This is a genomic window from Neorhizobium sp. P1_A6 (assembly GCF_056406795.1).
Genome location: NZ_JBFTZM010000001.1, coordinates 344173 through 563358, shown reverse-complemented (window position 1 = coordinate 563358; position 219186 = coordinate 344173). Strand labels below are relative to the sequence as shown.

Here is a 219186-nt window from a genome sequence, read left to right as displayed (position 1 = left end):
GGTTTCAAGTTTGATATTGAGTTGCGGGTCTGCTGCCGGCGTTATTCCGCCGAGGCTGCTTCCTCGATCAGAGAGGCTATTTCCTTGGGATGCGAAACCGTCAGGGCATGCGAACCGCCCTCGATGACGATGGTCTTCACCGCATGCGCTCGCTTCGCCATGAAGCTCATCACGGCTGGCGGGATGTTGCGATCGGCGGAACCGTAAATCGCGTAGGAAGGCAGCGTCTTCCAGGAGGCGGCGCCCGACGGTTCGGCCAATGCGGCCTGCGCGATTGGGCGCTGGGTGGCCGCCATCAGCCGCGCCGTGTCTTCGGGCACGTCGGCGGCAAACTGATCGTGGAACCGGTCCGGCCGGATGTAAAGATCTTGGCCGCCGCCCGACAGCGCAGTCGTCGTCAACGCGTCCCCCAGCGTGCTGCCGGGAAATTTTCCCGAAAGGCTCGCGCTGGATTCACCGGTCTCCGGAGCAAAGGCGGCGACGTAGACCAAGGCCTTCACATTCGGATTACCGTTGGCCGCTTCGGTGATGACCGGCCCACCGTAGGAATGACCGACCAGCACGACCGGTCCCGAAATCGAGCGGAGGACGCTTGCGACAGTCGCGGCATCGCTGGCAACGCTGCGGAGCGGATTGGCAGCGGCGATCGCCGTATAGCCGTCCTTGGCGAGCGCACCGATCACGCCGTTCCAGCTCGACGACTCGGCGAATGCGCCGTGCACCAGCACGATCGTCGGCTTGGCTCGCGGTTCCGCGGCCTGTGCGAATGCCGCAACTGCCGTGCCCACCGTTGCGGCGAGCGTCAGAGTTTTGATGATATCGCGCATCTTATGTCTCCTGTTAGAGCCTCTTCGACCGGTCAGGAGAATGCGTCACGGCGGGCCGCCAGCCTATCGAACAGAGGCATCGACCATCTAGTCCCAGAGTACAGGTAGGATAGATCGGGTGATTAGATTATCCTGCCTGAACTCAGGGCAATCGCTCCCGCAGCGAGCGAGGAGCTCATGCTTTGCCGATGATCGGCGGCTAAAGCTCGAAGACATTCCCCAGCCTTCAGGGCCCTGTGGCGAAGGAAGAGGCGTCCGGCGCTTATGCGCCAAGACTAGTCGCTTCGGGGGGCAGCTTTTGGTTGTGAGGATAGTATTGCGCAGACTCAAGCCTGCGGCGTCTCGCGAAGACTGGAGGGCAATGAATCCCAGGCGCGAATGAGTTCGCCGATGGAAATAGCCCGCATCTTGCGCATTACATTGCTGCGGTGGAGTTTAACGGTGATCTCGCTGATCCCGAGTTCGAAAGCGATCTGTTTGTTGAGGCGGCCGCGCGCAACTTCACGAAGTACCTGACGTTCGCGCGGCGTCAGCGTCGCGAACCGGCTGGAATGCTGATGGATGTTCTCCGCCTGCGCCCTCTGCTCCACGTCCCGCTGAATGCCTGCAATCACGGCGTCCAACAACGTCTGGTCGCGCACCGGTTTCGTCAGGAAATCGACGGCGCCGGCCTTCATGGCTTGCACCGTCATCGGAATGTCGCCGTATCCCGTGAGAAAGACGATGGGTTTCGTAATTCCGCGCGCCGAGAGTTGATGCTGCAAGTCAAGACCACTCGCGCCGGGCATTCGGACATCCAGCACCAGGCAGCCGGGCCGATCGGGGAGACCGGCGCTCAACAGTTCTCTGGGCGACGGGAAACAGGCGACATCGAGCCCGACAGATTCCATAAGCTCCTGAAGGGAGTTGCGAACGTCCTCGTCGTCGTCGACGACGAGGACCAGCGGATTATCTGCAACGACAGCTGAGGTTGCCATCTGATCATCTCCCGAGAAGGCAGATTATAGGTGCTACCATGCGCAGCGCGCTCGCCTTACCGCCCTGCGACCGAACGCACCCCGACGAGTGAAGGGCGCCGTTGCCGGCCAAGATAAATATATCCTTCATCAATCTGGGTCCCCTATCTGCTGGAGCGGCAGCATCTCAACTCCGCCTGGCTGCAATTGCCAGCCGCAATCCATGTCACGCGTCCCCAGCCCGTCAGGACAACGCTCTGTCTTCTGTTGCACCGCTTCGGGTCCGGCCCTTTGTTCTATCCGCAAGCCATTTGCGGACGTCGTCGGAGAATTCCGGCGGCGCCTTTCCACCGAGGTCGCCGGCAATATCGGCCAGCGTCTGGCTCGCAAGCGAATCCCGCATCGCCTTCTCCGCGCGCAGCATCACCGCGTGGATTGCGCATACGCCTTTCGTTGCCCATGACGGCGGCCGCTCCCGATATACGGCGCAGCGGCCGCGGATCTCCTGGCAGTCGAACAAGGGTTTCTTACCTTCGATCGCATCGACAACCTCCAGAACCGTGATATCTCCGGGCTGCCTTGCGAGCAGATATCCCCCGTTGATGCCCTCGGAGGCGGACACGATCCCCGCCTTTTCCAGCTTCGGAAATACCTTCGCCAGAAAACTCCGGGAAATTCCCTGAAAATCCGCCAGATCGCGGCTGCTGAGCGGCGTTCCGGGCGAACTCGCCAACCACAGGAGACAATGCAGCCCGTATTCCACACCTGCCGTCATATGCGCCATAACTCGGACTATAATTGTCTGAGTTATGGCTGGCAAGCACTAATTTGAACTGCCCAACGAAGCGCAACATTCGCTGCACGGAAATCAGCCGCCGCCGGAGACGGTAACGTCTTTCACTTCCGCTTAAGTCGTCATCGGCGTTCGGCAATCGGCAGATACAGGGTGACTTGCGTGCCGGTATTGAGTTTGCTTTCGACGGCGATATGTCCTCCCACGTCCTCGACGAACCGCTTGACCACCGGCAAGCCGAAGCCGCCAAGCCCCGTCGCTCTTGTTGTGAAGAAGGGCTCAAAGGCACGCTGCAGCGTATCCGGGCTCATGCCGAGGCCGTTGTCCACGATCTCTATCTCGACGGCCGCCGCATATCCGCCTTTTCCCGCGCTTCGCGCGGCAAGTGCGATAGTCCCTCCATCCGGCATGGCATCGCGCGCATTCGTCAGCAGGTTCATGATGGCGCCCTGCAAGTTGATCCGACTGCAGGTCAGGGGCGGCAGATTCGGCTCCACCTGCAGGTCGAGCCGGATTTCGGGCTGCCAGATGGTTTCGACCAACTCCCGAAGCTCCCTCAGGCAGCCAGCGACGCTGACGGCTTCCACCGAGGTCTCTCCCTCGCGTGCCCGGCGGAGGGTCTGCTCCACAAGCGCTCCGGCGCGTCCGAGAGACATTCTCGCACTGGCAACGATGGGCGGCAGACTCGGGTCCGCTGCCAGATGAGCGTTGCGGGAGAGGATGTTCAATGCGGATACCGCAACCTGTATGAGATTGCCCAGATCATGAACCGTGCCAGGCATGGAATCCGGCAGGCGACCCGTAGCCGCGGCACCGGCAACAGAAGGTGGAAAGCCTTTTTGGACTTGTAGGCCTATTTCGGTATGCGACATGAGATCCTCCATGGGCGCGGAACAAGCCCAAAATCGGTCAGCAATGCAGCACAACCTAAGGGATGGCAGGGTTGGGATCGATCAAGCCAAGGATGGGACATGCCCATACCGAAGGATAGGTTTCACGCGGGTGGTTTTGTCCCGCGCAGGAGGACGACGGCAAAATCAAGCATGAGCACAGTGCGAGACCCTGGGCGCGACCACATAGAAAAATGGCGAGCAAAGCATCGGATTGTCGCCTTCTATGAGGGCGGGGAGCCGTTCCTAATACTGCCCCTCCGTTGCAAATCCGAGCATAGGCAAAGGCGGTAACGGCGAATTCCACAACCTCCTCGCCCAGCGGAATGACCAGCTTTCGGCCGACGAGGACGTCTCGGATATCTGACGGATATCCGCTTTACGAAATGCGGATTCGATGAGCCTTTCGTAACCATCGGGCGAACAAGCCTCAAGCGCATTGTTGCAGGCCTTTGTTACAAGGCAGCCAATGCGCAATTGTTTGGAAAGGCGTTAAGTATTTGATCTTGGTAGGGATCAAATCGGAATGGTGCCCAGAAGAGGACTCGAACCTCCACACCCTTTCGGGTACCAGCACCTGAAGCTGGCGCGTCTACCAATTCCGCCATCTGGGCGACGGAGAGCCATGTACGGGTGTGACCTTCCCCTGTCAACTGGCTTTTTGAAGTTTCCGCGCCCGTCGCCAAAAAACCTTCACGGATCTGTCACGGGCGGTCTCAGCTGCCGCCGTCCTCGGTCGCCTTGCGGTCCACGTGGCCGAGGTCGCGGTCCGGGTCGATCATGTCGCGCACCCGCTGCTTCAACTCCTTGGGGCCAGGGAAGCCTCCGTCGCGCTTGCGCTCCCAGATGAGCGTCCCGTTCACCTGGATCTCGAAATTGCCGCCGGTGCCAGGGATCAGCGCCACCTCGCCGAGCGCATCGCCAAAGGTCTGCAAAAGCTCCTGCGCCATCCAGCCGGCCCGCAGCAGCCAGTTGCACTGGGTGCAGTAGAGAATCGTAATGCGCGGTTTTTCCATGATGTTTCGCCTTCTACCCAAGTCAATTCGGTCTCACGATATTGTCAACCGGAACGGTCAAGTTTTTGAACGCGCATATCTCGACAGAAAGGTCGCGAACGTCAATTTGGATCTCCTGCGACGACGGTCGCGTCGTTTTCAAAGAAAGAGGTCCCATGGCTCTTCAATCCACCACCCGCTCCCGGCTGATCATTCCGGCGCTCGCTCCTGTCTATACCTCCGGCCATGAGATCGTCGAGACGATCCTGCGCGTCGCAGCCGGCGCGCTGCTGGTCACCCACGGTTTCGGCAAGATCACCAACCCGTTCGGCGCGGTCGGCATGGTCGAAAGCCTCGGTTTTTATCCGGGCGTCTTCTGGTCGCCGCTGCTCTCTGCCACGGAATTCTTCGGCGGCATTCTCGTCACCATCGGCCTCTTCACCCGGCCCGCCTCCTTCGCGGCGATGATCGTGCTTCTGGTCACCGTCTATTTCCACGGCATCGCCCAGAACCAGGGTCTCGCCGGCGCCGAAAAGTCTATCCTCTGGGCAGCGATCTTCCTGTTCTTCGCTCTGCGCGGCGGCAATAGCCACTCGGTCGACGCCCGCCTCGGCCGGACGCTCTGAACTTCAGGAAAGGCTGGGCCGCTCCCGGGCTCAGCCTTTTCGCTCGAGTGCCAGCCGCACCACGGTGGCGAGATCGGCGTCGCCATATCCGAGTGCCGCGGCATTCTCGAAACTGGCGCGCGCCGCCTCGATGGCCGGTGTCGCGACACCAAGACCGCGGGCAAGATCAAGAACCACGCCCATATCCTTGAGCACGCCGGAGACTGGAAACCCGACCGCCTCGGTCTCGCCGAGGATGACCGGAAGCCGCGACCGCATGGCCGGGCTTGCAGCCGGACTGCCGGACAGGATCTCGATCATCTTGCCGCGCCCGAGCCCAGCCTTGCCGCCGAGCTCGACGGCTTCCTTCATGATCTGCCACAGCCCCATCAGCATCATGTTGTTGACGAGTTTTGCCGATGCCCCGTCGCCCAACCCGCCGACGTGATGGATACGGTTCGAAAGCATCTCGGCCAACGGCAGGAAACGCTGAAAGTCCTTTTCCGCCCCTCCGATATAAAGACCGGCCGTGCCTGCCAGGAGCATTTCCGGCCCGCCGGAAATTGGTGCGTCGAGAAGTGCCGCACCCGCCTTGCCCATCGCATCTTGATGGGAGCGCAGCGTCTCGGGGCTGACGGTGCTGGTATCGACGACCAGCTTGCCGGCCGGCGCGGCGGCGGCGAGTTCATCAAGCACGGCATGCACGGCGGCATCGTCGAGCAGGGCAAGGATGACGATATCCGAAGCGTCGAAAAGCGAAGCCAGGCCAGCTGAGGCGGCAATCCCGAGTGCCGAAGCCTTTTCTCCGGAAAGCCCGCTGCGTGTCCAGCCCGTCACCGAAAAGCCCTGCTTCTGAAGGCGCTCGGCCATGGCACTGCCCATCCGGCCGAGGCCGACGATACCAACCCGTTCTTTCGTCATGCGTTGATCCTGCTCATGTCGTTGCTGCCGGAGTTAAAGCAGAACATGCCGGTCTCGTCTTCTTCATTTTGCATTGCGGGAGGGTTGAGGAATATTTCATATTCGACATGCGTAATCTGAGGGAGCCCGGACGGAAGATGAGCGAAATATTCAAGGGCGGCTGCTTCTGCGGCAACGTGCGTTATCGCATGTATGGGCGACCGATGTTCATCCATTGCTGCCATTGCACCGACTGTCAGCAGCAGACGGGCGGCGCCTTTGCGATCAATGCCCTGATCGAGGCCGATCGGGTGGAGGTGACGAGTACGGAGCCGGTCGCGATCGCCATGAAGACCGATAGCGGTCTGCCCCACGATATCTACCGCTGCCCAGAGTGCCAGACAGCGGTCTGGAGCGATTACGGCCGGCGCAAATGGATGCTGTTCATCCGGGTCCAGACGCTCGAAAGGCGTGGCGAATTCTCACCGGACGTGCATATCTTCACCCGCTCGAAAGTCGCCTGGGTGGGCCTGCCGGAAGGCGCCAATGTGTTCGAGAACTATTACAGCTCCAAGGCGATGTGGCCGGCGGAAAGCGTCGCGCGGCGTGAGACGGCCCGGATCAAGGCCGGGGCGGAACGCTGAAACACGAGAAGGCAACGGGGGAGACGACATGGCGAGCGAACGCGAAAAGATGGCGGCCGGCGAATGGTATTGCTGCCTGGATCCGGAACTCGACACTTTGAGGAACAAGGCACGCGTTGCCGTCCATGCGCATAACACCATGCCGCCCACTGAGCGCAGCGCGATGGCGCCTGCCCTGCGGGCGCTGTTGGGCGCAGCCCCGGACGCCTTTCTGGAAGCCCCTTTCCACTGCGCCTACGGCTTCAACGTCTTTCTTGGGCAAGGCGTCTATCTGAATGCCGGCTGCACGATCCTCGATAGCGCACCGGTCAGGATCGGTCCCCGCTCGATGCTGGGACCTGGCGTACAGCTCTATTGCGCCGATCACCACCGCGACCCCACCCTGCGCGCCGAGGGCCACGAGATTGCCCGCCCGATCGACATCGGCGACGACGTCTGGATCGGCGGCAGCGCGATCATCCTCGGCGGCATTACGATCGGCGATGGGGCGATCGTCGGCGCCGGCTCGGTGGTGACGCGGGACGTGCCGCCCGGCGCCACGGTTGCGGGAAGTCCAGCCCGGTTGATCACGCCGCGCGTCTGATTTCAGAACATCGCCGCGCGTAAAGATTGGATTCAGCATTTTTTGGTAATTTTCCGTTAGCAATTCCTGTCAGGGGTTCTCGACGGCAAGGGGTGGCCGTCTTCGTTGTTTTGCGTACGGGTTATCAAATGCGTTTATCGGCTGTGCCAGCACTCCTCGTCACCTGCTTCGCCTTGGCGGGCTGCGCCTCGACATCCGGCCCGGAAGAGCTGGTGGCCGGCGTCGCGACGCAGGAGAAGACGGGCTCCGTCGACCTGCCCGCCGCCCCCGTTCCATCGGTCGGTGTCGGCAAGACCTCCCGGATCGGCGCACAGCAAACACCCCAGCGGCAGGCGCCGCCACAGCAGGATATCGCCTGGACCGGTCCGATGCCGGAGCCGCAAGCCTTCGTGCGGGAAACGACGGTCGGCATGCCGCTTCCCGCCGAGCGACCGGTCGCCATGCTGATGCCCGACAGCCCGGAGGCGGAACCCGCCCCTCGCCGCGGTCGCATGCAGATCTACAGCCGCCAGTTCCGCGATGCCAAGCCGATCAATTTCGGCAGAGTGTCGCCGAGAAGTTATGCCGTCCACGGCGTCGACGTGTCGCGCTGGCAGGGCGATATCGACTGGGCGAAGCTGAGGACGCAAGGGGCCAACTTCGCCTATATCAAGGCGACCGACGGCGGCGACCATCTCGATCCGATGTTCAAGACCAATTGGCGCGGGGCCAAGGAAGCCGGCATCAAGCGCGGCGCCTACCACTTCTTCTACTGGTGCCGCACCGCCGGCGAACAGGCCGACTGGTTCATTCGAAACGTGCCGCGCGATCCGGACGCACTGCCGCCGGTCATCGACGTCGAATGGAACGGCGAGTCGAACTGCAAGGCAAAACTTTCGCGCGCCCGGGTGCTCGACAAGATGCAGGTCTTCATGGACAAGCTGGAGCGCTATTACGGCCAGCGGCCGATCATCTACACGGCACCGGATTTCTACGAGGACAACCTGTCGGGCGAGCTTCTCAACTATCCCTTCTGGCTGCGTGCCGTCGCGCAGCATCCCTCCAAGGTCTATCCCGGCCGCAAATGGCTGTTCTGGCAATATTCCGGCTCCGGCCTGTCGCACGGCGTCGCCGGCAAGATCGACCTCAACGTCTTCCATGGCTCGGAAGAGCAGTGGCACAGCTGGATCGGGCCACGCACGACGCTGGCGCAGAACTGAGCACGACGGCAGGCGCCCCCCCTGAGCCCGGTTGACAGCTGTCAACTCATTGTTAACCACAACGGCCGAGCGCCCGTTCGAGGCTCCGGAATATCCTCGCATCCTCCGACTGCGCGACGTTGAAGCGCAGGAAACTTCCGGCATTATGGGAGAGGCTGAATGCGTTGCCCGGGGCGAGCACGATATTGTCGGCAAGGCAGGCGCGCGCCACATCCGCGGCCTCTATCCCGTTCGGAAGCCTGCACCAGAGAAACAGGCCTGCGCGCGGCTGAAGCCAGGGGGTGATGCCGAGCGTTGCCAGCCGGCCCGTCGTCGCGTCCATTGCCCGCGACAGCCGGACGCGCAGTTCTTCCAGATGTTTCCGGTAGCTGCCGTCGGTCAGCAGCAGCAAGACGAGCTCCGAGGACAACCGGCCCGCCGCGAAGCTGGTGGCGATCTTCAGGTCGACCAGACCTTCGATCCATTCCGGCCTGGCGGCGATGAAGCCGCAGCGCACCGAAGCCGACAGGGTTTTTGAAAAGCTGCCGATATGCACGACGCGGTCAAGGCCATCGAAGGCGGCAAGTCGCGGCGCCGGCTCGTGTTCCAGGTCGGCGAAGATATCATCCTCGATGATCGTCAGGCCGGCGCGGTCGGCGAGTTTCAGCAGCCGGTGCGCCACGACCGGCGAAAGCGTGGCGCCGGTCGGATTGTGGATTGCCGAATTGGTGATGTAGAGCCGCGGCTTGTGCTCCTCGATCGCGTTTCCGAAAGCCTCGACATCCGGCCCGGCCGGCGTCATCGGCACGCCGACGACTTTTGCGCGATGCGCACGCAGCAGGGCATGGAAATTGAAATAGCAGGGATCGTCGACCAGGACCGCATCGCCCGGCTCGATCAGGAAACGGCAGAGAAGGTCGATCGCCTGGGTGCCGGATTCAGTGAGGATGATCTGGTCCGGAGCGGCCGGTATGCCGTGTTCGCCCATTCGCCGGGAGAGGAGCTGCCGCAGCTGCGGCGAGCCAAGCGGCGTGCCGTAGTCCGACAGGACCCGGTCCTCGCTGCGCGACAGGCTGCGCAAAGCCCTCCGGATCGCCGCCTCCGGCATCCAGGAGGACGGCAGCCAGCCGCAGCCGGGCTTCAACAGGTCACCCTCCTCCAACGCCTGTCGTGATACCCAGAACGGATCGATCGCCCTGTCGAGCTTCGGGCCGATCTCGGAGAGCGACAGCGGCGCCAGCGGCGTCGACACGTAGAAACCCGATCCCGGTCTCGAGCGGATCAGTCCCTCGGCGGCCAGCCGCTCATAGGCCTCCACCACTGTCGAGGCGGAGACATGCATCGCCTTGGCGAAAGCCCGCACCGAGGGAAGCCGCGCGCCGGGCACCAGTCCGCGCCCGGCGATGCGACTGCGGATCTCCGCCATGACGGCGCCGATACGCTGGCCACCGCCCTTCTGATCCGCCCTTGCATCCACCGTACTGCTCCGCAAACCATAACAGTTTCTGGAAATTGTATCGCATTGTCTCTGGCGCCGCCATGGCTTCCGGCCGATAGCGGGAAAATACCCAAGGAATGTCTGCGAAGAACGTCCAAGGGAGACGTTCAAGGGCGATGCTTCGCCCAATACAGGAGACTTTCGATGAACAACACGACAAACGGCTGGATCAGCGGTTTCGTTGGCGTTCTGATCTTCAGCGGGTCGCTTCCCGCGACCCGCATTGCCGTTGCGGATTTCGATCCGCTGTTCCTGACCGTGGCCCGCGCCACGATCGCTGGGTTGCTCGCCATATGCCTGCTGCTCGCCTTTCGCGAAAGACGCCCGGCGCGCTCCGATCTCCTGCCGCTCGCCATCGTCTCGTTGGGCGTCGTCATCGGTTTCCCGCTGCTGACGGCGCTGGCGCTGAAACACATCACCTCGGCCCATTCCATCGTGTTCGTCGGCCTGCTGCCGCTGTCGACGGCGATCTTCGGGGTGCTCCGGGGCGGCGAGCGCCCGAAGGCCGTCTTCTGGTTGTTCTCCTGCCTCGGCAGCGCCATCGTCGCCGGTTTTGCGCTGTTTCAGGAAGAGGCTGCCTCCTCGGTCGGCGATCTCCTGATGCTCGGAGCGATCCTCGCCTGCGGGCTCGGTTATGCGGAAGGCGCCAGCCTGTCGCGCAAGCTCGGCGGCTGGCAGGTCATCTCCTGGGCGCTGGCGCTTTCCCTGCCTGTAATGCTGGCCCTGTCGATTGCCGTCATGCCGGTCTCCTTGCCCGATTTCGAGAGCACGTCCTGGTTCGGTCTTGCCTATGTGTCGCTGTTCAGCATGCTGATCGGCTTCATCTTCTGGTATCGCGGCCTGGCGCTCGGCGGCATTGCCGGAGTGAGCCAGCTACAGCTTCTGCAACCCTTTTTCGGCCTGGTCCTGGCCGCCGCACTCCTCGGCGAAAAGGTCAATCTCGGCATGTTCGCGGCGACGCTTGCGGTGGTTGCCTGCGTGGCGGGCGCCAAGAGATTTGCGCGTTAACTCGGCACAGCCTGGATTTCCCGGTTCACGAAATCGGGAACCAAAGGCGTATCGGGGCATTATCCGGCTGCAGAAGGAGGAAGCAAAGCATGACTTATGATCCCAATGACAGAAAGTTCGAGACCCGTGATCCGGACCTCCGGACCACTGAAGTCCGGAGCAGCACCTCTTCGTGGGTACCGTGGGTGGCGGTGATCGCCGTCATTCTGGTCGGCGCATTCGTATGGTCGCAGATGGGCGGTTCCTCGACCGACCAGCAGACCACGTCTTCGACCAACCCGCCGGTAACCGACAACTCCAAGTCGTCTCCCGCACCTGCTCCGATGACCCCGGCAGCCCCGCCGGCTAACAATGCCACCCCGGCAACTCCGCCGGCTGGCGGCGCAACGGGCGGCACCGGCACGCGGCCTTAAGCCTCCCGCCCGAGAGATTACCAAAGCCGCCCGCGTTCGAAGCGGGCGGCTTTTCTGTTGGTGCAATTAAAATTCGATCTCGCCCGGCACCGCCTGCGGCCACCGCTGCAGCGCCTGCCGCCCGGCCTCCGTCAGTCCGTAGACGCCCTTGTCGATCCGTTCGAACCAGCCGTAATAATTGGCGCGCAGGATCGCGCCGGCAGTGGATGCCGCTTGCTTCAGGTCGCGCGGGCGGAGCGGTCCGCCGCTCAGCGCCGAAGCGCAGGCGAGCGCCTGCTGGCGATAGGCGGTCATCACCGGCACCTTGGTGCTGCCGCCGACGGCCGGATCGCCTTTGCGCTTGCGATGTTCCCTGACGAGCCGCGTGCGCCGTTTCGGATTGGTGCGCGGCATCGGCGAGACCGAACTGACCAGCACGCTGACCTCGCCCTGATCCGAGACACCAAGCATGCCGATGCCCAGCCGGCGGCAGAGATCGCGATACCGCTTGTCCGCCTCCCGACCCCTACCCTTGGCGGAAACCCGCGCAGCGATCCACACCTCGTCCGAAACACCCGCCCGGTCGACCGCCTGCAGGATCAGTTCGAGATTGAAGGTGAGCTTCAGCTCGCAGATCACCACGACCGGCGGATCCGTCTCGCTCAACCCCACCAGATCGCAGCCGCCCACTTCCCCCTTCACCTCGTATCCGAAGCTTTCGAGAAAGGCTTTGACGGGGAGATAAAGCGAAGTTTCCATGCGGTCCGGCGGTGGTGAATCAGTCGGCGGACAGTATCATATCATTCCCACCTGAGCCGCATGCAGCCGGGTATAGGCACCGCGTTTGGCGATCAGGTCCTGGTGTGTGCCCTGTTCGAGGATGCCGTTGCCGTCGATGACGACGATGCGGTCGGCGCCCTGGATCGTGGCGAGGCGGTGGGCGATGATCAACGTGGTGCGGCCTTGCGAGAGTTCGCCAAGCGAACGCTGGATGGCGCGTTCCGTCTCCGTGTCGAGCGCCGAGGTCGCCTCGTCGAGGATCAGGATCGGCGGGTTTTTAAGGAACATGCGGGCGATCGCGACGCGCTGTTTCTGGCCGCCCGAGAGTTTCACGCCGCGCTCGCCGATCACCGTGTCGAGCCCCTGCGGCAGGCCGGCGAGCATCTCTTCCAGCCGTGCCTGCCGTGCCGCCTCGATGATATCCGCTTCGCTGGCGCCGAGGCGTCCATAAGCGATGTTCTCGCGGATCGTCCCGCCGAACAGGAAAACGTCCTGCTGGACGATGCCTATCTGCTGGCGCAGCGACACTTTCGTCATCGCGCGGATGTCCATGCCGTCGATGGTGATGCCGCCGCCGCCGATCTCGTAGAAACGCGGCAGCAGCGAGCAGATCGTCGTCTTGCCGGCGCCCGATGGCCCCACAAAGGCGATCGTCTCGCCGGCGCGGATCGAAAGATCGACGTTTTCGAGCACCGGCTTGTCCGGACTGTAGCCGAAGGAGACGTTCTGATAGGCGATCTCGCCCTTGAGGTGGTCGACGTCGACCGCATCGGGCGCATCGGCGATATCCGGCTCGGTATCGATCAGCTCGGTGAAACGGCGGAAACCGGCGATACCCTTCGGATAGGTCTCGATCACCGAATTGATCTTCTCGACCGGGCGGAAGAATACGCCGACCAGCAGCAGGAAGCCGATGAAGCCGCCGGCGGTCAGTTCGCCCGACAGCACGAAATAGGCGCCGGCGATCATCACCACCATCTGGGTCAACCGCATGCTCATATAGCTGAGCGAACTGCTCGCCGCCATCAGCTTGTAGGCGTCGAGCTTGACGCGCCGGTAATTCTGGTTGTCCTGTTCGAACAGTTTCCGTTCGTGTTGCTCGTTGGCGAAGGCCTGCACGACGCGGATGCCGCCGACATTCTCCTCGATGCGGGCGTTAAAATCACCCACACGCTGGAACAGCCGGCGGAAATTATGGGTCATGCGGCCGCCGAAATGGCTGGTGACCCAGGCGGTCAGCGGCACGACGACAGCGGTGATCATCGCCAGCTGCGGGTTGACCGAGAACATCAGCGCGAGAGCGCCTGCAAAGGTCATGATGGCGATGAACAGGTCTTCCGGCCCGTGATGGGCGACCTCGCCGATCTCTTCCAGGTCCTTGGTGAGGCGCCCGACGATATGGCCCGTCTTCTGGTTGTCGAAATAGCTGAACGAGAGCTTCTGCAGGTGATTGAAGGCGGCGCGGCGCATGTCCGTCTCGATATTGATGCCGAGCATGTGGCCCCAATAGGTAACGATCGCCATCAGGCCGGTATTGATCGCATAGATCACCAGCAGCGCCGCCGAGGCGAGCAGGATCAGCAGCCATTCCTGGCTGAGGAGAAGCCGGTCGACAAACAGCTTCACCGCCATCGGAAAGCCCAGTTCCAGCACGCCCGACACGATCGCGCAGCCGAAATCGAGGATGAAAAGGCCGCGATAGGGCCGGTAATATGAGAAAAAACGGCGAAGCATCGGACACTCTGAAATCGATAGATGAGCAACAGGGGCAAGTTTTTGAAACCCGCTTAGCCGGGTTCGCCGACGAGGTAAACTCCGCTCTCCTGATCGCCCGGACAATAGGTGCGGGATAGATATCAGGCGCGGCGGCTGCGCAACAGGGTGCGGGCGGAGGTATGCGGTTCGGCGAGCTGATCCGCCTCCAGCGAGGCGAACAGCCAGTCGATGAAGACCCGCACGATCGGCGCCGAGCGCATGGCCGGCCGGCAGGCGACATAAAAGGCGTCGTTGGCCGGAACGCTGAGGTCGAAAGGCACGACTAGTTCGCCGCGGGCGATCAGCTTGCTGGCGGTGATCGTATCGCCGAGCGCGATCCCCTGGCCATGCAGCGCCGCTTCCGTCGAAAACCGGGCGTCGCCCATGAAATATTGCTGCCGGCGCGGCAGGTCGACGGCGTCGGCAGCGGAAAGCCAGGTGTTCCACTCACGCCCGTCCGCATCGCCATGCAGTAGGACGTGGTCTTCCAGATCGCGCATCGAACGCAGCGGCCGGCTGTTGAGCAGGGTCGGGCTGGCGACCGGGAAAAGCTGCAGGTTGCTCCACAGCCGCGTCCAGGCGTCCGGCCAGTTGCCGTCGCCATAAAGGACGGCGACGTCGACATCCGAAGAATGCAGCACGGCCGGATCGTTGGAGGCGGCGAGCTTCAGCCTGACGCCCGGAAACTGCTCGGTGAAGGAATTGAGGCGCGGGACGATCCAGAAGGACAGCAGCGCCGGTACGCAGGTGATCGACAGCTCGCCCGATGTCGCCGGCCGCTTCATCTGCGCGGTCGCGGCGGCGATCTCGCCGAACGCCTGGCTGACGGCGGGCAGCAGCAGCGCGCCCTCCGAGGTGAGCTTCAGTCGCTTGGCGCCGCGTTCGAACAGCGAGACCTGCAGCGAGCTTTCCAGCGCCTTGATCTGATGGCTGACCGCGCCGTGGGTGACGTTGAGCTCGCGGGCCGCTGCAGAAACCGAGCCGCGGCGGGCCGTTGCCTCGAAGGCGCGAAGCGGGTTGAGGGGCGGCAGCCGGTTGGTCATTTCATTCCTCGGATTGAACCTAAGTGTGAGTTTTTCTCACACTGACTGCTAGAACAATCTCAATTGCTTTTCCACCCGCACCTGACGGATAATGATGAAAACAAGGGCGGCAAGCCCGGTGGAACAAAAATTAGGCTGCGCACAAGCGGCCCTGCAGACAGGCGAGGCGATCATGACATTCGACGCGAAGAAGCTCGGCGAATTGCGCGCAAAATACCTCGATAGCCGGGGTGGCGAGATTTTTGACCCGAAATTCAAAAAGGTCGGCGAGAAGATCTTCGACAAGGCCGGCACCCGCGTCGCGCCCTATGCGGGCATTCCCACGCTTCTCGATGCGCCCTACAGGCCGCTCGATGCGGAGAACCCGGATTTCGGCGACCTGCAGGTGGCGATGGTCGGCATGCCGATGGATCTCGGGGTCACCAACCGGCCGGGCTCGCGTTTCGGGCCGCGGGCGCTGCGCACGATAGAGCGTGTCGGACCCTACAACCACGTGATGGAATGCGCGCCGATCTATGAGCTTAACGTCGCCGATATCGGCGACGTCGCCTTCCGCAGCCGCTACCGGCTGGAGATGAGCCATGACGATATCGAAAAGCGGGTGGGCCAGATCGTCGATGCCGGCGTGCTGCCGCTCTCGGTCGGCGGCGACCATTCGATCACCCATCCGATCCTGAAGGCGGTCGGCAAAAAGGCGCCGGTTGGCATGATCCATATCGACGCCCATTGCGATACGAGCGGCTTTTTCGACGAGACCAAGTTCCACCACGGCGGCCCGTTCCGCAACGCGGTGCTCGACGGCGTGCTCGATCCGACCCGGACGATCCAGATCGGCATCCGGGGTGCGGCCGAATATCTCTGGGAGTTCTCCTACGAGTCCGGCATGACCGTCATCCACGCGGAGGAAGTGACCGGCATGGGGCTGCCCGCGATCATCGAGAAGGCCAAGACAATCGTCGGCGATGGCCCGACCTATCTCTCCTTCGATATCGACAGCCTCGACCCGAGCTTTGCGCCCGGCACCGGCACGCCGGAGATCGGCGGGCTCACCACCCGCGAAGTGCTGGAACTGGTCCGCGGTCTCAAGGGCATCAACATCGTCGGCGGCGATGTGGTCGAGGTGGCGCCGCAATATGACGCGACCAACAACACTGCCCATGCAGGCGCTCAGATATTGTTCGAAATTCTGAGCCTGATGGTCTTCAGCCCTTCCGTGAAGGGCCGCGCCTGACATAAACTGCAGACAACAAGGGAACTCGCCAGCCGGCAAAGCACCGGCAGGCCCAAAAAACAAAGGAGAACATCATGCGTGACATTCTGAACGCCAAACTCGGACGCCGCGGCGTGCTCGGTGCCGGTCTCGCCGGCGCCTCCATGCTGGCCATGCCCTCTGTCCTGCGCGCCCAGGACAAGTCGCTGAAGGTCGGCGTCTATGGCGGCTTCTTCAAGGATTCGTTCGACAAGAACATCTTCCCGGACTTCACCAAGGCGACCGGCATCGCGATTGAATCCGTCGCCGAGCCGACCGGCGAAGCCTGGCTGGTTCAGCTCGAACAGGCCGCCAAGGCGGGTGCGGCTCCGGCCGACGTTTCGATGATGTCGCAGGTCGCCATGCTGAAGGGCCAGACGACCAAGCTCTGGGCGCCGCTCGACGCCACTAAGCTGCCGAATTCCAAGAACCTCATCGACAACTTCGTCAACAAATATCCGGACGGCAAGATCGCCGGCATCGGCGCCGTTTCCTGGTACATCACGCTGGTGACCAATACGCAGGCCTACAAGGAAGCCCCGACCTCCTGGGCAGCCCTGTGGGACAAGGCGAATGCAGACAAGCTCGGCCTCTTGGCACTCGTCTCCAACTCCTTCCTGCTCGAAGTGACGGCAAAGACCTTCATGGGCGGCACCAAGGCGCTCGATACCGAGGAGGGCATCCTCAAGGCGCTCGAAAAGCTCGCGGAAGTGAAGCCGAACGTCCGCCTCTGGTATCGCGACGAGGCGCAGTTCGAACAGGCGCTGAAGTCGGGCGAAATCCCGATGGGCCAGTATTACCACGACGTCACAGGCCTGGCCGCCTCGCAAGGGAGCCCCGTCCGCTCGACCTTCCCGAAGGAAGGCGGCATCCAGGACAGCGGTTGCTGGGCGCTGTCGCGTGCCTCGAAGAAGACCGAGGAAGCGCATACCTTCATCAACTACATGTGCCAGCCGGCCATCCAGGCGACGCTGTCGCGGAAAGTCGGCACCTCGCCGACGGTCAAGCGCGACCTGCTCGACCTCACCGCCGCCGAATTCGCCTCTGTCTCCTCCGATATCGAGCCGATCATCCCGCGTTACGATCTCTACCAGACCAAGTCCGACTTCCTGAACCAGAAGTGGACGGAGATGATCGCAGGGTGATTTGAATCCGTATAAGGTCGAAGCCGGAAGCCCCCTCACCCGGCCTCCGCGTCGCTCGGCCACCCTCTCCCCAAGGGGAGAGGAAGGAAGAGCGACGGCGCGGCATGTCTCTTCTCCCCTTGGGGAGAAGGTGCCGGCAGGCGGATGAGGGGGTCCTTACTCTTCGTCAATTGGGAGAGTCTTAAACCACGGAGACCGAATGTCCGGATTGAACCTCAACCATGTGACGAAGCAGTTCGGCAACTTCACGGCCGTCAACGACGTGAGCCTGTCGGTTCCGGACGGCACGTTCGTCTGCCTGCTCGGGCCGTCCGGCTGCGGCAAGACCACGCTGATGCGGATGATCGCCGGCCTGGATCTTCCGACGCGCGGCTCGATCGAACTCGGCGGCGCCGACATCACCGCGGTACCCACCCACAAGCGCGATCTCGGCATGGTTTTCCAGTCGTTGGCGCTGTTTCCGCACCTGACGGTCGGTGACAACATCGCCTATTCGCTGCGCATCCGCGGCGTGGCCAAGGACGTCCAGAAGAAACGCGTCGACGAACTGCTGGCGATGATCCATTTGCCGGGCTTCGCGGATCGTTCCGTCGCAAAACTTTCCGGCGGCCAGAGGCAGCGCGTGGCGATCGCCCGGGCCTTGGCGATCTCCCCAAAACTCTTCCTGCTCGACGAACCGCTGTCGGCGCTCGACGCAAAACTGCGCGAGGCGATGCAGGTGGAGCTGCGCCAGCTGCAGCAGCGGCTCGGCATCACCACCATCGTCGTCACCCACGACCAGCGCGAGGCGATGACCATGGCCGATACGGTCGTCGTCATGAACGGCGGCGAGATCCGCCAGGCGGCCGCCCCGGTCGATATCTACCGCCGCCCGGCCGACAGTTTCGTCGCCGACTTCATCGGCCAGACCAACCTCCTGCCCCTGGAAGCCGACAGCGCCGGACGCGCCAGCGTGCTCGGCGAATTGGTTGAGGGCATCGCGCTCCCCGCAGGCGCTGCAAAAGGCATGCTGTCGGTGCGGCCGGAAGACGTGCAGCTCACCGCCCCCGGCTTTGGCGCGATTGCCGGCACCGTCACCTTCATCCGCGATCTCGGCGGCGCCATCGAAACCTTCGTGGAGGCGAGCGGCACCCAGGTGATCGCGGTGTCTTCGCCGCGCAACCGGCCGGACGTCTCGGTCGGCCAGAGCGTCGGCATAAGGCTCGATCCCGCCACCAGCGTGGTGCTCGCCCGATGAGACGCGAACCGCCGCAGCGTCTTGCCGACTACGGGCCGCTCTTTTTCCCGGCGGGCATGCTGATCGTATTCTTCGTGGTGCCGTTCGCCACGATGATCGCGGTGTCCGTCTTTCAGCGTGAACAAGGCGGTTTCTATACGCCCGCCTTCGTATTCGACAACTACGCCCGTTTCCTCAGCCTGTTCTTCGGCAAGGTTCTCGGCTTTTCGCTGTTCCTGGCGATCGCCGTCGCGGCGGCCTGCGTCGTGATCGGCATTCCCTTCACCTATCTCCTCTCCCGCTCGCCTCGAAAAATCCAGATCGTCTGGCTGGTGGCGCTGCTCTCCATCCTGTCGCTGTCGGAAGTGATGATCGGCTTTGCCTGGTCGACGCTGTTTTCGCGCACCGCCGGCATCACCAACCTGTTCGTCTGGCTGGGGCTGATGGCCCAAGCCCAGGCACTGACCCCGAGTTTCGGAGCGGTCATGACCGCCATGACCTACCAGGCCTTCCCCTATACGGTCCTGGTCCTCTATCCGGCGCTTGTGCGCCTCGATCCGACGCTCACCGAAGCGGCGCGCACGCTTGGCGCCTCGCCGGTCAAGGCCTTCTTCACCGTCGTGGTGCCGGCGCTGCGCAACACCATTCTGGCAACGCTGATCATGGTCTTCATCTTCGCACTCGGCTCCTACCTGCTGCCGCAGCTGCTCGGAAGGCCGCAGCACTGGACGCTGTCGGTGCTGATCACTGACCAGGCGATCTACCAGTCGAACATGCCGTTTGCCGCCGCCATGGCCGTTTTCCTCGTGCTCGTGTCGCTGGCGCTGGTGGGCCTTGCGCTTTACGCCGGAAAGCAGAGGGAGGCGAAATGACCGCGCTGCGCCGCCTTTTCTTCTTCGTCGTCGGCCTGTTCCTGGCCCTGCCGCTGATCGTCGTCGCCGGCGTCTCGATCAATGCCCGCCAGACGCTCGCCTTTCCGCCGCAGGGCTTTTCGCTCTCCTGGTATGGCCAGATCTTCACCAATCCCGAATGGCGCAATGCGCTGATCGCCTCGCTGACGCTTGCCGCCTCGTCGGCGCTTCTGGCCCTGCTAATCGCGCTGCCGCTCGCCTGGTTCCTGTGGCGGCGGGTGGCCCCCTGGGCCAACATCTTCCAGCTTCTCGGCGTTGCGCCCTTCACCCTGCCGCCGGTCATTACCGCGCTGGGCCTGCTCACCTTCTGGGCGACCACCGGTTTCTATGGCCAGGCCTGGACGGCGGTGATCAGCCACGGCATCTTTTTCGTCACCCTGCCGCTGGTGACCCTGTCGCTCGGCTTTTCGGCGATCGACCGTTCGCTGGTGGAAGCGGCCGCCACCATGGGCGCCGACGACCGCAAGATTTTCCGTACCGTCGTGCTGCCACTGATCCTGCCCTATCTCGTCTCCGGCTACGCCTTCGCCTTCGTTCTGTCGCTCAACGAATATATCGTCGCCTACATGACCGTCGGCTTCACCATGGAAACCCTGCCGATCAAGATCTTCAACGCGCTGCGCTACGGTTATACGCCGACCATGGCTGCCGTGACGGTGCTGTTCCTGGTCATCGCGGCAGTCGTCTTCGGTCTGGTCGCCCGCTTCGGCGACCTGCCGAAACTGCTCGGCGCCATGTCGGACGAGCGCTAAAGGAACAAGCCCATGAAGATCGCCGGTTTCCAGATGCAGCCCGTCGTCGGAGACATCGAGGCAAACCTCGCCAAGATCGAGACCGCTGCAGAAGAGGCCGCCGCCCAGGGCGTCGCACTGCTGATCACTCCGGAACTGGCCCTGACCGGTTATGGCGCGGCGGAGAAATTTCCCGATCTCGCCACGCCCGCGCACAGCGAGGTGACCGGCCGGTTGTCGCAGATCGCCTCAAAACATGGCGTGGCGATCGTCGCGGGTTTTGCCGAAAAGACCTTCGAAAACACCTTCAACAGCGCCTTCTTCACCGACGGCATGGGGCAGACGGCGGTCTACCGCAAATGCAATCTCTACGGCCCCTATGAGCGCAAATGGTTCGCCCAGGAGGACCGCCGCCAAGTTCTGGTGACGCTCGGCGGTATCAGGCTGGGGTTCCTGATCTGCTACGATGTCGAGTTTCCGGAAAACGTCCGGCAGCTCGCGAAAGGCGGCGCCGATCTCGTCGTGGTGCCGACGGCGCTGCCGACCGGCTGGTCCGGTCAGTTCATCGCAGAGCACATGATCCAGGTCCGCGCCTTCGAGAACCAGGTGTTTGTCGCCTATATCAACCACTCTGGTTCAGACGCCCTGTTCGCCTATGCCGGCCTGTCGCGCATCGCAGCACCCGACGGCAAGCTGATTGCCGAGGCGCCCGCCGAGGGCGAAGCCCTGATCATCGCCGAGGTCGATCCGGCGGCCTACACCCGGTCGAGGGCGGAAAACACCTACCTCGCCGATCTCGTGTGAACTCCAGGCCGACCGGAGTAATCGACCCCAAGTCAATAAGACCTTAGCCAAACTCCCATTTCCTTTGATAATGTTGTATAGCATTCGGCGTTACAGCATTCCGGGGGGAGGCATGACACGTATATTCCGGGCGCCGGCCTTTTATATTCAAGGCCCGGGAGCCCTGAGCCAGCTCGGCGAAAAGGCGGCGACGCTCGGCCGTTCGGTCGTGGCGATTTGCGACGCCATGGTGCTTCCGCATATCGAGGCGGATCTCACCGAGACCCTGAACCGGCAGGACATCACGCCAACCGTCATCCCCTTCGACGCGGATGTCACCCACAGGCAAATGGACCGCCTGGCCGAAATGGTGCGCGCCAGGGGCGGCGAAGTGGTTGTCGGCATCGGCGGCGGGCGCACGCTCGACGTCGCCAAGGGTGTTTCTCGCCGCACCGGCCTGCCCTTCGTCAGCGTACCGACGGTCGCGTCCACCGATGCGCCCTCGACCCGCGGCATCGTCATCTATGACGACCACCACAGGATGGTCGCCGTCGAGCAGATGAACCAGAACCCGGCTTTCGTGATCGTCGATACGGCGATCATCGCCAAGGCCCCTGCCCGGCTGCTGCTCGGCGGCATCGGCGATGCGCTGACCGCAAAGTTCGAGACGGAAGGCGCCTGGAAGGGCACCGGCCTTTCCAAGCAGGGCACGCGGCCCTTGAAGACCGGCGTGATGCTCGGCGACGTCTGTTACCGGATGCTGCTCGAACACGGACCGGGTGCCATGCGGGTGGCCGGCACCGGCGAGGTGACGCCGGATCTCGAAGCCGTCGTCGAGGCCATCCTCTGGCTCAGCGCCGTCGCCTTCGAAAATACCGGTCTCTCCATTGCCCATGCGGTCGCGACCGAGCTCGGCGCGATCGAGCCGGTGCGAAAACAGTCGCTGCATGGCGAACATGCAGCCTACGGCACGCTGGTGCAGGCGATGGCGGAAGGCCGTCCCGAGGACGAACTGACGACCCTGTTCGGCTTCTATGACGAGATCGGCATGCCGCGCCGGCTTGTCGACCTCGGCATGCCCGATATCGGCGATGCGGCGATCGAAAATCTTGGCGCAGCCTGCGCAAAAAGCCCGTTCCTGGTCAACCAGGAGCGGATGCTCAATGCCAAGGATCTGGCCGCCGCCTTTAGGGCTGTGGAAAACTACGTTTAAAGCGGGCTCGACCTGCTACAGATATAAATATAATCAACTGGGAACACAGGGGATTTAGGATGCCGTCAGATAAGACCAAGGCGCCGGAGGAATGGACCCAGCGCCGCATTCAATCGATCGAGGTCGGCTTCCAGGTCATTCGCGCCATGGAGGCGGCGAACGGCCCGCTGCCGCTGCGCGATATCGCAGCCGCCGCCGGCATGCCGCCCAGCAAGGCGCATCTCTACCTCGTCAGCTTCGTCAAGGAGGGCGTCGCCTTCCAGGATCCGGTCACCGGGCATTACGGGCTTGGCCGTTTCGCCATCCAGCTCGGCCTGTCGGCCATCCGCCAGCTCGACGTGGTGGAATTTGCCCGCGAAGAACTCGCAGCGCTGCAGCGCAGCGCCGGCTTCGCCACCTATCTTTCGCTCTGGGGTGATCGCGGCCCGGGTATCGTTTCCAAGGTGGATGGCGAGCGGCAGGGATCGCTTGCCGTGCGCCTCGGCTACGTGCTGCCGCTCCTGACGTCGGCGACCGGCCAGGTCTTCCTCACCTATCTCGACGAGAGCGAGACCATGGCGGTGCGGCAGGACGAAATTGCTGCGGCCAAGCGGGATTCGTGGGATGACGCAGCCTCGCTCTCGCCGCGCGTCACCACCACCAAGGAAATCCAGAAGATTATCGAGACCGTGCGCCACCAAGGTTATGCGATGACGGTCAACAGCATCAATTCGAGCTTTGCCGCCATCGCCGCGCCGGTCTTCGATTATAGCGGCCGGATCGTCGCGACCATGACCGTGCTCGGTTCCGACAAGCAGCTCGCCGGCCCCCGCAAAAAACCGACGATCGACGCCCTGATGGCCGCCGCCCACCGCCTTTCCGAACGGCTCGGCGCGCCCGGACGCGGGGCAAAGGGCGAGGACAAAGTCAAGCCGCCCGCGCCGCCGAAGCCGACAAGGGCGAAAAGTACGGCGGGACGATAGGCGGATCTCCCCCACAAAGGGAGGAGATCAGGAGAGCCCGCGGCAATCCCAATGCAATTGACCCGGCCAAATTAATTAGTATACCTTACGATCTTGGCTGGAGGAGCCGAGGAGGAGGATTTCATGCAGGAGATTGCTGCGGCCACCGTTGCGAAACGGGAAGAATTTTATGAGCGGCTCAAGCCGCACAATATGGCGCCCCTCTGGGAAGTGATGAAGGGCATGCTGCCGCCGGAGCCGGCCTCCAAGGCGCAGGCGCATCGCTGGCGTTACGACGACATCCGGCCGCTGATCCTCGAATCCGGCAGCCTGCTGACCGCCGAAGAGGCGGAGCGCCGGGTGCTGATCCTCGAGAACCCCGCCTTCCCGGCCCAGTCGCGGGCCACCTCGACGCTTTATGCCGGCATCCAGATCATCATGCCGGGCGAAGTGGCGCCGGCTCACCGCCACACGCCGTCGGCGCTGCGCTTCATGCTGGAAGGTTCGGGCGCCTATACGACCGTCGGCGGCGAGCGCACCCGCATGGCGTTTGGCGATTTCGTCATCACGCCCGTCTGGGCCTGGCACGACCACGGCAATGACGGTTCCGACCCGGCCGCCTGGCTCGACGGTCTCGACGTGCCGATGATCGCCTTTTTCGAGGCGGTGTTCCGCGAGGATTCCGACGACACCGAACAGGAACTGCTTCGGCCCGAAGGCGACTCGCTTGCCCGTTTCGGTTCCGGCATGATGCCGATCGGCGGCACGAGCCCCTATGGCCAGACGACGCCGATCTTCAACTATCCCTACGAGCGCAGCCGCGAAGCACTTTACCGCGCCTCGCGTGGCGAGGCGGTCGACGCCCATATCGGCACGACGTTGCGATACTCCAATCCGCTCGACGGCGGCTGGACGATGCCGACCATGTCGGCCTGGCTCAGTCATTTCCCGAAGGGCATGGAAACCGCAAAGATCCGCTCCACGGACCATATCGTCATGTGCATCGCCGAAGGTACCGGCTCGATCACGATCGGCGCGAAAACCTTCGATTTCGGCCCCAAGGACGTGATTGTCGTGCCCGGCTGGTCGTGGCGCTCGTTCAAGGCGAACGAGGACGTCGTCGTATTCTGCTTCTCCGACCGCGTGGCGCAGGAGAAGCTCGGCTATTTCCGCGAAGACCGCACCCGCGTCTGAGCGAACGAGATCAGGGAGAGAAATCATGCGTTTTTGTCGCTATGACAATAATCGTCTCGGCGTGGTCGTCGGCGATCAGGTGAAGGACGTCACGAGCGTCCTCGACCGCCTGCCGAACTATCGTTACCCCTTTCCCCATGGCGACCAGTTCATGGCCCATTTCGCCCAGCTGCGGCCCGTCATGGAAGAGATGGCGAAGACCGCGGCTTCGAAGCCGCTGTCCGAGGTCGCGCTGCTGAGCCCGATCGCCAATCCCGGCAAGATCGTCGGCGCCCCGGTCAACTACCGGCTCCATCTCGACGAAGTGCTGGACAGCGACCAGCTGCACCACGGCATGAAGATCAAGCCGATCGCCGAGGCCGGCGTATTCCTGAAGGCGGTGAGCTCGCTGGTCGGCCCCTCGGAAGGCGTCGTGGTCGATTGGGCGGATCGCCGCACCGACCACGAGATCGAGCTCGCCGTCATCATCGGCAAAAAAGGTTTTCGCGTGTCGGAAGCCGATGCGCTGGATTACGTTGCCGGTTACGCGATCTGTTACGACATCACCATCCGCGGCCCCGAAGAGCGCAGCTACCGCAAGTCGCTCGACACGTTCAGCGTGCTCGGCCCTTATATGGTCACCGCAGACGAGATCCCGAACCCGAACAATCTCGATTTCGAACTGACAATCGGTGGCGAGAGCCGACAGAAATCGAACACCAGGATGCTGATCTTCAACGTCCAGAAGCTGATCGAATTCGCCAGCAAGGCCTACACGCTTTATCCGGGCGACATCATCATGACCGGCACGCCGGAAGGCGTCGCACCGATCGCCCCCGGCGACGTGCTGCACGGCACGTTCGAAGGCATCGGCGCGATGGACGTGAAGGTCTACGGCAACTGGGACAAGACATGAGTTCGGAGCTGAACCCATCGGCAGAGAGGGACGGCCATGCCGTCCTTCTCGACGGTGTCGTCGGCATCCGCATCCGCCGCCTGCAGGCGCTGTTCGGCATCCACTGGCAGAACTGGTTTCGCGCTCGCTCGCTCGCCGTCACGCCGGTCCAGGGTGGCGTGCTGCTCCTGATCCGCCGTTATCCCGGCATCAGCCAGATCGCGCTCGCAAGGCGGCTGCGCATCGAACCGCCGACGCTGGTCCAGACGCTTAGTCCCCTCATCAAACACAAACTCGTCGAACGCGACCGCGCCGCCGATGACGGCCGCGTCTCCGAACTGCGGCTCACCAAGGCCGGGCTGGACGCCGCCGCACTGGTGGAAACCTCGCTGCCGCAGCACGAGGCCGACCTGCTGCGGTTTTTGTCCGTCGAGGAGCGGCAAGCGTTTCTGGAACTGCTCGACAAGGCGATTGCCGGCGCTGAGGCGGCGATCGAGGCGCAGGAGAAGGCGGAGTAGCGGGACTCGATACGGCGGCCCTAAGCTGCCCTCGTTCTCCTTTCCTTTATGGAGAGCCATCCCAACCTCTCCGCAGCTATCCAACCTCTCCGTCGTCATCCTCGAGCTCGACCCGAGGATCCATCCACGCGAAGTCCTTCGCGTGAAATGAGCCCTTCGCCGCAGACGCGGCGCTGAATCCTCGGGTCGAGCCCGAGGATGACGGCGTGGTTGGGCAGCCGCCACCGATTTTGAACCAGCGCATAACCCAACGCCATTTCCCAATTGCCACATAACAGGCAGCCTGATACGTTCCGAACATCTGGGAGGAGCTAGATCATGCGGTCATGGCAAGTATTTGAAGCATCGGAAGTGCTCCAGGAGATCGAGCAGCCGAACCCGCAGCCGGTGGGCTCGGAGGTCGTCGTTTCGGTGTCTCATTGCGGGCTTTGCCATTCGGACCTGACCCTGTGGAAGGGCATTTTCGACATGGGCGACAAAAAAGTGTCGATCGACAGTATCGGCATGCAGCGCCCGCTCACCCTCGGCCATGAAATCCTCGGCACCGTCACCGCCATTGGCCCCGATGCGACGGACGTGAAAGTTGGCGATAGAAGGCTCGTCTATCCGTGGCTCGGTTGCGGCGCGTGCGAAACCTGCCGTGCCGGACAGGAGAACCTCTGCATGCAGGGCCGGCCGCTCGGCATGCGCAGGCCCGGCGGGTTCGGAAGCCATGTAGTGGTGCCGCACAGCCGTTACCTGATCGATACCGGAGATCTCGACCCGGCGCTTGCCGCCACCTATGCCTGCTCCGGCCTCACCGCCTATTCCGCCATCCGCAAGGCGATGCCGGTTCGCCCGGACGAGGCGATCGTCGTGGTCGGCGCGGGCGGGCTCGGCCTCAGCGGCATCGTCATCCTCAAGGCGCTCGGGCACGAAAACATCGTGGTGGTCGACGTTTCCGAAGAGAAGCTGAAGATCGCCTCGGATGCCGGCGCCCACAAAACCGTGCTTGCGACCGGCGACGACGTGACGACGAGGATCGTCGATGCGGTCGGCCGGCCGGTGCGCACCATCATCGATTTCGTCAACAACAGCCAGACGGCAGCCTTTGGCTTCCCGGCGTTGGCACGCGGCGGCCGCATCATCATGGTCGGCATGTTCGGCGGGCAGCTCACCATCCCGACCATGCGCATGGCGCAAGGGGGCCTGAGCCTGATCGGCAGCATCACCGGCTCGCTGCAGGAATTGCAGGATCTGGTGGAGCTTGCCAAAAGCGGAAGGCTCGACGCCATCCCCTACGAGGCCGTCCCGAAAGCATCGATCAACGACGCGATGAGCCGGCTCTCCAAGGGCGCCGTCAGGGGCCGCATCGTTCTGGAGGAGGAGCCGGCGTGAGTGCACAGCAGGGCGAAATGACCGAAGCCCCGATGATCGAGGTTTGGCGCGGCAGCGTGCGCCAATGGGAAGTGGACGAGAACGCCCACTGGAACACCCAGTATTACGTCGCCCGCGCCAATGAGGGCCTCGCGGTTCTGTTCGGCCTCAACGGCCTGACGGGCCTGTTCTCGCCGACGTCGGCCACAACGATCGCCTATAACGAACATCATATCCGTTTCCATCGCGAAGCGCATGCCGGCACGTCGCTGCATATGACAGGCGGTTTCCTCGAGATCGGCGAGACGACGGCGTTTGCGGTGCTGATGCTTTACAACAGCCATTCCGGCCAGCTTGCCGCGAGCTTCAGGGTCCGGCTGACCCATGTGGATACGGCCGACCCCAAGACGCCCCTCCCCTGGCCAGCGGCCTTCCGCGAAAAGGCCTCCGCCTCGCTGGTCGACGCTCCCAGGGAGGCACTCGCCCGCGGCACCGGCAATGAGCCGGTGACGATCAGCGCCTCACGCGACCGGGCAATCACGCTCGGCCTGAAACGCACCGCGATGAGCCTGATCGAACCGGAGGCCTGCGACGCATTCCACCGCCTCGCCCCCCAGAAATTCATCGGCGCGGTCGGCGGCGGGGTGAAGCAGCTCACCGGCCCGATCCGCGAAATCGTCAGCAAACATGCCGAAACGCCGCCCGGCAAGGTGGGCGGCGCGGTGCTGGAATTCCGCATCCTTTATGGCGAAACGCCGCGTCTCGGCGGCTGTTTCGAGATCTGGGGCGGATTGCAGAAAACCGACCAGCGGGCCATGTCGTTGATCTTCTGGATGGTCGATCCCTTCACCGGCCGGGTATTCGGCACGATGCAATCGGTCGCTGTCGTGTTCGATCTCGATGCACGGGCGATCGTGCAAATCTCGCCGGCGGCCACGGAGGCGCTGGCTCCGCTGGTGACCGAAGGTCTGGCGCTTTAGGCGGCCGCTCTTGGGAACCGCGTAGACCCGAGGCAGTTCAGGCTCTCACCTCGAAGATCATGTTGAATGGAGTTTCGCTCGCCCGTCGGAAGTGCGAATAGCCGGCGTCGAGCACCACCTTGCGAAGCTTCATCTCTCCAGCCTGCGCTCCAAGGCCAAGGCCTACCTCCTGTGCCATGGAGGCGGGGGTGCAGATCATCGTCGAAGCGCCGTAATAAACGCGCCCGACCGGGTTGAGATTGTCCTTCAAACCGTCATGCGCGAAGGGTTCGACGATCATCCAGGTGCCACCCTTCGCCATCGTCTCACGGATATGACGGCCCGCTCCGACCGGATCGCCCATATCGTGCAGGCAGTCGAACATGGCGACGAGATCGTAGTTGCCGCCGGGGAATTCCTTCGCCGAAGCCTGATGGAACGTCACCCGGTCGCCGACGCCAGCCTCCTGCGCCGCACGCTTTGCGCGTTCAATGGAGGGGGCATGGTAGTCGAACCCGTGGAAATGCGACTTCGGAAAGGCCTTGGCCATGAGGATCGTCGAGGCGCCATGGCCACAGCCGACGTCGGCGACCTCCGCCCCTCGTTCCAGCTTTTCCCTGACGCCTTGAAGCGCCGGAATCCATTCGTCGACCAGGTGGCTGTTGTAGCCGGGCCGGAAGAAGCGCTCGGTGCCCCGGAAGAGGCAGGTGCTGTGCTCATGCCATCCGAGCCCGCGGCCAGTGCGGAAGGCTTCCTCCACCTTCGGCTCGTCCATCCACATCGACTGGACGATTTCGAAAGCGCCCCCGAAAAAGGCGGGGCTGTCCTCATTGGAAAAAACCATCGCCTGCTCGGGCGTCATACCGAACTTGTTCGATTTTTCATCAAACGTGACGTAGTCGGCCGCAGCCATGGCAGCGAGCCATTCGCGCACATTGCGCTCGGTCAGCCCCGTCGTTTCCGCTATTTCCATCGAGGATCGCAGCCGTCCGTCCATCATTGCCCGGAACAGGCCGAGATGGTCGCCGAGCACGACGAGAACACCGGACACGCCAGCGCCGAGATCGCCCACCAGCCGACCGACAAGTGCATCGAGTTTCTGCATATCAGGTTCCTGCATGGCACCCTCCATAGATACCGTCAGCCCCCAGCCCAATGGGTTTTACCCAAAGCGATCCTACGCCGGGTCCGCACCCGGTCAATGAAGCATTCGGACTAGGTGGCCGATCAGAAGGCTTAACTCCCCGAGACATGACAGCATTATTCCGCATCCCTTCTCCCCAACGGGAGAAGGTGCCGGCATGTGGATGAAAGGGATCCTGGCTACGATCTATGTCAGCGGAACTTTTCCGCCGTCGCAACGCAGTTGATCAGTGCGGCCAGTTCCTTGCGGGAGGCGAAGGAGGTTTCCGGGCTCATCGAGAGAAATGCCTTGATGCCGCGCACGGTCGGCACCGAGTTCTTCTCGAGCTGGCCGACCACGCGTTCGACTTCGGCGTCGATACCGGCATCGGCGACCGTGATGCCGACGATGCCGAGCACCTTGGCTTCCGTCGCGGGGATCACGTCGCGGGTGAGCACCATGCGGGAAAGCGTAGCGCGGGAAACCCGGTCGGCGAGCGCGTTGAGTACCAGCGTCGGGGCGATGTCGTGGTTCATTTCCGGCACCTGGAAAGTGGCGCTTTCGGCAGCGATCGCCACGTCCGCGAGAGCCGCGATGGCGCAGCCGACGCCGGCGGCCCTGCCGCGGATGGCGGTGATGAACGGAACCGGGATTTCGCGCAGCACTTCGTAAAAATCGAGGACCGGATCGGAGATCGCGGTGCGCAGGTCGAGCGCCGTGGCGCGAGAACCGGCAGCCGGCATGGCGGCGCTGCGGCCGGTGCAGAAATCGCCGCCCTTGGCGTTCATCAGCACGACGCGGGTTTCCGGCGACAGGGATTTCAGCGCAGCGGTGATGGCCTGCGCCATCTCGGGCGTCAGCGCATTGCCCTTGTCGGGACGGTTGAGAGTGATCTCGAGGACGTTCCCCCGGGTATTGATCAGGACGTCGGACAATGCTTTCTCCTCACGCTTCTTGTTTGGCTTTCGCCGCCCGGATCGCTTCCCATATACGGGAGGGCGTTGCCGGCATTTCGATATGGGTGACGCCGAGATCGGCGAGCGCATCGGTGATGGAGTTGATCGTCACGCCGAGCGACGGTGTCGTACCACCCTCGCCGCCCGGACGGAAACCGAGCGGATGGCTTTTGGCCGGCACTTCGCTGATATGGGTGTCGAAGCTCGGGAAATCGGAAGCACGCGCCACCTGATAGTCCATGAAGGTGGCCGACAGGTTCTGGCCTGTCTCTTGGTCGTAATGCGACCATTCGAACAGCGCCTGGCCGACACCCTGGACGATGCCGCCATGGGTCTGGCCGTCGACGATCATCGGGTTCAGCGCCTTGCCGACGTCGTCGACGGTCGAATAACGCGGGATATGGAAGAACCCGGTTTCCGGATCGATCTCGATTTCGCAGACCGCGGCACCGTAGGGATAGGCAAGCCCGTGGGTGGTCTCGTCGGAGATCGCGGCAAGCGTGCCCCGCAGCTCGTCCGGCAGGCCGAGATCGTTTTCGGCAGCCTGTGCCACCTCGAACAGGCTAACGACGCCGTTCGATCCGCGGGCGCGAAAATGGCCGTCTGTGAAGTCGATCTCTTCCGGCGACACATTCAGCATGAAGGCGGCGATCCTGCGGCCGCGCTCGATCATCTCGGCGGTCGCCTTGTGCATGACGATACTCGCGAAGCGCAGCGAGCGTCCGGAATGCGAACCGCCGCCGGCCGAGACGAAATCCGTATCGCTGGCGCGGATCTGAACGACCTCGTGGGAGATACCTAGGAAGGAGCCGACGAGCTGGGCGAATGCCGTTTCATGCCCCTGCCCCGTATTCTGGGTGCCGATCACGACATCGACGATGCCGGCGGTCGGATCGATGGTGATCTCGGCGCGTTCGCGCGGCACGCCGCTGGTGCCCTCGATATAGTTGGAAAGGCCGATGCCGCGATACATGCCGCGTTTGCGGGCTTCAGCGCGGCGCGCCTCGAAGCCTTTCCAGTCGGCCATCTCGAGGACCTTGTCCATGCAGCCGATATAGTCGCCATTGTCGTAGGTGACGCCCATCGGGTTGGAATAGGGGGAAGCCTCTTCCGGGATCATGTTGATGCGGCGCAGCTCCACCCGGTCGAAACCGAACTTGCGGGCGGCAAGGTCGATCATCCGCTCGATGATGTACATGGCTTCCGGACGGCCGGCGCTGCGATAGGGGATGGTCGGCACGGTATTCGACATCGCCGCGCGGAATTCCACATGCGCGACCGGCACGCGGTAAAGGCTGGTCATCAGCTGGATGCCCTTGTTGAGGGGCGTGTAGGACACCGTATGGGCGCCGATATTACTGGTATTGACCGAGTGGAAGGCAAGGAATTTGCCGTTTTCGTCGAGTGCAAGCCTGGCCTTCACATGCAGGTCGCGGCCCTGAAAATCCGACAGGAAGGCTTCGATGCGTTCCGCCTGATGTTTGACCGGCCGGCCGGTGAGCTTGGCGGCGTATGGCAACAGCACGAATTCCGGATAGGTGGCGTTGCGGGTGCCGAAATTGCCGCCGACATCGCGGGGCGCGACAACGCGCACGAAGGCCATGTCGACGCCGAGAGACGCAGCGATCTGCTCGCGCATCATCACGACGCCATGACCGCCGGAGGCGTGGATGGTGAATTTTCCGGTCTCCGGGTCGTATTCGGCGGCGGAGGAACGCGGCTCCATGTGGACGCCGGTGACGCGCTGCGCCCAGCTGGTAAATTCGAGGACATGAGCTGCCTTGGCGAAAGCCTCTGCGGTGCCGGCCCTGTCGCCGACTTCGCCATCCATCGCCTTGTTGCCCGGCACATGGTCCCAGAGCTGCGGCGCACCTTCTTCCAGAGCGTCGACGCCGCGCACGACGGAGGGTAGCTCCTCCCAGTCGATCTCGATTGCCTCGGCGGCATCCTTGGCGAGATTGGTGCTTTCGGCGATCACCATGGCCACCGCCTCGCCGACGAAACGGGCACGGTCGGTCGGCAGCGCCTGGTGATGGGTGCGGGCACGCTCGGTGCCGTCATGGTTCTTGATGCGGATGTCGGAGCCGAACTGCGAACTGCCGATCGCGTGCGGAATCGGCGCAATGCCGGCGGCAACGATATCCTCGCCGGTCAGAACGGCGAGCACGCCGGGCATGTCGCGGGCGGCGGACGTGTCGATGCTGCGGATGATCGCATGGGCATGCGGCGAGCGCACGAAGGCGGCATAGGCCGTGTTTTCGAATTTGAGGTCGTCGGCATACTGGCCCTTGCCGGTGATCAACCGGTTGTCTTCCTTGCGCCTGACGTCTTCACCGATCATGCCATTCCTCCCATTCACATCGTCCCACATATCCCGGACGATGGCATTCCGCATGCGGCTCTTGGGCCTTCCTGAAGCGAAACGCAAATCAATTCATAATAGACACATTATATCCGTCAATGTTGAAAATTACAGCTTGCGAAAATTGCCTGTAAAGCCTTTCTCTTTCGACGACAGCCGAGCGCCCACCGGAATGAGGGAAAACGCAATGTCCCTACAAGAAAAAAGGCCCAGACCGAGGTCTGGGCCAAGCTCCCCTGGGAAGGGAATGGTGTCAGGCGGCCTCCGGTCCCTGGTTGAGCACGTAGCCAGGGCCACGCTTCAGGAAGTCTGTCCAGAGCCGCAGTGTACGTTCCGGCTGATCGACCTCGATCGAATGGGCGGCGTCGAAGATGAAAGCGCGTTGCGACGTCGGGATGTTGCGCTTCAGGTGTGCGCCGGCCTCCGCCGGGACAACCTTGTCTTCAGTGCCGAGCAGGATCAGCGTCACCGCCTCGATCGAGGGCAGGCGGGCACTCAGTGCCTCGTCAACCTGAATGTCATTGGCGAGGCGCTCGTAGGTTTTGCCGTTGCTGGCCATGACATCCGGCGACTTCGGCGTCGACTTGATCTTCTGCGGATGGGCGTAGAGCGCCTTGAAACGCTCTTCCGGATCGGCAGGCAAACCGCCCTTGCCTTCGAAGCGGAACCCGGCCGGGACGCCGAGGATCAGGTGGTCGACCATTTTCGGGTGCTCGGCGGCAAGCCACAAAGCCGACCAGCTGCCGAAGGACGAGCCGATCACATCGAACCGCGGGCCGACCAGCTTTTCGGCGAACTCGGCGACCATGGCCACCCAGTCCCTCACGGTCTTCAGGTTTTCGTTGCCCTCGGTGCCGTCGAAGCCCGGGCAGATCGGCGCATAGACCGTGTGGTTCGCAGTCAGCGCCTTCAGCGGCTCGGTCAGCATGACACCGCCGGCGGCGTGCAGGTAGACAACCGGCTGCCCCGTGCCGCCGACATGGTAGGAGAGCCTGCCGCGGGAAAGCTCGATCGTCTTCAATTCAAAGCTCATGGATCAAACTCCTCTTACAGACCAGCAACTTCGGGGGCGACGCGGTCGCGGAACAGTTCCATGCCGCGGCGAACGACGCTGCCCGGCATGTTGCCGACCTTGATCGTCAGGTTCAGCAGGCCGCAATCGAGTTCCTGGCGCAGGCGCTTGATCTGTTTGATGACCGATCGAGGGCTGCCGCAGATGATCGAACCGGCTTCGATCTGTTCTTCCACCGTACGGCCGCGCAGCGTTGCGAGGCGCTTCTGGAAATTCTCGCCGGCATCGGCCTCGGTGTAGTAGCGGCTCTGCCCGAGCACGAGCTGCTGGGCGGAGCGCTGCGGGCGCATCAGCGTCTGGTGGAAATAGGTCTGGGCGGCGGCCATGTGGTGCCTGGCCGCCTCGTCCGTATCGGCAATGCAGATCTGCTGGCCGACCAGGATATCGTCCGGCGTCGGTTCCCAGCCGTAGGAGCGGGCGGTCTTCTTGAAATTCTCGACAGCAGCCTTGGCGATCGACAGGTCCTGGATCAGCGTGATGCCCATGATGGCGCGCATCTTGGCGACGAATTCGGCCGATTCCGCGTTGCTGGCGGACATCAGGATGCGCGGATGCGGCTTCTGGATCGGCTTCGGCCAGATCGAGATAGCCGGGAACCGATAGTGCTCGCCTTCCCAGCCGAAGGGCTCGTCCTCGGTCCAGCACTTGATGATCAGCTCGGTCGCCTCCCGCAGCCGGCTGCGGGATTCGCTCGGGGGGATGTTGTAGGCGATGTATTCGTGCGGGATGCCGCGCAGGAAGCCGGCGACGAGGCGGCCGCCCGACATCACGTCGATCATCGCATATTCTTCAGCGACGCGGACCGGGTTCAGCAGCGGCAGCAGGTTACCGACGATGGCGATCTTCGCCTTGGACGTCTGGCGGGCGAGCGCGCCGGCGATCAGGTTCGGGTTCGACATCAGGCCGTAAGGGCTGAAATGGTGCTCGTTGCAGCCCACCCAGTCGAAACCGTAATTCTCGGCATCGACCATCTCGTCGATATATTCGTTGTAGAGCGCCTGGATTCGGGTGCTGTCGATCCCGTGGGTGCTGACCGGCCATTCATGCGGCAGCTTGTTGTAATCGGGATAAGGCATCAGGTGGAAGAAGTTGAACTTCATGGAAAGCTCCGCTGGGACCGCCGCCGGATGAGGGCAACGGATCCGACGATGGGGATTGAAAATTGGATCAGTTGCTGGCGACGAGGCGCGGCGCGGCATCTCCGACGCGGCTTGCCATCATCATTTCGGCAAAGCTGACAACCTGCGAGGCGACGATTTCAAGCGGCTGGGCGACCTCGCGGCGGGCCGGTTTACCGTCGACGAAAGGTTTTTCGTTGGACTTGATAGTCGCCGCGTAAGGGGTCGGCCAACCGCGCAGCGCATGCACGATCGAGCGCAGCCCAATCAGCGTCGAGCCAAGCGCCTGGTCGCCGGCAGCGCAGATAATGCAGCCAACGGCGCGGCCCTCGAAATAGGAGCGGGCGTCCTCGCGCATGTCTTCCGTATAGTCGATGACGTTCTTGATCATGCCGGACATGCCGCCGTGATAGCTCGGCGTTGCGATGACGATGCCGTCGGCGCGACGAAGGGACTGAAGAAGATTAAGGGCGGCCGGCGTGCGGTCCGTCACGCCCGGATCGAAGAGCGGCAGTTCGAGCGCCGTGCCGCAGATGAGGTCGGTTTCCGCGCCGGCCTTTTCGGCCGCGGCGAGGCAATGGCGCAGGGCGAGCTCGGAGCTCGAGCCGGGGCGCTGGGTTCCGCCGATACCGACGATAAAAGGTTTGCGGGCTTGAGTCATGGTGGTCTCCTCCCTCGGCCGTAGCCGATTGCCTTGTCAGGCCTCCTGAAGAAATACTTGTATACCTTTTATGCGAGAGTCAAGGCATAACCATCGTATAAGAGCTTGCCACGCTAGTCTGGTATACACTTTTTGGCGATAGACGATTGTCATATTTTCCCGCATCATCATCACGACAAGGAAAGGTGGCCGCTTGACCAAGGAGACAACCAGAGACGATGCCAAGGACGGGGCAACGCAGAGCGCTGTCGAAACTGCCTATCACCGTATCCGGCATCTGATCCTCACCGGCGAGATGCGCTCCGGCGACAAGCTGCTCGAAAACCAGCTTGCCGCCGCGATCGGGGTGTCCCGCACGCCGATCCGCGAGGCGTTGAACCGGCTGAGCGCTGAGGGCCTGGTGGTGCTGGAACGTTACCGGCGGGGGATCGTCGCGGATTTCTCGCTCGACGACGCGATCGAGATCTTTCGGCTGCGCGCCATTCTCGAAGGCCATGCGACCAGCCGCGCCGCCACACGCATTTCGGAAGCCGACCTGCAGCGGCTGCAGGAGTTGGAACGACTGATGGAGACCCAGTTCGAGGAACTCGGCTGGAACGAGCACCTCGAAGGTTTCGACAGGCTCAACGCCGAATTCCATGCGGTGATCGCCGCCGCCGCCGAAAGCCCGCGGCTCGAAAAGATCCTGGCCTCTTCGCTGGAACTGCCGGCCTCGATCTTCAACCGTTACTCGGAGCCGGTCGAGGTGCGCACCCGCCGCACCCATGCCCAGCACCGGGAAATCCTCGCGGCGCTCAAGGCCCGCAATCCCGAATGGGCGCAGGCGGCGATGAACGCCCATCTCTTTTCGCTCTTGCCGACCGCTTCGGGCTCACTGGAGCATGAAGACGGGGCGAAATGAGTGCGGTACCTGCTACCGGTTGGTGGCCATCCACAGGACGTGGCGGCCGCCGCGCTTGCCGTTGGCGCGCACGAAGACTTCCTCGGCGGCAAACCCCGCATCCCGCAGCCGGCGGGTAAAGGCGGCATCCGGCGCCGACGACCAGACGGCCAGGACGCCATTTTCGCGTAGTGCAGCCTTGGCGGCCCGGAGCCCGGCGTGATTATAAAGGCTGTCGTTGGAGGCCCGCGTCAGCCCGTCGGGGCCGTTGTCGACATCGAGCAGGATCGCATCGTAAGCGGCATTGCGCGACCGGATCAGCGCCCCGACATCGCCGACATGAATATCGACACGCGGATCATCGAGCGTGCCCTCGTGAAATTCCGCCATCGGCCCGCGCGCCCAGTCGACCACCGCTGGCACGAGTTCCGCAACGGTGACCCTGGTATCCTCCGGCAAAGCGCCCAAGGCTGCCCGCAGCGTGAACCCCATGCCGAGGCCGCCGATCAGCATCCGGGCATTCTTCCGCCCGGAAATCCGCTCGCAGGAGAGTGTCGCCAGCGCCTCTTCCGAACCGCTCAGCCGGCTGTTCATCAACTCCGTCGAACCGAGCATGATCGAAAACTCGGCGCCGCGCTGCTTCAGGCGCAATTCGCCGCCTTCGCCGGGTATGGTTGCACGGTCGAGCTGGATCCAGGGAAGCATCGGCATGTCTCATTGTCTTGCGTGAGGCCTCCTAACACAGACCTCATGCGAAAAACACAGCTATGCATTCCGTCATCGTCGAATGGACAGCCAAAGGGAAATCGAGCCTATGGACACGTTGAAGGGAGGTCGTTCAGCCTCCGTCGCCCGGCTTCCAGCCGATCGGCGGAGGTGGAAATGTAAGTGCCTCGATCAGCACGGGGACGAACTTTTCAAGTTCGTGATCGGTAAGCTCCGGGTAACCGTCTCCGTTCGGAAGGTCATCCGTGCACGCGTCGTCGTTTTTTGGATTCATGTCTCGCCCCAGCCCGCGGCGAACATGCATGGAATTTGGCAAATAGCATCACCTTTTCGATGCCGTACTGCAAAAATAAAAAGGCCCGCGCCTTTTTCCCCCTGCGCGGGCCTCTCCTAAGCCGGTACCTCTTCTACGTTCGGCTTAGGATGTCATCATTGTACTCCCGACTGCGAAGTCCTCAACTCGTCCAAAGGACCTAGCGCAAGGGGTATAGCCCCGAGGGGGTAGCGGCCGGCTTTTTTGGGGCGCCGGCCGCTGAGACCGCATCGACTGGGGGGTGACAATTGCGCGGTCCTACGCCTCAAATGATGGCATTCACAACCGCACATCAAGCTGAACCTTGGGTGATATGGCTACGCCCAAAGGCTTCATAGCGTTACCAAACTCATCAAATCGGCGCCCCCCTCAAGCCGCCGTCCTGGATGTCGCGTTGCGCAGATACGGCATGACCTCCCTGGAATAGATCTCCATGTTCTTACGGGTTAGCTCGGCCGGTAGGGTGCCGAACTGCAGAAGCGTCAAGAGATGACCGAAGCCGATCTGGGCCTGGTACTCTTCCAGCTTCTCGCGCACCGTCGCCGGGCTGCCGCAGATGAATTTGCCCTCTTCGATGACGCTGTCGATCGTCTGCTTCATCGCATGGCCGGCCTTGGCCGACATCGCCCCGACCATCGACTTTACTGAGGTGTAGCCCGGCGGCAGCAGCATCTCCATCGGCATGCGCAGGAACTTCTGCAGGAAGGCCTCGATATGCTCCTTGGCTTCGCGGCGGGCGATCTCGTCGGTCTCGGCGACGTAAAGCGGCAGTGACCAGCCGAGCTGATCTTCGGTCGCCTCGTAGCCGTAGCCGGCCGCAACGTCCTTATACATCTTCATGTAGCGGGCGACGGTAGAGACCGAGGCGAAGGTCTGGAGATAGGTGTATTTGCGGTCCGGATGGGCCGCCCATTCGATCGTCTCGCTGGAACCCTGGCTCGGGATCCAGATCGGCGGGTGCGGATTGTCCTGGTAGACCCGCGGCCAGACGTTCACGTATTCGAAATTGTAGTGCTTGCCTTCGAAGACGCTCGGGCCGGGTTGCGTCCAGGCCTGCAGGATCAGGTCATGGGCTTCCTGGAAACGCTCATGTGAAAAGGCCGGGTTGACGCCCCAGGAATGGTATTCGGCGCCGATGCCGCGCACCATGCCGGCGATCAGGCGGCCGCCAGTAATGTTGTCGACCATCGCGAATTCTTCCGCCACGGTCAGCGGGTTGTTGAGGAGCGGCAGCGCCCGGCCGAGAATGGCGATCTTGACGTTCTTGGTGCGGCGGGCGAGCGCGCCGGCCATGACGCCCGGGATCGGCATCAGGCCATAGGCGTTCGAATGGTGCTCGTTGACGCAGATGCCGTCGAAACCAAGCTGGTCGGCATATTCGAGCTCGTCCAGGTAACGGTTGTAGAGCTGGTGGCCCTTCTTCGGATCGTAATAGGTGTTCGGCAGGGTGACCCAGGCGGAGTTGTGCTTCTCGTCATAGGACAGATCGAGATCCGCATAGGGCATCAGGTGCATGAAGTAGAATTTCATCGCGTAACCTCCCCGATGAAGCCATTGACCAGTTCAACGAAACGGTCGGCCTTTTCGATCTGCGGCACATGTCCGCAATTCTCGACGATCTCGAGCCGCGAATTGGGAATGAGGTCGCGCCAGGCCGGAGCGTAACCGACCGGCATCGCCTTGTCGTCGTCGCCCCAGATGATCAGCGCCGGCACGGATACGCGATGCAGCCACTTGTGCAGGTGCGGATTGAGGAAGCGCGGCTCCCAGGCGAGTTTCGCCGACGTGAGCTTGTTCCTGAGAAGGATTTCCATCCCCTCCTTCGACGGTGGCGGGGCGGCCAGCATCGCTTCCGCAAACGCCTGGTCGTGGAAGAGGTTGCGGGCGGTCTCCTCCGGGCTCCACATGAAGACGTCGCCCTTGCGCACGCCCTTCACCCGGATGCCGGCCGGCGCCACGACGGTCAGGGTGCCGAGTTTCGTCGCATTGCGGACGGCGATCTCCGCCGCCAGCCATCCGCCGATCGACTGGCCGACCAGGTTGACCTTCTCCAGGCCGAGATGGTCGAGGACGTCCAGATAAAAGAAGGCGAGGTCGGAAATATTGTCCAGCCATTCCGGATCGTCGGAGGCGCCGAAACCGGGATGTTCCGGCACGATCACCTCATGGGTTTCGGAGAGCTTCTCCATGAAGGGCAGCCAGCGCGAGGCGCCGCTCGCACCATGCAGGAAGAGCAGCGGAGCGCCCTTGCCTCCCCGCATGAGCCGGATCTTCGTGCCGGTGACGGTTTCAAAGCTTTCGGTAAAGCTCATCGGTGTTTCACCCTCCCCGGGACCTGACAACCGTTAAGGCAGGCGCTCCTCTGCACCCGCGAATGGCGGCAATCTGTATAACCTTTCGGGGAGGGTCAATATGACTCTGTCAAATTTTGATTGATAATAGCAAATTTCTAACTTGCATCTTCGACAATTGCATACAAGGTTGGAGCCGCTTGGGTGGGTGATTTCGCTTGATCAGGCGTGGGCGACCACCGTCCGCCCCTCATCCGGCTAACGCCACCTTCTCCCCGTTCTTGACGGGGAGAAGGGATATGCCGCACCGTCGCCGCTCCCCCTCGCCCCGCGTGCGGGGAGAGGGTCGCCGAGCGTCGCGGAGGCGGGGTGAGGGGCTGTCACGGCGCCCAGGAGACTAAGGGAGGACAAAAAATGCAGGCGGAAAAACTGTTTGATCTCAAAGGCCAAATCGCCGTCGTCACCGGTGCGGCGAGCGGCCTTGGCCTTGCCATCACCAAGACGCTGGCGGCCAATGGCGCGCATGTGGCGCTGCTCGATCTCAACCCCGAGACGCTTGCCGCCGCTTACCAATGGCTGAACGGCCAGGGCTTTTCCGCCGAAAGCCATCAGGTCGACGTCTCCGATAGCGCGAGCCTGCGCAACACCATCGATGGCATTGCCGAAAAACACGGGCATCTCGATATCCTCGTCGCCAATGCCGGCATCAGCGGTGGGCCGAATTCCCGCACGGAAGCCGGCGCGATCGAAAATGTCAGCGACGAGCTGTGGAACCGGGTGGTGGATGTGAACCTCACCGCCACTTTCGTCGCCATCCAGTCCGCCGCCAGGCATATGAAGAAACAGAGACAAGGCCGTATTGTCGCAATCGCCTCGATCGCCGGCATGCGCGGCGATCCGATGACCGGTTACGCCTATGCATCCAGCAAGGGCGCCGTCGTCAACCTCGTCAAGCAGGCCTCGTGGGAGCTGGCGCCCTATAACGTCCTCGTCAACGGCATCGCCCCCGGCCCCTTCCGCACCAATATCGCCGGCGGCCGCATCCGCGAACCGGAGGTGGAAAAGGCCTTTGCCGACACGGTGCCGCTCGGCCGCATTGCCGAGACGGACGAGATCATGGGCCTCGCCCTGCTTTTGGCATCGAAGGCCTCGAGTTTCATGACTGGCGCGGTAATCCCGATCGACGGCGGTACGGTCGCTATTTGAGCCGACGTGAATGTCGGAATTGACAATATCAGGCTCCCTGCTTTATCCCCTTGAAGTGGACGAGGAAGCCGGGTCTGAGAAAAGCCCGAAATTGACGAATGCCAGACGCACTCGTCTGATGAAAACGGAGGAGACGACCATGAACATCGCGACCAACCCAGACCGCTCGTCCGACGCTTACCAGTCCGCGCGTCTCCTGATCGATGGGGTCTGGCTGGAGAATGGCGACCGCAAGACGCAGCCTCTCATCAATCCGGCCACCGAAAAAGCGATCGGCGTTGTGCCGCATGCGACGGCGCAAGATCTCGACCGGGCGCTCGAAGCCGCAAGCCGAGCCTTCCCGCTATGGCGCGCGACGAGCCCGCGCGAGCGTGGCCGCATCCTGAAGCGCGCAGCCCAGTTGATGCACGACCGGCAGGAAGAGATCGCCACCCTTGCCACTCTCGAAATGGGCAAGCCGATCGCCGAAGCGCGGCTGGAAACCCATTTCGCCACCGAAGAAATGGAGTGGTTCGCCGAGGAAGGCCGCCGCACCTATGGCCGCGTCATTCCCGGCCGCATCGGCGAAACCCGCTTTCAGGTCGTCAAGGAACCGGTCGGCCCGACCGCCGGTTTTTCGGCGTGGAACTTCCCGGTCGGCAATGCCGCCCGCAAGATGGGCTCGGCGCTCGCTGCCGGCTGTACGATGATCTACAAGCCCGGCGAAGAGGCCCCGGCGTCTGCCGCGGCCGTCGCCCAGTGCCTTATCGATGCCGGTGTTCCGGCCGGTGTCATCGCCGTCGTCTACGGCGTGCCGGACTTCATCTCCCGCCACCTGCTCGCCTCGCCGATCATCCGCAAGATCTCGTTTACCGGCTCGGTCCCGGTCGGCCAGCACCTCATCCGGCTTGCCTCGGAAACCTTGAAGCGCACCACGATGGAGCTCGGGGGCCATGCGCCGGTGCTCGTCTTCGACGATGCCGACCAGACCGCCGCACTCGACATGTCGGTGCAGCGCAAGTATCGCAACGGTGGGCAGGTCTGCGTTTCGCCGACCCGCTTCTACGTGCAGGACAAGTCGTACGACGCCTTCTGCGCCGGTTTTGCCGAGCGCGCTTCCAAGATCAAACTCGGCGACGGCCTCGATCCGGCGACCGGCATGGGACCGCTGGTCCACGGCCGCCGCCGCGATGCGATCGAGGCGCTGGTGCAGGACGCCACCTCCAAGGGCGCCAAGCTGCTCGCCGGCGGCCATCGCGTTTACAACGAAGGCTTTTTCTATGCCCCGACCGTTCTCGCCGACGTGCCGAGCGATGCGCGGATCATGAGCGAGGAGCCCTTCGGCCCGGTCGCCGTGCTCAACCGCTTCTCGGATTTCGACGATGCGATCACCAAGGCGAACGAACTGCCCTACGGCCTTGCGGCCTATGCCTTCTCCAATTCGCACAAGACCATCGCAAAACTTTCCGATGCGCTGGAAGCGGGCATGGTCGGCATCAATTCCTTCAATATCTCCATGCCGGAAACGCCATTCGGCGGGGTGAAAGCGAGCGGCCACGGTTCCGAAGTCGGGATCGAGGGCGTCGATGCCTACATGGTCACAAAGACGGTCAGCATCACCTGAGAGCTTCGGGTCCAGAGAGCTTCCAAGAGGACAAGAGAATGAAACACGAAAAACCGACCGGCACATTCGCCGCCGAGGCCGTTCTGACCCACATGAAGGCCGCAGGCATCGACGTCCTGTTCGCCAACGGCGGCACCGACTTCCCGTCGATCATCGAGGCGTTTGCCCGCCAGCCGGAAACCGGTCTGAAAATGCCGGAAGCGCTGGTCATCCCGCATGAGGGCGTCGCTGTCGGCATGGCGCACGGCTATTATCTGATGACGTCAAAACCGGCCGGCGTCATCGTTCACGTCAATGTCGGACTTGCCAACTCGGTCATGGGCCTGATCAACGCGCGGTCCGAAAACGTGCCTGTCATGATGTTTTCCGGCCGCACGCCGATCACCGAACACGGCCGTTTCGGCTCGCGTTCCTCGCCGATCCATTGGGGCCAGGAAATGTTCGACCAGGGCGGCATGGTCCGCGAAGTGGTCAAGTGGGACTATGAACTGCGCTATCCGGAACAGGCGGGCATCGTCATCGACCGCGCCATGAGCATCGCCATGAGCGAGCCGCGCGGTCCCGTCTATCTGAGCCTGCCGCGCGAGGCGCTGGCCGAAGGTGCGGAGGTCGAGATCAGTCACCGTTCGACAGTCACCCCGACCACCTACGGCCCGGCCGATCCGGAATTGGTCGCTCAGGCTGCCGACCTGCTCGCCAAGGCAAAAAACCCGCTGATCATCACCCAGAGCCCGGAACTCGCTGCGGATTTCGAGCCGCTCGCCGGCTTCGTCGAAAAGTTCGCGCTGCCGACAATCGAGATGTGGGCAACCCGCCTGGCACTGCCGAGCGACCACCCAATGATGATCGGCCGCGACTCGACCCAGGTCCTGAAGGAAGCCGACGTCGTGGTCGTGATCAATGCCGCGGTACCGTGGATTTCCGACCATACGGACATAGCCGAAGGCGCCAAGGTCATCGCCATCGGTCCGGACCCGCAGCATAGCCGCGTACCGATCCGCAGTTTTCCGATCGACATCGCGCTTGCGGGCGGCGTCAACAAGACGATCGCAGCGCTTGCCACTGCGATGGCCGAGCGCGTGCCGGCATCAGAAACCTTCTCCGAGCGCCGCGAAAAATGGGCGAAGATCAAGGCGGCCCAGGCCGAGGCCGCCGACAAGCGGGCCGCCATGGGCAGCGGCTCACCGATGACGCCGGCCTATGTCAGCCGCTGCATCTCCGATATTCTGGACGACAGGACGACTGTGGTGAACGAACTCGGCATTGATCCGTCGGTGATGAGCTTCAAATATCCGAAATCCTACTTCTCGACCCCGCTGTCCGGCGGTCTCGGCTTCGGCCTGACGGCAGCGCTCGGCGCCCAGCTTGGAGACCGCAGCCGCCAGGTGATCGCCACGATCGGCGACGGTTCCTACATGTTCGCCAACCCTGTCGCCTGCCACCAGACGGCAACCGCGCTGAAACTGCCGCTGCTGACGGTCGTCTTCAACAACGGTATCTGGAACGCCGTGCGCCGCTCGACCCTCTACATGTATCCGGATGGAAGTGCGGCGACCGCCAACACCATGCCGATCACCGCGCTCGATCCGGCTCCGGACTATGCCGCCGTCGCCCGCGCCCACGGCGCCCATGCCGAACGCGTCGAAACCGGCGCCGATCTGCCGGCGGCGCTGCAGCGGGCATCGGCCGCGACCAGGAGCGGCCAGCAGGCCATGCTCGAAGTCATGGTTTCGTACTAAGAGGCGTCGGTCATGGGGGGAGCCGGGAACGACGCAAGGACGATCGAGACGCTGGCGGAGCTCCGCCGGCGTTATCCGATGGTCGGCGATCTCGAAAAACGGGCGAAGTGGCGGATTCCGCGTTTCGCCTACGAGTTCCTCCAGGGCGGCGCCGGCGACGAGACCGGCCTCAACCGAAACCGGACGGCGCTGCAGGCGGTCGAGATCGCGCCGCGCTACGGCGTCGATGTCTCCAAGGTCGATACTTCGGTCGAGCTCTTCGGCCATCGCTACGCGGCCCCGATCGGCATCTCGCCGATCGGCTTTGACGGCATGATGTGGCCGGGCGCCACCGAACAGTTCGCCAAGGCCGCCCAGGCCCACAATATTCCCTATCTGGTCGGCACGCTTGCCTGCGCGACGATCGAGAAAGTCGTGGAATGGGCGCCTGACGTCACCTGGTTCCAGCTCTACCCGATGGCGCCGAACAATCACCAATACAGTCTCGAAATGACTGATCGCGCCCGTCTCGCCGGCGCCAAGGTTCTGGTCGCGACGCTCGACGTGCCGGTGCGCGCCAAGCGCCCGCGCGATCTTCGCAACGGCCTCACCATGCCCTTCAAGCTGACGCCGAAGACGATGATGGCGGCGGCGATGGCACCCTTCTGGCTGGATGCGATCCGCCGCAAGGGCATGCCGACCTTCGCCAACATGGCAGGCTTTGCCGGCGCGCCGGACCGCGTTACCACCTCCGCCTTCGTGCAGAAACATATCGGTGGCGGCTTCCCCTGGGAGCAAATCGCCCGGCTGCGCGACAGATGGCCGGGGCCGATGATGGTCAAAGGCGTCATGCACCCGGCGGATGCGGAAAAGGCGCTCGAACTTGGCCTCGACGGCGTGATCGTCTCCAACCATGGCGGCCGCCAGTTCGATGCGGCACCGGCAACGATCGACGTCCTGCCCGAAATCGCCCGCACGGTCGGCGCCCGTGGTACCGTGCTGTTCGACAGCGGCGTCGTCTCCGGCGTCGACATGGTGCGCGCAGTCGCCTGCGGCGCCCATTCCTCCTTTGCCGGCCGTGCCTTCATGCTCGGCCTTGCCGCACTCGGAGACCATGGCGCCGCCCATATGGCGCAGGCCTTCATCGAGGAATACCGCATCACGCTCGGCCAGAGCGGGCTTTTGAATACCGACCAGGCCCGTCGCGCATCCGTACGCCATCCCGGCGCCTGGACCGCACAAGACTTCCAATCGCACCTCTAATCGACCATGTCTCCGGGGAGGAGAAACCCATGAAAGTTGCCGACGCCATCGTGGAAATTCTGAAACGCGAGGGGATCGAGGTCATTTGCGGTTACCCCGTGAACCACGTTCTCGAACATGCGGCCATGGCCGATGTCCGCCCGATCATTGTGCGCCAGGAACGCCACGGCCTGCATATGGCCGACGCCATGTCGCGCCTCTCGTCCGGCAAGACGATCGGCGTCTTCGCCATGCAGCTCGGACCGGGCACCGAAAACGCCTATGGCGGCATCGCCCAGGCCTATTCGGAATCCGTGCCGATCCTTGTCCTGCCGATGGGCTACGAGCGCCGCGTCGCCCACGTCGACCCGAACTACAACGCGACCCGCTCGATGCGCGACATCACCAAGTCCGCCGAGCCGATCACCTCGGCCGCCGAGATCCCCAACATTTTTCGACGCGCTTTCTCCAAATTGCGGAATGGCCGCGGCGGGCCGGTTCTGGTCGAGATCCCGAACGACATGTGGCAGGACGAGGTGCCGGAACCGCTGAACTATCGCCCGGTTCTTTCCACCCGCTACGGGCCGGACCCGATTGCCGTGCGGGACGCGGTCGACCTGCTGCTCGCCGCCAAGCGGCCGATCCTCTATGCCGGCCAGGGCATTCATTACGCGCAGGCCTGGCCGCAGCTGAAACAGCTCGCCGAACTGCTGGCGATCCCGGTTTCCACCAGTCTCGAAGGCAAGAGCGCGTTTCCGGAAACCCATCCGCTGTCGGTCGGCGCCGGCGGGGCGGCAATTTCCAAGACGCTGCGCCATTTCCTCGACAGTTCCGACCTGATCTTCGGCATCGGCTGCTCGTTTACCGAAACCGCCTTCGGCGTGCAGATGCCGCTCGACAAGACCGTCATCCACGCGACGCTCGACCCCGACCACGTCAACAAGGATATCGAGGCCAAGGTGGCGCTGGTCGGCGATGCGGCGCTGACGCTCGACGCGGTGCTTGCCGAGCTCGAAGCCCGCAAGGTTTCTCCGCGCGACCATACGGAAATTGCTGCCGAAATCGCCAAGGTGCAGGCCGAGTGGCTGGCGGAATGGATGCCGAAGCTCACCTCCGACAGCAAGCCGCTATCGCCCTATCGCGTGCTCTGGGACCTGCAGCATACGGTCGATATCGAAAACACCATCATCACCCACGATGCCGGCAGCCCGCGTGACCAGCTTTCACCGTTCTGGAAGTCGGTAAAGCCGCTCACCTATATCGGCTGGGGCAAGACGACCCAGCTCGGTTACGGCCTGGGTCTGGCCATGGGCGCCAAGCTGATGCATCCCGACAAGCTCTGCATCAACGTCTGGGGCGATGCGGCGATCGGCTTTACTGGCATGGATTTCGAGACCGCGGTGCGCGAGCGCCTGCCGATCCTGTCGATCCTCCTCAACAATTTCTCGATGGCGATGGAACTGCCGATCATGAAGGTGTCGACCGAGAAATACCGCTCGACCGACATTTCCGGCGACTATGCCGCCTTTGCCCGCGCGCTCGGCGGTTACGGCGAACGGGTCACCGACCCGGCCGAAATCATTCCGGCGATCAAGCGCGGCATCGAGCAGACACAAAAGGGCGTGCCGGTCCTCCTCGAATTCATCACCACGCAGGAAATCGCCCGTTCGCGCTACCACCGCATGCTGACGGGTGAGAAGAAATGACCTCCCTGAAATCCACGATCGACGCCCTGAAGCTCCATTTCGGCAACCGGCTTTCGACGACGGAAGCGGTGCGCGAGCATCACGGCCACGACATGTCCCGGCAGCCGACAAAGCTGCCGGATGCGGTGGTCTATGCCGAAAACGAGGACGAGGTGGCGCGTGTCGTCTCGGCCTGCTTCGAGGCCGGCATATCGGTGACGCCGTTTGCGGCTGGCTCGTCGATGGAGGGTCACACGATCCCGCTGAAGGGCGGGATCTCGCTCGATCTCACCCGCATGAACAGAATAGTTCAGGTCAACCATGAGGATTTCGACGTGCAGGTGGAAGCCGGCGTCACCCGCAAGCAGCTCAACGCCCATATCCGCGATACCGGCCTGTTCTTCCCCATCGACCCCGGCGCCGACGCATCGCTCGGCGGCATGGCCTCGACGCGCGCCTCCGGCACGACAGCGGTGCGCTACGGCACGATGCGCGAAAACGTGCTGGCGCTGCGCGTCGTCACCCCGCAGGGCAAGATCATCACCACCGGCCGCCGCACCAAGAAATCCTCGACCGGCTACGACCTGACCAAGCTTTATGTCGGTGCGGAAGGCACGCTCGGCGTCGTCACCGAGGTGACCGTCAGGCTGCACCCGATCCCGGAAACCATCGCGTCTGCCGTCTGCGCCTTCGAGACCATGCGCGGCGCGGTGGAAGCCGTCGTCGCGACCATCCAGAGCGGCATCCCGGTCGCCCGCATTGAATTCCTCGATGAAGTGGCGGTCGAAGCCGCCAACCGGCATGCCGGCCTGACCCTGAAGCTCGCGCCGACCCTGTTTCTCGAATTCCACGGCAGCCCGCGCTGGGTGGAGGAACAGTCGAACACGGTGCGCGAAATCGCCGACGAATTCGGCGGTTCCGATTTCGAATGGTCGACCCGCACCGAGGACCGCGAGCGGCTGTGGAAGGCGCGCCACGAGACGATCTATTCCAACCAGACGCTGCGCCCCGGCTGCAAGGCGTTTACGACGGATGTCTGCGTACCGATCTCGCGGCTTGCCGAAGCCGTCCTCGCCGCCCGCGAGGACATCGATGGCTCCTTCCTGATGGGCAAGATCATCGGCCATGTGGGAGACGGCAATTTCCATGTCGGCTACCTGATCAAGCCGGAAATCCCCGAAGAGCTCGCCGAAGCCGAGCGCCTCGCCGAACGGCTCTACCAGCGCGCCATGGACATGGGCGGCACCTTCAGCGGCGAACACGGCATCGGCATCTCGAAGCTGAAATATCTCCGCCGCGAACATGGCGACGCCGTCGACATGATGAACGCCATCAAGGCGGCGATCGACCCGAAAGGCATCATGAACCCCGGCAAGCTGGGTCAGGTGGAGTAAGGGCGGACAGAGCCCTTAGATGATCACCGGCTGAGATCGATGCGGCTGGTCACCACCGATTTGCCGCTCGAAAGATCCTTGTCGACCGTTTGAAGCCGGAGGCGGTCGTTGCCGATCTTCTCGATCGTCATGTTGGCGACGCGATCCCCGTTGATCACCCTCGCCCAGCGGACGCCAAGATTGATCGCATTGCCGCGGCGGTTGCCGGAAAGCATCGAAGGCTGCCCGGAGGGCCCGACATAGGTGCCGCTATAACCGTTTTCCGAAGCCTGCAGGTCGGCCGATATGCTGCGCCGGATGACCAGCAGGCCACGGCAGATTCCCTGCATCGACAGGGTGGTCGCCCCGGCCGTCGAGGTGAAGCTGCAGGTGACGTTGATGGGCGTTGCCCCGATGCGGGTCAGAACCGTGCCCTCGCCGCTCCAGTTGCCGGAAAGTGTTTTCAGGAAATCGCTTTCGGCGGCCAAAACGAAGCCCGGCGAAGAAGCGGAGGCGATAAACGCAGCAGCGGCAAGAAGCAAGCGCATGGCGACGATCCATCTGAACGCTCGCATCGAACGCCGGTTGAGCCATTCCGTTCCATCCGGCATCGCGAGCCACCGTCGACGGGCCCAGCACCGCGTAAATCCACTTCAACCTTGCTGCCGCCCGGGAACATGCTACATATATAGCACTTTCAGGAGCGAACCATGCCGGTCACCACCAAAATCAGACGCCAAGGCGGTGCCGCGGTGATTACCATCCCCCCGGCCCTGTTGAAGCTGATGCATACCGAAGTCGGCGATCAGCTGACGCTCGACGTCGCCAACGGTGAATTGATCGCCCGTCCCGTCGAGAGCGGCCGCAAGCGCTATACCCTTAACGAATTGCTGAAGGGAAGCGATGCCATGGCGATGCTCAATGCCGCTGTCGCCGATGCGCAGGAAGGCGATCCGATAGGACACGAGATCTGATGATCCGCAGCAACGTGCCGAGGCGCGGCGATGTCTACTGGATCGACCCAAACCCGGTCGCCGGCCGGGAAATGAAGAACCGGCATCGTTTCGTCGTCATCACGCCGATCGAGATCAACAGGCTGGGAGTCAGCATGACGGTGCCCATCACCAACGGTGGGGCTTTTATCCGCGATATCGGTCTTGCGGTGGCGATTTCCGGGCACGACACGACCGGTGTCGCCGTTTGCAACCAGGTCCGCAGCTTCGACATTCCCGCCCGCATCCAGCAGAAAACCGCGCAATATATCGAGACGCTGGACGAGGCGACCATGAACGAAATCGTCTCGCGCGTGGTCAGCGCCATCGACCCGGCACCTGAACCCGCCTGATCTCTTTCCTTCATCCTCCCCTGCCCTAACTGAATTTTCCGGGCGGGGAAGAAGGAGGAGAAAGGATGATCATCCGGTCTGGAAGCTGCCTTTGCGGAAGCGTGCGGTATTCGGTGAAGGATGCGCCGGTCAGGATCGGGCTTTGCCATTGCGCCGATTGCCGCAAGGAAAGCGGATCGAGCTTCGTCACGTTCGGCATCTGGCCGCGGCACGGCTTTGAAAGCACAGGCGAGGTCAAATATTTCCATGGGCGCGGTTTCTGCCCCGAATGCGGCTCGCGCGTCTTCAATGAGAGCGACGGCGACGAGATCGAGATCCGGGTCGGATCGCTCGACATGGCGCCGACCGACCTCGAACCGGTCTATGAGATCTGGGTGAAGCGGCGGGAGAACTGGCTGAGCCCGCTTGCCGTCCCTCAATTCGAAGAAGATCGCAATTGACGCATTGTCGCCAGGCGAGGACCCTATAAAGTGCCTCCGAGCGGACGGGAGACAGACAGATGTCGGAACTGATCGACAAGGCAATTGTCATCGCGACCGAGGCGCATCAAGGACAGTCGTCGAAAACCGGCGGTCCGTTCATCGACCATGTCCGGCGCGTCGCCGAAAACGTCGCCGGCGAGGACGAAAAACAGGTCGCCTGGCTGCATGACGTGGTCGAGAAAGGCCCCGGCTGGACGTTCGAGCGGCTGCGCGAAGAAGGCTTTTCCAAAGCGGTCGTCGATGCCGTCGACGCGATGAGCAAACGCGACGGCGAGGAATATTTCGCTTTCGTCCGCCGCTCGATCGAAAATCCGCTCGCCCGACCGGTCAAGCGCGCCGATCTCACCGATAATCTTGCCCAGATGCGCCAGATGGGCGGCGACGGCTCGAAATTCGCCGAAGGCCTGCGTATCCTCAACGAGCGATATCCATCCTGAGATATCCAACCTGACGGGCGGAACCTTGCGCCATCCCTTGCCGTTCGTTTTCGCACGGCAGAAGCCGCGATCCAGCGACAGGATGGACTCATGGAACTCAAGAATCAGGTGGCTCTGGTAACCGGGTCAGGCTCGGGCATCGGCAAGGCGGCGGCGATGAAACTCGCGGCGGAGGGCGCAAAGATCGGCCTGCTCGGTCATACGAGAACGGAGATCGAAAAGGCTGCCCGGGAAATAGAGAAGGCCGGCGGAGAGGCGCTGGTGCTCGAAGCCGACGTTTCCGACGAAAACCGGATGCGCGAAGCGATCGACCGGCTTGCGGAAAAATTCGGCCGGCTCGACATCGTCGTCGCCAATGCCGGCATCAACGGCGTGTGGGCGCCGATCGACGACCTGAAGCCGGAAGAGTTCGACAGGACGATCGCCGTCAACCTGCGCGGCACCTATCTGACGCTTCATCTTACCGTGCCGCATCTGAAGGCGCAGGGTGCAGGCTCGATCGTCGTCGTCTCCTCGATCAACGGCAACCGCACCTTCACGACGCCCGGCGCCACCGCCTATACGGCCACTAAGGCCGCGCAGGTGGCGATGGTGCAGCAGCTGGCGCTGGAACTCGGCAAGCACCACATCCGCGTCAACGCCGTCTGCCCCGGCGAGATCGAGACCAATATCCACGACAATACCAGGCTTCGCCACGAGCAGGAAACCGCAATCCCGGTGGAATGGCCGGAGGGCCAGGTCCCGATCAGCGACGGCCGACCGGGAAAAAGCGCGGACGTCGCCGAAGTCATCGCCTTCCTCGCCTCCGACCGCTCCCGGCACGTGACCGGCACCCCGATCTACGTGGACGGCGGCCAGGGGCTGCTGAGGTAGGATTGCTTTCCGCTTTGAGCGGCGTCGCTGAAGTTGTGCCCTGGAACGGTTGGCTGAAGGGCGGACATAGGACTTCAGTCCCAATCCCTTTCGTGGAACCCCCTTCCTCAATCCGCGTTCATGTCGCGCAAAAGATTGAGGAAACACCCAATGAAAAAACTGCTTCTCGCATCGGCCCTGGCCATTTCTTCCATTCTCTCGGTCGCCGGCCCGTCCGACGCCGCGAGTGTCACCGTCACCACCCATGAGCGGGTCGCTCCGCGTCATACCGTGCGCGAAGTCTACCGTCCGTATCGTCCCCGCCACCGTGACTGCATGGTCAAGAAGGTGAAGACCCGCTACCACGGCCGGATCGTCGTCAGGACCACCCGCGTCTGCCGCTGATCGCCGGATCGCAAATGAGAGAGGGCGGCGGCGATCGGGCCGGCGCCCTCTCTTTCGGGAAACCATTCGGGCGAGTACCGGAGGTTCAGGATCGCCTTTTTCCGGGCGACAGGCGCCGTCGGAAGATCTCAATATGCCTGCGATCGATCGTGCGCATAACCGCAAAATTCGGTTGCAATGCCACAAAAATCCGGCAATTTCCCTCTCCTGAAATGGAGGCAAGCCCATGTCCAGCACATCAGCGGAAAAAGCGCCAGTCATCGTCATCGACCTGCAGACCAACATGTTCGACGGTCTTGTCGAGCCGCCTCTCCATGATGCGGATCTCCTCACCGACCGCGCCCGCAAGGTGATCGACTGGGCGCGGCGCGAAGGCCGGGCGATTGCCTTCGTGCGCCATGACGGGCCGGAGGGCGATCCGCTGGCGCCGGGAGAGCCGGGCTGGCCCGTCTGGCCGGCACTTGGCCAGCGGGACGACGAGCCGACCTTCTCGAAGACCGTCCGCGACTCGTTCAGCAACCCGGAACTCGGCCAATGGATCGAGAACCAGGGTGCGCCCGAAGTGGTGATCCTCGGCGCCCAGACGGATTTCTGCGTCGCCGGCACGGTGCAGGGGGCGATTGCGGCCGGGCTGAAGGTGACGGTGGTTTCCGACGCCCACAGCACGCTCGATCAGCCGCAGGAGAGCGCCGCCGCCATCATCCGCCGCTACAATGCCCAGTTCGCCGAGGCCGGCGTCAATCTAGTGACGACCGAGGCGCTGACCGGTTCCCCGGCCGCCTGACCGGTTCTAACCCAGCTCCAGCCGGCGGGTGATGCCGACTGCCTCGAGAAATACCTCGTCGTGGCTGACCACCAGTAGCGCGCCGTCATAGGCGCGCAGTCCTGCCTCGACCGCGGCGATGGAATCGATATCCAGATGGTTGGTGGGCTCGTCGAGGATGAGCAGCGACGGCGGTTCCGGTCCGCCGAGCACGCAGGCAAGCCCCGCCCGCAGCATCTGTCCGCCCGACAGCGTGCCGACCATCTGCAGCGCCGCATCGGCGCGGAACATGAAGCGGGCAAGCGCCGCCCGACCGGCATTTTCGTCCGCCTGCGGATTGAGACGCCGAAAATTGTCGCGGATCGACACCGCCGGATCAAGCAGGCTCACCCGCTGGTCGAGCATCGCGGATCTGACCGGCACCCGCACCGTGCCCGAGAAGGGCGACAGGCTGCCGGAAACCAGCGACAGCAGCGTCGTTTTTCCCGAGCCGTTCGGACCGGTGACGGCGATCCGTTCCGGCCCGGTGATCTCGAAGGAAAGATCGCGCAGGACCGGCTTTTCCACCTCGTAACCGGCGGTGACGTTGTCGATCCTGAGCACGACCCGGCTCGCCGGCAGGCCGGTCGGCGGCAGCGTCACGGAGAGCGGCTGCAGGATCTCGATCTTTTCACGCGCGGCGGAGATATCGTTGGCCGCCTGGGTCCGCAGCCGCTCGGAAAGCCGGGCATTGTCGCCGCTGGTGTTTTCCGCCCGCCGCTTCATGCCGCCGGCGACGATGCGCGGCATGTCGCCCCGCGCGGCCTTCTTCTTGCCGGTGCTGTCCTTGCGCGCCTTGCGTTCGGTGGTTTCCTGCGCCACGCGGTTGACCTCCGCCATCCGTTTTTCGGCGTCAGCGAGATCGTGCTCGACAGCGGCCAATTCCAGCGCCTTGCGCTCAAGGTATCGGCTCCAGTTACCGCCATAACGGGTGGCACCGAGCGAGGTCAGTTCGACGATCGCGTCGACGGTTTCGAGCAGTTCGCGGTCGTGGCTGACGATGATCGCCCCACCGCGCCAGCCGGCGAGCAGATCGATCACCGCCTGGCGGCCGTCCCGGTCGAGATTGTTGGTGGGTTCGTCGAGGATCAGGAAATCCGGCCCGGTGAAGATCAGCGCGGCCAGCCCCGCGCGGGTGCGCTGGCCGCCCGACAGCGTTTCGAGTGGCGTGTTCGCGTCTGCCTCAAGGCCGGCCCGCGCCAGCGCCTCGGCCATGCGCGCCTCCAGCATCCAGTCGGCATTGGCCAGTTCCTCGGCGGACGCCTCGCCCGTTTCCGCGCGGGCAAGAATGGCCAAGGCAGCGCGTGTGCCAAAAAGGTCGGCGATGGTCTCATCCGGCGCGACCTGCACGCTCTGGCGCAACACGCCGAGGCTGCCGGAGACGGAGACCGTGCCGGATGCGGGCGATAGTTCGCCAGTGATCAGCTTCAAGAGCGTCGTCTTGCCGACGCCGTTGCGCCCGACAAGGCCAGCGCGTTCGGGCCCGAAGCTGAGGTTCAGATTGGAAAAAAGCGGCCGGCCGTCAGGCGTGGACCACGAAAGATTGGCAAGCGTAATGGAAGGCATGGACGGTTCCCCGAATGGCAAGGCAAAGCGGCGTTGCGTTTCGGCTGAGATCCATGGGTCACCGTCCTGTTGGTGCTGCAGATCGCGGTTTTCTAGGCGGAAAATGCTGCGCGTTCAAGACTGGCAATCCCGGCACCTCGATCATCGGCCGATCGTCGACAGTGCCACGGCAGCGCCCATCACCTGCACAAGAGCGCCAACGATCATCGCGGCGAAAAAGCCGTTTTCCGCGCCGGCCACCGCCGCAAAGATCGCCCCGAGTGCCGCAACGCCGATCGTCGCACCCACCATGCGGGCGACATTGATGAGGGCACCCGCCGTTCCGCCGCGATTGCTCCCGACCGCCGACACGGCGACCGCGGTCAGCGGCCCAGTCGCAAGTCCCATGCCGATCCCGGTCAGCAGCAACCCGATTTCACTCATCATGAAGAGGTCGAGCATGAAGGCAACGCTCAGGATGCCGTTGCCGACTCCGATCGTTCCCAATCCGAGGGCAATCGTGACACGCTGTCCGAAACGCTGCACCACAGCGTCCGAAAAGGGCGAAACCAGCACGAAGCTCAGCGCCATGGGCAGCAGCGCCAGTCCGGTCGAAGTAGCATCGAGCCGACCGAGCGATTGCGTCGCGAGTGGAAACAGAAACAGCGTCCCGTACATGCCGAAAGTCATGGCCGCCGTGCCAGCCATGGCGCCGGTAAAGGATCTCGAACGGAACATCGTCAGCGGTACGAGCGCCGCCTGCCCTTGCCTATGCTCGACCGCGAGAAACAGGCCAAACAACACGATACCCGTAACCCCGAAGGCGGCCGTGAGCGATATGGTGGAATGTGGTGATTCGATCGCGGCGAGTGTCACCGTCGCCAACGACAGGATCGCCAGCACCTGGCCGCTGATATCGAAAGATCGACCCGCCGGATCGGCGCTTTCCTCGATCGTCGCGCGCGCACTGATAGCGCCGACAAGCGAAAACGGTACGACGACATAAAAGACGGAACGCCAACCGAAGGCATGGATCAGCAGCCCGCCGAGCGTCGGCCCGATGGCGAGCGCCAGTCCGTTGCACGCCGCCCATATGCCGAGCGCCCGCTGTCTGGCCTGCTGGTCTGGATAGATCACCCGAATGATCGAAAGCGAGGCGGGAAGCAAGAGAGCCGCGCCGACGCCCGTCAATGCACGTGCGGCAATCAAAAGCGGAGCCGTGGGAGCGACCGCGCATCCGATGCTGGCAATGCCGAATACCAGGGCGCCGGAGATCAGGATCCTGCGGCGGCCGGCGAGATCGGCCAGCAGCCCGCCGGTCAGCAGCAGCACCGCGTAGACGAGATTATAGGCGTCGACCACCCATTGCAGTTGAGACACCGTGGCATCCAGATCTTTGCCGATCGGATCCAGGGCGAGATTGACGACAGACGTATCCAATTGCGCCGTGATCACGGCAAGGCAAAGTGTCGCGAGTGCGGCATGGGGCCGCCGGGTTCGCGCTTGCGATGTTTTCGAGGGGCGATCCATGGGAGTTCCACGCCGACTTGATTACACCAGTCTGCGGAAAATGGTCTTCCGTCCGTCGAGGACAATAGTGCCGTGCCGGGTTTTAGCGGTTCTTCAGGCCCGCTCCTCCCAGAGTTTCGCAAGCTCGACCACCGTCGTCACCGCCAGTTCCATGTCCTGGCTGCTGACGAATTCCAGCGGCGAGTGGAAGGCGTGGCCGCCGGCGAAAAGGTTGGCGCAGGGCAGGCCCATGAAGGAAAGGCGTGAACCGTCCGTGCCGCCGCGGATGCTGCCGCGCACCGGGGTCATGCCGGCCCGGCTGATCGCCTCGACCGCGTAATCGACGATGCCCGGATGCTGGTCGAGCACCACCTTCATGTTGCGATACTGTTCCTTGACCGTGAAGGTGTAGGTCGAGCCCGGATAGTCGGCGATTACCTGCCTGGTGATCTCCTCGAGCAGCGTCTCCTTGGTCTTCAGGCCCTCTTCGGTGAAATCGCGGATGATGAAGGAGAGGTTCGCCTTTTCCATCACGCCGGACATGCCGGTCGGGTGGATGAAGCCGTCGCGGCCCTTGGTGGTCTCGGGCGTCATGTCCTTCGGCAGTCTTGCGACGATGCCGCCGGCGATCTTGATGGCGTTTTCCATCTTGCCGAAGGCGAAGCCCGGATGCATGGCGACGCCCTTGATGGCGATCTCCACCGCATCGGCCGAAAACGTCTCGTCCTCGATCGTGCCGGCCGTCTCGCCGTCCAGCGTATAGCCGAAGTCGGCGCCGAGCTTTGTAAGGTCGACCTTGTCGACGCCGCGGCCGATCTCCTCATCGGTGGTGAAGAGGATGCGGATCGCGCCGTGCCTGACGTCGGGGTTGTTGACGAAGAATTCGGCGGCCGACATGATCTCGGCAATGCCCGCCTTGTCGTCGGCGCCTAGAAGCGTGGTGCCGTCGGAGGTGATGATGTCGTTGCCGATCTGGTCCTTCAGCACCGGATGTTCGGACACCCGGATCACCTGGTTTTTGTCACCGGTGAGCTGGATGTCGCCGCCCTGATAATTCCTAACGATCTGCGGCTTGACGTTGGTGCCGGAAAAATCGGGCGCGGTGTCCATATGGGCGCAGAAGCAGATCACCGGCACGTTGTTCTTCGACGTCGTCGCCGGGATCGTCCCGTAGATATAACCGTGCTCGTCGAGATGCGCGTCGGTAACGCCGATCGCCAGCATTTCCTCGACCAGCAGCCGGCCGAGATCCTTCTGCTTCATGGTCGACGGCTGGGAGGGCGACTTGGCGTCGGACTGGGTGTCGATGACGACGTAACGGAGGAAACGATCGGTAACGCTATCGGCCATGGGGGAAAATCCAAAATTGTGGAACGGAAAAATGGAGTTGTAGCGGGAGGATGAGGGTGCGTGAAGGCGGGAAACCGGGAAATCGTGCGGTTCCTGGACGGTGGTACCCATCTCACCCACGTGGCCAGTCGTGATGGGAAGCGGGCAGCGCAACAGGCCGATCTTCCACAAGGACAAGAAAATTGTATTGCGGGTTGAGGCGGTGCGTGGAGCCCCTCCCCCTTGTGGGGAGGGGTTGGGGAGGGGTCTTCACTTCACATAAAACCCCTCCCACCTGCCGGTCACCCTCCCCACAAGGGGGAGGGTTAAGAATGCCGCACCGCCTCACGTCCCACATACGGTCACTCCACCATAGTGAGAAATCCGAGGCAGCTTGCCGCCTCGCCCTGTCTCAAGATACGCAGAGCGGGCGACGTCCCTCGGCTTCTCTACCGCTGCACCCCGATATCCGATGCCCCAACGGATGGCGCCGCATTGCCCCAACTGTTGCGGACATAGGTGAGCACCGCCGCGACCTGCTCATCCGACAGCTTCCAGCCGAGCGACGGCATGGCGGGTGTCGTTTTCGCCGCGGGCGTATGCACCGCCTGGCTGCCCTGCAACACGAGGCGCGTCAGCGTCTCCGCGCTCGGCTGCTGGACGATCGAGCTGCCGGCGAGTGCCGGGAAGAGCTGGCTCGCGCCCTTGCCGTCGCCGCCATGGCAGGCGGAACAGGTGTCGTGATAGATCGCCGCCCCGACCTTCATGCGCGCATCGCTCGCCGGGATCGGCTGCGGTTTCTGCGTCGGGCCGCCTTCGGTGCTCTTCAGGTAAGTGGCGATCGCGTGCACGTCCTCGTCGGTCATCAGCGAGGTCGAGGCCTGGATCGCTTCCGCCATCGGGCCGGACGCGATCGTATGCCCGTTGGTGCCGGTCTTCAGGTACCGGACGATCTGATCCTCGCTCCAGCTGCCAATGCCGATATAGCTGTTGCCGGTGATGTTGGGTGCATACCATCCCTGCAGCGAACCACCCTGCAACGCCTCGCTTGTCTCGTCCGCGCCGAGCGCGGTTTTCGGCGAATGGCAGGTGCCGCAATGGCCCGGCCCCTGGACGATATAGGCGCCGCGGTTCCATTCGGCCGATTTCGACGGATCGGGCCGGAATTCGCCCGGCGTGAAGTTCAGCATGTTCCAGCCCATCATCGACAGCCGGATGTTGAACGGGAACGGCAACTGGTTGGATTCGACCGGGTTGAAGACCGGATCGACGGTCCGGAGATAGGACCAGAGGTTGCCGATGTCCCTGTCGGTCATCCTGGTATAGGCCGGATAAGGCATGGCGGGGTAGAGCCGCTTGCCGTCATGGCCGATGCCGGTTTTCAATGCGCTGCGGAAATCCGCCTCCGTCCAGTTGCCGATGCCCGTCGCCTTGTCGGGCGTGATGTTCGGCGGAATGATCTGGCCGAAGGGCGTTTCGAGCGGCAGCCCGCCGGAGAGCGGTTTTGCTCCCGGCGCGGTGTGACAGGCGGAGCAATCGCCGAGGATCGCCTGGTAACGACCGCGGATGATCTCGTCCGCCTGGTCGGGAGCCTGGGCAAGCGCCAGGCCTGCCGAGAGGGCCGTTGCGGCAAGGGTGAGGGAAAAGACGATCCTGCTCATGCCGACACCAGAGGTTGGCCGGGGTTGCGGAGATATTGCTGGCGGATGGCATCCGCCGCGTGGAATGCGAGCGCCCCGACGGTGCCGGTCGGGTTCTTGCCGGCATTGTGGGCGAAGGCGGAAGCGCCGATGACGAAGACGTTGGCGACGTCCCAGCTCTGCAGGTACTTGTTGACGGCGCTGGTCTTGGGGTCCGTGCCCATGATCGCCCCGCCGGTATTGTGGGTGCTCTGGTAGGGCACCGAATCCCAGCCCTTCTTGCGGCGGGTATTGGTGTATTGCCTGCCGCCGAAGGCCTTGGCGATCTCCTCCATCCGGTCCGAGACCCAGTTCGACATGCGGATGTCGTTGTCCGGGAAATCGAACGTGAAGCGCAAGAGCGGCCGCCCGAACCGGTCCGTATAGGTCGGATCGAGATCCAGATAGTTGCCGCGGGTCGGGTAGCTCGACCCTTGCGAGGAAAAGCCGAGCGTCGACTTGTAGGATTTGACGGTCGCCTTCTTCCAGTCGCTGCCCCAGCGCGGCGTGCCGGGCGGGGTCGGGCGGGTCTGGATCGGCCGGCCGTTCGAGGGAATGCAGTTGATGCCCGCTCCGCCGACGAAACCGAGCGGCCCGTGGTCGAAGGCATCGCCGTTAAAGTCGTCCACCGTCTGGCCGAGCGCGCCGGCGGCAACGAATGGATTGAAGTTCTTGTCGTCGAAGAACACCTGCGCGCCGGCATTGGTCTGATAGCAGTAGTTCCGCCCAACAGTCCCCTCTCCGGTATTCGGATCGTAGATCTGGCCGATGCCGGAGAGCATCATCAGCCGGACATTGTGGAGACCATAGGCGCAGAGCAGCACGATATCGGCCGGCTGGAAGAACTCCTCGCCCGAGGTGTTCACATAAGTGACGCCGCGGGCGTGTTTCTTCGAGGGATCGAGATCCACGTGCAGGACTTCCGACTCGGTGCGGACCTCGAAATTCTTCTTTTTCATCAGCACAGGCAGAATGGTCGTCTGGGCCGAGGATTTCGAATAGTTGGCGCAGCCGAACCGCTCGCAGAAACCGCACATGGTGCATTGGCCCATGGCGATGCCAAGCGGGTTGATATAGTCCTTGGAAAGGTTCGCCGCCGGCGTCGGGAACGGGTGCAGGTTCAACGACTTGGTCACCTGTGCAAACAGCGTCGGCGCATAGGTCATCTGCAGCGGCGGCAGCGGATAATCGCGCGACCGCGGATCCTCGAACGGATTGCCGCCCTCCTGGATCTGGCCGTTGATATTGCCCGCCCTGCCGGAAATGCCGGCGAGATATTCGAAGCGGTCGAAGGATTTTTCCATCTCGGCGCCGGTCACGCCCCAGTTCTGCAATTGCAGGTCCTGGATCCGTGCCGCGCCGTAGCGATCCCTCAGGTGGTCGGCGATCTGGAAGTCGCTGTCCCAGAACCGCCAGGTATGGCCGTTCCAGTGAACGCCGGCGCCGCCCACCCCGTTGCCGGGCAGGAAGGAGCCGTAATCGCGCATCGGCAGCGCCGTCTGCGAGGTGTTGTTGCGCATCGTCATCGCTTCGACGACCGGCTGCAGGAAGAGATCGCGGCGGATGCCGTAGCGAAGTTCGTCCTGGGCATAACCGATGTTGAAATCGGTGGCCGTGTCGCGCCAAGGACCGCGTTCGATCGCCACGACGTCGAGCCCGTCCTCCGTCAGTTCATGAGCGAGGATCGCGCCTGTCCAGCCAAGGCCGACAATCACGGCGTCCTTGCGAGGTAGAATAGTGGTCATATTTTTCAGTCCCTACCTGGTCATCCATTCCGTCGAGCCTGCGATCGAAACCGGAGGCAGGGGATAGGGTTGGTTGTGTTTGGAAACGTGGTCGCGGTAGTCGTATCGCGCGCCGGGAAAGCCCAGCATCTTCCACGAGGCCATGTCCTTGTTGCCGCCATAGATCGGGTCGGCGAAGAAACCTTCCATCACGTTGGCGAGCATCAGGTTGAAGAAGGACTTGGCATCCACCTTGTTCGGCAGGGTGATCTTTCCGGCTTCGAGATCCTTGAGGACCGCGTCCTGGTCTGCGGGCGCAAGTTCGGCGAAGCGCTTGCCGCCCTTGGTTTCGCGGGTGAACGCGTTGAGCGCGGCAATGCCGGCGCGGTAGCGCTGGGCCGGCGTGTCAGGCGCCTGGTACCCTTGCGTCGGCAGGCCGGGCATGAACGGGCCCTTGGTATAGAGCCGGCTCGACGTGCCGTAGGATCCCACCAGCTGCCGGTCGAGATAAAGAACGCAGCCGGCATCCTTGCCGCCGAGCGACAGATCGTCCGCCGGCACCAGCCGGTCGGCGACCGCCTCCATTGTCTGCGCCTCTTCGAGCGTGAAGAACAGCCAGCCGCCGGGCTTGACCTGTACCGGCGGATCGGCGGAGCGCGCCTCCCAGGGAAGTCTGCCGGAAATGCTGCGCGCCATGACCGGCGCGGCACCGCCGGCGAGAATGGTAAAAGCAACGGAAGAAAGGAATTGGCGCCGCGTGGGGCGCTTAAGACAGTGGGTTTCCATAGAAGGACCTCCCCGGAGAGAAAAGGTCGGTGACGCGCCGAAACGACGTGCGCCGATGAGATCGAACCGAGCGGTTCAATGATTTACCTAGAGCGCGTCCGATCCGCGGCAACCCTTCTGGAACATTAAATCGTCACGGCTGCCGCTCGTCAGAAATCGCCGGCACCGAGCGAGCCGCGATGTCCGAGGCGGGCGGAAATTGCCCGTGCCGCGACGAGCAGTGGTTCCGCAAAACCGTTCAAATTTTTCAGCGACAGGCGCTGGACCGGGCCAGCGATCGCGACGGCGCCGACCACGTCCGACTGGGCGTCATGGATGGGGGCGGCGATGGCGCGCATGCCGAGTTCGTTCTCCTCGTCTTCCACCGCGTAACCGAGGCGACGGATATTGCCGAGCAGTTTGCGCAGCTTATCGGGATCGGTGACAGTTTTCGAGGTTCGGAGCGGCAGGGGTGCGCCGACAAGGGCAGCAATGCGGCTTTCCGGCTGGAAGGCGAGAATTGCGCGGCCAGCGGCCGTCGCATGATAAGGCGCGCGCATGCCGATCTCGGCGCTGATGCGCACCGCCTGCCGGGAAGGCTGGACGCGGATATACATGATCTCCGGGCCGGCCGGCACGCCGAGCAGCACCGTCTCGTCGGTCTCGCTGCGCAGGTCCATCAGCAGCGTGCGCGCTTCGGTGGAAAGGTCCATGCGGTTGCGCACCAACGAACCGAGCCTGAAAAGCTCGAGCCCGAGCCGATAGCGGCCGGTCTCGCGATTCTGTTCGAGAAAATCTTCGGCCATCAGCGTCACCACCAGGCGGTGGACGGTACTCTTGGCAATGCCGAGACGGCGGGCGAGTTCGGTGACGCCGATCTCCGCATCGTCGCCTTCGAAAGCCTTGAGGATGCGGATCGCCATCGAGACCGAAGAGAGGCGGCCCTTTTGCTGGTCCTCGTCCTGCACACCCGTGATCTTCATGTCCCCACCGTCTTCATCTCGGTTGCCGCTCCCGTGACAATCAGCCGGTCTGCATCCGGACAACGGGCGCGGTCAACGCCGCAACCGCAAAAGCGCCGTTGACAGCCCCTTATCCAAGGGAATATTCTATCTGTGGACCGACGTTCCATATAGAAGAACACATGACGACGACTGAAGCAAGCGGAAACACCATCGGTGGCCGCACGGTTTGGTGGCCTGCCAGGAACCGGGCTTACGAAACAAGGACCTGAACCGAAAGACTGCCCCATTGGATACCCGCAAGACCGTGCCGCTGATCGTCGCATCGGCCCTCATCATGCAGCAGATCGATTCGACCGCGATCGCCACGGCCCTGCCGACGATTGCCGACGCGCTCGGCGAACCGCCGCTGGCGCTGCATTCGACGATCACCGTCTACGTGCTGTCGCTCGGCGTGTTCCTGCCCTTGAGCGGCTGGCTCGCCGATCGTTTCGGCGCGCGACTGGTGTTCTGCTCGGCGATCGCCCTGTTCACCTTCGCCTCGCTGCTCTGCGCCGCCTCGACCAGCCTCACCATGCTGATCGCGGCGCGCGCCCTGCAGGGGTTCGGCGGCGCCTTGATGCTGCCGACGGCACGGCTGATCCTGGTGCGCTCGGTGCCGCGCGAGGAACTGGTGTCCGCCATGGTGCTGATGAGCATGCCGGCCGTGGTCGGCCCGGCGATCGGGCCGCTGCTCGGCGGCTTCATCACCGGCGTCAGTTCATGGCACTGGATCTTCTGGATCAACCTGCCCGTCGGCATCGTGGCGATCATCCTGACGCTCGCGCTGATCGAGAAGATCCCGCCGACCGAACGCACGTCCTTCGATTTCCCGGGCTTCGTCTTCACCGGCGCCGGCATCGGCGCGGTCATTTTCGGCTTCGATTCCTTCGCCCGCGGCATGAATTCGAGCGCGCTGGTCCTGGCTGTGGTCGGCTTCTCGCTGCTCGGCCTTTACATCCGCCATGCGCGCAACACGCCGAACGCGATCCTCGACCTGAAACTCTTCCGGTATCCGACATTCCGCTCCAGCGTCACCGGCGGTTCGCTGTTCAGGGTCAGCATGGGCGCCCTGCCCTTCATGCTGCCGCTGCTGATGCAGGAGGTTTTCCACTACACGCCGCTGCAATCCGGCGCGATCACCTTCGTATCGACGATCGGCGCCTTCGGCATGCGAACCATGACGAGACGCATCCTGCGCCGTTTCGGCTTCCGCAACGTGCTCTTGTGGAACGCGCTGATCGCCAGCGTGTCGATGGCACTGCTGGCCACTTTCACCCCCGCCACGGCGCCGGCCGTCATGGTCGCCATCATCCTGCTCGGCGGCTTTTTCAGGGCCTTGCAGTTCACATCGCTGAACACGCTGACGTTTGCCGAAACGGAAGACGCGGAGATGAGCCACGCGACATCGCTGTCGCAGATGGCGCAACGCATCGCCCAGAGCACCGGCGTTGCAATGTCGGCCATGCTTTTGCACTATTTTTCCGGCGGCTCCGAGACGCTCACCAACTTCGCCTTCGCGATGTCCTTCATCATCATCGCGATCATTTCCGCCTCTTCGTGTTTCTCGTTCTTCCGCCTGTCCGAGACGGCGGGCGACGTGCTTTCGGGCCGGAACAAGAAGGTGAAGGAAGAGCCGATCGCCGCCGAACAGGCCGACGCGGCGGAGTAAGAGGCCGCCGGCGTGACGCGGACATGGCTTGTGTTTAAAGCTCGCCGACTTATGCCGGCGAGCCCTCCGCGGCTGCGACCCCGTTTTGTGATCGGTTGCAGCCGACGTGAGCAGACGCGCGAACGTGCCCTCTGCCGGGCAGTCCAGTTACGGACGCACGGGCGGCGGTTCGCGGAAACGCAATCGTTCTCTCTTCGATCCCTCGGTCCGCGAGCGGACTATTGGACGAGGGAGGCGGCGTTTCGTGTCGTTGGAGCTTTGGTCGGCTTTGCGTCGACCGGGACGATATCGACGACCTCGGAGAGCAGGAACTGCTTCGGAGAACCACAAATGGTCGCGTAGACGATCCGGTCTAATATTTTCAGGCTTTCGGACACGAATGTCCTTTGGTCGCCATTGTCGAGCACCGATACAACGTACATGTTGATCCCATAGAGGTTAGGCGCGCAGGTCATTCGCGCACCGACATTTCTAAGCGAGCCATGGTTAACGCGACGTTAATGATGGAGAGCGCGCCGTGCCTAAGTAAGCCTTTCGACTATCTCTCTCCGAAACCAGCGCCTTACATTGCATCTTGAAACGCACCGGCCGACATGCCACGTCTCGCACCAGAAACTTTAGCCCGCAAACGTCAAGCTCGCGATGAAACCTGATCCGATCGCATCCGAATTCTTCGAAGCGCTGACCAAGGTCAGCCGCAAGATCCGTACTGCCTTCAACCAGCAGGTCACGGCGCATGGGCTGACCTATCCGCGCGCCCGCGCCCTGTTCCGCCTTGCCAAGAAGCAGAACATGACGCAGAGCGAGCTTGCCTGCGAGCTGGAACTCGAACAGGCGACCATGGTGCGCCTCCTCGACCGCATGGAGGAGAACGGCCTGATCGAACGCCGGCCGGACCCCAACGACCGCCGCGTCAAGCTTCTGTTCCTCACGGCCCATGGCCAAGAGCAGGCGGAACTCGTCCGCTCGATTGCAGACCGGATGCGCGAGCAGATCTTCAGCAACATCGACCCCGACCAGATGCATGTCGCCGTGGCACTGTTCGAGCGCATCACCGCCAATATAAGCGAACTGGAGGACATCGATATCCTCGCGTGAGGCGGTCGCAGGACAGGAAGAAGCGACGGGCATATGGCTAAACCCCGGCGGACACGCGGATTCGGCCGGAAACTGTAGCCTTTACGGCCCGCGGAACATAATCACCAAGCGACCATTGAGTCTGAAAGTTCGTGATTTGGTCACGAATTTAATATATTAATTGAATCTTGACGCATTAGCCGTGCGTTTATAGGTGGGCAAATGATACGTTTTAATTTCGATTGGAAAAAGACGGTCGATGCAATTGAGTTTCTCGCTCAGCAAAAACCGGGCATAACTCAATATTACATTGGGAAGCTTCTGTTTTTCGCTGATCGCGAACATATCATGGATTACGGTCGCCCCATTACAGGGGATAGGTACGTGGCCATGGAACATGGTCCGGTGCCGTCGGCCGTACGCAATCTGCTGAATGGCGAATATCCGGATGAAGTAGCAGATCGCCTCGAAGATCGAGTCGTAATAGAAATTAGCGGCAACAAGCACCACGTCTACCCTAAAGGGACCGAGCCGTCACCTTTGCTATCGGGGAGCGATCGCGAATACCTTATCGATGCCGTGAATAAGTATGCTCATTTGTCTTTCGGCGAACTTCGAGAAATTTCACACGAAGATCCGGCTTACATCGAAGCTTGGGAACGGGTTGGTACTGCGGCCAACGAGATGAATATTGAAATCTGGCTTGGCGAACTCGAAAATCCAGATACTGCAAAGAACCATCTCATCGCAACGGCGTCTTGCGCGGCTTGAATTATGCAAAAATGGGATGTTGTTCGCATCTACTGTGACTTCATGCCTAATCCGCATGATAAATTTTGCATTTGCATTTGCCCAGCGACCTACCGGTTTTATTTCATAAACAGTGAGCCGCCTCAGTTTCGGAAAGCCCGCAATCTTGCCGTATCGATCACCAATTTCGAAGCACATTTCCTGAACCATACCTCGTACGTCGATACAACGAACCTGCTGAGGATAGGTGCGGCTCTCGTAAACGGCGCATTAGCCGACAACGGGCGTTGTCACGGGAGTATTGCGCCGTTCCTGCGGGATCGAATCAAAACCGCCGCCCAGGGTCATGAGGTTTTGACCGCCGACGATTTAGCTCTTGTGATTGATTAAGGCTTCGGTGATTGCGTCCGGCGTAGAGGAATCCACTTGCTCGCCTCCCTCGCGGCCAAACGACCCATTCCTCATTTGACGCGCCGCAGCAATCGGCTAACATTGGTGGAAACTCCAGGTATTTCCCATGAGCGTCCGCCCTCCCCAGTCGTTCCATCAGCCAGGATTCGCCAATACCGGCTTCAATGTCCTCGAATACGAGTTGATGTCCGAGCGCGCGTCAGCGCTGGGGCGGCAGGGGCTGAAGGTGGAGGAAGCGCTCGGCGCGTTGAATGCATGGGACCCGGAGCGTGACAGCGAAAAGCTGCGCGAGAGGCTTTGCGACGATGCGGCCGATGCCGTCTGGGGGCTGTTCATCCAGCGCGAAATCTGCGGCCTTCGGAACAATCGCGACATCATCAAGCGGTATGCGATCCCGGGCGAGGTGCTTGCGGGAGTGGGGGCGGTCCGCAAGTGAAATCCATTCCCCAGGTAAAATTCGAAGTGAAATTTGAAATTGCCGGCAGGCCGCTGATCGAAGCGCTGCGGCTGAATGATGGATTTGAGCAATGTCCAGACCGGTGATCGGCGTGATCGGCAATACCCATAATGTCGAAAACCGCTTTTCCGCGCAGCTCGTCGGTGAGCAGAATCTCAGGGCGATCGCGGACGTTACCGGCGCCCTGCCGCTGATGTTTGCCGGCAACCCGAATATCACCGACATTCCGACCTTGCTCGACACCGTCGACGGCATCCTCCTGACCGGAGGCCGCGCCAATGTCCATCCGAGCCACTTCAACACCGAACCGCACGCCCGCCACGAACCCTATGACCAGAACCGCGATGCGGTCGCCCTGCCGCTGATCAGCGCCTGCGTTGCCGCCGGCATACCGGTCTTCGGCATCTGTCGCGGTTTTCAGGAAATGAACGTCGCGGCCGGCGGCTCGCTGCACCCGGAGATCCGCGAACTGCCCGGCCGCATGAACCACCGCATGCCGCGCCTGGAAAACGGTGAAATCCACCCGGACCTGACCGTCGTCTTTGCCGACCGGCACGACGTCCGGCTGACCCCGGACGGCACGTTCGCGCGCCTGCTCGGCCGCGAGACGATCCGGGTCAATTCCCTCCACGGCCAGGGGATAGACGAGTTGGGAAACCGCATCGTCGTCGAAGGCGTGGCGGAAGACGGCACGATCGAGGCGATCCGGTTCAAGGAGGCGGAAGGGTTTGCGCTGGGCGTCCAGTGGCATGCGGAATACGACCCACAGATCAATCCCATCAACCGCGCCCTGTTCGAGGCTTTTGGCGAAGCCGTCCGGGCACGCAGGAACGCCGGCTGATATCTGCCATTCAACTTGCCGATACGAGCGCGGCGCATATAGTGCCCATCGTATTTCGGGGGATTCGGCGATGCGGGCAAACGCAAGGTATCTGGCAATTCTACTGGCGGGCCTGACCGTCCTTGGTGCCGGAAACGTCCCGGCACGGGCCGATTTTTCAGGCCCGCTCAGTCCCGGCGCCTTCGAAGCGACGCTGAACATGGGGCCGATCGCCGAGACGCTGCGCCGGCAGATGCAGCGCAAGGGCAACCAGGGCCCGGCATCCGCCACCCCAGAGACTGCCCGGCCGGTGCGGCCGGACAGTTTCCGCTACGTCCCCTCGAAAGCCCGCCGCACGGCCAATCTCGTCGGCTTCGTCGCCAAGAGCCGGGCCGCCGATCCGAAGGGTGCGGACGACCTCGCCCAGCTGGTCGCCTCCCGCGACATCATCGAGGAGATGCGGGCGCCGCTCGCCAAATACGGGTTGCGGATCGACAACCTGGCCGACGCCTATACGGTCTGGTGGATCGGCGCGTGGCAGGCGACCCGCGGTTCGACCGACGATCCGAGCCAGGCGGCAACGGCTGCCGTCAAGCAGCAGGTGATGCGCACCATGGCTTCGGTTCCCGAATTCGCCAACGCCAATGACAGCCTCAAGCAGTCCATGTCGGAAGCCCTGTTCATGCAGGCGCTGCTGCTCGGCGTCGGGCTCGAACAGGCCAAGGGCAATGCCGCTCAGACCAAGGCGATCGGTCGTGCCGCCGCCGAAGGTGCACGCGGCATGGGGCTCGACCTCGCCTCGATGATGCTGACCGACGAAGGTTTCAAGCCGGCGGACTAAACCGGCCCGGTCGTGGCGGGCTTCGATGCCCCGATGATCTGCGGCGGGGTCGACACGGTGGAGCCCTCGTCGGCGAGTTGACAGGTGTCAACAAAGTCTTAATGGCGCGGCCCGGCCGGCGCCATCCTTTAACTCGCGTACCCCGTTCAGCCGTCTTGGCAACCGGAGAAACCAGGAATAGCCTTGGTTCCGGAAGCTTGGAGGGCGACATGACATCGAGTTTCAATGTCCGCAACGCGGGCGGTTACGAGCAACTCATGGGGCGCTGGAGCCAGAGGCTAGCACCCCAGCTGATCGATTTCGCTGGTCTTGAAGACGGAGAAAGGGTTCTCGACGTCGGCTGCGGCACCGGAAGCCTGACATTCGCACTGCCGAAGGCAGCCAATCTTTCCGAGATCGCGGCAATCGACTATTCGCCCGTCTTCGTCGAAGAGGCGATCCGCCGCAACACCGATCCGAGGATCAGGATCAGCCAGGCGGATGCCTGTGCGCTGCCATTCGAGGACGGATATTTCGACCGGGCGATGGCGCTTCTCGTCCTGCATTTCGTGCCGGAAGCGGACAAGGCCGTCGCCGAAATGCGGCGCGTGGTGCGGCCGGGCGGGGTGGTGGCGGCCACCGTCTGGGATCATCTCGGTGGCATGCCCGCCATGCGGATGATGTGGGACACGGTCTCGATGCTGGACGACAATGCCCGGCAGGTGCGAAGCCATCATTTCTTCCAGCCGATGATGCAGCCGGGCGAGATGAAGGACAGCTTCGTCCGCCAGGGCCTCGTCGACGTGGCTGAAGTCTCGCTGATGATCCGGATGGATTTTCAATCCTTCGACGACTACTGGGCGCCGATCGCCGCCGGCGAAGGACCGCTCGGCAAATATGTGGCCTCGCTAGACCCGGCGCTTCGGGCGAAAACCGACGCCGCGGTCAGGGCCGCCTACGAGGCGGGCAGGCCGGACGGTCCGCGGTCGTTCGTCTCCGTCGCCTGGGCCTGCCGGGGTGTGGTTCCCTCCGCCTGATCGCCGGACGCTGAAAGCACACCGTCCTCCCGGCATTGCCACCGGGAGAGCGTTCGTCGTCCAATCCGGTTCGACCAATCAATGCGTCGTGTTCGCCTGACCACCCTTCTTCTTCGCATCATGGGTATGGTGGCTGTCGCGTTCGCCGCCGCCGCCCGAAACGCGGCTGGTGGAACGCAGATCGTCATCGGCCGGCGGCTTCTTCACTTCCAGCGGCACACCCTTTTTCGCGTTGGGGGCATTTTCATGGGACGCGCCTGGCCCGCCCTGGCGGATGCTTGCGGGTGTCTTCTGCGATGTCGACATGATGAGCTCCCTATCGGTCCTGCTGATAACCCTGATGGGTGGTGTTGACCTTGGTATTGCCTTGCTGGCCCTGCTTGCCGGGATCATTCGCCGCCTGGGGTTTGCCGCGCTTGATGTCGGTCGTATGGACCTGTTCGCCGGAGCCCTTGTGGCTCAAGTTTTCCGAGGGCGTCGGGGGAAGTTTGCTGCTCATGAAGGGTCTCCTTTTCCGTCGGTTTCCCACTGGTCTAACCCGCAGCGAGTCACGATGTTCCATCCGACGCGTTGTTGCCGCCGGGGTGAGGAACCCCGGCCGCGCTCTCGCGTTCGAACAGGTTAACGAGGCAGGGAGGGCATCGATGAATGACTTTCAGGATCAGCTTGCCGCCGCGATCAAGCAGGCTGCATTGCCGATAGAACGCAAGTGGTGGCACACCGCCACCGTCTACCAGGTCTATCCGCGCAGTTTCTGCGATCTCAACGGCGATGGCGTCGGCGATATTCCCGGCATCACCTCAAAGCTCGACTATCTGAAATCCCTCGGCACCGACGTGATCTGGCTGTCGCCGATCTACAAGTCGCCGATGGACGACAATGGCTACGACATTTCCGATTACCAGGACATCGCGCCGGAATTCGGCACGCTCGCCGATTTCGACAGGCTGGTATCGGAGGCGAAAAGAAGGGGTATCGGCATCGTCCTCGATCTCGTCGTCAACCATACGTCGGATGAACATCCGTGGTTCGTCGAGAGCCGCAAGGGCCCGGGCAACCCGTTCCGCGATTTCTACATATGGCGCAAACCCGCTGCGGATGGCGGGCCGCCGAACAGCCTCAAATCCTCCTTCGGCGGGCCGGCCTGGACGCTCGATCCCTTGAGCGGCGAATATTACCTGCATCTGTTTTCGACCCGCCAGCCGGATCTCAACTGGGAAAACCCGGCGGTTCGGGCCGAGATCTACAAGATGATGAACTGGTGGCTGGAGCGCGGCATTGCCGGTTTCCGCATGGATGTCATCGACTATATCGGCAAACAGGTGGACCAGGAGATCGTCCACGACGGCCCGCACCTGCACGACTACCTGCAGGAAATGAACCGCAGAACATTCGGCAATCGAGATATCCTGACCGTCGGCGAGACCTGGAGCGCGACCCCCGGTTCGGCTCTCCTCTATTCCGGCCGCAACCGCCACGAACTGTCGATGGTCTTCCAGTTCGAGCACGTCACCCAGCAATGGGATGAGGTGTTCGGCAAATGGCGCTCGAAACCGTTCGACCTGGTGAAGCTGAAATCGGTACTCGGAAAATGGCAATACGCGCTGTCGGACGACGGCTGGAATTCGCTGTTCTGGGGCAATCACGACCTGCCCCGGGCCGTCTCCAAATATGGCGATGCGACCGGCCATCCGGTGGAATCGGCCAAGATGCTGGCAACCGTGCTGCACCTGATGAAGGGCACGCCCTTCATCTACCAGGGCGAGGAGATCGGCATGACCAACGTGCCGTTCACCACGATCGAGCAGTATCGCGACATCGAGACGCTCAACATGCACCGCCTCCATATCGAGGCCGGCCTGTCGCCGGAGGAATTCATCAAGGGCGCCAACGAAAACGCCCGCGACAACGCCCGCACCCCGATGCAATGGAGCGCCGCGCCCTATGGCGGCTTCTCGACCGGCGTGCCGTGGATCGAGGTCAATCCCAATTACCCGACGATCAATGCGGAAGCGGAAATGACCGACGAGACGTCGATCTGGAGCCATTACCGCAAGCTGATCGCACTGCGCAAAGCCCATGACGTGATCGTCTACGGCACCTACCAGAGTTGGCTCGACAGCCATCCGGACGTGTTCGTCTACTCGCGAACGCTCGACGGGGAGCGGTTGGTGGTGGCGGCCAATTTCACGGCCAGGGACGTGACCGCCGAGCTGCCGGGGGAATTGCGGCTGTCGGGGCAAGGCCTGATCTCGAACTACGAACTGGTGGATGCGCTTGGCGAGAACCTGACGCTGAAACCCTATGAGGCTTTTGCGGTTCTGGCGCGAACGCTTTGAAAAGGCGCGTCACTCATCTGCGGACCAGTCAGAGGGAAAATCCATGCCCCGCGGAAGAATACGCAGGATATTGACCGTGTCCTTCTCGACGACGAGCGCTATGGCGGCACTGCGTTCAAATCCTATGACGCGTAAGCCAGGGTGGATATGGCCCCGAACAGTTCCGCGGTGGGAAATGCCGAGAGGCTCATGCTGGCCGCTTCAATTCGATCGATATAGTTTCCAGCGCGCTCATACCCTGCCTCTTGGGCAATTCTCAGGTAGATCCGCCGGAGGTCAGTGACGGCTGCCGGTCGAAACTCGACATTATGATCCACGCTTGTCGGCTTTCGCCTGGCTGGCATGGAATTCGCGAAGTTCCGCGAATACTTTGGCGGCCGGAATACTGGGGCGCAGATCGTCCATGGCTTCCTGAACCTTCAGGCGCATGATTTCGTCCAGGGTTTCCCTTTCCCGCTCGAGTGCGCGCAGAGCAGCGCGCACCGCCTCGCTGGCGGAGTCATAGTCCCCCGATTCCACCATGGCATCGAGAACTTGCTGCTGTTTACCGAGTGTCAGGGCGATGGATCTGTTGGTGCGCATGTCAGCCTATCCCTTTACGCTGCCCTATCTTGCAACACGACAGTGTCTTGCGCAATCTCCCGCGGGCTGTGCCTAGTTCCTCACCCGCAGCAGCCGCAGCGCATTGATCGTCACCAGCACCGTCGCCCCGGTGTCCGCAAGGATCGCCGGCCACAGTCCAGTGATCCCCAGGATGGTCGTGACCAGGAAGGCCGCCTTCAGGCCGAGCGCGATCGAGATGTTCTGGTAGATGTTGCGCATCGTCCGCTTCGACAGCGCGATCATCGCGGCGATGTCGCCGACCCGGCCGTGCAGCGCTGCGGCATCGGCAGTTTCGAGCGCCACGTCGGTGCCTCCGCCCATCGCGATGCCGACATCGGCGGCTGCGAGTGCCGGGGCGTCGTTGATACCGTCGCCGACCTTGCCGACCACGTAACCCTCGCTTTTCAGCTCACCGACGATGCGGCTCTTGTCTTCCGGCATCAGCTCGGCACGCACCTCGATGCCGAGATCCTTGCCGATCGCGGTCGCGGTGCGAGCATTGTCGCCGGTCAGCATCACGGTCCTGATGCCGGCATCGGTCAGCGCCTTCAGGCCGGCCCTGGCGTCGGGACGCGGTTCGTCGCGCATGGCGATGGCACCGGCAAGGACCCCGCCGACGACCAGCACCGAGACGGTCTTGCCCTCGTCATTGAGGCCGGTGATCCGGCGGCCATGCGCCATCGGCAGCGAAACCCGCTCGGCCGCTGCCTTGGGCGAACCGAAAAACACCTCCTGGCCTTCGACCATCGCCGTGACGCCCTTGCCGCCGAGCGCCCTGGCATCCGTCGCGGCCGGGATCTCGACCTCGTCATCGGCAGCCTTGGCAAGGATGGCGACGGCGAGCGGATGGCTGGAGCCGGTTTCGAGCGCGGCGGCAAAGCGCAGCACGTCTTCCGCATTGCGGCCGAAGGCGATGACATCGGTCACCTGGGGCCTGCCGGCCGTCAGCGTTCCGGTCTTGTCGAGCGCGACGGCTGTGATCTTGCCGAGCGTTTCGAGTACCGCGCCACCCTTCATCAGCAGGCCGCGGCGGGCGCCTGACGACAGCGATGCGGCGATTGCGGCAGGCGTCGAGATGACCAGCGCACAGGGGCAGCCGATCAGCAGGATCGCCAGGCCCTTGTAGACCCACTCGCTCCAGGACGCACCGCCGACAAGCGGTGGCAGGATGGCGACCAGCGCCGCCACTGCGACGACACCCGGCGTGTAATACCGCGAGAACCGGTCGATAAAGCGTTCGGTCGGGGCCTTGCTCTCCTGCGCCTCCTCGACCAGCCGCACCACGCGGGCAATCGTATTGTCCTCGGCGGCGGCCGTCACGCGAACCCGCAAGGCGGCAACGCCGTTGATCGTGCCGGCAAAAACCGTGTCGTCGATGCCCTTGGAGACCGGCGTGCTTTCGCCCGTCACCGGCGCTTCGTCGATCGCGCTTTCGCCCGCGATGATGACGCCGTCCGCCGAAATACGGTCGCCAGGGCGCACGAGGATGGTCGCACCGACGGCAAGGCTCTCCGCCGGCACTTCGCGGGTCTGGCCGTTTTCTTCGAGCAGCGCGTTTTTCGGCACCAGCGCCGTCAGGCTCTGGATGCTTTGGCGCGCCTTGCCGGCCGCGACCCCTTCCAGCAATTCGCCGATCAGGAAAAGGAAGACCACGGCGGCGGCCTCTTCCGACGCATTGATGACAACAGCGCCGACGGCGGCAATCGTCATCAGCATCTCGATCGAAAACGGCGTGCCGGCGAGTGCTGCCATGATGGCGCGCCGGGCAATCGGCACGAGGCCGATCAGCATCGCTGCGGTGAAGATGATTGTGTCATAGGCCGGCACCAGATGGCCGATCCCGTAAGCCGTCGCTAACGCAATGCCGACCAGGATGGTCAGGCGGCCTTTGGGCGATTTCCACCACGGCCCGTCCATCGGCCCGTGATCGTGGCCGTGCAGGCCTTCGATTTCTGTTGTGCCGTGGTCGTGATGGGAATGATCGTGCCCGCCGTCATGGTCATGATGATGATGGTGGTCGTGCGTCTTGCCGATCTCCCCCCTTGAGGGGGAGATGCCCGGCAAGGCAGAGGGGGGTAACCCCTCGACACCGCGCCGCCGCGCATCCTCACCGGCCCTCTGACCCAGCGCCCTGAGCGAATACCCAAGCCCTACGACCTTCTTCTCGATCGCACCCAGATCGCCGGTCCCGTCATGCTTCACAGTCATCGTGCCTGAAGCCACCGAAACGGACACGTCCTCGACGCCCGGCATGCGGCGCACCGCGGTGTCGATCTTCGTCGCGCAGCTGGCGCAATCCATGCCCCCAACCTTGTATCGTGCCTGTGTCGTCGCGTTCATCGTGTCTTTCCCATTGGATCGAGCCCCGTCTCTACAACCTCTAGCGACTAGAGCTGCAAGGCCCAAAATCAGAAAAAATCACTGGCGAAGCGCATTATCTTTGCTGTAAGCCATGGTGAAGACAGGGGCGTCCGGCAAAGCCGGGCTGAGAAGCACCCTTAGAACCTGAACCAGATCATGCTGGCGGAGGGAGTCGTCAGGGCGTTGACACTGCGCCCCACGCCTGCCCCGCCGAACGAGGCAGATATGCAGACGATAATACCCCTTGGGACCCTTGCAGACACCCCCGGCCAGTTGCTGACCGCGATGCGTGCCAAAAACCCGCTCGTCCAGAACATCACCAATTTCGTGGCGATGAATATCGCCGCCAACGTGATGCTGGCGGCCGGCGCCTCGCCCGCCATGGTGCACACCAAGGAAGAAGCCGGCGAATTCGCCCGCATCGCTGCGGCCCTGACGGTCAATATCGGCACCCTGTCGCCGGATTTCCTGGCCGGCATGAAGGCAGCGGCCGCCTCCGCCACCGAAGCTGGCAAGCCTTGGGTGCTCGATCCCGTCGCCCATTACGCCACCGCCTATCGCCGCGCCGCACTCGCCGAGCTGATGGAGCTGCGGCCCACGATCATCCGCGGCAACGCCTCGGAAATCATCGCGCTGGCCGGCAGCCAGTCGAGCGGCCATGGCGTCGACAGCGGCGACAGCGTCCCGGCGGCGGAAGACTCGGCAATCACCATCGCCCGGCAGAAGGCCTGCGTGGTGGCCGTCACCGGCGAGGTGGATTTCGTCACCGACGGCCGGCGTTCGGTGCGCATCTTCGGCGGTTCGGCCCTGATGCCGCGGGTGACCGCGCTCGGCTGCTCGCTGACCTGCCTGGTCGGCGCCTTTGCCGCCGCCACGGACGATCCCTTCGAGGCGACGGTCGCCGCGCTTGCGATGTTCGCGGTCGCGGGCGAGGAAGCGGCCTTCACCGCCTCGGGTCCCGGCTTCTTCTCGCCGATCTTCCTCGACCGTCTCGCGGCGCTGACCGGAGAGACGCTCGATGCCCAGGCAAGGGTCGTCGCAGCATGACCAAAACCTTCGACCTTTCCGTCTACCTCGTCCTCGATCCCGATCTCTGCCGCGAGATCGGCATGATCGAGACGACAAGGCTGGCCGTCGCCGGCGGCGTCACCATGGTCCAGCTGCGCGACAAGCAGGCGGATACGGCAAAAATGATCGAAACCGGCCGGGCGCTGAAGGCGGTACTTTCCGGAACCGGCGTGCCCCTGATCATCAACGACGACGTGGAGGCAGCAATCGCGATCGGCGCGGAAGGCCTGCATGTCGGCCAGAGCGATATGGTGGCGGCGATGGCGCGCCGGCGCGCCGGCCATGGCATGATCCTCGGCCTCTCGGTGGAGACCGAGGACCTGGCGCGTCGGGTGGATCCGTCCATCGTCGATTATGTCGGTATCGGTCCCGTCTTTGCGACCGGCACCAAACCCGACCACAAGCAGCCGATCGGTTTCGACGGGCTTGCACGCATCGTCGCCATGGCGCCGGTTCCGGCAGTCGCGATTGGCGGCGTCAAGGCGGAACATGCCGGCCCGGCACTCGCCGCCGGCGCAAAGGGCCTCGCGGTCGTGTCCGCCATCTGCGGCCAGCCCGATCCGGAAGCCGCCGCCCGCCGAATTGCCGCGGAAATCGAAAGGGCACGCGCATGAGCATCAAAAACGTCCTGTCGATCGCCGGTTCGGACCCTTCCGGCGGCGCCGGCATCCAGGCGGATCTGAAAACCTTTGCGGCCCGCGGCACCTATGGCATGGCGGCGCTGACCGCGCTGACCGCCCAGAATACCCAAGGGGTCACCGGCGTGCATGCGGTGCCCGCCGCCTTCGTCGCAAACCAGATCCGCACCATCTTTCTCGACGTGCGCGTCGATGCGGTGAAGATCGGCATGATCGCCAATGCCGAGATCGCCGAGGCGGTTGCCGACGTGCTGCGCCCCTATCGCGATACCGTGCCGATCGTGCTCGATCCGGTGATGATCGCCAAGGGCGGTTCGCCGCTGCTGGCGCTCGATGCGGTGGATGCCGTCACCTACAAGCTGATGCCGCTCGCCACCGTCGTCACCCCCAACCTCCCCGAAGCCGCAGCGCTGCTCGGCGAGACGGTCGCCACGACCCGCGAAGGGATGGCAGCCCAGGCCGAGCAACTGCTGAAGATCGGGCCTAAGGCAGTCCTGGTGAAGGGCGGTCATCTGGAGAGCGAAGACAGCCCGGATGTGCTGGCGGACGTAACCGGCATCCACTGGTTCGAGGGCAGACGCACCGCGACCAGCAACACCCACGGCACTGGCTGCACGCTGTCGAGCGCAATCGCCGCCGAACTCGCCAAGGGTGCCTTGCCGGCTGAAGCGGTCGCGATCGCCAAGACCTATCTCGCCGGCGCAATTGCCGCCGCCGACACCCTCACGGTCGGCACCGGCCACGGACCGGTGTCGCATTTTTACGCGTGGTGGTGGTGAGGGCGAGACGACTGGTTCTCAGCCCTTCTGCACTGCAATCTTCTCGAAGGCGATTGCGATTTCCTGGCTGCCATAGGGCTTCTTCAGAAGCACTGCGCCTTCTACTTCCGCCTCGGCGGGAATGCGGTCGTTGCCGGTCGCGAACACGATGCCGACATCGGGAGATAACTTGCGCGCCTGCTGCGCGAACTCGCCGCCGGAGAGACCCGGCAGGCCGAGATCGGTGACCACCACGTCGAAGCTACGCTCCTCTATCATGATGATCGCCTCCTCCGCCGTTGAGGCCTCGGAAACCTCGTGGCCCAGTTCGGTCAGAAGATCGGCGGTGCTCATGCGGATCAGGAAATCGTCCTCGACCAGCAGCACGGAATAACGCGGCTTGACCGGTCGCTGCCCGATCACCGGGGCGACAGGTTTGGCTGCGAACGACGCCCTCACCCGGTTGCGATGCTGCTGGCCGTTCAGCACATGGCGTATCTTCCGCGCCAAGGCTTCGCGGGTATAGGGTTTCGACAGCAGCTCGACGCCGGAATCGAGCCGGCCGCCATGCACGATCGAGTTTTCCGTATAACCCGAGGTGAACAGCACGGCGATATCCGGCATCCGCTCGCGGGCGTGCCTGGCAAGCTCGGTGCTCTTCAGCGGCCCCGGCATCACCACGTCGGTGAACAGAAGATCGACCGGCACGCCGCTTTCGATGATACTCAGCGCACCCGCCGCGTCCTTCGCCTTCAGCACTGCATAACCGAGATCGCCGAGCAGCTCGATGACGGTGGCGCGCACCTGCTCGTCGTCCTCCGCCACCAGAATGGTTTCCGTGCCGCCGGTCACCGGGCCGAAATCGGCGTCGGTCACCAGATCCTCGCTGCGCTGGATGCGCGGGAAGTAGATCTTGACGGTCGTGCCCTGGCCGACTTCGCTATAGATCTTGACGTGCCCGCCGGACTGCTTGACGAAACCGTAGACCATGGAAAGGCCAAGCCCGGTACCCTTGCCGACGGGCTTGGTCGAGAAGAACGGCTCGAACACCTGTTCCATCACCTCCGGCGTCATGCCGGTGCCCGTGTCGGTCACCGCCAACATCACGTATTGGCCGGCCGGCACGTCCGCATGCTGGCGCACGTAATTGTCATCGAGGAAGGCGTTGCCCGCCTCGATCGTCAGCTTGCCACCGTCTTCCATCGCGTCGCGTGCATTGATCGCAAGGTTGAGGAGCGCATTCTCGATCTGGGTCGGGTCGACCAGAACGTTCCAGAGACCGCCGGATCGGATCGTCTCGACCTCGATATCCTCCCCGAGCGTGCGACGCAGCAGTTCTTCCATGCCGGTCAGGAACCGGCCGATATTGACCACCTTCGGTTCCAGCGGCTGGCGGCGGCCGAAGGCGAGCAGCTGGCTGGCGAGTTTGGAACCGCGTTGCACGCCGGCAAGCGCATTTTCCACCCGGCGGCTTGCCCGCTGGTTGCCGGCGACGTCCTTGGCGAGAAGCTGAAGATTGCCGGAGATCACCTGCAGCAGGTTGTTGAAATCGTGCGCGACGCCGCCTGTCAACTGGCCGAGCGCTTCCATCTTCTGGCTCTGGCGCAGCGCCTCTTCCATCTTCATGCGCTCGGAGATTTCGGACGCGATCTTCTGTTCAAGGCCGGCATTCAGCACCTGCAGCGCCTCCTCGGCGCGCTGGCGTTCGGCGAGGTCGCGTTCCGCGGCGCGGAAAAGCCGCGCATTGTCGATGGCGATCGCCACCTGGCCGGCAGCCCCCACAACCAGCCGCTCATGCTCCTCGCGGAACTGAGCCGGTTCGGCATGTCCGAAGAACAGGCCGCCGATCACCTCGCCGGAGCGCGAGATCACCGGAACCGTCAGATAGCTGCGTACCGGCAGATGGTCCTTTGGCATGCCGAAATACGGATCGTTCCGGCCGTAGCGCGGATCCGCCATGATATCGTCGGAGCGGATGACGCCCTCGCCGCTGAATGTCGGCGCGAAAACGGCCGTGTTGCGCGGCATCGGAAAATTTTCGAATGCCGACCGGGGAACGCCGGACAGCGCATAGAGCATATAGCTTTCGCCGCGGTCGTTGACCACGTTGTAGAAGAAGGCTCCAAACTGTGCGCCAGTCAGTTCGACGCCGGCGTCGGTGGTCATCTGCACCACCTTTTCGAGGTCGAGTTCGGCGGAAAGTTCAGCGCCGAGCCGGTTCAGCACCTCGAGATGCCGGGTTTCCTTGAGAAGCGCGATCTCCGCCTTCTTCTGATCGGTGACGTCGCTGCCCTGGATGAATATCCCGGTCGCCTGGCCGGCATCGTCGACGATCGGCTGATAGACGAAATCCACGAAACGCTCTTCCGGCGGCAGGCCGGGCCGGCGCGCCAGCCTCACGCTCACACCCTGGCCTAGATGGGGACGGCCGCTTCTGCGAACCTCATCGAGCAGGTCGGAAAAACCCTGTTCGGCCACTTCCGGCAGGGCTTCGCGGATGGGGCGCCCAAGCAGGTCCCGACCGCCGACGAGACGCATATAGGCGCCGTTCGCCATTTCGAAAACATGGTCCGGTCCGGTCACCATGGCCATGAAGCCCGGAGCCTGATCGAACATCAGACGCAGACGCTCGCCTTCGCCCTGAAGCCGCCGCTCGGCGCGAACCTTGGCCGTGTTCTCGACGACGATCGCCACCACGCCGAAGGGCTTGCCGGCCTCGTCATAGACCGGAGAATAATAGAGGTTCATGAAGGCGGAGGCCGGCGTGCCGGAGCGGTCGAGGACCATTTCCTGGTCGGAATAGGCAAGCGTGCCACCGGCGAAACAGACCTTCATGACGTTGTCGTTGAAGTCGGCAACTTCAGGCCAGCCCTCGCGCACCTTGCATCCGAGGATGCCGGGATGGCGCCTTCCGGCAAAATCGGAATAGGCGTCGTTATAGATCATCACGCCGTCCTCGTTCCACAGCGTGACGATCGGGACCGGCGAACGAAGCATGAGGGAAATCGTTGTCTTGAGGCTCTGCGGCCAGGTGGCGATCGGCCCGAGCGAAGTGGCTGCCCAATTGAAAGCCGCAATAAGACGGGCCATTTCGCCGCTGTGGGAAAGAAAGGCTGTCTCGGCAGTCGAATGATTCATCATCGGGCTTTCGGCGGCGATAGGCGCTGTGCTGCCGTCTTACATGACAACGATCACCTGGGACAGCCTTTTTGACAATCGTCAACTAGGGTGCCGCCGCAAAAAAGCCATGGGAGAAACCAGCTATTTTTGACACGATCGGGGGACTTCAGGCCAGGTCCGTGCGTGCGAAATCGGCGCCCTTGTAGAGCAGCGACAGGCCGCGGTTTTTAGCGCAGGCATAAGAGAGACAGTCGGCCAGATTAAGCTGGGCTGGGTGTCCCCTGCCCTTGCCGTAATCCCGGAATGCCCGGATCGCCAGCTCGCCATCGGCTTCCTCGATAGGGACGATCTGGATTTTCGTCTCTTTGAAGAAATCAGATAGACCCTGCTCAATGACGAGGGGATCCTCGTCGAGCTTCGTCGACAGCCTCATGGCAGTCTCGAGCACGACCAAAGCACTGGTGCAGAGGCTCTCTGCCGCTTCGATCTTGCCTATCCACTGTTGCGCATCCTCCTCCTTGGAAAAGATCGCGACGATGACGGAGGTATCGACGAACACTAATGGCCCCACATCTCGTCGATTTCATCCTTGGTCATGTCCCGCCCCTCTCCGCCCTTGATGGCATGAAGGCGATCGACGATTTTCATCACGCGTTCCTGAAGCGGCGTTTCCGCCTGCTCCTCTTTTGAAAGCTTCTCCTCAAGCGCCTCGATGACCGCCTCGGTCATGCTAACATTACGTTTTTTGGCAAGCCGCTCCGCGAGCTCTCGGGCGCGGGGATCCCGTATCTGCAGGTTCATGGCAGTCGCTCCAATCGTTGTCATGACAGATAGCACATCCGCCATGACAACGCGAGCGAAACCCTTGTCAGCCACAGCGCCCCGCCTGAGTCAATGCCGCGCTTACGCCGGAAAGCGAGAACGTGTAGCTGGTCTGCGTGCCGCGCTGGGAGACCGCTTCGAGCGTCATGCTGCTTCCCGATTTCATCGCCGCCACAAGAGCGGCATCGGCGCTCTCCTGCTTCGTCCAGCCGGAATTTCCCTTCGGCTCCAGGGCGAAGGTTCGGCCGTCTACGGTGACCGTCATCTGCGATCCGCCCTTGAGGTCGTAACCCATGATCGCCTGCGGATAGAAGCCGGATCCGGAGGGCTTTGGCGCGACGAGGAAAAAGTTGTCGCCGTGATCGACATTGGCGGGCTGCATCTGTGTCGGCGTGGTCAGTACGTAGCAGGTGGTGCCGCCGTCGCCCTTGTAGGAATAGAGGCCCCAGGCGTCGAATTTTTTCACCATGCTCGGGATGGGCTGGGCAAGGACGGGTGCTGCAATTGCGGAAAGAGCGAGCGCGGAAAGGGCAAAAAGCTTGATGGACAATCTTGTCTCCATGGTCGGAAATGGCGAGGGAGCCGCGGCGGCGATGGCCACGCGCAGAAGATAGCCCATTCAAAAATCGATCGGTTATCACAAGGTTAATTGCATCGGGTGCAGGTCCCGAAACGAGGCACGCGCGAGGCCCGGATGAGGCCGGATCGTGATCCGCGTGACTTTGCGCTTCCCCCGGGTTTCGGGGAAAGCGGCCAAAGGTTAATGCCCGCGGTCACAGCCCGGTCACAATTATGTCAGGCGACCATAAATGCTGTGTATATTTGCGGTGGCTCGAAGGTGGCCGCCACGAGCCACCTTCGATCGGCAGCTTATTCCGGCTTCATCGCGCAGATGGCGAAGCGTTCCTGTACCATGCGCTCCAGGCCGCGCAGGAACGGCATCTTGCGGGCCTGGGCCCAATGGATGTCGGACAGCTTGCGGTCGACCACGATGTTGACGAAACCGGCCTTGGTCAAAAGATCGACCACCGCTTCGGCCGGCATGGCGTCCGAGAAATAGACGCGCGAGCGGATGTTCTGGTGACGCGCCGCCATGGCCGGGGTCATGTGGCTTGCGGCCGGCTTGCCGGTGATCCTGGACCAGAATTTCTGCAGGCCCTTAACCCAGGTCTCCTTGCCCATGTTGCCGTCGAGGATCAGCAGTTTGCCGCCCGGCTTCAGGACGGAGAACCATTCCGCGAAAGCGACCGGCGGATCGACCAGCGTCCAGACCAGATGTCGATTGGTGATGACATCGTAGCTGTTCTTCGGCTCCATCGTATTTTCCGCGTCGCCGGATACGAAACGGATATCGGTGCCGCGTTTCTTCGCCTTGGCGCGCGCCTGACCCAGCATTGCATCCGACCAGTCGAGACCGGTGACCTTGAAACCGACGTCGTTCATCAGATGCGAGATGACGGCGGTGCCGCAGGCGAGATCCAGGGCGGCGCGGCCGGTGCCATCGCCCAGATGCTTGCGGATCAGCCGCTGCCAGCCCTTGCGTTCTTCCTCCGAGAAGATTTCGTGGCCAACGCTCTCGTCGAACGTCGCCGCTCTCTCCGACCAGAAGTCGCGGATTTCATCTCGGATGGAATAGTTGGAGTTCATCGAATTCATAATAGGTGCCCCGATAGTCAGACTACTTTGGAAGAGCTCTAAAACATAGAACTTGATTCCAAAAGTCATATTTCATATGCATGCGGACATTATCAGACATCGGGGGAGTTTCCAGATGAATTTCGCGAAAATGCTTGCAACATCAACGGTTGTGCTTGCAAGCCTTTTGCCGTTTTCCGTGCTGGCGCAGTCGTTCACCGTCAAGGACGTCGCCGGCCGTGAGGTGAAGTTCGACAAGCCGGTCGAGCGCGTTATTCTCGGCGAAGGCCGGATGCTCTATTCGGTCGCCCCGATCGAAAAGGAAGATCCCTTCGCCAGGATCGTCGGCTGGCGCAACGACCTGCTGACCACCGACAAGGATGGCTACGATGCCTATCTCGCGAAATTCCCGAAGGGCAAGGAACTGCCGTTCCTCGGCAACCTGACCGACGGCACGCTGCAGACTGAGACCGTCGTCAAGCTGAACCCGGACGTCATGCTTTTGCCGATCGGCAACAAGAAGGCCGCGGACGAGGTGAAGCTCGAGGAGATGCTGAACAAGATCGGTGTGAAGATCGTCTATATCGACTTCCGCGAACACATCCTCGACAATACCGAACCGAGCCTCAAGGTTCTCGGCCAGATCTTCGGCCACGAGGATCGCGCCGCAGCCGTCGCCGCCTACTGGAAGCAGCAGATGGCCCGCGTGACCGACAAATTGAAGGCCGCCAACCCGAAGAAGCCGAATGTCTTCATGTATCGGGCGGCCGGCCTGGTTGAGTGCTGCGGCACCTTCGGCCCGGACAATTTCGGTCTGATGGTGGATTGGGCCGGCGGCCATAACCTCGGTTCGGATTTCCTGCCGGGCTATACCGGCTCGATCAATGCCGAGCAGGTCGTCGCTTCCAATCCGGATGTCGTCGTCGTCACCGGCTCGAACTGGAGCCAGACCAAGGACGCCAAGGACTTCGTGAATGTCGGCCCGACGGCCGCCGCGGCCGCCGAAAACAGTCGCAAGGCGCTGGACGCCCTGATGCAGAATGCGGCCTTCACCGGCTCCAAGGCTGTGGCGGGCGGCAATGTCCATGCCATCTGGCATCAGTTCTACACGAGCCCATATCAGTTCGTGGCCGTACAGCGGATGGCAAAATGGTTCCACCCGGAGCTGTTCGCCGATCTCGACCCGGATGCGACCTTCAAGGAATTCCACGAGAAATTCCTGCCGGTTCCGTATCAGCCGGGTTACTGGATCGACGCCAAGGCGGCGAAGTAACCCGATATGGCCGAGATCGCCGCATTGCCGATCGAAGCTGAAGCCGGGCGGGAGCGCTATCGCGCCCTTGCCCGCCGCAAGCTTGTGATCCTCGCTGCCATGACAGCCGCTCTTTGTCTGTCGTTCGCCGTCGATCTCGCCTGGGGGCCGGCCCGCTACAGCCTCGGCGAAGTCGTCGCCGCGCTGATCGACCCCTCCTCCGTCTCGGCCCAGATCCGCGCCGTGGTCTGGGATATCCGCATGCCGGTCGCCGTCATGGCGATCGTCGTCGGCGCCGCGCTGTCGGTTGCCGGTGCCCAGATGCAGACCATTCTTGCCAATCCGCTCGCCAGCCCGTTCACGCTCGGCATCTCGGCCGCCGCCAGCTTCGGCGCCGCGCTGGCGATCGTCACCAGCGTCTCCATCCTGCCGGTTGCCGCCACCCTGCTCGTGCCGGCCAATGCCTTCGTCATGGCGCTGATCGCCACGCTGTTCATCCATTTCATCTCGCAGATGCGCGGCGTCTCGGTGCAGACGGTCGTGCTGCTCGGCATCGCGCTGGTCTTCACCTTCAACGCGCTGCTCGCCTTCCTGCAATATCTTGCCTCCGAGCAGGCGCTGTCGGCGGTCGTCTTCTGGACCATGGGCAGCCTTACCAAGGCGACCTGGCCGAAGATCGGCATCACCCTTGCCGTCCTCCTGATCGCGCTGCCGCTGTTTGCCCGCCACGCCTGGGCGCTGACCGCAATCCGGCTCGGCGAAGACAAGGCGGCAAGCTTCGGCGTCAATGTCCGGCGCATCCGGCTCGAAACCATGCTGATCATCTCGCTGCTCGCCGCCGTGCCGGTCAGCTTCGTCGGCACGATCGGTTTCGTCGGCCTGGTCGGCCCGCATATCGCCCGCATGATCCTCGGCGAAGACCAGCGCTTTTTCCTGCCGGGCTCGATCCTGTCGGGCGCGCTTTTGCTGTCGCTCACCTCGATCGTCTCGAAGTCGATCATTCCGGGCGTCGTTTTTCCGATCGGCATCATCACGGCGCTGGTCGGCGTTCCGTTCTTCTTCTCGCTCATCCTCTCGAATCGGAGCCGGTCATGGTAGCGATGCAACTGCAATCGGTCGGCGCCTATCACGGCCGCAAGCTGTTCGTGGAGGACGTGACGACGCCGGTCATGAAGGCGGGAGAGCTGATCGCAGTCATTGGCCCCAACGCCGCCGGCAAGTCGACGCTGTTCAAGCGCATCACGGGCCTCCTGAAGGGGCCGGGCAATATCGTCATCGACGGCGCGAAGACGAAGAACGCCATCACCTACATGCCGCAGGACACCTCGGCCAATGCGGTGCTGACCGTCTACGAATCCATTCTTCTCGCCCGCAAGCAGGGCCAGTCCTGGAGCGTCAGCGACAGCGACCTCTCGTTCATCGACGAAATCATGCGGGCGCTCAACATCACCACCATCGCGTTTCGGGATCTCGGTGCGCTCTCCGGGGGCCAACGCCAGCTGGTGTCGATCGCCCAAGCGCTCGTCCGCGAACCGGAAATCATGCTGATGGACGAGCCGACCAGCGCGCTCGATCTTCACCGGCAGGTCGAAGTGCTCGATTTCATGCAGCGGCGGGCGCGCTCGAAGGGCATGGTCGTGATGATCGCCATCCACGACCTCAACCAGGCGCTCCGCTTTGCCGACAAGGTTCTGGTGATCGCCAACGGCCGCATGCGAGCCTGCGGTTACCCGCGCGACGTGGTCACCGTGGACATGCTGCGCAACGTCTACAAGGTCCATGCCCGCATCGAGAAATGCTCGATGGACCACGACCACGTGATCGTCGACGGGACGGCGCACTAAGCAGCCGCTCAATGTATTGCCGGGCGTTGTGTGCGGCTTGAGCGCGATCAAGCGCCCGAACCGCACAGCACGTCGGCGATAAAAAGCCGCCTGCGCTTCTCCGAACTAGTGCCGGACACCCTTTTCCACGGTCAGATGCCGGCCGAGAATCTCTTCATTGGCGAGCAGGTCGGCGCTGGTCCCCTGGTAGACGATCGCGCCGCGATCGAGAATGACAGCGTCGTCGGAGAGCGGTAGCACCTTGCGGGCCTTCTGCTCGATGATGATAGCCGACATGCCCTCGCCTTGCGTGATCCGCTGGATCGCCGCGAGCAGTTCGTCGACGATGATCGGTGCAAGACCCTCGGTCGGCTCGTCGAGGAGAAGCAGTTTCGGATTGACCATCAGCGCCCGCCCGACCGCCAGCATCTGCTGTTCGCCGCCGGAAAGCTGGTTGCCGAGGTTCTTGCGGCGCTCTTTCAGCCGCGGGAACATCGTATAGACCCGTTCCAGCGTCCAGACGCCGGGGCGGGCGATCGCCGTCATGTTCTCCTCGACGGTCAGCGACTTGAAGATGTTGCGCTCCTGCGGCACCCAGCCGATGCCTGCCGCGGCACGGCGGTCGGCGCGCAGTTTGGTGACGTCGCGTCCCATCAGGTGGATCGAGCCCGAATGATGGGTGGTGACACCGGCAAGCGTATTGACGAAGGTGGTCTTGCCCGTGCCGTTGCGGCCGAGCAGCGCCAGCGTGCGACCCTCGCGGATCGTCAGGCTGATACCGGCGAGAACGCTCGCCTCGCCGTAACCCGCGACCAGTTTTTCGGTGACCAGAACCGGGGCGCTCATGCGTTTTCTCCGAGATAGACGGCCTTGACGCGCGGATCATTGGAGATTTCCGCAACCGTTCCTTCAACGAAGACGGCGCCGGCCACCAGAACCGAAATCCGGTTGGCGAACGAGAAGACCAGATCCATGTCGTGCTCGATCAGCAGCACGGTGACGTCGGGGGGAAGGTCGGAGACAATCTGCAGCACTTCGTGCCGCTCGTCTTCGGGCACGCCGGCCGCCGGTTCGTCGAGCAGCAGCACGCGTGGCTTTGACGCAAAGGCCAGCGCGATCTCGAGCAGGCGCTGCTTGCCATAGGGCAGGATTACGGTACGTTCGCCCATCACAGAAGCAAGGCCGAAGCGCGCCAGCAGGTCTGCCGCCTCGTCCACCACCTTGCCGTAACCGGCGATCGATCGCCACAGGTTGTGGCCAACGCCTTCGCGTTCGGCGATCGCCAGCGCCACGGTTTCGAGCGGGGTGAACTCGTTGAACAGCTGGTTGATCTGGAAGGTGCGGGTCAGCCCACGCTTGACCCGCCGGAACGAGGCCATCGAGGTGATGTCCTCGCCTTCGAGGAAAACCTGGCCTTCCGATGGCGGCAAGACGCCGGTCAAAAGGTTGATCAGCGTCGTCTTGCCGGCGCCGTTCGGGCCGATCAGAGCGTGGCGGGCGCCGCGCTCCACCTTCAGGCTGACGTCATTGGTGGCAAGGAAGGCACCGAAGCGGCGCACCAGGTGCCTGGTTTCGAGAACGATCTCGCTCATCAGCGGTCCTCCTTCTTCGAGAGGCGCTCGGGCAGGTATTCGACCCAGCGCGACAGCCGGTCACGGCCGACCAGCACCAGGATGACGAGCAGCATGCCGATATAGAACATCCAGTATTGCGGGGTGATCACCGACAGCCAGTCCTTGACCAGCGTGAACAGGATCGCCCCGAAGATGCCGCCATAGAGATAGCCGGTACCGCCGATGACGAGCACCAGCAGGACGTCGGCCGAGCGATGGAAGGCGAGCACGTCGGGCGAGACAAAGGCGGTCGTCTGGGTGAGCAGTGCTCCCGCCATGCCGGCAAACACGGCCGCGACCGTATAGGCGGTGACGATACGCTTGCGCGCCGGCACGGCGACCATGGCGGAGCGCATCGAATTGCCCTTGATCGCCTTCAGCGACAGGCCGAAAGGCGAAAAGGCAATGCGCCGCATGATCATCGTGCCAATGAAGAGCACGCCGACGCAATAGAGATAACCGACCTTGCCGAACAGGTCGAACTCGAACATGCCGAGGATAGGGCCGGGCGAAAAGCCGGAAAGGCCGTCTGCGCCGCCGGTCAGCCAGGCCATCTGGTTGGCGACTTCCGCCATCATCAGGCCGATGCCGAGCGTCGTCATCAGGCGGGTAAGGTCGGAGCCGCGCAGGACGAGGAAGCTGGTGAGCAGGCCGAGCACGCCGGAGGCAACGCCCGCGACGATCAATCCGGTCACCGGTTCGGCGAAATAGTGCTGCGCCATCAGGCCCGCCACATAGGCGCCGAGGCCGAAGAAGGCGGTGTGGCCGAGCGAGACGATGCCGGCGAAACCGAGCACCAGGTCGAGCGACACCGCAAATAGGGCCAGGATGGCGATCTCGGTGAGGATCAGCATCTTCGACGGCAGCAGGAAATAAGCGGCGATAGCGGCGATCCAGACGATGATCTCGTAGAAGCGGATGCGGCTCCGGCGCTTCATCAGCTTCGCGGCGCGGGTCTCGGCTGCAGCGGTGGAGGAATTTGCGGACACGGTGGTTTCCTGCGGAAGAACGGTCATCGGCCACCCCTTGAGAACAGGCCGTTCGGCCGCACGATCAGCATGACGATCATCAGTCCGTAGATGACGAAGGGACCGATCGCCGGCACGTAATATTTGCCGGCCACGTCGGCAATGCCGAGCAGCAGAGCGGCGAGGAATGGGCCGGAGACGGTGGATGTGCCGCCGACCGAGACGACGATAAGGAAATAGATCATGAATTTCAGCGGGAAGTTCGGATCGAGACCGAGGATTTCCGCGCCCATCGCCCCGCCGAGGCCGGCAAGGCCCGAACCGAAGGCGAAGGTCAGCGCGAAGACGAGCGGCACGTTGATGCCGAGGCCCATGGCGACGCGCCGGTCATCGACGGCGGCGCGCAGCCGGCTGCCGAAGCGGGTCTTCGAGAGGATGAGCTGCAGCGCAAGCGCCAGTGCCGCGCAGACGATAATGGTGAAGAGCCGGTAGCGGCCGACGCCGACGCCGAACACATCCATGCGGCCGGAGAGTTCCGGCGGCAGGTTGATCAGCTGCTGCTGGCCACCCATAAAATAGTCGGTCGCGGCGATCGCCATGAAGACGATGCCGATCGAGAAGAGCACCTGGTCCAGATGGCTTGCCTGGTAAAGCCACTGGTAGAGCGTCCGTTCCAGCACAAGGCCAATCAGCGCCGAAACGATGAAGGCCGCCGGCAGGCACCAGTAGAAGGAGATGCCGTAGCGGTTCATCATCACCACGGTCACGTAGCCGCCGGCCATGGCAAACGCGCCATGCGCCAGGTTGATGAAGTTCATCAGACCGAGCGTCACCGTCAGCCCGCAGGCCAGAATGAAAAGCAGCATCCCATAAGCGATGCCGTCGAACAGGATTGTCAGCATATAAATCTTCTCTGCGAGGCCCTGTTGCGAGCGATGATGTTGCCCGGCATTGTCGCCGGGAAAACGACGGGGCTCAAGTGCCTTGACCTTCTTGTTATGAACCTGCCCTTCATCCGCCTGCCGGCACCTTTCCCCCGTCAAGTCGTGGAGAAGGCTTATGCCGCGCCGGTTGCGGTTCCCCCCTCGCCCCGTTTACGGGGAGAGGGTGCGCCGAGCGAAGCGGAGGCGGGGTGAGGGGCTATCCCTGCCCCTACTTGGCGTCGGCCTTTTCCGGATCCTTGAGATCCTTGAACGTCTGGAACTCGACGTTCTGCAGCTCGCCGTTCACGTCCTTGACCTCGCGCATGTAGATGTTCTGAATGATGTCGCGGGTTTCCGGATCGATCGAGACGGGACCACGCGGGCTCGTCCAGGAGAGGCCCTTGACGGCTGCCATGAAGGCCGGGCCGGTGACGTCGCCCTTGGTCTTTTCGAGCGCTGCGTAAATCAGCGCCATGCCGTCGAAACCGCCGACCGACATGAAGTTCGGGCGCATGTCGGCATTGGCCTTCTTGAAGGCAGCGACATAGGCCTTGTTTTCCGGGCTGTCATGCGCGGTGGCATAAAAATGGCCGGTAATGGTGCCGATTGCCGGCTTGCCCATCGAGTTGAGGATATCGTCGTCGGTGACGTCGCCTGTCGCAATCAGCTTGATGCCGGCATCGGCAAGGCCGCGGTCTGCAAACTGCTTCATGAACAGCGAACCGGCACCCGACGGCAGGAACACGAAGACCGCATCGGGCTTGGCGTCTCGGACGCGCTGCAGGAAGGGCGCGAAATCGGGATTGGCGAGCGGAACGCGCACGGCTTCGACGATCTCGCCGCCCTTGGCCTTGAATTCCTTGGTGAACCACTTCTCGGCATCGATGCCCGGGCCGTAGTCGGAAACGAGCGTCACCACCTTCTTGATCTTGTTGGCGGCAGCCCAGGTGCCGACCGGCAGCGAATATTGCGGCAGGGTGCCGGAGGTGCGGGTGATGTATTCCGATGCTTTGGTGATCGAAGCTGTGCCGGCGGCCATCACCACCGACGGGATCTTCGCCTGGGTCGCGACCGGGGCGACCGCCATGGCGAGCGGCGTCAGGCCGAAGCCGGCCAGAACCTTGGCGCCGTCGTTGACAACCAATTCCTGGGCGATGCGGCGGGTCTGGTCGGCCGTGCCGGCGTCGTCGCGGATGACGAGTTCGATCTTCTTGCCGGCGACGGTGTCGCCCTTCATCGCCATGAAGGTCTTGGCGCCGGCCGAAACCTGACGGCCGGTCGATGCGAACGGACCGGTCATCGGCAGGATGAGGCCAATCTTGATGGTTTCCTGGGCGGCCGCCGGAATGGCAGCAACGCCGCTGAGCGCCAAGCCTGCCGCTGCGATGAGCGTTCTTCTATTGAGCATGTTTTCCTCCTCCTCAGAGCGCGATATTTTCTTATAGACGCCTTGCCGGACAGTATCCGGGCTTTGAGCCCGGGCCTGTCATAACTGTTAGCCTATATCGTAGACGGTCGATATGTCAGTCAACGGGCCCGGATGCCTTGGCGCCCCGCCATTCTCAACTTTTTGTTAACCTCCAGAGGACGGAACACCGCGGTGCTCGCCCCAAACGCCAATCTCTCCACCTGTCTGGCGCATTTGCACACTAGCCGGCCTGTGTCTTCAGGCTTAATCAGTTCATCTGCCGGACTTATAAGTTCTAGTTATAGCGATCGATCGGCCGGGCGCTCGGACCAGGTCGGCAGAAGCTCCAGAAACGCCTGCTGTGCCGCCGTCGGCAGCCAGTCCCTTCTCGTCGTCACCCCGATCGGCCGCGACGTGTGGCTGAGATCGAAGGGCAGCGCCCGCATCAGCCCGCGGGCGATCTCCGCTTCCGCCTGAAGGCGGGAGGTGCAGCCGAGATGGTCGCTGGAATCCAGAAGCTCGCGCATCAGGATCAGTGAGCCGGTTTCGACGATGCTCTTCGGCGGCCCGCTTGGAGAACCGGTAAAGACGCTGTCGAAATACCGGCGCATCGGCGTGCCGCTCTGGTTGACGACCCAGGGGAAAGCGGCAAGCTCCTCGACGGTCAGTTCCTCCCGGCCGGCCAGCGGATGCGCCTGGCCCGAAACCATGACCACCGTGTCGTGGAACAGCACCTTCTGCTCCACATCGCCGATCGGCGCCGGCACCCGCAGCGCGCCGAGCATGAAATCCACCTCGCCGCGGCGAAGAGCGCCCAGCAGGTCCGGGTAAGGCCCTTCCTGGATCTGGATCGGCAGGTTCGGGCGGATCTTGCGGAAACTGGCGATCGCCTTCGGCAGCACATAGGATTTGGCAAGCGGGGTGGCGCCGATGACGATCTGGCCGATCTCGGCCGCCGTCAGTTCCGCAAGATCCGCATCCGCCTGTTCGAGCTCAATGAAGGCAAGCCTTGCCGCCTGGGCCAGCGCATGGGCCGCGCGCGTCGCGACGATGCCGTAGGAGGTCCGTTCGAACAGCGGACGCGCCGCCTCCTCTTCGAGCTGGCCGACGGCGCGATAGACCGCCGGCTGGCTGAGGCCCAGGCGGGCGGCCGCGAGCGTAAAGTTCTCTGTTTCGCGGACCGCGATCAGGGATTTCAGCTGCGCGGTGGTCGCCGTCACCCGCAGTCTCGGCGACAGTTCCGACAGGGCGGGATCGAGGTATGCGAAGGCGCGCTTGATGCGCAGCGCCAGGATTTCACCGGCGCCGTTGGCAAAGATCCGCTGCGGCGTGCGGGAAAACAGCGGCAGGCCGGCGGTTTTTTCGATCTTCGACAGCGCCTGGGTGACCGCCGGCTGGGAGACGAAGCAGAGCTCCGCCGCCTTTGTCACCGAGCCGGTATCGACGACCGCGAGGAACGCCCTCAGATGCCTGAGGCTGTGATGCAGGATCGTGGATGACGACGCGGGCCGCGAAAAACTCATGATGGGCTGTTCTAGCACATCTGGCCGATGCCGGAAGCGGAAGCCCGCCCGCCCTCGACCGAGCCTCCTTGGCTGCCGCCTGTTCCTGGCCGCCCTTACCTGGTCCCGTTGGAAACGGCTTCCCGGACCGCCAACTCGGCCATGGCGAGCGCCGCCTCGCGGGTCCTGGCAGCGGCAATGAACCGGCCGTTATGGCAGAAGCTCGCGCCCTCGACGCCGCAGGCTGCCTCGAGATCGCGATCGGTCAGGCCGGCCCAGGCCGCCGGCAGATCGGCGCGCACCTCGAAACCTTCGTCCGCTCGGCGGATGGTCGTGAGGCACCAGTCCTTGTCGCGCGGGTGAACGACGAACAACAGGTGATCGGCGCCCGCCTTGATGATCGCCGGGCGGAACGGCATTCCCGTCGGCAATTCGAGAATGCGCCCCTCGCCCGTATCCACGATTGCCTGATGCACGAGCGCCTCGGCCCGCAGTTTTGCAGCGCTCTGGGCAATCCTTGCCTCGACGAAACTGCGGGCGATCGCAAGTGCCGCGTGAAAGGCGCGGTTTTCTGCTTCCGGGTCTTTTTCGTCGAACACGGGTTTCAGGGTTTCCAGGAGAGATGGCAGAGTGAGCCCGGCCAGTGGTCCCGCAATCGAGGGGCTGAGCGCGCCATTGTCCATCAGATCGATCGGCAACACGAAGCTCGCATCGAAAGAGGCGTGCAAAGCCTCGATATGAGCCCCGGGAAGGCCGAGGGCTGCAAGGTAGTCACGGCCATAGTGCTTCCAGACCAGTCCGAACGAGCTGAAAGGCTGGCCGTCGCCGCGCAACGGCGCACCGCGCTGGTGGTGATCGAAGATCTGCGCCGCAGCGTCATAGGCGCCGCCGACATCGTAGATGACGCGGTCGGCACCGGGCGTGATCCATTCAGGCGCCCGGCTGCGAACGATCCGAGCCTTTGGGAAAAGCCGGCTCAGGACGACGCTCGACAGCAGTTCGTCGGCATGGAAGCCACCCGAATGGGTGACGAGAAAATCTGGGGTCATGCCGGGATGCGCCTCGTGGTTCGCGGAAGGTTCGTTTGCGGTCAGCACCTGATAGCCATTGCCGAACGCCTGCTCAACCCGTCATTCGCCCGTTTGAACACGTATACAGCGGCTATATGAGCATTTCAGGAGATTGCAAGGATCTCCAGCTCCTGACCGCCGGCCTCGACGACATCTCCGACAGTCTTGCCCATCAGCAGCCTTGCGACCGGCGAAACGAAGGAAATCGATCCGGCCTTGGGGTCCGCTTCATCCTCTCCGACGATCCGATAGGTCTGGACGCGCCCATCGTCGCGGCTGAAGGTCACGGTGCTGCCAAAGGCAACGTTGTCGGATGAGGTCGGATCCAGGACGAGCTGTGCCGTGTGAACTCTCGCTGCAAGATAGCGCGCGTCGCGCAACGGATTTGCCTGCTGGCGCCGCCGTTCATTGACATCCTCGATCGCGCTCGCCGCGCGATAGGCCTCGCGCGCCTGCGCGAGCTGCAGTTCCAGCGCCTTCAGCCCCGCTTCCGTCACAAGGTTCGGATGCGGCGAAATCGGACGATCCGGCAGCAGGGTTTCCGAAGCGGTTTCGGAACTCTCTTCCTTGGTGAAGGCAACGCTCAATCTTAAAACTCCGTCTGCTTGCAGGGCCTCCTGCGGTACCTGGGCGGTCACCTACCTCTTTGTCAGAACCATGCATACGACGACAATGGACGAACCGCCAAACTCGATCCATGTTCTGCGGATCTGATGTGGACCGACTGCAAGGATTATCTTGGGCAAAGGGTGTCGGAATCCCGTTTAGCCGACCGTCTTCAAGACAGACACGCTACGGAGAGCACCAATGACCATTACCATTACGGCCTTTGAACAATCGCCCGATCGCGGCAAAGGGCTGGCGCGCGACATGCGCGTTCGCTGGGCGCTCGAAGAAGCGGCCCAGCCTTACGACGTTCGTCTTCTGTCGTTCAAGGCGATGAAGGAACCCGCGCATCTGGCGCTTCAGCCTTTCGGGCAGATTCCGACCTATGAGGAAGGCGATCTTGTCCTGTTCGAATCCGGGGCGATCGTGTTCCATATCGCCGAACGCCACGGCGGCCTGCTGCCGGAAGACGCGAATGCCCGGGCGAAGGCGATCGCATGGATGTTTGCCGCGCTCAACACGGTTGAGCCGCCGATCTTCGACCGCAGCCTCGTCCGGATCCTCGAGCGCGACGAGCCTTGGTACGAACAGCGTCTGCGCGCCCTCGACGGCACCATCCGCAACCGGCTGGTCGACCTTTCCCGCCACCTTGGCGACGCCGACTGGCTTGATGGTGCGTTCAGCGCCGGCGACCTGCTGATGGTGACGGTGCTGCTCAGGTTGAAAGCATCGTCGGATATGCTGGACGACTACCCAAACCTCTCCGCCTACACTGCCCGCGCGGAAGCACGGCCCGCCTACAAGCGCGCTTTCGACGCTCAGCTTGCGGTGTTCAAAGCGGCATCGGCCGTCTGACAAATGGGCTGCTTTGGGGTCGCAAGCACCAATCGCCGGCGTCCCACGAGACCCGGTCTCGGCCTAGTCGCTGGCGCGCGCATCGTGACGCTCACGCGTCCCGATGGGGTATTCGCTCTCAAGGAATAGCGGGCTCTTGTCGATCCGTCAGGATCGCGCTCGATATAACGTCGAAAAGATGATCCGCGCGCGGCACAAGCGGAGGCTGGTCGGCGAGCCACGCCAGGGCGCTGATCAATGCGAACAGGTCGTTGCCATCCATGTCGCCTCTCGCCACGCCTTCCGCCTGGGCACGGACAAGAAGCCGCGTGCCGGCTGCGCGCAAGCTGACGCATGAGGCATGGAGCGCGGAGCCTTCATCAGCGATTGCCGCAACCATCGGCGCAATGGCGCCGCTATAGGTGTGGGTCATCGCGATGGCCTCTCGCAGCCATGTCACGAGGGCGTTTCCGGCATTGTCCCACATTTCAAGCTCACTCGCCCTTTGCGCCGCCTCGTCGAACTTCGTGCGAAGCAAGGCCTCAAGCAGCGCTTCCCGGGTCGGGAAGTGGCGATAAAGCGTGCCAAGCCCTACGCCCGCCTTGCGAGCAACGTCGCGCAACGACGCGTCGGCGCCCTGTTCGGTGACAACGCGACGAGCGACGGCGAGTAGCTGGTCGTAGTTCTTTTTGGCGTCGGCTCGCATCGTACCCCTTGACAATCGGAACAGTGCTCCGGATATAAAGTGGAACAGTGCTCCGCATTAGTTAGCACACCTGCCGCGACGGAGAAAGCGATGTCGACCGAAACAATGAAAGCCATCCGGATTCACGAATACGGCGGCCCTGAAGTGCTGCGCTATGAGGATGCGCCGAAGCCGGAATTGAAGCCGGGGGAAGTCCTCGTTCGCGTCCATGCCATTGGGATCAACCCTCCCGACTGGTATCTGCGCGATGGCTACAAGGCGCTTCCTCCGGAATGGCGGCCGCAGGTGCCCTTCCCGATCATCCTCGGCACGGATGTGTCCGGCGTTGTCGAGGCGGTGGCTGATGACGTTAGGGGTTTTTCCGTCGGAGACGACGTCTACTCCATGGTCCGCTTTTTCAGCGTCGGGGAAAGCAGGGCCTATGCCGAATATGTCAGCGTGCCGGCGTCGGAACTTGCGCTCAAGCCCGCCGGCATCGATCATGCGCATGCCGCCGGAGCGCCGATGTCGCTGCTGACAGCGTGGCAGTTCATGATCTCGCTGGGGCACGATGAACCGAACCCGCTTCAGCCACATAAACATCAGCCGGTGCCGCTCGAAGACAAGACCGTCCTCGTCAACGGCGCGGCAGGGGGCGTCGGGCACTTCGCGGTGCAGATCGCGAAATTGAAAGGTGCGCATGTCATCGCCGTGGCATCCGGCAAGCATGAGGCGCTGTTACGGGAACTCGGGGCCGACGAATTCATCGATTACACAAAAACGCCGCCCGAAGAGGTTGCGCATGACATTGATCTTGTCGTCGACGCCCTCGGCGGGCCGACCACCGGCCGTTTCCTGCGCACACTGAAGCGCGGCGGTGCGTTGTTCCCGGTCTACCCATTAGGCTTTTCCGATGCCGAGGAGGCCGAAAAGCTCGGCGTCATGGTCTCGGCCACCCAGGTCCGTTCGAGCGGAGCCCAACTGACAGAAATCGCGCGCTTGCTCGATGACGGGACGATCCGCGTCGTCCTCGATAGCACCTATCCGCTCGCCGACACCCGCAAGGCCCATGAACGAGCCGCCAGGGGGCATATCCAGGGTAAGATCGTGCTCACGGTCGGCGCGTGACTACGAAACCGTAAACGCATCCCCTATTCCAAACGAAAATGGCGGGCCGAAGCCCGCCATTCCTGTCTGAGTGAGATCAATCCGCCTTACTTGGCGTTCGGGTCCTTGATCTTCGGGAAGGTCGCGAACTCGACGTTGTAGAGTTCGCCGTTCACTTCCTTGACTTCGCGCATGTAGATGTCCTGGACGATGTCGCGGGTGGCCGGATCGATGGTGATCGGGCCGCGCGGGCTTACCCAGGTGGCACCCTTCATGGCTTCGATCAGCTTGGTGCCGTCGGTATCGCCATTGGTCTTCTTCAGCGCCATATAGGCGAGCGTCATGGCGTCATACCCGCCGACGCCCATGAAGTTCGGGCGCATGTTGTTGCTGGCCTTCTTCACCTGGGCGACGAAAGCCTTGTTTTCCGGGCTGTCGTGCAGGGTCGAGTAGAAATGGCCGGTGATCACGCCCTTGGCGGCCGGACCCATGCCGTTCAGCAGGTCGTCGTCGGTGACGTCGCCGGTGGCGATCAGCTTGATGCCGGCATCGGCCAGACCGCGGTCGACATATTGCTTCATGAACTGCGCACCGATGCCGGCCGGCACGAAGGCAAACACCGCGTCGGGCTTGGCGTCACGGACGCGCTGCAGGAAGGGGGCGAAATCCGGGTTCGCCAGCGGAACGCGGATCGCCTCGACGATCGTGCCGCCTTCCTTCTTGAACTGGTTGGTGAAGCCCTGCTCGATATCGATCCCCGGACCGTAATCGGAGACCAGCGTCACGACCTTCTTCAGGTTGTTCTGCACCGCCCAGGTGGCGACCGGAACGGCGGACTGCGGGCCGCCCATCGAGGTGCGGACGTAATATTGCGACTGCGGCATGATCGCCGAGGTCGTTGCCGAGGTGATGATCGCCGGGATCTTCGCCTGGTTGAGAACCGGCGCAACCGACATGGCAAGCGGCGTCAGGCCAAAGCCCATCAGCATCTTGGCGCCGTCATTGACGACGAGTTCCTGGGCGATGCGGCGGGTCTGGTCGGCAACACCGCCGTCGTCGCGCAGCACGACCTCGATCTTCTTGCCGGCGACCGTATCGCCATTCAGCGCCATATAGGCCTTGACGCCCGCTTCGACCTGGCGGCCGGTGGATGCGAACGGGCCGGTCATCGGCAGGATGAGGCCGATCTTGACCGTTTCCTGCGCGGATGCCGGAATGGCAACGAGACCGCCCATGGCGAGACCTGCCGCAGCCATCAATGTTCTTCTGGTAATCATTCTCTTTCCTCCTCTAGACGACCTGTTCTCAAAGCTCCTCGTGACAGGCCGCGTCCTCCTTGCGGCCCCCAGCCCATCACAGCCTGTGGGATATATCGGGGACATTGGAACCAACAGTCAACGGGTGACGATAGCCTCAAATCCCACTCGCTTCCGTTTTCGTTAACCGGACAACCCGGCCAGACATTCCAGCCGCATTCCAGGGCTACTTTACGGATTCATGTATACAATTTCGCCTTTAACAGCGTTTCTCGCGGAAAACGGCTCCTCAAATCGATCGGCGCCGATCAAAATTTGCGCGCCTGAAGAAAACCCGCATGAAAAACGGAATTCCCCACTCGGCCAGGAAAGTCGCCGGCCAGCCCTGTTTCCCTCCATACCCTTATACTAGCAATAGGTCTGTATACATTGCCTGTCAATATTAGCCTTTAGCGTGACGAGACGTCAGGCCTTGTCGGCTGACCGATCCGCGACAAACCGCTCGTAACGTTCAGCCAGCAGGGCCGCCGCCTCGTCGATGAATGCGGCATCGACATCCGGCGAAAACTCGATGCGCCGAACCTTGCCGTCGCGCCGGATGCGCGCGAAAACCTTGCCGCTGCTGTCCTTGAGCTCTTTCGGCTTCGGCGCCTCCGGTTTGATCCGGCGCAACAGCCGGTCGAAGAGGAACTGGAAGCGCTGATCGCTGCCGGCCGCCTGGAACCGCTGGAAATGGATCTCGTCGTGGGCGGCGTTCTGGGCAGCGCCCGATTGCAGCATTTCGCCGAGCTTCATCCACCGGTCACGGCCGGCCTTCGGTGCCGGACCGATAATGCGGATGAAATTTTCCGGAATGCCGTCCACCACCTGCATCAGGCGCGACAATTCGCTCTTCTGCACCGCGAGCGCATCGCCGATCACTTTGCGGTCGAAACCGCGGCTTGCGAGGTTTTTGGCAAACAATCCGCGCTCGATGAAGGTGAGGTTGCGGCGTTCGGCATTTTCCTTGCCCTGCGCCAGCACCAGCTCGTCGTCGGACAGCGGCCGGACGATCGCCTTGACCTCGATCCCCAGGCGGGCGGCGGCGCGCACGCGGCGGTGGCCGTAGGCGGTCTGGTAACGGCCGCTTTTGTCCGGATGCGGGCGCAGCAGCACCGGCACCTGCTGACCGCTCTCGCGGATACTGTCGATCAGGGCTGCGAAATCCTCGTCGTCGCGATCGTCGAGCCGCAGCCGGTCCTCGATGAAGGAGGAATCGATCTTGTCGGGATGGACGGTGACGACGCGTTCGCCGTCACTGAGCGCCTGGCGCAGCGCCCGCGCCTCATCCGCATCGCGGGTCATGGTGCCAAGCGACAGGCCCATCGCCTTGACGGCCCCGGATGCGCTGCGGGGCGGCGGCGCCCCCTCCCCCGCCGCAACCGGGCCGGTTTCGGCTTCGGGCATGGATTTGGTTTCAGGCGCACGGGCCGGCTCGCTCGGTGCAAGTCCTCCCGCAAACAGCGCCCTCAACTCGTTCTTGCGGCTTCCAGCCATCGTCATCGCCTCTCTTGATGTCCTGCTTGCGCCTCACCATCCCCAGGCGGAGTGGATCAGCGCCTCGACTTCGCCGTTGACGGCATTCATTGCTTCGACGGCCCGGTCATAAGTGGTGCGAGTGAAGTTCTCGCGGCCGACCTCGTAAAGCGTCTGCTTGGTGAGGCCGGCATCCGATACCGCTGTCGATTTCAGCATCGGCGCGGTCAGCACCCGCTCGCCGAACAGCGAGCGCATGAAACCGACAATCTGCGCCTGCGGCCCGTCGTTCGGTTCAAAGCGGGTGACGAGATAGCGCAGGAAATCGAAATTCAGGGTGCCGCCCGCCTCGCGCACCACCGACAGAAGGTCGGAGGTCATGAACAGGAACTGGTTCATCGACGCGACGTCGAGCATCTGCGGATGCACGGTGACGACGACCGAGGTGGAGGCGCAGAGCGCCGACAGCGTCAGGTAACCGAGCTGCGGTGGGCAGTCGATCACCACCACGTCGTAATCGGCCTCGACCGTCTGGATGGCCGCCTGGATGCGAGCGAAGAACAGCGGCCCGGCGTCCTGGCCTTCCTGCCGGCGTGCCAGCGCCTGCGGCGTCACATGCTCGAATTCCTGCAGCTCGATATTGCCGGGGATGATATCGGCGCCCGGAAAGTAGGTGCCGCGGATGATGTCCGAGAGCGGACGCTGCTCGGCATCGTAGCGAATTGCGCCGTAAAGCGTGTCGTTGCCGGTGAGATCCAGCTCCGGCTGATAACCGAACAGTGCAGAGAGCGAAGCCTGCGGATCGAGATCGATCGCCAGCACCCGGTGGCCGGTCAGGCCGAGATATTGCGCCAGATGCACGGCGGACGTGGTCTTGCCGGAACCGCCCTTGAAATTGGTGACCGAGATGACCTGCAGATGTTCGCCGCGGGCGCTGTCGCGATGCGGCAGATAGGAACGCGCCTTGGCATGGTTGCCTTTGGCGAGCGCCTGGTCGGCGAGGTAGTGGCGGAGCGCATTGATGTCGGCGAGCGAATAGAAGCGCCGCCCGCCGGCACCGGTTTCCGGCTGGGGGCCCTCCCCTGCCAAAGACAGCTGGCGCAGGTAACCATCGGAGACGCCGATCAGCTTGGCGGCCTCGCCGGAGGAAAAGGCTCTCAGCGTTTTCATCGAGGCCGGCGGGAAAAGCCGCTCGCGCATCGCCTTCAGCTGCTCGGACAGCGCCCGCGCATCCCTGGCGATCGCCTCGTCGGCGAGCATCCGCGGCTTGGCCGCGACGTCCGCGCTGAGAGCGCCCGATTTTTTCGCCGATACCGCCATGGGTTCTTCCTCATTCGTGCCGACCATGCCCTGCTCCTTTTTGGACCACCGGAGACAGGATAGGCCTCCGATGTGAAGCCGGGTTGACCGGGCATCGATTCTTTTGCCGATTTCTACGGTAGGCGACCGAATTAACAGGCTGAGCGCCCGGTTACGCTTAAACGGAAATTCTTCGCCTCCCGCCGTTACCAACGTGGGCGACACGGCGATTCGCGTCAAGGATTTTTTGGTTAACAAGACATTAAGCGTGGTCATCCGTCGTTTTCCCCGGCATTTGCTGGGTGCAAGCATAACCTGCCGGAAACGGGCGGGGACGAAACTATTTCATCGCTCGTGCTCTCAAATTCAGGGCAATAACATCAGTGATTATTCTCAACCCATCATCAAGTTGACAGCTGTCAACTGCCGATCGCCTTCGGATATCTTGCGGCCGTTCGTCAACCAGCTGCGACATCCGGCATGGCCGCAAGAGCCTTCTTCCGCAGCAGGAACAGCCCATAGATCGGAAGGGGAATGACGAGGGCGATGAAGAGCAGTTGGCTCCAGAACACGCCCTCCCCGCTCAACCTCAGCAGCGTGAGGCAATAGCTCCAAACCGCATGCAGCAGGATGCCGGGATAAAGCGAGCCGGTTCTGACGCGGATTGCCGAGAACAGAATGCTCAGCAGGAAGCCGAGGATCGTATCGGCAGCCCCTTGTTCCCAGGCGCCGTACCAGATCCAGACGGGGAACCAGGCGATGCCGGCGAAAATGCTCGATATCCACGTCGTCTTGAGGGCCGAATAGCGGGATCGCAATCCCGCAAACAGGATGCCCCGGAACATCAGTTCCTGCGAGGCCGCTCCAAGCGTCGTCGAGACAAGCAGCGAGGATGCCAGCGCGATCGAGGGAAGGCCGGACCAGGCCGCCAGCAGCAGGAAGCAGACGGCATAAAGACCGGGCAGCCATACCAGCAGCAGCGAACGCCCGGAAATCGGCGCGGTAAGGCCGACTTCCCGGCTGTCGAACAGAGCCGACATGCCGATCAGGAAAATGACGGCGTAGAGCAATGCCTTCGGAATGGAAATGCCGCCGAGATCGAAGGAAGGCTCACCGACAAGCGCCAGAAGCGCACCTGCAAGCCACCCGATCAGCGCCCAGCCGAACAGGATCAAAAGCGACAGCCTCAAACGGTTACCGGTTATGCGCTTCATGATCCCTCCCCAGGGCAGGCGTCCCCTGACGCTTCGGTTAGACCATCAATCGCCGGCAACGGCCATAGAGGCTCACCCGCCATCCCCAAGGATCATGCGGAGGCGAGTTGACAGCTGTCAACCTGCCGGTTGCCCGAGGACGTCTGTCGAGATGCAATGTCACGTCTCAGCCCTCAATTGCTAAAACTCGAGCGACCAGGGAAAGAGGATATAAGAACCGGGCCGCTATATTCGGCCATGAGCAAATTTCCGCTTCTGGTAGTCGCCGCCTCACTCGCCGCTTTCACCACGACTGGCGGCTACGCAATTGCACCCCGCGAGTGGTACGACCCCGCCTGCAACATCAAAGGTAATGTCTCCATCAACTCCCGGGAACGAATCTTTCATGTTCCCGGACAGCTGGATTACAACGCCACTATTATTAGCAGGCAATACGGAGAGCGATGGTTCTGCAGCGAAGATGAGGCACTGTCAGCGGGCTGGCGCAAGGCTACCCGCTAAAGGGTGGACTCGAGTTGACAGCTGTCAACCTGGCTCCGCCGGCTGCCGATAACCGCGCTTCACCTTGCTGCGGACAAGCGCGACCAGCCGGCGTTCCGCCTCCTGCCGCGAGCCGAACAGATCGATGCGGAAACGGCCCTTGGTACCGATACGCCCCCAGTTGCGGGTGAGCGCCGCTCCCTCGAAAAGATCGGGTTCGACGGTAAGCACGTAGAAGCGGGCCATGTTCCGGGCGGGGTCGCGGCGGGTGAGGAGAAGCGGTCCGCTGGTCATGCCGGCAGAATCGCAAGTCCGGATTCTGCCGTCCAACGACATGATTGAATCGATCCGGCCTCATCGATTCAGGGCGCTGATGGTTCAGCGCAGCAGCGATTTCAGGAGCCTTGCAACGCCCTTCAGCGGCTCCAGATACTGGTCCGCCATTTCGGCGGCGGGGACGCTTGCTGCCGGCGCGCCGATATTGATTGCCGCGACCACCCGGCCGCGGTCGTTTTCCAGCGGCACCGCAATCGAACAGAGGCCGAGTTCGAGTTCCTGGTCGATGACGGCAAAACCCTGCTCGCGGACGCGGGCAAGCTCCTCCATCAGCCGGATGGGGTCGGTGAGCGTTCGGGGCGTGAAGGATTTCAGGTTGCTCTGTTTCAGGAGCGCCAGGCTCTCGCTATCGGGCATCGCCGCCAGCAGGACGCGGCCCATCGAGGCGCAATAGGCGGGGAGGCGGCTGCCGGGCATCAGGTTGATCGACATCACCCGCTTCTGCGAGGCGCGGGCGATATAAACGACCTCGGTGCCGTCGAGCACGCTTGCGGACGCGCTCTGGTGAACCTCCTCGGCGAGCTTGTCGAGAAAAGGCTGGACGATGTGGGGCAGGGGGGTGGCGGAGAGATAGGCATGGCCGAGCCGCAAGATCTTCGGCGTCAGCACGAAGAATTTTCCGTCATAATCGGCATAACCGAGTTCGGCCAAGGTGAGCAGGCAGCGGCGGGCCGTCGCCCGATCGAGCCCGGTCGCCTTCGCCACATCGGCGATCGCCAGCCGCGGCGTCGTCTCGCCAAAAGCCTCGATGACCTTCAGGCCTCGCGCGAATCCGCTGACGAAATCCGTTTCCTGCATGGTTTCTCCCTGTGCCCGGTGTCGATGCAATGTGAGGCCATGAGGATGTGCACGCTCCGCATCGCCAGTTCGCACAATATGTGCGATATATGAACAAAGGTCAATTACCGCACATATTTCTTGCTGTCCCTGCCGTGCTGATCTATCTGTTTTCCCGGAGGCACGGCGGGCACGTTCGCCGGGTATAGCGAAGGAGATATCCCGTATGGACAAGACAATCGGGAGCACGGCGGAAGCCGTCTCCGAGATCGGTGATGGCGCGACCATCATGATCGGCGGTTTTGGCGGATCGGGCGCGCCGATCGAGCTGATCCACGCCCTGATCGACAAGGGTATCAAGGACGTGACCGTCATCAACAACAATGCCGGCAACGGCCGCATCGGCATTGCCGCGATGATCGACGCGGGCATGGTCAGGAAGATGATCTGCTCGTTTCCGAAATCCTCGGATCCGCGCGCCTTCACCGACCGTTATCTCGCGGGCCAGATCGAACTCGAACTGGTGCCCCAGGGCACGCTTGCCGAGCGCATCCGCGCCGGCGGCGCCGGCATCCCGGCCTTCTATACGCCGACCGCCTACGGCACCGAACTTGCCAACGGCAAGGCGATCGCCGAGTTCGACGGCCGCCACTATGTCCAGGAACGCTGGCTGAAGGCGGATTTCGCCATCGTCAAGGCGCAGCTCGGCGATCCACTGGGCAACCTCACCTATAACAAGGCCGGCCGCAACTTTAACCCGCTGATGTGCATGGCCGCCGCCAAGACGATCGTGCAGGTCTCGAAGATCGTGCCCCCAGGCGGCATCGATCCCGAGCACGTCGTGACGCCCGGCATCTTCATCGACCGCGTCGTCGAGGTTGCCAACCCGCAGCAGGAAGAAGAGCTCATCCGAGCCGGAGTGGCCTACGCCCCAGGAGCCCAGGCATGACCGTCGATACACGCGAAGACATCAAGCTTTCCAACGCCCAGATCGCCTGGCGCGCCGCCCAGGACATAAAGGACGGCGCCTATGTGAACCTCGGCATCGGTTTTCCGGAAATGGTCGCCCGCTACCAGCCGCCCGGCCGCGAGGCGATCTTCCACACCGAAAACGGCATCCTCAACTTCGGCGAAGCGCCTGCCGAAGGCGAGGAGGACTGGGACCTGATCAACGCCGGCAAGAAGGCCGTGACGCTGAAGCCGGGCGCCGCCTTCTTCCACCATGCCGACAGCTTTGCCATGGTCCGCGGCGGCCATCTCGACGTCGCCATATTGGGCGCGCTGCAGGTGGCCCAGAATGGAGACCTCGCCAACTGGCGGGTCGGCTCCAAGGGCGTGCCGGCCGTCGGCGGCGCCATGGACCTCGTGCACGGCGCCAAGCAGGTCTGCGTCATCACCGAACACGTCACCAAGAACGGCGATCCGAAATTAGTTGAAGCTTGTACCTTTCCGCTGACCGGCGTTGCCTGTATCACTCGGGTCTATACGAGCCATGCCGTCGTCGACATCGTCGAGAAGCATTTCGTCCTGCGCGAAAAGCTGGCCGGCATGACAGTCGAGGAACTGCAGGCCATGACCGGAGCCCGCCTCCATATCGATGGACCGGTCGCCGATCTCGTCGTGCCGAAACTGTGAGAGGAAGATCATGACCGAAGCCTATATCTGCGATTATATCCGCACTCCGATCGGCCGTTTCGGCGGCTCGCTCTCCGCCGTCCGCGCCGACGACCTTGGCGCCATCCCCTTGAAAGCGTTGATGGAACGTAACGCGTCCATCGATTGGGAAGCGGTTGCCGATGTCATCTACGGCTGCGCCAACCAGGCCGGCGAGGACAACCGTAACGTCGCGCGCATGTCGGCGCTGCTTGCCGGCCTGCCGGTCTCGCTCGGCGGCACCACCATGAACCGCCTCTGCGGTTCGGGCATGGATGCGGTCATCACCGCTGCCCGCGCCATCAAGGTCGGCGAGGCCGAACTGATGATCGCCGGCGGCGTCGAAAGCATGTCCAGAGCGCCCTTCGTGATGCCGAAGGCCGATACCGCGTTCTCGCGCAATGCCGAGATCTACGACACCACGATCGGCTGGCGTTTCGTCAACCCGCTGATGAAGAAGCAGTATGGCGTCGATTCCATGCCGGAAACCGGCGACAACGTGGCGATCGACTACAAGGTTTCCCGCGAGGACCAGGACGCGTTTGCAGTCCGCAGCCAGGCAAAGGCCTCGGCAGCTCAGGAGAACGGCCGTCTCGCCAAGGAAATCACCTCGGTGACCATCCCGCAGCGGAAGGGCGATCCGGTGATCGTTGCGAAGGACGAACATCCCCGCGCAACCAACATGGAGGCGCTCGCCAAGCTCAGGGTGCTGAACAAGATCGAGGGCGCGACGGTGACCGCCGGCAACGCCTCCGGAGTCAACGACGGCGCCGCGGCCCTGATCATCGCATCGGAAGCGGCGGCGAAGAAATACGGCTTGACCCCGATCGCCCGTATCATGGGCGGCGCTACCGCCGGCGTTCCGCCGCGCATCATGGGCATCGGCCCGGCTCCAGCCACCCAGAAGCTCTGCGCCCGTCTCGGCATCTCGCCGAAGGATTTCGACGTCATCGAGCTCAACGAAGCCTTTGCGAGCCAGGGCATCGCGGTCCTGCGCGAACTTGGCCTCCCGGAAGACGCCGAATATATCAACCCGAACGGCGGCGCGATCGCGCTTGGCCACCCGCTCGGCATGTCGGGCGCCCGCATTTCCGGCACCGCAGCGCTCGAACTGTCGCTGCGCAAGGGCAAATATGCGCTTGCGACGATGTGCATCGGCGTCGGGCAGGGGATCGCGGTGGCGTTGGAGCGCGTGTAGCATCCGTTTCTCACCCTCTGTCATGAATCGCGGCTGGCATTGTTGCCGGCCTCTTTATTTTGGTACTATACAGTGGTACCATTCAGCATGAAGAAACGCCATCGCGCCACGCTTGAGCTGATCTATGCAAGGCCCGCGAGCGGTTCGATCCGATGGGTGGATATCGAGGCCATGTTCGTAGCGCTTGGTGCGGACGTGACCGAGCGGGAGGGATCCCGGATCGGCGTGGTGCTGTTCGGCGAGGTCAGGGTATTTCATCGCCCACATCCATCGCCCGATACGGACAAAGGCGCGGTCGCCAGCATTCGAAAATGGCTCGAAAGCCATGGAGTGAAACCATGAGGAACGTCATCGAAATCGAAGGCCATAAAGCGGTTGTCTCACTTGATCCGGAGATCGGCATGTTTCGCGGGGAGTTCCTCGGCCTGAATGGCGGCGCCGACTTCTACTCCGACAGTCTCGATGGCCTGATGTCGGAGGGTCAAAAGTCGCTCCAGACCTTCCTTGAAATCTGCAAGGAAAAGGGGATTGAGCCTTTTCGCTCGTTTTCGGGGCGATTTAACGTCCGGCTCGATCCGCGCACCCATGAAGCGGCCGTCATCGCCGCTACCGCCAACGATCAAAGCCTCAACGAATGGCTTGCCGAGACAATCGCGACCGCAGCACGGTCGTAGTGGCACCGCTCGCGCAAGTTTGACATTGCCGCCCATTTTCACCTGACACATCGTCGCAACCGGGCGTCAGGGCTTGGGTCCGGCATCCGCAGGGCCTATATGAGACGGGCCGCAGATGCGGCGGAACCCAAGGTTTTGAGATGAGTGACGAATTGCAGGGGCGCGCGGCGCATGTCGCGGCCATCCGTGACCGCGCAGAAGCGCAGATGAAGGCGATAGGCATCGACGACGCCTTCATCGGCAAGCTGGTCGATACCTTTTACGCCCGCATACTGGCGCATCCGGAACTGGGACCCGTCTTCGACGCGCGGCTTTCCGGACGCTGGCCGGAGCATATGGCGAAAATGAAGAGCTTCTGGTCCTCCGTCGCCTTCCGCAACGGTGCCTATGGCGGAAAGCCGGTCCAGGCACATGCAGGCGTCGCCAACATGACGGCGGAGCTTTTCCCGAAATGGCTGGAGCTGTTTGCCGCGACACTGGATGATATGGCTCCGAGCCCCGAGGCGAAAGCCTGGTTCATGACAACGGCCGAGCGCATCGCAAAAAGCCTGACGCTGTCGCTCTTCTACAATCCGGCGCTCGACGACCCGGCGCTCAAGCAGGCCTGACGGTCGGCGGCGCCCTGGCGCCTAGAGGTCGCGGCCCGCATCCAGCGCTTCCTCGGCCTCGTCGAGCGACATCTCAAAGATCTTTTTGCCGATATCGAAGCTGAAACCCGCCCGGGCGAAGGCAGAAAACTCTTTCGCCTTGCGTTTTTCGTCGAGCTCGCCCCTGCGGAACGGCCCGAAGGCGCGTTTGCGGGCCAGGATGAGGGCCGCACGGAAATCATCCGCCTCGGCAATCGCGGCCGCCACCGTGCTGCTCGCCACGCCCTTCTGCGACAGTTTCTGGGCGATAGCCCGTCTGGACCTGCCGCCGCGCATGCCCGAGCGAGTGCTCATCTCGGCAAAGGCGGCATCATCCAGCGCCTTGTTGTCATAAGCGAATTTCACCGCGAATTCGGCCAGCGCCCTGACCTGGACCTCGCCGATATCCTCGAATTTCTGGCGCGCCTTGCGCGCTATGGCGTCGAAAAGCTGCTTCTCGGTGTGCATGCGCCGGTTTATGCGATAGATCGTCGAATTGCGCGCCCATGACAGCATGCGCGGCGTCGGCGCATCGGATTGCTGCGTCTCGTCGTCCAAATCCAGTTCAGGCCTCCAGCCCCGTCTTGACCGCTTCGCGTAGCGCGGCCGGGCTGCTTACACCAGGTAGGCCCGGCGAAACAACATCACCGGACATTCCGGTGAGGCCGGTGGAGGGCTATTTCAGACTGTGGGCACCGTTTTCAGCACATCCTGATGCACGACGATCCGGGCGTGGTAGGGCACCCGCGCATAGAGATCCATGACGTCTTGGTTGACCAGGCGCACGCAGCCCGACGACGTAGCCTTGCCGATGGAAGCCCATTCCGGCGAGCCATGCAGCCGGTAGAGCGTGTCCTGGCCGTTCTGGAAGATGTAGAGCGCCCGCGCACCGAGCGGGTTCTTGACGCCCGGATCCATGCCGCCGTTCTCGATGGAGAACTTCTTGAGGCTCGGCTGGCGCGCGACCATCTCGTTCGGCGGTTTCCAGCGCGGCCAGGGCTGGCGCCAGTGGATGACGCCTTCGCCCTGCCAGGCAAAACCGTCCTTGCCGATGCCGACGCCGTAACGCATCGCCGTGCCGCCGGGCTCCACCACGTAGAGAAAACGGCCAGGCGTATCGACGACCACGGTGCCCGGCAGTTCGCCGGTCGGATCGACCACGCGCTGGCGATAATATTTCGGGTCGATCTGCTTGTAGGGGATCGCCGGCAGGAGATGGCCGCTGTCCTCGAGGGCGGCGTATCGGGCCTGCAATTCAGCTTCGCTCGGAGGCTCGATCGGACGGCGGGCCATTTCCGGAACCGGAGCCCGTTCAGTGGTGGTGGCGCAGCCGGCAAGCGTCGCGGCCATCGAGACGGAGCCAATTACGAAGGCGCGCCGCGACATCTGGTATTCGCTGGTCATGGACCCAAAGATCTTTCTGAAAATCAACGTATGTCAGCTAGTAGCGGTTTCGAGCCCGGACCAGCAAGGCGCGACGCATTCACATCACGGTGACCTTTCCGTCATCGAACAGCCGGCGAATTCAATCCGTCGCCTTGGCCTCGTAAAACGCCCTGACGTCGCCTGCAAAACTCCTGCGCGAATCCGGCCTGGTGTAGAACATGTGCCCGCCGCGATAGACCTTGAGCTCGGCGCGGCCGGAAGCGAGTTCGGGCGGCAGGTGGTCGATGACGTAGCGGCTGGCGCCGTAAGGCGTCAGCGCGTCGCTGTAGCCGTGGGCAATCATCAGCTTGAAGGACGGGATGACCGAAAGCAGGTCGCGGATATCGGTGCTGGCGCTGGCGAGTGAACGCGAATCTCCGCCGCGGCTGCCGTTCCATTCCCAGCGGCGGTTCACCTCCTCGTTCAGCAGCGAATAGGTCATTTCGCTCGCAAACCCGAGTTCGTTGCGGGCATAGGCGGCAAACGCGGCGCCATAGGCGCGCGTGTAACCTTCGAGGATCGGATCGTCGTTGCGGGTGACGGCATCTTCCGGATAGGCATCCGGCACCGCGTAGGCTGCGTCATAGGGGCTGACGATCTTTCCCGGCCCCCCCATCTGCTTGGCATAGACATCGCCGACGAAACCGCGGGTGCGGGCGACGACGTCCTTCGGAATGCCGGTGAGTTCGGAAACCCGGCCATAGAGCGTATCGGCCGTCTGGCCGTTGGGGGAGGGGCCGGCGAGCCCGACGAGATAGTCACCGATCGCGAAACGCTCGGCATCGGCAAGCTTTTCCGGCGTGAACTGGTTGTGGCGCTCCATCTCGGCTGCGGCGAGCGAGGGAAGCTGCAGCGCCGCACTCAGGGGATCATCGGAATTGGCAAGGAAGCGGCCTTCCACCAGCGGCGACAGCATGATGATGCCCGAAGCCAGCATCCCCTGACTGTTCTTCAGAGACACGGCGACCTTGGCGGCGCGAAAACCGCCATAACTTTCGCCGAGCAGGTATTTCGGCGCATCGAGCCGGTTGTTCTTCTGGACGTAGAGCGCGATCGCCTTGGAGAGGCTGTCGGCATCCTGCCGCACGCCGTAATAGCCGCCGGCCGCGTCGTTGCTGGCGGCGCGGCTCCAGCCGGTACCGACCGGATCGATCAGCACGAGATCGGTGAACGCGAGCCAGCTTTCGGGGTTATCCTTCAGCTGGGGCGTCGTGCCATTGTCACCGGTTGCGCCGAATTCCAGGATCTTCGGGCCGACCAGGCCGAGATGCAGATAAGCGGAGGCGGCGCCCGGGCCGCCGTTGAAGGCGAAGGTGAGCGGCCGGCCCGACGTTCTGTTCTTCGCGATATAGGCGGTGTAGAAGATCTTCGCCGAGCGGTTGCCGTCCTGGCCGAACAGATCGAGCGTGCCGGCTGTCGCGGTATAGGGGAGATCGCCGGAAGGCGCCTTGAAGACATGTTCGGTGGTGGAATCGGCCGGGATCAGGCTGAAGATGCCACCACCGGCACCCTGCTCCGTCTGGCGGCCGCGCTCGCGGTTCTCGTCACCGCCGCGCGGCTGTTGGGCCCAGGCCGGTCCCGAAAGCACCGGCACTGAGAGAGCAAGGACTACGGCGAGAGATGCAATCATCCGATGGAACGTCAAACTGAAATCCTCCTTGACCAGCCGCACCCTATGTAGGGCGGCGCGCCGATCCGCAAAATTCAACTCCTATTGATCGACGGGGGCAGGGGCCTCGGCTCGTCGATTTTCAGTGTTTTCGCGGCGGCGTCCTGCAAATAACGGTGCAAATCCGCAGGCGACGGTGCGGATTGCTGCGCGATCGGTGGCCACAAGCGCACATAAAATTTACGCTCGCACCCATGATTCCCAAGGCCGTATCTCCGAAGACGCCGTTTCAGCCCGTGCCGGCAGCTCGCTGGGCAGGTCCCCAGACCTTTGCCGCGGACACCGCGGATGCCGCATTCATGGCGGGTGGCGCGCTTTATCCGCTCGACCAGATCGTTCGGGCTGAACCGGACTGGGCCGGCGCCTGGCGGCAGCGGCTGGCGCTGAAATGCGCGACGGCGGCTGTACGGCTTGCGGGGCGTTCGGAAGACGAGGCGGGGCTGCGCGATGCCTGGCTGTTGCGCAGGCCGGGGGATGATCCCGGTCCGGCCGGGCAGATCCTTTCGGCGTGGAAGCGGCTTGCCTCGCGTTCGTCCGCGCTCGATGCGGACATGCTGCAGACGGTAGCCGGCATGCTCGGCATCAAATGGGATGAGCCGCTGGCAACGCTCGCGCAGACGTTTGACGACCTCGACCTCGCCGGATCGGCCGCGCCGTTCGCGGCCGCCGCGATCATCCGCGAAACGCACACGATTCGCCCGGATGCCGAAGCGCTGGGCTGGTGGCTGGCCGATCTCCTTCTGGCGCAGAAGCTGCGTTGGCCCGTGCCGGTGCCGCTGCTGATGAGCCAGCGCTTTTCTTCGGTGTTCCGCGCCGAAGGCGGGCGCGGCCGCCTCCGGCCCGGCGAAGAGGGGTTCGATCGGGCGATCTGCCTTGCCCTGGTGCATGCCGCGGCCGAAGCCGGCCGGCTGGCGGCAGACATTGCCCGGCGCGCCGAGCGGCTTGCCTTCGTCACGCCGAAGCTGCGTGCGAAAGGGGCGGAGGACGGGCTGCGCCTGCTGCTATCCGATGACGCCGTCTCGGGTTCCCTGCAGACACCGAACCTTTCCCGTTTCGCGTCGCGCCGGCTGTTTGAGCGGCTGCAGCAGCTGGAAGCGGTGCGTGAGCTTTCCGGCCGCCCCACCTTCCGCATCTATGGGCTCTGAGCATGGCGAAACGTGCGCGGCAAATCGTCATCGACAAGGAGCTTCTCCACCTGACGCAGGAGGAGCGGCATCGCCAATGGGCGGCGCGGGTGGAGGCGGTGATCTTTGCCTCTTCCGAGCCCGTCACCCGGAAAGCGCTGGAGCGCGTCGTTGGAGAGGACTGCGATATCGAAGCGATCATCGAGGAGATCCGCGGGGCACTCGAGGGGCGGCCTTATGAACTCGTCGCGGTCGCCGGCGGCTGGCAGCATCGCACCCGGCCGGAATTTGCCGATGTCATCCATGCCTCCGGCACTGCCAACGCGCCGCCCGCGGATCTGACCGATCACCAGGCCTTGGTGCTGATGACGATCGGCTATTTCCAGCCGGTGACGCGCGCCGAGATCTCGAAGATTTTCGGCCGCGAGGTGAGCCGCGATACGATCGCGACGCTCCGCCAGCTCGGTTTCCTCGCCTCCGGCCCGCGCAGCCCGACCCCCGGTGCGCCCTATACCTATATCACCACGCCCGCCTTCCTCACCGCCTTCGGTTTCGACACGCTCCGCGACCTGCCGGATGCGGAAATGCTGGAGGATGCCGGGCTGCTGACCCGCAAGCTGCCGGTCGACGATTTCGTCGAGCCGGAACTGGAAGAAGACGACGATTAGCGGCAGCGCTTGAAATGTGCCGAAACTGAGCTCATATTGAGCAATAGATGATCAAAACTGGATCAGGACTATTCACATGGCTCATGCTTTTGAAATCGGCGCCGCCGCTTTCCGTGAACAGCAATCCGCGCTTCTGTCGGCGCGGCGGGTGTCCGATCTGCTCGGACTGACCCAGGCGGAACTTGCGAAGCTGATCGGTGTCGCTCGCAACACGCTGACGGCCAAAAGCGGCGCCCGCAAGGTCGATCTGGCGCTCTCCCCGGTCGTGCGTATTTTGGCGATGGCCAGCGAGATGGCCGGCGACGAGAACCGCGCGGCGATCTGGTTCAAGCACCAGCCTATCCCCGGCTGGGCCGGCAAGACGGCTTACGACCTCGTCGGCGAAGGCAAGGCCGACAAGGTGCTCGCCTATCTGGAGGCGGTGCGCTCCGGCGTTTATGCCTGAATTGGCCTCTGAATCGCGTATCCTCTGGCGTGCCTATGTGCCGCGCTGGGCGCACGCGCCGCTTTCCGGCGACGGCGCTGCCCGTTTCGGCGGCCGCTGGAACCCGGCCGGCGCAGCGACCATCTATGCCGCGCGCGAGCTTTCCACGGCCTGGGCGGAATACAATCAAGGTTTCGTCCAACACCCGGCCCTGATCGCGCAGCTTCGGCTCGACGGCGCGCGGCTCACCGATCTGACCAGTCCCGAGGTTCTGGCCGGTCTTGGTGTCGACGAGACCATCCACCGCTGCGAATGGCGAGCCGATCTCGATGCCGGCCGGATACCGGCGACGCATCTCCTCGCAGAGAGGTTGCTCGATGATGGCCGGGACGGCGTCATCTATCCGTCCTTCATGTCGCCGGGCGGAACCTGCGTCGCCCTCTGGCGCTGGAACGGCAAGGACCAGCCGAAGCTCACGGTCACCGACCCCGACGGGCGGTTGCCGAAAAACCCGGCTTCCTGGTTATAGTCGGGGAAAGGGAGGTCGTTTCTTTCCCGGAGTGTCGGTTCGACCACCGGGACGACCATCGCCGCCTGGCGCCACACCCACAGCTGTATGGAAAATACTCCGTTCAACCTTGGCATTTAAAATTTAGCGGAATGTAATGTTTTGGATGCATGATGGGCCGAGAGAAAGCGGTGCCCATGCAGCAGAACATCCGTATCACATCGCACGTCACGATCGTGCTGACATTGCTGACGGCCCTGACAGCGCTGCTTCTCGCCGGGTTCATGTGGCTTGCCTCGGTCAAGGTGGACGATCTCTCCTTGACCCGACAGCAGGGTTACGTCGAACAGGGCCTCGACGAGCAGGTAAAAGCCGTACAGCATGAACTGGAAAGCGTCACCGTGTGGAACGACGCGGTCCTGCTTGCTGCGAAGAACGATCATCCATGGATTGCCGAGAATATCGGTACCTGGATGAACAAATATTTCAGCCATGACCGCACGTATCTGTTCAACGAGCGGGACGAGCTGGCCTTCGCTATGCGGGACGGCGAGGATATTGCGGCCCTGACCTTTCTCGACGATGAAAAGGCCGCGGCGGCCTTGCGCGAAGACATCCGGGCGGTGCTCCACAAACGGATCGCACCCGGCGTTTCCAATCCCCCGGTGCTTGGCGAAATTTTCGCGGAGAAGATCCTTTCGATCGCCGGCCGACCGGCTGTCGTCAGCGCAAGACCGATCGTCCCGAGCAGCGATGAGGTCTCGCTGGATGCCGGCAAGGAATTCATCGTGGTTGCCGTCAGGTTTCTGGATGCCAGCGCGGTCGAGAAAATCGCCCGTTACGCGCGGATCGAGACATTGCATTTTACCACCGATGCGGCCCAATCCACCGCGGCCATTCCGGTCATCGCCACCGATGGATCGACACTTGGATATATGGCTTGGCAGCCCATCCGGCCGGGCCTGATGCTCGTCGAGCAGATCGCTCCGGTCGGCATTGCCGGTATCGTCGTCGCCTTGGGCGTGGTGATCTTTCTCGGCCGCGGGCTGCGCAAGACAACCCTCGACCTGTCCGAAAGCCGTCTGGCGCTGATGCGCCATCGCGACCAGCTCGAAGAGAGCGTCAGGCTGCGGACGACGGAGATCGAGCGCCAGAGGGAAGAACTGGACAGGCTCCTGGCACAGGAGCGGCATGTGAACGCCCTGCAGCGTCAGTTCGTCACCATGGCTTCCCATGAGTTCCGCACGCCGCTCGCCATCATCGATGCCGCGGCACAGCGCCTGTCGCGCACGAAAACAACTCAGAAGCCCGAATATGTGGAAGAGAAGTCGGCCCAGATCCGCGCCGCCGTGCTGCGCATGGTCGACCTGATGGAGAGCATCCTGTCGGCGGGCCGGCTGGAGACCGGCAAGACGACGCTGAAGCCGGAACGCCTCTCGCTGGCGGAAATCATCGAATCCTGCTGCGCCCGACAGATGGACGTTCGCAAATCCCACAGGATTCACCGGGACCTTTCGCATCTGCCGCAGACGATCCTTGCCGATCGCACCACGATCGAACAGGTCTTCACCAACCTTCTTTCGAATGCCGTCAAATATGCCCCCCAGGCGCCGGACATCCATATCCGGACCTCGACGAAGAACGGCATGTCCTATGTATCGATCCACGATGCCGGCATCGGCATGGATGCCGAGGACCTGCCGAAGCTTTTCCAGCCCTATTACCGGGCCCGCAGCGCGACCGGGATCGCCGGCACCGGCATCGGGCTCAACCTCGTCAAGCAGATCGTCGACCTGCATGGCGGTTCGATTTCGGTCGAGAGCGTACTCGGCCGGGGAACAACATTCACGGTGGCGCTCCCGAACAAGGGACCGCTCGCAAATCTCATCAAACGTGCAGCTTAGGGAATAGCAGGATGATTACCGTACTATGCATCGACGACGAAGCGGATATCCGTCAGCTCATCGTTGAGGAACTGACGGACGCCGGGTTTGCAACTCTGGAGGCCGCCAATGGGCAGGAGGGGCTGGAGGCCATCCTGTCCTATTGGCCGGACATCGTCATCTGCGACATTTCGATGCCCGTCATGGACGGTCACCAGCTCCTGGCAGAAATCCAGATGAACCACGCCGAGCTTTTCAACATCCCCTTCATCTTGCTTTCGGCCCTGACCGACAAGGACAATGTGTTGACCGGACTGCGGGCAGGGGCGGCGGACTATCTGACCAAGCCGATCGATTTCGACCTTCTGCTGGCCAAGCTCGCCGGCTGCATCGCCCGCCTCGAAAACGACCGGGCGGTCGGTCGGGCACTTTGATCTCAAGGCAAGGCGGCGAAGTTCCTCTCCAGCCCCGGCTCAGGACGTAACCGCGAGTCCCACCCGGCGACCTGCCAGGAATCGGCGGATCGCCGGGTCCGTTTCGAGACCGATGGCGCGCTCATAGGCGGCATCGGCTTCTTGTCTTCGGCCGCAGCGGGAGAGCAGGTCGGCGCGGGCGGCCCAATAGGGCTGATAGTCGGCGAGGCGCTGGTCGCCGTTGACCGCATCGAGCGCCGCAAGCCCTTTTTCCACGCTTCGGCCGCTTGCGATCACCACGGCGCGGTTGACGGCAACGACCGGCGAGCCGGTCAACGCCCCCAGATGGTCGTAAAGCGTTTCGAGGATCGCCCAATCGGGCTGACGGCCGAAACGGCGGATCGCATGGGCCGATTGCACGGCGGCCTCCAATTGATAGCGGCCAATCCTTCCGCGGTGACTGGTGGTGAGCAGGATGTCTTCGGCCTCGTCGATCAGCGTCCTGTCCCAGGCGGTCGGGTCCTGTTCGTCGAGCGCTACATAATCGCCGGCCTCGGTCCGCCGCGCGCCGCGCCGGGCTTCAAGATGCAGCATCAGTGCCAGCAGGCCGAGCGCTTCCGGCTCGTCGGGCAGCATCACGGCCACCAGCCGGCCAAGCCAGATCGCCTCCTCCGCCAAAACGCGGCGACGGGACGGGGCGGCAGCCGGGTCGATCCAGCCTTCGGTGAAGGCCGCATAGATCGCCTCCAAAACCGCATCCAGCCGTTCGCTCATGTCGGCGCGTTCGGGCAGGCGAAAGGCGATGCCGGCGTCGCGGATCTTGGTTTTGGCGCGGACCAGCCGCTGCCCCATGGTGGCCGGCGGGACCAAGAAGGTGCTGGCGATCGTCGCCGCGTCGAAGCCGAGAATGGTCTGCAGGATCAGCGGCCCACGCATCCGGGCGTCGATTGCCGGATGGGCGCAGGCGAACATCAGCCGCAGCCGCTCATCCGGGATTTCCGCCTGCTGCTGATCGGAAAGCTCGTCGGACAGCAGTTTCAGATGCTCCGCGGCCGCGGCGCGCGTGCCCCCGCGCCTCATCGCATCGAGCTGCCTTCGGCGGGCGACCGTCAGCAGCCAGGCTTCGGGGTTTTTCGGAATGCCTGCATGAGGCCAATCGGAAAGCGCCGAAGCGAAGGCTTCCGACAGCGCATCCTCCGCACCCGCCAGATCGCGGGTGCGGGCGGCGAGGAAGGCGACGAGCCGGCCGTAGGACTGGCGGGCGACGCGCTCGGCCTCGCCGGAAACCCCGCCCAAAACCTCGCCGCCGCCGGCCATCGGCGTCACATCACCCACATCGGGCGCACTTCGATCGCGCCGTTGATCGCTCCCGGGCATTTCGCCGCCCATTCGAGCGCAGCGTCGAGATCCGGCACGTCGATGATGTAAAAGCCGCCCAGCTGTTCCTTGGTATCGGCATAGGGCCCATCCAGCACCTCGGTCTTGTTGCCTGTGACCCGCACCGTGCTTGCGGCCTCGGAAACCTGCAGCCGATCGCCGCCGACAAGCGCGCCGGATTTCTTCAGCGCTTCGGCATAAGCGATATAGGGGGCGGAATGGGCGCCGCTCTTGGCGTCGGCAGCGAACAATGCTTCGTCGCGATAGATCATCAGCATGTATTTCATGGCTTTTCTCCGTGTGTGCCGCAGCCCGTCATCGGCCTGCTACACCAATGTCGTTCGAGAATAAGCCCGTTCGACACGGCCTGCGAAAAATCTATCGCCGGCCGTGCATTTTGTCAGTCTCCCTTGGGGATCTCGTCGCGCTCGCGAAGATTGCGGGCGACCAGCCGACAAAGCTCGCGGAGCTGCTGGTAGCTTTCCTGGGGCAGGAAGGAAAAGACGTCCCGCTCGACGGCATCGGCTGCCGCGTCGCACGCCTTGATCATCCGCTTGCCCTCGGTCGTCAGGCTCATGCGCAGGATGCGACGGTTGGCCGGGTCTTCCTTGCGGGTGATGAGATTGCGGCGCTGCAGGCCGCCGATCAGCTCGTTCATCGTCTGCGGCGTCACGAAGAAGCGACGCGAAAGTTCGGCTGAGGACAGCCCTTCGCGGCTGCCGATGACGCTCAGCACCGTATATTGAATGCCGGTCATCTGCAGCGCCGACAGCGCCACTTCCAGCCGGCTGCGCACGGCATGATTTGCCTGGTTCAGGAAGTAGATCGCCCGGGGCTGCTGCATCACCCAATCGCCGGTGCTTGCTTCTTCGGGCCTGACGTCTTCAGCCATCACGATGCGGTGACCTTCTTTAAACGGTTATATGAGCGGGGTAGCGGAGAAAGTGCAACGGCACAAGTCGCGTTGCACAAAACCCTCAACTTACTGAAGCGCCGAGCCGCAGCGACAGGGACCTGGCGGCACGCAATGTGGCGGTCAGCGGCGGGGCGGAAGGCGCGATATCGAAGCCATCCTGTCGACCGAGCACGGTGACGACCGCTTTCAGATGCGCGCGATGATCGAAGACGGGGGCGGCGACGGCCGAAAAGTCCGGAACCGTGGACGGCAGCGTCGCGGCATAACCTTGACTGCGCACGGTTGCGAGTTCGGTTATGAAACGGGCGATCGAGCCCTCCGTTTCGCCGCCCTGGTGCATCATGGCGCGCAGGTGATGTTCCCATTCGGCGTGCGGCAGGTTGGCCATGAAGACCCGACCGGTCGCCGTCGGCCACAGGCGGACCAGCGATCCGACCTTGATCTCGTAGACGCTGTCGGAGCGGCCCTCGATCTTGTCGACCACAACCGGCGCATCGCCGTTCCAGACCGCCAGCGTCACCGTCTCGCCGAGCTCGGCGGCAAGCTGCGAGATCGCCGCGCGCGCAAGGCTGAGGAAATCGGTGCGGGAAAGCGAGGCAAGCCCGAGCTGCAGCGCCGCATCGCCGAGATCGTAAAGGCCGGACAGCCGGTCCTGTGCGACGAAGCCGGTGCGCACCAGGCTGACCAGATAACCATGCGCCATGCTCGGCGTCATGCCGGCAGCAGCGGCGATATCGTTCAGCCGCATGGCACGGCCGGCATGCTGGATCGCCGTCAGCACTTTCAAGCCCTTTTCAAGCGACTGGATGCCTGCGCCCTTGATCTCCGGGTCCTTGCCCGCCGCTTTCTGTTTTACCGACGCGTCCATGACCTCTCCGCTTGACGTCTTCTTTCATCTTTATACAATATAACTGAATGATTTCAATAATATTGAAATCAGCGCGAAGGATAAGGAGGAAACCTTGGCGGAATATCTGGTTTGTTCGGAGGATGAGATCGCCGATGGCGGCCGCAAGGTCGTCGCCTGCGGGGAGCGGGAAATCGGCATTTTTCGGGTAAAAGGCGCGCTGCACGCCTGGCACAACATGTGCCCGCACCGGCAGGGGCCGATCTGTCAGGGCCGCATCTATCCTCAAGTCATCGAGCCGGTCGATGAAAGGCAGGAGGTGCGGACGCTTCAATACGATGAAGACAACATGCACGTCGCCTGTCCGTGGCACGGCTGGGAATTCAACCTGGAAACCGGCCGCAATGCCGGGCCGGCGAAATACCGCCTGCACCGTGCCGAACTGGCGATCCGGGAGGGGCAGGTCTATGTCGTCCTCTGAACCTACTTTTCGCAGCAATCCCCTTGGGCGCAACGACCCCTATGGCTGGATCGAGGACGCCACCACCGAGATCGAGAAGGCGACGGCCGAACTGCTGGAGAACGGCGAAGCATCGCGCGTCTCCGACGAGGCGGTGGCGCGGATGATGACGGCGGCGATCCGGCTTTATGTCGCGAAAAGCGACGGCGAGGAACGCACGTTCCGGCCGCTGACCGGCACCCGCGACGAGACGGTGACCGCAACCGAAGCGCTGTCAGCCGTCTCCGAAATCCTGCGCGCCCTGCATCTCGGGCCAATGGAACTGGCGCTCTGGTACCGGCGCAGGCCGGATGAACTCTGAGGCATAAATCCACTCTTTCGCCTGAGGAGAGCGAACATGGATATTTCCAACAAGGATCGTGCCCGCGAATTGCCGGTGCAGCAGATCGACGTCTTTACCGATACGCGCGACATTCTAGCCCATGCCAACCGGGCCGCTAAAAAGCGTGGTTTCGAGGACTGGCTGATCTGCGACGTGGACGCCCACCACACCGAGACGATCTCCTGGCATGAACTGGTGCAATATATCGAGGACCCGGTCATCCGGCATCAGGCGATGCTCTTCCACGACGAGAAGATGGGCACCGCCTCCTACGGCTTGAACGGCGATATGGGCCTCAAATACCAGGACGTCGGCGGCCGCATTCCGCACCAGGCCGGCATCCGCGAAAAGGTCGATGACGGGGTGCATCGCGATATCACGCTGTCGCGCCGGGCGATGAGCGCACTTGGCGTCGATTACATGGTGCTGTTTCCAACGCCGATGCTGACGCTCGGGCTGCATCCGCAGCCGGAAATGGAAGTCTATCTCGGCCGCGCCTATAATCGCTGGCTGATCGACAAGGTGCTCTCCAAGGACGACCGGCTGAAGACGCTCGCCTACCTGCCGTTCAACGTGCCGAAGGAAGCGGAACGCACCATCGAGGAATTTTCCGGCCAGCCAGGCGTCATCGGCTTCTGCGTTCCGTCCGTTCGCCACAAGGCGGTGCACCACAACGACTACATGCGCATCTATGCGATGCTCGAGGAACGCAACCTGCCGATCGCCTTCCATGCCGCCTATCACTGGCAGGACCAGTCGCTTGCGACGATCAACCGCTTCCTCGGCATGCACGCGCTCGGCTTCGTCTGGTGCAACATGGTGCACATGACCAACTGGATTTTAAACGGTATTCCGGAGCGGTTTCCGAAGCTGAAGAGCATCTGGGTGGAAAGCGGGCTCGCCTGGATCCCCTTTCTGATGCAACGGCTCGACGACCAGTACCTGATGCGGCCTTCCGAGGCGCCGCAGCTGAAAAAGCTGCCAAGTGATTACATGCGTGAAAACTGCTGGTACACGACCCAGCCGATGGAAACGGTGAACATGAAGGCGCTGCAATTGACGCTGGAGATGATCAACGCCGAGAGCCAACTCCTGTTTGCATCGGACTGGCCGCATTTCGATTTCGATGTGCCGCAGGAGATCTACGACCTGCCGTTCCTGAGCGAACAGGCGAAACGGAATATTCTCGGGCTGAATGCGGCGAAGCTGTTCAACCTGGACCCGACGGTAAGGAAGAGTTTGTAGGGACGGGAAGATTGGGCGATCGCTTGCGGTGATGTTGAGCGGCGCGGCATGTTCCCTCTGATCTCCCCCCTTGAGGGGGAGATGTCACGAAAGTGACAGAGGGGGGTGGCGCCGCAAATTCACTACGAAGAGTATGCCGCTGCACCCCCCTCTGCCCTGCCGGGCATCTCCCCCTCAAGGGGGGAGATCGGCAAGAAGCACCGTCGTAACCGCTCCATGCGCCACACGCACCACAAGGTCCAAACATCCATTCACAGGGAATCTCTCACATGACCATCACCGGAGGCGATTCCATCGTCGCATCGCTGCGCGCTCACCATGTGGACACCGTCTTCGGCATACCGGGCGCCCAGCTCTATGGCCTGTTCGACGCCTTTCAGCGTGACGGCATGCGGGTGATCACGCCGCGGCACGAGCAGACCTGCGCCTACATGGCCTTCGGTTACGCACGCGCCTCGGGCAATCCCGGCGTCTATTCCGTCGTACCGGGGCCGGGGGTGCTCAACACTGGTGCGGCGCTGCTCACCGCCTGGGGCTGCAACGAGCCGGTTCTGTGCCTGACCGGGCAGGTTCCGACCGCGTTTCTCGGCAAGGGTCGCGGCCATCTGCACGAGATGCGCGACCAGCGCGCCGTGCTTGCCGGCATCGCCAAGTCCGCCGAACGCGCCGACAAGGCGGGGGATGTTTCTGCCGCCATCGCCCATGCGTTTCGCGAGATGCGCTCGCTGAAACCCGGCCCGGCGACGGTCGAAATGCCCTGGGAACAGTTCGTGGCGGAGGGCGAATTCGAGATCGCCTGGCCGCTCGAAAACCATCCGGATCCGATAGCCGACGTGGCGATCGGCGAGGCGGCGACTGTGATCGGCAGGGCGGAGCGGCCGATGATCTTCGTTGGGCCCGGCGCATTCGAGGCCCGTGACGAGGTGCTGCGGCTTGCGGAAATGCTGCATGCGCCGGTGGTCGGCTTCCGTTCCGGGCGCGGCGTGGTTTCCAACCGCCACGAACTCGGCCTCACCATCGCCGAGGCGCGAAAGCTGTGGCCGGTGGTCGATTGCGTCATCGGCATCGGCACCCGGCTCGAGGTGCCGAGCTGGCGTTGGAAGCCGAGAGCCGAAGTGCCGGTGGTGCGGCTGGAAATCGACGCGGAGGAGTTGACCCGCACACCGGAGGCCCTCGGCGTACTTGGCAGGGCGAAGACTTCCCTCACAGCGCTGCTTGACGAACTCAAGCCGCGGACGCCTTCCAACGACTGGCAGGAAGCGATCCGAAAGGCGCGCGTGGAAACGGCGCAGGCCATCCAGAAAATCTCGCCTCATTACGGATATCTACAGGCGATCCGCGCGGCCCTTCCGGATGACGGCATCCTTGTCGAAGAGGTCTGCCAGTCCGGTTTCGCCTCCTGGTACTGCTATCCGGTCTACGAACCACGCACCTTCATCTCGACCGGCTTCCAGGGCACACTCGGCTTCGGCTTTCCGACGGCGCTTGGCGTCAAGGTCGCCCGGCCGGACGTGCCGGTCGTCTCGATCGCGGGCGATGGCGGCTTCATGTTCGCCGCCCAGGAGCTGGCGACCGCCGCCCAATATGGCATCGACGTCATCACCGTCGTTTTCAACAATTCCGCCTTCGGCAACGTGAAGCGCGACCAGAGCGAAGCTTTTGGCGGGCGGCTGATCGGCTCGGAGCTCAAGAACCCGGATTTCGACAAGCTCGCCGCCGCTTTCCATGTGGATTTCTCCCGAGTGAGCGCGCCGGAGGATCTCCGCACCGCAATCGAGACCGCGATCACGCGTGGCGGGCCGTGGCTGATCGAAGTGCCGCTGTCGCTCGAAAGCGAGGTAAGTCCCTGGACGTTCATCCACGGATAATCCGTCGATGACGAATTCCGTTCTACATGGACGAAAAGGCCTATCGTCATGGCAGGGAGCCGTATAAAGTCGGCTCCAAGATTTCGATCCGGGGAGGGCATCGTTTCCGTGACATCAGACCAGAAAACCATCCGTATCGTTGTGCTGACGGCGGTCCTGCCGGCTTCGGTGGTCTCGACGCTCGAAGGCATGGGCGGGCGGCAAATGTCGGTCGCGGACGTCGCCGCGGGCGGCGAGATGCCGGGCGTGCAGGTGCTGGTCACCGATCCCGGCGTCGGCGCCAATGCGGATGTACTCGCAAAATTCCCGGACCTGAAGCTCGTCGCCTGTTACGGCATCGGCATCGACTCGATCCACATGCCGACCGTCAAGGCACGCGGCATCGGCATTTCCAATACTCCGGGCCTGCTGACCGAGGATGTCGCCGACCTCGCCATGGCGCTGATGCTGGCTTCTGCCCGCGATATCGTGCCCCAGACCCAATATATCCGCGACGGCCGGTGGACGACGATTGCGGCAAAGGTCCCGCTCGGCCGGTCGCTCAAGAACAAGGCGATCGGCATCGTCGGGCTCGGCCATATCGGCGCGGCGATTGCAGAACGGGCTAGCGCTTTCCGCATGCGGGTTTCGTATCATGGTCCGCGGCAGAAACCTGTTCCCTATACCTTTATGCCGGACCTCGTCGCGATGGCGAAGCAGAGCGATTTTCTCGTTGTCGCCAGCCGCGGCGGCGAGGACACCAGGAAAGTCGTCAACCGGGAGGTACTGGAGGCGCTCGGACCCGAGGGTACGCTGGTCAACGTCTCGCGCGGTTCGATCGTCGACGAGGCGGCGCTGGTGGAGGCGCTCAGAACCGGCAAGCTCGGCTTTGCGGCGCTGGACGTGTTCGCCAACGAGCCGAGGGTTTCGGAAAAGCTGCTGTGGATGCCGAATGTGATCATGACCCCGCACCAGGGCAGCGCCACCACGGAAACCCGCCTCGCCATGGCCCTTCTGCTGGTCGAGAATGTCCAGGCGTTTTTCAAGGGAACGCCGTTGCCGACGCCGGTGGTTCCGATCGCAATCTGGGCTTTTGAACTCTAGCTTTTGAACTCTGGGGAGGACGTCACATGGCATTTCAACGTCACGTCATCGGGCTGGCAGGACAGGACCAGTCCGGCGAGGTCATCACCGAATTCGACCGGGCCTCGGTCACCGACGAGGAATGGGCCGTCCGCGTCGATCTCGCCGCCGCCTATCGTCTCGCGGCACTCTACGGCTGGGACGACCTCATCTACACGCATATCTCCGCCCGCGTGCCGGGCACGGAAAACCACTTCCTGATCAATCCGTTCGGGATGGCCTTCGACGAGATCAAGGCGAGCAACCTCGTCAAGATCGACCACGAGGCGAAGATCATCGGCAAGTCTGACTATCCGGTGAACGGCGCCGGTTTCGTCATCCACCACGCCGTGCACAAGGCCCGCCACGAGCTCAACTGCGTCATGCATCTGCATACTGAGGCAGGCATGGCGCTTTCCATGCTCGATTGCGGCTTGCTGCCGCTCTCCCAGCATTCGATGTTCTTCTACAACCGCATCGGTTATCACGGTTATGAAGGCCTTGCCCTCAACATGGAAGAGCAGGAGCGGCTCATCCACGATCTTGGGGTCCACAAGAACATGATCCTCAAGAACCACGGCACGCTGACCTCGGGCGAAAGCGTCGGCGAGGCGTTCGTCTGGACCTTCTGGCTGGAAAAGGCCGCCCGCGCCCAACTCGCCGCCATGGCCGCCCAGCCGCAGGGCCTCAGCATTCCCGAAGAAAAGATCGCCGAACTGACCGCCCACATGTACGAGATGTCGCCGGCAAAGCCGGGGCTCAAGGAATGGCCGGCGATGCTGCGAAAGCTGGACAGGATCGATCCGAGCTATCGCGATTGACGTCCGAAATGCCCGCTTGCCACAGGAACTGGCGGGCTTTCCTTCCTATTCTCCGCAACGAAAAAAGCCGGCGTTTCCACCGGCTTTTTTTATCTGTTTCGGCAGGTCTTACTGCTGCGGGATCTGGGCGATCGCCACGTAGTCCTTCCACTCCGCGATCGTCTTGATCATCAGAGCCTGGGCTTCGGCCGGGGTAGAGATGTAGGGGTCGCCGCCCTGGTCGGCCAGGAACTTCTGGGTTTCCGGCTGCTGCAGAACCGTGTTGAACCAGCCGTTGATCTTGGTGGTGATGTCTTCCGGCGTGCCCTTGGCAACCATGGCACCCCACCAGCCGAGCTGGTCGACGTCAAAGCCCTGTTCCTTCAGGGTCGGGATGCTGGGAGCGCCCTTCATGCGTTCCGGCGAGGCGACGCCGAGAAGACGAAAACGGCCTTCGCGCTGCTGGGAGAGGGCGAAGACCGGGTCGTAGGAACCGAAGTCCATTGCGCCGCTGGTGATGTCGTTGAGCGAGTCGGCAGCGGTCTTGTACTGGACCGAAACGGTCTCGAGGCCAGCCTTCTGCTTGTAGACTTCGGCCATGACCTTGCCGGACGTGGCGTTGACGGCATAAGAGCCGCCGTCGCCCTTTGCCTTCATGGCGGCGGTCAGTTCCTTCATGTCCTTGTAGGGCGCGTCCTTGGCGACGGCGATCATGAAGGCCTGCTTGTTGATCGTGGCGATCGTCATCAGGTCCTTGCCGACGTCGATCGGCGGCTTCTTCATGATCCACATGTTGCCGGCGATCGAGTTGCCGGAGTGAACGAAGATCGTGTAGCCATCCGGCTTGGAGCGCGAGGTGTATTCAGCAGCGATGTTGCTGAGTGCGCCCGGCTTGTTTTCGACGATGATCGTGGCGCCCGCAATCTTGGACACCTTGTCCGCAAAATAGCGGACGAGAACGTCGGCGCCGGAACCTGCCGGGAAGGCGCAGACGAAGGTGACCGTCTGGTCCGGATAAGCGGCCTGAGCGGGCGTAACGTTTGCAATCTGTGCGACCGCCAGCATCGCCATGGCGGCGGTGGCTTGCGCGATCTTCTTAAGCCATTTTGTCACTTTTCATCTCCTATGGCGGTTCGTAAGGGTCCCTGCGAAAGGGCCTGCCGCACTATGGCGACAGGGTCTTTCAAATCGGTTGATTAATTCTGCGGAATCTTGGCAAGGGCGACATAAGCTTTCCACTCCTCGACCGTCTTGGCGAGCAGTGCCTGGCCCTCTTCCGGGGTGCCGACATAGACATCGCCGCCGAATTTCGCGAGGAAGGCGACGGTATCGGGCTGGGCCAGGATTTCGTTGAACAGCGCGTTGATCTTGTCGACCACCGGCTTCGGCGTGGCCTTCGGAACGAAAGAGCCCCACCAGCCAAGCTGGTCGATATCGTAGCCCTGTTCCTTGGCGGTCGGGATGTCGGGCAGCGACTTCAGCCGGATCGGCGAACCGGTCGCCAGGATCCGGATACGCTTCTCGTTGGCCTGCGACAGGGCGAAGACGGGATCGTGGACGCCGTAGTCGATGGAGCCGCTCAGCATGTCGTTAAGTGAATCCTTGGCGTCCTTGAAACTGATCTCGACCGGGTCGACGCCGGCTTTCTGCTTGTAGATTTCGCCAAGCACCTTGCCGGAGGTCGCAGCCGTCGCATAGCTGGCGTTGTTGCCCTTCTTCTTCAGGGATTCCGTCAGCGCCTTCATGTCCTTGATCGGGCTGTCGTAAGCCACGACGAACATGAAGGCCTGCTTGTTGATGAAGGACGTCGTCTGCAGTTCCTTGACGACATCCACCGGCGGCGCCTTGAACAACGACATGTTGGCCGCCGTCGAGGTGCCGGAATGGACGTAGATCGTATATCCGTCCGGCTTGGCGCGGGCGGTGTACATGGCGGCGATGTTGCCGGCGGCTCCCGGCTTGTTTTCCACGATCACCATCTGACCGGAGACCTTGGCGAACTTCTCGGCAAAGAAACGGACCAGAACGTCCGCGCCGGAGCCGGCCGGGAAGGCGCAGACGAATGTGATCTGGCCGCTCGGATAAGCGCCCTGGGCGAATGCGCCAAAGGGTGCAAGCGCCGCGACGGCGGTGGTCGCCATCATCAGGTTTCTGCGTGAGATTTCAGTGGTCATCGGCACAAGTTCCTCCCTTGAACGCCCCAGTCATCCCCATAAAAGGTTCCCGTGAAGCCCGTTGAACAAGCCTCAGTTTTGCGGGATCTTCGCGAGCGCCACATAGCCACGCCACTCCTCGACGGTCTTCACAAGAAGCTCGTCGACCTCCTTCGGCGTACCTTTGTAGACGTCTCCGCCGAACTTGTTCAGGAAGGCTTCCGTTTCCGGCTTGTCGAGCACTTCCTGGAACAGCGAATTCAGCTTCATGACGATATCGTCCGGGGTCTTGGCCGGCACGAATACACCCCACCATCCAAGCTGGTCGACATTGAGGCCGTATTCCTTGATGGCCGGAATCTCGGGCGTCGACTTCATGCGCTGCGGCGAACCGACCGCAAGCAGCCTCAAGCGCCCCTCGCGCTGCTGGCTGAGCGCGAAGACCGGGTCGAGCGCTGCGAAATCGAGCTGGCCGCTGGTAATGTCGTTCAGGGAATCCGGGCCGGTCTTGTAGGCGACTTCGGTTGCCGAGACCCCTGCGAGCTGCAGGTAGACTTCGGCGAGGACCTTGCCCGAAGTTGCCGTCGAGCCGTAGGTGGCATCGCCGCCCTTGGCCTTCAGATGCTCGGTAAGCTGCTTCATATCCTTGATCGGGCTGTCGGCCGCGACCGCGATCATGAAGGGTTGCTTGTTGATGAACTGTACGCCGCGCAACGCCTGGGTGACGTCGATCGACGGTTTCTTGAACAGCGACATGTTGGCCGCCGTCGACGTGCCGGAATGGACGTAGACCGTGTAGCCGTCGGGTTTGGCGCGGCTGACATATTCGGCGGCGATATTGCCGTTGGCACCCGGCTTGTTCTCGACGATCACCGTTTGCTTGGAGACCGCCGCCACCTTCTCGGAAAAGAAGCGGACCAGAACGTCGGCGCCGCTGCCGGCCGGAAAGGCGCATACGAACGTGATCGTGGCGCTGGGATAGGTGGATTGTGCAAACGAGACACCCGGCAGAACGGCGGCCATCGTGGCCGCCGTAAGCAGTGTGCGTCTTGTCAGTTTCAGATGTCGTTCAGTCATTGGCTCCTCCTCCAAAACTGCTGCGGAATGTGTGTTATTCCTCCTGAAACGCCTCCTCGCGTGTCTTTCGGAACTGCGGCAAGACGATCAGGCCGATCATCAGAACCGTCGCGACCAGAAGCGTCGCGGAAATCGGGCGATCGATGAAGATCGACGGGTTGCCGCGCGAAATGACCAGCGAACGCCTGAGGTTCTCCTCCATCAGCGGCCCGAGAATGAAACCGAGCACCATCGGTGCCGGCTCGCAGCCGAGCTTGTGAAGGACGTAACCAAACACCGTGAAGACGATCATCAGAACCATCATGAACGGTTCGGTGCTGGTCGAGTACACGCCGATGGCGCAAAACAGCAGGATCGCCGGGTAGAGCAGCCGGTAGGGAACCGACAGCAGCTTCACCCAGATGCCGATCATCGGCAGGTTGATGACCACGAGCATCAGGTTGCCGATCCACATCGAGGCGACCATGCCCCAGAAGAGGTCCGGACGGGTGGTCATGACGGCAGCGCCCGGCTGGATGCCCTGGATGATCATCGCACCCATCATGATTGCCATGATCGGGTTCGACGGAATGCCGAGCGTCAGGAGCGGGATGAACGATGTCTGGGCGGCGGCATTGTTGGCCGATTCCGGACCTGCGACGCCTTCCACGGCGCCGTGACCGAACTTACGGGGGTTCTTGGAGATCTTCTTTTCCAGCGTGTAGCTGGCAAAGGAGGCGAGAACCGCGCCCCCGCCCGGCAGGATGCCGAGGATCGAGCCGAGGCCCGTGCCGCGCAGGGCCGCCGGAATGGAGTCCCGGAATTCCTGCTTGTTGGGCCACAGATCGCGCATGCGGGTGCTGATCGTCTCGCGCGGCGGCGGCGGGTTTTCAAGGTTGCGGATGATTTCCACGATACCGAAGAGACCGAGAACCAGCGGCAGGAAGTCGATACCCTCCCAGAGACCCGACAGGCTGAACGTGTAGCGGGTGAGACCGGTGTTGATATCGGTGCCGACGAGGCCGAGCAGCAGCCCCATCAGGACCATGGCGACCGCCTTGAGGACGGAGCCGTGGGCGAGCACGATCGCCATGACGAGGCCGAGCAGCATCAGCGCGAAATAGTCCGGCGAGTTGAACTGCTGGGCAATCGAAGCGAGCGGCGGGCCGAAGGCGGCGATGAAGACCGTACCGATCGTACCGGCGAAGAACGAGCCAAGAGCGGCAATCGCCAGCGCTGCGCCGGCGCGGCCCTTGCGGGCCATCTGGTGACCTTCGATACAGGTCACCACCGAGGACGCCTCGCCGGGCATGTTGACCAGGATCGAGGTGGTCGAGCCGCCGTACTGCGCACCGTAGTAGATGCCGGCGAGCATGATCAGCGACGACAGCGGATCGAGGCCGAAGGTGATCGGCAGCAGGATGGCGAGCGCGGGGATGGGTCCGATGCCAGGGAGAACGCCGATCAGCGTGCCGAGAACGGTGCCGATCAGACAGAACATCAGATTTTCCAGCGAGCCCGCCGCCATGAAGCCGGTTGCGAGGTGTTCAAAAACTTCCATTGCTTACCTGCCCCACCAGACGGGCATCGGCTGCCCGAGGCCATAGACGAAGATGATGACGACCAATGCCGCGGTCGTGACGGCGAAGATCACGGTCTCGACGAGATTGACGCCGCGCCGCGCATAGGCAGCGAACATGATCAGCAGGATCGAGGAAATTACCGCGCCGATCTGGGCGATCAGCAGGCCGAAGGCGGCAATCGCCAGCAGGATGAAGATGATCGGACGGAACTGGATGCGTTCGATGGCCGGGCCTTCGATCGCCAGCGACTTTACCGTGACGATCACGCCGATCAGGGCGATCAGGCCGCAGATGATCATCGGGAAATAACCAGGACCCATGTTGCGGGCGGAACCGAAGGTGAGGTCCGAGCCGACAAAGAGGCCGATCGCGCCGAAAAGGATGAACAAGATGCCCGCGCCGAAATCCTGCGGACTTTTGATTACCATGGTTTCCTCCCTGAAAACCTGACTGTTGAAGCGATCTGGCCACCCTTGGGCGTCGGCCAAACCGTCATTATGCATGCTCCTCGGACCGCGCCTCGACCTCGCCGCCTTGAATTCGTCTATAGGCAACTAGATTTGACTATATACAAGAGTATTCCTCTTGTCAGTCAATCGAATTCCGCTGTCCTCTGTCCACCAGATACCACAGCTATCCGGCGTTTTCGATCTTATCGCAATAATATCAGGAAACCAGATATCGCAGGTGTAATTGGTGACATTCTTTCCTGTTTTTGAACCGGGTATTGAAACTCTGAGATGTGAGCATCTTCCTCCAAGGACCTGCCCGCATGCTTCAGCGTCGCAGATATGAAATTGGTTTTTAACAAAGTCAATTATACTTTATCAAAAATAGTTGACAGGCGCGGGCGCACCGGAGAGATTGGTCGCCAGCATTTCAAAGGATACAAAATGAAGATTTCTGTTGTGGGAGGCGGAATTGGTGGTCTGACAGCGGCATTGTCGCTGCTCCGCCAAGGATTTGACGTGGATGTGTACGAACAGGCGGTCGAGCTGAAAGAAGTCGGCGCCGGCGTTCAGATCAGCGCCAATGGTACGCGAATCCTGTTTTCGCTCGGGCTCGAGGACGACATCATGTCGATCGCCGCGCAGGCGGAGGGCAAGGAGATTCGCCTCTGGAACACCGGGCAGACCTGGAAACTGTTCGACCTCGGCCCGCTTTCGATCGAGCGTTATGGCTTCCCTTACATCACCATCCATCGCAACGACCTGCACCAGACGCTGGCAGCCGGCGTGCGCCGCATCAAGCCGGATGCGATCAAGCTCTCCAAGAAATGCGTCGGGATCACCCAGGACGACAAGGGCGCGACGGTCACCTTCGCCGACGGCACCACCGCCACCTCCGACATCGTGGTCGGCGCCGATGGGGTGCATTCGAAGATCCGCGAGACGCTGTTTGGCCGCGACGACCCGAAATTCACCGGCATCGTCGCCTGGCGCGGCGTCATCCCGGTCGAGCGCCTGCCGGAACGCATGCTGCGCCCGGTCGGCACCAACTGGATCGGCCCCGGCGGCCATGTCATCCAGTACCTGCTGCGCGGCGGCAAGCTGATGAATTACGTCTCGGTCGTCGAGCGCGCCGACTGGCAGGTCGAATCCTGGTCGGTCGCCGGCACCGTGGAAGAGTGCCTTGCCGACTATGAAGGCTGGCACGAAGACATCCACACGATGATCAAGGCAATCGACGTGCCCTATAAATGGGCCCTGATGCTGCGGCCGCCGATGGACGATTGGACCCGCGGCCGTGTGACGCTGCTCGGAGACGCCTGTCATCCGACCTTGCCCTTCCTCGCGCAAGGCGCGGTGATGGCGATCGAGGACGGTTTCGTGCTCGCCCGCGCGCTTGCCGAGAACAATGGCAATTACGAAGCGGCCTTCGCCGGGTACGAGGCGGCCCGCGTCGAGCGCACCGGCAAGATCGTCCGCGGCGCCGAAGGCAATCTCAGCCGTTTCCACAATGCCGCGCTGAAGGATCCGAAGCTCGCCGAGGATTACGTCAATGCCGAATGGCAGGAAGACAAGGTCAAGCAGCGCTACGAATGGCTGTTCACCTACGACGCCACCTCGGTGCCGGTCGTGGCGGGAACCAGGTCGCCGGAAGCGGTTGCCTAGGGGCACATTCGCAGCTCAATCTCGAAAACCCGTTCGCCGGTTCCACCGGTCGAGCGGGCGAAGCATAATGGGTAGGACACCATGACCACCAAGGCGGAATGGCAGCGGATCCCGCTGATCGTCTCCTTTCCGGAGACCGCGAAATATACCGAGACCTACGGCTTTGCCGGCAATTCCGGCAGGGTCAACCTCGAGGGCCAGCTTCTGCGCGGCGCCGGTGCGCCGTCGAAGACGGTCTATGTCTTCATGCATCCAACCTCGACGCTGCAGCTGCTGCCGATGCCGACGGCGCTGGCGGACGCCGGCCTGCACGTGCTCTGCGCCGCAAGCCGCTATCCGAAGAACGATACCGCTCTGATCATGGAAAAAGTGGCGATCGACCTCGGCAAGTGGCTCGATTATGCCCGCGGCGAGCTTGGTTACGAGAAGGTGGTGCTGGTCGGCTGGTCGGGCGGCGGTTCGCTATCGCTATTCTACCAGGCACAGGCCGAGAACCCGACGATCACCCACACGCCGGCCGGCGACGAGGTCAATCTCGTCGAAGCGGGCCTGAAGCCCGCCGACGGCGTGATCTTCATCGCCGCCCACCTGTCGCGTGCCGAAACGTTGACCGAATGGCTCGACCCGTCGGTTCTCGACGAACTCGACCCGGATCTGCGCGACCCGGAATTCGACATCTATTCGCCGGACTGCCCGCACCAGCCGCCCTATTCGGCGGAATTCATCCAGCGGTTCCGGGCCGCCCAGGTCGCCCGCAACCGCAAGATCACCCACTGGGCGCTCGACATGCTGGCGGAGCTGAAGCGCCGCGGTTCGTTCGAACAGGAACGTGCCTTCGTCGTTCACCGCACCATGTGCGACGTGCGCTGGTTCGACGGAACGATCGATCCGAACGACCGGCCGATCGGCAAGAGCTATATGGGTGATCCGCGCACGGTCAATGTCGGCCCGGTCGGGCTTGCCCGCTTCACGACGCTGCGCTCCTGGCTTTCCCAGTGGAGCTACGACCTGTCGAATGCCAAGGGGCCGATGAACGCGGCGCTGATCAAGCGCTCGCCGGTGCTGCAGATCGAAAACAATGCCGACGAGGCGGTCCCGGCAACGCACAATCCGACGATCCGGGCGGCGCTCGCCACCGAGAACAAGGAATACATGACGATCCCGCATGCGACCCACTATTACCTCGGCCAGCCGGAGCTCTTAAAAGCCTGCATCGACCGGGTGATCGACTGGAGCAGGCGGCAGGGGTTGCTGGCTTGAAAGACAAGCCGGAGCTTGTCGGGAGCGGGCTCCGGATCATCATCGGGAGGTTTGACCGTGCGCTTTAATGAGAAGCACCACCGCCCAGGCTGGATCGGTGGTGTGCGTTTGTCTCTGTCGAGGGCAATCGCTTATGAAAATGTCAGACGGTGCAGCAGGTTAAGCCCCTCCCCCTTGTGGGGAGGGGTTGGGGAGGGGACTTCGCTTCGAAGCCAAACCCCTCCCGCCTGCCGGCCACCCTCCCCACAAGGGGGAGGGTTAAGACTGCCGCACTGCCGCAGGACAATAACCTCAAGCCGCAGCCGACTTCGCCGCAATCATCCCGGCCTTCTTCTTCACCCATGCCTTCATGGCGTCATGGGCTTCGGAAGCGGCCTGTTCCAGATAGCCCGGCTCTTCCGTGCGCGCGGTGATTTCCAGGCGCAGGCCGTTTGGGTCGAAGAAGTAGATCGAGTTGATGAACTCATGGTCGATGACGTCGGTGGTCTTCACGCCGGCATCCTGCAACCGCTTCTTGAACTTCAGGACCTCCTCGACGGAATCGACCTCCATCGCGAAGTGCTGGACCCAGTCCGGGGTGTTCGGCGAGGGAAGCGGCATGATGTTTTCGCCGAGGTCGAAGAAGGCCATGTAGGAGCCGTCGCCCATTTCGAAGAAGAAATGCGCGTAGGGCTTTTCTTCGCCCGTCGACGGCACCTTGTCGGCGGTCATGCAGTTGACCAGCGGCAGGCCAAGCAGGTCCTCGTAGAACTTGCGGGTCTCCTCGCCATCGCGGCAGGGGTAGGAAAAGTGATAGAGTTTGCGAAGCTTTGGTGCGTCAACCATGATGGTTCCTCCATATCCAGGCTTGTTGCATTGGCCGTGATGGTAGGCCTTTGCCGACCCTCCCATGTCCACCTTGCAGGTGGACATGCCCACGACAGATTTGTTCTCAACCCTGGAGGCGTCAATGCCTGCGCTTGATGGAGACAACGTGACCGTCATGGCTGCCCTCATGGACGAGGTCGGCGAGCCCGGCTTCCCCGAAAAATTCCTGGAAACGCTGCGCGGCATCGCCGGCACCGATTTCTGTTCCGCCTTCCAGGCCGAGGAAGACGGGTCGCTCACCTATCTCTTTGCCTGCGGTTATCACTCGACCATCCCGGGTTTTGCCGAGCGCGCCTCGCTCGATTACGCCCGCCGTTACTGGCTACGCGACCGGGTGACCCGCCAGATGCTGAACGGAGGCCCCGGCCTTGCCAAGGTGCAGGTGGTTCGCCAGGCCTGGAACGGCATCCGCGACCCCGAATACCGCCGCGACTGTTACGAGCGCGCCCATGTGCTGGAACGGCTGACCATCTATCACTCGGAGGAGCCGCGGATCTTCGCCAGCCTCTATCGCACCCGCGAAAGCGGCCCGTTCCCGCTCGCCGCGGTCGAACGGCTGGAAACCTCCGCGCCGCTGCTGATGGCCATGGTCGTCAAGCATGTGCGGCTGCAGGGTCGGCCGCAGACGGCGCCCTTGCATCCGCCGCAGCAGGAGATCGCCGGGCGGTTGTTGCAGGCAGGGTTTGCGCTTTCGGGCCGTGAGGCGGAGGTTTCCGCCGGCCTGCTGCTCGGCCGCACACATCGGGAAATTTCCGAAAAGGTCGGGCTCGCGCTTTCGAGTATCGTCACCTACCGTCAGCGTGCCTACCGCAAGCTGGGGGTCAGCGACCGGCGCGGGCTCGAAGCGCTTTACGAAGGAATTTCACGCGCTTAAGCGTATTCATCAGGGGAGAAGTTTCAAATGATTTCGATCAAGGACCGTATTGCCATCGTCACCGGCGCCAGCTCGGGCATCGGCTGGGGCATCGCCAAGGCGATTGCCGCTGAGGGCGCCGTCACCGTGCTTGCCGCCCGCAGCGCCGACAAGCTTGAAAAACTGGCGGCCGAGATCGAGGCCGACGGCGGCCATGCGTTCGTCGTCCAGACCGACGTCACCGATGACGCGCAGGTCGAAAAGCTGTTCGTCACGGTGAAGGAAAAATACGGCCGGCTCGACATCCTGATCAACAATGCCGGCATCGCCGATCATACGCCGGTCGAAAAGCTCACCAACGAGCGCTGGCACGAGGTGATCGGTGCCAACCTGCACTCGGTCTTCTATTGCAGCCGCGCCGCCTTCGTCATCATGCAGGAACAGAAGCGCGGCCGGATCATCAACATGGGCAGCCTGTCGTCCAAGGTTCCGCGCGGCCATACCGCCGCCTATACGGCGAGCAAGTTCGCGCTCGAGGGCCTTACCCGTTCGCTCGCCGTCGACGGCCGCGAGCACGGCATTGCGGTCTCCATGGTGCATCCGGGCTCGACGGTCAGTTCGCTGGTTCCTGGCATCACCGACAAGGTCCGTCCCGCAACGATGATGCCTCTGGATGTGGCGCGGATCGTCGTGCTGATGGCGACGCTGCCGGATGACGTGAACCTCTACGAGAGCATCATCCTGCCGGTCGAAATGCCATTTCTCGGCCGCGGTTAAGCATCGGTTCAGCACGACGTCAAACGGCTTCCTTTTCGCCAGGCCCGAAATTCAAAGCCGCTTGACGCATATTCGGGTCCCTGATATCCATTTCCCCAGTAGGGAGAATTTGCTATGGAAAACCAGACCGAATCCGCCGCCGGCCAGAACAATGGCAAGTGGGGCGAATATGTTACCGTGGATTTTGACGAGGGCATCGCCTGGGTGACGCTCAACCGTCCGAAGCAGCGCAACGCCATCAACCCGGGCATCGTCTGGGAAATGAACGCGATCATGGACGCGCTGGAAGAAGACGACCGCTGCAAGGTGATGGTCGTCACCGGCGCCGGCGAATCCTTCTCGGCCGGCATGGACCTGAAGGAATATTTCCGCGCCACCGACAAGGTGCCGCCGATCCAGCGCGAACGCCTGTTCCGGGCGAACGCCGCATGGCAGTGGCGCCGGATGATGTATTTCCCGAAGCCGACCATCTCCATGGTCAACGGCTGGTGTTTTGGCGGCGCCTTCCAGTTCCTGGTCGGCTGCGACTTGGCCATCGCCTCGGAAGACGCCATCTTCGGCCTTTCTGAAATCAACTGGGGCATCATCCCGGCCGGCATCGTCACCAAATCGGTGCTGGAGACGATGAGCTTCCGCGACGCGATGTATTACATCATGACCGGGGAGACCTTCACCGGCCAGCAGGCCGCCGACATGAAGCTGGTCAACAAGGCCGTTTCGCCGGACGAGCTGAAGGCCGAGACTCGCAAGCTCGCCATGACGCTGATCGGCAAGAACCCCTTCGTGCTGCGCCAGGCCAAGACGGCCTGCCGTTTCACCCGCGACCTCACCTGGGAACAGGCCGGCGAATACCTGATGGCGAAGTCCGATCAGACGGAACTCCGCGACCCGGAAAATGGCCGCAATACCGGCATGAGTCAGTTCCTAGACGAGAAATCCTTCCGCCCGGGCCTCGGTGCCTACCGTCGCGACTAAGAAGTGGCTCCCATGGCTGATACGATGACCACAGCTCCCAAGACGCTCGATCCGGCCAAGCCGTTCGATCTTGACCGTCTGCTGCGCCCACGATCGATTGCGATCGTGGGCGCGTCGCCGGATCCCGCCTCGATCGGCGGCGGCGTGCTCGCCAATCTCGAACTCTTCAAATATTCCGGCGACCTGCATCTCGTCAGCCGTTCGCGCGACGAGATCAACGGCCGCCCCTGCGTGAAGACCATCGGCGACCTGCCCAAGGGCGTCGACGTGGTAATCCTCATCGTGCCCCAGGTGGCGATCAAGGACTCGGTTCTTGCCTGCGTCGAGCGGGATGTGGCAGGCGTCATTGTCTACTCTTCCGGTTTCGCCGAAGCCGGCGAGGAAGGCCGCCGACAGCAGGACGAGCTTGCCGAGATCTGCCGCAAGGCAGGCATGGCGATGCTCGGACCCAACTGCATGGGCTATACCAATTACGTCGACGGCATTCCGCTGACCTTCGAGCCGGTCGACCTGCGCGGCGTCGGCGAGCGCTCGCGCGTCGCCATCGTCGCCCAGAGCGGTGCGACGGCCGCCAATATCCGCTTCGCCATGCATTCGCGCGAAATCGCGGTTTCCTATGTGATCGCCACCGGCAACGAGGCGGTGATCGCCGCCGAAGACCTGGTCGGCTGGCTGATCGAGGACAAGGACAACGCCGCCGTCGCGGTCTATGTCGAACAGGTCAAGAACCCCCAAAAGTTCCTCGCCGTGGCGCGGCGCGCCCGCGAGCTCGGCAAGCCGATCGTCATGCTGCATCCGGGCTCCAGCGAGCGCGGCAAGCAGGCGGCGCAATCGCATACCGGTGCGCTTGCCGGCGACCATGCGCTGATGCAGACGGCCGTCCGCAACGAGGCCGTCGCACTGGTCGAGACGACCGACGAGCTGTTCGATGTCACCGCCATCCTGGCACGCTATCCGTCGCCGCCACCGGGCGAGGCCGGCATCGTCACCAATTCCGGCGCCATCCGCGGCCTCTGCTTCGACTTCTGCGAACGCGTCGGCCTGCCGATCGCGACGCTGTCAGACGAGGTGCATGCCGAGCTTGCAACGCAAGTGCCGCCTTACGTCCATGTCGACAACCCGTTCGACATCGGCACGACCGGCTTCTCCAATCCCGGTATTTTCGGAACGTCCACGGCATCCATGCTGAAGGATCCCGGCGTGGGCATCGTCTTCCTGTCGCATGCCGGCGGCTCGCCGCCGATGCAGATCAAGAAGTCGGACGCGATCATCCCGGTCGCCGCGACCGCGACAAAGCCGGTCATCCTCAACATCGTCGGCGACGACTACCCGCTCGATCCGACCTTCATGAAGGCGGTGCGCGACAGCGGCATTCCGTTCTTCCGCTCGCCGGAACGCGCCATGCGCGCCATGGCAGTGGTGATGAATTATGCGGCTGCGCTCGCCGCCACCCAGGACCGCGCCCCGGAAGGCGAACGGATCGCCAAACTGCCACCCTCCGGCCTCGTGGTCGAGTATGAAGGTAAGCGTATACTTACCGATCTCGGCATCCACATCCCGAAGGGCGCTTTGGCGAAATCCGCCGACGAAGCCGCGACGATCGCAGCCGATGTCGGTTACCCGGTCGTCATGAAGGCGCAGGCGGCCGAACTCGCCCACAAGAGCGATGTCGGCGGCGTCATCGTCAATATCCCCGACGAGCCGGCGCTGCGGGCGGCGCATGAAAAGATGTATGCCAGCATTGCCAGGCACAAGCCGGGCCTCAAGCTCGACGGCGTGCTGATCGAGGGCATGGCGCGCCAGGGCCTCGAAATGGTGGTCGGCGCCAAGCGCGATCCGCAATGGGGTCCGGTCGTACTCGTTGGCCTCGGCGGCGTCTGGATCGAGGCTCTCGCCGATGCTCGCCTGCTGCCGGCCGATATCAGCCGCGAGCGGGCGATCGCCGAAATCCACAAGCTGAAGGCATCGAAGCTGCTCGGGGCCTTTCGCGGCCAGCCGGCGCGCGATGTCGAAGCAATTGCCGACGTGGTCGTCAAGCTCGGCGCGCTGATGCGCTCGGAGCCTCAGATTGTCGAAGTCGATATCAATCCGCTCGTTGTCTATGGCGAGGGGGACGGGGCTTTGGCTCTCGACGCGCTATTCGTGGTGCAGTGAGGGAGTAAGCCCTCGCTGCGATTTTGGGGTGTAGCCCCCTCATCCGCCTGCCGGCACCTTCTCCCCTTCGGGAGAAGGTGAATTGCCGCAATGTCTCAGATCCTCCTCTCCCCACGGGGAGAGGGTGGCCGAGCGGAGCGGAGGCCGGGTGAGGGGGTGCGACGCCGCTATTTTATTTTGGCAGTCACGAGGGAGGAAACCGTGATGCAGACCCAATCCTATGGTGAGTTGAAGCTGTTTGTGGATGGCGAGTGGCTCGGCGCGGAAGGCCGGGTGACGGAAGACGTCATCAATCCGGCAACCGGCGAGCCGATCGGCGCCCTGCCGCATGCAACCGCGGCGGATCTTGAGCGAGCCGTGGCAGCGGCCACCCGTGAATTCAAGGCATGGAAGGCAACGACCGCCTTCGATCGTGCCAAGATCATCCGCAAGGCAGCCGACATCCTGCGCGAACGGGCGAACGAAATCGGCCGGCGGATGGTGCTTGACCAGGGCAAGCCGCTCGCCGAGGCGATACCGGAAGTCCATATCTCGGCCGACATTCTCGACTGGACCGCCGACGAGGGCCGCCGTTCCTATGGCCGCATCGTGCCGGCCCGCGTGCCCGGCGTTAAGTGGATGGTCACCAGGGAACCCGTCGGCCCCGTCGCCGGCTTCACGCCCTGGAATTTCCCCGGTGTCATCCCGACCCGCAAGATCTCGGCCGCGCTTGCGACCGGCTGCACCATGGTCATCAAACCCTCGGAAGAGACGCCGGCGACCGTGCTCGAGATCGCCCGGGCGCTGCAGGATGCGGGCCTGCCGAACGGCGTGCTGAACGTCGTGCACGGCAAGCCGGCGGACGTTTCCGAACACCTGATCGCCGCAGACGGCATCCGCAAGATCACCTTCACCGGCTCGACCGCCGTCGGCCAGCATCTTGCGGTCCTCGCCGCGAAAGCCGGCGTCAAGCGCGCCACGATGGAGCTCGGCGGCCACGCCCCCGTGCTGATCTTCGAGGACGCCGATATCGACCACGCGATCCGCGTGATGGTGCATGCGAAATACCGCAATGCCGGCCAGGTCTGCATCTCACCGACCCGGTTCTACGTGCATGACAGCGTCCACGACAAGTTCGTCGACGGCTTTGCCAAGGCGGCGACGGCCCTGAAGGTCGGCGACGGCCTCGACCCGTCGAGCCAGATGGGACCGCTTGCCAACAGCCGCCGCGTGCCGGCGATGGAGCGCATGGTCGCCGATGCCGTGCAGCGTGGCGCCACGGTGAAGGCCGGCGGCGAGCGCGGCAGCAATCGCGGCTATTTCTTCCAGCCGACGGTGCTGGCCGACGTGCCGCAGGACGCGATCATCATGAACGACGAGCCTTTCGGCCCGGTCGCCGTCACTGCCCGCTTCACCTCCTTCGATGAGGTGATCGAACAGGCCAACCGGCTGCCCTACGGCCTTGCCTCCTATGCCTTCACTCGGTCCAGCCAGACCGCGGCGATGGTCAGCGACGCACTCGAGGCCGGCATGGTCGGCATCAACAACAACTTCATCTCGATGGCCGAAACGCCGTTCGGCGGCGTCAAGCAGAGCGGTTACGGCTCCGAAGGCGGCACCGAGGGCATGGACGCCTATCTCGTCACAAAAATGACCAGCCTGTCTTAGGTCCCGGGACCTTTTAGGAGAACACGATGACCATTGAAGCAAGTGATCTGGGCGGAGAGAACGTCAAGGTCGAATTCGAGGACGGCATTGCCTGGGTGAAACTGAATCGCCCGGATAAGCGCAACGCCATGAGCGTCGGCCTTGCCGAAGACATGATCCGAGTGCTCGACGCGCTTGAAATCGACGACCGCGCCGGCGTGATCATCCTCACCGGCGAGGGCGACGCCTTCTCAGCCGGCATGGACCTCAAGGACTTCTTCCGCGCCACCGACGGTGTGTCGGACGTCAAGCGGATGCGCGCCTATCGCTCCACCCGCGCCTGGCAATGGCGCCTGCTGATGCACTACGCCAAGCCGACAATCGCCATGGTCAATGGCTGGTGCTTTGGCGGTGCCTTTACGCCGCTGATCTGCTGCGATCTTGCGATCGCCTCCGAAGATGCGGTGTTCGGCCTTTCGGAAATCAACTGGGGCGTCATCCCCGGCGGCGTCGTCTCCAAGGCGATCTCGACGCTGATGAACGACCGCAAGGCGATGTATTACGTCATGACCGGCGAAAAGTTCGGCGGCAAGATGGCCGAACAGCTCGGCCTGGTGAACGAGGCGGTGCCGGCCGACAAGCTTCGCGAGCGCACTGTCGAAATCGCCCGCGTGCTCCTCGAAAAGAACCCGACCGTGCTCCGCCAGGCCCGCATGGCCTATAAGTATGTGCGCGAGATGACTTGGGAGGAGTCGGCCGAATACCTGACCGCCAAGGCCGACCAGACGACGTTCGTCGATCCTGAAAAGGGCCGCGAAAAGGGGCTTTCGCAGTTTCTCGATACGAAGACCTATCGCCCGGGGCATGGGGCGTATACGCGCGAGGAGTGAGGGAGTCTGTGCTTCAGAGCGCATGAAGCTGATAGAGGCATGGGGCGATGCGGCAAGGCGATCTCCCCCCTTGAGGGGGAGATGCCCGGCAGGGCAGAGGGGGGTGCCGCGGCACGCTCTTCTGCAGTTGAGTTCACGGCGCCACCCCCCCTCTGTCACCTCCGGTGACATCTCCCCCTCAAGGGGGGAGATTCGGGAGTTTGCCGCGCCGCGTCACTTCATCTAATCGCGAGACCCAGTCATGGACCTGAACTATTCGGACGAGCAGCTTCTGTTGAAGGAAAGCGCCGAGCGGTTCCTGAAGGATCGCTACGACTTCGAGAAGCGCAACAAGATCATCGCCTCGGAGACCGGCTTCGATGCCGGCATCTGGTCCGAGATGGCCGATCTCGGCTGGCTGGCGCTGCCGTTTGCCGAAGAGAACGGCGGTCTCGGCGGCAGCGCGGTGGAAATCTCGCTGATCATGGAAGCGATTGGCCGCGCGCTGGTGGTGGAGCCCTATCTTACATCCATCATTCTCGCCGGCGGGCTGGTCGAAAAGCTGGGCAGTGCGGATCAAAAAGCCGAGATCCTCGGCGGCCTGATCGCCGGCACATCGCGCCCGGCGCTGGCGCATACGGAGCGCCAGACCGGTTTCGACCTCGGCAATATTACCGCAACCGCCACGAAGAGTGCGGATGGCTACGCCATCTCCGGTGAGAAGCCGCTGGTTCCCGGCGGCTCCTTCGCAGGTATCTTTCTGGTCTCGGCCAAGCTCGATGGAACAGTAAAATTGTTCGTCGTGCCTGCGGATGCTGTCGGCCTGACCTCGACCCTAGTGAAACTCGTCGATGGCAGCCGCGCCAGCGATCTTGTCCTCGACAACGTCTCCGTGCCCGCTTCGGCGCTGCTCGATGCCGCGGCAGATACGCTCTGCGAAATCGAAGCGGCCCATGACCGCGTCAATGCGGCGCTTGCCTCGGAAGCGGTCGGCATCATGGATGCGCTGCTGGACGCGACCGTTGCCTATACCAAGGAACGCGTGCAGTTCGGCAAGCCGCTCGCCGCCTTCCAAGCCCTGCAGCACCGGATGGCCGAGATGGCGGTGAAATGCCAGGAGGCCCGCGGTTCGGCATTGCTCGCCACGCTTTCCGTCGACGCGCCGCGCGCGATGCGCATCCGCGGCGTTTCCGGCGCCCGTGCCAAGATCGGCAAGGTCTCCCGCTCTGTCGCACAGGAGGCGATCCAGCTGCATGGCGCCATGGGTTTTTCGGAAGAGATGCCGATCGGCGCCTGGTTCCGCCGGCTCTACGCGATCGAAAACACGTTCGGCACCACCGCGGACCACCTGAAGCGTTATGGCGAGATCATTCGCGATCCCGCCATGCTCTCCGGCAGCCTGCTGCGCGAACCCGCCTGAGGAGATTTCCATGGATCTGTTGATGACGGAAGAAGAGGTTCGATTCCGCGATGAGGTTCGGACATTCCTCGACGCCCATCTGGACGAGGAACTCAAGCGCGCCGAGCGGCTGAATCCCAGCTTCCTCGCCGACCCCGCCATCGGTCTCAAATGGCAGGCGAAGCTCAACGACAAGGGCTGGGTCGCCCCGTCCTGGCCGAAACAATATGGCGGCACCGGCTGGACGCTCGCCGAGCGTTACATTTTCGACCAGGAATGCGAACGGGCCGGCGAGCCGCATTTCCGCGGCGCCTCAATCAAGATGATCGCCCCGGTGATCATGCGTTACGGCAACGAGGCGCAGAAGAGTTTCTATCTGCCGCGCATCCTGAACGGAGAGGATGTCTGGGCGCAGGGTTATTCGGAACCGGGCTCCGGCTCCGACCTCGCCTCGCTGAAGACCAGGGCGGTGCTCGACGGCGACCACTATGTCGTCAACGGTTCGAAGATCTGGTCGACGCTGGCGCATCACGCCACGCGGATGTTCGCGCTGGTACGGACCGCCGACACGGGCAAAAAGCAGGAGGGCATCACCTTCATCCTGATCGACCTCAAATCGCCCGGTGTCACCATCCGGCCGATCCGCTCGATCTGCGGCACGCATGAATTCAACCAGGTCTTCTTCGACGACGTGAAAGTGCCGGTTTCCGACCGCATCGGCGAGGAAGGCGAGGGCTGGGACATCGCAAAATACCTGCTCGAATTCGAGCGGGGCGGCGCCTTCGCGGGCGGAGTCTTGCGGGCCATGCTGACGCGCCTGCACCGGCTCGCTTCCGAGCCACTGCCGGACGGGCGAACGATGATCGACGATCCGCTGTTCATGGCGCGCTTCGCCGAGATCGCCACGGATGTCGACGCCAACGACATGCTGGAGCTTTCCGCCATGTCCAAGGTCCAGGCGGGCGGTAATCCGGGATCGGTGCCGTCCTCGACGATGAAGATCGAGCGCAGCCGCATTCGCCAGTCGATCGCCGAACTGGCCGCCTCGATCCTCGGCCCGGATGCGCTGCGCTTTGAAGAACACCGGCCGCTGCACGAACTGCCGGAGGAAAGCGAGATCGACGAAGAGCGCAAGGTTGCCTCCGCCGTCTATTTCAATTCCCGCTCCCAGAGCATTTTCGGCGGCAGCAACGAGATTCAGCTGGAGATCATCGCAAAGACGCTGCTGAGGTGAGCGTCTTCTGAAACCATATCCCATCCAGCGCGTTACCGGCCGAACCCATCAAGCCGGAGAACGCCCCTTGGATATCATCCGCATTCTGCTCGCCTTCATCCTGCCGCCGCTCGGCGTGTTCCTCCAGGTGGGCCTCGGCCTGAATTTCTGGCTGAACATCCTGCTCACCCTCTGCGGCTGGCTGCCGGGCATCGTGCATGCGCTGTGGGTGATCCTCCGCAAATAGCCGGATCGAGCGTGTATCGACGAGGATGAGGGCTAAAGCCTCTAAGCGGCGATATCGGCGATTTCGCCTGTCTGCCAGAGGATGCGCGGATCGGACATGTCGCCGCTTTCCATATCGACCTGAACAGAATACGCCGCGACGCCGACGAAGCGGTCAGCCATGGCGCGGGCGATCTTCTCGGCCGAAGCGGCATTCGAGGCCACGCGCATCTCGCCAGGCGTCACGTTGCCCCGCACTTTCTTGAACGGCAGCACGATGAATTTTTCTGACCTGGACATGGCGGTTCCTTCTTCGGCGCCACTCTGTCGATATGCGCGCCGCGAAGTCAACAGCGGCTGCCGGAAATAGCCAGCAGCCCAAGTTGACACAGGTTTGCGGCGCCGGAATAGTGGCTCGGTTTCAACGGGTCCAGTTTATGAATATTCGCTTTTTCCAACCCGCCGACGCGGACGAGCTGGCCTGCCTCTTTGAGGAGATGCAGGCCTATTACGGTGTCTTCTGCCCGCCGCGCCAGGCCATCCTGACCGGGATTCTCAACCGTCCTCCGCAGACCGAATTCCTGGTTGCCAGGACTGACCGCATCATCGCTGCGGCGGCCTTCGCCGCCATCTATCCCGGACCCGGCCTGCAGCCCGGTTTTTTCCTCAAGGAGCTTTATGTCGCCGGGTCCGAGCGCGGCCGCGATATCGGCACCACGCTGATGAAGCGGCTGGCAGGGCTGGCAGTCGAGCGCGGTTTCGGCCGCATCGACTGGACGGCGGCTCGGGCCAATGAGCGGCTGTTGAAATTCTATGACGAACTTGGCGGCGACCGGAAGGAGGACCGGATTTTCTACCGGCTCGAAGGCGAAAAACTGAAGGCGCTGGCCGGCCTGGAATAGCTATCCCTTATGGCCCTGATATTGCGGCAGGTCGTCGGTGATCTCGTACCAGGGCGCTTTCGAACCGACGAAGATATGGTGCGTCGGCCGGATTGTCGGGGCATCGACCAGCGTGCCCATCGCCACATGCACCCAGGCCGCCTCCCGCACCCGCGAATAGAGAAGCGAACCGCAGGTCTTGCAATGGGCGTCATGAGTGTCGGCATCCCCGAAGATCAGCAAACCATCTTCGCCCTTTACCACCGCAAACTTCTGCCGTTCGATGCCGGCGAAGGGCTTGAAGGCAGAGCCGGTGGTGCGGCGGCAATCCGAACAATGGCAATTGGCCGCATAAACGAAGGCGTCCTCCACCTCGTAGGCGACTGCGCCGCAAAAACACTTGCCGTTTAACTTCGTCATCACGTGATCCCGCCCAGATACCCGTTGATAAGCGCACTCCCGGCGCCGTCGACGCGGCCGCCATGGCAGATTACGTGGAGTGGCTGCGGAATAAAGGCTTATCACCGAAAGTTGAAGGGAGGCACGCGGAGCGGAGTCGCCCTGCATCGGCGCTGTGTTACAGTTTTAACCAATCGATAACGCAGTGATTGGATTGCCAATGCTTACAACACTCGCGATGCTCATCAGCCTTTCCGCCGCTGCAACCGCTCCGATGGTCGCGCAGCAAAAGGGGGGCGAAGTCGATGTGGAGCTGGTTCTCGCGGTCGATACGTCTCGCTCCATGGACTACGAGGAAGTCAGCGTCCAGCGCGAGGGTTATGTCGAGGCGCTCAAGCACAAGGAATTCATCGAGGCGGTAAAGACCGGACTGAACGGCCGCATCGCCGTGAGCTATTTCGAATGGGCCGGCGACGTCGTGCCGGAATCGGTCATCGACTGGACGATCATCGAAAACGAACAGGACGCGATCAATTTCGCCGCCAAGCTCGAAGCCAGGCCGATCGTTACCCAGCGCCGCACCTCGATCTCTGCTGCGATCGCCCAAGGGGCAACGATGATCGTCGCCAATTCCTATCGCGGTGCTCGACAGGTGATCGACATTTCCGGCGACGGGCCGAACAATTCCGGCAATCCCGTCGTCCCGGCCCGCAACAAGGCCATGGAGGCGGGCATCATCATCAACGGGCTGGCGATCATGCTGCGGCCCTCGGGCGCGCCTGGCGGGCTCGACAAATATTACGGCGACTGCGTCATCGGCGGACCCGGCTCCTTCGTGCTGCCGGTTCACAAGATCGAGGATTTTGCCGTCGCGGTGCGCCGCAAGCTGGTCCTGGAGATCAGCGGGCTCATGCCGCCCGCAATCGTGCAGAAGGCCGCCAGCAGCCAACCTTCCAGCGACTGTCTGGTCGGCGAAAAACAGTGGCAGGACCTGTTCGACCGCTGAGCGCATTTATTGCGCCTCGACACCATCCCGTGTCGCGGGGGCGCATAGACAGCCAAAGGTGTCCAATTCGCCGGACTACTCCGGTACCGCCGAAATGTAGCGTCGCGCGATCATCCAGCACGCCAGCGCCCAGGTCGCGCCGGCGCACCAGCCGCCGAGGACGTCGGTCGGATAGTGGACACCGAGATAGACCCGGCTGAAACCGATGATGAACGTCAGGAAGATCGCCGCACTGATCAGGAAGATGCGCGTCGAGCGGTAAGGCTGGGCGCGCGACAGCAGCGCTCCGAGCGTCAGGTAGGTGACGGCAGACAGCATTGCATGGCCGCTCGGAAAACTGAGGTCGCTGACTTCGACCAGATGCGGCACGATATCCGGCCGCGGACGCGCCACGCCGAGCTTCAGCAAGGAACTCAAAAGCCAGCCGCCGGCGATCGACAGGAACATGAAAAGAGCGATCGCCCTTTGCCGCGACAGGATGAGGAAGACGGTTCCCATCACCGTCATCAGGGTCAGCACCGTGACGCCGCCGAGCGCGGTGATATCCCCCATCGCGTGATTGAGCCAATAGGGGCCGAGTGGCGTCGCAAGATCCGTGGCGTCGCGCAAGGCGAGCAGGATCTTTTCGTCGAAGGCATGCGTTTCGCCCTCCAGCACCTCGTCGGTCAGCCTGAAGAAGACGAAAAGCCCGCCTGCCAGAAAGGCGACCATCATCAGGCCGATCGGCTCGAAAGCCATGACCCTTTCGACCACTTTTCGTGTCACGCGCTGATGGAATGCCATCCAAGCTCCTTGTTCAATTTCAGTTCACGGCCGACTATACGATCCGATACCGGGCCTCGATCGATCCGTAGAGTCGGAAGGCGAAAAGTCCGATTGCCGCCAGCCTGGTTCGTATCGACAGCGAAGGCGGGCATAGATGAAGAACCCGCCGACAATGAGGAAAATAGCGTCCCGCGCCAGCAGTCCAGCGTGCAGATGCCATTGACGACGTCCGGCGCAGGAATCCGCCTTCGAGATAGCGAAGTTATCAGCCGTTGATGCCCTTCACCGCCTGGGCGCAACCGGCGCAAGTCGCGGTTCCGGAAATGCCGGTGCGCAAGGTCATCTCACGCGTCATCTCACGCTTGGAACAATTCGGTGACAAATCGTGTGCGGCCGCGTTGGATCATTCTTCCGCCACATGCGTTCTCCAACGCTGCCTGACCCGCTTGCATGAGTCTCAACAAGGGCGGCTGAAGAATTACAAGGAGTACAGGGATGAAGAAGATTGTTGCCGTGGCGCTCGCCGCTCTGCCGGTCGTAACCAGCGCCGGAGCCGCCTTTTCCGCCGATTTGATCACCCGCCGGGACCGCGTTCCGGTTTATGAAGAGCCGGATCAGCGCGGCGGGGTACGCATCGGCTATCTCGATTGCTCGATCGGCGGCGGCGTCGGTTACGTGCTCGGCTCCGCCAAGGAAGCCGACTGCGTCTTTACAACGGCAATCGGCAGCGAACCCCTCGACCGCTATACCGGCACAGTGCGCAAGATGGGAGTCGATCTCGGCTTCACCACACGCTCGCGGCTGATCTGGGCGGTCTTTGCCCCGACCGCCGGTTATCACCACGGTTCGCTCGGTGGCCTCTACCAGGGCGCCACCGCCGAGGCCACCGTCGGTGCCGGCATCGGCGCCAACCTCCTCGTTGGCGGCACCGCCGGCTCCATCCATCTGCAGACGGTGAGCGTCACGGGCCAGCTCGGCCTCAACGTCGCCGCCACCGGCACCTCGGTGACGCTGACGCCGGCGGGCTGAGGTTTTAAAAGCGCATTCCCTTCCCCGGAAACGGGGGAGGGGCTAAAATGAGGTAGAGCATTTCGCGAGCATGAGTTCTCTCCGGCCTCTTGCTCCACGCCGTTCACATTCATACCTTAAAGAAACGGTATGGTTAGCCTTTGCAGACCCTTGCGGGGTTCCGGACCGCGTATTGCCTCATCAGGATTTGCATCATGGATCTCGAGAAAAGTTTACGGTCGGTCGTGGCCGTGCGTGCTTCAATCCCGGACAACGCCTTTACGGCCAATACTCTCGGCACCCGCCGGGAAGGTAGCGGCGTGGTGATCCGCGAAAACGGGTTGGTCCTGACGATCGGTTACCTGATCACCGAAGCCGAAGACGTCTGGCTGACGCGCCAGGACGGCCGCGTCGTGCCGGCCCATGCGCTCGCCTACGATCAGGAAAGCGGCTTCGGCCTGGTGCAGGCCATGGCCCCGCTCGATCTGCCGGCGCTCCAGATCGGCGATTCCGCCACAGCAACGCTCGGCGATCCCGTTGTCTTCGCCGATGGGGAGGGAGAATATGTGCGCGGCAATATCGTCGCCAAGCAGGAATTCGCTGGATATTGGGAATATCTTCTGGACGAGGCGATCTTCATCGCGCCCGCCCATCCGTCCTGGGGCGGCGCGGCGCTGATCGATACGGAAGGCAAGCTGCTCGGCGTCGGATCGCTGCGCCTACAGATGAGCAAGGGCGGAGAGATCGCCGACATCAACATGGTGGTCCCGATCAACCTCCTGAAGCCGATCCTCGACGATCTCCTCAATCGCGGCGAGTTCAACCGCCCGCCACGCCCCTGGCTCGGCGCCATGTCGGCGGAAAGCAACGGCGAAGTGGTGGTCATGAGCGTCACCGAAAACGGACCGGCAGCCCAGGCGGGCCTGAAGCGGGGCGACGTGATTTCGGAGATCCGCGACGGTGAGGTCGACGGGCTTGCGGATTTCTACCGCAAGATCTGGGACAGCGGGCCTCCGGGTGCCGAAATCCCGATGCGCATCCTGCGCGATGGACGGGAGGCCTGGCTCAGGGTGAAGTCGGCGGACCGGAACGATTTCTTGCGGAAGCCGCAGCTGCAGTGACCTCTTCTCCCCAGCTTGAGAGAGAAGAGATTGATGCCGCTACCGTACCACGATCGCCCGGAAATCGTTGACATTGGTCCCGGTCGGCCCGGTATTGAACACGTCGCCAATCGCCGAAAACCCTGAAAAACTGTCGTTCCGGTCGAGCAATTTGCGGCCATCCAGGCCGCCAGCCCGCAATCGCCTCGCCGTCGTGCCGTCGACAAAAGCGCCGGCATTGGTTTCCGATCCGTCGATACCGTCCGTGTCGGCGGCCAGTGCGGTGATCTCATGCCCGTCGATCGCCAGCGCCAAGGCCAGCGCGAATTCGCCGTTGCGGCCGCCCCGACCGCCCTTCGCGCGCATCGTCACCGTCGTCTCCCCACCGGACAGCAGGACCGCCGGTTTTGCGAACGGCCGGTCGCGGAGCGACACCTCGCGGGCAAGCGCCGCATGCACCAGCGCCACATCACGCGCTTCGCCTTCGACGGAATCGGAGAGGATATAAGGCGTCACCCCATGGGCGCGGGCGACTTCGGCGGCCGCCTCCAGCGAGACACCGGCCGAGGCAATGACGAAATGATCATGGCGAGCAAAGATGGGATCGTCCGGTTCCGGCGCGTCGGCAGCCGGCGAATTCAGATGAACGATCATCGCAGCCGGCAGTTCCAGCTTGTACTGCTCGACGATCGCCAGTGCATCGTGACGCGTCGTGGTATCCGGAATGGTCGGACCGGAGGCGACGAAGGCCGGATTGTCGCCGGGAATATCCGAGACGATCAGGCTGACGACACGGGCTCTGGTCGCCGCCGCAAGCCGGCCGCCCTTGATGGTGGAGAGATGTTTGCGAACGACATTCATGGCCGAGATCGGCGCTCCCGAGGCAAGCAGCGTCTCGTTCAGGGCGATCTCGTCTTCCAGCGTCAGCCCTTCGGGTGGGGCAGGCAGCAGGGCGGAACCGCCGCCGCAGACGAGCGCGATGACGAGGTCGTTTTCGGAGAGGCCGGAAATCGTCTCGACCAGCCGTTTTGCGCCGGCGAGGCCCGCCGCATCCGGCACCGGATGCGAGGCCTCGAGTATCTCGATCGACTTCGTTTCACAGCCATAACCGTATCGGGTCACGACCACGCCGGTCAGCGGCCCGGTCCACACGCTTTCGAGTGCCGCCGCCATCTGGGCCGCACCCTTGCCGGCGCCGACGACTACGGTGCGACCGTTCGGGGGCGGGGCGGGCAGGTGCTTCACGATGCCGGTCAGCGGATCGGCGGCCATCACGGCAGCCTTGAACAGCGCCTCCAGCAATTCCCGGTCCGTCATCGCTTCTCCTCCGCTTCTCCGTCACACGCGCTCTTTCGATCACGCTCGTCAACAACCGTCAACCGGGCTTGATCGCGCCGCCGCCTTTGGCGCGGAACAAAGCGAGCGAGTGTCGGTTGTCCCATGGGCTCACCAAAACGAAGGAGCGAAAAGCATGCCTGAACATCTGAAAGAAGCCGGTTACCCAGGCCAGATCGACATCGGCGGCGACAGGTCACCCGTGACTTACAAATTGAAGGCCAGAAAAGAGGATGACGGCGCGTTCCATGTGGCGGTGAGCCTCAGCGCCCCGCGCGACTGGCTGCTGAAGCACGGCTTTCGCAGGGAGGCCACGCTGGTGCGCCAGGGCGGCGCCGAAATGCCGGTGCATTTCGAGGAGACGCTCAACGTCGCCGACAATATCTCAGTGACGCTGCGCGCCGACGACGCGGTAATCGCCTCGATGGACGAATTGCGCCGCACGTTTCCCGAGCTGCGACCGACCTGAATCCTCGGCAACTGTTTGCGCGCAGGAACCGCAGCGTATAATCGCTGGTCCGGCCGATTGTTCGGCCGTACATTCTTTTGACGGTTAAGGCGGCGAGATCTTGGAGAGGCTTGAACAAAGGACGGCGGCGCGATCCTGCGGCACCTGCACGCTCTGCTGCCGGCTTCCCGAAATCTCGGCGCTGGACAAGCCGCCGGACGCCTGGTGCCGGCACTGTACGGAGGGGCAGGGCTGCGCAATCTATACCGACCGGCCTCAGCTTTGCCGTGATTTCCTTTGTCTGTGGATGACGAATTCGGATGTTCCAGAGGTTTGGCAGCCGCTGACATCGAAGATGCTCGTCTATGAGCAGGGCGTGCAACTGACGGTATTGGTCGATCCGGACCATCCGGATGTCTGGAAACAGGCGCCGTATCGTTCCGATCTCAACGATTGGGCCGAGGCTGCGCAGGCGCGCGGCCACTACCTCATCCTGTTTTGCGGCGACGACGTGATGAAGATAGAGCCGGGCGTCACCGCGCCGGCATGATCTCTGCGGCGGCCTGCCGGATGGTCTGCATCAGGATCGACAGCGGCGTGGAGGGATTTGCATCGGCACGAATGGTGAGGCCGACCGGGCCGCGGGTCTCGCTCGTATCGATCGGCAGCGTCGCCAGAACCCCGTCCTCGATGTCGGCTGTGACCACTCCGGCGGAGATGATCCAGATCGCATCGCTCGACCGTACGAAGGCACGGCCGAAAGCGTCGGAGACGGTCTCCACCTGGGTCGGCAGGCTGGCCACGCCATTGGCGATCAGGAACTGTTCGACCGACGGCCGGATGATCGAGCCGCGCGTCGGCATCAGCACCGGATAGTCGGCAAACCCTTCGAAGATCGATCGCTTGCCGTCGAGCAGCGGGTGCCCGGTGCGGACGGCGAACACCACCTGTTCCGAGTAAAGATGTTCGAAGGAGAGGCCGGTCATTTTTTCCGGCAAGGCGAGCCGGCCGACCACCAGATCGAGATCGCCGACCCGAAGCTGTTCCATCAAAACGGCATTATCTCCCGTCACGATCTTAACTCGGCTGCCGGTCTTCTCGGCGAGGAAGAGTGTCATGGCGAGCGGCATCACCCGTGTGGAGACGGTTGGGAGCGCACCGATGCGGACCGGGGGTGCTGCATCGAACAGTTCCTGCGAGACGGAATCCATGCCTTGGCGCAGTGCCGTCAGCGCCGCGCCCGCATGGCGCAGAAAAACCTCGCCGTAGCGGGTGATGCGGATGCCGCGGCCTTCGCGCTCGAACACGGCGACGCCCAACGCCTCCTCGAGCTCGCGGATGGTCTTGGTGACGGCCGGCTGGCTGACATGTAGAATTTCGGCTGCCTTGACCACACTTTTTTGGCGCGCGACCTCGACGAATGTATGCAAGTGCCGAAACTTGACTCGGGAGTTGATCAAGATCAAATAACCCTGCGGTTAGGGGATCATGCTGAAATATCATTTTACCTAACCGGAAACTAGTGCAATCTATCAAAGCGAGAGGAGGCGCTGATGCAGTTTGTACACATCAACGACATTGTGATCCATTACGACATCCAGCGCGCAGGTGACGGAAAGCCCGTCATCGTGTTCATCAATTCGCTCGGAACCGACAGTCGCATCTGGCATCACGAACTGCCGAAGCTTGCCGAAGATTATACGATCCTCACCTATGACAAGCGCGGCCACGGGCTGTCCGGCCTTGGCAATCCGCCCTATTCGATCGCCGACCACGCGGCCGATCTCTCCGGCCTGCTCGACCACCTGCAGCTCAGCCAGGTCATCGTCTGCGGCCTTTCGGTCGGCGGGCTGATTGCGCAAAGTCTGTATGCCACCCGGCCGGACCTCGTGAAAGCGCTGATCTTCTCCGACACCGCGCACAAGATCGGTACGGCCGAAAGCTGGGCGGCGCGCATTGCCGCCGTCGAGCAGAACGGCATCGGCAGCATCCTCGACGCGATCATGGAGCGCTGGTTCACCGCACCGTTCCGCAAGCCGGACAATGCCGCCTACCAGGCCTATTGCAACATGCTGGTGCGCCAGCCGACCTCCGGTTACAGCGGCACCTGCGCCGCGATCCGCGATGCGGATTTCACCGAGGCCGCCAAAAGAATCGCGGTGCCCGTGCTCTGCATCGTCGGCCGCGAAGACGGCTCGACACCGCCCGAACTCGTCAGGTCGTTTGCAGACCTGATCCCCGGCGCGCGTTACGAAATCATCGAGGGTGCGGCGCATATTCCCTGCGTCGAGGCACCCGCCGCCCATGCCGCGCTGATCCGCGGCTTCATCGAACAACTCGAGGACTAGACATGGCCGATCCTGCCGCGCCATCGGAACGTTACGCTCAGGGCATGAAGACCCGCCGCGCGGTGCTGGGCGACGCCCATGTGGACCGCGCCCTGGCAAACCAGACACCGTTCGACGGACCGTTCCAGGAAATGATCACCGAAGGCGCCTGGGGCACGGTCTGGTCGCGCCCGAACTGGACGAAGCGCGAGCGCTCGATGGTGACGATCGCGCTTCTCGCCGCACTCGGCCATCACGACGAAGTCGCCATGCATATCCGCGCAACCGCCAATACGGGTGCGACAAAGGACGATATCTGCGAAGCCCTGATGCATGTGGCAATCTATGCCGGCGTACCGGCCGCCAACCATGCCTTCAAGATCGCCAAAGCCACTTATGCCGAAATGGACGCGGACAAGGCCGCGGGAGAGCAAAGATGAAGAACACACCCCCAGAAACCACACCCTTTTTCGCCCGTGACAGGGAATGGCATCCGCCGGCCTTCACGCCTGGCTACAAGACCTCTGTCCTGCGCTCGCCGCAGCGCGCGCTGATTTCGCTCGAAGGCACCAAGAGCGAGATCACCGGCCCGGTCTTCGGCCACAACATCCTCGGCGAGTTCGATAACGACCTGATCGTCAACTATGCGAAGCCCGGCGAGATGGCGCTTGGCGAACGCATCCTGGTCTACGGCCGCGTCATCGACGAGCGCGGCCGCGGCGTTCCGGGCGCGCTGGTGGAATTCTGGCAGGCCAATGCCGGCGGCCGATACCGCCACAAGAAGGAAACCTATCTCGCTCCGCTCGACCCGAATTTCGGCGGCTTCGGCCGCACGATCACCGACGAGGACGGTGGCTATGCGTTCAAGACCATCAAGCCCGGCCCCTATCCGTGGCCGAACGGCGTCAACGACTGGCGCCCGGCGCATATCCACTTCTCGGTCTTCGGCCATGGCTTTGCCCAGCGCCTGATCACCCAGATGTATTTCGAGGGCGATCCGATGATCTGGATTTGTCCGATCGTGAAGACCATTCCGGACGAGAACGCGATCAAGGGGCTGATCGCCGCGCTCGACATGCAGAACACCATCCCGCACGACATGCGGGCCTATAAATTCGATATCGTCCTGCGCGGCCGTCGCTCGACATTCTTCGAGAACCGTAAAGAGGGCAACTGAGATGGTCCAGCCGCTCACCTACTTCAAGGAATCCGCCTCGCAGACCGCGGGTCCGTATGTCCATATCGGCTGCACGCCGAACTTTTCCGGCATTACCGGCGTCTACGACACCGATCTCGGCTCCGGCCCGATGGTTAACGACCAGACGCGCGGCGAACGCATCACCATCCGCGGTTTCATCTATGACGGCACGATGACCCCGCTCAAGGATGCAATGATCGAGATCTGGCAGGCGGATGCCGACGGCTTTTACAATAGCCCGTCGGAAACTCGCGGCAAGGCCGATCCGAACTTCTTCGGCTGGGCCCGTCAGCCGGGCGACATGGCGACCGGCGAGTTCGCCTTCGAAACGATCAAGCCGGGCAGCGTGCCCTTCCGCGACGGTCGCCCGATGGCCCCGCACGTCACCTTCTGGGTCGTCGCCCGCGGCATCAATCTCGGCCTCAACACCCGCATGTACTTCTCCGACGAGGAAGAGGCCAATGCGACGGATCCAATCCTGTCGCGCATCGAGCACCGGGTTCGGGTTCCCACCTTGATCGGCAAGCGTGACGGTAATACCGTCACCTTCAACATCTATCTTCAGGGCGAAAACGAAACCATATTCTTCGATATCTGAGATCGAAGAATCAGGGTTCGCCCCGGGAGTAGATATGAGCGTCTCGGCTTTCGAGCATCCATTTTTGTCCGGTCTCGTCGGTGACGACGAGACCGGACAGCTGTTTTCGGCGAAAGCCGAGATCGACGCCATGCTGGCCTTCGAAACGGGCCTCGCCAGGGCCGAGGCGTCCTGCGGTATCATCCCGGCCGAGGCTGCGGAACGCATTGCCGCAGCCTTGCAGACATTTGAACCGGACATGGCCGGGCTGCGAAACGGCACCGCGCGCGACGGCGTCGTTGTCGCCGAACTCGTCAAGCAGCTTCGCGATGCCGTCAGTCAGCAGGCGGGTGGCGGCGAGGCCGCCAAGCACGTTCATTTCGGCGCGACCAGCCAGGACGTCATCGACACGGCGCTGATGATCCGCCTGAAGCAGGCCTGCTCTCTTTTCATCGAGCGGATCGCCGCCCTCGAAAAGCATTTCGATGACATCGACCAGGCATTCGGCAGCCGAAAGCTGATGGGCCGTACCCGCATGCAGGCGGCGATCCCGATTACCGTTTCTGATCGTATCCGCGCCTGGAAAGAACCGTTGACCCGGCATCACCAGCGGCTGGACAGGTTTTCCGAGACCGGTTTTGCCGTGCAGTTCGGCGGCGCTGCGGGGAGCCTCGAAAAATTCGGCGACAAGGCCGCCGAGGTGCGCAAGGCGCTGGCCTGGGAACTGTTCCTCACCGACGTGCCGCAATGGCAGAGCCAGCGCGACCGGCTGGCGGAATTCGCAAACATTCTCACAATGATTTCCGGCTCGCTCGGCAAGCTCGGCCAGGACGTGACGCTGCTCGCGCTGATGGGTGGCGAAATGGAGCTGGCTGGCGGCGGCGGCTCTTCCGCCATGGCCCATAAGCAGAACCCGGTGTCTGCCGAAGTGCTGGTATCGCTCGCACGTTTCAACGCGGTACAGCTTTCCGGCATGCAGCAATCGATGGTGCATGAGCAGGAACGCTCAGGTGCGGCCTGGACGCTCGAATGGCTGATCCTGCCGTCCATGGTGATCGCGACCGGCGCTGCACTGCGGCTCGCGGCGGAACTTGCCGGCAATGTGAGGTCACTGGGCAAGGGCTGACGGCATCTGCATTGAAGGACGGGCAATTCTAGTATATTTTCGAAGAAAGATACTAGACGTGCTCCGGAGGTCGTAATGACCCTTTCATACATGACCAGCGCCTCCTTCAACCAGAACCCGAGCAAGGCCCGACAGGCGGCAAACGAAAATCCGTTGGTCATCACTGATCATGGTAAGCCGACGCATGTGCTTGTCAGCTACGAGGAATTCGAGGCCAACTGGAAGAAGCCGAAGAGTCTTGCCGAGGCACTGTATGATCCTAACGGCTCGGACCAGGATTTTGACCCTCCGCGGCTCAGTTTCGAGAATCGCGAGATCGAATTCTGATGCCATTCCTGCTGGATACCAATGTCGTCTCGGCAGCACGACGTTTGAAGAAGCAGGCGGCCGAGTTTCAGAACTTCATGGAAACATTTCCCATGAACGACGCCTTTATCTCGGCTGTCACCGTCATGGAGGTGCAATTCGGGATCCAGCAGGAAAGCAAAAAGGATCCTGAATTCGCGGCCAACCTGGCGCGATGGCTCCGATCCCATCTGCTTGTCGATTTCAGCGACCGCATTCTTCCCTTCGACACGGCGATTGCTCTTCGCACCGGCACCCTCCCCACCCCGAACAAGCGGCCGTCACCGGATGCAATGATCGCCGCGACAGCGTTGCATCACGGGCTGACCGTCGTCACCCGTAACATCTCGGATTTCGAGCCGCTCGGCGTGCCCTGCCTCAATCCCTGGACTTTTCAAGGCTGAGCCGGCGAGGCTTGCGCTCCCCTACTCCGTGATCTCGACCGGATTGCCGTCGGGGTCCGATATCACCGCCTCGTAGAACCCGTCTCCGGTCATGCGGGCCGGGGAGACGAGGATGCCCATCACTGCCGCCCTGGCGGCCATCTCGTCGACCGCCTTTCGGCTGCCGAGCGAAATTGCCATATGCGCGTAACCGGCGCGCTCCCGCGGCGCTTCCGGCGCAATCCACGGACCGGTCATGATCTCGATCGTAGCACCTTCGGAAAGGGTGAGGAATTTCGAGGAGAAGCCGGGGCGCCGACGGCTCTCATAGAGCGGGCTGGCGGTGGCGCCGAACATGTCTTCGAAGAACGCGACGAGCCTGTCGAGTTCCGTTGTCCAAAGCGCGACATGCGCAAGTTTCATAACTCATCTCCCTCATGCCGGCTCCCGAACCGTCGCCGCCTGTCTTTCGTCAAACGCGGCCTCGGTCCCGAGCGAAAAGACGCAACGATGCCATCTCTGGTAGTGCTGTTAAACATATCCTCAGCATTTTCCGCAATCCTTAACCATAGCGGGCCAACAGGATTTGGCCATGACCTCAAATGCAGCAATGGATCTTTCCAATGACCATTAAATTCAAGCTTGTCGCCAGCGTCGTCGGCCTTGCGCTTGCACTGGCTGCGACGACGACAGCCGCATTCATCGGAATGGACACGCTTTCGGCCCGTACCCGCGTGATCGTAGAAGATCGAATCGAGCCCATGGCGCAGATCAAGATGGTCTCCGACGCCTATGCGGTCACCATCGTGGATACCGCCCACAAGACGCGCAGCGGCGCATTCAGCTGGGAACTGGGCGAACAGACCGTCCGGGCAGCGCTTGTCACCGCCGACCGCGAATGGGCGGCCTACCAGGCAACCTACCTGACCGATCAGGAAAAAAGTCTTGTTCAGCGTTACCTCGGCGCTCATACCGAAACCACCAAGGCGGTCGGCGAGCTTCTGACGATCATGGGCAAGCGCGATCAGACGGCCCTGGATACCTATGTGACGAAGCGGCTCTACCCGGCGATCGAGCCGCTTGCCGAACCGCTGAACGCCTTGACCAAGCTGCAGCTCGACGTCGCGCATAAGAGTTTCGAGGACGCGCTGAAGGACAAAGCCAGCCTCTTCGTCTGGATGACCGTGATCGGCGTCATCTCGCTGATGGTGGTCGGCTTCTCGATCCGGGTCGTGCTGTCGGGCGTCGTCGGGCCGCTGCAGCGCCTGCAGGATTGCATGCGGCGCCTCGCCGGCGGCGAACTGACGCTGACCATTTTCGGCATGGACCGCAGGGACGAGATCGGCGGGATGGCGGCGGCAGTCGAGATCTTCCGTCAGGCGGCGCTCGACAACAAACGGCTGGAAGACGAGGCCATCGAAGCCCACAACCGGTCGGAAGCCGAGCGCATCGCCGCGCAGGAACAAGCCGAGGCCGACGCATCCCAGAGGCTCCGCGTCGCGACATCAGGCCTTGGCGGCGGCCTGCGCCGGCTCGCCGCAGGCGATCTTTCCTTCCAGCTCGACGAAGCTTTCTCGGCGGATTTCGAGGCTCTGCGCCACGATTTCAATACCTCGATCGCCCAGCTCGCCAGCACGCTGGCGCAGATTGCCGGCAGCGCCGAGGCGATCGACGGGGGAACCCAGGAAATCAGCCAGTCCGCATCCGACCTGTCGCGCCGCTCGGAGCAGCAGGCAGCTTCGCTCGAAGAGACGGCTGCCGCACTTGATCAGATTACCGCGAATGTCAGTTCCGCGTCCAAAAAAGTCGACGAGACGCGGCAGATCGCTGCGGAAGCCAATTCGTCCGCCGCCCGTTCCGGCGAAGTTGTGGCCAATGCCGTCGAGGCGATGCGCCGCATCGAGGAGAGTTCCAGCCAGATCTCCAACATTATCGGGGTTATCGACGAGATCGCCTTCCAGACCAACCTTTTGGCGCTGAATGCCGGCGTCGAGGCAGCGCGCGCCGGTGAGGCTGGCAAGGGCTTTGCGGTCGTCGCACAGGAAGTCCGCGAACTCGCGCAGAGGTCGGCGAACGCTGCCAAGGAGATCAAGGCGCTGATCCAGAACTCGACAGTCGAAGTCGGCCATGGCGTGAAATATGTCCGCGATGCGGGTGAATCGCTGAAGTCGATCGAGGGCTATATCGTCACCATCAACGGCCATGTGGACGATATCGCCCGCTCGGCCCGTGAGCAGTCGACCGGGCTTTCGGAGATCAATTCGGCCGTCAACCAGATGGACCAGATGACCCAGCAGAATGCTGCCATGGTCGAGGAGACGACGGCAGCGAGTTCCGGTCTCGCCGACGAGGCTTCGAAGCTGCGCCAGATGGTCGGCCAGTTCCAGCTCGGCGTCGGCTCGCCCCAGGCCGGGCGGCGTCGCCGCGCCGCCTGAGGCGAAGCTTGCCTGGCTCGCAGCCAAACTGGTAAGCCGTACAAAGGCGATGGAGAGGCTGCATGGCTGCGGATATCGGGCAGGGACTTTGGGATTTCGCATTGCGGCTTTATGGTGCGCCGGGTGTCGGCGAAGCCTGCCTGCTGCTTCAGGACGAAAGCGGCGTCGACGTGCCGGTGCTGTTGTTCTCCGCCTGGCTCACGATGAATTCCGTGGCGCTTTCGGCCACAGAGATTGTCCGTATCGACGGCCTCGTCGCCGACTGGCGCAATGAGGTGGTGAAGCCGCTCCGCGCTGTGCGCCGGCGGTTGAAGAGCGGGCCGCATCCGGCCCCCACCAAAGAAACGGAAACCCTGCGCAACGGCGTGAAGGGTGTCGAACTCAGTTCGGAAAAGATCGAGCTGGCGATGCTGGAGGCCGAAGGGCAGGCGCTGATGGCAGCCGATGGTTCAACGGGCGATGCAGCTGGCAATCTCAGAAACGTCGTGAGGTTTTTCCGGGGAACGGAGCCGGATGAGACGACCGCCACGGCGCTTGCGGTCATCGAAAATGCGCTCGCTGCTCTTTAGAGTCGACATCCGGAGCACAAAATCAGTGCTGGCCGAGTGAACCCGGGCCGTCCTTCCAGCGCTTGACCATCGGCAGGTGGATATCGAGGAGATCGAGCGCGCGGCCGACCGTCTGGGTCACCATTTCATCCAATGAGTTGGGCTTCGAATAGAAGGCGGGCACCGGCGGCATGACGATTGCGCCGTTGCGGGTTGCCTGGTCCATCAGCGCGATATGGCCGGCATGCAGCGGCGTCTCGCGAAACAACAGCACGACGCGCCGGCGTTCCTTCAGACAGACGTCGGCCGCGCGCACGATCAGCTCGTCATTGTAGCAGTTGGCGATGCCGCTCAGCGTCTTCACCGAACAGGGTGCGACAAGCATTCCGGCAGTACGGAACGAGCCGGAGGAAAGCGCCGCGCCGATATCCTTGTGATTATAGAGCACGTCGGCCAGGCTCTTGATCTCTTCGGCACTCATGTCGATCTCGTCGACCGCCGTGCGAAAAGCGGAAGGCGAGATCACCGCATGGGTCTCGACATCCTCGACCTCCCTCAAAAGCTGCAGGGCGCGAACGCCATAAACGACACCGGAAGCTCCGGTGATGGCGATGATGATGCGGCGCATGGGACTTTTCCCTGAACAATCTATTGCGACGCCTTAACGCCACTTTCCGACGGGCGCAATGCGGCGATCGTCGATTGCTCGCACGTGTTCGGCCACGGCCTCGCTGCTGACTGATTCCACGCAAAAAACTCGCCGACGCGTTCTTCGAAAAGCTTGCGATGCGTGCCGTGATGGTTGATCATGTGGCCGATGCCGGATTAGCGGAGGCTATTGCGACGGCGGCTGTTGCCGCGCCAGTCATGTCAGCTGCACCATCGGCACCTATTTCCCCTGCGGCTCCCGAAGCTGCCGGACCGTCTGTCGCGTTTGCGGCAACGGCCGCGCGGCCTCTCAGCCGTATGCCCCATATCGCGGCGGCATCGTCGTCGTTATTGCCATCGCGGCTCTCGCCGCCCGATTTTTAACAGGAGGGGCTGATGTCCCGCATCACCATCACCGTCAATGGTACGCCGCAGACGCGCGAGGTCGAAGACCGGACGCTGCTCGTGCAGTTCATCCGCGAACATCTCGGTCTCACCGGTACCCATGTCGGCTGCGACACCACCCAGTGCGGCGCCTGTACCATCCATCTCGATGGCGTGGCCGTGAAGAGCTGTACGGTGCTTGCCGTCGCTGCCGACGGTTCGAAGGTGACGACGATCGAGGGGCTGGCCGAAGGCGGCAAGCTGCATGACGTGCAGCAGGCTTTCCGCGAACATCACGGCTTGCAATGCGGTTATTGCACGCCGGGCATGATCATGGCCTCGGTCGACATGATCCGCCGCCATGACGGCATGCTCGACGAATATACCGTGCGCCACGAGCTCGAAGGCAATATCTGTCGCTGCACCGGCTACCACAACATCGTCAAGGCAGTGCTGGATGCCGCCGAGAAGCATCGCGCGGCACATGCCGTCGCGGCCGAATAAGCGGGGAGGATCACGCCATGTACGCAACGACCTACCACAAGCCGAATACCCTTGCCGAAGCCGTCGATCTCTACGCCAATTCCGATGAGCCCTCCTATCTCTCCGGCGGCCACACGCTGATCCCGACGCTGAAGAGCCGGCTTGCCGCGCCCGCACACCTGATCGACGTGCGCAACATTCCGGAGCTGTCGGGCATTGAAGTCACCGCTGACAAGGTGATCATCGGCTCGGCTACCAAGCACGCCGTCGTCGCCGCATCGAAAGAAATCAAGGCTGCCATCCCGGCGCTTTCTGGCCTTGCGGGTTCGATCGGCGACGTCCAGGTGCGCCACATGGGCACGATCGGCGGCTCGACCGCCAATAACGACCCGGCAGCCGACTATCCGGCCGCCGTGCTGTCGCTCGATGCGATCGTCCATACCGACCGCCGCAAAATTCCCGCCGAGGACTATTTCCAGGGTCTCTACACGACCGCATTGGAACCGGGTGAAATCCTCGTCCGCGTCGAGTTCAGTATCCCGGAAATCGCCGGCTACGCAAAATTCCGCAACCCGGCCTCGCGTTATTCGATGGCTGCTTCCTTCGTCAGTAAACACCGCGACGGCCATATCCGCGTCGCGATCACCGGTGCGGGCAACGAGGGCGTGTTCCGCTGGACCGAGGCCGAGGAGTTGCTGACCGAGAACTTTTCGGCCGAAGCGCTGGAAGGCCTCACCATCGACCCATCGCGGATGATGGGCGACATGCACGCGCCGGCCGACTATCGCGCCCACCTCGTGGCGGTGATGACCCGCCGCGCGGTGCAGAACCTTGGCGGCACGCATATCCTCTAAGCACAGAGGCTTTGACACCGAAATGCCCGCCGGAGCGGCACGCCGGTCAGAAACCATCGCGGCAGGCCACGCACCCGCGAGACGGTACCCTCAAGAATGCTGGGGTGTGCCGAAGGTCGCGGCGATCCGGCCGAGCACTGCGATCAGCACCGCCTTGTCCTTGCCGGCGATCTCGTCAAGACGCCGATTGTAGACGACTGCGATCGCGTGCAGCTGCTCCTGCATGCGGCGGCCATTCTCGGTGAGCCTGACGCTATAGCTGCGTTGGTCGTCGGGGTTCGACTGCCGTTCGATCAGTCCGCGATGGGACAATGCCTTGAGGCTGGAGGTGAGCGTTGAGCGGTCGCGACCGCAGATGCGGCTGAGCTCTGACGGCGTCATGCTCTCCCGTTCGGCAAGCACTGTCAGAAGCGCATACCACCCGGGCTTCAGATCCGCCTTGCCGGCTGCCCTGGCAAAGGCCTGGAAGGACGTCTCCTGCGCCACCCGCAGATGATAGCCGATCAGATTCTGGAACATGGCTGGGACAAGCATCTCGCTTTCCGCGGATGCCGCATGGGTGTCCGGCCGCGTCGATGTTTCCACCGCCATTTTTGCACTCCTCCCAATATGGAAACTAGTAGGAATGGAGGAGCGGGGCAAGATAGTTTGATATCAAATTACCTGGCTTTGATCAATTGTCCGACAAAAGCCGGCAGACGGCAAGCAAGCAATGGACATACGGCTGTCGCGGGAACGATCTGCGGCCGGGTCGAGGCTAAGCGGAACCCGCGCCGGATGACGGCGCGGGTGAGAGCAGATCTACTCGGCGGCCTGGTATCGATCGGCAGCGGGAGAAGGTTTGGGGCCGAGCGCCGCGATCAGGGTGATCAGCGCGGCAAGCGTCGCGACGAAGGCGACAGCTGCGGAATAGGGCTCCCAGCCGAAGGCCGGAGCGCCGCTGAACACGGCAGACGTTGCCGCCAGCACCACCCCGCCACCGATCTGAAAAGCGGCGAAGAACATGCCGGAGGCAAGCCCCGACTTGTCCTCCTCGATATCGGCCAGCGCCGCGACCTGGATGGACGGGAAGGTCATGGCATAGCCGAGGCCGAGCGGGATCTGCGACAGTATGACGAGCAGGATCGGGTCGATATGGCCGAGCGACAGGACCCAGAAGATGTAGCTGATCGCCTGCAGTCCGACGCCCGCCGTCATGAAGCCGGTCGTGCCGCGGTTCTGGGCAAGGGTCGCGAAACGAGGCGCCAGGAACATCACGAAGGCGCCGGCGCCGGCGAAGCAGAAGCCCGTCGCAAAGGCCGACCAGCCATAGACGTCCTGATAATAGAGCGTCGCGGTGAACTGGAAGCCGATATAGGCGCCCTGATAGAGAAAGCCGACGATATTGGCATGGGTGAGCCTGGCGCGGCGGAACATCGCCAGCGGCACCATCGGGTCTTTATGACGGGCTTCGATGACGAGGAAGCCGAGGATCAGCACGATTGCTGCCACGAGCGAACCCCAGGTGAAGACATCGGCCCAACCCGCCGAGGCCGCATTGGTGATGCCGAACACGAAAAGCAGCAGACCGGGGGTGATGGTGATTGCGCCGGCCCAGTCGAAGCCGGGACGCGGCCCGGTTCGGCGCGCATCGAGCGGCAAGGCTATCGGTGCGAGAAGCAGGGTCAGGATTGCGACCGGCGCGCCCATCACCAGCGTTGCCCGCCAGCTGATCAGCGTCGCAGCGCCGCCGAGCACCATGCCGAGCACAAAGCCGGCGGCCCCGGTGGAGGCGAAGAGGCCAAGCGCCTTGGCACGCTGTGGCCCTTCGCCGAAGACCGCCAGCAGAAGTGCCAGCGCGGCCGGTGCCGTGAAGGCTGCGGCGATGCCCTTGACAAGCCGGGCCGCGATCAACGTCGGGCCGCTGTCGACGAACCCACCGGCGATGCTGGCCGCCGCAAAGATTGCCAGCGACCAGAGGAAGACGCGGCGATGACCGAAAATGTCGGCCACCCGGCCGCCGAGCAGCAGGAAACCGCCGTAACCGAGCACATAGGCACTGACCGCCCATTGAAGGGAGGTGGGCCGCATGCCGAGTTCGGCCTGAATGGCGGGAAGTGCGACGCCGATTGTGGAGACATCCATCGCGTCGAGAAAATTGGCGGTGCAGAGCAGCAGCAATGCGAGCCCCGCAGCCCCTCGGAATTGAGGATTGCTCATGGGATTGTAATCCTTGTTCATGCTGCCCCCGGAGCGGGGAGGTCGAACCGGGCCGGCAGAGGAACGAGAAATTGTCCATCTTCGTGACCTATTGCAAATTGATAATTGCCATGGCACGTATTACTGGCGATGATGAATGACGCTATCCTTCGAAAGATCGACCTCAACCTGCTTCTGGCCTTTGCGGTGCTGATGCAGGAACGCAATGTCAGCCGCGCCGCCGAGCGGTTGCTGCTCGGACAACCGGGCCTGTCGGCGGCCTTGAAGCGGTTGCGCGAGGCGCTGGACGACGACCTGTTCGTACGTGTCGGACGTGGCCTGCAGCCGACGCCCCGGGCGCTGGCGATTGCGCCTGTGATCGAGGACGCGCTTTCGAACATCGAACGGGCGATCCGGCCGCCGGCCGCGTTCGACCCGAAAAGCTGGGAAGGCGAGTTCCGCGTCGGTATGTGCGACAATCTCGAATCGGCTTTCTTCGGCCCGCTCGCCGCCCGTCTGCGGCAGCTCTCGCCCGGATCGCGGCTGATCGGCGTCGCCTCGGAACGGCGTGACGTTTCGCGCATGCTGGATGACGGCGCCTTCGATTTCAGCGTCGCGGTGCACGGTGAGCCGCCCTCCTGGCATGTCCGCGCGCCGCTCTTCACCCAGTCGTCCGTCTGCATCTACGACCCCGCGCAGATCAAGCTCAAGGCGCCGCTCGGCCTTGACGCCTATGCCGATGCGCCACATGTCGCCGTCTCCTTCGAGGGCAATTCCTCGACCAGCATCGACGTAGCACTCGCCGGTCATGGGAAAACCCGCAATGTCGTGGCGACGGTGCCGCGGTTCTCGGCACTGCCGACGGCGCTACGGGCCATGCCGGCCATCGCCACCATTCCGGAATCGATCGCCCGCTGCATGGCCCAGCTTCACAATCTGGCGATCGACCTGCCGCCGATCGACCTGCCGGCCGAGCCGGTGAGCATGCTCTACCGACGCGTCGACCATGCGGACAGCCGTGCCTCATGGTTTCGCACCCTCTTCGTGGAGGTCGCCGGCGCGGCGCTTGAAGCCTCCGGCTGCAAGATGGGAATTTCGCAGATCGCAGCTTGAGCCCGGCAAGCGGCCGGCTTTCGGAAATCAACACATGACGGCTTGATGCCGCTTGCCCGGCATGGTCTGTTGAGGATGAATATTGAGCCGCCACAGGGTCTTGAGCCCATTTTCCAGTGATGAGAGTGACATGAGAGACTTCGAACTACCCGGCCGTTCGCTCGCCGTCGGCCGCACCGCGATGGCCGCCACCTCACAGCCGCTGGCGACGCTCACCGCCATCGACATGCTGCGCAACGGCGGCAATGCCGTGGATGCGGCGGTTGCCGCCTGCGCCGTGCAGTGCGTCGTCGAAGCCGGCTCGACCGGCATCGGCGGCGACTGTTTCGCTCTCCTCTCGCTCAGTGGCACCGACGAGGTGCTGGCCTATAACGGGTCCGGCCGGGCGCCGGCTACCGCAACCGTCGAACATCTCCGTTCGCTCGGCGTCACCAGCCTCACCCGTACCTCGCCCCACACGATCACCGTGCCGGGGGCGGTGGATGCCTGGACGCGCCTCGTTGCCGATCACGGCCGGATGAAGATGGCCGATATTCTTGCGCCGGCCATCAAGCTGGCGCGCGACGGCTATGTTCTGCCGCCGCGCACCGCGCACGATCTTGCCGCACAAGCGGAGATCCTGAAGGACGACCCGGCTGCAAGCCGCGTCTTCCTCGTCGACGGCAAGGCGCCGCCGGCAGGTTCGATCCAGTATCAGAAGCAACTTGCCGATACGCTGGAAACGATCGGCCGGGAAGGCAGGGACGCTTTTTATCGAGGCCCGATCGCGGAAGGCATGGTGAGCTACCTGAACGGCATCGGGGCGCTGCATACGCTTCAAGATTTCGCCAATGCCAAGGGCGAATACGTGACGCCGATCAAGACGACATTCCGCGGCCACGAAATCCACGAATGCCCGCCCAACGGCCAGGGCATCATCGCGCTGATGATCCTCAACATCCTGTCGCATTTTCCGGGCGAGGGCGATCCGCTGGCGCCCGAGCGGCTGCATATCGAGGTCGAGGCGACGCGCCTGGCTTACGCTGCGCGAAACCGTTTCCTCGCCGATCCGGCCAAGGTCGAGGTGCCGGTCGACTACCTGCTTTCGGACGAACTCGCCAGGCAGTTGGCCGGCATGATCGATCCCGACAAGGTGATCACGGACCTGCCGCCGTTCGACGAGGTGCCGCACAAGGACACCATCTATCTCTCCGTCGTCGACAGCGATCGCAATGCCATCAGCTTCATCAACTCGATCTTCTTCGTTTACGGCAGCGGCCACATGGATCCCAAGAGCGGGGTGATGTTCCACAACCGCGGCTTCAGCTTCTCGCTCGATCCGGACCATCCGAACGCAATTGCGCCGGGCAAGCGGCCGATGCACACGATCATCCCCGGCATGGTGACGAAGGACGGCCGAGCCGTCATGCCGTTCGGCGTCATGGGCGGCCAGTACCAGGCCATGGGCCACGCCCACTTCCTCTCAAAAGTCTTCGACTACGGCATGGACCTGCAGAGCGCCATCGACCTGCCGCGCCTCTTCCCGCTGCCCGGCACCAATCATGTCGAGATGGAAGCCCGGCTGCGCAACACGGTTGGCCCGGAATTCATCAAGCGCGGTTTCGAGGTGAAGGCGCCGGAATCGGCGATGGGCGGCGCCCAGGCGATCTGGATCGATTGGGAAACCGGGGTGTTGAGGGGCGGCTCCGATCCGCGCAAGGACGGCATGGCTCTCGGCATCTGAGCCTGCCTGTCAACCGCATCAAGATATTTGGCCGAATATAACGCTGGCCAAAACCTCCTCTCCGAGATATCCAAGGGAATATCTCGCTTAGGGATTAGAGAGGAAATCATGAACATTGATCGTCATTCCTGGATCAGGCTCGCCGTGACGTCGGCGGCAGCCACCTTCTTAACGCTCGCTTCCTTCGCCGCTCCCGCCGCCGCCCAGGAAAAAGTCACCGTCTTTGCGGCAGCCAGCATGAAGAACGCGCTCGACAACGCCAACAAAGCGTGGGGCGCCCAGGGCGGCAAGGACGTTACGGTTTCCTACGCGGCAAGCTCGACGCTCGCCAAGCAGATCGAAAACGGCGCGCCGGCCGATATCTTCATTTCGGCCGACCTCGACTGGATGAAGTACGTCTCCGACAAGAAACTCGTCAAGGACGATACCCGGTTCAACTGGCTGGGCAACCGCATCGTGCTGGTCGCCGCCAAGGATACCGCCAATCCGGTGGACATCAGGCCGGGATTCGATCTCGCGGGACTGCTTAAAGGCGGACGGCTGGCGATGGGTGAGCCGAATGCGGTTCCGGCCGGCAAATACGGCAAGGCAGCACTCGAAAAGTTGGGCGTCTGGTCGTCGGTCGAAAAGAGCGTCGCAAGTGCCGAAAGCGTACGCGCGGCACTCGCGCTCGTGTCGCGCGGCGAAGCGCCTTACGGCATCGTTTATCAGACGGACGCGGCGGCCGATCCGGGCGTTGCGATCGTCGGCGTCTTCCCGGCCGACACCCATCCGCCGATCGTCTATCCAATCGCCATTCTGTCGGAATCGAAGTCCAAGGATGCGCCTGCCTATCTCGACTACCTGAAGTCGGCCAGGGCCGCGCCGTTTTTCGAAAAGGAAGGTTTCATCGTTCTGAAGTAATCCGTAAGAGCTCCAGCGAACTCATCGAAACGGCCCATTTCAGGGCCGTTTTTCGTTTCCGACGAAGCCATTCTGGAGAGCGCGCCGATGCGGCTCAGCCCGGCCGGATTCGGATTTCAACAGACTTCACGCAGTTGTTTGTTCTCGAATCCCGAACATTCCGTTTGGAAATCATGCCCTAGCGACCTTGGACCCGCTCCCCCATTTCAAGGCTCGGAAGCAAACAACGTGCTTCCGTGTACCGTTCGACGGAACCCGAATCCCAAGCGGCTCCGTTTCAGTCAAGGAATACGATAATGAAGACAGTACTTTCCACGCTTGCCGCAGCCATGATCGCTTCGGCTTCTTTCGCCGGCGTCGCTTTTGCAGAAGGCGATTATTATCAGGGTGCCTCCAAGGGACAGGCAGCCGCCCAGACCAGTGACAAGGTCGACAATGTCAGGACCGGCAGTATCGATCGGGTCCGCACCTACGACAATCGCGGCGACCAGCCGATCTTCAAGCATGAAAGCCGCGACAACCGTTAACCGCAGCTCATCCAAGATACCGAATGTCGTCCGCCAGGCAGGTCGCAAACTTCAGCCCCGGACGAACTCTGAAAGGACTAGGACAATGAAGACTTCCATCTCCGCTATCGCCGCCATGATCGCCGCCGCTTCCTTCGCAGGCTCGGCTCTCGCCGAAGGCGACTATTATGAAGGCACCTCGAAGACGCATGCTTCCGCCCGGATCAACGGCGGTAATGTAGACGGCGTGCGCACCGGTAGCATTCAGATCCGCGACAACGATCGCCAGGAAAGCCCGTCGATCTTCGGCGATACGAGCCGCGACAACCGCTAACCAATCGCGCAAAGAGACAAAGGCTTAACGGCCTTCGTCCGAGGCAATCCATCTTGTGAATGCGATGGTGCAGGGAGAGCAGCGGTCAATCCGGCGCTCTCCCACCGCCTTTTTCAGAGCGCTCCCGATAACTTTCCCGCGAAGACCTAGCTATCCGATCCGTCTCGATATATCCAGGGTGATATATTGCGTTGCGGCTGCGGGTGGGACAGGCGTTTGGACTGGCTGGTGCTGAGTGACGAGGAATGGACCGCAATCAGGCTCAGCCTGAAGGTTTCCTCCGTCGCGATGATCGTCAGCCTGCCGTTCGGCCTTCTTGTCGCCTATCTGCTCGCCCGTGGAAAATTCTGGGGCAAGTCGATCCTGAACGGCGTCGTCCACCTGCCGCTCATCCTGCCACCGGTCGTCACCGGTTTCCTGCTGCTCGTCCTGTTCGGGCGACGCGGCGTCATCGGCGCCTTTCTCAACGAATATCTCGGCATCGTGCTCTCCTTCCGCTGGACCGGCGCGGCACTCGCCTGCGGCGTCATGGGCTTCCCGCTGATGGTGCGCTCCATCCGGCTGTCGATCGAGGCGGTCGACCGCAAGCTCGAAGAGGCGGCGGGTACGCTCGGCGCCGGTCCCGCCTGGGTGTTCATGACCGTGACCCTGCCGCTCATCCTGCCGGGCGTGATCGCCGGCATGATCCTCGCCTTCGCCAAGGCAATGGGCGAATTCGGCGCGACGATCACCTTCGTCTCCAATATTCCCGGTGAAACCCAGACCCTTTCGTCGGCGATCTACACGTTCACGCAGGTGCCAGGCGGCGATGCCGGCGCGATGCGGCTGACGCTGGTCGCGATCGTCATTTCCTTCGCCGCGCTGCTTGCCTCCGAATTCATGGCCTATCTGGTCGGCAGGAGGGTCGACATCGAATGACCCTTATCGTCGAGGCACAGCAGACGCTGGGAGAATTCGTGCTCGATGCGAGCTTTACGTCGGAAGGCGGCGTCACCGCTCTGTTCGGGCGTTCAGGCTCGGGCAAGACCTCGCTGGTGCGGGTGATCGCCGGGCTCTCGAAGCCTGACCGTGGTCGGCTGATGGTCGATGGCGAAGTGCTGCTCGACACCGAGAACCGCGTCTTCGTGCCAAAGCACAGGCGCCGCTTCGGCTACGTCTTTCAGGAGGGCCGGCTTTTTCCGCACCTCTCGGTGCGCCAGAACCTTGGCTACGGCCGCTGGTTCGCGCCGAAGACAACGCCGCCCGAGAATTTCGACCACATCGTCGAACTGCTCGGGATCGGCGCGCTGCTCGACCGGCGGCCGGGAAAGCTATCGGGCGGAGAAAAACAGCGCGTCGCGATCGGCCGGGCGCTGCTGTCTGCGCCGCGCCTGCTGTTGATGGACGAGCCGCTCGCCGCGCTCGACGACCAGCGCAAGGCGGAGATTCTGCCCTATCTCGAACGCCTGCGTGACGAAACCTCGACGCCGATCGTCTATGTCAGCCATTCGGTCTCGGAAGTGGCGCGGCTCGCCGACAAGGTAGTGATAATGAAGGACGGCCGGGTAGAGGCGGTCGGTACGCCGTCCGAAGTCCTGTCGCTGCCGTCGGCCGACCGCCGCGATGCCGGCGCGGTGCTGACCGGCGTCGTCGAGGCAATCGACATCCCGCACCGTCTGGCGACGATCCGGCTGGCGCAAGCGCAGATCGTCGTGCCGAATGCGCATGCCGAAGAGGGCCGGAGCGTCCGCGTGCACATCCCCGAACGGGACGTGATGGTCGCGACCCAGCGGCCGGAGGGCTTGAGCGCGCTTAATATCCTTGACGGCATAATCGCCGCGATCGAACCGGACGGCGACGGCATGGCCCGCATCCGCATCCGCTGCGGCGGAGATATCGTGCTCGCCCGCATCACCGCGCTTTCCGTCGAACGGCTCGACCTGAAGCTGGAAAAGCCGGTTTTTGCGGTGATCAAGACGGTAGCGCTGGAACGGTAGCGTGGATTGATCTTCAGCAGACTGTGAACTATAGATTACACATGATCGAAGTCCGCAAAACGGCAGCTTTCTCAAAGTGGTTCGGCGAACTTCGCGACCATAACGCCCGAATGCGGATAGTTACGCGGATTCGCCGTATGGAGATCGGCAATCTGGGGGATGTAAAACCTGTCGGCGAAGGCATCAGCGAAGCCCGTATCGCCTACGGCCCCGGCTACCGGCTCTATTTCATACAGCAAGGCCAGGAGATCATCATTCTGCTTTGCGGCGGTGACAAGAGCACCCAGAGCAAGGACATCGCTTCAGCAAAACAGATGGCGAAGGAGATATGACAGTGCCTATTGAAACGACGAAATGGGACGTTCAGGACTACCTGAAGACGCCCGAAGAGCGCGTTGCCTATCTCGAAGCGGCTTTCGAAGATGGCGATCCAAAGCTTATCTCGATCGCCCTTGGAGATGTTGCCCGTTCCATGGGCATGACCAATGTCGCCAAGGAAGCGGGCATTACACGCGAGGCGCTCTACAAGGCGCTGAGCGATAAGGGAGATCCGAAGCTCTCCACACTGCTCGGCGTCTTGAAGGCCTTGGGGCTCCGGGTGACGGTCACTTCCGCCAACGAAGCGGCATAGGGTTCGGTCCAGCAGGCGGCAGAACTGTCCTTCGAAGAAATTTTGCACACGCGTACATTTTGTCATCCCGGTGTTAAGGAGCGCCGCTAGACCACTTCCTGTTGATGATCTTCAGCGCTTCCGCAAGCCCCGGCCGACAGGTCTTTCAGGGTTCGGAAGAAGCCATTTCGCTCTTCGGGGAGTAAACCATGACTGTTCTTCCGATACTCAAATCCGTCACGCTCGCGGCCGTGCTCTTCGCCTCGACGGCGGTCTTCGCGTCCGCCAAGGATGTCACCATCTCCGTCTGGTCCGGCGGTTCCGGGCCGAACGACAACTACCGCACCGATGCGTTCGACATCGCTGCCGATATTCTCGAGCGCGAAGCGGCCATCCGCGGCGAACAGCTCAACATCATCGTCCAGAAGACGCCCTATTCCGGCTGGGAAGACTTCAAGCAGGCCCTGACGCTGGCCGCGGAAGCCAAAAAGGCTCCGAACATCGTCGCCACCGGCCATGAAGACATCGGCCCCTGGGCCCAGGCCGGCCTTATCGTTCCGGTCGAGAAGTTCATCGACCTCGATAGCTGGCCGATCAGCGACATCTATCCGAACCTGATGGAGATCACCTCCTTCAACGGCACCGTCTACGGCATTCCGCAGGACGCCGAATCCCGTCCGTTCTTCTTCTGGAAGCCTTACATGAAGGCGATCGGCTATTCGGATGCCGATATCGAGGCTCTGCCGGCCAAGGTCGAAAAGGGCGAATATACCCTGAAGAACGTCCTCGAAGACGCCAAGAAGATGCAGGACAAGGGCCTCGTCCAAGCGGGCTACGGCTTTTATCCACGCACCAATAACGGTCCGGACTACTGGCAGTTCTACACGTCCTTTGGCGGCGTGATGGAAGAGCAAGGCAAGCTCGTCTTCGACAAGGCCGCGATGAAGCGCACCTACCAGTATTTCGCCGATCTCGTGAAGGCCGGCGTCACCAAGAAGAACCATATCGGCATGCCGGGCGACCAGTGGTGGAAGGAAGTCGCCACCGGCAAGGCCGGCATCTGGCACGGCGGCACCTGGCATTATGCCCGCCTCGTCAACCAGGAAGGCCTGAAGGACTTTTTCGGCAACGTTCAGTTCACCCTGACGCCGGCCGGCGAAGGCGGCAAGGCCAACACGCTGACCCACCCGCTCGCCTACCTGCTGATGGCCGGCCATACCGAAGAAGAGACACAGATCGCGGCCGACCTGATCAAGATCGCCTCCGAGCCGCGCATCAACGCGCTGCATGCGATCAAGTCCGCCCATCTCGGCATCTCGCCTTCCGAAACCAAGGTCGACCTCTACACCGCCAACCGTTGGGCTTCGGAAGCCACCGGGCGCCTGCTGCCGCATGCCAACGCCATGCCGAACAATGCTGATTTCGGCAAATACTGGACGATCATGTGGAAGAACCTCGAAGCATCTTGGACCGGCGCCAAGACCGCCGATGCCGCGGTCAACGATGCCGAAACCGAGCTGAAGTCGACGCTCGGCGCAGCGATCATCATCCGCTGAAACAAGACGCCCCGTGTCTCCACGGGTTGACATAGGGCGCCGACCTATCCGGGCGAAACTCCTCGTCCCGAACTGCGGGCGGCGCTCGCTCCGCCGCCCGCATCCCATCCGTTTCCCAAGGCTTCACCCATGCGAACGTCACGAACGCTCGGACTGGTGATGATCGCGCCCGCTGCGGTCATGATCCTCCTGTTTTTCCTGGTGCCGGTCGTGTTGACCGCCATCTTCGCCATGACCAACATGACCACCGCGACCGGCATTTCCGGCGGGGCCTGGCAGGTCACGCAAGGTGCCGTCAACCGTCTGAAGACCGATATGCCGGAGCTCGCAAGCGGCATTGCCGAGCCGCGCTTCGTCATCGACGAGGAGGGCCTTGTCGCCCTGGAGGCCCTGAAGCTCAAGACCGGCTTCACCGCCGAGCTGCGATCCAGCCATATGGGCGAGGTCTTTCCCTCGCGGCGCGAGGCGGAGCGGGTGATCAAGGCGCTGAAGGACAGGCCCTCGACCCGCGAGGTCAAGCAGATCTCCGACCTCTTCAACCGCTCTGTTCTGAATACCCGTTTCGAGACCCGCGACGAGCTGATGGCCAACCTCAAGAAGCTCGGCTTCACCCTGACGCCAGCCGAACAGCAGACGGTCGCCAAGGCCACCTATACCGGCTGGGTGTGGACGACGGAAAACTTCCGGATCATCGGCAATTCGCCGGACATGGCGTCGATCTTCCTCAACACCGCCTTCTACGTCGCCACCACGCTGCTCGTCTTCAACGTCAGCTATGCACTCTTCCTCGCCATCACCACCCACTACATGCCGGCTTCGACCGCATCCGTCTTCCGCGCCATCTGGCTGCTGCCGCGCATAACGCCGGTGGTCATCTACGTGTTGATGTGGAAATGGCTGACCTGGGACAGCGGCTTCATCTCGATGTTCATGGGCCAGTTCGGTTATCCGCCGAAGAACTACCTGCTCGACAGCGCCTATAATGCCTGGTTCTTCGTGATCCTGATCAACGGCTTCATCGGCGCCTCGATGGGCATGCTGGTCTTCTCTTCCGCGATCAAGGCGATCCCGCAGACGCAGTTCCATGCAAGCGAAGTCGATGGCGCCAGCCGGTGGCAGCAGGTCCGCCACATCATCCTGCCGCAGCTTCGCTGGCCGATCCTGTTCGTCACCTGCTACCAGACCCTGTCGCTGCTCGCCTCCTTCAACGAAATCCTCCTCTCGACCCGCGGCGGGCCGGGGCGGGCGACCGAAGTATGGTCGCTCGCCGCCTACCACACCGCGCTCAACAACTATACCGGCAACCTGGAATACGGGCTGGGCGCTGCCATGGCGCTGGTGCTGGTGGTGGTCGGGATCGTGCTGTCGCTCATCTACCTGCGTATCTTCCGCTACGACACGCTGATCTCCAAGCCGCTGATCGAGGATTGAGCATGGCCGAAAAACCGCAAATTTCGTCAAACACGACCTCGGCGAATTTCTCGAGCCTCCCCGTGATCCTGCTGCTCGGCCTTTTCAGCCTGCCGCTGCTGGTGATGTATGCCTATCTCTTCATCGACACGATCAGCGACACGGAAGTCGGCTCGCTGATCCCGAACGAGTTCACGCTGCGCCACTGGAGCTTCCTCTGGGAGACCAAGACCGGCAAGCCGAATATCTGGCTCGTCACGCTCAACACCTTCATCTTCGCAAGCTGCATCACCGGCGTCATCCTCACGGTCTCGTCGATGGCGGGTTACGTGCTGTCGCGTCTCAACGTGCCGGCACGCGGCTTTTTCCTCGCCGGCGTCATGGTGCTGCACGCCTTCCCGTCGGTGACGCTGATCATCGCCATCTTCATCGTGCTGCAGTGGATCGGCCTCTACAATTCGCTGATCGGGGTGATCCTGGTGAAGGCGGCGATCGACCTGCCGCTCGGCATCTGGCTGATGAAGGGTTTTTACGACACCGTGCCCTGGGAGATCGAGATGGCTGGCACCGTGGACGGCGCCTCGCGCTTCACGGTCTGGCGCCGGCTGGTGCTGCCGCAGATCAAACCGGCGGTGATGGCGCTCGGGCTGTTTTCATTCCTCACCGGCTGGAGCGAATTCATCCTGCCGCAGGTGCTGGCGCCGGGCGCAAAGGTGCAGGTCTTGTCGGTCTATCTGGCGGGCCTGATCATCGACGACAACAATTTCGATTTCGGCACCTTCAAGGCCGTCGGCGTCTTCTACGTCGTGCCGGTGCTGATCCTCTATGTCTTCTTCCAGAAGCATCTCATGAACATCTATGGCGGAGGCACCAAGGGCTGATGCGTATACTGCTCGACAAGTTTTCCAAGAGTTTCGGCTCTACCAGGATCATCGAAAACATGGATCTCGAAGTGGGCTCCGGCGAAATGCTGGCACTGCTCGGACCTTCCGGCTGCGGCAAGTCGACGACACTCTTTGCCGTCTGCGGCATCCACCGGCCGACCTCGGGCCGCATCCTGTTCGGCGACCGGGACGTCACCCATCTGCCGAGCCAGGAGCGCAATGTCGGCGTCGTTTTCCAATCCTATGCGCTTTATCCGCATATGACGGTGGAGGAGAATATCGGCTTCCCGCTGATGGTGAAGCGGGTTCCCTCCGCCGACATCAAGAAGCATGTCGCTGGCATCGCGGCACTTGTCCATATCGGCGATCTCCTGGGGCGGCGCCCGGCGCAGCTTTCCGGCGGCCAGCAGCAGCGCGTGGCGCTCGCCCGCGCTTTGATCCGCCGCCCGGACGTGCTGCTCCTCGACGAACCGCTCGCCAATCTCGACGCCAAGCTCCGGCTCGAGATGCGCTCGGAAATCCGACGGCTGCAGAAGGAAACCGGCATCACCGCCATCCTCGTCACCCATGACCAGGTCGAGGCGATGTCGATGTGCGATCGCATCGCCATCATGAAATCGGGTGAGATCGTCCAGATCGCCACGCCGTCGCAGATGTATAACGATCCGCGCACGTCCTTCGTCGCCAGCTTCCTCGGCAATCCGCCGATCTCCTTCCTCAAGGGCAAGGCTCAGCAGGGAGCATTCGTGCTGGGTGAAAACGGCTTGCGCCTGCCGCTCACCGCGGTTTCCGGCATTGCGGATGGAACCGCGCTCAGCCTTGGCGTCCGCCCGGAACATTTCGGCACGGCGGGCGGTGTGCCCGTCGAAGGCAGGGTCGTGTTTGCGGAAACTCAAGGCCGCGAAAATCTATACGATGTCATTCTGCCGGACGGTTCAGTGCTGCGCTCGATCCAGCCGGTGCGCGACGATGTGAAGCCGGGTGATAGCGTGCGCTGGAACCTGGACAGCGCCTCGACCTTTGTCTTTGCAGAAGACGGCCGGAGATTGTGATGGAGACTCTGATGCGCGACTTCTCCGCCTTCTTCCAGAAATACGGCTGGCCCGAGAACAAAGGCCGGCTGCCGTTCTGCATTGGCCATCGCGGTGCGAGCGGCCACGAGCGGGAGAACACGCTCACCGCCTTTCGCCGCGCAGCCGAGCTCGGCGCCGAAATGTGGGAACTCGACACCCAGATGACCTCGGACGGCGTGGTCGTCGTTTCCCATGACGATCATCTGCAACGGGTCTTCCAGCAGGACCTGCATATCTCGCAGATGACTTTTGCGGAGCTGCGCGAGGCGGTGCCGGATGTGCCGAGTTTCGCGGAAGTCGCCGCACTCGGCCGGGAGACCGGTTGCGGCCTTTACGTCGAGCTGAAGCGGCCGGGCACCGGTCCGCTCTGCTGGCAGCACCTGAAGGACATGGACCAGCGTTTCGCCTGTCTCGGTTCCTTCGATACCGCCCAGGTGCGTGAACTGCGCGACCTCGGCTGTGACTACCCGCTCTCCGTGCTGATCCGCGTCGGCCACGATCCGCATACGGCAGGCGAGATGGCCGGCGCCGATATCCTGCATCTGTGCTGGGAAAAGGCGAGCGACACGCCACAGGAATTCGTCACCGAGGAACTGGTCGACAGGGCTTTTGCCGATGGCAAGGAAATCGTGCTCTGGCACGAGGAGCGACCGGACGTCCTGAAAGACATCATGGTGCTGCCGGTGCTCGGCATCTGCACCGACCTGCCGGACCTGATGCGGCCCAGGGAGACGGGCGGCATTTCCCTTTCCCGGGAACCACGCCGCGTCACCTCCTTCGATGTCGCCCGTGCAGCCGGCGTCTCGCGCGCCGCCGTGTCGCGCGCCTTCACGCCGGATGCCAGCGTTTCGGAAAAAACCCGGCAGAAAGTGTATCAGGCTGCCAAGGAACTCGGCTACCGGGTCAACTATCTCGCCCGCAGCCTCACCAACAAGCGTTCGGATTTCGTCGGCCTGGTGGCCGCCGGCCTCGATAACCCGTTCCGCACCCAGCAGCTCGAAAATCTGGCCCGCGCGCTGATCGCCCGCAACTACCGGCCGATCCTGCTGCCGACTTCCAAGGAAGCGGACAGCGCCACCGTTATCGGCCAGCTGCTGCATTACGCCGTCTCCGGGGTCATCATCACTTCGGACGCGCCGCCCTCGCACATCTTCGAGGAATGCGCGGTCGAGGGTGTGCCGATCGTCTTGGTCAACAAGGGCGAGGATTTTCCCTTCGTCGACCGGGTCGTCTCCGACGACCGAATGTCCGGTTACACGGCCGTCGACCACCTCGTCGAATCGGGCGCCAAGAAGCTTGCCGTCATCGCCGGCACCGCCGTCTCCTATTCCTCGCGCCGTCGCGCCGAGGCGTTTCAGAGCCGCTGCCAGATGCTCGGGCTCGATGCGCCGCTGATCCCGGTCGCCATCAATGATTACGCCCATGGGCACGAAGCGGCACAGGCGCTGATCGACCTTGGCATCGACGGGGTGTTTTCGGTCAACGACTACATGGCCTGCGGCGTGCTCGACGGGCTTGCCAAGGCCGGGCGAAACTACGGTTCGGTCAAGGTGATCGGCCATGACGACATCCCTCAGGCAAGCTGGTCGGCCTATGACCTCACCACCTTCGTACAGCCCTGCGACGTACAGGCGGAACAGGTGATCGATCTCCTGACCAGCCGCATGTCCGAACCGGACGCCGTGGCTAGGGTGGAATTCACGCCCGTGACGCTGATCAAAAGAAGAAGTGCATAAATGGCATCTGCATTCGATCTAACCTCCCTGCAATCTCGCGAAAGGGCCGCAATCGCGGTCGCCCGCCGGGTCGGCATGGAGGCTGCCGCCTTCCGCGCCGAAGCTCTTCCCGAAACGCTCGGCGTCGAGAACAAGGGCCTGCAGGATTTCGTCACCGTCGCCGACAAGCGGGCGGAAAAAGCGATCCGCGCATCCCTGCTCGGCAAATTTCCCGATGATTCCTTCATGGGCGAAGAGGGCGGCGGGCAGTCCGGAGAACGCGGCACCTGGGTGGTCGATCCGATCGACGGCACCACCAATTTCATCCGCGGATTTCGGCACTGGGGCGTCTCGATTGCCTTCGTTTCCGGCGGCGAGATTCTGGTGGGCGTGATCTACGACGCCGCGCAGGACCGGGTTTTTCACGCGATCCGGGGTGAGGGGGCCTTCAAGGAAGGCAGGCCGATCGCAGCGGCCAAGACCAGTGATCCCAACCAGGCGATTGCTATTCTCGGCCATTCCCGCCGCACCGACTTCGAGGACTACCTCGCCATCTCGCGCAAACTCTACGAGCGCGGCATCGACTATCGCCGCATGGGGGCGGCCGCGATCGGCCTCGTCCGCGTCGCCGAAGGTGTTTCCGACCTCTATTACGAACGGCACCTTTCCTCCTGGGACATGCTCGCCGGCGTACTGATCGCGTCGGAAGCGGGTGCGACGATCGCCGTGCCGCCGCTCGAGGATCTGCTTTCGCGGGGCGGCCCGGTGGTTGCCTGTTCGCCGGGGCTTGCCAGCGAATTCGCCTTCCTGATGGAGATGGAAGGCTTGGCTGCCGCCCGGCAGTAGGGCAGGCAGATAGCGGCAGGGGCATCGACGCGACATAGACGATCCGCAGCGACAACCGTCCCCTTCGCCAATCCAAACGGGGCCGGGCCGCTCCCGCCGATGAGCGCTCAACCGCTTGGCTTCACCAGCCTATATCGGTCAAGGCGAAGTCGTTGCCCTTATAGGCAACCTTGGTCCTGTAAGCCTTTGCGCAGGCATAGGAGAAGCAATCTCCCATATTGAGCTTTGCAGGGTGGTTGACGATCTTGCCGAAGTCCTGGGCGGCGTCCAGGGCCTTTGTCCCCACGTCTCCGCTGATCATGATGTCCCGGGCCTCCAGATCGGCAATGAACTGGTCCACCAGACGGCGAGACTCCGCCAGCATTTCGGGGGTGGCGGGCTTGTCGCGGCCACTTACCCCAGCCTTGCGGCGTGTCAGCGAAAGCGAGGCCTCCATCCTCACCACGGATGACACATAGAACGGGCCAGGATCCTGGCCGATACGGTCCAGCAACTCATCACGGTCCTGCTCTTCCGCAAGAATAGCCACGATCACGGATGCGTCGATGAACAGCATCAGTCTTCGTCCCACATTTCATCGGTCTCGCGCTTGTGGTCACCGGGTGCGAATGGTCCCGCAGCGCGGGCCATCGCCAGAGATTTTGCCAACCGGTCGCGAATGGGCAAGCTGGCTTTGCGGCTGGCGATCTCGTGCTTCAACGCCGTCTTCACGGCGTCTACTTTGGACGTCTTGATAAGGCCCACAAGCTCCTCCGTGAGCTTGTCGACTTCAGGGTCCTTGATATAGAGAGGCATCTAAGCATATCCTTTGGAGGATATTATAATATCCTCGCTTTCATATCCTTGCAAGTTGGTCGCTTTTCGGCGTTATCCGTAATGGCTAACCTATTGTTTTAATTGTTCATGTGGTTCGCTGGTATTCGGATTTCACCTCTGCTAAATGACATCCATGCCATTCGAAGACAAAAAGAAAAGTCGGGTGACGCTTGTCGACGTAGCGCGGCGCGCCAATGTGTCGCGCGCCACCGCCTCGCTCGTCATCCGCAAGAGCCCGCTGGTCGGTGCCGATACGCGGGCGCGCGTCGAGCAGGCGATGGGCGAGCTCGGCTATGTCTACAACATGGGGGCCGCCCGGCTCAGGGCCGAGCGCAGCCACACCGTCGGCGTCATCGTGCCCAATCTGACGAACCCGTTTTTCGCCGAACTGCTGTCCGGCATCGAGGCGGTGATCGATTCGGCCGGCATGGTGGTGATCCTCGCCAATAGCGGCGATCTCGTCGAACGCCAGGACATTGTGATGCGGCGGATGCGCGAGCACGGCGTCGATGGGGTCATCATATGCCCGGCGGCGGGCACCGAACCCGCGTTCCTTCACCAGCTCGCCGAATGGGACCTGCCGCTGGTGCAGGTGCTCCGCCAGATTACCGAAGAAGTCGATTATGCCGGTTCCGATTATGCGGCTGGCATGCGCCAGGCGGTGGATTATCTCGCATCGCTCGGCCACGGGACGATCGCTTTTGCCGTCCACGGGCCGATCCATTCCGCCTATCGCGAGCGCGTCGAGGGGTTTTGCGATGCCATGCAATCGCGCGGGCTCGATCCGAACATGATCGTGGGTCTGCCGATCCAGATCGGCGAGATCGCCGATGCCGCGCATCTCCTCTTCGGCGAGGGCGAACAGCCGACGGCGGTGATCTGCTTCAACGACGTGATCGCGCTCGGCCTTTCCGCCGGTCTCTACGATCGTGGCCTGAAGATCGGCGAGAATTTTTCGCTGATCGGTTTCGACGACGTGACCGACGCGGAGGCGATGCGGCCGAGGCTCACGTCCGTTTCCACCGGACCGGTGGCGATCGGCGGGAATGCGGCCCGGCTTCTCCTCGACCGGTTGGCCGATCCCGTCCGCCCGGCCCGCAGGGTTGTGAACGAAACGGTTTTGCATATCCGCCAATCCTGCGGGCCGGTCGCCATTTCGGCTTTGCAACAATCCCGTTAGCTTTCGGTTGACGTCCGGACCGAAAGCTTTTAGATCGATCTAAATGAACAGACGCCGCAGAGGAGTGGCGCTCTTTCGACATCATTGGGGAGGTCCCAAGTTGTACAATTTCAATTTCGAGCCCGTATTTGCGGGTTTCGACCAGCTTCTGCTCGGCGCCTGGCTGACGATCCAGCTTTCGGTGGCGGCGATGATCATCGGCCTGATTGTTTCGATCGCCTGTGCCGCGGGTAAGACTTCGGGCATTGCGCCGCTGCGCTGGGTCATCGACGCCTATATCGAGATCATCCGCAACACGCCGTTCCTGGTGCAGATCTTCTTCATCTTCTTCGGCCTCCCGTCGCTTGGAATTTTTCTGACGCCGAACAGTGCGGCGCTCGTGGCGCTGGTCGTCAATTTCGGCGCCTACGGCACGGAAATCATCCGCGCCGGCATCGAGTCGATCCAGAAGGGGCAGATCGAGGCCGGCACCGCGCTCGGCCTCTCGAAGCTGCAGATCTTCCGCTACATCATCATGAAACCGGCGCTGCGCACCGTCTATCCGTCGCTGACCAGCCAGTTCATCTATTTGATGCTGACCTCCAGCGTCGTCTCGGCAATCTCAGCCGACGACCTTGCCGCCGCCGGCAACAATCTGCAGTCGCAGACCTTCGCGAGCTTCGAGGTCTATATCGTCATCACGGTGATGTATCTCGTCATGTCGGTCGGTTTCTCGACGATCTTCTCGGCGATCGAGAAGGCCGCCTTCAAATATCCGTTGAGCCGATAGGAGCCTGGCCATGCCATTGATCAGACCTTTCGGCATCAACGAATTCTGGATCATCGTGCTTGCGGCGCAGTGGACCATCGCGCTGTCGGCGATCGCCTTTGCTGGCGGCGGCATCGGCGGGCTGCTGATCGCGCTCATGCGCGTCTCGGATGCTAAATGGCCGCGGCTGATCGCCACCGGCTTCATCCGCGTCTTCCAGGGAACGCCGCTCTTGATGCAGCTCTTCCTGGTGTTCTTCGGCATGAACATCCTCGGTTTCGCCATCAACCCATGGCTTGCCGCAACCGTCGCACTCACCCTGCATGCAAGCGCATTTCTGGGCGAAATCTGGCGCGGCTGCATCGAGGCGGTGCCGCCCGGCCAGCGGGAAGCCGCGACCGCGCTTGGCCTGCGCTACTATAACCGGATGCGTTATATCGTCCTGCCGCAGGCCTCGAAGATCGCGGTGGCGCCGACGGTCGGCTTCCTGGTGCAGCTGATCAAGGGCACCTCGCTTGCGGCGATCATCGGTTTTACCGAGCTCACCCGCCAGGGCCAGATCATCAACAACGCCACGTTCAGCCCGTTCATGGTGTTTGGCACGGTGGCCGCGGTCTATTTCGTCCTCTGCTGGCCGCTTTCGGTGCTGGCGCGACGGATGGAACTCAGATTTTCCCGCGCAACGGCACGTTGACGGGACCCGAGCCGGAGGGAGGAAACCGGTGCAACAGAAAAGGGTAGGAAAATGAACATTTCTAGACGCGTGGTTATGGCCGTCATCGGCGCAGGCCTGATGATGGGCGCAGGCGCCTCCACCGCATCGGCGCAGACCGTCGAAAGCATCAAATCCGCAGGCACCGTCAAGATCGGCATGCTGGTCGACTTCCCGCCGTTCGGGATCATGAACACCTCGAACGAGCCGGACGGTTATGATGCCGACGTGGCAAAGCTGCTTGCCAAGGAATTCGGCGTGAAGGTGCAGATCGTTCCGGTCACCGGCCCGAACCGCATTCCCTACCTGCAGAGCAACCAGGTCGACCTGCTCGTCGCCTCGCTCGGCATCACCGAGGAGCGCGCCAAGAGCGTCGATTTCTCGCAGCCCTATGCCGGCATCTCGATCGGCGTTTTCGGCGCCAAGGCGACCGAGGTCTCCAAGCCGGAAGACCTGTCCGGCAAGACGGTCGGCGTCGCCCGCGCCTCGACGCAGGATACCGGCGTCACCAAGATCGCCCCGAAGGATGCCAAGATCCAGCGTTTCGACGACGATGCCAGCGCCGTGCAGGCCCTGCTGTCCGGTCAGGTTCAGCTGATCGGCGTCTCAAACGTTGTCGCCGCCCAGATCGAAAAGGCAGCTCCCGGCCGGTTCACCCAGAAGCTTCAGCTCAGCCAGCAGGTTCAGGGCATCGCCGTGCGCAAGGGCTCGAGCGAGCTGTTGACGGCTGTCAACGCCTTCATCGCCAAGGTCAAGGCCAATGGCGAACTCGGCAAGATCCATGAAAAATGGCTCGGCGCTCCGCTGCCGGACTTCGTCGCCAACGCCAAGTAAGACCAGAACCACGCCCAGAACTGAGATCGAAAGGGAGTTCCTCGCAATGACTGAGGTGAACGCAAACGCATCGGCCGCGGCCACGCGAGGAACTTCCGAACTCGCCGTCAGGATGGAAGGCGTCAACAAGTGGTACGGCGGCTTTCACGCACTGAAGGACGTCGAACTGTCGGTCACCCGGGGGGAGCGGATCGTCATCTGCGGGCCTTCCGGCTCCGGCAAGTCGACGCTGATCCGCTGCATCAACCAGCTGGAGACGATCCAGAAGGGCAAAATCGTTGTCGACGGTCATGACCTGACCGCCGGCGGCAAGAACGTCGATATCGTCCGCCAGGAGACTGGCATGGTCTTCCAGCAGTTCAACCTCTTCCCGCACATGACGGTCCTGGAAAACTGCACGCTGGCGCCGATGAAGGTGCGTGGCATTTCGAAGGTCGAGGCGGAAAAGACCGCTCGCAAATACCTGGAACGGGTGCGCATTCCCGAACAGGCGGAAAAATATCCCGCCCAGCTTTCCGGCGGCCAGCAGCAGCGCGTAGCGATCGCCCGCGCGCTCTGCATGAACCCGAAGATCATGCTGTTCGACGAGCCGACCTCGGCGCTCGACCCGGAAATGGTCAAGGAAGTGCTCGACACCATGATCGACCTCGCCAAGGAGGGCATGACCATGCTCTGCGTCACTCATGAAATGGGTTTTGCCCGGCAGGTCGCCGACCGGGTGATCTTCATGGACCGCGGCGAGATCCTCGAAACCGCCGCGCCGGAAGAATTTTTCGGCAATCCCACGAACGAGCGCCTGAAGATCTTCCTCGGACAGATCTCTTGAACGCCACTGCCACTCATTGAAATTAAGGAGTTCCGGACGTGAAACCAGATATCCTGCTTGTGGAACCGATGATGCCGTTCATCGAGGACCAGCTCGACGCAGCCTATACCGTGCATCGGCTGTATGACCCGGCGCAGAAGGAAACGCTGGAAGCAGCGTTGCCGAACATCCGCGCCGTCGCGACCGGCGGCGGCACCGGCCTTTCCAACGAATGGATCGAGAAGCTGCCCTCGCTCGGCGTCATCGCCATCAATGGCGTCGGCACCGACAAGGTCGACCTCAAATTCACCCGCAGCCGCAATATCGACGTCACCACCACGCCCGGCGTTTTGACTGATGACGTCGCCGACATGGGCATTGCGCTGATGCTCGGCGTGCTGCGCCATATCGCCAAGGGCGACGCATTCGTGCGTGCCGGCAAATGGGGCAGCCAAGGCTTTCCGCTCGGGCATAGCCCGAAGGGCAAGCGTGTCGGCATCCTCGGCCTCGGCCAGATCGGCAAGGCCTTCGGCCGCCGCGCCGAAGCCTTCGGCATGGACGTGCGCTTCTGGAACCGCTCGCCGATCAAGGACACGACCTGGAAGTCCTGTGCCTCGCCGGTGGCATTGGCGGAAGATAGCGACGTGCTGTGCGTCATCGTTGCCGCGAATGCGCAGACGAAAGACATCGTCAATGCCGAGGTTCTGAAGGCGCTCGGACCGAAGGGCATCCTGATCAATATTGCTCGCGGCAGCGTCGTCGACGAAAACGCGCTGCTCGCCGCCCTCAACGACGGCACGATCGGCGCAGCCGGCCTCGATGTCTATCTCGACGAGCCGCGCATCCGCGAAGATTTCTTCACCGCGCCGAACACGGTGCTGATGCCACACCAGGGCAGCGCCACGGTCGAGACCCGCGTCGCCATGGGGGAGCTGCTGCTTGCCAATATCGCAGCACATTTCGCCGGCGAAAAGCCGCCGACCACCGTCAACTGAGCAATTCCAGGAAAAGTGTGAAGCGGTTTTCCGTTGGGAATTGCGCAGCGCAAACGTGAAGCGGAGAAACGAGATGATCATCCGTCAGGCCTTTTTCGAAGGCACGATCCATGCCGGCCAGGAAGAAGCGTTCAAAAGCTATGTCGCCGAGAAGCTGATGCCGATGTGGCTGGCTTTTCCGGGCATCAAGGAAGTACGCGTGCTCTACAATATCGAGCGCGACGACGGTGCACCGTCTTACCCGATGGTGCTGTCGACCATGTACGAAAGCCGCGAGGCGCTGGCCGCGGCCTTGGAATCGCCGGTGCGTTACGAAAGCCGGGACATGACCAAGGGGCTACTGGACATGTTCGACGGCCGCATCCATCACCACGTCTTCGATCTGGCGCTGTCCTGAGTTCATCGACCGCCGGCGGTCTTCGTGCCTGAGCCGGGCGCGCGGTAAGCGGGCGTGTTCGGCTCGAACAATTCGATCAGGTTTCCGGACGGATCCTCCAGTAAAATCTGCTTGCCGCCCGTCCCCTGGATGATCTCGTTGCGGAAGCCGCAGCCGGCCAGTTTCAGGCGTTCGACCATCCCGTCCAGGTCGTCGACGGTCAGATGGATACGGTTCCACCCGCCGGGTGCCTGCTGCTCTCCGGATGGCATCGGCGCACCGCCGCCACCCCGCGGGTTCGGCTGGGAGAGATAGAGATGCATGTCGCCACGCGAGATTTCCGCAAAAGGCGGGGCAGGGTGCATCTTGAGCTTGAAGCCAAGGTGCGCTGTGTAGAAATCGATCGCTGCCTTTACATCGTTGACGATGTATCTGAAGCATGCGGCCATTGTCTGAGCCCTCCCGGTATCAGATGGATATCCGAAGGCAAAGCCTAACATTCCCGCAACAGAGGGCAAGCGTCATCCGCTCGTCCTCCGCGAAAGCTGCCGTACGTCTGCGATCAACGCACCGCAACCGCGTAGAGGCGTGGGGAAATCCCGAAACTGCGGGTGAAGATGCGGGTCATGTGGCTCTGATCCGCAAAGCCGCTGCCCAGCGCCGCCTCCGCAAGTCCCGTCCCGCCGGCGATCAGTTTTCGCGCCAACTGGACACGTCGCTGGATCAGGTAGGCATGCGGAGTAAGCCCCGTCGCCTTGTCAAAAGCGCGCAGGAGCTGGAAATGGCTGACGCCGGCCAGGTCCGCCAGGTCGGCAAGGCTGACCGCTTTGGCCGGATCGTCATCGATCCGTTCGCGCGCTGCCCGGATAGCTCGCGGCACCGGTTTCGGCTCCGGCGCGTCCCGCATCACCTCGGCCAGCAGCGTCAGCAGCAATTCCTGGCGGCGAAGTTCGGCGCCGGCTTGCTCGACGGTCATCGCCGTGAACAGCTGCCGCATCGTCATGGCCTGCGGCGGTTGCCGCAGCACCGGATCGGCAAATTCGAACTCGCCGGGCCTGCCCTGGCGGATATCGGCGACGGCGCCGGCTATCACATCCGGATCGAAATAGAGCATCTGCCAGAAACGCCCTTCGTCCCCGATCGGCGCGCCGTCATGCACTTCACCGGGGTTGACGGTGATGACGTCGCCCGGTCCGGCCTCCACCGGACCGCGTCTGCTTGCAGATTTCTGGGCGCCGCTCTCGATCACGCCGATGCCGTACTGGTCATGGGTGTGACGGGCAAAATGGTGGTCGGAGCGGGCCACGACCGCCTGCACGCCGGCCATGCCGCATCGAAACATCCGAAATCCGTTTCGTCCCTTCGCGCGCATCGGCTCCTCGCGTTTCAGCCAGCATAACCCGGCTCGAGAAGATCACCAACCGGCAGCTTTGAGCCTCACCCGGCTTACAGAACGGTGCGCACCCGCCAGAGTTCGGGAAACAGTTCGACCTCCAGCATCTTCTTCAGATACGACGTTCCCGACGTGCCGCCGGTACCACGCTTGAAGCCGATGACCCGTTCCACCGTGGTGACGTGATTAAATCGCCAGCGGCGGAAATAATCCTCGAAATCGACCAGCTTTTCTGCGAGTTCGTAAAGCTCCCAATAGGTGCCGGGCGCGCCATAGACCTGTTTCCAGGCCTCCAGCACCTGCTCGTTCTCGGGGCGCTTTGTACGCCAGTCGGTTCTGGCCGCGTCCTCGCCGATATCGAACCCGCGCCGGGAAAGCAGCATCAGCGCCTCGTCGTAAAGGCTCGGGCGGGCGAGGATGCCCTCCAGCTTCTCGATGATATCGGGCCGATGCGCATGCGGCCCGAGCATCGCGACGTTGCGGTTGCCGGCAAGGAACTCGATCGCCCGGTACTGATAGGACTGGAAACCAGAAGACTGGCCGAGCGAGGCGCGGAACTCCGTATATTCGCTGGGCGTCATGGTGCGCAGCACGTCCCAGGCATTGTTGAGCTGCTCGAAGATGCGGGCGACGCGGGTGAGCATTTTGAAGGCCGGCTGCGGATCGTCGTTACGGATGGCTTCGATCGCCGAGGTGATCTCGTGGATCGCAAGCTTCATCCACAATTCGGATGTCTGGTGCTGGATGATGAACAGCAGTTCGTCATGCGCCGCCGAGATCGGCTCTTGCGCGTCGAGCACCTTTTCGAGATGCAGGTAATCGGAATAGGACATCTTCTCGCGAAAAGACATTTCCGCGCCGTCTTCGCTGGGATCGTAAGGTTTCGAGCTCATAATATCCATATGCCCACGAATAGGTAGCAACTGCCACCAGGCTTTCTCCTAAAGGCCATTGACCTCAGTCAAACGGTCTCGATCCGGTGAGCCCTTCGGGCTCGGCACCCTGACTTTTCAAAGCGTGAACTGTTTTTCGGCCCATTCAGCGAACTCTTCAAGGCGCTCCAGAGATCTCTCCGCATCTCCGCGCGTCTTTGCCCTTGAACCATACTGCACCTCGTCCTTCTGCTCGAGGAGCGCGCGCAGATTGGATTCTTGCTTGGCAGGGAATTCTTTCCCCAAGGTTGCTTTCAATAGCTTGGTGATCGCTTGATGGTCATCTTGGTTGATCTCACCGCGGAACTTCGCTGTCAGAGCGTCGGAATAAGCGATCGCGCAATTGATGACGGTCGACATCGATGGATTGCCAATGTCGCCAGGATCTGCGACAGCATTGCTATTACGTGCATCCTTGAGGTACCCGCGGGCTATCAGAAGCCTGCCGTTTGCAAAAGCCTCATCTTTTTTCTTTGTAGCCCCCGTTCTAACCACGTCCCTCTCCAATCTCGCCGATCGCATCTTCGGGACGCCTTCCGGAAAGGACTGTTGCTTCCGATATAACGCTCTTCCACCATGGGTCCGCGTCTCTATCCAGTCTTTCGATATCGGCAAAGTCCAGACCGACCACATTAGGGAGAAAGCCAAGCCTCTCCGACACGCCTCTCAGATTCTCACGCAGCCGCTCAGTTGTGGGGGCAAGGTGGTCAACTGGGGCGACTATCCCAATGTCCAGATCGCTATCCGGTCTATCTTCCCCGCGGGCAACACTACCATAGTAAAACAGACTGAAGAGCGGCATCCCGGAGGCGCTCTGACGCACCGAATCCAAAATTGCTAAAAAGCGGTCACTTTCGGCTTTGAAAAGATTTGATAACGCTGGAAAGAAATAGTGGTTGACGTTAAGGCAGTACACGCTCGATCGCCCCACCCCAGACGAAGATACGACCCCTAGAGAAACGAGATCGCCTAGAGCCCTTCTCACACTTTCCTGAGCCAGGCGGCTTTTGCGGATAATCTCGCTGGAGGCCAACATTCCTCCATGCAGTGACAGAACCCTCAACACCCGTAAATTGGAGTCGACACCAAGAAGTGCGGTAAGAGGATACCGTATTGCGCTTTCTCTCGATGATCGGGCCATTTAAAGTCTCAACCAGAGCCGGTTATTTGGTTTAACGACTAGATATTTAGTGTTAAAACCCGATATCTAGTTTTAATGCTAGATATATAGTCCAAGCGGAGTTGTCAATCTTGCGAGGCCAATCCAGGGTGAGGATGCGTCCCCAGGCCCAGCCGCTCTCGGACTTCAGAAGGATAACCGATGGCATCCACGGTGGTGGCAGTTGCCACCTAAGTCCTGATATGTCTTTCGCGGTCTAGAATTCCACTTCCAACTCGACGATTTCGTCCGGTTCCGCAAGCGCCCCTTCGGTCCATTCGAGCATCAGCGGCCAGGCGAGGACAGCGTCGGCGTAAGCCGCAAGCTTCGGTTCAAGCTCGACCGCATAGGTGCGGAAGCGGCTGCAGACGGGCGCATACATGGCGTCCGCCACCGTCGGCTTTTCGCCGAAAAGCCACGGGCCACCGCTCGCTTCCAGGCACTCCGCCCAGATCGTCTTGACCCGTTCCACATCCGGCCGGGCGCCGGAAAAGATCTTGAAGCGTTCGTGCCGGGCCTTGAGGTTCATCGGCAGGGCCGAGCGAAGATTGTGAAAGCCGGAATGCATTTCCCCGGAGACCGCACGACAACGGGCGCGGTCGGCGATGTCGGCCGGCCAGAGACCGGCATCCGGCGTGATTTCGTTCAGATATTCGGCAATCGCCAGCGTATCCCAGACGTTGACGCCATCATGGGTCAGCCGCGGCACCAGCACGGAGGGAGACAGGAGCAGCAGTTCCTGGCGCGCATCGTCGTTCATCTCGACCAGCACTTCCTCGAAATCCAGCCCCGCCATGCGGCACAGCAGCCAACCGCGCAGCGACCAGGAGGAATAGTTTTTCGACGAAATCGTCAGTGCCGCCTGCGTCATCAGTTTCAATCCTTGCCGGACAATCATGCGTCCGGTGACAATCTTCTCGCATCGCGAGACATATTGCACTAGCATTTTTGCACTGCCGCATTTTTGCGGTGAGCGGGGACATGTTCATGCTCTATCAGGCCTATCAATTCCAGGACGACCTCCTCTCGCCGATGCGGGATATGGCCCGACGCCTGCAACTGATGTCCTCTGCCCTGTTCTTCGGCGCCGGCACGGAAATGGGCCGGCATGCTGCCGCAGCACTGGAATTGATGTCCCGCTTCAAGATCACCCACGAGCGGCCGGAGTTCGAGATTACCTCGGTCACGATCGGCAACCGCGACGTGCCGATATCAGTCGAGACGGCGCTCGACCTGCCTTTCGGGCGGCTCCTGCATTTCGTCGCCGACGTCGATACGCCGCGCCCGCGGGTGCTGGTGGTCGCGCCGCTCTCCGGCCATTTCGCGACGCTGCTGCGCGGCACCGTCCAGACGCTGCTGAAGGACCATGACGTCTACGTTACCGACTGGGCCAATGCGCGGGACGTGTCCACGTCCGCCGGCCGCTTCGGCATGGACGACTATGTCGATTATATCATCCGCTTCCTGGAAGAGATTGGTCCGCGCGGGCATATCCTCGCCGTCTGCCAGCCCTGCGTACAGGCGCTCGTCGCCGTCGCGGTGATGTCGGAGGCGAAGAACCCGGCAACCCCGCGCACCATGACGCTGATGGCCGGACCGGTCGATACCCGCGAGAGCCCGACCAAGGTCAACGAACTTGCGGTCTCAAAGCCGCTGTCGTGGTTCAAGAGCGAGCTGATCACCGGGGTACCCATGGGTTTTCCGGGCAGCGGACGGCGCGTCTATCCGGGATTCCTGCAGCTCGTCGCCTTCATGAGCATGAACATGGAGCGGCATGTCGAGGCGCATCGCAAGCTCTACCGGCACCTCGCCAATGGCGAGACCGCCGAGGCGGACAAGATCAAGCATTTCTATGACGAATATTTCGCCGTGCTCGACATGACCGAGGAATTCTACATCGAGACCATCGATCGGGTGTTCCAGAGGGCGGAGCTGGCGAGCGGCAACTACACCCACCATGGCCGCAAGGTAGACCCGAACCATATCCGCGCCACGGCGCTGCTGACCGTCGAAGGCGGGCGCGACGATATCTGCGGGCTTGGCCAGACTTCTGCGGCCCATGACCTCTGTCATTCGCTGCGCCCGCACCTGCGCCGCCATCATCTGCAGGCCAATGTCGGGCATTACGGCGTCTTCAGCGGCCGCCGCTGGGAGAAGGAAATCTATCCCGTCGTCCGCAACATGATCCTCGCGATGGAATAGCGCGACAGGCGCCAGCCTTGCACCTTCGCTTGCATACGATCATCCATCTGTTGTATGCAATGAAGGGGTAGGAGAAAAAAGATGAGCAGCAGGGATCCGGTTTTCGGCTGGTGGGATGCTCCTCCGTTTATCGGCGAGCTGATCCAGTCATTGTCCGGCCGCGGCCGGGCCTTGTTCGGCCTTTCATCGCCGCCGGTGCAGAACCGCGACCTCGCCGGCCTTGCCGAGATGATCCTGTCGCGCCGCGGCGAAGTCTCCGGCGCCATTCTTGCCGAAGCCTTCCTCGAAGCCTACCGCCAGGCAAGCGTCCCGGACCGCGACGCCTTCATGCGCGCGCTGCTCGACCGTTTCGGCCCGGATCGCCCGGTCCTGGACGCCGCGGCGGCCGCCTATAACGCCGAGCCGAGCGCGGAGAATATTGCCAGGCTGCACGACGCGGCCGAGCCGCGCCGGCAGGAGCTTTTCCGCCGCATCAATTTCGCCAAGCGCGGCACCGCAACGCTGGTCGAGATGCGCGAACATCTGATGGACATGTTGGCCAAGGAACCGGCGCTGCAGCCGGTCAACCTCGATTTCTGCCATCTCTTCTCCTCATGGTTCAACCGGGGTTTCCTGATGTTGCGATCGATCGACTGGACCACGCCCGCCAATATCCTGGAGGCGCTGATCCGCTACGAGGCTGTGCACGATATCGACGGCTGGGACGATCTGCGCCGCCGGCTGGCGCCGGCCGACCGCCGCTGCTTCGGCTTCTTTCACCCGCAGTTGGAAGACGAGCCGCTGATCTTCGTCGAGGTGGCGCTGACCGACCACCTGCCGGCTTCGGTCGACGCGCTTCTGGCACGCGACCGCCAGCCGCTGGAAGTGCAGCAGGCGACGACGGCCGTCTTTTATTCGATTTCCAACTGCCAGCGCGGCTTGGCTGGCATTTCGCTCGGCAATTTCCTGATCAAGCAGGTGGTGAACGACCTGAAGCGCGACCTGCCGCGGCTCGAAAATTTCGTGACGTTATCGCCCATTCCGGGCTTCGGCGCCTGGCTGCGCGGCGAGAGCCGCGTCACCGACAGCGCGGAGATCGTAGAGGAAAAACAGCGGCTTATGGCTCGGCTGGAAGGCGATTGGGCGTCGGCCGACGAGCGCGAACTCGACCAGATCCAGCGCGCCATGCTGCCGCTCGGCGCACATTACCTGCTGAACGTCCGGCGCGGCAACGGTCGGCCGGTCGATCCGGTCGCGCGATTCCACCTCGGCAACGGCGCACAGGCCGAGCGGCTCAACTTCCTCGGCGACCGTTCGCCGAAGGGCATGCGCCAGTCCTACGGCCTGATGGTCAACTATCGCTACCGGCTCGGCGAGATCGAGAAAAATCATGAAGCTTATGCCGAAAACGGCCATATCGCGGCGACGCCGGCGCTGCGAAAACTGGCCCAACCGGTTTCCCAGGAGGTGTTTTGATGGCTGGTAATCTCTATGACGCGCTGCTCGGCGGGCTCGACCGGGAGGATCGGCTGCTCCTGACGGACGAGACGGTCGGCGCCATGAGCTACCGCGCCTTCGCCGATCACTGCGCACGGCTTGCCGGAGTCCTTCTCGAAGCCGGCCTGCAGCCGGGCGACCGGGTCGCCGTCCAGGCAGAAAAGTCAGTCGCGGCTTTGGCGCTCTATCTGGCGACAGTCAGGGCGGGGGGCGTCTACCTGCCGCTCAACATCGCCTATACGCCGGCGGAAATCGAATATTTCCTCACCGACGCCGAGCCCTCGGTCTTCGTCTGCGATCCCTCGAAATTCGAGGCGCTGCAGCCGATCGCCAAGGCGACCGGCGCCAAAGTCCTAACGCTCGACCCGGCAGGCAAGGGGACATTGACCGATGCCGCCGCCGTCGCCACGCCGATAACCGAGACCTCAGAGCGGGGCGGAGCAGATATCGCTGCAATCCTCTACACGTCCGGCACGACCGGGCGCTCCAAGGGTGCCATGCTCAGCCACGACAACCTCCTGTCGAACGCGGTGTCGCTGGTGGAAAGCTGGCGTTTCACGGACAAGGACGTGCTGATCCACGCGCTGCCGATCTTCCACACGCATGGGCTTTTCGTCGCCACCAACGTCGTGCTCGCCTCGCGCGCCTCGATGATCTTCCACGCGAAGTTCGACCCGAACAAGATCATGGAGGCGATGCCGAAGGCGACCGTGCTGATGGGTGTGCCGACCTTCTACACCCGGCTGTTGCAACATCCGGGGCTCAACAGGGACAGCACCGCCCGTATGCGCCTCTTCGTCTCGGGATCGGCGCCGCTTCTGGCCGAAACCCACGAGGAATGGCAGGCGCGCACCGGCCACGCTATCCTCGAGCGCTACGGCATGACCGAGACCAACATGAACACCTCGAACCCCTATGACGGCCGGCGTGTCGCCGGCACGGTCGGGTTTCCGTTGCCGGGGGTCCAGGTGCGGGTCACTGACCCCGAAACAGGCGCCTCCCTCGGCACCGAGGAGATCGGCATGATCGAGGTGCGCGGCCCCAACGTGTTTTCGGGTTACTGGCGCATGCCGGAAAAAACCGCGGCGGAATTCGGCAAGGACGGCTTCTTCATCACCGGCGACCTCGGAAAGATCGACAAGGACGGTTATGTCCATATCGTCGGCCGGGGCAAGGATCTCATCATCACCGGCGGCTACAATGTATACCCGAAAGAGGTGGAGATGGAGATCGACGCCATGCCAGGCGTTACCGAAAGCGCCGTTTTCGGTGTCAAGCATCCGGATTTCGGCGAAGGCATCATTGCCGCGATCGTCCTGAAATCAGGTGCCCAGCTGACCGAACAGGAGGTCATCAAGGCGCTCGATGGCCGCCTGGCGGGCTATAAACGCCCGAAAAAGGTGGCATTCATGACCGAATTGCCCCGCAACACGATGGGCAAGGTGCAGAAGAATGCCCTCCGCAATCAGTTTTCCGGAACTTTCGAGCCCACAGCCGCCGCCGCAAAATAGCAAATCGCAATTTTGGGACTTGACGGTTCATGTATACGCGTGGACTATGATTGCATACGAGCACGGAACATTTCGGGAGGAAGTGGGATGTTGCAACAGGGAAAGCCGGACAGCGCTCAGCCGCTCGTCACCGTCCACAATCCGATGGGTTACCCGCCGAAGGTCAGCCGCAAGCAGCCGGCTGACCGCCCGACAAGCCTCGACGGCAAGGTCCTCTATCTCGTCGACAGCCGCTTTGACGATTCCGTCGAGCTCCTGAAGGAGGTCGAGGCCTGGTTTGCACGCAACATGCCCTCGGTGGACGTGCGGATTCGCCAGATGGCGAATACCTATTCCAAGGATGACCCGCAGCTCTGGGAAGAGATCAAGGCGAACGGCCATGCCGCGATCATCGGCGTCGGCCATTGCAGCACCTGCGCACCGGCCGTCACCACCCATGCGATCACGCTGGAAACCAAATACGGCGTACCGACCGCAGCCATTCATACCGAGAAATTCGACAAGGTCGTTCGCTCCGTCGCCAAGATGGGCGGGCTTTCGCAGCAGCCGCTGGTCTTCGTGCCGCAGCCGGTGATGGGCAAGACGCCGGAAGAACTGCGCGCCTATGTGGAAGGCACCGATCCGATCAGCGGCAAGCCGGTGATGAAGGAAATCATCGAGGCCTTGACCGTTGGCCTTTCGGCAAGCGCCGAGGATGCCCAGTTCGAGCGCAGCACGCCGCGCCTCGTTGAACCGGACACGGAAGACAATCTCCACGCCGCCTTCCTGCGCAACAGCTGGACCGATAAGCTGCCGATCATTCTGCCGACCGACGCCCGCGTCGCAGACATGCTGGCGGCGACCTCCCGCAAGCCGGACGAGGTGGTCGGCCATATGCAGCCGACCACCAATCGCGGCCTGTGGGAATACACCGTCGAGAAGGTCGCCGTGAACGCCGTCATGGCCGGCGCTTCTCCCGAATATTTCCCGGTCATCCTGGCATTGGCGGCAGCTCAAGTCTCCGCCCGCGGATCGACCTCTTCTTCGGCAGCGGCGATGGCCGTCGTCAACGGACCCGTTCGCAACGAGATCGGCATGAACTGCGGCGTCGGCGCACTGGGCCCCTACAGCCATGCCAATGCCACGATCGGTCGCGCCTTCGGGCTTTTGTCGCAGAACCTGCAGGGCGGTTCGGTCGTCGGCGAAACCTTCATGGGGTCGCTTGGCAACAACTATACCTACAACAACCTCACCTTCGCGGAAAACGAGGAGCGCAGTCCGTGGGAGCCGCTGCATGTGCAGAAGGGTTTCGACGCCCGGACGAGCACCGTCAGCATTTTCCACGGCTGCCGTTCCACGACCTTCAGCCTCGGCCTGCGCAAGGAATACTGGCGCGAGCACGTGCGCGACATGCTGCTCGGCACCGACGCGATCACCGCGCCGACCCTCGTTCTCGACCCGATCTGCGCCAGGCAGTTCATCGACCGCGGCGGGTTCGTGAACAAGCAGGATCTGCTCGACTTCATCTATGAGACGGCGCAGATGCCGGCCGGCCGTTACTGGGATCTGCAGCTCGTCCAGAATTACATCTATCCGCGCGCCACCTTCGGCGAGGAACCGATGGCCGGCAAGCTGAAGCCGGGCAAGGACGAACTTGTCCACATCTTCCGCCCGCAGGATATCAATGTCGTGGTCGTCGGCGGCGAGTCCAACGGCTACTGGCAGATTTACGGCGCGCATTACCGCACGACCGTTTCCGTCGACGATTGGCGCTGACGATGAGCGCGAACGATTACGACATCGTGGTGATCGGCGCCGGCGTGGCGGGGCTTAATGCCGCCATCGCCTCGGCCCGGCACGGCGCGCGCACGATGATCGTCGACATGCTCGGCGCCGGCGGCCAGGTGATCAATGTCGACCGCATCGACAATTTCCCGGGACCTGCCGAAGGCATGTCCGGTTTCGAACTCGGCCCGATGCTGCAGATGCAGGCGGACGAGGCAGGCGTCGAATTCGCGCTCGATACGATCGAGACCATCTCGAAGACAGATATCGGCTTCCGCATCGCCGGCGCCGAACTTGATCTGATGGCGGGCGCGGTGATCATAGCGGCTGGCTCGGCCAAGCGGACGCTCGGCATTCCGGGCGAAGCCGAATTGGAGGGACGCGGCGTTTCCCATTGCGCTTCCTGCGACGGACCGCTGATGCGCGGCAAACAGGTCTGCATCATCGGCGGCGGGGATTCCGCACTCGACGAAGCGCTGGCGCTGGTCCCTCATGCTGCCCGCATCACGGTCATTCATCGCGGCTCGCGCCTCCGCGCCAGTGCCGCTTTGCAGACGAAAGCCAACGAAGCCTCCAACATCGAAGTCAGACTGAACACGGTGGCCACCGCGATCCGCGGCGAAGGCGGCGTCAGCGCCATAACCGTCCGCGATCTTTCGACGGGCGCAGAGAGCGATCTCCCCTGCCATGGCGTCTTCGTTTATGTCGGACTTGAGCCCAATACGTCTTTCCTCAGCGATACCGTGACGCTCGCTGCCGATGGCCGGATCGTCGTTGATCTCGACATGCAGACATCTGTGCCGGGCATTTTCGCGGCCGGAGACATTCGTGCCCGCTCGGTCGCGCATCTGGCGGCCTCGGCAGGCGACGGCGTGACGGCGGCAATTTCCGCGGTGCGCCATCTGGCACAGCGTCAGGGTAATACCCAACAGGCAGGACCGCGTGATATCGCGGCCGCATCTGCAGGATAGGTGCATGAACGTGCTGCTCAAAGGCAAACAGGGCAAACCGAGCGTTCGCGACGCGATCGAGCAGGATATCGTCACCGGCTTTTATTCCCCCGGCGACCGGCTCGAAGAGGCAGGGCTCGCGGCTCGCCATCAGGTGTCCCGCACGCCGGTGCGCGAGGCACTGATCCAGCTCAGCACCATGGGCCTCGTCAAGATGGTGCCCAATCGCGGCGCCTTCGTCACCCAGCTGACGATCACCGAGCTTGTCGAAATGTTCGAGGTGATGGGTGAACTCGAGGCGATGTGCGCCCGGCTTGCCGCCCGCCGCATCCGCCCGGAACAGCTGAAATTGCTCGAAGAGGCGCAGGCTGCCTGCGCCACCGCCCAACAGGCCGGCAATTCGGACGATTATTATTACGCCAACGCCGAATTTCACCGGGTGATCTACGAGGCGAGCGGCAACGGCTTCCTGGCGGAAAACGCCCATGCGCTACAGCGACGGCTGAAGCCTTATCGGCGCTTGCAGCTGCGGGTGCCCGGCCGCGTCAACAGTTCGCTGTCCGAGCACGACGAGGTGCTTGCAGCGATCCGGGACCGCGACGACGCCCGCGCCCGCGATGCGATGCGCAACCATGTCGTCATCCAGGGCGAATATTTCAGCGACTTCCTGGCGCTGATGCGCCCGGTGGAACGCCAGCTGATCCCCGGCGAATGATGAGGAACATCGCCACCGGGATCGATTGCGGCAGAAGGAAAACGTGAATTTCTGAGCTCGGGAGGGTCGAGCTTGTCGCCGGCAATGGGCCGGATCAAAGGGAGGAGAGATCATGAAGCATGCCATTACCTATGTGGCCGGCCTGGTTCCGGCATTCTTGCTGGCGGCCGGTCTTGCCGGCGCGGCTGAAATGACAGCCGGCGAAAAGCAACTCTACGACGCCGCCAAGAAGGAGGGTTCGGTCACCTGGTACGTCTCGCAGACGACCACCGAGTTCGCCGACGGCATGTGCGGCCTGTTCAAGGCGAAATATGCCGGCGTCGGCTGCAACGTCGTGCGCGCCTCCGGCCAGGTCATCTTCCAGCGCCTCGTGCAGGAACTGCAGGCAAAAGCGGTGCAGGGCGACCTGATGTCGACCAATGACGACGGCCAGATGCTGCAGCTGAAGGAACAGGGCGCGCTTGCCCAGTTCGCACCGGAAAACCTCAAGGACATGGTGCCGGAACTTCGGGCGCTCGCCGACAAGGAAAACTACTGGATTACATCAGGCGTCTCGCCTCTCGTCATCGCCTACAACACCAAGCTGGTGACCGAGGCGGAAGCCCCGAAGAACTGGACCGACCTCGCCGATCCGAAATGGAAGGGCCAGGTGGCGATCGGCCATCCGAGCTTCTCCGGCAGTGTCGGGCTCTGGACGATCCTAATGAACGACCTCTACGGCTGGGATTTTTTCACCAAAATCGAGAAGAACAAGCCGCAGATCGGCCGTTCGGTGGCCGATGGGCATAACCTTGTCGCCTCGGGTGAACGCAAGGTGGCACTGGCGCCGCTGCCGCTGATCCTGTCGGACTCGATCCTCAAGAAGGTGCCGATCGGCGTCATCTACCCGACCGACGGCGCCTTGCTGCCGCCTTCGGCAACCGCGATCATGAAGGATGCGCCGCATCCGAATGCCGCGCGTTTGTTCGAGAACTTCCTGCTCGGACCGGAAATCGCCGAATACTTCGCCAAGGACTACCGTTATCCGCTTCGGGCCGGCGTGCCGCTTGCCGAAGGCATGCGTCCGCTCAACAGCTACAAGACGAAGTCGATCGCAACGGCCGACGGCATCAAGAAGCTGCCTGAGGTGCAGGAGAAGTTCCGCGACACGTTCGGGATCTGAACCGTAATCCGGAGGCCGGCAACATCTGGCCTCCGCCCATCACGCCTGGTGGCGTGACCTGTTTCCGACGCCTCCAGTGACAAAGCGAGCGCCGATCATGACGAGTGTTTCCCATCCCGTAGCCACCACCTGGTCGGACGACCAGCCGGTGAAGGTGCGCGTACCCTGGCACCAGCGGCTGCAGCCGGCCAATCTGCTCTGGCTGTTCTTCGCCGGCATCCTGGTCGTGCTGATCGTCGCGCCGATGTGGACCCTCGTCGTCTCCAGTTTCACCGATGCCAAGACCGGCGGCTGGACGCTTCACAACTATGTCGAGGCCTATGGCAAGGAACGGCACATCACGGCGCTCACCAACACGCTGAAAATGGGCGCCGTCGTCGTGGTGCTGAAACTGGCTTTCGGGGTGCCGCTTGCCTGGGCTTGTACCCGCACCGACATGCCGGGCCGCAATTTCGTGCGCTACAGCGTGTTCGGCGCCTTCATCATGCCACCCTATCTCGCCGGCGTCGGCTGGATCCTGCTCGCCGGCCCGAATACCGGCTGGATCAACCGCGTCTGGCACAGCCTTTCGGGTTCGACCGAACCGCTGGTCAACATCTTCTCTTTCGGCGGGCTGGTGCTGGTCACTGCAATAGGCGGCTTCTTCCTCGTCTTCGTGCTGGTGAGCTCGGCCTTCGAGATGATCAATTCGGAGATGGAGGATGCTGCCAATATCCTCGGCGCCGGGCCGTTCAAGACGGCGATGAAGGTGACGTTCCCGCTGGTGATGCCGGCGATCATCGGCTCCGCACTTCTGTCCTTCCTCGGTGCGATCGCGCTCTACGGCGTGCCGGCGCTGATCTCGATCCCGGCGCGCTACCCGGTAGTAGTCATCCAGCTCACCGAGTTCTTCTCGTTCCCGCTGCGGATCCAGGTGGCGGCCGCCTATTCGATCCCGCTGTTGCTGATCACTGCGGCAATGCTCGGGCTGCAGAAGCTGATCCTGCGCCGCAAGGGTTATGTCTCGGTCAGCGGCAAGGGCGGCGAGCGCCGCATCGTCAAGCTCGGCAGATGGCGCTGGGTGCTGTTTGGCTATTGTTTCTGCGTCGTGGCGCTGTCGGTGCTGATGCCGATGTTCGTGCTGCTTCTCGCCGCCTTCTCGGACTCCTGGACGGCCGGCTTCTCGTTCAGCAACCTGACGCTTTCCAACTTCCACTATGTGCTCTTCGAGCATTCCAGTTCGCAAAAGGCACTGGTCGGCAGCATCGGGCTCGGCATCGTCGCGGCGACGGTGGCGATCACGCTGGCGCTGTTCATCGCCTATATCGTGCAGCGCAAGCTGATCCCCTTCTCGGGCCTGCTCGCCTTCCTCGCGGTCTCGCCTTATGTCGTGCCCGGCATCGTGCTCGCCATCGGCTTTTATGCGGCTTATGCCCTGCCGCCGATCGCGCTTTACGGCACCTATACGATCATGGCGCTTGCCTTCGTCACCCGCTTCCTGCCGATCGCCTTCACCACCAGTTCGGCCGGCGTGCGCAGCATTCATCCAGAAATGGAGGAGGCGGTGCGCATTCTCGGCGGCGGGCGGGTGACGGCGCTCAGGCATGTGGTCGGGCCGCTGTTGAAGCGCACGCTTGCCGGCGGCTGGCTGCTGATCTTCGTGCCGGCGGCACAGGAACTCTCGACCGCCATCTTCCTGGTCGGCCCCACCACGCGCGTCGTTTCCGTCGTGTTGCTCGATCTCAGCGAGGAAGGCGAGCTCGAAAAGCTCGCGGCGCTGGGCTCACTCTTGTTGATCATCATTGTCGCAGTCGTCGCCATCGGGATGCGTTATCTCGGACGCGACTTCATGTTGAGAAGAAGCTAATGGACGGACTTGTCCTCAGGAAACTCGGTCGCCGTTTCGGCGCCGTCGATGCGGTGCTCGATTTCGACTTGCATATCAAGCCCGGCGAATTCGTGTCGCTGCTCGGCCCGTCCGGCTGCGGCAAGACGACGACGCTGCGGATGATCGCCGGCTTCATCGACCCGACCTCCGGCTCGATCGAGCTCGACGGCAAGATATTGTCGGCGCCTTCGGGCTCCGTCCCGCCGGAAAAGCGCGGCATGTCGATGATCTTCCAGTCCTATGCGATCTGGCCGAACATGACGGTGTCGCAGAACGTCGCGTTCGGCCTCAACCTGCGCAAGCTGCCGAGCGATGAAGTCAAGAAACGCGTCGGCGCGGTGCTGGAAACCGTGCGGATGAGCCATCTCGCCGACCGTTATCCGGCCGAGCTTTCCGGTGGCCAGCAGCAGCGCGTGGCGCTCGCCCGCGCCGTGGTTATCCGTCCGGCCGTGCTGCTGCTCGACGAGCCGCTCTCGAACCTCGACGCCAACCTGCGCGAGGAGATGCGTTTCGAGATCAAGCGCATGCATGACGAGTTCAAGATCACCTCGGTCTATGTCACTCACGACCAGGGCGAGGCGATGGTGACCTCCGACCGCATCGCGGTGATGAACAACGGCCGCCTTGAGCAGATCGACAGCCCTTACGCGCTCTACAGCCGGCCGAAGACCCGGTTTGTGGCGAGCTTCATCGGCCGCACGAATTTCCTCTCCGGCAATTGCGGCAACCACATGATCGACTTTGCGGGCTTCAGTGTGCCGCTGGCGATGATCGGCGAAGAGGTTTCTGGCGGCGGCCCGATCACCGTCTCCATCCGGCCGCAGGCGATGAAGCTTTCCGCGACCGAAGCTCCCTGGGAAAAGGCCATAAACCTGCAAGGCTCGGTGCGGCAATCCTCGTTCCTCGGCGAGACCTGGGACTACGTCTTCCAGTCGACGGACAGCGGGTTGCAGTTCCGTGTCGCCGCGCCGCCGGCGGACGTCTTCGAGGTCGGCGCGCCGGCCTGGCTGCAGATTGATCCCGCGCAGATCGTGCCAATCGCGGATTGATGCCCACCTTGCCCGCTATTTCACTTTGAAACCCATCCGTCGCACCACATCGAGCAGCAAGTGCCGGCCTTTCAAGGCCGGCGGGTCGGCAATGTCGCCCGTCCGTTCTGTGAACGAACGGATTGAGGACTGGACGACCTTGACGATATCGACTGGAAAACGGCTCATATAGCTCAGCGACGAATAACCGGCGCCGAGCTCGTCGAGCGCGATGCGGCAGCCGAAGCGGTGGTTCTGGAGAATGCGATGAGTGATATCGACCGCCGCCATGCAGAGCGCCTGATGGCGCAAGCCCGCCTCGACGCCCTGGTAATCTTCCAGCCCGAAGCCTTTCGGTATGCAGTGGGCGCGCCGGCCGGTGTGGCGACCATGTGGGGCAGGGCGGGTGCCGCAATCGCGCTTGTGCCGGCCGATGCCTCGGCGGGGCTTGCCGCAGTCGCCAGCGACCACGCCGCCGGCTCGATCAGCAAGGCAGCGGCAGAGGTCGACCTGCGCACCCATCGCGTCTGGATCGACATGCTCGATCTTACGGGAGCCGGGAGCATCGATCAGATCAACGAGGCCTATCGCCAGCTCGGCTCGGCCGGTCCACGGCCGGAAACGTTCGATCGATCCGCCTGTTTTGGCCTGCTCGGTAATCTGCTGAACGAGCGCGGCCTCGAGCGGTCAAAGATCGGCGCCGACCTGGAATTCATGCCGGCCGCCGATTTCGAAGCCCTGAAACTGGCTTTGCCGACGGTAACCTGGACCGATGGCTCGGACGTGCTGCGCCGTCTGCGGGCCGTCAAGACGCCGCGCGAGATCGAACGGCTGCGTCGTGCCGCCAAGGCCGCGGAGGCCGGGCTCGTCCGCATGGCGGCGGCGGTGAAACCCGGCGCACGGCTCACCGAACTCTCTTGCGCCTGGAAGGCGGGCGCCCAGGCAGCCGCGGCGGAAGGCGGCTTCGGCCTCAGCAGCCACTGGGATTTCATCTCGGTCGGCACCGACCTCTCCGACATGGCCGCGGTGGTGACACCAGGCGCACTGATCAAGGCGGATGTCGGGGCGCTGGTCGATGGCTATTCCTCCGACGGCGCACGCACCTTCACCCATGGCCCAGCATCGCCGTTGGCGCGCGAAATCTTCAAGGCGCTGGAGAGTGCCTTCGCCGCCGGGCTCGGGGAACTTCGTCCGGGCAATACGTTCGGCGCCGTGCATGCGGCCATGCTCGCCTCGATGCGCAGGGACGGCTTTGCAGAATACGATCGCGGCCATTTCGGCCATTCGGTCGGCGGCAGCGTCGGTATCGAGGAATGGCCGTTCTTCTCCGCCGGAAATCGGGAAATCATCCGGCCGAACATGGTTGTGGCGCTGGAGACGCCATTCTACGGGCAGGGCATCGGCGCGCTGATGATCGAGGATCAGTTTCTGATCACCGAAACGGGAGCCGAATGCATGAACACGCTGCCGCGGACGTTGCGCGATCTTTCGGCGGAATAGAGCAGACGAGTAAACCGACGTTGAACCTTTGGCACTGGTCCTGTATCGGTGTCACACCTTCGGCGATCTCGCCGGGAAGGGCACCAGACAGGCGGAATTTCGATCTTCGATGCTGACGAAAAAGGGAAAATACGGACTGAAGGCGCTTGTCCACCTTGCGCAGCTTGAACCCGGCAAGACCGCCTTCGTTAGCGACATCGCCCAGCAGAACAATATTTCCAAGAAATTCCTCGATGCGATCCTGCTCGAACTGCGCAAGGGCGGCATGCTGCGTTCGAAAAAAGGCCCCGGCGGCGGTTACGCGCTGTCCAAGCCCGCTTCGCAGATCTATGTCGGCCAGGCAGTTCGCATCCTGGACGGTCCGCTGGCGCCGATCCGCTGCGCCAGCAAGACCGCGTTCGAGCCCTGCGACGATTGCGACCACCCGGAAGACTGTCAGATCCGCCATTCGATGACGGAAGTGCGCGACGCGATCGCTGCGGTCCTCGACAACATGACGCTGGAACAGATGGTCGCCAAGCGCTCGAGCGGCCTTCTCGACGACGCGCAGGTCGGCAGCAAATAGAATTCAACCAGTTCGCCTGACGCCGCCGCAAACAGCTGCGCCTTTTGTGCGCGGTATTCCTTCAGAACTGTCCGTTCGGCCGCGGGACGTTGCCGTTCAGGTGAAAATCGCCGATCGCGTGATGTTTCCAGCGTACCGGATCGTGCACCGTATGGGTGCGGGCGTTGCGCCAATGGCGGTCGAGGTTCAGGTCCTCCTTGGTCGCAGACGTTCCGGCAAGTTCGAACAGACCGTTGGTCGCGTCGAGTGCTGCCTCCGTCGTCAGGATCTTTGCGGCAGCGACGGAAAGCGAGGCCTCGATCGCAGTCTCCGAGGACGGGTTGATCTGGGCGACATCGACCTTGCGGCCGGCTCGTTCCAGAACGGCGCTCGCGGCCTCCAGTTTGACGGCGATCGAGCCGGTCCGCGCAATGGTCAGTGGATCGGCACTTGCCGTCTCGATGCCGACGTTACGGATGCCTCGGGATTTGCTGCGCACGAAGCCGACCATGTCGGCAAAGGCGGCGCGTGCAATCCCCAGGTCGACGGCGGCATGCAGCAGCTGGCCAAGCGAGCCGAGTGGCGCGTGCCGTTCGAAACTCCGATAGTAGCTGATGACTGAATCCGGAGAAACGTAGACGTTGTCGATCAGCACGGTGCCGCTGGCCGTGGTGCGCTGGCCGAACCCGTCCCAATCGTCGACGATCGTCAGTCCTTCCGCATCGCGCGGCACGATCGCCATGACCGCTTTGCCTTCGGGATCGAGACCGAAGATGGCCACCCAATCGGCAAACAGCGCGCCCGTCGAATAATATTTGCGGCCGGTAATTCGATAACCGACGCCTTCCGGCACAAGCCGGGTTTCGATATCGCCCGCAGCCTTCGTTCCGGACTCGGCAAGGGCATTGCCGAAATGCTCGCCGGCAAGCGCCCGGGCGAAGAAATATTTCTTCTGCTCCTCGCTGCCGGAAAGACGCAAAGCTTCGAGAATGGAGAAATGGTTCTGCGGGATCTGCCCGACCGATGCGTCGGCCTCCGACAGAATGGCGATCACCTCCGCCAGGAAGGCATTCGAAATGTCGGCGCCGCCATATTCGGCGGGCACGGTTATCCCCAGCAGGCCTGACTGGGCGACCAGTTCCATCTCCTCATGCGGAAGCAGTCGCTGCCGGTCGCGGTGGCTCGATCCTTCGGCAATCCGCGCCGAAAGCCCCTTCGCCACCTCGATCGCCTGGTCCTCTGTCGCGAGGTACGGAGCCACTGCTCTGATCTTTCCTGCCAAATGGAAAACCCTGCTCATGTGCGCCTCCCGGATCAAGTCCGTCATTGAGCCACGCCATGGAGGGCGGGAGAAGGAATAAAGCTTCAATTGCACGCGTCGAACGAAGTGAATTTTCTCTTTTGGTGGCCGAAGAGAGAGTTTTGCGGATTGTCACGCCAAGTTGAGCGGAAGGAGAGAGAATTTCTCCGGGACGATGCAATCGGCGCAACAACGTTGCTTAGCATGTGAAACGGGAATGCCTACTTTAAGCCGATCAGCCGTTTCTCACCCCACAAGAGCTTCGTCCCATGGCAACATCACTCCACCTTACCGCCTTCATGCGTCCCGTCAGCCTGCATACCGGCGCGTGGCGATATCCCGGCGCCTATCCGGATGCCAATTTCAATTTCGGACATATCAAGTCCTTCATCCAGAAGCTGGAGGCCGCCAAGTTCGACGCCTTCTTCATGGCCGATCATCTGGCGGTGCTGAACATGCCGGTCGAAGCGCTGAAGCGCAGCCATACGGTGACGTCGTTCGAGCCGTTCACGCTGCTCTCGGCGCTGGCGGCCGTCACCGAAAAGATCGGGCTTGCGGCGACCGCCTCGACCACGTTCGACGAGCCCTATCACGTCGCCCGCCGGTTCGCCTCGCTCGACCATATCAGCAACGGCCGCGCCGCCTGGAATATCGTCACCACGTCCAACCCGGATTCCGCCCGTAATTTCGGTCTCGACGAGCATGTGGAGCACGGCGAGCGCTACAAGCGGGCGCGCGAGTTCTACGACGTCGTCACCGGATTGTGGGACAGCTTTGCGGACGACGCCTTCATCCGCGATCAGCAAAGCGGCATCTTCTTCGATCCGGAGAAGATGCATGTGCTGGACCACAAGGGTGAGGAACTCAGCGTGCGCGGGCCGCTCAATATCGCCCGGCCGGTGCAAGGCTGGCCGGTGATCGTGCAGGCCGGGCAATCGGAACCGGGACGCCAGCTCGCGGCCGAGACCGCCGAACTGGTCTTCTGTTCGCCACGTGATCTCTCCGCTGCCAAGACGCTTTATGCGGATATCAAGGGCCGCATGGTCGCCGCCTCGCGCAACCCTGACCACCTGAAGATCCTGCCGGCCGCCTTCATCGTCGTCGGCGATACGATCGAGGAAGCGAAGGCGAAGCGGGCGAAACTCGACAGCCTGGTGCATTACGATAGCGCCATCGCCTCGCTGTCGATCGGGCTTGGCCACGACGCCTCCGGTTTCGATCCGGACGGTCCATTGCCGGACATTCCGGAGACCAACGCCAGCAAGTCCGGCCGCGCCCAGGTCCTCAAACTCGCCGAACAGGAAAAGCTGACGGTGCGCCAACTCGCGCAGCGGTACGGCGGTTATTCGGGCCTCGCATTCGTCGGCACGCCTCAAACCATTGCCGACGAGATGCAGACCTGGCTTTCGGAAGAGGCAAGCGATGGCTTTACGGTCGTTTTCCCCTACCTGCCGCAGGGCCTGGACGACGTGACGCAGCGGCTTATTCCGGAACTTCAGCGCCGCGGCATCTTCCGCACCGACTACGAAGGATCGACGCTTCGCGACCATCTCGGCCTGCCGCGACCGGCCAACCGTTTCTTCGCTTGAAGGGGACGCAAGGGCTCTTGCAAAGATCGGCATTTCGCCAACTGCCACATTTCGGACATAATAGTTTCCATCCCGCTGACGAATTAGTATAGGGTTTTGGTAGACTACATTGACCCGAGCAGGGTTTGGCCCGAAAGTGAGTGGGCATGATGTTCAACCGACCGGAGGCTGACGATGATCGCTAGTGGCTTATCCCTGTTTGGGTTTGATCTGTTCGGACTGAGCCGGCGGGCGCCGGGCAGGGCAGACACAGAAAGCACCGAGCGCACGCCGCTTGAAAAGGTGCGCGAGGATGGTGACAAAAACCGCGATCCCGATCGCGAACATTCGGAAAGCTTTTTCTGGGGCATGTATCCCGTCTATTGAGACGGCTCGTCCCGCACCGGGTGTTTTACCTGGAACACATCGAAAGGCCGGCGAAGCGATCTGCTCCGCCGGCCTTTTTGTCTGGATGAAACGATATCAGGCCGTGGGCTGCTTGGTCTTGCGCAGGTAGGGCAGGACCGTATCGAACGAACCGAAGCGGGTGATCGCATCCTCGTTGGAAACGGCGGCGGTGATGATCACGTCCTCACCCTGCTGCCAATTGGCCGGCGTCGCCACCTGGTGTTTGGCGGTGAGCTGGATCGAGTCGATCGCCCGCAGGATTTCGTTGAAGTTACGGCCTGTGGTCATCGGATAGGTGAGGATCAGCTTGATCTTCTTGTCTGGGCCGATGACGTAAACCGAGCGCACCGTCGCATTGTCGGCGGGCGTGCGGCCTTCCGAGCTTTCGCCCGCACCGGCCGGCAGCATGTCATAGAGCTTGGCGATCTTGAGATCGCGGTCGCCGATCAGCGGATATTCGACGTCGAAACCAGTCGCCGTCTTGATATCGTTCTTCCACTTGCCGTGGCTTTCGACCGGATCGACGGAGATGCCGATGATCTTGACGCCGCGCTTTTTAAATTCTCCCTCAAGGCCGGCCATGGCGCCGAGTTCGGTCGTGCAGACCGGCGTAAAGTTCTTCGGATGGGAAAACAGCACGGCCCAGCCGCTGCCGATCCAGTCGTGGAAATGGATCGTGCCCTGGGTGGTTTCGGCGGTGAAATCCGGTGCGATGTCGTTGATACGAAGGCTCATGTCTTGGCTCCCTTGAATTGTTTCTATCGATTGCGCATTTTTGGATGGCCGGGACTCTAGCAGCCGGCCGACTAATCGGCGACCGGTATTGCCCGTTGATTATAGAGGATCTTGCGGATTCGCTCCTGCTCCTCCGGCGGCAGTTCGGTATTGTCGACGGCGAGGTCCGCGCCGACAGCAAGCCCCCGCTGGACGCCGGGCCGTGCGCTCAGGTCGTCGAACCAGCGCTTGAAATGCTTGAACTCGTTGATGTCCTGGCCCTGTACCTGCCAGCCGACGGTCCACGGATAGCTGATGATGTCGGCGATCGTAAACTGGTCGCCGGCAAGATAGGGGCGGTCGCGTAGCCGCATATTCAGCACGCCATAGAGACGGTTGGCCTCATCAGTGAAGCGGCGCACCGCGTAGGACTGGTCGCCCTCGCGATCACCCAAACGGCGGAAATGCCCGGCTTCGCCGAGCTTCGGTCCCTGGTTGGCCATCTGCCAGATGACCCATTGGGCCACTTCGTATTTAGCACGCAAATCCTGCGGCCAGAGCTTGCCGGTCTTTTCGGCGAGGTAGAACAGGATCGCACCGGATTCGAACACGCTGATCGGCGCTCCACCGTCAGCCGGCTGGTGATCGACGATTGCTGGCATGCGATGATTGGGATTGATCTTCAGGAACTCCGGCTTGAACTGGTCGCCGCGAGAAATCTGCACCGGGATCAGCTTATAGGGCGTGCCGGTTTCCTCCAGGAAAATCGAGACCTTCTTGCCGTTGGGCGTCGGCCAATAATAAAGATCGATCATTCGAGCTCCCCAGCATTTCCAATCGCGATGACAGGATACTATCCGCTTCCAAAGCCGAGGCCGACCCCGTTTGTTCCAAAATGCCGGTGCGAGAGAGTGTAGCTTTCCAAAGCAGGTGGAATTTTTGGCGAGTTCCATCATCCGCGAGATCGAAGGCGTCGACAACGGTCGCCGGGGCGAAAACATTCCCTCGGCGTTAACCCGCAGTCATCAGCGCCGGCATCAGCTCGTCTCCGGCGATCCGCCAGGTGTTGCGCCCGCTCGACTTTGCCCGGTAAAGCGCACGGTCTGCGGTCTGAACAAGCGTTTCACGATCGCCGCCGGCGACACTTGCGGCGGCGATGCCGATGCTGACGCCGATACCGATCGAAAAACCCTTGATCTGGAAAGGTGCGCTGAAGGCCGATATGCACCGTTCCGCAAGGTCGGTATCTGCCTGGCCCGTGGTCTTCACGAGGATGGCAAATTCGTCGCCACCAAGGCGGGCCACCAGATGTCCGGCTGCGGCCGAAAGCAGCCGCTCACCGGCCATCTTCAAAACCTCGTCGCCGGCGGCATGGCCGAACGTGTCATTGACCGGCTTGAATCCGTCGAGATCGAGACAGTAGACGACGACAACGCCATCCTCCGCCTGCGGTTTGAGTGCCTCGTCGAGAGCCTTGTAGAATTGCATCCGGTTCGGAAGGCCGGTCAGAACATCATGATGCGCCAACCGGTTGGCCTCGGCCTCCGCCAGCACCCGGTCGCTGACGTCGGCGATCGTCAGCAGCAGCCGCCGGTCGCCACCCTCGTGGAGCAGCCGGACATAGATGAGGACGTGGTGTTCCCGGTCCTTCGCCGTTCGCTGGCGCCAGACGGTGCGGGCTTCGCAGTCCCCGTCGAGATTACGAAGCCTGGCGGCGAACTCCTCACCCTGGCCTTCGGCATGCATGTCGCAAACGGCTTTGGCCAGAAGGACCGATCTCTCGTAGCCGTAGAATTGAAGCGCCGCGTGATTGGCTTCAAGGATCGCAAGGCTGTCGCCGTCGCAGAGCAGCATCGGCATCGGGTTTGCCTCGAACAATTGCCGAAGCCATTCCTCGCGCTGCTTGAGACTGGTGATGTCTATGCGCATTCCAATGGCACCGCCATCCGGCGTGCGGCGATCGTCGTAGCGCAACCATCGGCCATCCTTCATTTGCCGCTCTTCCTGAGATGCGACCTGACGAAACTTGGCCATGCGTTCGCTAAGCCAGGCGTTCTGGTCCAGCACGACTTCCTGGATGCTGCCGCCTGCTAGGCTGATCTTCAAAATCTCCTCGAACGGAATCCCCGGCGTCAGGTATTCGGCGATATCCGCGTAGAGTTCGGCGTATTTCTGATTCCAAAGGACGTATCGGTCCTTGGCGTCGAAGACGCAGACGGCCTGCGGCAACATCTCGATGACATATCGCAGACGAAGATTGGCTTCCCGAACGGCAAACCCGGCGGATTTTTCCGACCCGCCGACTTCTATCCAGACCACGGTGATCGGTTCACTCGAACCGGAACATGGCGAAACCCTGATGTTGCAGCTTCGTGTTTCTCCCGTCCTACTGCGCAAGAGAACCGGTGAACCATCGGGCTTGTCGAGTGGCCATCCGGCCAAGAGATCGGCAACGTTCGTGCCATTCAGCGTGTCTGCACCGTCAAAGAGTGCGCAGGCCTCGGCATTCGCAAACATGACAAAACCCGCTGCGTTCACGACGAGCGCGGCGAGTGGACAGGATTCCAGCAAGACCATTACTTCCGCACCAAGCATAGCTTCCTCAAGCACTGCCTTTTCGACCGGAACAATTTCAGATGGGAGGTTAGCGGGAAGGATAAAATAAATCGCTAAAGTTCAATTGCTGCATATAGGCGCCTATAAATAACAGGCACCCCGCTCGGAGGACCTGTTGCGGGGTCGTGAAAGCGATCTTCTACGTCAAGATATCCAGACCGTACGTATTTTAGTTAATATTAAATTATCAATCTAGTGCGACATTTTGTTCTGACCGCAATCAGGTCACCACCCCCCAAGAGCCTCTGATCGGAGAGCCGCAGCATGAAACGCCCAAGCATCAAGCAAGCCCTCGTCCTAAAGCTTTCGATCATCAGTATCTTCATGGTAGGTTTATCCTACGTCTCGCTCAGCACGATCTCGACACTCAGCGCCAACGCTGAACAGATCGGGACATTCTGGATGCAGCGGTTGATGACGGCTCGTGAGATCAAAGGCAGTTTTCTCGATCTCAAACTCGTTTATAGCCAGTATATTCTCGACGATACGGCAGAGGAACTGGGCGTCGGGAAGCGAAAAATCGATGCTGCTGCTGCCGCGGTCGAAAAGGTGGTTGCCGAATATGAAAACGGCGTTCGCACGGAACGCGGGCGGGAACTGATCAATCAGATCAAGCCGGAGCTCAGCAAATATCGCCGCTTGGCGGAGCAGATGATCGCGCTTGATGACGCCGGAAAAACACCTGAAGCGATCAGGTTATTCAAGACGGATATGGAATCGCAGGCCGAGCTGGTGAACAAGGGAATAACAAACCTGGTCACCTTCATTCTCAGCCAGGCTGAAGGTTTCGTGGCGGCCAGCGATGCCTCCGCGAAGTCCGCTTTCGCATTGACCGCGGCAATCGCCGTGCTCGCAGTGCTGATCGTGCTGGCCGGCATCGTATTTGCAATCTCCGGCGTAGCCAATCCGATCCGGAGGATCACCTCCGCCATGAAACAACTGTCGGATGGAGACCTCGAAAACGATATTCCCTATGCCGGTCGCGCTGACGAAGTTGGTGAAATGGCGGGTGCCGTTGAGATCTTCCGGCAGAATGCCCTCAATGTCGTGAGGCTCGAGAACGAAGCGGCAGCATCGCGCAGCGAGATGGAAGCATCACGCGCTGCAGCCCAGCAGCGCGCCGAACGGGAGGCTGAACAGTTACGCTTCGCGACCACGACATTGGGTGGAGGTCTCCAGCGCCTCGCAGCGGGAGACATCTCATTCCAGCTTTCGGAGCAATTTGCGGCCGAATACGAGACATTGCGCGAAGACTTCAACGCTTCCCTTCGGCAATTGGGGACGACGATAGGCGCGGTGCTGCAGACGGTACACAGCATAGACAATGGCACCGGCGAGATTGCATCCGGCGCCCACGACCTTTCCAAACGCACGGAACAACAGGCAGCCTCGCTCGAGGAGACGGCCGCCGCATTGGACGAGATCACATCCAATGTCGCAATGTCGACGAAACGGACGGACGAGGCACGCAACGTGGCTCTGGAAGCCAATGTCAGTGCCCAGCGGTCAGCAGCGGTCGTATCGGAAGCCGAAAAAGCCATGCGACGCATCGAAGACAGTTCGCAGCAGATCTCGAACATCATTGGTGTAATCGACGAGATTGCCTTCCAGACGAACCTTCTGGCACTCAACGCCGGCGTTGAAGCCGCTCGTGCGGGTGAAGCGGGCAAAGGTTTCGCGGTCGTCGCACAGGAAGTCCGGGAGCTTGCCCAGCGCGCCGCTCAAGCGGCCAAGGAAATCAAAGGACTTATCCAGAAGTCATCGACGGAGGTGGAAAACGGCGTGAAACTGGTTCTCGAAACCGGGATTTCGCTGAAGTCGATCGGCGAATACGTGGTCCAGATCAATCAGGTCATGGACGCGATTGCCACGTCGGCGCGCGAGCAGTCGACCGGGCTTGCTGAGATCAATACCGCGGTTAATCACATGGACCAGGCGACGCAACAGAACGCGGCAATGGTCGAACAGTCGACAGCCGCTGTCGCTTCCTTGTCGTCCGAGGCGAGCCGTCTGCGAAACCTGGTCAATCAGTTTCAGCTGGAGAGCAACAAGGGTACGGTCACCCAATCGCACGCTCGTTCCTTGCAGAACAACTGGCCAGTCGAGGTCACCGCTCCGCGCCGTGTCGCGCAAAGATGATACGACGCGTGTCGGATCGAACGCGCGCGAATGCGCAGTCGGCCGGCTGACGATTTCCTGCATGGATTTACCGGTCATTGCCCGCTCATCCTTAACCCGCGCGAGCGGTTTCGGCTCAATATCCCAGTGTAACCGCACATGATGTCGGCCAAAAGTTGCGACGAGTTTTGGAGGACGTCGTGTTCTCAGATGCCGGTATGACCTCATCCAGCCAGCCGCCCACCGGAGACGCCCGCGCGTGCAAGCGCCATCAGCATTGGACCAACCGCAAACTCGCCTCTTTCGGTTCGTCGGGTCAGATCGCGCAGATAGCCACCTGCCGAATTGATCTGCTCTCCCCTCTCGAGAATGCAGGCAAGGACAGTCGCTGCATTTTCCCGTCCCATCGCCGTGCACGCCTCTTCGTAGGCCGAAGACGTGATCCCCAGCATCGTTCGAACAACGACAGCGGCAGCCATCAGGTCGCGCCAGTTGTCGATCCTGCCGCCTGGTCCATAGTCGGCGATCTGCGGGCAGGACTGCAGCACGAGCCCAAGCGGGAAGGATTGCAGGGATTTGGCTGCTGCGGTCTCCGTATGGGTCGACGTTTGCCTGTTTTGCCTGCTTTCGACCGGTTCACTCAGCGGTTCAGGATCATCCGATGACGGCGCGGCATGTTTCATCTCGAAGCAAGGTTCAGATTCATAATTGTATTTAAGATTGGAATTCTGTTTGTGGCGCTCAATTTGAGACTCACTGGCGTCGATTTTTCCCGTTTTTAACCGCATTTCCAGAAGGTTGACGATCTTCGAGCGCAGGGTCGCCATGTCATCCAGAATGGGGGAAAGGTTTTTGACTGTGGCGACACGTGGAATCCGCGCGACCAGCGTTCGGAAGATATCCAGGATCGCCCCCCAGTCACCCGGGACGCCGTCTTGGGTGGCCGCTGTGATCAGCTTTGCGACATCGCGACGGCAGACAGTCAGTCGGTCCCGGGTAATCCGCAACAGCTCCCGCTCGGCAATCACCTGGGCGGCGAGGCTCTCGATCTCGGCAGCACGGGCCAGAAGCGGAGCGAGGCTGAAGCCGAACGCCTCATTGATCTCTCCGGCCCTGCTGCGACGCGCATAACGTTTCCCGTTGGGGCTATCCTTTCGCAGGATCAGGCCTGCCTCTATGAGAACGGCAAGGTGCCGCCTGAGGGTCGCGGCGGTCATGCCGCGGGCGCGGAGGGAAAGCTGGGCGTTTGAGGGAAAGACCACCAGGCCTCTCGCCTCGCAGAGCTCGTCATCCGGGTAAAAGGTCAGGAGCGCGTCGAGCACCGTCAACGCGCGATCGGTCACGCCCAGTGATGGTCTTGCTTCGCAGACCGCCCTGAACAGTTTCCATTTGTTACGGCTAATTCCGGGTTCAATCCTCTCAGCGAGCTGCTGACTTGCCAGCATGCCAAGCGACATCGCCCGCCGCCCAAAGGGCGTCGTTACATACCTGTTCTCCATCTGCCTTCACTTTCGCTAAGGCAAAAGAAATCCACTCGCCCAAACGGCGCCTAAACTCTTGACAGTGATTCGAGGAAATGCGATTCTTGATTTGCTAAGATCTGAGAAGGGCTTCCACGACTTTGTCGCTTGGGGGCCTTTTTCTTTTGCGGTTTACGCTCCTTTGTTTTGTTGGAATTCTGCAAAGAGGGTTACGAGCCTCTCCTGCACGAATTGGTCGAACCCAGGCGCCGCCTTGTTGTCGAAGACAAAGGTCGCGCTCGATGCGGTCTTCTTGAACTGGACCGGTACTCCGGAAATTTGCGCCTTGGCAGCAGGGGCTGTTGTCAGTGCCGGCCTTTTCGAGGCAAAGGCTAGAGCCCGATGGAAGCGCTCGTCGCTTGACAGCTGTCCCGAGTTGTCCGCGGACAACTGCGTCAGAACGACATCAGGCTCCACAGTCTCAAGCCGCTCGCCCAACTCCAGCCAGCGCCTGCGGCCGATTTCCGGCGCAGCTCCGATGGCTGTAATCAGGGCGATCGGCACCTGTCGCGTCACGATCAGCATCTTGGAGAGTGCCGCCTTGTCCACTCCGAGCGCCGCCATGATAATATCGCGGGTAAAACCTCGTTGTTCGAGCCGCAAGGCAAAAAGAGCCCGCTCAATATAGGATAAATTCGTCCGGGCACTGTTTTCCTGCCCCTGGCTGACCACCAGCTGGTCATCCGTGAGATCGCGGACCACCGCCCGCACACTGAGGCCGAGTTTCTTCGCCGCCGCCAGCCTGCGATGGCCGTAGGCGACCTGATAACGGCCTTTTGCCTGCGGATGAGGCCGCACAAGGATGGGTACCTGCTGACCATGCTCGCGGATCTGCTCCACCAGCTCATTCAGCTGAACGGGGTCTATCTCCAGTCGATCCTCGACGAAGGAAGCGTCAATCAGGACGGGATCGATCTCGACGACGATCTGACCCTTGGCCAGCTGCCGCTCAAGATCGTTCGCCCGTTCGACCTTTTCGGTGATATTGCCAAGCGTCCTGGTGATGCCGCCCACAGGCGCGGAATTGCGGGCCTGTGGCACAAAACCGGCAATAGGCCGGTTGTCCCTCGGAGCCACCGGTTCGGGGCGCGTTGCGCTGGAAGAGGAAATTTCGATGAGGTTCTTTCTGGCCATCTAGCTACTTCCTTCCCCATGTGGCTCGGATATGGGCCTCGATCTCTGAATTGACGAGATTGAGCGACTCCCAGGCCCGGTCGTAGGTGCCGCGCACGAATAACGACCGTTCCACTTCATACAGCGTCTGTTTCGTCACCCCGGCATCGGCGATGGCGGTCGATTTCAGCATGGCGTTCTGAAGCATGCGGTTTCCGAAAATCGCACGCATGAAGCCGGTCATCTGGCTTTGCGGACCGTCATTGGGTTCGAATCTCGTGACGAGATAGCGCATCCAGTCATAACTCGTCCTGCCTCCGGCCCTTTCGACGACGGACATGAGCTCGCTCGTCATGGTCAGGAACTGGGACATCGACATGACGTCGAGCATTTGCGGGTGCACGGTGATCAACACGGATGTCGCCGCGCAGAGCGCCGACATCGTCAGAAACCCGAGCTGAGGCGGGCAATCGACGACAACGACATCGTAGAGGCTTTCGATCTCGGTCAGAGCCTCGCCTATCCGGGCAAAGAACATCGTCTCCGCCGTGCCGGATGCCATTGCCTTGGGCGTCTCATGTTCGAACTCCATGAGCTCGAGATTTCCGGGGATCAGATGCAGATTGGGCGTATAAGTGGCGCGCACGATATCGGCGATCGGCCGCGGATCTTCATAACGGATCGCCCCGTAGAGCGTCTCAGCTTCTCCGACATCCAATTCCGGCTGATGGCCGAACAAGGCGGAAAGAGAAGCCTGCGGATCGAGATCGACGGCCAAGACCCGGTAGCCTCTCAGGGCCAGATATTGCGCCAGATGCGCAGCCGTGGTGGTTTTCCCGGAGCCGCCCTTGAAGTTCATGACCGATACGATTTGAAGCTTGTCGGCGCTTTTCCGGGCCGGAACATATTTCGGAGTCCCGTTTCTCTCATCAAGAACCCGGCGGATCCGGTCCATATCATCCGCGCCGTAGAGGCGGCGCCCGTTGGCGAGAGGACTTGGGCCATGGCCTTCGGCAGCGACTTGCCGGAGATAACCTTCACCGATGCCTATGAAGCCCGCGGCTTCGGCAGGAGAGAAGAACCGCATCGTCTTTTGGGAAAGAGGCGGAAAGATCTTCGCTTGATGCTGTTGGAGCTGATAGGACAGCTCCTGCGCATCTGTTGCCAAAAGTGAAGGAAGATGCTCTTGATCGTCCTGGATGACAAGACTCGGTTGCATGTGGTTTTCCCGAATAACTGCGCAATTTTTACCGAAAGCGCTCTAACTGCGCAGTTATATTATGCGCCGATTCGTTACCGATTTACAAACGCTTAACCAAACTGTCATTTTCGCTGTTTTGCTGGCCAAATTGGCATTCGTGGGCGCTCATCAGGCCGGTTGGATTTCGGGCGAGGTGGGTATCTAGCGTCGGCTCTTTGAGGCGAGTTGTCCGCGGACTACCGCTCTTGCAGATCCGCTTCTGATTGATGCCGGGCAAGGGGATATGGCCATTGCAGTATGTTTCCGTGGTGACGGTAGCCCGCGGACAACTGCGATGCTTCCGGCAGATCGAACCACGCGATCTTCGGGAGAGGAGGGCTTTTCACCTAACGATACTCTCTCGCGTTTGGCTGCTTGTTGGCCACGAGAGTGAGTGCTGCGACTGGAGCAACGTATGAGCTCACGGTCGGTAAGGCCGGCGTGGGTTGGATCCAGTCATCCGCTGTTCTCAGCCTTTGCGAGAATATCCTCGACGGCTGTTTTATCCTGTGGTCGATCTTCTTCGTGTCCGGCTTGGATTTCTTGTCCGGCGGTCTTCGGATTGGTGGGGCCGGCCAACATGGCGCGCCGACGGAGGCCGCGAAGCAGCAGATCTTTCGACGAGACACACGAACCGAGATTATGGCCGGTATGGCCATTGCTATCGGCGACCGTATGAGGGGCTTCACTTGTTGCGCATGACGGCGAACTGATGAGCGGCAACATCACTGCTCTCGTGGATAGGTCGCTCCAATTGGGGATCTATTGGAAGACATCCCTGGTCATCGCGCGCATAAAGTACTCCCGCGATCACTCAGTCCGGCTCGGCTACATACTGTCCTGGTCCAGCCCATAAAAAGGCACCCAGCTTCCCCTGCTGCTGCCGCGGAGGGACTTTGCTCGGCAGCAACAGAAAACCTCGGCGGACGCTCGATCGATACCGCACAATTCCTCGCTTGCTTTGCCGCGTGATTTCCTTTCGTCGAAGATGCGAACGGGCGATCCGTTACCGGTTCGGCTCTCAGGGCAGTCACGAGCTTCAAAAAGGGACTGAGTTGGCAAGCCGCTTGGCTCCAACTCACTGAGGCCGGCATTCGCTCCGTGATCGCCGGATGGGCTTTACGGCATGTTTCCGGGCTCGCTTTCAATTCTATTCCCGCGGCGGAAGGCAGGCGAGGGAGCTCGCTGGGCATTGGTTAGAATGACAAAATATCGACCTCCCGCGGCTTTTGACTCTACCTCTCGTGACATCTGAAGGTAACAAAACGTCGGCTGGATAGGTCGACGAATCCGTATCTCTCGGGTAGAGTGGCACAAATGCCGAGGGTTCTCTTCATGCGACGAGTTTCTCTTGGAAACAGATGAAATTGCTCGCCGACGGGCCGTGCGGTTTTAATCGAAATCTGGCCACAAACCGCACTCATGATCTGAGCTTGGGCGAAATTATCTCCTGAACAGAAGTTCAAGGAGCTTCTCCGATGCTGCGCCCGCGCGAACGTTCGCCCTGGAACAGAGCGCTTAGATATGCGCTGTCTGCGCCGCGTTGATCGATGAGATGAAGCTCTTGGTGCGTTCCTGCCTCGGATTACCGAAGATAGCTTCCGCCCTGCCGGACTCGACCACTTTCCCGCTCTCTAGGAAAACCACGTGATTAGCGATCCGCGAGGCAAGGCGCAGGTCGTGCGTCGCCATCACCATCGTCGTTCCTTCGGCAGCAAGCCGGCCGAGCACGTCGATGACCTCGGCGGAAAGTTCAGGATCGAGGGCCGAGGTCGGTTCGTCACAGAGAAGAACCCGCGGCGAAGGCGCAAGCGCCCGGGCGATCGCCACCCTTTGTTGTTGCCCACCGGAAAGCTCTGACGGCCACGCATCGGTCTTATGCGCCATTCCTACCTTGGTGAGCAGTTCGCTGGCGCGGTCATGGGCCTTTTGGCGCGGCCATTTCAGAACCGTCGTCAGTCCCTCCATGACGTTCTCGATCGCCGTGCGATGCGGAAAGAGCTGGAAGTTCTGGAAGACCATGCCGGTCTGGCGGCGGATCTTCTGGATCGACTTCCAGCCGATCTTCAGGCCGGGCTCGAAGTCGAACTTTTCCTCGCCGATGCGGACGGAGCCGGCGGTCGGAATTTCCAGCAGGTTGATGCATCGCAGCAGCGTGCTCTTGCCACCGCCGGAGGGACCGATGAGCGCGGTCACGCTTCCCTCGGGAATGCCGAGGCTGATGTCCTTCAGGATGACCGCGTCGCCGAACCGCTTTTCGATGTTGGAAAGCTCGATCATCGGTTTGACTCCATCATGCCGCCATAACGGGCGAAACGCTTTTCAAGCCTGTTCTGCAACGATGACAGCACCGAGCTCAAGACCAGGTAGATCAAGGCCGCCTCGATATAGAGGATCAGCGGCTCATAGGTCGTCGCGACAATCCGCTGGGCTGCCTGGAAGAGTTCCGGCACCGTGATCGCCGCGGCAAGCGATGTATCCTTGACCAGCGAGATGAAGGTATTCGAAAGGGGCGGCACCGCGACACGCGCCGCCTGCGGCAGGATGGTGCGGCTCATCGCCTGGCGCCATGACATGCCGATCGAATAGGCCGCTTCCCACTGCCCCTTCGGCACCGAGGAAATGACCGCGCGGATAATTTCGGAACTGTAAGCACCGATATTCAGGGTAAAGCCGATCAATGCCGCGGGAAAGGCGTCGAGCAGGATGCCGACGCTCGGCAGGCCGTAGAAGATGACGAAGAGCTGCACGAGAAGCGGGGTACCGCGGATCACCCAGACGTAAAACCGTGCGATCAGCGCAAGCGACGCCGGGCCGAACAGCCGCGTCACCGCCGTTATCAGGCCGAGGATGAGCCCGAGCAGGAAGGACAGCAATGTCAGCGGAACCGTAAAACGGACGCCCGCCCATAGGAGGGTCGGAAGTGAATCCGACATCAATTGAAGCCAGTGCGGCACGATGTGATCCTCAAAAAATGACGTCCGGCGCGGGCGCCGGACGCTCTAACAATGTAGGTCAGGAATGGGAACTCGGCAGCCTATTTGGAGACGTCCTGCCCAAAATACTTGTCGGAGATCTTCTGATAGGTGCCGTCTGCCCTGATGTCCGCCAGTGCCTTGTTGATGGCACCGAGCAATTCCGGCTCGCCCTTGCGGATGATGATGCCGGAATAATCGGCATTGTCCTGCTGCGCGGCGATCTTTACCGGCGCGTCAGGTTTCTGCTTCTTGAAATCGAGGAACGAGAGGCTGTCATTGATCG

The 219186-nt window shown here is 62.4% G+C and carries 228 protein-coding genes, 1 tRNA gene, 1 pseudogene and 1 riboswitch (1 of these 231 only partly in view); of the genes and pseudogenes, 134 read left to right on the top strand and 96 right to left on the bottom strand.

The features are described from left to right. Positions 1–41: 41 nt before the first annotated feature. The 6 genes from AC1D3C_RS02615 to AC1D3C_RS02590 form a co-directional block, all read right to left on the bottom strand. Positions 42–827, bottom strand: coding sequence for an alpha/beta fold hydrolase (locus AC1D3C_RS02615; RefSeq protein ID WP_477481765.1), 786 nt, complete (start codon positions 825–827; stop codon positions 42–44). 326 nt (positions 828–1153) lie between these two features. Further along, on the bottom strand, positions 1154–1804 hold the full coding sequence (locus tag AC1D3C_RS02610) for a response regulator transcription factor (protein ID WP_247033831.1): 651 nt from the start codon (positions 1802–1804) through the stop codon (positions 1154–1156). A gap of 223 nt (positions 1805–2027) precedes the next feature. Continuing rightward, positions 2028–2567, bottom strand: a complete 540-nt coding sequence (locus tag AC1D3C_RS02605) for an RrF2 family transcriptional regulator (RefSeq protein WP_477481764.1) — start codon at positions 2565–2567, stop codon at positions 2028–2030. A gap of 131 nt (positions 2568–2698) precedes the next feature. After that, complete coding sequence (locus tag AC1D3C_RS02600) at positions 2699–3448, bottom strand: sensor histidine kinase (protein ID WP_477481763.1); 750 nt, start codon at positions 3446–3448, stop codon at positions 2699–2701. A 545-nt stretch (positions 3449–3993) separates the two neighbouring features. Beyond that, positions 3994–4080: transfer RNA gene (locus tag AC1D3C_RS02595), tRNA-Leu, on the bottom strand. Between the two features lie 102 nt (positions 4081–4182). Further along, the gene (locus AC1D3C_RS02590; protein ID WP_041364050.1) at positions 4183–4485 is read right to left on the bottom strand and encodes an Rdx family protein; all 303 of its coding nucleotides are present in this window, start codon (positions 4483–4485) and stop codon (positions 4183–4185) included. 152 nt (positions 4486–4637) lie between these two features. On the opposite strand from AC1D3C_RS02590, the gene AC1D3C_RS02585 reads away from it, so the two are divergent. Further along, on the top strand, positions 4638–5087 hold the full coding sequence (locus tag AC1D3C_RS02585) for a DoxX family protein (RefSeq protein WP_247033827.1): 450 nt from the start codon (positions 4638–4640) through the stop codon (positions 5085–5087). Positions 5088–5117: 30 nt separating this feature from the next. On the opposite strand, the gene AC1D3C_RS02580 is transcribed toward AC1D3C_RS02585, so the two are convergent. Beyond that, positions 5118–5987 carry an NAD(P)-dependent oxidoreductase gene (locus tag AC1D3C_RS02580; protein ID WP_247135709.1) on the bottom strand — a complete coding sequence of 290 codons (870 nt, stop codon included), beginning with the start codon at positions 5985–5987 and terminating at the stop codon, positions 5118–5120. A 137-nt stretch (positions 5988–6124) separates the two neighbouring features. Between AC1D3C_RS02580 and AC1D3C_RS02575 the strand changes: the two genes are divergently transcribed. From AC1D3C_RS02575 to AC1D3C_RS02565, 3 genes are all read left to right on the top strand, one after another. Next, positions 6125–6610, top strand: coding sequence for a GFA family protein (locus AC1D3C_RS02575; protein ID WP_247135708.1), 486 nt, complete (start codon positions 6125–6127; stop codon positions 6608–6610). A 28-nt stretch (positions 6611–6638) separates the two neighbouring features. Next, on the top strand, positions 6639–7193 hold the full coding sequence (locus AC1D3C_RS02570; RefSeq protein WP_477481762.1) for a sugar O-acetyltransferase: 555 nt from the start codon (positions 6639–6641) through the stop codon (positions 7191–7193). 128 nt (positions 7194–7321) lie between these two features. After that, entirely contained in the window at positions 7322–8392 is a 1071-nt protein-coding gene (locus AC1D3C_RS02565) for a glycoside hydrolase family 25 protein (protein WP_151046571.1), read from the top strand. A 52-nt stretch (positions 8393–8444) separates the two neighbouring features. Here AC1D3C_RS02565 and AC1D3C_RS02560 read toward each other — a convergent pair whose 3' ends face one another. Continuing rightward, a complete protein-coding gene (locus AC1D3C_RS02560) occupies positions 8445–9797 on the bottom strand; it encodes an aminotransferase-like domain-containing protein (RefSeq protein WP_477481991.1) in 1353 nt (450 codons plus the stop codon). A gap of 216 nt (positions 9798–10013) precedes the next feature. On the opposite strand from AC1D3C_RS02560, the gene AC1D3C_RS02555 reads away from it, so the two are divergent. Next, positions 10014–10877, top strand: a complete 864-nt coding sequence (locus tag AC1D3C_RS02555) for a DMT family transporter (protein ID WP_477481761.1) — start codon at positions 10014–10016, stop codon at positions 10875–10877. A gap of 89 nt (positions 10878–10966) precedes the next feature. Then, positions 10967–11290, top strand: coding sequence for a hypothetical protein (locus AC1D3C_RS02550; RefSeq protein ID WP_040124099.1), 324 nt, complete (start codon positions 10967–10969; stop codon positions 11288–11290). Positions 11291–11356: 66 nt separating this feature from the next. Here AC1D3C_RS02550 and AC1D3C_RS02545 read toward each other — a convergent pair whose 3' ends face one another. The 3 genes from AC1D3C_RS02545 to gcvA all read right to left on the bottom strand — a co-directional run bounded on the left by AC1D3C_RS02545 (position 11357) and on the right by gcvA (position 14847). Beyond that, complete coding sequence (locus AC1D3C_RS02545) at positions 11357–12028, bottom strand: DUF2161 domain-containing phosphodiesterase (protein ID WP_040124097.1); 672 nt, start codon at positions 12026–12028, stop codon at positions 11357–11359. Positions 12029–12064: 36 nt separating this feature from the next. Next, positions 12065–13783: an ABC transporter ATP-binding protein gene (locus AC1D3C_RS02540; protein ID WP_040124096.1), complete on the bottom strand. Its 1719-nt coding sequence runs from the start codon at positions 13781–13783 to the stop codon at positions 12065–12067. A gap of 122 nt (positions 13784–13905) precedes the next feature. Then, the gene (gcvA, locus tag AC1D3C_RS02535; protein ID WP_040124095.1) at positions 13906–14847 is read right to left on the bottom strand and encodes a transcriptional regulator GcvA; all 942 of its coding nucleotides are present in this window, start codon (positions 14845–14847) and stop codon (positions 13906–13908) included. Between the two features lie 172 nt (positions 14848–15019). Here gcvA and speB point away from each other — a divergent pair, with 172 nt between their 5' ends. The 13 genes from speB to AC1D3C_RS02470 all read left to right on the top strand — a co-directional run bounded on the left by speB (position 15020) and on the right by AC1D3C_RS02470 (position 27958). Next, positions 15020–16078, top strand: coding sequence for an agmatinase (speB, locus tag AC1D3C_RS02530; protein WP_040125682.1), 1059 nt, complete (start codon positions 15020–15022; stop codon positions 16076–16078). A 74-nt stretch (positions 16079–16152) separates the two neighbouring features. Then, positions 16153–17241 carry an ABC transporter substrate-binding protein gene (locus tag AC1D3C_RS02525; RefSeq protein WP_477481760.1) on the top strand — a complete coding sequence of 363 codons (1089 nt, stop codon included), beginning with the start codon at positions 16153–16155 and terminating at the stop codon, positions 17239–17241. A gap of 199 nt (positions 17242–17440) precedes the next feature. Then, a complete protein-coding gene (locus tag AC1D3C_RS02520; RefSeq protein ID WP_477481759.1) occupies positions 17441–18478 on the top strand; it encodes an ABC transporter ATP-binding protein in 1038 nt (345 codons plus the stop codon). Then, positions 18475–19329 carry an ABC transporter permease gene (locus tag AC1D3C_RS02515; protein WP_477481758.1) on the top strand — a complete coding sequence of 285 codons (855 nt, stop codon included), beginning with the start codon at positions 18475–18477 and terminating at the stop codon, positions 19327–19329. The genes AC1D3C_RS02520 and AC1D3C_RS02515 overlap by 4 nt, the downstream gene beginning before the upstream one ends. Then, positions 19326–20120, top strand: coding sequence for an ABC transporter permease (locus AC1D3C_RS02510; RefSeq protein ID WP_477481757.1), 795 nt, complete (start codon positions 19326–19328; stop codon positions 20118–20120). Before AC1D3C_RS02515 ends, AC1D3C_RS02510 begins: the two co-directional genes overlap by 4 nt. 12 nt (positions 20121–20132) lie before the next feature. After that, a complete protein-coding gene (locus AC1D3C_RS02505; RefSeq protein ID WP_477481756.1) occupies positions 20133–20903 on the top strand; it encodes a carbon-nitrogen hydrolase family protein in 771 nt (256 codons plus the stop codon). Positions 20904–21015: 112 nt separating this feature from the next. After that, a complete protein-coding gene (locus AC1D3C_RS02500) occupies positions 21016–22095 on the top strand; it encodes an iron-containing alcohol dehydrogenase (protein WP_477481755.1) in 1080 nt (359 codons plus the stop codon). Between the two features lie 59 nt (positions 22096–22154). After that, a complete protein-coding gene (locus AC1D3C_RS02495; RefSeq protein ID WP_477481754.1) occupies positions 22155–23057 on the top strand; it encodes an IclR family transcriptional regulator in 903 nt (300 codons plus the stop codon). 123 nt (positions 23058–23180) lie between these two features. Then, entirely contained in the window at positions 23181–24230 is a 1050-nt protein-coding gene (gene gtdA, locus AC1D3C_RS02490; RefSeq protein WP_477481753.1) for a gentisate 1,2-dioxygenase, read from the top strand. A gap of 25 nt (positions 24231–24255) precedes the next feature. Continuing rightward, positions 24256–25125 (top strand): fumarylacetoacetate hydrolase family protein, encoded by an 870-nt coding sequence (locus tag AC1D3C_RS02485; RefSeq protein WP_477481752.1) that lies wholly within the window; start codon positions 24256–24258, stop codon positions 25123–25125. Next, positions 25122–25622 (top strand): MarR family winged helix-turn-helix transcriptional regulator, encoded by a 501-nt coding sequence (locus AC1D3C_RS02480; RefSeq protein WP_477481751.1) that lies wholly within the window; start codon positions 25122–25124, stop codon positions 25620–25622. The genes AC1D3C_RS02485 and AC1D3C_RS02480 overlap by 4 nt, the downstream gene beginning before the upstream one ends. A 318-nt stretch (positions 25623–25940) precedes the next feature. Further along, positions 25941–26999 carry an alcohol dehydrogenase gene (locus AC1D3C_RS02475; protein WP_477481750.1) on the top strand — a complete coding sequence of 353 codons (1059 nt, stop codon included), beginning with the start codon at positions 25941–25943 and terminating at the stop codon, positions 26997–26999. Then, a complete protein-coding gene (locus tag AC1D3C_RS02470) occupies positions 26996–27958 on the top strand; it encodes a thioesterase family protein (RefSeq protein WP_477481749.1) in 963 nt (320 codons plus the stop codon). The genes AC1D3C_RS02475 and AC1D3C_RS02470 overlap by 4 nt, the downstream gene beginning before the upstream one ends. A 37-nt stretch (positions 27959–27995) precedes the next feature. Here AC1D3C_RS02470 and AC1D3C_RS02465 read toward each other — a convergent pair whose 3' ends face one another. The 6 genes from AC1D3C_RS02465 to AC1D3C_RS02440 all read right to left on the bottom strand — a co-directional run bounded on the left by AC1D3C_RS02465 (position 27996) and on the right by AC1D3C_RS02440 (position 35229). Beyond that, entirely contained in the window at positions 27996–29057 is a 1062-nt protein-coding gene (locus AC1D3C_RS02465; protein ID WP_477481748.1) for a class I SAM-dependent methyltransferase, read from the bottom strand. A 215-nt stretch (positions 29058–29272) separates the two neighbouring features. After that, positions 29273–29995 (bottom strand): enoyl-CoA hydratase/isomerase family protein, encoded by a 723-nt coding sequence (locus AC1D3C_RS02460; protein WP_247035959.1) that lies wholly within the window; start codon positions 29993–29995, stop codon positions 29273–29275. A gap of 10 nt (positions 29996–30005) precedes the next feature. Next, positions 30006–32357, bottom strand: coding sequence for a xanthine dehydrogenase family protein molybdopterin-binding subunit (locus AC1D3C_RS02455; RefSeq protein WP_477481747.1), 2352 nt, complete (start codon positions 32355–32357; stop codon positions 30006–30008). Between the two features lie 274 nt (positions 32358–32631). Then, entirely contained in the window at positions 32632–33411 is a 780-nt protein-coding gene (locus tag AC1D3C_RS02450; protein WP_477481746.1) for an alpha/beta fold hydrolase, read from the bottom strand. 14 nt (positions 33412–33425) lie between these two features. Then, on the bottom strand, positions 33426–34550 hold the full coding sequence (locus tag AC1D3C_RS02445) for an LLM class flavin-dependent oxidoreductase (protein WP_477481745.1): 1125 nt from the start codon (positions 34548–34550) through the stop codon (positions 33426–33428). Between the two features lie 67 nt (positions 34551–34617). Further along, positions 34618–35229, bottom strand: coding sequence for an NADPH-dependent FMN reductase (locus tag AC1D3C_RS02440; RefSeq protein ID WP_477481744.1), 612 nt, complete (start codon positions 35227–35229; stop codon positions 34618–34620). 193 nt (positions 35230–35422) lie between these two features. On the opposite strand from AC1D3C_RS02440, the gene AC1D3C_RS02435 reads away from it, so the two are divergent. Then, positions 35423–36130, top strand: coding sequence for a GntR family transcriptional regulator (locus AC1D3C_RS02435; RefSeq protein WP_477481743.1), 708 nt, complete (start codon positions 35423–35425; stop codon positions 36128–36130). Between the two features lie 12 nt (positions 36131–36142). Here the strand turns inward: AC1D3C_RS02435 and AC1D3C_RS02430 are convergent, their stop codons facing one another. From AC1D3C_RS02430 to AC1D3C_RS02415, 4 genes are all read right to left on the bottom strand, one after another. After that, a complete protein-coding gene (locus AC1D3C_RS02430; protein WP_477481742.1) occupies positions 36143–36814 on the bottom strand; it encodes a spermidine synthase in 672 nt (223 codons plus the stop codon). A gap of 133 nt (positions 36815–36947) precedes the next feature. After that, positions 36948–37109, bottom strand: a complete 162-nt coding sequence (locus AC1D3C_RS02425) for a hypothetical protein (protein ID WP_477481741.1) — start codon at positions 37107–37109, stop codon at positions 36948–36950. Between the two features lie 408 nt (positions 37110–37517). Next, complete coding sequence (locus tag AC1D3C_RS02420) at positions 37518–38678, bottom strand: LLM class flavin-dependent oxidoreductase (RefSeq protein ID WP_040124067.1); 1161 nt, start codon at positions 38676–38678, stop codon at positions 37518–37520. After that, a complete protein-coding gene (locus tag AC1D3C_RS02415) occupies positions 38675–39460 on the bottom strand; it encodes an alpha/beta fold hydrolase (protein ID WP_477481740.1) in 786 nt (261 codons plus the stop codon). Before AC1D3C_RS02415 ends, AC1D3C_RS02420 begins: the two co-directional genes overlap by 4 nt. Positions 39461–39853: 393 nt before the next feature. Between AC1D3C_RS02415 and AC1D3C_RS02410 the strand changes: the two genes are divergently transcribed. The 6 genes from AC1D3C_RS02410 (at position 39854) to AC1D3C_RS02385 (ending at position 48287) form a co-directional block, all read left to right on the top strand. Continuing rightward, complete coding sequence (locus AC1D3C_RS02410; protein WP_477481739.1) at positions 39854–40645, top strand: SDR family NAD(P)-dependent oxidoreductase; 792 nt, start codon at positions 39854–39856, stop codon at positions 40643–40645. Positions 40646–40784: 139 nt separating this feature from the next. Further along, on the top strand, positions 40785–42248 hold the full coding sequence (locus tag AC1D3C_RS02405) for an NAD-dependent succinate-semialdehyde dehydrogenase (protein WP_477481738.1): 1464 nt from the start codon (positions 40785–40787) through the stop codon (positions 42246–42248). A 38-nt stretch (positions 42249–42286) separates the two neighbouring features. Beyond that, positions 42287–43987: a thiamine pyrophosphate-requiring protein gene (locus AC1D3C_RS02400; protein WP_477481737.1), complete on the top strand. Its 1701-nt coding sequence runs from the start codon at positions 42287–42289 to the stop codon at positions 43985–43987. 12 nt (positions 43988–43999) lie between these two features. Then, positions 44000–45229, top strand: coding sequence for an alpha-hydroxy acid oxidase (locus AC1D3C_RS02395; protein WP_477481736.1), 1230 nt, complete (start codon positions 44000–44002; stop codon positions 45227–45229). Beyond that, the gene (locus AC1D3C_RS02390) at positions 45118–46914 is read left to right on the top strand and encodes a thiamine pyrophosphate-requiring protein (protein WP_477481990.1); all 1797 of its coding nucleotides are present in this window, start codon (positions 45118–45120) and stop codon (positions 46912–46914) included. Before AC1D3C_RS02395 ends, AC1D3C_RS02390 begins: the two co-directional genes overlap by 112 nt. Then, on the top strand, positions 46911–48287 hold the full coding sequence (locus tag AC1D3C_RS02385; RefSeq protein WP_477481735.1) for an FAD-binding oxidoreductase: 1377 nt from the start codon (positions 46911–46913) through the stop codon (positions 48285–48287). The genes AC1D3C_RS02390 and AC1D3C_RS02385 overlap by 4 nt, the downstream gene beginning before the upstream one ends. Positions 48288–48310: 23 nt before the next feature. On the opposite strand, the gene AC1D3C_RS02380 is transcribed toward AC1D3C_RS02385, so the two are convergent. After that, entirely contained in the window at positions 48311–48814 is a 504-nt protein-coding gene (locus AC1D3C_RS02380; protein WP_477481734.1) for a hypothetical protein, read from the bottom strand. Between the two features lie 162 nt (positions 48815–48976). Between AC1D3C_RS02380 and mazE the strand changes: the two genes are divergently transcribed. The 7 genes from mazE (at position 48977) to AC1D3C_RS02345 (ending at position 52571) form a co-directional block, all read left to right on the top strand. Further along, positions 48977–49240 (top strand): type II toxin-antitoxin system antitoxin MazE, encoded by a 264-nt coding sequence (gene mazE, locus AC1D3C_RS02375; protein ID WP_477481733.1) that lies wholly within the window; start codon positions 48977–48979, stop codon positions 49238–49240. Continuing rightward, on the top strand, positions 49240–49611 hold the full coding sequence (gene mazF, locus AC1D3C_RS02370) for a type II toxin-antitoxin system toxin MazF (RefSeq protein WP_477481732.1): 372 nt from the start codon (positions 49240–49242) through the stop codon (positions 49609–49611). Before mazE ends, mazF begins: the two co-directional genes overlap by 1 nt. A 65-nt stretch (positions 49612–49676) precedes the next feature. Beyond that, positions 49677–50051, top strand: a complete 375-nt coding sequence (locus AC1D3C_RS02365; RefSeq protein WP_477481731.1) for a GFA family protein — start codon at positions 49677–49679, stop codon at positions 50049–50051. Positions 50052–50110: 59 nt separating this feature from the next. Next, positions 50111–50530 carry an HD domain-containing protein gene (locus tag AC1D3C_RS02360; RefSeq protein WP_247035993.1) on the top strand — a complete coding sequence of 140 codons (420 nt, stop codon included), beginning with the start codon at positions 50111–50113 and terminating at the stop codon, positions 50528–50530. 90 nt (positions 50531–50620) lie between these two features. Next, positions 50621–51403: an SDR family oxidoreductase gene (locus tag AC1D3C_RS02355; RefSeq protein WP_040124050.1), complete on the top strand. Its 783-nt coding sequence runs from the start codon at positions 50621–50623 to the stop codon at positions 51401–51403. A 150-nt stretch (positions 51404–51553) separates the two neighbouring features. Beyond that, the gene (locus AC1D3C_RS02350) at positions 51554–51787 is read left to right on the top strand and encodes a hypothetical protein (RefSeq protein WP_040124049.1); all 234 of its coding nucleotides are present in this window, start codon (positions 51554–51556) and stop codon (positions 51785–51787) included. A 226-nt stretch (positions 51788–52013) separates the two neighbouring features. Then, positions 52014–52571 (top strand): isochorismatase family protein, encoded by a 558-nt coding sequence (locus AC1D3C_RS02345; RefSeq protein ID WP_477481730.1) that lies wholly within the window; start codon positions 52014–52016, stop codon positions 52569–52571. A gap of 6 nt (positions 52572–52577) precedes the next feature. Here AC1D3C_RS02345 and AC1D3C_RS02340 read toward each other — a convergent pair whose 3' ends face one another. The 7 genes from AC1D3C_RS02340 to AC1D3C_RS02310 form a co-directional block, all read right to left on the bottom strand. Beyond that, positions 52578–54155, bottom strand: a complete 1578-nt coding sequence (locus AC1D3C_RS02340; RefSeq protein ID WP_477481729.1) for an ABC-F family ATP-binding cassette domain-containing protein — start codon at positions 54153–54155, stop codon at positions 52578–52580. A gap of 141 nt (positions 54156–54296) precedes the next feature. Continuing rightward, positions 54297–55664, bottom strand: coding sequence for an MFS transporter (locus AC1D3C_RS02335; RefSeq protein WP_477481728.1), 1368 nt, complete (start codon positions 55662–55664; stop codon positions 54297–54299). Between the two features lie 93 nt (positions 55665–55757). Then, on the bottom strand, positions 55758–56993 hold the full coding sequence (gene pepT, locus AC1D3C_RS02330; RefSeq protein WP_477481727.1) for a peptidase T: 1236 nt from the start codon (positions 56991–56993) through the stop codon (positions 55758–55760). 428 nt (positions 56994–57421) lie between these two features. Beyond that, a complete protein-coding gene (locus AC1D3C_RS02325; protein ID WP_477481726.1) occupies positions 57422–58633 on the bottom strand; it encodes a c-type cytochrome in 1212 nt (403 codons plus the stop codon). Beyond that, complete coding sequence (locus AC1D3C_RS02320; protein ID WP_477481725.1) at positions 58630–60396, bottom strand: GMC family oxidoreductase; 1767 nt, start codon at positions 60394–60396, stop codon at positions 58630–58632. The genes AC1D3C_RS02325 and AC1D3C_RS02320 overlap by 4 nt, the downstream gene beginning before the upstream one ends. A gap of 12 nt (positions 60397–60408) precedes the next feature. Then, a complete protein-coding gene (locus tag AC1D3C_RS02315) occupies positions 60409–61161 on the bottom strand; it encodes a gluconate 2-dehydrogenase subunit 3 family protein (RefSeq protein ID WP_477481724.1) in 753 nt (250 codons plus the stop codon). A 149-nt stretch (positions 61162–61310) separates the two neighbouring features. Next, a complete protein-coding gene (locus AC1D3C_RS02310) occupies positions 61311–62123 on the bottom strand; it encodes an IclR family transcriptional regulator (RefSeq protein ID WP_477481723.1) in 813 nt (270 codons plus the stop codon). 268 nt (positions 62124–62391) lie between these two features. Here AC1D3C_RS02310 and AC1D3C_RS02305 point away from each other — a divergent pair, with 268 nt between their 5' ends. Then, on the top strand, positions 62392–63813 hold the full coding sequence (locus AC1D3C_RS02305) for a DHA2 family efflux MFS transporter permease subunit (RefSeq protein ID WP_477481722.1): 1422 nt from the start codon (positions 62392–62394) through the stop codon (positions 63811–63813). 218 nt (positions 63814–64031) lie between these two features. On the opposite strand, the gene AC1D3C_RS02300 is transcribed toward AC1D3C_RS02305, so the two are convergent. Continuing rightward, the gene (locus AC1D3C_RS02300) at positions 64032–64235 is read right to left on the bottom strand and encodes a hypothetical protein (protein ID WP_157885278.1); all 204 of its coding nucleotides are present in this window, start codon (positions 64233–64235) and stop codon (positions 64032–64034) included. A 220-nt stretch (positions 64236–64455) separates the two neighbouring features. On the opposite strand from AC1D3C_RS02300, the gene AC1D3C_RS02295 reads away from it, so the two are divergent. The 7 genes from AC1D3C_RS02295 (at position 64456) to AC1D3C_RS02265 (ending at position 69185) form a co-directional block, all read left to right on the top strand. Continuing rightward, a complete protein-coding gene (locus AC1D3C_RS02295; protein WP_477481721.1) occupies positions 64456–64911 on the top strand; it encodes a MarR family winged helix-turn-helix transcriptional regulator in 456 nt (151 codons plus the stop codon). Positions 64912–65112: 201 nt separating this feature from the next. Next, on the top strand, positions 65113–65661 hold the full coding sequence (locus AC1D3C_RS02290; protein WP_477481720.1) for a Panacea domain-containing protein: 549 nt from the start codon (positions 65113–65115) through the stop codon (positions 65659–65661). 3 nt (positions 65662–65664) lie between these two features. Next, positions 65665–66030 (top strand): hypothetical protein, encoded by a 366-nt coding sequence (locus tag AC1D3C_RS02285; protein WP_477481719.1) that lies wholly within the window; start codon positions 65665–65667, stop codon positions 66028–66030. A gap of 127 nt (positions 66031–66157) precedes the next feature. Next, positions 66158–66487 (top strand): DUF6665 family protein, encoded by a 330-nt coding sequence (locus tag AC1D3C_RS02280; RefSeq protein WP_477481718.1) that lies wholly within the window; start codon positions 66158–66160, stop codon positions 66485–66487. Between the two features lie 91 nt (positions 66488–66578). After that, a complete protein-coding gene (locus AC1D3C_RS02275; protein ID WP_477481717.1) occupies positions 66579–67349 on the top strand; it encodes a gamma-glutamyl-gamma-aminobutyrate hydrolase family protein in 771 nt (256 codons plus the stop codon). A 70-nt stretch (positions 67350–67419) separates the two neighbouring features. Continuing rightward, positions 67420–68169 (top strand): DUF6683 family protein, encoded by a 750-nt coding sequence (locus tag AC1D3C_RS02270; RefSeq protein ID WP_477481716.1) that lies wholly within the window; start codon positions 67420–67422, stop codon positions 68167–68169. A gap of 209 nt (positions 68170–68378) precedes the next feature. Further along, positions 68379–69185, top strand: coding sequence for a class I SAM-dependent methyltransferase (locus AC1D3C_RS02265; protein ID WP_477481715.1), 807 nt, complete (start codon positions 68379–68381; stop codon positions 69183–69185). Between the two features lie 78 nt (positions 69186–69263). Here AC1D3C_RS02265 and AC1D3C_RS02260 read toward each other — a convergent pair whose 3' ends face one another. Both AC1D3C_RS02260 and AC1D3C_RS02255 read right to left on the bottom strand, forming a co-directional pair. Further along, complete coding sequence (locus tag AC1D3C_RS02260) at positions 69264–69491, bottom strand: hypothetical protein (protein ID WP_041363923.1); 228 nt, start codon at positions 69489–69491, stop codon at positions 69264–69266. A 10-nt stretch (positions 69492–69501) separates the two neighbouring features. Next, positions 69502–69684, bottom strand: a complete 183-nt coding sequence (locus tag AC1D3C_RS02255; protein ID WP_477481714.1) for a hypothetical protein — start codon at positions 69682–69684, stop codon at positions 69502–69504. A 145-nt stretch (positions 69685–69829) separates the two neighbouring features. Here AC1D3C_RS02255 and AC1D3C_RS02250 point away from each other — a divergent pair, with 145 nt between their 5' ends. Next, positions 69830–71524 carry a glycoside hydrolase family 13 protein gene (locus tag AC1D3C_RS02250; protein WP_477481713.1) on the top strand — a complete coding sequence of 565 codons (1695 nt, stop codon included), beginning with the start codon at positions 69830–69832 and terminating at the stop codon, positions 71522–71524. A gap of 306 nt (positions 71525–71830) precedes the next feature. Here AC1D3C_RS02250 and AC1D3C_RS02245 read toward each other — a convergent pair whose 3' ends face one another. Next, entirely contained in the window at positions 71831–72106 is a 276-nt protein-coding gene (locus tag AC1D3C_RS02245; protein ID WP_477481712.1) for a ribbon-helix-helix domain-containing protein, read from the bottom strand. A gap of 72 nt (positions 72107–72178) precedes the next feature. Continuing rightward, a complete protein-coding gene (locus AC1D3C_RS02240; protein WP_477481711.1) occupies positions 72179–74467 on the bottom strand; it encodes a heavy metal translocating P-type ATPase in 2289 nt (762 codons plus the stop codon). A 113-nt stretch (positions 74468–74580) separates the two neighbouring features. Continuing rightward, positions 74581–74676, top strand: a riboswitch (TPP riboswitch). A 37-nt stretch (positions 74677–74713) separates the two neighbouring features. Between AC1D3C_RS02240 and thiM the strand changes: the two genes are divergently transcribed. From thiM to thiD, 3 genes are read left to right on the top strand one after another with little or no spacing between them, the layout of a single operon-like run. After that, the gene (gene thiM, locus AC1D3C_RS02235; RefSeq protein WP_477481710.1) at positions 74714–75535 is read left to right on the top strand and encodes a hydroxyethylthiazole kinase; all 822 of its coding nucleotides are present in this window, start codon (positions 74714–74716) and stop codon (positions 75533–75535) included. Then, complete coding sequence (thiE, locus tag AC1D3C_RS02230) at positions 75532–76170, top strand: thiamine phosphate synthase (protein WP_477481709.1); 639 nt, start codon at positions 75532–75534, stop codon at positions 76168–76170. The genes thiM and thiE overlap by 4 nt, the downstream gene beginning before the upstream one ends. After that, the gene (thiD, locus tag AC1D3C_RS02225; RefSeq protein ID WP_477481708.1) at positions 76167–76973 is read left to right on the top strand and encodes a bifunctional hydroxymethylpyrimidine kinase/phosphomethylpyrimidine kinase; all 807 of its coding nucleotides are present in this window, start codon (positions 76167–76169) and stop codon (positions 76971–76973) included. The genes thiE and thiD overlap by 4 nt, the downstream gene beginning before the upstream one ends. A gap of 18 nt (positions 76974–76991) precedes the next feature. Here the strand turns inward: thiD and AC1D3C_RS02220 are convergent, their stop codons facing one another. From AC1D3C_RS02220 to AC1D3C_RS02200, 5 genes are all read right to left on the bottom strand, one after another. Then, positions 76992–79568, bottom strand: a complete 2577-nt coding sequence (locus AC1D3C_RS02220) for a response regulator (RefSeq protein ID WP_477481989.1) — start codon at positions 79566–79568, stop codon at positions 76992–76994. A gap of 670 nt (positions 79569–80238) precedes the next feature. Next, positions 80239–80631, bottom strand: coding sequence for a type II toxin-antitoxin system VapC family toxin (locus AC1D3C_RS02215; protein ID WP_040124012.1), 393 nt, complete (start codon positions 80629–80631; stop codon positions 80239–80241). Continuing rightward, on the bottom strand, positions 80631–80948 hold the full coding sequence (locus AC1D3C_RS02210; protein ID WP_477481707.1) for a type II toxin-antitoxin system VapB family antitoxin: 318 nt from the start codon (positions 80946–80948) through the stop codon (positions 80631–80633). The genes AC1D3C_RS02215 and AC1D3C_RS02210 overlap by 1 nt, the downstream gene beginning before the upstream one ends. Further along, entirely contained in the window at positions 80941–81456 is a 516-nt protein-coding gene (locus AC1D3C_RS02205) for an invasion associated locus B family protein (RefSeq protein WP_477481988.1), read from the bottom strand. Before AC1D3C_RS02205 ends, AC1D3C_RS02210 begins: the two co-directional genes overlap by 8 nt. Positions 81457–81764: 308 nt before the next feature. Further along, complete coding sequence (locus tag AC1D3C_RS02200; protein ID WP_477481706.1) at positions 81765–82550, bottom strand: class I SAM-dependent methyltransferase; 786 nt, start codon at positions 82548–82550, stop codon at positions 81765–81767. Positions 82551–82665: 115 nt separating this feature from the next. Between AC1D3C_RS02200 and AC1D3C_RS02195 the strand changes: the two genes are divergently transcribed. The 3 genes from AC1D3C_RS02195 to AC1D3C_RS02185 are packed head-to-tail and all read left to right on the top strand — an operon-like array spanning position 82666 to position 85625. After that, positions 82666–83802, top strand: coding sequence for an ABC transporter substrate-binding protein (locus AC1D3C_RS02195; RefSeq protein WP_477481705.1), 1137 nt, complete (start codon positions 82666–82668; stop codon positions 83800–83802). Positions 83803–83808: 6 nt separating this feature from the next. Then, a complete protein-coding gene (locus AC1D3C_RS02190; RefSeq protein ID WP_040124008.1) occupies positions 83809–84879 on the top strand; it encodes a FecCD family ABC transporter permease in 1071 nt (356 codons plus the stop codon). Beyond that, positions 84873–85625 (top strand): ABC transporter ATP-binding protein, encoded by a 753-nt coding sequence (locus tag AC1D3C_RS02185; RefSeq protein WP_477481704.1) that lies wholly within the window; start codon positions 84873–84875, stop codon positions 85623–85625. Before AC1D3C_RS02190 ends, AC1D3C_RS02185 begins: the two co-directional genes overlap by 7 nt. 105 nt (positions 85626–85730) lie before the next feature. On the opposite strand, the gene AC1D3C_RS02180 is transcribed toward AC1D3C_RS02185, so the two are convergent. From AC1D3C_RS02180 to greA, 8 genes are all read right to left on the bottom strand, one after another. After that, positions 85731–86450, bottom strand: a complete 720-nt coding sequence (locus AC1D3C_RS02180) for an ABC transporter ATP-binding protein (RefSeq protein WP_040124005.1) — start codon at positions 86448–86450, stop codon at positions 85731–85733. Continuing rightward, complete coding sequence (locus AC1D3C_RS02175; protein WP_477481703.1) at positions 86447–87196, bottom strand: ABC transporter ATP-binding protein; 750 nt, start codon at positions 87194–87196, stop codon at positions 86447–86449. Before AC1D3C_RS02175 ends, AC1D3C_RS02180 begins: the two co-directional genes overlap by 4 nt. Continuing rightward, positions 87196–88233 carry a branched-chain amino acid ABC transporter permease gene (locus AC1D3C_RS02170; RefSeq protein ID WP_477481702.1) on the bottom strand — a complete coding sequence of 346 codons (1038 nt, stop codon included), beginning with the start codon at positions 88231–88233 and terminating at the stop codon, positions 87196–87198. The genes AC1D3C_RS02175 and AC1D3C_RS02170 overlap by 1 nt, the downstream gene beginning before the upstream one ends. Further along, positions 88230–89087, bottom strand: coding sequence for a branched-chain amino acid ABC transporter permease (locus tag AC1D3C_RS02165; protein ID WP_247137551.1), 858 nt, complete (start codon positions 89085–89087; stop codon positions 88230–88232). The genes AC1D3C_RS02170 and AC1D3C_RS02165 overlap by 4 nt, the downstream gene beginning before the upstream one ends. Before the next feature lie 250 nt (positions 89088–89337). Next, complete coding sequence (locus tag AC1D3C_RS02160; RefSeq protein ID WP_477481701.1) at positions 89338–90516, bottom strand: ABC transporter substrate-binding protein; 1179 nt, start codon at positions 90514–90516, stop codon at positions 89338–89340. 299 nt (positions 90517–90815) lie between these two features. Next, positions 90816–92039, bottom strand: coding sequence for a LysR family transcriptional regulator (locus AC1D3C_RS02155; protein ID WP_477481700.1), 1224 nt, complete (start codon positions 92037–92039; stop codon positions 90816–90818). A 95-nt stretch (positions 92040–92134) separates the two neighbouring features. Continuing rightward, the gene (locus AC1D3C_RS02150; RefSeq protein ID WP_477481699.1) at positions 92135–93067 is read right to left on the bottom strand and encodes an MYG1 family protein; all 933 of its coding nucleotides are present in this window, start codon (positions 93065–93067) and stop codon (positions 92135–92137) included. A 125-nt stretch (positions 93068–93192) separates the two neighbouring features. Continuing rightward, on the bottom strand, positions 93193–93675 hold the full coding sequence (gene greA / locus AC1D3C_RS02145) for a transcription elongation factor GreA (RefSeq protein ID WP_477481698.1): 483 nt from the start codon (positions 93673–93675) through the stop codon (positions 93193–93195). Positions 93676–93895: 220 nt separating this feature from the next. Here greA and AC1D3C_RS02140 point away from each other — a divergent pair, with 220 nt between their 5' ends. Further along, a complete protein-coding gene (locus AC1D3C_RS02140; protein WP_477481697.1) occupies positions 93896–94549 on the top strand; it encodes a glutathione S-transferase family protein in 654 nt (217 codons plus the stop codon). 118 nt (positions 94550–94667) lie between these two features. Here the strand turns inward: AC1D3C_RS02140 and AC1D3C_RS02135 are convergent, their stop codons facing one another. Continuing rightward, complete coding sequence (locus tag AC1D3C_RS02135) at positions 94668–95234, bottom strand: TetR/AcrR family transcriptional regulator (RefSeq protein ID WP_477481696.1); 567 nt, start codon at positions 95232–95234, stop codon at positions 94668–94670. 90 nt (positions 95235–95324) lie between these two features. Here AC1D3C_RS02135 and AC1D3C_RS02130 point away from each other — a divergent pair, with 90 nt between their 5' ends. Then, on the top strand, positions 95325–96341 hold the full coding sequence (locus AC1D3C_RS02130; RefSeq protein ID WP_477481695.1) for an NADP-dependent oxidoreductase: 1017 nt from the start codon (positions 95325–95327) through the stop codon (positions 96339–96341). 86 nt (positions 96342–96427) lie between these two features. Here AC1D3C_RS02130 and AC1D3C_RS02125 read toward each other — a convergent pair whose 3' ends face one another. The 4 genes from AC1D3C_RS02125 to AC1D3C_RS02110 all read right to left on the bottom strand — a co-directional run bounded on the left by AC1D3C_RS02125 (position 96428) and on the right by AC1D3C_RS02110 (position 101604). After that, complete coding sequence (locus AC1D3C_RS02125) at positions 96428–97597, bottom strand: ABC transporter substrate-binding protein (RefSeq protein WP_477481694.1); 1170 nt, start codon at positions 97595–97597, stop codon at positions 96428–96430. A 444-nt stretch (positions 97598–98041) separates the two neighbouring features. After that, on the bottom strand, positions 98042–99112 hold the full coding sequence (repB, locus tag AC1D3C_RS02120) for a plasmid partitioning protein RepB (protein WP_477481987.1): 1071 nt from the start codon (positions 99110–99112) through the stop codon (positions 98042–98044). Between the two features lie 33 nt (positions 99113–99145). Further along, positions 99146–100411: a plasmid partitioning protein RepA gene (repA, locus tag AC1D3C_RS02115; RefSeq protein WP_477481986.1), complete on the bottom strand. Its 1266-nt coding sequence runs from the start codon at positions 100409–100411 to the stop codon at positions 99146–99148. A gap of 437 nt (positions 100412–100848) precedes the next feature. Beyond that, positions 100849–101604 (bottom strand): lysostaphin resistance A-like protein, encoded by a 756-nt coding sequence (locus AC1D3C_RS02110; RefSeq protein ID WP_477481693.1) that lies wholly within the window; start codon positions 101602–101604, stop codon positions 100849–100851. A gap of 237 nt (positions 101605–101841) precedes the next feature. Between AC1D3C_RS02110 and AC1D3C_RS02105 the strand changes: the two genes are divergently transcribed. Beyond that, positions 101842–102105: a sunset domain-containing protein gene (locus tag AC1D3C_RS02105; protein WP_247138320.1), complete on the top strand. Its 264-nt coding sequence runs from the start codon at positions 101842–101844 to the stop codon at positions 102103–102105. Between the two features lie 24 nt (positions 102106–102129). On the opposite strand, the gene AC1D3C_RS02100 is transcribed toward AC1D3C_RS02105, so the two are convergent. Next, a complete protein-coding gene (locus tag AC1D3C_RS02100; RefSeq protein ID WP_477481692.1) occupies positions 102130–102378 on the bottom strand; it encodes a WGR domain-containing protein in 249 nt (82 codons plus the stop codon). An 84-nt stretch (positions 102379–102462) separates the two neighbouring features. Then, positions 102463–103218 (bottom strand): IclR family transcriptional regulator, encoded by a 756-nt coding sequence (locus AC1D3C_RS02095; RefSeq protein WP_477481691.1) that lies wholly within the window; start codon positions 103216–103218, stop codon positions 102463–102465. 205 nt (positions 103219–103423) lie between these two features. Between AC1D3C_RS02095 and AC1D3C_RS02090 the strand changes: the two genes are divergently transcribed. From AC1D3C_RS02090 to AC1D3C_RS02065, 6 genes are all read left to right on the top strand, one after another. Then, complete coding sequence (locus AC1D3C_RS02090) at positions 103424–104146, top strand: 3-oxoacid CoA-transferase subunit A (protein ID WP_477481690.1); 723 nt, start codon at positions 103424–103426, stop codon at positions 104144–104146. After that, on the top strand, positions 104143–104832 hold the full coding sequence (locus AC1D3C_RS02085; protein WP_477481689.1) for a CoA transferase subunit B: 690 nt from the start codon (positions 104143–104145) through the stop codon (positions 104830–104832). The genes AC1D3C_RS02090 and AC1D3C_RS02085 overlap by 4 nt, the downstream gene beginning before the upstream one ends. A 10-nt stretch (positions 104833–104842) precedes the next feature. Next, complete coding sequence (pcaF, locus tag AC1D3C_RS02080; protein WP_477481688.1) at positions 104843–106048, top strand: 3-oxoadipyl-CoA thiolase; 1206 nt, start codon at positions 104843–104845, stop codon at positions 106046–106048. 87 nt (positions 106049–106135) lie between these two features. Further along, positions 106136–106390 carry a type II toxin-antitoxin system HicA family toxin gene (locus AC1D3C_RS02075; protein ID WP_040123978.1) on the top strand — a complete coding sequence of 85 codons (255 nt, stop codon included), beginning with the start codon at positions 106136–106138 and terminating at the stop codon, positions 106388–106390. Further along, positions 106387–106722, top strand: coding sequence for a type II toxin-antitoxin system HicB family antitoxin (locus AC1D3C_RS02070; protein ID WP_040123976.1), 336 nt, complete (start codon positions 106387–106389; stop codon positions 106720–106722). The genes AC1D3C_RS02075 and AC1D3C_RS02070 overlap by 4 nt, the downstream gene beginning before the upstream one ends. A 140-nt stretch (positions 106723–106862) precedes the next feature. Beyond that, positions 106863–107330 carry a group III truncated hemoglobin gene (locus tag AC1D3C_RS02065; RefSeq protein WP_477481687.1) on the top strand — a complete coding sequence of 156 codons (468 nt, stop codon included), beginning with the start codon at positions 106863–106865 and terminating at the stop codon, positions 107328–107330. A gap of 21 nt (positions 107331–107351) precedes the next feature. Here AC1D3C_RS02065 and recX read toward each other — a convergent pair whose 3' ends face one another. The 3 genes from recX to AC1D3C_RS02050 all read right to left on the bottom strand — a co-directional run bounded on the left by recX (position 107352) and on the right by AC1D3C_RS02050 (position 110403). Next, a complete protein-coding gene (gene recX / locus AC1D3C_RS02060; protein WP_477481686.1) occupies positions 107352–107906 on the bottom strand; it encodes a recombination regulator RecX in 555 nt (184 codons plus the stop codon). A 123-nt stretch (positions 107907–108029) separates the two neighbouring features. Beyond that, positions 108030–108752, bottom strand: a complete 723-nt coding sequence (locus AC1D3C_RS02055) for a L,D-transpeptidase (RefSeq protein WP_477481685.1) — start codon at positions 108750–108752, stop codon at positions 108030–108032. Positions 108753–108873: 121 nt separating this feature from the next. Beyond that, positions 108874–110403, bottom strand: coding sequence for a S10 family peptidase (locus AC1D3C_RS02050; protein WP_477481985.1), 1530 nt, complete (start codon positions 110401–110403; stop codon positions 108874–108876). A 233-nt stretch (positions 110404–110636) separates the two neighbouring features. Between AC1D3C_RS02050 and AC1D3C_RS02045 the strand changes: the two genes are divergently transcribed. The 6 genes from AC1D3C_RS02045 (at position 110637) to AC1D3C_RS02020 (ending at position 115483) form a co-directional block, all read left to right on the top strand. After that, positions 110637–111587, top strand: a complete 951-nt coding sequence (locus AC1D3C_RS02045; RefSeq protein ID WP_477481684.1) for a DUF1403 family protein — start codon at positions 110637–110639, stop codon at positions 111585–111587. Positions 111588–111589: 2 nt separating this feature from the next. Beyond that, positions 111590–112234: an SMC-Scp complex subunit ScpB gene (scpB, locus tag AC1D3C_RS02040; RefSeq protein WP_477481683.1), complete on the top strand. Its 645-nt coding sequence runs from the start codon at positions 111590–111592 to the stop codon at positions 112232–112234. Positions 112235–112310: 76 nt separating this feature from the next. Further along, on the top strand, positions 112311–112679 hold the full coding sequence (locus AC1D3C_RS02035; protein WP_040123962.1) for an antitoxin Xre/MbcA/ParS toxin-binding domain-containing protein: 369 nt from the start codon (positions 112311–112313) through the stop codon (positions 112677–112679). Next, complete coding sequence (locus AC1D3C_RS02030) at positions 112672–113187, top strand: RES family NAD+ phosphorylase (protein WP_477481682.1); 516 nt, start codon at positions 112672–112674, stop codon at positions 113185–113187. The genes AC1D3C_RS02035 and AC1D3C_RS02030 overlap by 8 nt, the downstream gene beginning before the upstream one ends. A 176-nt stretch (positions 113188–113363) precedes the next feature. Next, positions 113364–115070, top strand: coding sequence for a sensor histidine kinase (locus tag AC1D3C_RS02025; RefSeq protein WP_477481681.1), 1707 nt, complete (start codon positions 113364–113366; stop codon positions 115068–115070). Positions 115071–115081: 11 nt separating this feature from the next. Then, positions 115082–115483, top strand: a complete 402-nt coding sequence (locus tag AC1D3C_RS02020; RefSeq protein ID WP_040123958.1) for a response regulator — start codon at positions 115082–115084, stop codon at positions 115481–115483. Between the two features lie 39 nt (positions 115484–115522). On the opposite strand, the gene AC1D3C_RS02015 is transcribed toward AC1D3C_RS02020, so the two are convergent. The 4 genes from AC1D3C_RS02015 to AC1D3C_RS02000 all read right to left on the bottom strand — a co-directional run bounded on the left by AC1D3C_RS02015 (position 115523) and on the right by AC1D3C_RS02000 (position 118623). After that, the gene (locus AC1D3C_RS02015) at positions 115523–116779 is read right to left on the bottom strand and encodes an RNA polymerase sigma factor (protein WP_477481984.1); all 1257 of its coding nucleotides are present in this window, start codon (positions 116777–116779) and stop codon (positions 115523–115525) included. Between the two features lie 5 nt (positions 116780–116784). Next, positions 116785–117126 (bottom strand): YciI family protein, encoded by a 342-nt coding sequence (locus AC1D3C_RS02010; protein WP_477481680.1) that lies wholly within the window; start codon positions 117124–117126, stop codon positions 116785–116787. A gap of 113 nt (positions 117127–117239) precedes the next feature. After that, complete coding sequence (locus AC1D3C_RS02005; RefSeq protein ID WP_040123955.1) at positions 117240–117731, bottom strand: MarR family winged helix-turn-helix transcriptional regulator; 492 nt, start codon at positions 117729–117731, stop codon at positions 117240–117242. A gap of 85 nt (positions 117732–117816) precedes the next feature. Further along, positions 117817–118623 carry an IclR family transcriptional regulator gene (locus tag AC1D3C_RS02000; protein WP_477481679.1) on the bottom strand — a complete coding sequence of 269 codons (807 nt, stop codon included), beginning with the start codon at positions 118621–118623 and terminating at the stop codon, positions 117817–117819. A gap of 94 nt (positions 118624–118717) precedes the next feature. Between AC1D3C_RS02000 and AC1D3C_RS01995 the strand changes: the two genes are divergently transcribed. The 6 genes from AC1D3C_RS01995 to AC1D3C_RS01970 all read left to right on the top strand — a co-directional run bounded on the left by AC1D3C_RS01995 (position 118718) and on the right by AC1D3C_RS01970 (position 124479). Further along, complete coding sequence (locus AC1D3C_RS01995) at positions 118718–119083, top strand: Rieske (2Fe-2S) protein (RefSeq protein ID WP_477481678.1); 366 nt, start codon at positions 118718–118720, stop codon at positions 119081–119083. Next, entirely contained in the window at positions 119070–119423 is a 354-nt protein-coding gene (locus AC1D3C_RS01990) for a hypothetical protein (protein ID WP_477481677.1), read from the top strand. The genes AC1D3C_RS01995 and AC1D3C_RS01990 overlap by 14 nt, the downstream gene beginning before the upstream one ends. Positions 119424–119459: 36 nt before the next feature. Further along, on the top strand, positions 119460–120689 hold the full coding sequence (locus AC1D3C_RS01985; RefSeq protein WP_477481676.1) for an amidohydrolase family protein: 1230 nt from the start codon (positions 119460–119462) through the stop codon (positions 120687–120689). Positions 120690–120958: 269 nt separating this feature from the next. Further along, positions 120959–122557 carry a thiamine pyrophosphate-dependent enzyme gene (locus AC1D3C_RS01980; RefSeq protein ID WP_477481675.1) on the top strand — a complete coding sequence of 533 codons (1599 nt, stop codon included), beginning with the start codon at positions 120959–120961 and terminating at the stop codon, positions 122555–122557. A gap of 108 nt (positions 122558–122665) precedes the next feature. Further along, the gene (locus AC1D3C_RS01975; RefSeq protein WP_477481674.1) at positions 122666–123640 is read left to right on the top strand and encodes a 2-hydroxyacid dehydrogenase; all 975 of its coding nucleotides are present in this window, start codon (positions 122666–122668) and stop codon (positions 123638–123640) included. A 26-nt stretch (positions 123641–123666) separates the two neighbouring features. Beyond that, positions 123667–124479, top strand: a complete 813-nt coding sequence (locus tag AC1D3C_RS01970; protein ID WP_477481673.1) for a class II aldolase/adducin family protein — start codon at positions 123667–123669, stop codon at positions 124477–124479. A gap of 108 nt (positions 124480–124587) precedes the next feature. On the opposite strand, the gene AC1D3C_RS01965 is transcribed toward AC1D3C_RS01970, so the two are convergent. The 5 genes from AC1D3C_RS01965 to AC1D3C_RS01945 all read right to left on the bottom strand — a co-directional run bounded on the left by AC1D3C_RS01965 (position 124588) and on the right by AC1D3C_RS01945 (position 129678). After that, positions 124588–125571: a Bug family tripartite tricarboxylate transporter substrate binding protein gene (locus AC1D3C_RS01965; protein ID WP_040123949.1), complete on the bottom strand. Its 984-nt coding sequence runs from the start codon at positions 125569–125571 to the stop codon at positions 124588–124590. An 83-nt stretch (positions 125572–125654) separates the two neighbouring features. Next, positions 125655–126632 (bottom strand): Bug family tripartite tricarboxylate transporter substrate binding protein, encoded by a 978-nt coding sequence (locus tag AC1D3C_RS01960; RefSeq protein WP_247137748.1) that lies wholly within the window; start codon positions 126630–126632, stop codon positions 125655–125657. A 72-nt stretch (positions 126633–126704) separates the two neighbouring features. Further along, positions 126705–127688, bottom strand: coding sequence for a Bug family tripartite tricarboxylate transporter substrate binding protein (locus AC1D3C_RS01955; RefSeq protein ID WP_477481672.1), 984 nt, complete (start codon positions 127686–127688; stop codon positions 126705–126707). 34 nt (positions 127689–127722) lie between these two features. Beyond that, positions 127723–129228 (bottom strand): tripartite tricarboxylate transporter permease, encoded by a 1506-nt coding sequence (locus AC1D3C_RS01950; RefSeq protein ID WP_040123946.1) that lies wholly within the window; start codon positions 129226–129228, stop codon positions 127723–127725. Between the two features lie 3 nt (positions 129229–129231). Next, complete coding sequence (locus tag AC1D3C_RS01945) at positions 129232–129678, bottom strand: tripartite tricarboxylate transporter TctB family protein (protein ID WP_051900268.1); 447 nt, start codon at positions 129676–129678, stop codon at positions 129232–129234. 465 nt (positions 129679–130143) lie between these two features. Between AC1D3C_RS01945 and AC1D3C_RS01940 the strand changes: the two genes are divergently transcribed. Together AC1D3C_RS01940 and AC1D3C_RS01935 are read left to right on the top strand one after the other, a co-directional pair. Continuing rightward, complete coding sequence (locus AC1D3C_RS01940; RefSeq protein ID WP_477481671.1) at positions 130144–131364, top strand: FAD-dependent monooxygenase; 1221 nt, start codon at positions 130144–130146, stop codon at positions 131362–131364. An 81-nt stretch (positions 131365–131445) separates the two neighbouring features. After that, positions 131446–132624 carry an alpha/beta hydrolase family protein gene (locus tag AC1D3C_RS01935; protein ID WP_477481670.1) on the top strand — a complete coding sequence of 393 codons (1179 nt, stop codon included), beginning with the start codon at positions 131446–131448 and terminating at the stop codon, positions 132622–132624. 291 nt (positions 132625–132915) lie between these two features. On the opposite strand, the gene AC1D3C_RS01930 is transcribed toward AC1D3C_RS01935, so the two are convergent. Next, positions 132916–133449 (bottom strand): VOC family protein, encoded by a 534-nt coding sequence (locus tag AC1D3C_RS01930; RefSeq protein ID WP_046668917.1) that lies wholly within the window; start codon positions 133447–133449, stop codon positions 132916–132918. 124 nt (positions 133450–133573) lie between these two features. Between AC1D3C_RS01930 and AC1D3C_RS01925 the strand changes: the two genes are divergently transcribed. The 9 genes from AC1D3C_RS01925 to AC1D3C_RS01885 all read left to right on the top strand — a co-directional run bounded on the left by AC1D3C_RS01925 (position 133574) and on the right by AC1D3C_RS01885 (position 143604). Then, positions 133574–134365, top strand: a complete 792-nt coding sequence (locus AC1D3C_RS01925; RefSeq protein WP_477481669.1) for a helix-turn-helix transcriptional regulator — start codon at positions 133574–133576, stop codon at positions 134363–134365. A 27-nt stretch (positions 134366–134392) separates the two neighbouring features. Then, complete coding sequence (locus AC1D3C_RS01920) at positions 134393–135121, top strand: SDR family oxidoreductase (protein WP_046599284.1); 729 nt, start codon at positions 134393–134395, stop codon at positions 135119–135121. Between the two features lie 114 nt (positions 135122–135235). After that, on the top strand, positions 135236–136096 hold the full coding sequence (locus tag AC1D3C_RS01915; protein WP_040123939.1) for a p-hydroxycinnamoyl CoA hydratase/lyase: 861 nt from the start codon (positions 135236–135238) through the stop codon (positions 136094–136096). 12 nt (positions 136097–136108) lie between these two features. Further along, a complete protein-coding gene (locus AC1D3C_RS01910) occupies positions 136109–138250 on the top strand; it encodes an acetate--CoA ligase family protein (RefSeq protein ID WP_477481668.1) in 2142 nt (713 codons plus the stop codon). Positions 138251–138454: 204 nt separating this feature from the next. After that, entirely contained in the window at positions 138455–139897 is a 1443-nt protein-coding gene (locus AC1D3C_RS01905) for an NAD-dependent succinate-semialdehyde dehydrogenase (protein ID WP_477481667.1), read from the top strand. A gap of 26 nt (positions 139898–139923) precedes the next feature. Beyond that, on the top strand, positions 139924–140766 hold the full coding sequence (locus AC1D3C_RS01900; RefSeq protein WP_247138470.1) for a p-hydroxycinnamoyl CoA hydratase/lyase: 843 nt from the start codon (positions 139924–139926) through the stop codon (positions 140764–140766). Positions 140767–141007: 241 nt separating this feature from the next. Then, entirely contained in the window at positions 141008–142165 is a 1158-nt protein-coding gene (locus AC1D3C_RS01895) for an acyl-CoA dehydrogenase family protein (protein WP_477481666.1), read from the top strand. Between the two features lie 10 nt (positions 142166–142175). Then, positions 142176–143378, top strand: coding sequence for an acyl-CoA dehydrogenase family protein (locus AC1D3C_RS01890; RefSeq protein ID WP_477481665.1), 1203 nt, complete (start codon positions 142176–142178; stop codon positions 143376–143378). 67 nt (positions 143379–143445) lie between these two features. Further along, positions 143446–143604, top strand: a complete 159-nt coding sequence (locus tag AC1D3C_RS01885) for a YqaE/Pmp3 family membrane protein (RefSeq protein WP_477481664.1) — start codon at positions 143446–143448, stop codon at positions 143602–143604. Between the two features lie 41 nt (positions 143605–143645). Here AC1D3C_RS01885 and AC1D3C_RS01880 read toward each other — a convergent pair whose 3' ends face one another. Beyond that, entirely contained in the window at positions 143646–143882 is a 237-nt protein-coding gene (locus AC1D3C_RS01880; protein WP_040123933.1) for a hypothetical protein, read from the bottom strand. A gap of 137 nt (positions 143883–144019) precedes the next feature. Here AC1D3C_RS01880 and AC1D3C_RS01875 point away from each other — a divergent pair, with 137 nt between their 5' ends. After that, the gene (locus tag AC1D3C_RS01875) at positions 144020–144484 is read left to right on the top strand and encodes a GNAT family N-acetyltransferase (protein WP_477481663.1); all 465 of its coding nucleotides are present in this window, start codon (positions 144020–144022) and stop codon (positions 144482–144484) included. Here the strand turns inward: AC1D3C_RS01875 and AC1D3C_RS01870 are convergent, their stop codons facing one another. Further along, positions 144485–144883, bottom strand: a complete 399-nt coding sequence (locus AC1D3C_RS01870; protein ID WP_477481662.1) for a GFA family protein — start codon at positions 144881–144883, stop codon at positions 144485–144487. Between the two features lie 199 nt (positions 144884–145082). On the opposite strand from AC1D3C_RS01870, the gene AC1D3C_RS01865 reads away from it, so the two are divergent. Then, the gene (locus AC1D3C_RS01865) at positions 145083–145868 is read left to right on the top strand and encodes a DUF1194 domain-containing protein (protein ID WP_477481661.1); all 786 of its coding nucleotides are present in this window, start codon (positions 145083–145085) and stop codon (positions 145866–145868) included. A 75-nt stretch (positions 145869–145943) separates the two neighbouring features. On the opposite strand, the gene AC1D3C_RS01860 is transcribed toward AC1D3C_RS01865, so the two are convergent. Then, positions 145944–146651 (bottom strand): phosphatase PAP2 family protein, encoded by a 708-nt coding sequence (locus AC1D3C_RS01860; protein WP_040123929.1) that lies wholly within the window; start codon positions 146649–146651, stop codon positions 145944–145946. Between the two features lie 477 nt (positions 146652–147128). On the opposite strand from AC1D3C_RS01860, the gene AC1D3C_RS01855 reads away from it, so the two are divergent. Then, positions 147129–147662 carry a DUF992 domain-containing protein gene (locus AC1D3C_RS01855; protein WP_040123928.1) on the top strand — a complete coding sequence of 178 codons (534 nt, stop codon included), beginning with the start codon at positions 147129–147131 and terminating at the stop codon, positions 147660–147662. 194 nt (positions 147663–147856) lie between these two features. Further along, positions 147857–148762, top strand: coding sequence for a S1C family serine protease (locus tag AC1D3C_RS01850; protein WP_040123927.1), 906 nt, complete (start codon positions 147857–147859; stop codon positions 148760–148762). Positions 148763–148801: 39 nt separating this feature from the next. Here AC1D3C_RS01850 and AC1D3C_RS01845 read toward each other — a convergent pair whose 3' ends face one another. Next, a complete protein-coding gene (locus AC1D3C_RS01845) occupies positions 148802–150058 on the bottom strand; it encodes a glycerate kinase type-2 family protein (RefSeq protein ID WP_477481660.1) in 1257 nt (418 codons plus the stop codon). 154 nt (positions 150059–150212) lie between these two features. Here AC1D3C_RS01845 and AC1D3C_RS01840 point away from each other — a divergent pair, with 154 nt between their 5' ends. Together AC1D3C_RS01840 and AC1D3C_RS01835 are read left to right on the top strand one after the other, a co-directional pair. Then, complete coding sequence (locus tag AC1D3C_RS01840) at positions 150213–150545, top strand: hypothetical protein (RefSeq protein ID WP_477481659.1); 333 nt, start codon at positions 150213–150215, stop codon at positions 150543–150545. A gap of 100 nt (positions 150546–150645) precedes the next feature. Further along, complete coding sequence (locus AC1D3C_RS01835; RefSeq protein WP_477481658.1) at positions 150646–151074, top strand: hypothetical protein; 429 nt, start codon at positions 150646–150648, stop codon at positions 151072–151074. Here AC1D3C_RS01835 and pcaQ read toward each other — a convergent pair. Next, positions 151058–151984 carry a pca operon transcription factor PcaQ gene (gene pcaQ, locus AC1D3C_RS01830; protein WP_477481657.1) on the bottom strand — a complete coding sequence of 309 codons (927 nt, stop codon included), beginning with the start codon at positions 151982–151984 and terminating at the stop codon, positions 151058–151060. The genes AC1D3C_RS01835 and pcaQ overlap by 17 nt on opposite strands. A gap of 93 nt (positions 151985–152077) precedes the next feature. Between pcaQ and pcaD the strand changes: the two genes are divergently transcribed. The 7 genes from pcaD (at position 152078) to AC1D3C_RS01795 (ending at position 156501) form a co-directional block, all read left to right on the top strand. Further along, entirely contained in the window at positions 152078–152872 is a 795-nt protein-coding gene (gene pcaD / locus AC1D3C_RS01825) for a 3-oxoadipate enol-lactonase (RefSeq protein WP_477481656.1), read from the top strand. A gap of 2 nt (positions 152873–152874) precedes the next feature. Next, the gene (pcaC, locus tag AC1D3C_RS01820) at positions 152875–153291 is read left to right on the top strand and encodes a 4-carboxymuconolactone decarboxylase (protein WP_477481655.1); all 417 of its coding nucleotides are present in this window, start codon (positions 152875–152877) and stop codon (positions 153289–153291) included. After that, on the top strand, positions 153288–154028 hold the full coding sequence (pcaH, locus tag AC1D3C_RS01815; protein ID WP_024163715.1) for a protocatechuate 3,4-dioxygenase subunit beta: 741 nt from the start codon (positions 153288–153290) through the stop codon (positions 154026–154028). The genes pcaC and pcaH overlap by 4 nt, the downstream gene beginning before the upstream one ends. A gap of 1 nt (position 154029) precedes the next feature. Then, positions 154030–154647 carry a protocatechuate 3,4-dioxygenase subunit alpha gene (pcaG, locus tag AC1D3C_RS01810; RefSeq protein ID WP_477481654.1) on the top strand — a complete coding sequence of 206 codons (618 nt, stop codon included), beginning with the start codon at positions 154030–154032 and terminating at the stop codon, positions 154645–154647. A gap of 34 nt (positions 154648–154681) precedes the next feature. After that, positions 154682–155752 carry a 3-carboxy-cis,cis-muconate cycloisomerase gene (locus AC1D3C_RS01805; RefSeq protein WP_477481653.1) on the top strand — a complete coding sequence of 357 codons (1071 nt, stop codon included), beginning with the start codon at positions 154682–154684 and terminating at the stop codon, positions 155750–155752. A 75-nt stretch (positions 155753–155827) separates the two neighbouring features. After that, positions 155828–156079, top strand: a complete 252-nt coding sequence (locus AC1D3C_RS01800; protein ID WP_040123919.1) for a type II toxin-antitoxin system Phd/YefM family antitoxin — start codon at positions 155828–155830, stop codon at positions 156077–156079. After that, a complete protein-coding gene (locus AC1D3C_RS01795; protein ID WP_477481652.1) occupies positions 156079–156501 on the top strand; it encodes a PIN domain-containing protein in 423 nt (140 codons plus the stop codon). Before AC1D3C_RS01800 ends, AC1D3C_RS01795 begins: the two co-directional genes overlap by 1 nt. Positions 156502–156522: 21 nt before the next feature. Here the strand turns inward: AC1D3C_RS01795 and AC1D3C_RS01790 are convergent, their stop codons facing one another. After that, complete coding sequence (locus AC1D3C_RS01790) at positions 156523–156903, bottom strand: VOC family protein (protein ID WP_477481651.1); 381 nt, start codon at positions 156901–156903, stop codon at positions 156523–156525. Between the two features lie 200 nt (positions 156904–157103). Here AC1D3C_RS01790 and AC1D3C_RS01785 point away from each other — a divergent pair, with 200 nt between their 5' ends. Together AC1D3C_RS01785 and AC1D3C_RS01780 are read left to right on the top strand one after the other, a co-directional pair. After that, positions 157104–158915, top strand: coding sequence for a methyl-accepting chemotaxis protein (locus AC1D3C_RS01785; protein WP_477481650.1), 1812 nt, complete (start codon positions 157104–157106; stop codon positions 158913–158915). A gap of 62 nt (positions 158916–158977) precedes the next feature. After that, positions 158978–159484 (top strand): TIGR02444 family protein, encoded by a 507-nt coding sequence (locus AC1D3C_RS01780; RefSeq protein ID WP_477481649.1) that lies wholly within the window; start codon positions 158978–158980, stop codon positions 159482–159484. A gap of 22 nt (positions 159485–159506) precedes the next feature. Here the strand turns inward: AC1D3C_RS01780 and AC1D3C_RS01775 are convergent, their stop codons facing one another. Next, positions 159507–160091 (bottom strand): UbiX family flavin prenyltransferase, encoded by a 585-nt coding sequence (locus AC1D3C_RS01775; protein ID WP_247034631.1) that lies wholly within the window; start codon positions 160089–160091, stop codon positions 159507–159509. A 416-nt stretch (positions 160092–160507) separates the two neighbouring features. Here AC1D3C_RS01775 and AC1D3C_RS01770 point away from each other — a divergent pair, with 416 nt between their 5' ends. After that, positions 160508–160999 carry a (2Fe-2S)-binding protein gene (locus AC1D3C_RS01770; protein ID WP_477481648.1) on the top strand — a complete coding sequence of 164 codons (492 nt, stop codon included), beginning with the start codon at positions 160508–160510 and terminating at the stop codon, positions 160997–160999. 17 nt (positions 161000–161016) lie between these two features. After that, positions 161017–161832 carry an FAD binding domain-containing protein gene (locus AC1D3C_RS01765; RefSeq protein ID WP_477481647.1) on the top strand — a complete coding sequence of 272 codons (816 nt, stop codon included), beginning with the start codon at positions 161017–161019 and terminating at the stop codon, positions 161830–161832. Between the two features lie 90 nt (positions 161833–161922). Here the strand turns inward: AC1D3C_RS01765 and AC1D3C_RS01760 are convergent, their stop codons facing one another. Next, the gene (locus AC1D3C_RS01760) at positions 161923–162423 is read right to left on the bottom strand and encodes a MarR family winged helix-turn-helix transcriptional regulator (protein ID WP_477481646.1); all 501 of its coding nucleotides are present in this window, start codon (positions 162421–162423) and stop codon (positions 161923–161925) included. Between the two features lie 210 nt (positions 162424–162633). Next, positions 162634–164031 (bottom strand): MFS transporter, encoded by a 1398-nt coding sequence (locus AC1D3C_RS01755; protein WP_477481645.1) that lies wholly within the window; start codon positions 164029–164031, stop codon positions 162634–162636. Positions 164032–164160: 129 nt separating this feature from the next. On the opposite strand from AC1D3C_RS01755, the gene AC1D3C_RS01750 reads away from it, so the two are divergent. The 16 genes and pseudogenes from AC1D3C_RS01750 (at position 164161) to AC1D3C_RS01675 (ending at position 178659) form a co-directional block, all read left to right on the top strand. Beyond that, entirely contained in the window at positions 164161–165123 is a 963-nt protein-coding gene (locus AC1D3C_RS01750) for a LysR family transcriptional regulator (protein ID WP_477481644.1), read from the top strand. A 130-nt stretch (positions 165124–165253) separates the two neighbouring features. Next, positions 165254–166846 carry a gamma-glutamyltransferase gene (gene ggt / locus AC1D3C_RS01745; RefSeq protein ID WP_477481643.1) on the top strand — a complete coding sequence of 531 codons (1593 nt, stop codon included), beginning with the start codon at positions 165254–165256 and terminating at the stop codon, positions 166844–166846. Positions 166847–166954: 108 nt separating this feature from the next. Then, positions 166955–167749, top strand: a complete 795-nt coding sequence (gene modA / locus AC1D3C_RS01740; RefSeq protein ID WP_247138982.1) for a molybdate ABC transporter substrate-binding protein — start codon at positions 166955–166957, stop codon at positions 167747–167749. Between the two features lie 296 nt (positions 167750–168045). After that, on the top strand, positions 168046–168276 hold the full coding sequence (locus AC1D3C_RS01735; protein ID WP_477481642.1) for a hypothetical protein: 231 nt from the start codon (positions 168046–168048) through the stop codon (positions 168274–168276). Positions 168277–168361: 85 nt separating this feature from the next. Beyond that, positions 168362–168589, top strand: coding sequence for a hypothetical protein (locus AC1D3C_RS01730; RefSeq protein ID WP_477481641.1), 228 nt, complete (start codon positions 168362–168364; stop codon positions 168587–168589). 216 nt (positions 168590–168805) lie between these two features. Beyond that, entirely contained in the window at positions 168806–169507 is a 702-nt protein-coding gene (modB, locus tag AC1D3C_RS01725; RefSeq protein WP_247138985.1) for a molybdate ABC transporter permease subunit, read from the top strand. Then, positions 169504–170565, top strand: a complete 1062-nt coding sequence (gene modC / locus AC1D3C_RS01720) for a molybdenum ABC transporter ATP-binding protein (protein WP_477481640.1) — start codon at positions 169504–169506, stop codon at positions 170563–170565. The genes modB and modC overlap by 4 nt, the downstream gene beginning before the upstream one ends. Before the next feature lie 41 nt (positions 170566–170606). Continuing rightward, positions 170607–170897, top strand: coding sequence for a type II toxin-antitoxin system RelE/ParE family toxin (locus tag AC1D3C_RS01715; protein WP_040123904.1), 291 nt, complete (start codon positions 170607–170609; stop codon positions 170895–170897). A 2-nt stretch (positions 170898–170899) separates the two neighbouring features. Then, on the top strand, positions 170900–171196 hold the full coding sequence (locus AC1D3C_RS01710; RefSeq protein WP_477481639.1) for an addiction module antidote protein: 297 nt from the start codon (positions 170900–170902) through the stop codon (positions 171194–171196). A gap of 188 nt (positions 171197–171384) precedes the next feature. Continuing rightward, positions 171385–172731 carry an ABC transporter substrate-binding protein gene (locus AC1D3C_RS01705; RefSeq protein ID WP_477481638.1) on the top strand — a complete coding sequence of 449 codons (1347 nt, stop codon included), beginning with the start codon at positions 171385–171387 and terminating at the stop codon, positions 172729–172731. 129 nt (positions 172732–172860) lie between these two features. Next, a complete protein-coding gene (locus AC1D3C_RS01700; RefSeq protein WP_477481637.1) occupies positions 172861–174162 on the top strand; it encodes a carbohydrate ABC transporter permease in 1302 nt (433 codons plus the stop codon). Positions 174163–174164: 2 nt separating this feature from the next. Further along, positions 174165–175022 carry a carbohydrate ABC transporter permease gene (locus AC1D3C_RS01695; protein WP_247034664.1) on the top strand — a complete coding sequence of 286 codons (858 nt, stop codon included), beginning with the start codon at positions 174165–174167 and terminating at the stop codon, positions 175020–175022. Continuing rightward, positions 175022–176077 (top strand): ABC transporter ATP-binding protein, encoded by a 1056-nt coding sequence (locus AC1D3C_RS01690; protein ID WP_477481636.1) that lies wholly within the window; start codon positions 175022–175024, stop codon positions 176075–176077. Before AC1D3C_RS01695 ends, AC1D3C_RS01690 begins: the two co-directional genes overlap by 1 nt. Positions 176078–176085: 8 nt before the next feature. Then, a pseudogene (locus AC1D3C_RS01685) lies at positions 176086–176823 on the top strand (glycerophosphodiester phosphodiesterase); the annotation flags it as partial. Beyond that, positions 176815–177834: a LacI family DNA-binding transcriptional regulator gene (locus AC1D3C_RS01680; RefSeq protein ID WP_477481983.1), complete on the top strand. Its 1020-nt coding sequence runs from the start codon at positions 176815–176817 to the stop codon at positions 177832–177834. The pseudogene AC1D3C_RS01685 and the gene AC1D3C_RS01680, both read left to right, overlap by 9 nt. Further along, positions 177835–178659: an inositol monophosphatase family protein gene (locus AC1D3C_RS01675; protein WP_477481635.1), complete on the top strand. Its 825-nt coding sequence runs from the start codon at positions 177835–177837 to the stop codon at positions 178657–178659. A 121-nt stretch (positions 178660–178780) separates the two neighbouring features. Here AC1D3C_RS01675 and AC1D3C_RS01670 read toward each other — a convergent pair whose 3' ends face one another. Both AC1D3C_RS01670 and AC1D3C_RS01665 read right to left on the bottom strand, forming a co-directional pair. Further along, entirely contained in the window at positions 178781–179215 is a 435-nt protein-coding gene (locus tag AC1D3C_RS01670) for a type II toxin-antitoxin system VapC family toxin (RefSeq protein WP_040123898.1), read from the bottom strand. After that, positions 179215–179454, bottom strand: a complete 240-nt coding sequence (locus tag AC1D3C_RS01665) for a type II toxin-antitoxin system VapB family antitoxin (RefSeq protein ID WP_247034670.1) — start codon at positions 179452–179454, stop codon at positions 179215–179217. Before AC1D3C_RS01665 ends, AC1D3C_RS01670 begins: the two co-directional genes overlap by 1 nt. A gap of 154 nt (positions 179455–179608) precedes the next feature. Here AC1D3C_RS01665 and AC1D3C_RS01660 point away from each other — a divergent pair, with 154 nt between their 5' ends. The 7 genes from AC1D3C_RS01660 (at position 179609) to AC1D3C_RS01630 (ending at position 185146) form a co-directional block, all read left to right on the top strand. Continuing rightward, a complete protein-coding gene (locus AC1D3C_RS01660; RefSeq protein WP_247137516.1) occupies positions 179609–180655 on the top strand; it encodes a LacI family DNA-binding transcriptional regulator in 1047 nt (348 codons plus the stop codon). A gap of 100 nt (positions 180656–180755) precedes the next feature. Continuing rightward, positions 180756–181424 carry an amino acid ABC transporter permease gene (locus tag AC1D3C_RS01655; RefSeq protein ID WP_040123895.1) on the top strand — a complete coding sequence of 223 codons (669 nt, stop codon included), beginning with the start codon at positions 180756–180758 and terminating at the stop codon, positions 181422–181424. 16 nt (positions 181425–181440) lie between these two features. Further along, entirely contained in the window at positions 181441–182097 is a 657-nt protein-coding gene (locus tag AC1D3C_RS01650; protein WP_080952390.1) for an amino acid ABC transporter permease, read from the top strand. 51 nt (positions 182098–182148) lie between these two features. Continuing rightward, the gene (locus tag AC1D3C_RS01645) at positions 182149–182949 is read left to right on the top strand and encodes a transporter substrate-binding domain-containing protein (protein ID WP_247137517.1); all 801 of its coding nucleotides are present in this window, start codon (positions 182149–182151) and stop codon (positions 182947–182949) included. 46 nt (positions 182950–182995) lie between these two features. Continuing rightward, the gene (locus AC1D3C_RS01640) at positions 182996–183775 is read left to right on the top strand and encodes an amino acid ABC transporter ATP-binding protein (protein WP_309493815.1); all 780 of its coding nucleotides are present in this window, start codon (positions 182996–182998) and stop codon (positions 183773–183775) included. Positions 183776–183843: 68 nt separating this feature from the next. Next, a complete protein-coding gene (locus AC1D3C_RS01635; protein ID WP_247137529.1) occupies positions 183844–184749 on the top strand; it encodes a 2-hydroxyacid dehydrogenase in 906 nt (301 codons plus the stop codon). A 73-nt stretch (positions 184750–184822) separates the two neighbouring features. After that, positions 184823–185146, top strand: a complete 324-nt coding sequence (locus AC1D3C_RS01630; protein ID WP_247137518.1) for a hypothetical protein — start codon at positions 184823–184825, stop codon at positions 185144–185146. Between the two features lie 2 nt (positions 185147–185148). On the opposite strand, the gene AC1D3C_RS01625 is transcribed toward AC1D3C_RS01630, so the two are convergent. The 6 genes from AC1D3C_RS01625 to AC1D3C_RS01600 all read right to left on the bottom strand — a co-directional run bounded on the left by AC1D3C_RS01625 (position 185149) and on the right by AC1D3C_RS01600 (position 189480). After that, on the bottom strand, positions 185149–185574 hold the full coding sequence (locus AC1D3C_RS01625) for a VOC family protein (protein WP_477481634.1): 426 nt from the start codon (positions 185572–185574) through the stop codon (positions 185149–185151). 113 nt (positions 185575–185687) lie between these two features. After that, entirely contained in the window at positions 185688–186467 is a 780-nt protein-coding gene (locus tag AC1D3C_RS01620) for an AraC family transcriptional regulator (protein ID WP_477481633.1), read from the bottom strand. A gap of 104 nt (positions 186468–186571) precedes the next feature. Then, on the bottom strand, positions 186572–187411 hold the full coding sequence (kynA, locus tag AC1D3C_RS01615; protein ID WP_477481632.1) for a tryptophan 2,3-dioxygenase: 840 nt from the start codon (positions 187409–187411) through the stop codon (positions 186572–186574). A 117-nt stretch (positions 187412–187528) separates the two neighbouring features. Beyond that, the gene (locus tag AC1D3C_RS01610; protein WP_477481631.1) at positions 187529–187945 is read right to left on the bottom strand and encodes a hypothetical protein; all 417 of its coding nucleotides are present in this window, start codon (positions 187943–187945) and stop codon (positions 187529–187531) included. Further along, complete coding sequence (locus AC1D3C_RS01605; protein WP_477481630.1) at positions 187938–188366, bottom strand: nucleotidyltransferase domain-containing protein; 429 nt, start codon at positions 188364–188366, stop codon at positions 187938–187940. Before AC1D3C_RS01605 ends, AC1D3C_RS01610 begins: the two co-directional genes overlap by 8 nt. Positions 188367–188826: 460 nt before the next feature. Then, positions 188827–189480, bottom strand: coding sequence for a glutathione S-transferase (locus AC1D3C_RS01600; RefSeq protein ID WP_040125649.1), 654 nt, complete (start codon positions 189478–189480; stop codon positions 188827–188829). A gap of 116 nt (positions 189481–189596) precedes the next feature. On the opposite strand from AC1D3C_RS01600, the gene AC1D3C_RS01595 reads away from it, so the two are divergent. The 9 genes from AC1D3C_RS01595 to AC1D3C_RS01555 all read left to right on the top strand — a co-directional run bounded on the left by AC1D3C_RS01595 (position 189597) and on the right by AC1D3C_RS01555 (position 201305). Then, the gene (locus tag AC1D3C_RS01595; protein WP_477481982.1) at positions 189597–190811 is read left to right on the top strand and encodes a polyhydroxyalkanoate depolymerase; all 1215 of its coding nucleotides are present in this window, start codon (positions 189597–189599) and stop codon (positions 190809–190811) included. Positions 190812–190892: 81 nt separating this feature from the next. Then, positions 190893–192266 carry a malonyl-CoA decarboxylase gene (locus tag AC1D3C_RS01590; RefSeq protein ID WP_477481629.1) on the top strand — a complete coding sequence of 458 codons (1374 nt, stop codon included), beginning with the start codon at positions 190893–190895 and terminating at the stop codon, positions 192264–192266. Continuing rightward, positions 192266–193798 carry a malonate--CoA ligase gene (locus AC1D3C_RS01585; RefSeq protein WP_477481628.1) on the top strand — a complete coding sequence of 511 codons (1533 nt, stop codon included), beginning with the start codon at positions 192266–192268 and terminating at the stop codon, positions 193796–193798. Before AC1D3C_RS01590 ends, AC1D3C_RS01585 begins: the two co-directional genes overlap by 1 nt. 87 nt (positions 193799–193885) lie before the next feature. Beyond that, complete coding sequence (locus AC1D3C_RS01580) at positions 193886–195553, top strand: UGSC family (seleno)protein (protein ID WP_477481627.1); 1668 nt, start codon at positions 193886–193888, stop codon at positions 195551–195553. 2 nt (positions 195554–195555) lie between these two features. Then, on the top strand, positions 195556–196533 hold the full coding sequence (locus AC1D3C_RS01575) for an NAD(P)/FAD-dependent oxidoreductase (protein WP_477481626.1): 978 nt from the start codon (positions 195556–195558) through the stop codon (positions 196531–196533). A 4-nt stretch (positions 196534–196537) separates the two neighbouring features. Continuing rightward, positions 196538–197227, top strand: a complete 690-nt coding sequence (locus tag AC1D3C_RS01570; protein ID WP_477481625.1) for a GntR family transcriptional regulator — start codon at positions 196538–196540, stop codon at positions 197225–197227. Between the two features lie 112 nt (positions 197228–197339). Then, positions 197340–198389: an ABC transporter substrate-binding protein gene (locus AC1D3C_RS01565; protein ID WP_051900239.1), complete on the top strand. Its 1050-nt coding sequence runs from the start codon at positions 197340–197342 to the stop codon at positions 198387–198389. A 97-nt stretch (positions 198390–198486) separates the two neighbouring features. Further along, the gene (locus AC1D3C_RS01560; RefSeq protein WP_477481624.1) at positions 198487–200235 is read left to right on the top strand and encodes an ABC transporter permease; all 1749 of its coding nucleotides are present in this window, start codon (positions 198487–198489) and stop codon (positions 200233–200235) included. Continuing rightward, positions 200235–201305 (top strand): ABC transporter ATP-binding protein, encoded by a 1071-nt coding sequence (locus AC1D3C_RS01555; RefSeq protein WP_477481623.1) that lies wholly within the window; start codon positions 200235–200237, stop codon positions 201303–201305. Before AC1D3C_RS01560 ends, AC1D3C_RS01555 begins: the two co-directional genes overlap by 1 nt. 15 nt (positions 201306–201320) lie before the next feature. Here AC1D3C_RS01555 and AC1D3C_RS01550 read toward each other — a convergent pair whose 3' ends face one another. After that, on the bottom strand, positions 201321–201575 hold the full coding sequence (locus AC1D3C_RS01550; protein ID WP_477481622.1) for an EAL domain-containing protein: 255 nt from the start codon (positions 201573–201575) through the stop codon (positions 201321–201323). On the opposite strand from AC1D3C_RS01550, the gene AC1D3C_RS01545 reads away from it, so the two are divergent. Continuing rightward, positions 201552–202784: a M24 family metallopeptidase gene (locus AC1D3C_RS01545; RefSeq protein ID WP_477481621.1), complete on the top strand. Its 1233-nt coding sequence runs from the start codon at positions 201552–201554 to the stop codon at positions 202782–202784. The two genes, AC1D3C_RS01550 and AC1D3C_RS01545, sit on opposite strands and share 24 nt — an antisense overlap. Before the next feature lie 109 nt (positions 202785–202893). Further along, complete coding sequence (locus AC1D3C_RS01540) at positions 202894–203349, top strand: RrF2 family transcriptional regulator (protein ID WP_477481620.1); 456 nt, start codon at positions 202894–202896, stop codon at positions 203347–203349. A 61-nt stretch (positions 203350–203410) separates the two neighbouring features. Here AC1D3C_RS01540 and AC1D3C_RS01535 read toward each other — a convergent pair whose 3' ends face one another. Beyond that, a complete protein-coding gene (locus AC1D3C_RS01535) occupies positions 203411–204628 on the bottom strand; it encodes an SfnB family sulfur acquisition oxidoreductase (protein ID WP_477481619.1) in 1218 nt (405 codons plus the stop codon). A gap of 269 nt (positions 204629–204897) precedes the next feature. Here AC1D3C_RS01535 and AC1D3C_RS01530 point away from each other — a divergent pair, with 269 nt between their 5' ends. Both AC1D3C_RS01530 and AC1D3C_RS01525 read left to right on the top strand, forming a co-directional pair. Continuing rightward, positions 204898–206217, top strand: a complete 1320-nt coding sequence (locus tag AC1D3C_RS01530) for an LLM class flavin-dependent oxidoreductase (RefSeq protein WP_477481618.1) — start codon at positions 204898–204900, stop codon at positions 206215–206217. Between the two features lie 174 nt (positions 206218–206391). Then, complete coding sequence (locus AC1D3C_RS01525) at positions 206392–206583, top strand: hypothetical protein (protein WP_040123881.1); 192 nt, start codon at positions 206392–206394, stop codon at positions 206581–206583. Positions 206584–206679: 96 nt separating this feature from the next. Here the strand turns inward: AC1D3C_RS01525 and AC1D3C_RS01520 are convergent, their stop codons facing one another. The 3 genes from AC1D3C_RS01520 to AC1D3C_RS01510 all read right to left on the bottom strand — a co-directional run bounded on the left by AC1D3C_RS01520 (position 206680) and on the right by AC1D3C_RS01510 (position 209895). Next, positions 206680–207339, bottom strand: a complete 660-nt coding sequence (locus tag AC1D3C_RS01520; RefSeq protein WP_247031140.1) for a peroxiredoxin — start codon at positions 207337–207339, stop codon at positions 206680–206682. 71 nt (positions 207340–207410) lie between these two features. Next, positions 207411–208133: a glutathione binding-like protein gene (locus AC1D3C_RS01515; RefSeq protein ID WP_477481617.1), complete on the bottom strand. Its 723-nt coding sequence runs from the start codon at positions 208131–208133 to the stop codon at positions 207411–207413. Between the two features lie 196 nt (positions 208134–208329). After that, positions 208330–209895, bottom strand: a complete 1566-nt coding sequence (locus AC1D3C_RS01510; RefSeq protein WP_477481616.1) for a diguanylate cyclase domain-containing protein — start codon at positions 209893–209895, stop codon at positions 208330–208332. Between the two features lie 303 nt (positions 209896–210198). Here AC1D3C_RS01510 and AC1D3C_RS01505 point away from each other — a divergent pair, with 303 nt between their 5' ends. Next, positions 210199–212073, top strand: coding sequence for a HAMP domain-containing methyl-accepting chemotaxis protein (locus AC1D3C_RS01505; protein ID WP_477481615.1), 1875 nt, complete (start codon positions 210199–210201; stop codon positions 212071–212073). A 203-nt stretch (positions 212074–212276) separates the two neighbouring features. Here the strand turns inward: AC1D3C_RS01505 and repC are convergent, their stop codons facing one another. The 7 genes from repC to AC1D3C_RS01470 form a co-directional block, all read right to left on the bottom strand. Next, the gene (gene repC / locus AC1D3C_RS01500; RefSeq protein ID WP_477481614.1) at positions 212277–213551 is read right to left on the bottom strand and encodes a plasmid replication protein RepC; all 1275 of its coding nucleotides are present in this window, start codon (positions 213549–213551) and stop codon (positions 212277–212279) included. 153 nt (positions 213552–213704) lie between these two features. Beyond that, complete coding sequence (gene repB / locus AC1D3C_RS01495) at positions 213705–214706, bottom strand: plasmid partitioning protein RepB (RefSeq protein WP_477481613.1); 1002 nt, start codon at positions 214704–214706, stop codon at positions 213705–213707. Positions 214707–214710: 4 nt separating this feature from the next. Further along, positions 214711–215904, bottom strand: coding sequence for a plasmid partitioning protein RepA (repA, locus tag AC1D3C_RS01490; RefSeq protein ID WP_040123875.1), 1194 nt, complete (start codon positions 215902–215904; stop codon positions 214711–214713). Between the two features lie 477 nt (positions 215905–216381). Next, entirely contained in the window at positions 216382–216651 is a 270-nt protein-coding gene (locus AC1D3C_RS01485; protein ID WP_477481612.1) for a hypothetical protein, read from the bottom strand. Between the two features lie 792 nt (positions 216652–217443). Next, positions 217444–218205 carry an amino acid ABC transporter ATP-binding protein gene (locus AC1D3C_RS01480; RefSeq protein ID WP_040125640.1) on the bottom strand — a complete coding sequence of 254 codons (762 nt, stop codon included), beginning with the start codon at positions 218203–218205 and terminating at the stop codon, positions 217444–217446. Beyond that, entirely contained in the window at positions 218202–218882 is a 681-nt protein-coding gene (locus tag AC1D3C_RS01475; RefSeq protein ID WP_040125639.1) for an ABC transporter permease subunit, read from the bottom strand. The genes AC1D3C_RS01480 and AC1D3C_RS01475 overlap by 4 nt, the downstream gene beginning before the upstream one ends. An 80-nt stretch (positions 218883–218962) precedes the next feature. Beyond that, positions 218963–219186, bottom strand: the 3' end of a protein-coding gene (locus tag AC1D3C_RS01470; protein ID WP_040125638.1) for an amino acid ABC transporter substrate-binding protein. Its footprint extends 550 nt past the window's final position; 224 of the gene's 774 nt are visible here — the last part of the coding sequence; its start codon lies beyond the right edge, outside the window; its stop codon occupies positions 218963–218965.

What these genes read in the sequence shown, in the direction of transcription:
- AC1D3C_RS01970 (WP_477481673.1), top strand. Translation starts at nt 123,667, where the DNA reads ATGGCATTTCAACGTCACGTCATCGGGCTGGCAGGACAGGACCAGTCC.
- pcaC (WP_477481655.1), top strand. Translation starts at nt 152,875, where the DNA reads ATGGCCGATCCTGCCGCGCCATCGGAACGTTACGCTCAGGGCATGAAG.
- AC1D3C_RS02275 (WP_477481717.1), top strand. Translation starts at nt 66,579, where the DNA reads ATGTCCAGACCGGTGATCGGCGTGATCGGCAATACCCATAATGTCGAA.
- modC (WP_477481640.1), top strand. Translation starts at nt 169,504, where the DNA reads ATGACCCTTATCGTCGAGGCACAGCAGACGCTGGGAGAATTCGTGCTC.
- AC1D3C_RS02315 (WP_477481724.1), bottom strand. Translation starts at nt 61,161, where the DNA reads ATGGAAACCCACTGTCTTAAGCGCCCCACGCGGCGCCAATTCCTTTCT.
- pcaD (WP_477481656.1), top strand. Translation starts at nt 152,078, where the DNA reads ATGCAGTTTGTACACATCAACGACATTGTGATCCATTACGACATCCAG.
- AC1D3C_RS02205 (WP_477481988.1), bottom strand. Translation starts at nt 81,456, where the DNA reads ATGGAGACAAGATTGTCCATCAAGCTTTTTGCCCTTTCCGCGCTCGCT.
- AC1D3C_RS01555 (WP_477481623.1), top strand. Translation starts at nt 200,235, where the DNA reads ATGGACGGACTTGTCCTCAGGAAACTCGGTCGCCGTTTCGGCGCCGTC.
- AC1D3C_RS01620 (WP_477481633.1), bottom strand. Translation starts at nt 186,467, where the DNA reads ATGTTTCGATGCGGCATGGCCGGCGTGCAGGCGGTCGTGGCCCGCTCC.
- AC1D3C_RS02600 (WP_477481763.1), bottom strand. Translation starts at nt 3,448, where the DNA reads ATGTCGCATACCGAAATAGGCCTACAAGTCCAAAAAGGCTTTCCACCT.
- AC1D3C_RS02400 (WP_477481737.1), top strand. Translation starts at nt 42,287, where the DNA reads ATGAAACACGAAAAACCGACCGGCACATTCGCCGCCGAGGCCGTTCTG.
- repA (WP_477481986.1), bottom strand. Translation starts at nt 100,411, where the DNA reads ATGGCGGTATCGGCGAAAAAATCGGGCGCTCTCAGCGCGGACGTCGCG.
- AC1D3C_RS01530 (WP_477481618.1), top strand. Translation starts at nt 204,898, where the DNA reads ATGGCAACATCACTCCACCTTACCGCCTTCATGCGTCCCGTCAGCCTG.
- AC1D3C_RS02285 (WP_477481719.1), top strand. Translation starts at nt 65,665, where the DNA reads ATGCAAAAATGGGATGTTGTTCGCATCTACTGTGACTTCATGCCTAAT.
- AC1D3C_RS02415 (WP_477481740.1), bottom strand. Translation starts at nt 39,460, where the DNA reads ATGAGCTTTACCGAAAGCTTTGAAACCGTCACCGGCACGAAGATCCGG.
- AC1D3C_RS02550 (WP_040124099.1), top strand. Translation starts at nt 10,967, where the DNA reads ATGACTTATGATCCCAATGACAGAAAGTTCGAGACCCGTGATCCGGAC.
- AC1D3C_RS01845 (WP_477481660.1), bottom strand. Translation starts at nt 150,058, where the DNA reads ATGACGGACCGGGAATTGCTGGAGGCGCTGTTCAAGGCTGCCGTGATG.
- AC1D3C_RS02070 (WP_040123976.1), top strand. Translation starts at nt 106,387, where the DNA reads ATGAGGAACGTCATCGAAATCGAAGGCCATAAAGCGGTTGTCTCACTT.
- AC1D3C_RS02425 (WP_477481741.1), bottom strand. Translation starts at nt 37,109, where the DNA reads ATGAATCCAAAAAACGACGACGCGTGCACGGATGACCTTCCGAACGGA.
- pepT (WP_477481727.1), bottom strand. Translation starts at nt 56,993, where the DNA reads ATGGCCGATAGCGTTACCGATCGTTTCCTCCGTTACGTCGTCATCGAC.
- AC1D3C_RS01960 (WP_247137748.1), bottom strand. Translation starts at nt 126,632, where the DNA reads ATGACCACTGAAATCTCACGCAGAAACCTGATGATGGCGACCACCGCC.
- AC1D3C_RS01840 (WP_477481659.1), top strand. Translation starts at nt 150,213, where the DNA reads ATGCCTGAACATCTGAAAGAAGCCGGTTACCCAGGCCAGATCGACATC.
- AC1D3C_RS01850 (WP_040123927.1), top strand. Translation starts at nt 147,857, where the DNA reads ATGGATCTCGAGAAAAGTTTACGGTCGGTCGTGGCCGTGCGTGCTTCA.
- AC1D3C_RS02310 (WP_477481723.1), bottom strand. Translation starts at nt 62,123, where the DNA reads ATGAAGATCACGGGTGTGCAGGACGAGGACCAGCAAAAGGGCCGCCTC.
- AC1D3C_RS01570 (WP_477481625.1), top strand. Translation starts at nt 196,538, where the DNA reads ATGAACGTGCTGCTCAAAGGCAAACAGGGCAAACCGAGCGTTCGCGAC.
- AC1D3C_RS02240 (WP_477481711.1), bottom strand. Translation starts at nt 74,467, where the DNA reads ATGAACGCGACGACACAGGCACGATACAAGGTTGGGGGCATGGATTGC.
- AC1D3C_RS02100 (WP_477481692.1), bottom strand. Translation starts at nt 102,378, where the DNA reads ATGACCAGCGGACCGCTTCTCCTCACCCGCCGCGACCCCGCCCGGAAC.
- AC1D3C_RS02245 (WP_477481712.1), bottom strand. Translation starts at nt 72,106, where the DNA reads ATGCGCACCAACAGATCCATCGCCCTGACACTCGGTAAACAGCAGCAA.
- AC1D3C_RS02525 (WP_477481760.1), top strand. Translation starts at nt 16,153, where the DNA reads ATGCGTGACATTCTGAACGCCAAACTCGGACGCCGCGGCGTGCTCGGT.
- AC1D3C_RS01880 (WP_040123933.1), bottom strand. Translation starts at nt 143,882, where the DNA reads ATGTCCAGGTCAGAAAAATTCATCGTGCTGCCGTTCAAGAAAGTGCGG.
- AC1D3C_RS01480 (WP_040125640.1), bottom strand. Translation starts at nt 218,205, where the DNA reads ATGATCGAGCTTTCCAACATCGAAAAGCGGTTCGGCGACGCGGTCATC.
- AC1D3C_RS01635 (WP_247137529.1), top strand. Translation starts at nt 183,844, where the DNA reads ATGATGCCGTTCATCGAGGACCAGCTCGACGCAGCCTATACCGTGCAT.
- AC1D3C_RS02265 (WP_477481715.1), top strand. Translation starts at nt 68,379, where the DNA reads ATGACATCGAGTTTCAATGTCCGCAACGCGGGCGGTTACGAGCAACTC.
- AC1D3C_RS02395 (WP_477481736.1), top strand. Translation starts at nt 44,000, where the DNA reads ATGGGGGGAGCCGGGAACGACGCAAGGACGATCGAGACGCTGGCGGAG.
- AC1D3C_RS01950 (WP_040123946.1), bottom strand. Translation starts at nt 129,228, where the DNA reads ATGGAAGTTTTTGAACACCTCGCAACCGGCTTCATGGCGGCGGGCTCG.
- AC1D3C_RS01930 (WP_046668917.1), bottom strand. Translation starts at nt 133,449, where the DNA reads ATGGTTGACGCACCAAAGCTTCGCAAACTCTATCACTTTTCCTACCCC.
- AC1D3C_RS02610 (WP_247033831.1), bottom strand. Translation starts at nt 1,804, where the DNA reads ATGGCAACCTCAGCTGTCGTTGCAGATAATCCGCTGGTCCTCGTCGTC.
- AC1D3C_RS02195 (WP_477481705.1), top strand. Translation starts at nt 82,666, where the DNA reads ATGAATTTCGCGAAAATGCTTGCAACATCAACGGTTGTGCTTGCAAGC.
- AC1D3C_RS02260 (WP_041363923.1), bottom strand. Translation starts at nt 69,491, where the DNA reads ATGTCGACATCGCAGAAGACACCCGCAAGCATCCGCCAGGGCGGGCCA.
- AC1D3C_RS01590 (WP_477481629.1), top strand. Translation starts at nt 190,893, where the DNA reads ATGAGCAGCAGGGATCCGGTTTTCGGCTGGTGGGATGCTCCTCCGTTT.
- AC1D3C_RS01560 (WP_477481624.1), top strand. Translation starts at nt 198,487, where the DNA reads ATGACGAGTGTTTCCCATCCCGTAGCCACCACCTGGTCGGACGACCAG.
- repA (WP_040123875.1), bottom strand. Translation starts at nt 215,904, where the DNA reads ATGCAACCGAGTCTTGTCATCCAGGACGATCAAGAGCATCTTCCTTCA.
- AC1D3C_RS02085 (WP_477481689.1), top strand. Translation starts at nt 104,143, where the DNA reads ATGACCGTCGATACACGCGAAGACATCAAGCTTTCCAACGCCCAGATC.
- AC1D3C_RS02090 (WP_477481690.1), top strand. Translation starts at nt 103,424, where the DNA reads ATGGACAAGACAATCGGGAGCACGGCGGAAGCCGTCTCCGAGATCGGT.
- AC1D3C_RS02170 (WP_477481702.1), bottom strand. Translation starts at nt 88,233, where the DNA reads ATGACCGTTCTTCCGCAGGAAACCACCGTGTCCGCAAATTCCTCCACC.
- pcaG (WP_477481654.1), top strand. Translation starts at nt 154,030, where the DNA reads ATGGTCCAGCCGCTCACCTACTTCAAGGAATCCGCCTCGCAGACCGCG.
- AC1D3C_RS02495 (WP_477481754.1), top strand. Translation starts at nt 22,155, where the DNA reads ATGCCGTCAGATAAGACCAAGGCGCCGGAGGAATGGACCCAGCGCCGC.
- AC1D3C_RS02575 (WP_247135708.1), top strand. Translation starts at nt 6,125, where the DNA reads ATGAGCGAAATATTCAAGGGCGGCTGCTTCTGCGGCAACGTGCGTTAT.
- AC1D3C_RS01980 (WP_477481675.1), top strand. Translation starts at nt 120,959, where the DNA reads ATGACCATCACCGGAGGCGATTCCATCGTCGCATCGCTGCGCGCTCAC.
- AC1D3C_RS02570 (WP_477481762.1), top strand. Translation starts at nt 6,639, where the DNA reads ATGGCGAGCGAACGCGAAAAGATGGCGGCCGGCGAATGGTATTGCTGC.
- mazF (WP_477481732.1), top strand. Translation starts at nt 49,240, where the DNA reads ATGATCCGCAGCAACGTGCCGAGGCGCGGCGATGTCTACTGGATCGAC.
- AC1D3C_RS02025 (WP_477481681.1), top strand. Translation starts at nt 113,364, where the DNA reads ATGCAGCAGAACATCCGTATCACATCGCACGTCACGATCGTGCTGACA.
- AC1D3C_RS01865 (WP_477481661.1), top strand. Translation starts at nt 145,083, where the DNA reads ATGCTTACAACACTCGCGATGCTCATCAGCCTTTCCGCCGCTGCAACC.
- AC1D3C_RS02220 (WP_477481989.1), bottom strand. Translation starts at nt 79,568, where the DNA reads ATGTTCGATCAGGCTCCGGGCTTCATGGCCATGGTGACCGGACCGGAC.
- AC1D3C_RS01860 (WP_040123929.1), bottom strand. Translation starts at nt 146,651, where the DNA reads ATGGCATTCCATCAGCGCGTGACACGAAAAGTGGTCGAAAGGGTCATG.
- AC1D3C_RS01525 (WP_040123881.1), top strand. Translation starts at nt 206,392, where the DNA reads ATGATCGCTAGTGGCTTATCCCTGTTTGGGTTTGATCTGTTCGGACTG.
- mazE (WP_477481733.1), top strand. Translation starts at nt 48,977, where the DNA reads ATGCCGGTCACCACCAAAATCAGACGCCAAGGCGGTGCCGCGGTGATT.
- AC1D3C_RS02270 (WP_477481716.1), top strand. Translation starts at nt 67,420, where the DNA reads ATGCGGGCAAACGCAAGGTATCTGGCAATTCTACTGGCGGGCCTGACC.
- ggt (WP_477481643.1), top strand. Translation starts at nt 165,254, where the DNA reads ATGAGAGACTTCGAACTACCCGGCCGTTCGCTCGCCGTCGGCCGCACC.
- AC1D3C_RS02585 (WP_247033827.1), top strand. Translation starts at nt 4,638, where the DNA reads ATGGCTCTTCAATCCACCACCCGCTCCCGGCTGATCATTCCGGCGCTC.
- AC1D3C_RS01785 (WP_477481650.1), top strand. Translation starts at nt 157,104, where the DNA reads ATGACCATTAAATTCAAGCTTGTCGCCAGCGTCGTCGGCCTTGCGCTT.
- AC1D3C_RS01665 (WP_247034670.1), bottom strand. Translation starts at nt 179,454, where the DNA reads ATGCCTCTCTATATCAAGGACCCTGAAGTCGACAAGCTCACGGAGGAG.
- AC1D3C_RS01505 (WP_477481615.1), top strand. Translation starts at nt 210,199, where the DNA reads ATGAAACGCCCAAGCATCAAGCAAGCCCTCGTCCTAAAGCTTTCGATC.
- AC1D3C_RS01990 (WP_477481677.1), top strand. Translation starts at nt 119,070, where the DNA reads ATGTCGTCCTCTGAACCTACTTTTCGCAGCAATCCCCTTGGGCGCAAC.
- AC1D3C_RS01675 (WP_477481635.1), top strand. Translation starts at nt 177,835, where the DNA reads ATGGCATCTGCATTCGATCTAACCTCCCTGCAATCTCGCGAAAGGGCC.
- AC1D3C_RS01700 (WP_477481637.1), top strand. Translation starts at nt 172,861, where the DNA reads ATGCGAACGTCACGAACGCTCGGACTGGTGATGATCGCGCCCGCTGCG.
- AC1D3C_RS02335 (WP_477481728.1), bottom strand. Translation starts at nt 55,664, where the DNA reads ATGGATCGCCCCTCGAAAACATCGCAAGCGCGAACCCGGCGGCCCCAT.
- AC1D3C_RS01890 (WP_477481665.1), top strand. Translation starts at nt 142,176, where the DNA reads ATGGATCTGTTGATGACGGAAGAAGAGGTTCGATTCCGCGATGAGGTT.
- AC1D3C_RS01770 (WP_477481648.1), top strand. Translation starts at nt 160,508, where the DNA reads ATGTCCCGCATCACCATCACCGTCAATGGTACGCCGCAGACGCGCGAG.
- AC1D3C_RS02475 (WP_477481750.1), top strand. Translation starts at nt 25,941, where the DNA reads ATGCGGTCATGGCAAGTATTTGAAGCATCGGAAGTGCTCCAGGAGATC.
- AC1D3C_RS01545 (WP_477481621.1), top strand. Translation starts at nt 201,552, where the DNA reads ATGAGTGATATCGACCGCCGCCATGCAGAGCGCCTGATGGCGCAAGCC.
- modA (WP_247138982.1), top strand. Translation starts at nt 166,955, where the DNA reads ATGAACATTGATCGTCATTCCTGGATCAGGCTCGCCGTGACGTCGGCG.
- AC1D3C_RS02150 (WP_477481699.1), bottom strand. Translation starts at nt 93,067, where the DNA reads ATGACCCCAGATTTTCTCGTCACCCATTCGGGTGGCTTCCATGCCGAC.
- AC1D3C_RS02130 (WP_477481695.1), top strand. Translation starts at nt 95,325, where the DNA reads ATGTCGACCGAAACAATGAAAGCCATCCGGATTCACGAATACGGCGGC.
- AC1D3C_RS01670 (WP_040123898.1), bottom strand. Translation starts at nt 179,215, where the DNA reads ATGCTGTTCATCGACGCATCCGTGATCGTGGCTATTCTTGCGGAAGAG.
- AC1D3C_RS01540 (WP_477481620.1), top strand. Translation starts at nt 202,894, where the DNA reads ATGCTGACGAAAAAGGGAAAATACGGACTGAAGGCGCTTGTCCACCTT.
- AC1D3C_RS01870 (WP_477481662.1), bottom strand. Translation starts at nt 144,883, where the DNA reads ATGACGAAGTTAAACGGCAAGTGTTTTTGCGGCGCAGTCGCCTACGAG.
- AC1D3C_RS02065 (WP_477481687.1), top strand. Translation starts at nt 106,863, where the DNA reads ATGAGTGACGAATTGCAGGGGCGCGCGGCGCATGTCGCGGCCATCCGT.
- AC1D3C_RS02180 (WP_040124005.1), bottom strand. Translation starts at nt 86,450, where the DNA reads ATGAGCGCCCCGGTTCTGGTCACCGAAAAACTGGTCGCGGGTTACGGC.
- AC1D3C_RS02185 (WP_477481704.1), top strand. Translation starts at nt 84,873, where the DNA reads ATGGTAGCGATGCAACTGCAATCGGTCGGCGCCTATCACGGCCGCAAG.
- AC1D3C_RS01755 (WP_477481645.1), bottom strand. Translation starts at nt 164,031, where the DNA reads ATGAGCAATCCTCAATTCCGAGGGGCTGCGGGGCTCGCATTGCTGCTG.
- AC1D3C_RS02015 (WP_477481984.1), bottom strand. Translation starts at nt 116,779, where the DNA reads ATGGCCGGCGGCGGCGAGGTTTTGGGCGGGGTTTCCGGCGAGGCCGAG.
- AC1D3C_RS02155 (WP_477481700.1), bottom strand. Translation starts at nt 92,039, where the DNA reads ATGAGTTTTTCGCGGCCCGCGTCGTCATCCACGATCCTGCATCACAGC.
- AC1D3C_RS02295 (WP_477481721.1), top strand. Translation starts at nt 64,456, where the DNA reads ATGAAACCTGATCCGATCGCATCCGAATTCTTCGAAGCGCTGACCAAG.
- AC1D3C_RS02320 (WP_477481725.1), bottom strand. Translation starts at nt 60,396, where the DNA reads ATGACCACTATTCTACCTCGCAAGGACGCCGTGATTGTCGGCCTTGGC.
- AC1D3C_RS02355 (WP_040124050.1), top strand. Translation starts at nt 50,621, where the DNA reads ATGGAACTCAAGAATCAGGTGGCTCTGGTAACCGGGTCAGGCTCGGGC.
- AC1D3C_RS02405 (WP_477481738.1), top strand. Translation starts at nt 40,785, where the DNA reads ATGAACATCGCGACCAACCCAGACCGCTCGTCCGACGCTTACCAGTCC.
- AC1D3C_RS01750 (WP_477481644.1), top strand. Translation starts at nt 164,161, where the DNA reads ATGATGAATGACGCTATCCTTCGAAAGATCGACCTCAACCTGCTTCTG.
- AC1D3C_RS02385 (WP_477481735.1), top strand. Translation starts at nt 46,911, where the DNA reads ATGACCTCCCTGAAATCCACGATCGACGCCCTGAAGCTCCATTTCGGC.
- AC1D3C_RS02345 (WP_477481730.1), top strand. Translation starts at nt 52,014, where the DNA reads ATGTCCAGCACATCAGCGGAAAAAGCGCCAGTCATCGTCATCGACCTG.
- AC1D3C_RS01515 (WP_477481617.1), bottom strand. Translation starts at nt 208,133, where the DNA reads ATGATCGATCTTTATTATTGGCCGACGCCCAACGGCAAGAAGGTCTCG.
- AC1D3C_RS01690 (WP_477481636.1), top strand. Translation starts at nt 175,022, where the DNA reads ATGCGTATACTGCTCGACAAGTTTTCCAAGAGTTTCGGCTCTACCAGG.
- pcaF (WP_477481688.1), top strand. Translation starts at nt 104,843, where the DNA reads ATGACCGAAGCCTATATCTGCGATTATATCCGCACTCCGATCGGCCGT.
- AC1D3C_RS01875 (WP_477481663.1), top strand. Translation starts at nt 144,020, where the DNA reads ATGAATATTCGCTTTTTCCAACCCGCCGACGCGGACGAGCTGGCCTGC.
- AC1D3C_RS02035 (WP_040123962.1), top strand. Translation starts at nt 112,311, where the DNA reads ATGGCTCATGCTTTTGAAATCGGCGCCGCCGCTTTCCGTGAACAGCAA.
- AC1D3C_RS01925 (WP_477481669.1), top strand. Translation starts at nt 133,574, where the DNA reads ATGCCTGCGCTTGATGGAGACAACGTGACCGTCATGGCTGCCCTCATG.
- AC1D3C_RS01915 (WP_040123939.1), top strand. Translation starts at nt 135,236, where the DNA reads ATGGAAAACCAGACCGAATCCGCCGCCGGCCAGAACAATGGCAAGTGG.
- AC1D3C_RS01575 (WP_477481626.1), top strand. Translation starts at nt 195,556, where the DNA reads ATGAGCGCGAACGATTACGACATCGTGGTGATCGGCGCCGGCGTGGCG.
- AC1D3C_RS02450 (WP_477481746.1), bottom strand. Translation starts at nt 33,411, where the DNA reads ATGAGCTTTGAATTGAAGACGATCGAGCTTTCCCGCGGCAGGCTCTCC.
- pcaH (WP_024163715.1), top strand. Translation starts at nt 153,288, where the DNA reads ATGAAGAACACACCCCCAGAAACCACACCCTTTTTCGCCCGTGACAGG.
- AC1D3C_RS02555 (WP_477481761.1), top strand. Translation starts at nt 10,014, where the DNA reads ATGAACAACACGACAAACGGCTGGATCAGCGGTTTCGTTGGCGTTCTG.
- AC1D3C_RS01900 (WP_247138470.1), top strand. Translation starts at nt 139,924, where the DNA reads ATGACCATTGAAGCAAGTGATCTGGGCGGAGAGAACGTCAAGGTCGAA.
- AC1D3C_RS01735 (WP_477481642.1), top strand. Translation starts at nt 168,046, where the DNA reads ATGAAGACAGTACTTTCCACGCTTGCCGCAGCCATGATCGCTTCGGCT.
- AC1D3C_RS02440 (WP_477481744.1), bottom strand. Translation starts at nt 35,229, where the DNA reads ATGACTCAAGCCCGCAAACCTTTTATCGTCGGTATCGGCGGAACCCAG.
- AC1D3C_RS02520 (WP_477481759.1), top strand. Translation starts at nt 17,441, where the DNA reads ATGTCCGGATTGAACCTCAACCATGTGACGAAGCAGTTCGGCAACTTC.
- thiM (WP_477481710.1), top strand. Translation starts at nt 74,714, where the DNA reads ATGCAGACGATAATACCCCTTGGGACCCTTGCAGACACCCCCGGCCAG.
- AC1D3C_RS01790 (WP_477481651.1), bottom strand. Translation starts at nt 156,903, where the DNA reads ATGAAACTTGCGCATGTCGCGCTTTGGACAACGGAACTCGACAGGCTC.
- AC1D3C_RS02280 (WP_477481718.1), top strand. Translation starts at nt 66,158, where the DNA reads ATGAGCGTCCGCCCTCCCCAGTCGTTCCATCAGCCAGGATTCGCCAAT.
- AC1D3C_RS01680 (WP_477481983.1), top strand. Translation starts at nt 176,815, where the DNA reads ATGCGGCCCAGGGAGACGGGCGGCATTTCCCTTTCCCGGGAACCACGC.
- AC1D3C_RS02365 (WP_477481731.1), top strand. Translation starts at nt 49,677, where the DNA reads ATGATCATCCGGTCTGGAAGCTGCCTTTGCGGAAGCGTGCGGTATTCG.
- AC1D3C_RS02010 (WP_477481680.1), bottom strand. Translation starts at nt 117,126, where the DNA reads ATGAAATACATGCTGATGATCTATCGCGACGAAGCATTGTTCGCTGCC.
- AC1D3C_RS02250 (WP_477481713.1), top strand. Translation starts at nt 69,830, where the DNA reads ATGAATGACTTTCAGGATCAGCTTGCCGCCGCGATCAAGCAGGCTGCA.
- AC1D3C_RS01640 (WP_309493815.1), top strand. Translation starts at nt 182,996, where the DNA reads ATGACTGAGGTGAACGCAAACGCATCGGCCGCGGCCACGCGAGGAACT.
- AC1D3C_RS01645 (WP_247137517.1), top strand. Translation starts at nt 182,149, where the DNA reads ATGAACATTTCTAGACGCGTGGTTATGGCCGTCATCGGCGCAGGCCTG.
- AC1D3C_RS02140 (WP_477481697.1), top strand. Translation starts at nt 93,896, where the DNA reads ATGACCATTACCATTACGGCCTTTGAACAATCGCCCGATCGCGGCAAA.
- AC1D3C_RS02445 (WP_477481745.1), bottom strand. Translation starts at nt 34,550, where the DNA reads ATGAAGTTCAACTTCTTCCACCTGATGCCTTATCCCGATTACAACAAG.
- AC1D3C_RS01760 (WP_477481646.1), bottom strand. Translation starts at nt 162,423, where the DNA reads ATGGCGGTGGAAACATCGACGCGGCCGGACACCCATGCGGCATCCGCG.
- AC1D3C_RS01775 (WP_247034631.1), bottom strand. Translation starts at nt 160,091, where the DNA reads ATGCGCCGCATCATCATCGCCATCACCGGAGCTTCCGGTGTCGTTTAT.
- AC1D3C_RS02480 (WP_477481751.1), top strand. Translation starts at nt 25,122, where the DNA reads ATGAGTTCGGAGCTGAACCCATCGGCAGAGAGGGACGGCCATGCCGTC.
- AC1D3C_RS01985 (WP_477481676.1), top strand. Translation starts at nt 119,460, where the DNA reads ATGGATATTTCCAACAAGGATCGTGCCCGCGAATTGCCGGTGCAGCAG.
- AC1D3C_RS02095 (WP_477481691.1), bottom strand. Translation starts at nt 103,218, where the DNA reads ATGCAGGAAACGGATTTCGTCAGCGGATTCGCGCGAGGCCTGAAGGTC.
- thiE (WP_477481709.1), top strand. Translation starts at nt 75,532, where the DNA reads ATGACCAAAACCTTCGACCTTTCCGTCTACCTCGTCCTCGATCCCGAT.
- AC1D3C_RS02165 (WP_247137551.1), bottom strand. Translation starts at nt 89,087, where the DNA reads ATGCTGACAATCCTGTTCGACGGCATCGCTTATGGGATGCTGCTTTTC.
- AC1D3C_RS02190 (WP_040124008.1), top strand. Translation starts at nt 83,809, where the DNA reads ATGGCCGAGATCGCCGCATTGCCGATCGAAGCTGAAGCCGGGCGGGAG.
- AC1D3C_RS01730 (WP_477481641.1), top strand. Translation starts at nt 168,362, where the DNA reads ATGAAGACTTCCATCTCCGCTATCGCCGCCATGATCGCCGCCGCTTCC.
- AC1D3C_RS02360 (WP_247035993.1), top strand. Translation starts at nt 50,111, where the DNA reads ATGTCGGAACTGATCGACAAGGCAATTGTCATCGCGACCGAGGCGCAT.
- AC1D3C_RS02560 (WP_477481991.1), bottom strand. Translation starts at nt 9,797, where the DNA reads ATGGCGGAGATCCGCAGTCGCATCGCCGGGCGCGGACTGGTGCCCGGC.
- AC1D3C_RS02515 (WP_477481758.1), top strand. Translation starts at nt 18,475, where the DNA reads ATGAGACGCGAACCGCCGCAGCGTCTTGCCGACTACGGGCCGCTCTTT.
- AC1D3C_RS02510 (WP_477481757.1), top strand. Translation starts at nt 19,326, where the DNA reads ATGACCGCGCTGCGCCGCCTTTTCTTCTTCGTCGTCGGCCTGTTCCTG.
- AC1D3C_RS02605 (WP_477481764.1), bottom strand. Translation starts at nt 2,567, where the DNA reads ATGGCGCATATGACGGCAGGTGTGGAATACGGGCTGCATTGTCTCCTG.
- AC1D3C_RS02350 (WP_040124049.1), top strand. Translation starts at nt 51,554, where the DNA reads ATGAAAAAACTGCTTCTCGCATCGGCCCTGGCCATTTCTTCCATTCTC.
- AC1D3C_RS01695 (WP_247034664.1), top strand. Translation starts at nt 174,165, where the DNA reads ATGGCCGAAAAACCGCAAATTTCGTCAAACACGACCTCGGCGAATTTC.
- AC1D3C_RS01805 (WP_477481653.1), top strand. Translation starts at nt 154,682, where the DNA reads ATGAGCGTCTCGGCTTTCGAGCATCCATTTTTGTCCGGTCTCGTCGGT.
- AC1D3C_RS02005 (WP_040123955.1), bottom strand. Translation starts at nt 117,731, where the DNA reads ATGGCTGAAGACGTCAGGCCCGAAGAAGCAAGCACCGGCGATTGGGTG.
- AC1D3C_RS02255 (WP_477481714.1), bottom strand. Translation starts at nt 69,684, where the DNA reads ATGAGCAGCAAACTTCCCCCGACGCCCTCGGAAAACTTGAGCCACAAG.
- AC1D3C_RS02615 (WP_477481765.1), bottom strand. Translation starts at nt 827, where the DNA reads ATGCGCGATATCATCAAAACTCTGACGCTCGCCGCAACGGTGGGCACG.
- AC1D3C_RS02175 (WP_477481703.1), bottom strand. Translation starts at nt 87,196, where the DNA reads ATGAGCGAGATCGTTCTCGAAACCAGGCACCTGGTGCGCCGCTTCGGT.
- AC1D3C_RS01780 (WP_477481649.1), top strand. Translation starts at nt 158,978, where the DNA reads ATGGCTGCGGATATCGGGCAGGGACTTTGGGATTTCGCATTGCGGCTT.
- AC1D3C_RS01600 (WP_040125649.1), bottom strand. Translation starts at nt 189,480, where the DNA reads ATGACGCAGGCGGCACTGACGATTTCGTCGAAAAACTATTCCTCCTGG.
- AC1D3C_RS02505 (WP_477481756.1), top strand. Translation starts at nt 20,133, where the DNA reads ATGAAGATCGCCGGTTTCCAGATGCAGCCCGTCGTCGGAGACATCGAG.
- AC1D3C_RS01585 (WP_477481628.1), top strand. Translation starts at nt 192,266, where the DNA reads ATGGCTGGTAATCTCTATGACGCGCTGCTCGGCGGGCTCGACCGGGAG.
- AC1D3C_RS01715 (WP_040123904.1), top strand. Translation starts at nt 170,607, where the DNA reads ATGATCGAAGTCCGCAAAACGGCAGCTTTCTCAAAGTGGTTCGGCGAA.
- AC1D3C_RS02380 (WP_477481734.1), bottom strand. Translation starts at nt 48,814, where the DNA reads ATGCGCTTGCTTCTTGCCGCTGCTGCGTTTATCGCCTCCGCTTCTTCG.
- AC1D3C_RS01580 (WP_477481627.1), top strand. Translation starts at nt 193,886, where the DNA reads ATGTTGCAACAGGGAAAGCCGGACAGCGCTCAGCCGCTCGTCACCGTC.
- AC1D3C_RS02540 (WP_040124096.1), bottom strand. Translation starts at nt 13,783, where the DNA reads ATGCTTCGCCGTTTTTTCTCATATTACCGGCCCTATCGCGGCCTTTTC.
- AC1D3C_RS01510 (WP_477481616.1), bottom strand. Translation starts at nt 209,895, where the DNA reads ATGGTCTTGCTGGAATCCTGTCCACTCGCCGCGCTCGTCGTGAACGCA.
- AC1D3C_RS02410 (WP_477481739.1), top strand. Translation starts at nt 39,854, where the DNA reads ATGCAGGCGGAAAAACTGTTTGATCTCAAAGGCCAAATCGCCGTCGTC.
- gtdA (WP_477481753.1), top strand. Translation starts at nt 23,181, where the DNA reads ATGCAGGAGATTGCTGCGGCCACCGTTGCGAAACGGGAAGAATTTTAT.
- AC1D3C_RS01855 (WP_040123928.1), top strand. Translation starts at nt 147,129, where the DNA reads ATGAAGAAGATTGTTGCCGTGGCGCTCGCCGCTCTGCCGGTCGTAACC.
- AC1D3C_RS02105 (WP_247138320.1), top strand. Translation starts at nt 101,842, where the DNA reads ATGAGCAAATTTCCGCTTCTGGTAGTCGCCGCCTCACTCGCCGCTTTC.
- repB (WP_477481613.1), bottom strand. Translation starts at nt 214,706, where the DNA reads ATGGCCAGAAAGAACCTCATCGAAATTTCCTCTTCCAGCGCAACGCGC.
- AC1D3C_RS01920 (WP_046599284.1), top strand. Translation starts at nt 134,393, where the DNA reads ATGATTTCGATCAAGGACCGTATTGCCATCGTCACCGGCGCCAGCTCG.
- AC1D3C_RS02420 (WP_040124067.1), bottom strand. Translation starts at nt 38,678, where the DNA reads ATGAAATTCTACTTCATGCACCTGATGCCCTATGCGGATCTCGATCTG.
- AC1D3C_RS02000 (WP_477481679.1), bottom strand. Translation starts at nt 118,623, where the DNA reads ATGGACGCGTCGGTAAAACAGAAAGCGGCGGGCAAGGACCCGGAGATC.
- AC1D3C_RS02430 (WP_477481742.1), bottom strand. Translation starts at nt 36,814, where the DNA reads ATGCTTCCCTGGATCCAGCTCGACCGTGCAACCATACCCGGCGAAGGC.
- AC1D3C_RS02485 (WP_477481752.1), top strand. Translation starts at nt 24,256, where the DNA reads ATGCGTTTTTGTCGCTATGACAATAATCGTCTCGGCGTGGTCGTCGGC.
- AC1D3C_RS01800 (WP_040123919.1), top strand. Translation starts at nt 155,828, where the DNA reads ATGACCCTTTCATACATGACCAGCGCCTCCTTCAACCAGAACCCGAGC.
- AC1D3C_RS01910 (WP_477481668.1), top strand. Translation starts at nt 136,109, where the DNA reads ATGGCTGATACGATGACCACAGCTCCCAAGACGCTCGATCCGGCCAAG.
- repB (WP_477481987.1), bottom strand. Translation starts at nt 99,112, where the DNA reads ATGGCTGGAAGCCGCAAGAACGAGTTGAGGGCGCTGTTTGCGGGAGGA.
- AC1D3C_RS02050 (WP_477481985.1), bottom strand. Translation starts at nt 110,403, where the DNA reads ATGATTGCATCTCTCGCCGTAGTCCTTGCTCTCTCAGTGCCGGTGCTT.
- AC1D3C_RS02545 (WP_040124097.1), bottom strand. Translation starts at nt 12,028, where the DNA reads ATGGAAACTTCGCTTTATCTCCCCGTCAAAGCCTTTCTCGAAAGCTTC.
- AC1D3C_RS01565 (WP_051900239.1), top strand. Translation starts at nt 197,340, where the DNA reads ATGAAGCATGCCATTACCTATGTGGCCGGCCTGGTTCCGGCATTCTTG.
- scpB (WP_477481683.1), top strand. Translation starts at nt 111,590, where the DNA reads ATGGCGAAACGTGCGCGGCAAATCGTCATCGACAAGGAGCTTCTCCAC.
- AC1D3C_RS01940 (WP_477481671.1), top strand. Translation starts at nt 130,144, where the DNA reads ATGAAGATTTCTGTTGTGGGAGGCGGAATTGGTGGTCTGACAGCGGCA.
- AC1D3C_RS02045 (WP_477481684.1), top strand. Translation starts at nt 110,637, where the DNA reads ATGATTCCCAAGGCCGTATCTCCGAAGACGCCGTTTCAGCCCGTGCCG.
- AC1D3C_RS02500 (WP_477481755.1), top strand. Translation starts at nt 21,016, where the DNA reads ATGACACGTATATTCCGGGCGCCGGCCTTTTATATTCAAGGCCCGGGA.
- AC1D3C_RS02290 (WP_477481720.1), top strand. Translation starts at nt 65,113, where the DNA reads ATGATACGTTTTAATTTCGATTGGAAAAAGACGGTCGATGCAATTGAG.
- AC1D3C_RS01520 (WP_247031140.1), bottom strand. Translation starts at nt 207,339, where the DNA reads ATGAGCCTTCGTATCAACGACATCGCACCGGATTTCACCGCCGAAACC.
- AC1D3C_RS01625 (WP_477481634.1), bottom strand. Translation starts at nt 185,574, where the DNA reads ATGGCCGCATGCTTCAGATACATCGTCAACGATGTAAAGGCAGCGATC.
- gcvA (WP_040124095.1), bottom strand. Translation starts at nt 14,847, where the DNA reads ATGACCAACCGGCTGCCGCCCCTCAACCCGCTTCGCGCCTTCGAGGCA.
- AC1D3C_RS01705 (WP_477481638.1), top strand. Translation starts at nt 171,385, where the DNA reads ATGACTGTTCTTCCGATACTCAAATCCGTCACGCTCGCGGCCGTGCTC.
- AC1D3C_RS02455 (WP_477481747.1), bottom strand. Translation starts at nt 32,357, where the DNA reads ATGATCGGTGAAGACGTCAGGCGCAAGGAAGACAACCGGTTGATCACC.
- AC1D3C_RS01535 (WP_477481619.1), bottom strand. Translation starts at nt 204,628, where the DNA reads ATGAGCAGGGTTTTCCATTTGGCAGGAAAGATCAGAGCAGTGGCTCCG.
- AC1D3C_RS02075 (WP_040123978.1), top strand. Translation starts at nt 106,136, where the DNA reads ATGAAGAAACGCCATCGCGCCACGCTTGAGCTGATCTATGCAAGGCCC.
- AC1D3C_RS01945 (WP_051900268.1), bottom strand. Translation starts at nt 129,678, where the DNA reads ATGGTAATCAAAAGTCCGCAGGATTTCGGCGCGGGCATCTTGTTCATC.
- AC1D3C_RS01935 (WP_477481670.1), top strand. Translation starts at nt 131,446, where the DNA reads ATGACCACCAAGGCGGAATGGCAGCGGATCCCGCTGATCGTCTCCTTT.
- AC1D3C_RS02580 (WP_247135709.1), bottom strand. Translation starts at nt 5,987, where the DNA reads ATGACGAAAGAACGGGTTGGTATCGTCGGCCTCGGCCGGATGGGCAGT.
- thiD (WP_477481708.1), top strand. Translation starts at nt 76,167, where the DNA reads ATGAGCATCAAAAACGTCCTGTCGATCGCCGGTTCGGACCCTTCCGGC.
- AC1D3C_RS02125 (WP_477481694.1), bottom strand. Translation starts at nt 97,597, where the DNA reads ATGATTACCAGAAGAACATTGATGGCTGCGGCAGGTCTCGCCATGGGC.
- AC1D3C_RS01630 (WP_247137518.1), top strand. Translation starts at nt 184,823, where the DNA reads ATGATCATCCGTCAGGCCTTTTTCGAAGGCACGATCCATGCCGGCCAG.
- repC (WP_477481614.1), bottom strand. Translation starts at nt 213,551, where the DNA reads ATGGAGAACAGGTATGTAACGACGCCCTTTGGGCGGCGGGCGATGTCG.
- AC1D3C_RS02110 (WP_477481693.1), bottom strand. Translation starts at nt 101,604, where the DNA reads ATGAAGCGCATAACCGGTAACCGTTTGAGGCTGTCGCTTTTGATCCTG.
- AC1D3C_RS01485 (WP_477481612.1), bottom strand. Translation starts at nt 216,651, where the DNA reads ATGTTGCCGCTCATCAGTTCGCCGTCATGCGCAACAAGTGAAGCCCCT.
- kynA (WP_477481632.1), bottom strand. Translation starts at nt 187,411, where the DNA reads ATGAGCTCGAAACCTTACGATCCCAGCGAAGACGGCGCGGAAATGTCT.
- AC1D3C_RS01795 (WP_477481652.1), top strand. Translation starts at nt 156,079, where the DNA reads ATGCCATTCCTGCTGGATACCAATGTCGTCTCGGCAGCACGACGTTTG.
- AC1D3C_RS01955 (WP_477481672.1), bottom strand. Translation starts at nt 127,688, where the DNA reads ATGACTGAACGACATCTGAAACTGACAAGACGCACACTGCTTACGGCG.
- AC1D3C_RS01895 (WP_477481666.1), top strand. Translation starts at nt 141,008, where the DNA reads ATGGACCTGAACTATTCGGACGAGCAGCTTCTGTTGAAGGAAAGCGCC.
- AC1D3C_RS01765 (WP_477481647.1), top strand. Translation starts at nt 161,017, where the DNA reads ATGTACGCAACGACCTACCACAAGCCGAATACCCTTGCCGAAGCCGTC.
- AC1D3C_RS02325 (WP_477481726.1), bottom strand. Translation starts at nt 58,633, where the DNA reads ATGAGCAGGATCGTCTTTTCCCTCACCCTTGCCGCAACGGCCCTCTCG.
- AC1D3C_RS02565 (WP_151046571.1), top strand. Translation starts at nt 7,322, where the DNA reads ATGCGTTTATCGGCTGTGCCAGCACTCCTCGTCACCTGCTTCGCCTTG.
- AC1D3C_RS02340 (WP_477481729.1), bottom strand. Translation starts at nt 54,155, where the DNA reads ATGCCTTCCATTACGCTTGCCAATCTTTCGTGGTCCACGCCTGACGGC.
- AC1D3C_RS01905 (WP_477481667.1), top strand. Translation starts at nt 138,455, where the DNA reads ATGCAGACCCAATCCTATGGTGAGTTGAAGCTGTTTGTGGATGGCGAG.
- AC1D3C_RS01595 (WP_477481982.1), top strand. Translation starts at nt 189,597, where the DNA reads ATGCTCTATCAGGCCTATCAATTCCAGGACGACCTCCTCTCGCCGATG.
- AC1D3C_RS02160 (WP_477481701.1), bottom strand. Translation starts at nt 90,516, where the DNA reads ATGCTCAATAGAAGAACGCTCATCGCAGCGGCAGGCTTGGCGCTCAGC.
- speB (WP_040125682.1), top strand. Translation starts at nt 15,020, where the DNA reads ATGACATTCGACGCGAAGAAGCTCGGCGAATTGCGCGCAAAATACCTC.
- AC1D3C_RS02030 (WP_477481682.1), top strand. Translation starts at nt 112,672, where the DNA reads ATGCCTGAATTGGCCTCTGAATCGCGTATCCTCTGGCGTGCCTATGTG.
- AC1D3C_RS02020 (WP_040123958.1), top strand. Translation starts at nt 115,082, where the DNA reads ATGATTACCGTACTATGCATCGACGACGAAGCGGATATCCGTCAGCTC.
- AC1D3C_RS02465 (WP_477481748.1), bottom strand. Translation starts at nt 29,057, where the DNA reads ATGCAGGAACCTGATATGCAGAAACTCGATGCACTTGTCGGTCGGCTG.
- AC1D3C_RS01660 (WP_247137516.1), top strand. Translation starts at nt 179,609, where the DNA reads ATGCCATTCGAAGACAAAAAGAAAAGTCGGGTGACGCTTGTCGACGTA.
- AC1D3C_RS01550 (WP_477481622.1), bottom strand. Translation starts at nt 201,575, where the DNA reads ATGGCGGCGGTCGATATCACTCATCGCATTCTCCAGAACCACCGCTTC.
- AC1D3C_RS02200 (WP_477481706.1), bottom strand. Translation starts at nt 82,550, where the DNA reads ATGAATTCGATGAACTCCAACTATTCCATCCGAGATGAAATCCGCGAC.
- AC1D3C_RS02055 (WP_477481685.1), bottom strand. Translation starts at nt 108,752, where the DNA reads ATGACCAGCGAATACCAGATGTCGCGGCGCGCCTTCGTAATTGGCTCC.
- AC1D3C_RS02300 (WP_157885278.1), bottom strand. Translation starts at nt 64,235, where the DNA reads ATGTACGTTGTATCGGTGCTCGACAATGGCGACCAAAGGACATTCGTG.
- AC1D3C_RS02135 (WP_477481696.1), bottom strand. Translation starts at nt 95,234, where the DNA reads ATGCGAGCCGACGCCAAAAAGAACTACGACCAGCTACTCGCCGTCGCT.